The following is a 230686-nucleotide window of genomic DNA, read 5'->3' as shown; positions in this document are numbered from 1 at the left end:
CTCGCGGCCCTGGCGCGCGGCTGCTTCGCGCACCGCGGCCACGCGCGCGGCGTGGTGTTCGGGCGTGCCATGGGAGAAGTTCAGGCGCACGACGTTGACGCCGGCGCGCACCAGGTCGTCGAGCACGCCCGGCGCGTCGGTGGCCGGGCCCAGGTGGCGAGGATCTTGGTGCGGCGCAGGGCGTGGCTCATCGGTGGGCTTCGCGGGGTGGTGCCGTCAAAGCTAACACAGGTTTTTGCGGCCCGCGCGCGTTGCCGCGATGTCCTGCCGCTGTCCTCAGGAGACAGCCGCAGCGAACAGCCCGGGCAGTTCGTGCGGTGCGCGCGCCAGGCGGTCGGCACCGGCGGTGCTGAGTTCGGCTTCGCCGCCAAAACCCCACAACACGCCCACCGAGGCCATGCCGTGGTGGCGCGCGCCTTCGATGTCCATGCGCCGGTCGCCGATCATGCTGATGCCGTCGGCGGCCAGGCCCAGGCGCCGCAGCGCTTCGGCGATCAGTTCGGGCTTGTGGCTGATGCGGCCGTCTTCGGTGGCGCCGATCACGTCCTCGAAATGATGGCCGAACGGCAGGTGCTCGACGATGCGGCGTGCGTGGTCTTCGTATTTCGCGGTGACCACCGCCAGCCGGTGTCCGGCGGAAACCAGCGCCTCGACCGCGTCGCCGATGCCCGGATAGGCCTCGTGTTCGGTCCAGCCGTGGCTGTCGAAACGTTCGCGATAGAGCCGCACCGCCTGTTCGGTGCGTTCCTGGTCCTGAGCAGCGGCCCGAAGCTTTCGCGCAGCGTCGGCCCGATCCAGCGCCGCAGTTCGTGCTGCGGCGGCACCGGTTCGCCCATGCTTTCTAGCGCATGGGCGACGCAGCGGGTGATGCCGACGGCGGAATCGATCAGGGTGCCGTCCAGGTCGAAGAAGAGGGTCGCCACCTCAGCGTGCGCGCGCCTTGAGCGCCGCGACCGCCGGCAGTTCCTTGCCTTCGCAGAACTCCGGGAAGGCGCCGCCGCCGGTGGAAATGTAGCTGATGCCGGACTCGACGCCGTACTTGTCCACCGCGGCCAGGGTGTCGCCGCCGCCGGCGATCGAGAACGCGGACGAATCGGCGATCGCCTTTGCCAGCACCTGGGTGCCCTTGCCGAAGGCGTCGAATTCGAACACGCCGACCGGGCCGTTCCAGACCACGGTGCCGGCTTTGTTGATCATTTCCGCATAACGCGCGGCGGTTTCCGGACCGATGTCCAGGATCATGTCGTCCGGACCGACTTCGTTGACCTTCTTCACCGTGGCCGGCGCGTCGGCGGCGAAGGCCGGGGCCACCACCACGTCGCTCGGGATCGGGATGTCGGCACCGCGGGCCTTGGCGTCGGCGATGATCTGCCGGGCGGTGTCGAGCAGGTCGTTCTCGCACAGCGACTTGCCGACCGGGTGGCCGACCGCGGCGATGAAGGTGTTGGCGATGCCGCCGCCGACGATCAGCTGGTCCACCTTGGACACCAGGTTCGACAGCAGCTCGAGCTTGGTGCTGACCTTGCTGCCGGCGACGATCGCGATCAGCGGGCGGGCCGGGGCTTCCAGCGCCTTGGCCAGCGCGTCGAGTTCGGCCATCAGCAGCGGGCCGCCGCAGGCGACTTTCGCGAAGCGGATCGCGCCGTGCGTGGACGCCTGCGCGCGGTGCGCGGTGCCGAAGGCGTCCATGACGTACACGTCGCACAGCGCGGCGTACTTCTTCGACAGCGCCTCGTCGTCCTTGCCCTCGCCGACGTTCATGCGGCAGTTCTCCAGCAGCACCAGCTGGCCGGGCTGCACCTGCACGCCGTCCACCCAGTCCTTCACCAGCGGCACCTCGCGGCCCAGCAGTCCGGACAGGCGCGCGGCGACCGGCGCCAGCGAATCCTCCTGCGTCCACACGCCCTCCTTCGGGCGGCCCAGGTGCGAGGTCACCATCACGGCGGCGCCTTTCTCCAGGCCAGCCGGATCGTCGGCAGGGCCGCGGTGATGCGCTGCTCGGAGGTGATGCGACCGTCCTTGACCGGCACGTTGAGGTCTTCGCGGATCAGCACGCGCTTGCCGGCCAGGTCGAGGTCGGCCATGCGGAGGAGGGTCATGGGTGGCTCCATGGGAAGGGACGCGGGAAAGACCGCCATTTTCCCCGCCCGGTGGGCCTGGGGCAAACCGCCGGGCCGCGTGGGAGAATGCGGCATGGCCTTCGATCCCAACGACCCGCCCGTGCTCGAGAGCGACCGTGTGCGCCTGCGCCCGCTGCAGGCGTCGGACGCGGCCGACGTCTTCGCGCTCTACAGCGACCCGGAGGTCTGCCGCTACTGGAGTTTTGCGCCCTGGACCGGCCTGGCCCAGGCCGAGGCCTGGCTGGCCGAGCGCATGCCGATGCGCCCACCCGCAGTGTACGGCTGGGCGCTGACCGAGCCGGGCGAGGACCGTTTCATCGGAACCACCGCCCTGTTTTCGCTGAGCGGGCCGAACCAGCGCGCCGAACTCGGTTATTCCCTGCTGCCCTCGCGCCAAGGCCGCGGACTGGCCCGCGAAGCCGTGAGGCTGGCGATCGGACACGGTTTCGGCCCGCTGGGCCTGGAACGCATCGAGGCCGACGTGGATCCGCGCAATCAATCTTCATGGCGCCTGCTGGAGCATTTCGGTTTCCAGCGCGAGGGCCTGCTGCGCAACCGCTGGCGGGTCGGGGGTGAGTTCGCCGATTCCTGGATCTACGGCCTGCTCAAGGCCGACTACCGGAGCGTGGCATGAGCTACGGAATCGCCGACGCCGTGGCCGCCCTGCGCCGGGGCGAGGCCATCGGCCTGCCCACCGAGACCGTGTACGGCCTGGCCGCCGATGCTTCGAACGCCGAGGCGGTGCGCGGGATCTTCGCGCTGAAGGGCCGGCCGGCCGATCACCCGCTGATCGTGCACATCGCCGATGCCAGGCAACTCGACGCCTGGGCCAGCGACATTCCCGCGGCGGCCCGCACGCTGGCCTCCGCCTTCTGGCCCGGGCCGCTGACCCTGATCCTGCGCAAGCAGCCCGGCGTGCCGGACGAAGTCACCGGCGGCCAGCCCACCGTCGGCCTGCGCTGCCCCGCGCATCCGATGGCGCTGGAGGTGCTGCGTGCGTTCGGCGGCGGCCTAGCCGCGCCTTCGGCGAACCGCTTCGGCCGCATCAGCCCGACCACCGCCGCGCATGTGCGCGAGGAGTTCGGCGACGCGGTGCCGGTGGTGCTCAACGGCGGCGAATGCCAGATCGGAATCGAGAGCACGATCCTTGATCTTTCCTCCGGCACGCCGCGCATCCTGCGGCCGGGCATGATCAGCCGCGAACGCCTCGAAGCGGTCATCGGCCCCGTCGCGGACGGCGTTGCCGATGACAGCCCGCGCGCCTCGGGCACGCTGGAAGCGCACTACGCGCCGCGCACGCCGCTGCTGCTGCTGCCGCGCGCCGCGCTGGCGCAGGAAGCACAGCAGCAACTCACGTTCGGCAAGCGCGTGGCCGTGCTGGCGCTGGACACGCTGCCTGACGGCCTGGAGGGCCTGGCCCTGCCCGCCGCGGCGGACGCCTACGCCCACGGCCTGTACGCCGCGCTGCGTGCACTCGATACCCGCGGCGTCAACCTGCTGCTGGCCGAACGCCCGCCGGAAGGCGGCGACTGGCTGGCCGTGCACGACCGCCTGCGTCGCTCCGCCGCGGGCGCCGGCGCCGGGGACGACGCGCCGTGAAGGCCGCGCCGCGCTTCAGTGCCTGGGCCGCCCTGCCCGATGGCATCACCGCGGCGATGTTCCTCGCGGTCTGGATCCACCCCTTCGTGTTCGGCGCGCTGTCGGTGAAGACGGCGATGCTGACGATGCTGGTGGAGTTCTTCCTGATCCACGCCACCGGTTTTTTCACCGCCATCGCCAACCAGCCGAAAAGCGACCGCAAGCTGCGCATCGGCGGCGTGCTCGGTCTGTCGGTCTTCTACGTGCTGATGATCGGCGCCTTCGCCTGGAGTTTCGGCGAGTGGTGGCCGCTGCTGGCCTTCGGTTGGCTGGTGGTCGGCAAGTTCGTCTGGATCTGGCGCAGCGCGCCGGCCTCGGACGACGACACGATGGTGCAGATGGCCGCCTGGGCCGGTTCGGTGGTCGCCTACCTGTTTGCCTGCGCAATGACCGTGATGGTGCCGGTTCCGCGGCTGGGCATGAAGGCCGAGCTGCAGCCGCAGTTCGGTTTCGGCGAGGGCCAGGGCGGGCTGTGGATCGACGAGCCGCAAACCGTGGTGGCGATGGGCGCGCTGTACTTCGGCCTGCTCTGTGCCACGAAAATCCTGGCCGCGCGGTGGTCCTCCAAGCGTCCGGCCTGACTTTCTGCGGTGATTGGATGATTGCGCCCGGTGATCTGGCGCCGGCAGCACCGCGCGGCCGAGGGTCTCTTTCTGCTCAGTGAAGCCTTTTATTTCGCAGAAAGAGACCCTCGACCACACGGCACTGCCGGTTCGAACCTCAGAGGTTTCGTGGGGGAGTTCCTGAGCGGCATCGGCGTCTTGCATACGCGTGTGGGTTCGCGGGCTTCCGCATGCGGGATCTTTCCTGCGTCACGCGGTTTGCTAAGTGGGAGCACGCTCAAAATCGGGGCGGATCGCCTATCGTGGGGCGCGTTCCCCTGAACGCGTCCGGTGCCATTTTGGCGAGGTTGCAACGAGGACTCGCCGCTGCGCGGCGAACAGCCACTGCAAATACAACGGCAACGGCAACGGCAACCGCAACCGCCGCCTCCGCAAAAGCGGCTCCGGCTCCGCCCTGGCCCTGGCCCCGGCTCCAGCTTTTGCTCTGCGCCGCATGGCGGCGAGTACTTCGGACCAGTTTGCGGAAGATGGCACCGGACGCGTTCAGGGGAACGCGCCCCACGGGAGGCGCGCTGCCGACAAGGGACGCGAGCGTCTTAGCAAACGACAAGGCGCAGGAAAGATCCCACACGCGGAAGCCCATGAGCCCCCACGCGCAAGCAAAACACCAATGCCGCTCAAGAACTCCGACCAGCGACCTGAACGATCCGCACCGGCAGTGCCGGGGAAGCGAGGGTCTCTTTCTGCGAAATAAAAGGCTTCACTGAGCAGAAAGAGACCCTCGCTTCCCCGGTACTGCCGGCGCCAGATCAACAAGCGGCGAAAAAAAGCCCCGGCAGGCCGGGGCTTTTTCGGAGAACGCGGTGAAGCAGGACTTACTTGGCAGCCATCAGCGCCAGCGTGGTGTCGAGCATGCGGTTGGAGAAACCCCACTCGTTGTCGTACCAGGCGCCGACCTTCACCAGCGTGCCGCCCATGACCTGGGTCAGCGTGCTGTCGTAGACCGAACTGCGCGGATCGTGGTTGAAGTCCACCGACACCAGCGGCTGCGTGTTGAAACCCAGCACGCCCTTCAACTCGCCTTCGCTGGCGGCCTTGACCGCCGCGTCGATCTCTTCCTTCGTGGTCTCGCGCTTGGCCACGAACGACAGGTCGACGAAGGACACATTGATGGTCGGAACGCGCATCGAGAAGCCGGTCAGCTTGCCGTTGAGTTCCGGCAGCACCAGGCCGACCGCGGCGGCGGCGCCGGTCTTGGTCGGGATCTGCGACATGGTCGCGCTGCGGGCGCGGCGCAGGTCGCTGTGATAGACGTCGGTCAGCACCTGGTCGTTGGTGTAGGCGTGGATGGTGGTCATCAGGCCGTGCACGATGCCGATCTTCTCGTTCAGCACCTTGGCCAGCGGCGCCAGGCAGTTGGTGGTGCAGGACGCATTCGAGATCACCGTGTCCGAAGCCTTGAGCGAACCGTGGTTGACACCGAACACGATGGTGTTGTCCACGTCGTTGCCGCCCGGGGCCGAGATGACCACCTTCTTGGCGCCAGCGGTGAGGTGCGCGCCCGCCTTGGCCTTGAAGTGAACAGGCCGGTGCACTCGAACACCACGTCCACGCCCAGCTCGCCCCAGGGCAGCTTGGACGGGTCGCGTTCGGCGCAGACGCGGATGCGGTCGCCGTTGACCACCATGTGGTTGCCGTCCACCGACACGTCGGCGTTGAAGCGGCCGTGCGCGGTGTCGAAACGGGTCAGGTGCGCATTGGTCTCGGCATCGCCCAGGTCGTTGATGGCCACGATCTGGATCTCGTGGGTGCGCTTGGATTCGTACAGCGCACGGAGGATGTTGCGACCGATGCGGCCGTAGCCGTTGATGGCGACCTTGATGGACATGGAGGCTCCTGGGACCGGCGCCTTGCCGGAGGGGTGGGGGAAAGCGGGGCATTTTAGCAACCTCGGCGCCCCGGTCCCAGCGGTGGGGGACTTGATTTGCCTCAAGGCCGGTCCCGGAAAGGGGGCGGAAACTGACGGCATCGACCCCACAGGAGCTGTGCCCATGCGTATCCAGAGCCTTTTGACGCCCCTTGCCTGCGCCGCCGCGCTGGCCCTCGCCGCACCGGCCCAGGCCCAGGAGGCCGGGGACTGGACCTTCTCGGTCGGCGCCCACGCCGTCGACCCGACGTCCGACAACGGCACCCTGGCGGGCGGGGCCCTGTCCACCGACGTGGACAGTGCCTGGAGCCCGACGATCACCGCCGAATATTGGCTGCGCCCGAACTGGGGCATCGAGATCCTGGCCGCCCTGCCCTTCGAACACGACATCGCACTCAACGGGGCCCACGCCGGTTCGACCCGGCAACTGCCGCCGACCGTGTCCCTGCAGTACCACTTCCGCGGCCGCCGGGTCACGCCCTTCGTCGGCCTGGGCCTGAACTACACGACCTTCTTCGAGGAAGAGACCCGCGGCCCGCTGGCGGGCACCGAGCTCGAGCTCGACGATTCCTGGGGACTGGCGGCGCACGGCGGCCTGGACATCGCCATCGGCGACAGCAAGTGGCTGCGGCTCGACGCGCGCTGGATCGACATCGACACCGACGCGAGCGTCAACGGCGCCGACGTGGGCACGGTCGAGATCGATCCCCGGGTCTACGGCGCCGCCTTCGTCTGGGCGTTCTGAACCGCGGGCGATGGCGGGGGTCATGGCCGCTGGCGTAGAGTCGGCGGCCATGAAGATCCCCGTCCTGTTCGTGCTGCTGCTGGTTTCCGCCCTGCCCGCCCCGGCCCTGGCCTGGAGTCGCCAGGGCCACCAGCTGGTCGGCGAACTCGCCGAACGCGAGCTCACGCCGGCCGCACGCGCGCAAGTGCAGCGACTGCTGGCCGGCGAACCCGTTCCCACCCTCGCCGGCGTGTCCACCTGGGCCGACGAGATCCGCGCCGAGGCGCGCGAGGGCGGGCATTCGCTGGGCGAACGCAGCACGCGCTGGCATTACGTCAACTTCCGGCGCGAGATGGGCTGCGATTACGTGCCCGCGCGCGAATGCCCCGACGGCAACTGCGTGATCGCCGCCATCAACGCGCAGCGCGCCATCCTCGCCGATGCGGACCGGCCGCTGGCGGAGCGCCGTGATGCGCTGAAGTTCCTGGTGCACTTCGTCGGCGACGTGCACCAGCCGATGCACGCCGGCTATGCCGACGACCGCGGCGGCAACAACTACCAGCTCAACTACCGCGGCAAGGGTTCGCCCAAGGGCGAAGGCACCCAGCTGCACGGCGTGTGGGACTACTGGCTGCTCAGGAGCGCCGACCGGGACAACGACGACTATTTGCAGCACCTGCTGCAGTCGCCGGTGCCCGCCGACGGCGCGGCGGGTGCCGACAACCCGCCGGTGGAATGGGCGCTGGAGTCCTGCCGCGTGATCCGTGGCGACGGCGTGTATCCGAAGAAGCGGTCCATCGGCGACGACTACCTGGACCGCCACCGCCCGGTCGCCGAACAACGCCTGCGCCAGGCCGGCGCGCGTCTGGCGGCCCTGATCAACGCGGCACTGGATCCGGCAGGCTGAGGTGTTCGGCCTGGGCGAAACGGAGTGGCTGCTGGCTGGTCTGTTCCTGCTGGTGGCGGTGCTGTATTCCTCGGTCGGGCACGCCGGCGCCAGCGGTTACCTGGCGGCGATGGCCCTGCTGGGGTTCGCGCCGGAGCAGATGCGGCCGACCGCACTGGCGCTGAACCTGCTGGTCGGCGGCATCGGCCTGGTGCGTTTCTGGCGCGTGGGGCTGGTGGATTTCCGCAAGGTGCTGCCTTTCGTCGTGGCCTCGGCGCCGGCGGCGTTCCTGGCCGCGCAATACCCGATCCCGCGCGAGAGCTATTCGCTGCTGCTGGGTGGCCTGCTGCTGTTTTCGGCGGTGGCGGTGTTCCGCAGCGCGCGTCACCTGGTTACCGACGACAGCGCCGTCGTGCTGCGGCCGGTGCGCTGGCTGCCGGCCCTAGGGGCCGGCGCGGCCATCGGCGTGTTGTCGGGACTCACAGGCACCGGCGGCGCGATCTTCCTCACGCCGCTGCTGCTGTTGATGCGCTGGAGCCACACACGCGAGGCTTCCGGCATCTCGGTGGCCTTCGTCTGGATCAACTCGGCACTGGGCCTGGCCGGATTGTGGAAGGCCACCGGCGCATTGCCGGCAGCCCTGCCCGCCTGGCTGATCGTCGTCGGCGTCGGCGCGCTGGTCGGCACCCAGCTCGGCATCCATCGCCTGCCGCTCAAGGGCCTGCGTTACGCGCTGTCGCTGGTGCTGCTGATCGCGGCCGGGAAGCTGTTGCTGGGCTGATCTGGCGGGATCGTACGGATCAGCACTCCGTCTCGGACGCAGGCGGGGCGGCCCCGTTCCAACGCGCGACGCTCATCTGCCAGGGCTTCAAGGGATCGGCGGCCGAGACCTTCGCAGGCGCGGCCTCGACAGCCTCTGCGGAAGGCGCATCCACCAGCACTTCGATGGCGATGCCGACGAACCGGTCCGGATAGCCGTCGCCGACGCGGATGACCGCCGCGGCGCCGGGTTTCGTGATCAGGCGTGGCTGCGCCTGGCTGACTCCGTCACGGAGGATATCCGCGGACACGAAGATGTTCCCGTCTTTCAAGGTATCCACCGTGAGCGCGATGGACCACGCGGAACCGTCCTGCTCGTAGTCGAAGGTCCTGGGCTGGCCCGCATGCATCCGCAAGGATTCGGCACGCCAAGGGCCGTCGTCGAACCTGACCTTGAAGGTCGTCGCCAGCCCGTCCTGCGCGGGCGCGCCGGCTTCCGCGGGAGCCGCGACGCGGGCGGGCTGCGCGGCCCAGGCGGTCCAGCCGCCGGCGACCGTGAGTGCAATGACCACGGTGAAACCGGCGAACCAGCGCCGTTTGTCGGGCAGGGGATGCTTGAGCATGGCGATGCGTTCCTTCAGGGGGTGGGATCCGAACCAGTGGCAGCCGAAGGGCAAGGGCTGATCGGCGAGCTGGGCCTTGAACAGGGCGTCGCCGTAGCTGCGGCGGGAGAGTGGGAACCGGCGCAGCACGGCGGCATCGCAGGCCAGTTCCTGGTCCTGGCGGAACCGGCGGGCCGCCCAGTGCACCAGCGGGTTGAACCAGAACAGGCAACGAAGCACGGCGGCGAAGGCGCTCGCGGGCAGGTCGCCACGACGCCGGTGCACGTTTTCGTGGCATAGCACCAATTGCTGTTCGTGCGCTTCGTAACGTTGTTCGAAATCGCGCGGCAGGACGATGCGCGAGCGCCAGCCGATCACCGCCGGCAGGCCGGCGACCGCCTCGCTCTGGTACATCCCGTCGTCGCGACGGCTCAACGCGCCCAGCCCACGCAGGAATCGTCGCTGCTGGCGCGCCAGTGACAGGACGGTGGCGACCAGCCCGAGCATCCATGCCGTGGCAAGCCAGGGCGCGGCGTCGAAAGGTCGCACGACCACCGTGGCGGACAATCCGGCCGCCGTTTCCGCCGGTATGCCAAGTACCGCCGGCGCAGATGGCGCGATCGCTGCCGGCAACAGGGTCGCCAGCAGCGCCGCGGGCACCAGCATCCATGCCGCATAAGCCGCGCTGGCCCCGAATGCCGGCAGCAACCACCGGCGGAGAAGGAGTACGGCAAGAATGGCCGCGCTGCCGGCCAACGTGGCTTCGAGCAGCCAGGCGATCAGGTCAACGGCCATCTTCCAGCTCCTGGAGCAGCTTCTTCAGTTCCGCGATGTCCTTCTTCGACAGCTTCCGGCGCTCCGTGAAGTGCGCAACCATCGGCGCCAGCCGCCCGCCGAACAGCCTGTCCAGCAGTCCTTCGCTTTCCTGCTGCAACCAGTCCTCGCGACTCAGCAGCGGCGCGTAGAGGAACCGCCTGCCGTCGCGCTCGCTGCTGATCGCTCCCTTCTTGAGCAGACGGTTGAGCAGGGTCTTCACCGTGGACTCCTGCCAGTCCTTGCGCCCCGCCAGGGCCGCCAGCACGTCATCGGCGCCCAGCGGGCTGCGTTTCCAGAGCACCTGCATCACGACGGATTCGGCTTCGCTGATCGCCATTTCGATTACACCTGTAGATTCGTGCTGAATCTACGCCTGTAATCGCTCAAGTCAAGCCCCATGGATGGCGATGCCATACTGGCTCGACCCCGGGACGAGCCAGGCCATGGACCGACCACACCCCGATGACTCGCTGGAGAGTGCCGTTGACCGGCTGTTGGCCCATGCCGGCCCCCGCCTGGTGCTGGCCGCACCGCTGGGCCTGGGCAAGCCGCACCGCCTGCTCAATGCCATCACCCGGCGCATCGCCGCCGAACCTTCGCGTTCGCTGCATCTGCTGACGGCGTTGTCGTTGACACCGCCTGCCGCCGGCAGTGGATTGCAGCGGCGTTTCCTGCAGCCCTTCCTGGCGCGGCAGTTCGGCGCCGACTTCCCGGTACTCGACTACGCGCTGGCGATGCGTGCGGATGCGCTGCCGGCTAACATCCGGGTCGAGGAGTTCTACATGCAGTCCGGCGCGCTGCTGCGCTCGGAACAGGCACAGCGCGACTACGTCAGCCTCAACTACACGCATGTCGCCCGCGCGGTGGCCGAACGCGGCGTCAACGCATTGGTGCAGAAGGTGGCGCGCGAACCGGGTGGTTCGCGCCTGAGCCTTAGCTGCAACCCGGACCTGACCTTCGACCTGCTGGACGAAATGGCTCGGCTCGGCAAACCGCGGCCGCTGCTGGTCGCCGAAGTGGACCCGCACCTGCCCTGGCTCGATGGCCCCTGCGCGGTGGCCGCCGATTTTTTTCGACGTCGTGCTGGACCTGCCCGGTCCGGCGCCGGAACTCTTCGCCCTGCCGCGCGAACCGGTGGGCGACGTGGACCATGCCATCGGCCTGTATGCCAGCACGCTCGTGCGCGACGGCGGCACGTTGCAGATCGGCATCGGCTCGCTGTCGGACGCGCTGTGCCATGCGCTGGTGCTGCGGCATACGCGCAATGACGACTACCTGGCCGCGCTGGAAGCGCTGTCGCCGGGGCTGGCGGACTCGGCGCTGGTGCGCGACACCGGCGGCACCGGACCCTTCCGCCAGGGTCTGTACGGCGCCAGCGAGATGGTGAACGACGGCTTCCGCCGCCTGGCCGAAGCCGGTGTGCTGACGCGGCGCGTGGTGGACGACGCCGCGGCGATGGCGCGCATCAACCGGGATCAGGCAACGGACGCGGACCGTGCGCTGCTGGCACGCGAAGGCCGCTGGCTGGACGGCGCCTTCTATCTCGGCTCGAAGGACCTGTACCGCTGGCTGCGCCAGCTGCCGCCAACGCAGGCGCGCGGCATCGGCATGACCCGCGTCTCGCACATCAACGAGCTGTACGGCAACAACGAAGCCCTGGAACGCGAACAGCGCCGCGACGCACGTTTCTTCAACACCTGCATGATGATGACGGCGCTTGGCGCGGCGGTGTCGGACGCGCTCGAGGACGGGCGCGTGGTGTCCGGCGTCGGCGGCCAGTACAACTTCGTGGCGATGGCGCATGCCCTGCACGACGCACGATCGGTGCTGATGCTGCGCGCCACGCGCGGCGCGCCGCCGGCCGCGAACATCCTGTGGAACTACGGCCACACCACCATCCCGCGGCACCTGCGCGACATCGCCATCACCGAATACGGCATCGCCGACCTGCGCGGCCGCAGCGACCAGGACTGCGTGCGCGCGATGCTGGCGATCACCGATGTGGCGCACCAGCCGGGACTGGTGCTGGCGGCACGGGCCGGCGGGAAGCTGCCGAAGGACTTCACGTTGCCTTTGGGCTGGGCGGACAACCGGCGCGAATCCCTGTCCCGCGCCATGCACGCGTTGCGCCGCACTGGCGTGCTGCCCGACTACCCGATGGGCAGCGACTTCACGCCGGTGGAAGAACGGCTGGCCCAGGCGCTGGGCTGGCTGAAGGCGCGCAGCGCCCGGCCGCGCGACCGCATCGGCCTGGTCGTCCGGGCACTGATGGCCCGGCCCCCGCAGGACCCGGACGCGATGCAGCGCATGGACCTGGCCTCACCCACCGGGCTGACGGCGAGGATCGAAGCCAGGCTGCTGGCCTTCGCACTCGCGCAGGCCGGCAAACCCTAGCCGATGCGTGGCCGCCACCCGCGGCATACCCTTTCCGTCACCAAGCCGTCTCCGGAACCCACCATGGCCGCCCTCGAAGTCCAGCCTTTCCACCACGCCGAAACCGGCACCTGGAGTTACGTGGTGCGTGCACCCGGCGGCGAAGCGGCGATCATCGACCCGGTGCTCGACTTCGACGCCCGGTCCGGCCGCACCTCCACGCCTTCCGCACAGGCCCTGCTCGACCACGTGGCCGCCAAGGGCCTGTCGGTGCGCTGGATCCTGGAAACGCACGCGCACGCCGACCATCTCAGCGCCGGCCACTGGCTGAAGCAGCGGCTTCCCGACGCCCGGCTGGCGATCGGCCAGGGCATCCGCACCGTGCAGAAGACCTTCCGGCCGATCTTCAACCTGGGGATCACTTCCCCGTCGACGGCTCGCAGTTCGATCATCTGTTCGACGACGACGAAGGCTTCCAGGTCGGCGAGGTGCCGGCGCGGGTGATTCCGGTGCCCGGCCACACCAGCGACAGCGTGGCCTACCTCATCGGCGATGCGCTGTTCACCGGCGATTCGCTGTTCATGCCCGATGGCGGCACTGCCCGCTGCGACTTCCCGGGCGGCGACGCGGCGACCCTGTACCGCTCGATCCAGCGCCTGTATGCCCTGCCCGGCGACACCCGCGTGTTCGTCTGCCACGACTACGGCCCGGGTGGGCGCGAACCGCGGTGCCAGACCAGCATCGACGAACAGAAGGCCGGCAACATCCACATCCGGAACGGCGTGGACGAGGCGCAGTTCGTCAGGATGCGCACCGAGCGCGACGCCACGCTGGCGATGCCGACGCTGATCCTGCCCTCGGTGCAGGTCAACATCCGTGCCGGCGCCCTGCCCGAACCCGAGGCCAACGGCACCCGTTATCTCAAGCTGCCGGTGGACTTGCTGTAGCCGCGAATTCGTCGAAGGCGCGCAGCGTTTCCGCGGCATAGATCATCGACGGGCCGGCGCCCATGTAGATCGCCATCGACACGGTCTCGAGCACCTCTTCGCGGCTGGCGCCGGCGCGGATCGCCGCCTTCACGTGGAAACCGACGCAGCCATCGCAACGCGTGGCGATGGCGATCGCGATGGCGATCAGTTCCTTGGTCTTCACGTCCAGCTGGCCGGGAGCGAGCGCCTCGCGCGCCAGGCCGCCAAAGGCCTTCATCGGGCCCGGCGCGCCGCCGCGCAGGGCGGCGATGGCCTTGTTGAGATCGTCGACCATTTCGGGATAGGACTGGCTCATGTCGGTTTCCTTGGTTTCCTGCGGAAGGTTCAGGCGCGCAGCTGCTGCTGGGTCCAGCGCACGATGCCGCCGGCGTCCATGGCGCCGGACTGGCGGGCGATCTCGACGCCCTGACGGAACAGCACCAGGGTCGGGATGCTGCGGATGCCGTGGCGCTGGCCCAGCGTCGGCTCGGCCTGGGTGTCCACCTTGGCCAGGCGCACGGAGGGCTCGAGCTGGCCGGCGGCGCGTTCGAAATGCGGCGCCATCATCTGGCAGGGCCCCGCACCAGGGCGCCCAGAAGTCCACCAGCAAGGGCAGGCTGCTGCGGTCGGCGTGGGCGCTGAAATGGTCCACGCCCAGCGCCAGCGGCGCGCCGGTGAACAATGGCCGGTGGCAATGGCCGCAGTTGGGCTGTGCGCCGAGTTTCTGCGCCGGCACGCGGTTCATGCCATGGCAATGCGGGCAGGCCAGGACCAGGGGCTCGCTCATGCGCTGGCCTCCCGGCGTCGCCCACGATGCTCGAGCAGGATGAAGTAGAGCAGTGGGATCACGATCAGCGTCAGCAGGGTGGATACCAGGATGCCGAAGATCAGCGCGATCGCCAGGCCGTTGAAGATCGGGTCGTCGAGGATGAAGAAGGCGCCGGCCATCGCCGCCAGGCCGGTCAGCAGGATCGGCTGCGCGCGCACGGCGCAGGCTTCGATCACCGCATCCCCAGCGCGTGGCCCTCGGCGATGGACTGGTTGATGAAATCCACCAGCAGGATCGAGTTGCGCACGATGATGCCGGCCAGCGCGATCATTCCGATCATGCTGGTGGCGGTGAACTGCGCGCCCAGCAGCGCGTGGCCCGGCATCACGCCGATCACGGTGAGCGGGATCGGCGCCATGATCACCAGCGGCACCACGTAGTCGCGGAACTGCGCCACCACCAGCAGGTAGATCAGCAGCAGGCCGACCGAATAGGCCAGGCCCATGTCGCGGAAGGTCTCGTAGGTGATCTGCCACTCGCCGTCCCACTTGATGGCGAAACCCGAGGCGGTTTCCGGCGCCGACAGGAAGTGCTGCTGCACCGGCGTGCCGGCCAGCGGCTTGTCACCCACCTGCCCCACCAGGTCGAACATGCCGTACAGCGGGCTGTCGATGTCGCTGGCCTCGTCGCCGGTGACGTACACCACCGGCAGCAGGTCCTTGTGGTGGATCACGGGCTCCTGGGGCAGGCGCTGCACCGTCACCAGCTCGGACAGCGGCACCAGGCGGTCGTCACCGGCGCGCACGCGCAGGGTCAGCAGCTGTTCCAGGCTGGCCTGGTCGCCCGCCGGCAGGCGCAAGCGCACGGGCACCGGATACTTGGACGCGCCGTCGCGCAGGTAGGTGGCATCGCGTCCGCCCACGCCCAGCTGCAGCGCCTGCGCGATCGTGGCCTGGCTCACGCCCAGGCGCGCGGCGCGGTCGCGGTCGATCAGCACCAGTTCGCGCTCGGCATCGGCTTCGACCGTGCTGTCCACGTCCACCACGCCCGGCGTGGCGCTGAAACGCGCCTGCAGGTCGCGGGCGATCGAACGGGCGCGCGCGGCATCCGGTCCGTAGATCTCGGCCACGAGCGGCGCCATCACCGGCGGCCCCGGCGGGACTTCCACGACCTTTACCGAAGCACCGTACGTGGCGCCGACCTTCGCCAGCAGCGGCCGCACCGCCAGCGCGATGTCGTGGCTCTGGCGGTGACGCGCGTGCTTGTCCACCAGGTTGACCTGCAGGTCGCCGACGTTGGCGCCCTGGCGCAGGTAGTACTGGCGCACCAGGCCGTTGAAGTTCACCGGCGCCGACGTGCCGGCGTAACCCTGGATGTCGCTCACCTCGGGCACCTCGGACAGCACCTGGGCCAGGTCCAGCAACAGGGCGTTGGTGCGCTCCAGCGGCGTGCCTTCGGGCAGGTCCACCACCACCTGGAACTCGGACTTGTTGTCGAAGGGCAGCATTTTCAGCACGACCAGCTGCACCGCGGCCAGGCCGGCGGCGGCGAGCACGGCGGCGCCGATGCCCAGGAACAGCAGGCGCCGGCGCGATGCCCCCTTGCCTGGTTCCATAATGGACGCAGCAGGCGCTCGAACAGTCCGCGCAGACGCACCGACAGCCCGTCGCCGTGCCCGGCCGGCGCTGGACCGGCCGGCGCGTGCCGCGACAGCAGCTTCAGCGACAACCAGGGCGTCACCGTCAGCGCGATCAGCAGCGACAGCAGCATGCCGACCGAGGCATTGATCGGGATCGGGCGCATGTAGGGGCCCATCAGCCCGGACACGAAGGCCATCGGCAGCAGGGCCGCGATGACGGTGAAGGTGGCCAGGATGGTCGGGCTGCCGACTTCGTCCACCGCCGGCGGGATCGCCTCGCGCAGGGTCTTGCCGCCCAGGCGCATGTGCCGGTGGATGTTCTCGACGATGACGATGGCATCGTCCACCAGGATGCCGATCGAGAAGATCAGTGCGAACAGCGACACGCGGTTGATGGTGAAGCCCATCGCCCACGAGGCGAACAGGGTGATCGCCAGCGTCAACACCACGGCGCTGCCGACCACGATGGCCTCGCGCCAGCCCAGCGCGAACAGCACCAGCAGCACCACCGACAGCGTGGCGAACACCAGCTTCTGGATCAGCTTGATCGCCTTGTCGTTCGCGGTGTAGCCGTAGTCGCGCGTCACCGTCGCGTTCACGCCCTCGGGGATCACGGTCGCCTTCAGGTCCTCGAGCCGTTCCGCGATGGCGGTGGTGATGTCGACGGCATTGGCACCCGGCTTCTTCGCGATGGCGAGCGTCACCGCCGGCGCGACGATGCCCTCTGGCTGCAACTGGCCCGGCGGCGCGGTGTACCAGGCGTACTGCGTCGGCAGGTCGGCGCCGCGGCGGATCTCGGCGACATCGGCCAGGTACAGCGGGCGACCACCGGAAAGACCGATCACCAGTTCGGAGACCTGCTGGGCATCCGCCAGGTAACGACCGGCGGTCATCGGCAGCACGCCGCCGGCCGTCACGCGCTCGCCCGCCTGGGTGACGGCGTTGGCGGCGGCGAGCGCGCCGGCCAGGTCGTCGGCGGTCATGCCGTAGGACGCGAGCCGGGTGGCGTCGAGTTCGACCACCACCGCACGCTGCGGCGCGCCCAGGTGTAGATGTCGCGCGTGCCGGGCACGCGCTTGAGTTCGGTTTCCAGCGTGTGCGCGACTTCGGCCAGGTCGGTGGCGCCGCGGGCCGGGTCGTCGGTCCACAGGGTCACCGCCATCACCGGCACGTCGTCGATGCCCATCGGCCGGACCAGCGCCTGCCCCACGCCGAGTCCGGGCGGCGCCCAGTCGGCGTTGGAATAGACCTGGTTGTACAGGCGGACCAGCGCCTCCTGGCGCGGCACGCCGACGGCGAACTCGACCGTGAGCAGGGCCGATCCGGCGCGGCTCGATGAGTACACGTGCTTGACGCCCTCGATCTCCGAAAGCACCTGTTCCAGCGGCACGCTGACCAGGCTTTCGACATCTACCGCCGGCGCACCCGGAAAAGGCACGGTGATGTTGGCCATGGTGACGTCGATCTGCGGCTCTTCCTCGCGCGGCGTGACCAGGGTCGCGAACAGGCCCAGCAGCAGGCCCGCCACCGCCAGCACCGGCGTCAGCGGGTTCGCCTGGAAGGCACGCGCGAGGCGCCCGGACAGGCCGAAGCGTGGCTCAGCCATCGTCCGGCTCCCGGCCCGCCGACGCCAGGTGCGCGAGCGCCGCCAGCGGATCGGTGGCGACACGTTCGCCTTCCGCCAGGCCCGCCAGCACTTCGACTTCGGACTCGCGGCGGTGGCCCAGGCGCACCTGGCGCAACATCACGCGGTTGGCCGGATCCACCACATAGACCGCCGTCACTTCGCCGCGTGTCACCAGTGCCGTGGCCGGCAGCCAGAGATTGCGCGAATCGCCGGTCTTGAACGCCCTTCACCGTGGCGCCGGGCTGCAGCCCGGTCTCCGCTTCGGGAAGCTCGACCCGGACCTTGAAACTGTGCGTGGCCGGGTCGGCGTACGGGAACACGATGACCTGGGCCGCCTCGACCCGTCCGCCGCCGGGCAGGACCACGGTGGCCTGGCCGTGCTCACGGATGGTCGCCACATCGCTCTGCGGAACTTCGACGTTCACCCGCAACTGCTGCAGCGACAATCCGGATACCAACGGCTGCCCCGGCTGCACCGATTCGCCGACCTCGACATGGCGCTGGGTCAGGATGCCGGAATACGGCGCGCGGATGACGGTGTAGTCCACCTGTTCGCCGGCTTCGCTGACGCCGGCGCGGGCCGAGTCCAGGGCCGCGCGGGCGGCGTCGCGGCGGGCGCGCGCCTGGTCCAGCGACGCACGCGACAGCAGCTGCTGTTTCACCAGCTCTTCGGTGCGACGGTACGACGATTCCGCCTCGATGTAGTCGGCCTGCGCCGCGTTGAGCGCGGCCGAGGCCCGGCGCTGGGCCGAGACCTGTTCGACATCGGTGAAACGCACCACCACCTGCCCGGCCTCGACGTAGTCGTTCACGTCGAAGGGCAGTTCCAGCACGCGACCACGCGTCTGCGCCGACAGCGTCGCCTGGTTCACGGCTTCGACGACGCCGTCCCAGCTGCGCTCGCGGGCATGGTCGCGCGCTTCGACCACGAGGGTCTCGAACGCAACCGGAGGCGCCGTAGCGGGCGCCGGCGCTTCGGCGGCGCAGGCGCCGATCAGCAGCGTCGCAAGGGCGATGGCGGGCGTGGCGCGCTTCATCTTCGTCACCTCACTTGAAGGCGCAGCCGGACTTGAAGCCGAGCCTGGCGAACAGCATGGCCGCCGGGCAGAAGCCCGTGAAGGACGCCTGCACCAGGTTCAGGCCGACGAAGACGGTGAGCAGCAGCCACCAGGGCGAGATGAAATAGGTGAGTGCGACGCTGGCGAGGACCATCAGGCCGGCGAAGGCCATCACGGCACGGTCGATGTTCATGGGGTTCTCCTTTGGGTTGGGATCATTTCAGGCGCAGGATGCCCAGTGCCTTGAGCACGTATTTCTCGTACACCGGCTCGGTGTTGCCGGACTTCATCTTGGCCAGGAAGTATTTTTCGAAGGCCACCTTGGCCAGGTGCACCCACTTCCCCACCCTGGCCCAGGTCACGTTGCGGGGCGGGAACTGTGGCAATGCCACGAACGCGGCACCGGTGTCGCCCATGTCGGCCAGGCAGATGGCATTCCAGGTGGCGACGGCGTCGGCGGGTTCGCCGGCGATGTCCGCGGCGATGTTGCGGGCGATGGCCGTGACCATGGACTCGATCATGAAGCCGGTCTTGGGCGCACCGGTCGGCACTGGCGTCGCTTCCACCGGCGGTATCGCGACGCAGACGCCAGCCGAGAACACATTGCGGTACTTCGGGTTGCGCTGGTGGGCGTCGATCTGCACGAAGCCGCGCGGGTTGCACAGGTCGGCGGCGCTGCGCACGGCGTCCACGCCGGTGAAGGCCGGCAGCACCATCGCGTACTTGAATGGCAGCTCGTGCATGCCGAGCGACTTGGCGTGGGCGTCGAACTCCTCGACCGTCATCAGGCCCTCGTCCACACGTTGGATACGCGCGTTGACGATCCACTTGATGTGGCGCTGGCGGAATTCGGATTCGAGCAGGCCCTTGGAATCGCCGACCCCGCCCAGGCCCATGTGGCCGACATAGGGTTCGCTGCTGACATAGGTGATCGGCACGCGGTCGCGCAGCTTGCGCTTGCGCAGGTCGGCGTCGAGGATCATCGCGAACTCGTAGGCCGGGCCGAAACAGCTGGCGCCGGCAGCGGCACCGACCACGACCGGGCCCGGATCCGCCAGGAAGGACTCGTAGGCCTGCCAGGCCGACAGCGCGTGCGGGGTGGTGCAGATCGAGTGGGTGAATGCCTCCGGCCCCAGCCCGGGCACTTCGTCGAAGGCCAGGCGCGGCCCGGTGGCGATCACCAGATAGTCGTATCCGACCCGGCGGCCATCGCGCAGGACCAGGTGGTTGGCCTCGGGCACGACCCGGGCCGCCCCCACCGGATCGAAACCGATGCCCTGTCGCGCCAGGGGCTGGGCGACGGCGATCTGGATCTGGGCCGGCTGGCGCCAGCCCACCGCCACCCAGGGGTTGGAGGGCGTGAAGCTGAAGTTTTCGCCATCACCCACGACATGGACGCGGTGTTCGCGGCCCAGCAGCGCGCGCAGCTCGTAGGCGACGCTCATGCCGCCGATGCCTGCCCCCAGAACCACGATATCCGCCATGTCTCGATTCCTTGCCGGCAGAGCCCTGCCCGGTCGTTATATTAGTGATTGCTTATTTAGATTTCAAGCATAATATGCCCAGCCACCCCAGAGAGCCCTGACATGAGTCAAACCAGCCGCCCACGCCCGAGCGACCATTCGCCGGCGCTGCAGATGCAGGCACGGGCCGAGGAAGCGGACCTGCTCAAGGCCATGGCCAACCCGCAGCGCCTGCGGGTGCTGTGCCTGCTGATCGAAAAGGAGATGTCGGTGGGCGAAATCAACGCCCTGGTGGACCTGAGCCAGTCGGCGCTGTCACAGCACCTGGCGGTGCTGCGCGAGAAGAACCTTATGAATACGCGCCGCGAAGCGCAGACCGTGTATTACTCGGTCAGCGACGGCCTGGTGCACGACATCATCGAGACGCTGCACGGCGCGTTCTGCGCCAACGACGGCCGGCCCTGAGCGGCCGGCCCGGCAGGATCAGCGCAGCGCTTTCGCCGCCGCCACCACCGCTTCGGTGGTGATGCCGAAGTGCTTGTAGAGCTGGTCGGCCGGCGCCGAGGCGCCGAAGCTGTCGATGCCGACCACGGCGCCGTCCAGGCCCACGTACTTGCGCCAGAAGTCGGTGACGCCGGCTTCCACCGCGACACGCTTGCGGCACCAGGACGGCAGCACTGCCTCGCGCCATTCGACCGGCTGGCGGTCGAACACGTCGGTGCTCGGCATCGAGACCACGCGGGCCTTGATGCCCTCGCCCGCCAGCTGGCGCATGGCTTCCATCGCCAGCTCCACTTCGGAACCGGTGGCGATCAGGATCAGGTCGAATTTCGCCTCGCCCGGGTCGGACAACACGTAACCACCGCGGGCGATATCGGCGACCTGCTGCGCATCGCGCGGCTGGTGCGCCAGGTTCTGGCGGCTGAAGACCAGGCAGCTCGGGCCGTCGGTGCGTTCGATCGCCGCCTGCCAGCACACGGCCGACTCGACCGCGTCGCAGGGACGCCAGACGTCGTTGTTCGGGATGTAGCGCAGTGCGGCCAGGTGTTCGACCGGCTGGTGGGTCGGACCGTCCTCGCCGAGGCCGATCGAGTCGTGGGTGAACACATGGATGGCACGGGTCGGGATCAGGGCCGACATGCGCAACGCGTTGCGCGAGTAGTCGGAGAACACCAGGAAGGTCGCGTCGTACGGGATGAAACCACCGTGCAGCGCGATGCCGTTGCTGATCGCACTCATGCCGAACTCGCGCACGCCGTAGTGCACGTAGTTGGCGTTGGCATCGTTCGTGGTGACCGACTTGCTGCCCTTCCACAGGGTGAGGTTGGAATGCGCCAGGTCGGCGGAGCCGCCGATCAGTTCCGGCAGCAGCGGGCCGAAAGCGTCCAGCGCCATCTGCGAGGCCTTGCGCGAGGCGACCACCGGGCCGTCCTGCTGCAGTTTTGCGGCGTAGGCGCGGGCGGCATCGGCGAAACCTTCCGGCAGTTCGCCGTGCGAGCGACGTGCCAGTTCGGCAGCCAGCTCCGGGAAGGCCTTGGCGTAGGCGTCGAACAGGCGGTTCCACTGCTCCTCGCGCACCAGGCCGGCATTGCCGGCGCGCCAGCCGTCGGAGATCGCCTGCGGGATCTCGAACGGGGCGTGCGGCCAGTTCAGCGCCGCGCGCGTGGCGGTGATCTCGTCCTTGCCCAGCGGCGCACCGTGGCTGGACTCCTTGCCCGCCTTGGTGGGGGCGCCGAATCCGATCGTGGTGCGACAGCAGATCAGGGTCGGCTTGCCGGTTTCGGCCTGCGCGGTCTTGATGGCCTGGGTGATCTCCTGCGGATCATGGCCGTCGACATGGCGGATCACCTGCCAGCCGTAGGCCTCGAAGCGCGCCGCGGTGTCATCGGTGAACCAGCCGTCGGTGTTGCCGTCGATCGAGATCTTGTTGTCGTCCCAGAACGCGATCAGCTTGCCCAGGCCCCAGGTGCCGGCCAGTGAGGCGGCTTCGTGCGAGATGCCCTCCATCAGGCAGCCGTCGCCCATGAAGACCCAGGTGTGGTGGTCCACGATCTCGAATTCGGGGCGGTTGTAGCGCTGCGCCAGCAGGCGCTCGGCCAGTGCCATGCCGACGGCATTGGCCAGGCCCTGGCCCAGCGGGCCGGTGGTGGTCTCGACGCCCGGGGTGTGGCCGAACTCGGGGTGGCCGGCGGTCTTGCTGTGCAGCTGGCGGAAGCGCTTGAGCTGCTCGATCGGCAGGTCGTAGCCGCTCAGGTGCAACAGGGCGTAGACCAGCATCGAGCCATGGCCGTTGGACAGCACGAAGCGGTCGCGGTTGAACCACTTCGGGTTCTGCGGGCTGTGGCTCAGGAAGTCGTTCCAGAGCACCTCGGCGATGTCGGCCATGCCCATGGGCATGCCGGGGTGGCCGGACTTGGCCGCCTCGACGGCGTCCATGGCCAGGAAGCGGATGGCGTTGGCGAGATCGCGGCGGGAAGGCGTCATGGGAGCGGAGCGTCCAGATCGGGGCCCGGGGCCGGGCCGACGGGGCGCTATTGTCGCCGACCCGGCGCGCGCTGTCGCGCTTGCGCCGGCCCCGCCGGGGTGTTACCCGGGCGTGGCGGCGGTGGCCGGGGCCTCGGCGTCATGGCCGCGCTCGCTGCGGCCGATCACCACCGATCCGACCATGTCGCCGCCGACGTTGACCACGGTGCGGCACATGTCCAGCAGCCGGTCCACGCCCAGGATCAGGCCGATGCCCTCCGGCGGGATGCCGAACATCGCCAGGATCATCGCGATCACCGGCAACGAGCCACCCGGCACGCCGGCCGCGCCGATGCCGCCCAGGATGCACAGCACCAGGATCATGACCTGCTGCACCAGGCTCAGTTCGACCCCGAAGAACTGGGCCAGGAACAGCACGGTCACGCCTTCGAACAGGGCCGTGCCGTTCATGTTGGCGGTGGCGCCCAGGGTGCAGACGAAACGCGCGACACGCCGCGGTACGCCCAGGGCTTCTTCCGTCACCTTCAGGGTGGTGGGCAGGGTGGCGCTGGAGGACGAGGTGGAAAAGGCCGTCAGCAACGCCGGCTGCGCGCCGCGGAAGAAGCCCAGCGGCGACATGCCGCCGAAGGTGCGCAGCAGGATCGGGAAGACCACGAAAAAGTGGATCGCCAGCGCCGCCAGCACCGTCGCGACGAAACGGGCCAGCTGGACCAGCACGTCGAAACCCAGCTTGGCCGTGATCGAGAACAGCAGGGCGGCCACGGCATAGGGCGCCAGCCGGATCACCCAGTCGATCAGCTTCAGGCAGATGTCGTAGACGCCCTGGATGGTCGCCACGAAGCTGCGAGTGCCGTCGCTTCGGATCACGGTCGCGGCGACGCCGAACATCAGGGCGAAGAACATCACCGCGATCAGGTCGCCGTTGGCCGCCGCCTGCACCGGGTTGCGCGGCACGATGTTGAGCAGGATGTCGATGCCCGACACCGCCTCGCGACCGGCGGCGATCTGGGCGGCACGCTCGCCGGTCTGCGCCATGATCTGCTGGCCCAGTTCCGGCGCGATGCCCTGCCCGGGCTTCACCAGGTTCACCGCCACCAGGCCGATGGTGACCGCCAGCGAGGTGACCACCAGGATCCAGACCAGGGTCTTGGCGCCGATGCGTCCGAGTGAGCGCGGATCGCCGATCTCCACCACGCCCAGCACCAGGGCGGAAAACACCAGCGGGATCACCAGCATGAACAACAGGCGCAGGAACAGCTGGCCGATCGGGTCGGCGACATAGCGCACCAGGGGTGGCCAGCCAGCCGGCATCGGCCGCCAGCAGGTTGGCGGCCAGGCCCAGGCAGACGCCGACCACGAAGCCGATCAGCATCTTGGTGTGCAGGGACAGGGTGGACATGCGCTTTACTCCGTGTTTCGGCCGACCGGGCGGATCTCGCCGGACCGGAGCCGGGCAAGATAGCTGTCGAGCTCGCGCTTGACGACCGGCATCAACAGGTAGACGCCGATCAGGTTGGGAATGGACATCAGCAGCAGCATGGCGTCGGCGATGCCGACGATGCTGCCCAGCTGCATCGAGCAGCCGACCACGGTCATGGCCAGGAACAGCACCTTGAACAGGTTCATGGCCAGCACAGATTCGCCCGTGAGGAAACCCACGGCCTTGGTGCCGTAATAACCCCAGGTGATCATGGTCGAGTAGGCGAACAGGAACACGACGCCGGTGAGCACGTAGGGGAACCACGGGAACACCGAGGCGAAGGCCCCCGAGGTCAGCGCCACGCCATCCAGGCCCGAGTGCAGGTACTGGCCGGAGACGATGATGATCAACGCGGTCAGGGTGCAGATCACGACGGTGTCGATGAACGGTTCCCAGAGCGCCACGAACCCTTCGGTCAGCGGCTCGCGGGTGCGCACCGTGGAGTGCGCGATGGCGGAAGAGCCCAGTCCCGCCTCGTTCGAGAAGGCCGCCCGGCGGAAACCGACGATCAGCGCGCCCAGCATGCCGCCATAGGCCGCTTCGCCGCTGAAGGCGCCGTGCAGGATGGCGCCGATCGCCGCCGGGATCCGCTCGGCGTTCACCAGCAGCACGGCCACACCGGCCAGCAGGTAGATCGCGGCCATGGCCGGGACCAGCCGTGCGGTGACGCGACCGATGCGCGAGATGCCGCCTACCACGACGATGCCGGTGAGGATGGCCAGGCCGATGCCGAACAACCAGCCCTTGCCCGCCATCGGCCCTTCCGCGCCGCCGGTGACGGCGAACACCTGCGCGTAGGTCTGGTTGGCCTGGAACAGGGCACCTGAACCCGCGGCACCGCCGACGATGCAGGCCGCGTAGAACACCGCCAGGCTCTTGCCCAGCCCGGCGAGCTTCGGGTGGTTCGCGGCGATGCCCTGCTGCAGGTAGTACATCGGTCCGCCGGAAACGCTGCCGTCGGCGTTCTGGCGCCGGTACATCACACCCAGCGTGCATTCGACGAATTTCGTGGACATGCCGAGCAGGCCGGCGACGATCATCCAGAAGGTGGCGCCGGGGCCGCCAACGGTGATCGCGACCGCGACACCGGCGATATTGCCCAGTCCGACCGTGCCGGAGACGGCCGATGTCAGCGCCTGGAAGTGGCTGACCTCGCCCGGCCCGTTCGGCTCTGCGTAGTCGCCACGGATGACGCGGTAGCCATGCAGGAATCCGCGCAGGTTGATCAGGCGGAAGTAGGTGGTGAATACGCAGGCGGCGATCACGAGCCAGATCACGATCACCGGTGCGCTCAAGCCGCCCGGAAGTGGCACTTCGACGAAGACGACGGCCGAGAGCACGTCGGCAACCGGGCCGAAGATCGACTGGATGAGGTCGTCGATGCCCGCGCCGGCCCGGGCATCCGGGGCGGCGGCGATGGCTGCACCGACTAGACGCGACAGGGTCTGGATCAACACGGAGTCCCGGGTGTCTGAGAGCCCCCGAAGCTTACCAGCGCCATGGACCTCGCGCGCTCATGTACTTGCCAGGATTTGCGTCAACGACTGCGGTCGGCCGATCAGGTAGCCCTGGGCATACTGGCAGCCCAGGCGGCGCAGGGCCTGCAGCTGCTCCCCGGTCTCGATGCCTTCGACCACGATATCCGCCGACAACGCGCGCCCCAGCTGCACGATGGTCTCTACGATGGCCATGGCACGTGGTTCGAGCAGCATGTTGCGGAGAACGCCTGGTCGACCTTGATCGTATCGAAGGGCAGCCGGTGCAGGGTGTCGAGATGCGAATACCCGGTGCCGAAATCGTCCAGCGCCACCTTGATTCCGTGCTGGTGGCAGAGCTCGATCAAGCCCGCCACCAGGTCATGGTCGAGTACCTGGCTCTCCGTGATCTCCAGCTTCAGGCTGCCGCGTGGCAGATCCGCCGCATCCACCCGTGCGACGATGCGTTCGACCAGCCCCGGATGCGCCAGTTGCCGCGAGGATACGTTCACCGCTACGAACGGCGCGCGGTAGGCCCCGGACGCGAGCAGGCTCGCAATGGCACAACAGGCCGTGTCGATCACATATTCGCCAACCGGGACGATCAATGAGGTTTCTTCTGCCAGGGCGACGAATTCGACCGGCGAGATCCAGCCCGTTCCGGATGATTCCAACGCACCAGGGGCCTCGAAGCCTGCAACCTCGGTGCGCGCCACATCCATCAGGGGCTGATAGCTGAGCTCGAGCTGGTGCCCGGCCAGGGCCTCGCGCAGTTGCGCCTCCAGCCGCATCTTGCTGATGCCGAGCTGCTCCGATGGCGATGCGGTGTCCGGGGCCTGCTGTTTCCCCTGCAGGGCCGCCAATGCTCCGCGGTATCGCTTCAACTGACCCTCAAGCAACGAGCGCACGATCGGGTCGGTTACGGCCAGCCGATCCGCGAACTGCTGGCGATCGATCGGAAACAGGACGCAGGCGCTGATGGCGGTCGCGGTCGCGGTCCTCGGCGCGTCGTCTATCACTGCCATCTCGCCCACCAGGTCCCCCGGCCCGAGCAGGCTGAGGATCACCTCGTGGCCGCGATGGCGGGTCTTCACCTCGATCGCGCCGGACTCGATCAGGAAGGCGGACCCGGGATCATCACCTTCCTGGAACAGCCGCTCGCCGGCCTCAAGCTGGATCCGCAACGACCTCATCCGGCCTCCTCGTCATGCGTGCACACCTTTCCAGTACGCATAACGGCACAGGGCCGCTTTCGCGGCCCTGTGGCGGTCGAGCGGTTGTTGCGCGGATCAGCCGCGGTCGCCAGCGACCTGGAGGACGCGCGGCGTCACGAAGATCAGGAGTTCGGCCTTCTCGACCTGCTTGTTCTTGTTCTTGAACAGGTTGCCGAGCACCGGCACGTCGCCCAGGAACGGCACCTTGCGCAGGTCTTCGCGATTGCTGAACTCGTACACGCCGCCGACCACGACCGTCTGGCCGTTGTCGATCAGCACCGCGGTGCTGACCTCGCGACGGGCGATCTGGGGCACGAAACCACCCGCCGGGTTCGCGATCAGCTCGCTGACTTCGTCCTTCTTCACCATCAGGTTCAGGTAGACGCGGCCGTCCTGGGTGATGGTCGGCGTGACCTTCAGCTCAAGCAGCACTTCCTTGAACTCGACGGTAGCCTGCGCAACCGCACCCGGCGTGGTGGCCGGCTGGATCGTCAGGTAACCCACTTCGTCGCCCTGGCGGATGATGCCTTCGCGCTGGTTCGCGGTGATGACGCGGGGTTGGAAACCACCTCGCCACGGCCCTCTTCCTCGAGCGCGGACAATTCAAGATCCAGCGAGATGTCGCTGCGCAGGATGCTGAGGTTGAGGATGCCGGCAGGCGTGGAGGCCGGCAGGCCCACCACGGGAAGCCGGAGTCGGAGGTCGATTCGCCGGCTTCGGCGGCACCCGGCAGCGTGCCGACGCGGTCCTGGACACCGAAGATCACGCCGAGTTCGCGGGCGAAGGTCTCGGAAGCAACGACGATGCGGGCTTCGATGAGGACCTGGTCGACCGGGCGGTCAAGCGTGGCAAGCAACGTCCGGATTTCATCTACCTTCTTGGGGATATCGACAACGAGCAGCGTGTTGGTGCGGCTATCAAAACTGACGCTGCCGCGGGGCGACAGGAAGCCCCGGCTGCCGCCAGTTGACCCACCACCTGACCCACCACCCTGCGCCTGCTTGCTGTCTTCCGTCAGCAGCTTGGCGATGTCCTCGGCGTTGCCATAGTTGATCGGGATGTATTCGGTAACCGTCTCTTCGCGGTCCTCGAGCGCGATGCGTGCATCGGCCTTGGCCTTCTCGAAATCGGCGATTTCCTTCTGCGGTGCGATCCAGATGACGTTGCCGTCGCGGCGCTTGTCGAGCTGCTTGGCACGCAGCACGATTTCCATCGCCTGGTCCCAGGGCACGTTGATCAGGCGCAGGGTGACGTTGCCCTGGACAGTATCCGAAGCCACCACGTTGAGGTTGGATTCCTCAGCGATCAGCTGCAGGACCGTGCGTACCGGCACGTCCTGGAAGTTGAAGGTGACCGCGCGGCCGACATAACGCTGCGTCTCGGAACCTTCGGCGACTGCACCAGCAGCCCGCCCGGTCTTGGCAGCGGCGATCACGGCGCCGCGCTTGGGCGCGATCTCGATCACGTATTCGTTGCCGGTCTGGTAGGCCATCGAGTCATAGGCGCCATTGGTGTTGATCACCAGACGGGTGCTGCCGGCGTTCGCATTCGGTTCCAGGCTCTGGACCGGGGTGGCGAAGTCGGTGACGTCGAGGCGGCGACGCAGGTTCTCGGGGATGCTGGCATTGGCGACGTCCACCACCACCTTCGAGCCTTCGTTGCGCATATCGGCCGCCGCGCCATCTCCACTGAAGCGGAGGATGACGCGACCGGCGCCGTTCTCGCCACGACGGAAGTCGATGTTGGCGACCTGGATGTCCGATGCGACCTTCTTGGTCGGATCGGACGAGCTCGCCATCGCGTTGGCCGCATTGCTCTGGACCGCACCGGCATCCACCGTCAGCACCAGCAGGTTGCCTGCGCTGCGGGTCGTGTAGCTGGCCGGCCGGAACAGGTCGACCACCACCCGGGTGCGGCCGCCGGCTTCGACCGCGGAAACCGCGGAGGTAGCACCGCTGCCGATCACAACCCGTCGCTGGCTGAGGCCATTGGTGGTGTCGGGGATGTCCACCGCGATGCGCGGCGGCGTATCCGTCGTGAAGGCCTGGACGTCACCCACCGGCTCGGCGAACTGCAGGGTGATGTCCACCTTGCCTCCGGGGGCCGAGGCGTAACGCACGTCCTGGAGGACGTTCGCGGCCATGGCGGACAGCGACGTCGTCAGTCCGACGGCGAGCGCTCCCATGGCCAGCAACCAAGTGCGCTTGGTGCCCATCCCCTGGCCGATCGTTTTATTCGCGGTCATCGTGCATTCCCCCAATCAATTGTCTTCAAGGGCGATCTTGGCTTGACGCTCAAGCCAGCCACCCGCCCCATCAGGTACGAGTTCGACCATTTCGATACGGTCCTCGAAGACCGCGGTGATGCGACCGTCGCTGAGACCCATGTAGTTGCCAGGACGGACCCGGTAGGTCACCCGGTCCGGTCCCATCACCAAGCCGACGATGTTGCCGCTGGCGCCAATGGTGCCGACCATGTCGAGACTGTCGAGCGGGAAGGCTTCGAGAACCTCCTTGCGGCGATTCGGGTCAGGCCTCAGGGCATTGCTCGAATTGCTGTCCGGCGCCGGCTGGCTGAACGGGTCGCGCAGGTTCTGCGCAGCGTACTCGAAGGTTTCAAACTGCTTCATGACCGGCAGCGGGTCGAGCGGTGGCGCCGGCCGGGCCTTCACTTCCGCCACCCAGGCCTCAAGATCGCCGCTACCGCGCGTGCACGCCGGCAACAGGACCACCATGGCGGCGATGAGCAGGCCCGGAAGCGCTTTGCTGTTGGTGGACGAGGCCATCACTTGGCACCCCGTTGCTGGCCGTCGAACCGGCGCCCGCGACCTCTTCTTCGTCAAGGTAGCGGTAGGTCTTCACGGTCCCCTCCAGCACAAGGGTGCTGTCGTTGGGCCCGCGCGGCTTCAGTGAGATGTCATGCATGGTCATGATCACCACGCGCGGCAGCGAGGCCACGCCGCTGACGAAGGCACCGAACTGGTGGTAGGTGCCCACCATGCGCAGCGCGATCGGCTTCTCGGCGTAGAACTCGAGCATGGTCTCCGCACCAGGCTGGAACAGCTCGTTGTTGATGCCGCTGGCCAGTGCCGTCTGCGAAACATCGACGATCAGGTCGGGCATCTCGTTCTTGCTGGGGAGCTGGCGCAGCATCTGCTGCAGCATCACTTCCATCTGCGCGAGCTGCTGCTTGAGCGGCTCGAGATTGGCGGCACGTCCCTGCTTGCCCCAACTCTTCGCGCAAGGTGACTTCGGTCTGTTCTTCGCTGGCCAGCACCAGGCGCTGGTCGCTGACGAAGAAGTACCAGGCCAGGCCGACAATCACCACGCCAAGCAGGATGCACGCGCCGATCTTGACCTGGAACGGCCAGGACCCGGTGTTGTTGAAATCGAGATTACGGAGGTCGATCTTCTTGCTGCTCATTTCGCACCTCCGGCAACGACGGCAGCCGGGGCGGTCGCGGACGGATCCGCTGCAGCCTCTTCACTGCTCGGGCTCTTCAGCCGCACCTTGAGCGAGAACACATTGGGCAGGCCCTTGTCGGTGCCCTTGGCCTCGATGATCGACAGGTCGGGGCTCGCCATCCAGCCCGACTCCTCCAGGTTGCGCATGTAGGAGCTGACCCGGGCATTGGACTGCGCCAGGCCTTCCAGCGTCAGGGTCTGGCCGTTCTGCTTGATCGAATTGAGGCGCACACCCTCCGGGATCGTGCGCACCAGCTCATCGAACAGATGCACCATCTGCGAACGGCTGGCCTGCAGTTCCTCGATCACCTGCTTGCGTGCGAGCAGGTTGGCCTTCTTCTTGTCCAGTTCCTCGATTTCCTTGATCTGCTGGTCAACGAGGACGATCTGGTCGCGCAGGTACTGGTTGCGGTTCTGCTGGCCTTCGATCTGGCCGTTGTAGTACATGACGATCAGGAAGCTCAGCAGCAAGGCGGCCGCGCCCGCCAGCCCGAGCATGCTCATGAATTCCTTCTGGCGCAGCTTGCGCCGTTCGGCGCGCCAGGGAAGTAGATTGATTCTGGCCATCAGTCGAAGCTCCTCAAGGCCAGGCCGCAAGCGATCATGAGTGCCGGAGCATCCTGCGCCAGGGCATGAGCCTGGACGCGGGGACCGAGCGCCATGTTGGCGAGCGGGTTAGCGATGACGGTGGGGACGCCGAGCTGCTCCTCCACCAGGTTGCCGATACCGGCGATCGAAGCGCAGCCACCCGCCAGAACCACCTGGTCGACGCGGTTGAAGTCGCTGCCGGCGTAGAAGAACTGCAGCAGTCGGCTGACCTGCTGGACCAGCGCCTCCTTGAACGGCTCCAGCACCTCGACCTCGTAGCTCTCCGGCAGGCCGCCCTGGCGCTTGGCGAGACCGGCCTCGTCGTAGCTCAGGCCATAGCGGCGCATGACTTCGTCGGTCAGCTGCTTGCCGCCGAAGACCTGCTCGCGGGTGTAGATGCTGCGCTGGCCGCGCAGCACGTTCAGCGTGGTCATGGTCGCGCCGATGTCCACCAGGGCGACGATCGCGTCCTTGGGCACCGACAGCTGGTCGGACACCAGCTTGAAGGCGTTCTCCATCGCGAAGGCCTCGACGTCGATGACCTTGGCGCTGAGGTTGCCCAGTTCCAGCGCCGACTGCCTCAGTTCGACGTTCTCGGTACGGGAGGCGGCCAACAGGACCTGGATCATCTCCGGGTTGTTGGGCACCGGCCCGATGACCTCGAAGTCGATGCTGACCTCGTCGATCGGGTACGGGATGTAGTTCGAGGCCTCGAGCTGGACCTGGTCCTCGAGTGAATCCTCGTCCAGGTCGCCCTGGATCGGGATGATCTTGGTGATCACCGACGAACCGGAGACCGCCGCCGCGGCGTGCCGCGCCTTGGTTCCCGAGCGGGCCACGGCCCGCTTGATCGCCTCTCCGACCGCCTCGACCTCGACGATGTTCTTCTCGACCACGGCATTGGGCGGCAGCGGCTCGACCGCGTAATGCTCAACGCGGTACCGCCCGCCGGACTCGGTGAGCTGCAAAAGCTTGACGGCAGTGGAACTGATGTCCAGGCCGACCAGCGGTGTCTTGGCATTTCCGAAAAGACCCACGGTTTCTCCCCTTCCGACGGGCGCTTACAAGCGATTGGTGCGCCGTTACATTAAATAACGAAAAATTCCCAAATGGCAATGCCCCCTTCATTGGGACGCACCGCCACCGGCCGGCCTACCCCTTCGCGCTCCCCATTTAGACGCAAATGACCCCGGAATCCGGCCGCCCCCACGGCAGTTCCGGGCCATGGCACGTTCTATACTCCCTGCCCCATGTCGATGTAAACCTCGGGAGAGGCCCTGGATGGCCCGATTTGTACGCCTGCTGCGCCGGGCACTGATTATGTTCGCCGGTCTGGCCCTGCTGGGCCTGATCGCCCTTGGTGTCCTGTACTGGCTCATCGCCCCCGCCTTCCCGACGTCCATAACTGCGCAACGTCGAGCTCCAGGTCCCGCTCAGCATCTACACCCGGGACGCCAAGCTGGTCGCACTGATCGGTGAGACTCGACGCTACCCGGTCGAGATCGAGGACGTGCCCCCGCACGTCAAACATGCCTTCATCGCCATCGAGGACGCCCGCTTCTACGAGCACCCGGGCGTGGACTGGCGCGGCATCAGCCGTGCCGTGTGGCTGCTGGCGACCACGGACGACCGTCGCGTCCCGGGTGGCAGCACCATCACCCAGCAGGTCGCCAAGATGTTCTTCCTGAGCTCGGAATACTCGTACACGCGCAAGCTCACCGAGATATTCCTGGCGCTGAAGATGGAGCGGGAACTCAGCAAGGACGAGATTTTCGAGCTCTATCTCAACAAAAGCTTCTTCGGCAACCGGGCTTACGGCGTCGCGGCCGCCGCCGAGTTCTACTACGGCAAGTCGCTCGACCAGCTGACCTTGGCCGAAGCCGCCATGCTGGCCTCGATCCCGAAATTCCCGTCCAGCGGCAACCCGATCATCAACCCCGAACGCGCGCTGGTGCGCCGCAACTACGTGCTGCAGCGGATGCGCGAGGAAAACCTGATCACGCCGGCGCAGGAACAGGCCGCGCAAGCCGAACGCGTGAACGCCAGCCCGCACGAGCCCAAGATCGAGGTGGAAGCCCCTTACGTGGCCGAGATGGTCCGCGCGGAAATGGAGCAGCGCTACGGCGCCGAGGCCACCACCAGCGGGCTGAAGGTCTACACCACGCTGGACAGCACCCACCAGCAGGCGGCGGCGCTGGCCGTCCGCTCGGGCCTGATGGAATACGACCGCCGGCGCGGCTGGCGCGGTGCCGAGGCCCAGCTCGACCTGCCGGCAGGCGAAACACCCGAGGCCCTGCGCAAGCGCCTGCGGCCCTACCCGACCGTGGGCGGCCTTGCGGCGGTCCTGGTCACCGGGACTGCCGGCGGCAAGGCCGACGTACTGACCAGCGCCGGCACCGCACTGCAACTGGACGCGGAAACCAGCAAATGGACCGGCAAGAACCCGCAGCAACTGCTCAAGCGCGGCGACGTGGTCCGGCTCAACCTGGACCCTGAAACCGGCAAGCTGCAGCTGGCCCAGATCCCGCTGGCACAGGCGACCCTGGTGTCGCTGCAACCCGAGGACGGTGCCATCCGCGCCCTGGTGGGTGGCTTCAGTTTCGGCCTGAACAAGTTCAACCGCGCTACCCAGGCCCAGCGCCTGCCCGGCTCGAGCTTCAAGCCGTTCGTGTACGCCGCGGCCTTCGAACGCGGCTTCTCGCCGGCCAGCATCGTGCTGGACGCGCCGGTGGTGTTCCGCGACCGGGCCGGCAACGTCTGGCGGCCGCAGAACGACGCCGGCAACTTCGCCGGCCCGATGCGCCTGCGCGAGGCCATGGTGCAGTCGCGCAACCTGGTCTCGGTGCGCCTGCTCGATGCCATCGGCGTGGACTTCGCCAGCCGCTACATCACCCAGTTCGGTTTCAGCCAGGAAAGCCTGCCGCCGAACCTGTCCATGTCGCTGGGCACCTCGTCGCTGACGCCACTGTCCATTGCCCGGGGTTACGCCGTGTTCGCCAACGGCGGCTACCGCGTGGATCCCCGGTTCATCGACAAGGTGCTCGACCGCAACGGCGTGGTGCTGTCGGAAGCCGATCCGGTCCGCGCCTGCCGTGGCTGCCCCGGCCGTGCGGCCGGCGAGCAGCGCGCCACGTCGGTGGTGGACGGCTTCGACTTCAGCCCCGAGGGCACCGCCCGCCGCCGGCCGAAACCGTGGCTGTCCCGGCCGGACCCGAGCCAGCAGACGGCCCGGTGAAACTGGCGCCGCGCGCGATCGACGAACGCACCGCGTTCCTGGTCAGTTCGCTGATGAAGGACGTGGTCAAGCGCGGCACCGCGACCGCCGCCAAAGTACTCGAGCGTGATGACCTGGGCGGCAAGACCGGTTCCACCAACGAGCACCGCGACGCCTGGTTCTCGGGTTTCGGCGGCGACCTGGTCACCACGGTCTGGGTCGGCAAGGACGACTTCTCCACCTGGGCCGCGGCGAATATGGCGGCAAGGCCGCGCTGCCGATCTGGATCGGCTACATGCGCGTCGCGCTCAAGGACGTGCCGGTGGTCGAACTGGTGCCGCCGCCGGGGATCGTCACCGCCTCGATCAGCCCGGCCACCGGCCGCCTGCTGCCCGAAGGCACGCCGGGGGCGATGACCGAATACTTCAAGCGCGAGGACTACGAGCGCATCGCCACCAGCGGCTTCGACCTGGACCCGCCCCTGAGCAACGAAGAGGCCTTCGACATCTTCTGAGTCCCGGGAGCACGACATGAGCCCGCGCCGACACGACGACACCAGGAGCCGGCAACAGCGCCTGCAGGTGGCCGAGGCGGCCGCCCGGCTGCTGATGGAAGGTGGCGCGGACAGCCCGGAGGCCGCCAGGCGCAAGGCTGCGGCCCGCCTGGGCCTGCGCGACGAAACTCTGTGGCCCACGGGCGAGGAGGTCCGACAGGCCCTGGGAAGCCGCCAGCGGCTGTTCCAGGCTGCGCCGGGACCCGACCTGGGCCGCCTGAGGTCGGCGGCGCTGGAGGCCATGGGCTTCTTCGCCGCCTTCGATCCGCGCCTGGCCGGCCCCGTGCTCGAAGGCGGCGTGGGGCCGGACGCCACCGTCGTCCTGCACCTGCACGCCGATGATCCGGACGCCCTGGCCCGCCTGCTGCACGACCAGCGCATCCCGGCCCGCCAGCGCAGCCGCCGCCTGCGGCTGCAGCGCGACCGCACGGCCGACGTCCCCTCCTGGCAGTTCGAAGCCGACGGCATAGCCTTCGAACTGCTGCTGTTGCCGGCCAGTGCCCTCAGGCAGCCGCCCCTGGACGCAATCGACGACCGTCCGATGGCGCGCGCCTCGGCTGCCGCGCTCAAGCGCCTGATGGACGATCCGCCGGACTGACCTGGAAAACAAAACGCCCCGCAGTGCGGGGCGTTCCGGGTTTGCGCCGGAGTGCGGTTCAGCGCTTGTCGGCAGGCACGTAGTCGCGGCTGGCGGCGCCGGTGTAGATCTGGCGCGGGCGGCCGATCTTGGCTTCCGGGTCGGTCTGCTGCTCGAGCCAGTGGCTGACCCAGCCGGCGGTGCGGGCGATGGCGAACATCACCGTGAACATCTCGGTCGGGATGCCCAGCGCCTTGTAGATGATGCCCGAGTAGAAGTCGACGTTCGGGTAGAGCTTGCGCTGCACGAAGTACTCGTCCTTCAGCGCCGCCTCTTCCAGCTTCATCGCCACTTCCAGCATCGGGTCGTTGACACCGAGCTCGTTGAGCACCTGGTGGCACATCTCGCGGATGATGGTCGCGCGCGGGTCGAAGTTCTTGTACACGCGGTGGCCGAAGCCCATCAGGCGGAAGCCCGAGTTCTTGTCCTTGGCCTTGTCGATCGCGCCCTGCACGTTGCTCGCGCTGCCGATCTCGGCCAGCATCTTCAGCACCGCCTCGTTGGCGCCGCCGTGCGCCGGGCCCCACAGCGCGGCCACGCCGGCGGCGACGCAGGCGTAGGGATTGGCGCCGGTGGAACCCACCAGGCGGACCGTGGAGGTGGAGGCGTTCTGCTCGTGGTCGGCGTGCAGGATGAACAGCAGGTCCAGCGCGCGGGCGGCGACCGGCTTCATCATCAGCGGCTCGCTCGGCACTTCGAACATCATGTGCAGGAAACGCTCGACGTACTCGAGGTTGTTGCGCGGGTAGCGCACCGGCCAGCCGATCGAATAGCGGTAGCAGGCGGCGGCGATCGTCGGCACCTTGGCCAGCAGGCGGATCGCCGCCAGGCGGCGCTGCTCGGGATCATCCAGGTCCAGGTCGCTGTGGTAGAACGCGGCCAGCGAGCCGATCATGCCGCACAGCATCGCCATCGGATGCGCGTCGTGGCGGAAACCGCCCAGGAAGCCCTTGAAGGCCTCGTGCATCATCGTGTGGTGGGTGACTTCGTGCTCGAACTTGTCGAACTCCTGCTTGTTCGGCAGTTCGCCGTTCATCAGCAGGTAGCTGACCTCGAGGAAGTTGGAATGCTTGGCCAGCTGCTCGATCGGGTAGCCGCGGTACAGCAGCACGCCCTCGTCGCCGTCGATGTAGGTCACCGCGCTGCGGCAGCTGGCGGTGGCGACGAAACCCGGGTCGTAGGTGAACAGGCCCGTCTCTTTCGGCAGTCGGGTGATGTCGACGCAGGGTGCGCCGAGGGTGCCAGTATGGACGGGAAGCTCGACGTTTTTGCCGGCGGCGTTGAGCACGACGCTCTTGTTGTCGGACACGGGCTGACTCCTTGCAGGGGATGGCGCGATCCGCATCCACGAAGGCTCAGGCGCGGCGATCGCAACATAAAGTGAAGGCGCCGCCCGGGGCGACCACCATGCGCCGAAGTATCTCACAGGCCCTGCGGGCAAGTCAGTTACGGGGGCATGAACCTTGGTACGGGGTCACGGAAACGCGAAAGGCCACCCGTCGGGGTGGCCTTTCGTGGTCCGCGTCCCGGTCGCCCGGGACGGCGCTTACTTGGCGTAGCGCTTGCGGAAGCGGTCGACGCGGCCGCCGGTGTCCAGCACCTTCTGCTTGCCCGTGTAGAACGGGTGCGAAGCCGAGGTGATGTCGACCTTGATCAGGGGATATTCATTGCCGTCTTCCCACTTCACCTTCTCCTTGCTGGAGAGGGTCGAACGGGTCAGGAACGCGAAGTCGGAGGACAGGTCCTGGAAGACGACTTCTTTGTAGTTCGGATGGATGTCGGCCTTCATGGCTAAAGCTCCGCCGGGTTTGCGTGGGGAAAGACGGGGATTATAGGCCGGCCGCACGGGCCGCCGCAAGCCCGCCCCTGCCTTCAGGCCCCCAGGGCCGCCCGCAGCTGGGCCTGGAACCGGGCCGGGTCGTAATCCATCACGATCCGGGCATTCGCCGCCCGCCCGGTTCTTTGCTGCCAGTCCACCAGGGTCGCCCCCGGCTGAGCCGGCCTTCCAGCTCGACGGCCAGGTACCGGTGTTCGGCCCGGAGCACCCCATCCGGCTGCAGGGCCGCAGCCATGGCCAGGGCGTCGGCACTGTGCCAGTGGGTGCCCCGCCGCTCCTCGGACCACTGCCGGGTGAAGCGGGAGATGCCGTCGTAGAACCGGGCCCGGGCGTCCCCGGCGGCCAGCCAGGCCTCGAAATCCCGGTGCAGGAAACCGTGCCGCAGCACCGCCTCCCAGTCCACCAGCTCGAACCGGGGAAGGCCCGGAACACCACCTCGGCCGCCTCCGGGTCGAAGGCGATGTTGAATTCGGCCGGGACCGAGGTATTGCCCAGCCCGGTCACCGCGCCGCCCATCACCACCAGGCGGCCGATGCGCGAAGGCAGGTCCGGGTCCAGCCGTACCGCCAGCGCCAGGTTGGTCAGCGGCCCCAGGGTGACCAGCAGCAGCCGGCCCTCGTGTTCGCGCGCCAGCCGGATGATCGCCAGCGCGGCGTGTTCGGACTCGGCCTGCCGTGCCGCCGGGACATGGCCGGTGCCACCGAAACCGTCCTCGCCGTGTACGTAGGCCGCATCCTCGGCCGCATGCACCAGCGGCACCGGGCAGCCGGGGTACACCGGCACCTGCACACCGGCGACTTCACAGAGCTTGAGCGCGTTGGCGACGGTGTGGCGCAGGCCGACATTGCCCGCCGCGATAGTCAGGCCGAGCAGTTCGTGGCGTGGGTCGCCAAAGGCCATCAGCAAGGCCAGGGCGTCGTCCACGCCCGGGTCGGTGTCGATCAACAGCGGGATGCGTTCGTCCATCCGCGGATTGTCGCAGATCGGACGCCCGCATCCCGCAGTGCCGCGTCAGAGGCGCCCTGTGCGATCGAAGGCGATGTTGCGCCGGTACGCACTCGCCGGCATCGTCAGGTCCATTACCAGGCCTTCGTTGGTGATGTGGTAGAGCGTGACGTCATCGGCGACTCTCAGCGCGCCCGGCGGCCACGGCGCGCCGAGGGCCAGATTCGGCTCCAGGCGGGTTCCGTCGGCAAACGCGTGGCCATGCGCGATGAACTCGCGATAGGCCTCGGGCGTCTTGAACACCCAGACCTGGCGGTAACCTCCCGGAGTCGCCGGCTGCGAGCCGCTGACACCCATCAGTGTTTCCTCGCGGATCGACTCCTCGACCACCATGCCCCGGCCGCTGCCGTCGGCGGCGATATCGAAGACGGCGTAGTACCCCGACTGCCGGATGGCGCGGCGGGCGCTGGGTTCCAGGCTGTAGAGGCGATCGATGGTCTGCTCGACCATGTCGCGCGTGGCCTGCCGCGACTGGCCCGGATCTTTCCAGCTGGTCGACGCGAAGGAAGCGCTTGCACCGACCAGGGTCGCCGTGGATGCGGCGACGAGGGCGAACAACATCGGACGGATTTTCATGACGTCCTCCTCGGTAGGCCCGGCCGGGGTGAAGTGGGGTCCGGCCGGGATCGACCCACCCAGAGTGGGCCACGGCTGACTCTACGCCTGCCCCGACACCCCGGGAAGTTGCCCCAATGGGCAACTTCAGGCGCCGGCGAACCGGGCCGCGCCGCCCACCCAGCGCCGCACCAGCCGGTCGGCCAGCGCGGGCTGCTCGGCCAGCAGGGTTTCCGCCACTTCGTGCACGGTCGGCAACAACCCGGCATCCCGCACCAGGTCGGCGACACGGAAACTGGCCAGTCCGGTCTGGCGCGTGCCCAGCAACTCGCCGGGGCCGCGCAGCTCGAGGTCTTTTTCCGCGATCAGGAAACCGTCGGTGCTGGCGCGCATCACCTCCAGCCGCTCGCGCGCCATCGCCGACAGCGGCGGCTTGTACATCAGCACGCAGCTCGACGCCGCCGCGCCGCGCCCGACCCGGCCACGCAGCTGGTGCAGCTGGGCCAGGCCGAGGCGTTCGGCGTTCTCGATGATCATCAGGCTGGCATTGGGCACATCCACGCCGACCTCGATCACGGTGGTGGCGACCAGCAACTGCAGTTCGCCAGCCTTGAAACGTGCCATCACCGCCTGCTTCTCGGCAGGCTTCATTCGCCCGTGCAGCAGGCCCAGGCGCAGTTCCGGCAGCAGCTGGCCGAGTTGTTCGAAGGTGGACTGCGCGGCCTGGCCTTCCACTTCCTCGCTTTCTTCGATCAGCGTGCAGACCCAATAGGCCTGCCGCCCTTCGGCGCAGGCGGCGCGAATGCGTTCGACCACCTCGCCGCGGCGTTCGCCGCTGACCGCGACCGTGGTCACCGGGGTGCGGCCCGGCGGCATCTCGTCGATCACCGACACGTCCAGGTCGGCGTAGGCCGACATCGCCAGCGTGCGCGGGATCGGCGTGGCGGTCATCACCAGCTGGTGCGGCACCTGGCTGCCGTCCAGGCCCTTGTCGCGCAGGGCCAGGCGCTGGTGCACGCCGAAGCGGTGCTGTTCGTCGACGATGGCCAGTGCCAGGCTGGAGAACACCACCTTGTCCTGCATCAGCGCATGCGTGCCGACCACGACCTGGGCGCGCCCCGAGGCGATCTCGGCCAATGCCGCGGTGCGTGCCTTGCCGGTGACCTTGCCGGCCAGCCAGGCCACCTGCACACCCAGCGGCTCGAGCCAGGCACGGAAGTTGGCCAGATGCTGTTCGGCCAGCAGCTCGGTCGGCGCCATCAGCGCGACCTGGCGGCCGGCCTCGACGGCATTGGCCGCCGCCAGGGCAGCGACCACGGTCTTGCCGCTGCCGACGTCGCCCTGCACCAGCCGCAGCATCGGCTCGGGCCGTGACATGTCGCGCGCCACCTCTTCCAGCACGCGCTGTTGGGCGCCGGTGAGCTTGAACTTCAGGCGCTTGCCCAGCGCGGCCGCCAGCTTGCCTGGAGGTCGCACCGGCATCGCCCCATGCGCACGCAGTGCGATGCGCTGGCGGCGCAGGCTCAGGTGGTGCGCCAGCAGTTCCTCCAGCGCCAGCCGCCGCTGCGCCGGGTGCACGCCCAGGGCGAACTGCGCCAGGTCCGCGTCGGGCGGCGGGCGATGCGCGGTCAGCAGCGCATCGCGCAGCGTCGGCAGCTGCAGGCGCGCACGCAGGTCGGCCGGCAGCAGTTCCAGCGCCTCGGCAGGCGGCAGGAGCCGCAGCGCCTCGCCGATCAGCCGCGACAGCGACTGCGGCCCCAGGCCCTCGACCGCCGGATAGACCGGGTCGAGCCGGTCGCGGATCACCGCGTCGGCGTCGTCGGCCAGCAGCCGGTAACTCGGATGCACCATCTCCAGCCCGTGCTGCCCCGGCCGCGCCTCGCCGTAACACAGGATCCGGCGGCCGGGCACGAACTGCGCCAGCTGCGCCTTGCCGAAATGGAAAAAGCGCAACACCAGAGTCCCGCGCGAGTCATCCGAAACCACCACGCGCAGCAAGGGCCGGTACCGGAAGCTGCGCTCGACCGCCTCCACCCGCGCCTCGACCTGCGCCGGCTGTGACGGCACCAGGTTCGCGATCGGCGTGACGCGCGTGCGGTCTTCGTAGCGCAGCGGCAAGTGCAGCCAAAGGTCCTGCACGCTCAGCAGGCCTCTCGCCGCCAGCTTCCCGGCGACCACGGGCCCCACGCCTGGCAACGCCGTCACGGCTTGCGAGAGTGGATCCACCGTGGGGGCGTTGCTGCGCTTGGGCATCGCGCAAGGATGCCGGCAATGCCCACAATAAAAAACCCCGGCACACGAGGTGCCGGGGTGGGGAAAGACCGTTCGCTCCATGCCGCGGCCCGGGGAGGGTCCGCGACAACACGCCGATCAGAAATCGACACTCATCTCCACGCCCCAGGTGCGCGGCTCGCTCACCCGCGCGCCGACGGTGCCCAGCACGGTCTTGCCGTAGGTGCCGAGCGCGGTGACGTACTGGTTGTCGAAGACGTTGTTGCCGTACACGGCGACACCGAATTTTCCGTCGGCCGAAGCCCAGCCCAGGCGGACGTCGGTACGCTCCTGCGACTCGCCCAGCCTCAGCACCGGGCTGACACCGCAGGTGCCCTGCGCTTCGGACTCGTCGCTGCAGCGGGTCTCGCCGCGGTAGGCGTGGCGCAGGGCCAGACGCAGGTCGCCGGCGTCGCCGAGCATCCACAGGTAGGTGAAGCCGCCGGCGATCGACCACTCCGGCGTGCCGGTCGGCTGGCCGGCCAGGTCATCGCCCTCGGGCGTCATGTAGTCCTTGTAGGTCGAGTCGATGTAGGCCGCGACGAAATCCAGGGTCAGCCCGTCGGTGGCCTGCCAGTGCATGTCGAAGTCCATGCCCCAGGCCTCGAGGTCGGAGGTGTCGACGACGTAGCGCGGGATGGCGGTGGTGGTGTCCAGGCGGATCGCCTGGCGGTCGTCGTACTGGTAGTGGTAGACCGAGGCGTTGTAGCGCAGGCGGTAGTCGCGCAGCGAATGTTTGACGCCGAGCTCGAAGTTCCAGACTTCCTCGTTGGCGAACTCGCTGCCGATCTGCAGCGAGTTGAAGCCACCGGCCTTGTAGCCCTTGGCCAGCGAGGCGAAGCCCATCAGGTCGTCGGTGAAGTGGTAGTCGGCGACGAAGCGCGGGCTGAAGTCGTCCCAGGACTGCGAGGCGCCGTTCAGGATGCCCTTGTTGGCCATCGCCGGCGGGTCGATGAAGGCGATGTCGAACTCGTACATCTCCCTCGGGATGCCCAGCAGGCCGAAGATGCCCAGCGCTTCCATCTGGTCCAGGGTGGCATCGAGCGTCGGCGCGCTGCGCATGTCGTTGAACCAGGTGAAGTCCTTCTCGTCGTAGGTGTAACGCAGGCCGAAGGTCAGGTTCAGGCGGTCGGTGGTGTGCCAGATCACGTCGCCGTACAGCGCGTAGGCGGTGGTGTCGACGCCGTTGACGAACTTCTCGTTCCAGCGGTGGCCCAGCAGCGACAGCGGGATGCCGTTGGCCTGCATCACCGCCGTGGTGAAGCCGAACAGGGTGCCGTCCGGGGTCGGCGCCATGCCCAGGTTGGCCAGGATGCTGTCCACCGAGTCGGTGAACGCGTTGACCTCGCTGGTCTGGTCGGCCGACTCGCTGAAGTAGCTGGCGCCCATCACCCAGTCCAGGCGGTCGTTGCCGCCGCTGAACTTGAACTCCTGGTAGAAGGTCGAGTTCGATTCGGTGTTGGTCGAATCCACGTAGAGGTAGAGGCGGTCGGTGCCGTCCTCCTCGACGCGATTGAGCGAGTCGTAGTCCTTCCAGGCCGTGGTCGAGGTCAGCGCGCCCCCAGGTGAAGGCGTGGTCCACCACCAGCGTGACACCGTCGAAACGCCGCGATTCCTCGTTGCCTTCGGCGTCCACCGTGGCCGGCGTGTTGAACGGGTCCAGGTACGAGGTCTCGTCCAGCGGCAACGGGATGCGTCCCGGCGCCGGCGGCAGTGCGACCACGCCGATGGTGGCCTGGCCGAGCTGGTCGAGCTCTTCGTGGTCCCATAAATCCAGGCCGTGGTGTTTTCGCCGAAACGCGTGCTGAAGGCGGCGCGCGTGGCCCAGGTGTCTTCCGGCGCCAGGTCCTGGCCGGTGTTGGCGTCCTGCAGCCAGCCGTCGGCCTGGTCGGACAGGCCGACGAAGCGGAAGGCCGAATCCTCGCCCACCGGAAGGTTGAGCATGCCCTTAAGTACTGCTTGCCGTCCTCGCCGAAACGGGCCGTCGCGTTGGCGTCGAACTCCAGGTCGGGCCGGTTGGTGACGATGGCGACCGCGCCGGCCGCGGTGTTGCGGCCGAACAGGGTGCCCTGCGGGCCTTTCAGCACCTCGATGCGTTCGACGTCCACGAAGGGCAGCAGCACGCCGCCGCCACGTCCGGCATAAACGCCGTCCACGTAGATGCCTACCGCCGGATCGGTGCCGATGCCGAAGTCGGAGGTACTGATGCCACGCAGTTCGATCCGCGGCTGGGTCGGCTGCTGGCTGTCAACGACCAGGCCGGGGATGTAGGAATCGATGTCGCCCAGGTCTTCCGCCGCCAGGTCGTTGATCATGCGGCCGTCCACCACCTGCATCGCGATCGGCACGTCCTGGACGTCCTGTTCGCGGCTCTGCGCGGTCACGGTGATCGTGTCCAGCGTGGCGGGGTCGGTGGTCGCCGGCACGGCGTCCTGGGCGGCGATGGCGAAGGTCGCCGCGCTCGCCGCAAGGCCACCCACCAGCGCCTGGCGCACCCGCATGCTCAGTCGATTCTTGCGAAGCCTCATGGATTCATCCCCGGTTGAGTCGTTATTGTTGTTGGCGGGGTCGGACCCCGGTGGAGCGTTGTCGATGCCGCAGGCGCCGTCCTGGGCGGCGATCCAGGCCCGGATCAGCGCCGCACCTTCGCGGTGCACGATGCTGCGACCCAGCTCCGGCATCATCACGCCCGGGTCGTTGCTTTCGATGCGGTAGGTCAGGATCGAGCCGTCCGGATCGCCCGGCACGTAGCCGTAGCGTTTGTTGCCGGTGCCCTGCCCCGCGGCGATCGGCAGCTTGCAGCGGCCCAGCCGCAGCAGATCGGTGACGTCGCTGCCCAGCCACATGCCGGAAGTGTTCCCCGGGCCCCGCGGGCTGTGGCAGTGGGCGCAGTTGGCGTCCAGGTAGGCGCGGGCACGGCCGTCGAGCGAAGCCCCTGCCTCGTCGCGCCAGTTGGCCATGCGCGGAACCTGCGCGGCTTCCGGCACGCCCGTCAGCATCCCCGTGCGCTGCCAGTGCTGCAGCTGGTTTTCGATCGATTCGCTGCCGTCTTCGGCCAGGTAGGCGAGGTCGCGGTTGAGGTTGCGCGCGGTCGGGCCGATCGGGAGCATCCGCTTCTCGCGCACATTGCTGACGTGGCAACCGGCGCACTGGTTCTGGTCGGGCACGGCGTAAGCGACCGGCTCGCTTTCGCCGGCGGCATCCACCAGCGACAGGCGGACCAGCGAACCGCCACGCATCAGCCGTGCTTCGGACTGTTCGTCGTTCCAGACATAGGGCAAGGCGAGCCAGCCGTCCTCGCGTCGTACCAGCAACCGTGTCTCGATCAGGCGCACCTGGTCCAGTGCCAGGCGTCCGCCGGGCAGCACGCCGGCCGTATCCTCGCTGCGTACGACACGGTCGCTGCCTGCCGGCTCGCCCGGCAGGCGCGGGTAGTAGAAGGTCTTGCTCAGGATGGTGCCGACCGGGAAGTCGAAACTCGATTCGCCGTTGTACGGGGTGGAACTCCCCGCCGGCATCCAGACCGTGCGCAGCTTGTGCGCGTAGTCGGTGAACAGCGGCGTGTTGAGCTCGTAGCGCACGACGCCGGCATTGGGCACCAGCTGGTTGTCATCAACCTCGAACAGCTGCCAGGCCGACAACGTGTCGGGCAGGCCTTCGGAATGAAAAACGACCGGCGCGGGCTCGCGACCGCAGCCGGCCAACAGCGCCAGCAACGCCAGCGCCACACAGAACAGGGAAACGGTCCGCACACGACGGACCGGCGTCGCGATCTCAACCACCGGCGGCTTCCATGCGCTTGAGGTCCACCACCGGCAGCGGCGGCAGGGTGCAGTCGTGCGGACCGGCATCCAGTCGCGCATTGGCGTAACCGTTGGGGCCGTCGGCGTTGACCACGCCGGACACACCGCTCAGGCAGATCTGCGGGCCGCCGGCGAGTCCGGTATTGAGGTAACCGTCCCACAGCACGTCGGGCAGGCTGCCGCCGAGGCCGACCGTGGCCACCTTCAGCGCCTTCAGGTCGAAGCCGTCGGGCGCGTCGCCGCCGCCCGAGAGGCGGTTGCCATGCACCGAGATGCGTTCCGGGTACGGGTCGAAGGATTCCGAACGGCTGTCGTCCTTGTAGCCGGTCGAATAGACGCTGGAAATGATGATGTTGGCGGTCTTGTTGTCGCGGATGTCGTTGTCGAAGATCTCGACGTCGTCATTGGAATTGATCACCACGCCGCTGCCCGCCGGCACGCTGGATACCGGCGTGCCCTTGGCGCCGAAGTTGGTGGTGTTGTTGGCGTACACCTGGTTGCCGAACACGCGCACGTTGCCGCCCGCCTGCTCCAGCGCCGGCATGTTGAACACCAGGATGCCGCCGGTGTTGTTGGTGGCGATGTTGCCGTACACGTCGGCGTTGACCGTGTTCTCGATCTCGATGCCGGCGACGTTGTACTCGGCGCGGCTGTTGCGCACGATCACGTCCTTCGACTGGCCGACGTAGATGCCGGCGTCCGAGGCGCCGATCGCGACCGTATCCTCGATCAGCACGTTGCGGGTCTTGACCGGGTACAGGCCGTAGGCACCGTTGCCGGTGTCGGGACCGTTGGTCCATTCGACCCGGACGCCGCGGATGGTGATGTCCTGGGCTTCGACGATCTTCAGGCCGTCGCCCTTCGCGTCCTCGATCGCCAGGTTCTCGATGGTGAACTGGCTGGCGTTCACCAGCAGGCCCTCGGCGCCGGCCATCTGGCCCTTGAAGTCGAGGATGGTGCTGTCCTTGCCGGCGCCGCGCAGGGTCACGCCGTCGACGCGCAGGCTCAGGCCACGTTCGAAGGCGTGGCGGCCGGCAGGGATTTCGATGACGTCGCCGGGCTTGGCGTCGAGCAACTGCTGCCGCAGCAGGGCCGCTTCCGGCGATTCGCCAACCGCCTTCCGTCCAGCCGCCGGGTCGACTTCCCCACCGCAGGCCACCAGCGCCAGCGGCAGCAGTGCGCCCAACAGCCCGACCGGACGATTGCCCGTCCCGAATACCCGCTTCGCCATTCCAAACCCTCCCCGTCCCGACGACGGCCGGGCATGGCGATAGTCTCGGCGTGACCCGGTTCCGTTCGCGAGGGCCAAGGCGGGCATAGAATGGGGGGTAAACGGCCACCCGACCCCCGCCCGATGTCCTCGCCCGCCCCCGCCGACGCACTCGCCGGCAATGCCCTGAACATCAAGAACGGCATCGTCGTCGGCCTGCTCACCCGGGCGGACGAACTGGGCGTGGCCACGGACGGCTGGTTCGCCGGCACCCGCCTGGACCGCAGCCGCTTCCAGGCCGATGCCCCGGCCTACGTGTCCTACCGCCAGGCCTGCGGAATCATCCATCGCGCCCCTGGACAGCCTGCCCGGCGACGGCCACGGGCTGGTGATCGGCGAGCGCCAGGACGTCGGCAATTTCGGACTGCTCGGCCTGGCCATGATGACGGCCAGTGATTTCGGCGAAGCGATCCGGCTGGGCGTGCACTACGCGCCCATCACCGGGGCGATGCTGGAACTGCAGTTGGGCAATCTGCCGGAGGACGGCCCGGACGAGATCGCGTTGACCGCGTGGATGCGCAATCGCGAGCCCGACATCGAACCCTTCCTGTGCGAGGAACTGTTCTCGAGCTGCCTGAAGCTTTGCCGCGGCCTGCTCGGCCCCGGTTTCAGCCCGCTGCGCACCGAACTCGCCTACCCACCGCCACCCAATGCCGATGACTACGCCAGGGTGCTGGGCTGCGAGGTGCGCTTCGACGCGCCGGCCAACCGCGTGCTGATCGCGCGGCACTGGCTGGACACCCCCATGAGCGCGCACAACCCGGTCAGTGCCCGGCACGTGCTGGCCCTGTGCCGCGAACAGATGCCGGCCGAACGCTCCACCAGCGAGATCGTCGCGGTGGTCGGCAACCTGCTGCGGCTGCAGTTGGCCGATTCGCCGCGCCTGGTGGACATCGCCGCCGAACTGCACCTGGCCGAACGCACGCTGCGCCGCCACCTGCAGGGCGCCGGCACCAGCTGGCAGGAACTGCACGACCGCGTCCGCCGCGACGTCGCCGAAACGATGCTCGGAAAGCCCGGCGCCCGCGTCTCCGAAGTCGGCGTGGCGATCGGCTTCCAGGACGCGCGTGAATTCCGCCGCGCCTTCAAGCGCTGGACCGGCAAAGCCCCTTCCGAAGTCCGCGAACGGCGCTGAACCCGTCGAATTCGTTAGAGCTCCATGACAGCGTCGACTTCTACCCGTGCGCCACGCGGCAGGCCAGCCACCTGGATAGTCGAACGCGCCGGATACGGCGCCTGGAAGTATTCCGCCATCACCGCGTTCACCTGGGCGAAGTCGGCCAGGTCCATCACGTAGATGCCTACCCGCACCACCTGGTCCAGCGACCCGCCGGCGGTCTCGCAGACCGCCTTGAGATTGTCGAAAACACGCCGCGTCTGCAGGGCGATGTCACCCTGCACCAGCTCGCCGGTAGCCGGGTCCAGCGGGATCTGGCCCGAGAGGTAGACGGTGTCGCCCGCGCGCACGGCCTGCGAATACGGGCCGATGGCGGCGGGGGCGCGGTCGGTGCTGATCGGTTGGCGGGACATGGCGGGCCTCGGCGGCGGGACGGGAGCCGATTGTAGGAGCCGGGCGTACCCGCCGGCCAGCGCCGTCAGAGCCGCAGCACGCCGTGCACCACGCCCAGGCGCCGGATGCGGCGGATGACGTCGGCCAGGTGCTTGCGGTTGCGCACCTCGATCGAGAACTCCATCACCGACATCGCCAGGTCGCGTTCGGTGTATTCGACCGCATCGATGTTGGAATTGCTCTCGGCCACCGCCGCCGCCACCTGGGCCAGCGAACCGGGCTTGTTGTCCACCTCGATGCGCAGCGCCACCCGGTAGTCGCCCTCGACATTGCGGTCCCAGGCCATGGGCACGCAGCGCTCGGGGAACTTGCGGTATTCGGCCACGTTCGGGCAGTCGAGCCGGTGCACCACCACGCCCTTGCCGGCGCTGAGGTAACCCATGATCTCGTCGCCGGGGATCGGGTGGCAGCAGTGCGCGAAGCTCAGCACGCCGCGTTCGGCGCCGGTGATCATGATGCGTTCGGACGGCGCGTCCGACAGCGGCGCCAGCGGCATCTCTTCCTGGCCGTGCAGCATCAGGCGCGCCACCTGGGCCGGCATGCGGTTGCCCAGGGCGATGTCGGCCAGCAGCTCCTCCAGGCGGCGGTAGCGCAGGTCGGCCAGCAGTTGTTCGACGGTGTCGGCCGGAATGCGGTCGAGCGAACTGTCCATGCCCTCCAGCGCACGGTCGAGCATGCGGTGGCCCAGGTCCACGGCGTCCTCGTGCTCGAGCCGCTTGAGGAAGTGACGGATGGCGGTGCGCGCCTTGCTCGAGACCACGAACTCCAGCCACTGCGGCCCCGGCGGTGGCCGAAGGCGCGGTGATGATCTCGACGCTCTGGCCGCTGGCCAGCTTGGTGCGCAACGGCACCAGCTTCTTGTCCACACGCGCGGCGACCGCGTGGTTGCCGACGTCGGTATGCACGGCGTAGGCGAAATCCAGCGCGGTGGCGTTGCGCGGCAGCGCCAGGATGTCGCCCTTGGGCGTGAACAGGTAGACCTCGTCCGGGAACAGGTCGACCTTGACGTTCTCCAGGAATTCCAGCGACGAACCGGCGCTCTGCTGGGCGTCCATCAGGTTGCGCACCCAGTCCTGCGCGCGCGCCTGCGCGGCACTGCCGCCGCTGCCGGCACTCTTGTAGACCCAGTGCGCGGCGATGCCGCGTTCGGCCACCAGGTCCATGTCCTCGGTGCGGATCTGCACTTCCACCGGCGCGCCGTAGGGGCCGAACAGCACGGTGTGCAGGCTCTGATAGCCGTTGGCCTTCGGGATGGCGATGAAATCCCTGAATCGCGCATCAAGCGGCTTGTAGATCGAGTGCACCGCGCCGAGCGCGTGATAGCACTGCATCACCGTCGGCACCACGATGCGGAAGCCGAACACGTCCAGCACCTGTTCCAGGCTTTTGTTCTCCTGCCGCATTTTGGTGTAGATGCTCCAGGGCGACTTCACCCGGCTGACCAGGGTGTGGCGCAGGCCTTCCCTGGGCCAGGCGCTGCGCCAGCTGCGCCTCGATGGTGGCCAGTGCCTCGCGCCGCATCACCGGCTGGCTGGCGATGCGCTTGGACAACACCGCGTGCCGCTGCGGATACAGCGCGCGGAAACCCAGGTCCTGCAGTTCGGCCTTGATCTTGTTCATGCCCAGGCGCTGGGCGATGGGCGCGTAGATCTCCAGCGTCTCGCGGGCGATGCGCCGGCGCGAATCGGCGGCCATCGCGTCGAGCGTGCGCATGTTGTGCAGGCGGTCGGCCAGCTTGATCAGGATCACGCGCAGGTCGCGTGCCATCGCCAGCATCATCTTGCGGAAACTTTCCGCCGCCGCTTCCTGGCGGTCGCGGAACTGCAGCTTGTCGAGTTTGGTGACGCCGTCCACGAGCTCGGCCACCGCCGGGCTGAACTGCTTCTCGATCTCGGCGCGCGGCAGCGGCGTGTCCTCGAGCGCGTCGTGCAGGATCGCCGCGCACAAGGTCTCGGCATCCAGCCGCAGCTCGGCCAGGATGCCGGCCACCGCCACCGGGTGGGTGATATAGGCCTCGCCACTCTTGCGGGTCTGGCCCTCGTGGGCACGGGCGCCCATTTCGTAGGCCAGGCGTACCTGTTTCACCTGGTCCGGCGTCAGGTAGTCGGCCAACCGTTTCTCGAGCGCGGTCACGGCCTCCGGACACGGGTCCGGGCCGACATCGGCCAGTTGTGGCTTGGTGAAAGAGGACATGGCCGCAGCCTACGCGGCCGGGCAAAAGGCATCAATGCCAAGGGTTTGCGGTGTGGTGGTGGCATTCACCGGAAACAGGACGGCCGCCCGGAGGCGGCCGTCTTGGCGGATCGTGCAGGCGCGGCCGGAAGCCGGCCGGCGCTGGGATTACAGGTCGTCGCCGCCCTTGGACAGGTCGTCGTCGACCACTTCGGCCGCGGCCCATTCCAGGGCTTCGCGCTCGGCGCGCTCGCGCTCGGACTTCTCGACTTCGTCGATGAGCTTGGCGTCGATCTTGCGGGCGGCGATCTCGCGCAGGGCCAGCACGGTCGGCTTGTCCTGGTGCTCGCTGTTGTCCAGGGTCGGGTCGACGCCCTTGGCCAGTTGACGGGCGCGCTTGGACGCCATCAGGACCAGCTCGAAGCGGTTGTCGACGACGGACAGGCAGTCTTCCACGGTGATGCGGGCCATTGGATCTCCTCACCGCAGGTCGCCCGGCCAGGGCACCCACGGAAAATCAAGGGGTTACGCGAACCGCGCATTCTACGCCCGGGGCGGGGGTGGCGCAAATCCCGGCCAGGCCGGCCGATTCAGGCCAGCAGGTCGCGGATCAGGCCGGCATGGCGCTCGGCCTGGGCGGCCCGGCGCAGGCGCTGGGCCACGAAAATGGCCCGCAGCTCGGCCGCGGCGGCGTCGAAATGTTCGTTGACGATGACGTAGTCGAACTCGTCGTAGTGGCTCATTTCCTCCCGGGCCGCTGCCAGCCGCTGGGCGATCACCGCCTCGGTGTCCTGGCCGCGGTTGCGCATCCGGGTCTCCAGCGCGTCCTTGGACGGCGGCAGGATGAACACGCTGATGCAGTCGGGCATCTTCTCGCGCACCTGGCGCGCGCCCTGCCAGTCGATCTCCAGCAGCACGTCCTTGCCGGCGGCCAGCTGCGGCTCCACCGACTGCCGGGCGGTGCCCTTGTAGTCGCCGTGCACCAGGGCATGTTCGAAGAAGTCGCCGGCGGCGATCATGCGTTCGAACTCCTGCTTCGACACGAAATGGTAGTGCTGGGCATGGCGTTCTCCCGGCCGCGGCGCACGCGAAGTAAAGGAGATGGACAGGGCGATGCCCGGCTCCTTGGCCAGGGTCGTGTTGACCAGGCTGGACTTTCCGGCGCCCGAGGGCGCGGCGACGATGTAGAGGGTGCCGCGGATCGTGTTCATTCTAGGTTCTGCACCTGTTCGCGCAGCTGTTCGATCAGGACCTTGAGCTCGACCGCGGCCTGGGTGGTGCGGCTGTCCACGGACTTCGAGCCCAACGTGTTCGCCTCGCGGTTGAACTCCTGCATCAGGAAGTCCAGCCGACGGCCGACCGCCTCGGGCAGGCCCAGCACGCGCCGCGCTTCGGAGACATGGCTGGCCAGCCGGTCCAGCTCTTCGTCCACATCGATCTTCTGCAGGTTCAGCACCACCTCCTGCTCCAGCCGGCCCGGCTCCAGCGGCAGCTTGAGATCGGCCAGCTTCGTTTCAAGCTTGGCGCGCAGGGCGACACGGATCTCCGGCAGCCACTGCTTGACCTGGGCGGTGATGCGCTCGATGCCGTCGATGCGCTCGCGCATCACCGCGGCCAGCTTGGCGCCCTCGCGTTCGCGCGAGGCGACGAATTCGGCCAGGGTGGTGTCCAGCAGGGCCAGGGCCTCGGCCTGCAGGCCGGCCTGGTCCAGGGCGTCTTCCTCGACCACGCCCGGGAAACGCATCAATTCGATGAAGTCGGTACGCAGGCCCGGAAAGCGGCTGTGGGCACGGGTGGCCAGGTCAGACAGCTGGTCGAGCAGCGGCTCGTTCACCTTGAGCTCGGCGCGGCCGCCGGCGTTGGGGCGGAACCGCAGCACCAGGTCCACCTTGCCGCGCGAGACCTTCTGGGCCACGCGTTCGCGCAGGGCCGGCTCGATCGCGCGCAGTTCCTCGGGGGCGCGCACGCTCAGTTCGTGGAAGCGGTGGTTCACCGCACGCAGCTCGCAGGCCAGGCTGCCGCCAGTGGCGGCGCGCTCGCAGGCGGCGAAGGCGGTCATGCTTCGGATCATGGGCGGGCCCGGTGTGTACGAGGGCGAATGGTAATCTAGCCGGCCAGAGATTGCCGGAACGCCCCCATGACCAGCCCCACCCGCCCCAGCGGCCGCGCCCCCGACCAGATGCGCGCCGTCCGCATCGAGCGGCGCTACACCAAACACGCCGAGGGCTCGGTGCTGATCAGCTTCGGCGACACCCAGGTGCTGTGCACCGCCAGCGTGGACAACAAGGCGCCCGGTTTCCTGCGCGGCAAGGGCGAAGGCTGGGTCACGGCGGAGTACGGCATGCTGCCGCGCGCCACCAACACCCGCAACGACCGCGAGGCCTCGCGTGGCAAACAGGGCGGCCGCACGCTCGAGATCCAGCGCCTGATCGGCCGCAGCCTGCGCGCCTGCATCGATCGCAAGGCCCTGGGCGAACGCACCATCACGCTCGACTGCGACGTGCTGCAGGCCGACGGCGGCACCCGCACCGCGGCGATCACCGGCGCCTACGTGGCCCTGTGCGACGCGGTCAGCTGGCTCAAGGCCCGTGGCGACATCACCCGCGACCCGATCCTGGGCGCCGTCGCCGCCGTCTCGGCCGGCATCTACCAGGCGTGCCGGTGCTCGACCTCGACTACGCCGAGGACAGCAACTGCGACACCGACATGAACGTGGTGATGAACGACGGTGGCGGTTTCATCGAACTGCAGGGCACGGCCGAAGGCCACGCCTTCCGCCGCGAGGAACTGGACGCGCTGCTGGCCCTGGCCGGCAAGGGCGTGGCCGAACTGATCGCCGCCCAGCGCGAGGCGCTGGCGAAATAAGCGATGCGCAAGCTCGTCCTGGCCACCTCCAACCGCGGCAAGCTGGCCGAACTGCAGCCGCTGCTCGGCGACGCCGGTTTCGAACTGGTGACCCAGGGCGAACTGGGCGTCGAGGATGCCGTCGAGGACGGCCTCACCTTCGTCGAGAACGCCCTGATCAAGGCCCGCCATGCCTGTCGCGCCACCGGCCTGCCTGCACTGGGCGATGACTCGGGCCTGGTGGTGGACGCACTCGACGGCGCGCCTGGCCTCTACAGCGCGCGTTATGCCGGCGAACACGGCAATGCCGACGCAAACATCGCCAAACTGCTGCATGAGATGCGCGACCTCGGCGGCGAACAGCGGCGCGCGCATTTCTACTGCGTGCTGGTGCTGCTGCGCCACGCCGACGACCCGCAGCCGCTGATCGTCGAAGGCGCCTGGCACGGCCACGTGCTCGACGCGCCGCGCGGTGACGGCGGGTTCGGATACGACCCGGTGTTCCTGGATCCGGAGCGCGGCACCAGCGCCGCTGAAATCGAACCGGCCACCAAGAACCGCATCAGCCACCGCGGCATCGCCCTGGCCCGCCTGCGCGAACGCCTGGCCGAGATCTGAGGCCATGCTGATCCCGCCGCCGCTCGCGCTCTACATCCACATCCCGTGGTGCGTGAAGAAGTGCCCGTACTGCGACTTCAACTCGCACGGGCAGACCGGTGCGCTGCCGATCGACGACTACGTGGCGGCCTTGGTGCGCGACCTGGAACAGGACCTGCCGCAGGTCTGGGGCCGGCCCGTGCACAGCGTCTTCTTCGGTGGCGGCACGCCCAGCCTGTTTCCGCCCGAAGCCATCGGCGCCATTCTTGATGCCTGCAGTGCCCGATTGCAGTTCCACCCCGGCGCCGAGATAACGATGGAGTGCAATCCCGGCACCGCCGAACACGGCCGATTCGAAGGCTATCTAGCCGCCGGCGTGAACCGCGTCAGCTTCGGCATCCAGAGTTTCGACGACGGCTGCCTGCAGCGCCTGGGCCGCATCCACGACAACGCCGAGGCCGAGCGCGCGGTGAAGCTGGCGCAGGACGCCGGCCTGGACAACCTCAACCTTGATCTGATGTACGCCCTTCCCGGCCAGAGCCTCGCGATGGCGCTGCACGACGTCGAGCGTGCGATCGCGCTGCAGCCCGCGCACCTGTCGCACTACCAGCTGACGATGGAGCCGAACACGCAGTTCTTCGCCCGTCCGCCCGCGGGCCTGCCGGACGAGGACACCGCCTGGGACATCCATAACACTGCATCGAAGCGATGGCCGCAGCCGGTTACGCGCAGTACGAAGTCTCGGCCTACGCGCGCCCGGGCCGGCAGTGCGCGCACAACCTCAACTACTGGCGCTTCGGCGATTACCCGGGCATCGGCGCCGGCGCCCACGGCAAGATCACTTCCGGCGCCACCGGCGAGATCCGCCGGCGCTGGAAACCCAAGAACCCGCGCGATTTCATCGCCTTGGCCGGCACGCCGGCAGGCATTGGCGGCGACGATGCCATCGCGCCGGAAAATCGCCCCTTCGACTACATGCTCAACACCCTGCGGCTGGTGGAGGGATTTTCCGTGGCCGACTTCGAGGCCCGAACGGGGCTGGACCAAGCAGTGATCGCCGACGAGCTCGCCGAGGCCACGCGGCGTGGCTGGCTTGTGGTCGCAGGTGACCACGTGCGGCCGACCGAGCTGGGCCGGCGCTTCACCAATGACGTGATCGGGTTGTTCCTGAAATAGGCGTCACGCATTCCGAACCCGGCACCCGGCAGACTCCGGCCATGCTCGATGCGATCACCCTCACCTGCCCGCACTGCGGCGAACGTTTCGAAACCCTGGCCGACGCTTCGGCCGGCGACGCCGACTACGTCGAGGACTGCCCGGTCTGCTGCCGCCCGATCCGCCTGCGCCTGCAGGCCGGATTCGACGGCGAAACCCCGGGCCTGGACGCCGACCGCGACGACTGAGCCCGGCTTGATCTAGAATCGCCCCGCCCCAGGTGTTCGGGAAGCCGGTCCAATTCCGGCGCTGCCCCCGCAACGGTAGGCCAGCACATCCTTCCAGCAAGCCACTGTGCCCCAGGCATGGGAAGGCGGAAGGCCGACGTGTTCCACACGTCACTGGCGAGTCCGGAGACCGGCCTGGTGCTTTGGCTGCACGGTGATTCCGTGCGGCCATCACGGCACGTTGCGGAGGGCAGCGGGGCGGCGAATTGGCCGGCATCGCGCCATTCCGTTTCCCCTGCATTCCTCCGCCGCGCGCTCCACGACCCGCGGGTGAGCGTTCCAGGAGGATTCCATGACCCCGTTTTTCGCACCACCGCGCTCTGCGCGGCGATCTCGCTGTCCCTCGTCCCGGCCGCCCGCGCCCAGGACGCCGCCACCTGGACACCATCCAGGTCACCGCCACCCGCATCGAGCGCCCGCTCGATGAGGCCCTGGCCTCGGTCACCGTGCTCACGCGCGCCGACATCGAGGCCAGCCAGGCCCCGGACCTGATCGACCTGCTGGGCCGCCAGGCCGGCGTCGACATCGCCCGCACCGGTGGTCCCGGCAGCGCCAGCACCGTGTTCCTGCGCGGCGGCAACGCCAACCATGCGCTGGTGCTGGTGGACGGCATCCGCGTCGGCTCCACCGGCCAGGGCGTGTTCGACTTCGCCCACCTGCCGCTGGAGCAGATCGAGCGCATCGAGATCGTGCGCGGCCCGCGCGCGGCGCTGTGGGGTTCGGACGCCATCGGCGGCGTCATCCACATCTTCAGCCGCGATCCTTCGGCACCTTCGGCCCGCCTCAGCGGCGGCAGCTACGGCCGGGTCGGCGGCAGTGCCGGCGCCGGTTTCGGCGATGCCACCCGCGGTTTCGGTTTCACCGCCGGGTACGAGCGCCTGCGCGGCTTCTCGGCCACCAACCCCGACGCCGTGTTCTCCCACGACCCGGACGACGACGGTTACCACAACCGCAACCTCAGCCTGCGCGGGCGCACCACCCTTGGCAGCCAGGTGCTGGGCTTCACCGCGATCGGCACCTGCGGGCGATGTCGAGTTCGACCAGGGTGTCACCGACGCACGCAACACCTCGGGCGGCATCACTCTCGGCGGCGACCTGACCGAACGCTGGACGCACCAGCTCACCGTCGGCCATGCCCGCGAAGACCTGGACACCATCGGCGCCTTCAGCAATTCGTTCCAGAGCCGCCGCACGAGCCTGGACTGGGTCAACAGCCTGAAGGTCGGCGCCGATGCGCGCCTGAACCTGGGCGTGAACTGGCAGGACGAGGACGGCGAATCCAGCACCGCCTTCAGCGGCCCGCTGTTCGACGAAAGCCGCACCAGCCAGGCCGTGTTCGCCGGTTACGGCGGCAGCTTCGGCGCGCATGTGCTCGATTTCTCGCTGCGCCGCGACGACAGCAACCAGTACGGCGGCGCCACCACCGGCAATGCCGCCTGGGGCTGGAACCTGAGCGAGGCGCTGCAGGTCCGGCTGTCCTGGGGCGAAGGTTTCCGCGCCCCGAACTTCAACGAGCTCTATTACCCGGACGGCGGTTTCGGCTATGCCGGCAACCCGGACCTGCGTCCGGAATCTTCCGAAACCCGGGAAGCCGGCCTGGCCTATCGGCCGGCGCAGGGCCACCAGGTCGGCCTGTCCGCCTACCGCTCGCGGGTGCGCGACCTGATCGCCTTCGCCGCGCCGCTCACCAACAACGCCATCAACATCAACCGCGCCGAACTCGAAGGTGTCGAGCTCGAGTACCGCTATACGCAGGGCGGCTGGAACCTGGGCGGCAACCTGACCTGGCAGGACGCCGTGGACGCCGCCACCAACGCCCCCTGCTGCGCCGTGCCGACCGCAAGGCGCACGTGGACCTGGGCTACCGGTTCGGCAACGGCCTGGAACTGGGCCTGGACGGCGACTACGTCTCCGAGCGCGCCGATTTCGGCGCCGACCTCGATGCCTACGCCCTGGCCCACCTGCGCCTGGCCTGGCAGTTCAATCCGGCCTGGCGGCTCGAGGCCCGGGTCGAGAACCTGACCGACCGGGACTACGCGCTGGCCTACGGTTACAACACCCCCGGGCGCAGCGGTGTGGTCAGTCTGGTCTGGAACGGCAAAGACTGATATCCCGGGCCAGGTCCGCTCCGACGGACCTGGCCTGCTCCCGGCCCTATGCGGAGGGCCGGTGCTGTGCCTAGAATCGGGCTGGGGAATCACACGGAGCCGCCGCATGTCCGCATCGGCCACACCTCCGCATGCGTCAGCGCCCACGCTGGCGTCGCGGCCATTGCCGGAACGGGTTCGCGCGCTGCTGGGGGCATACTCAGTACGCGTCCGATGAAATCGAACGCACGCTCGTGGCGGTGCTCAACGAATACGAACAGCAGCTGTTCAAGTACGCCGAGCAGGCGCGCAGCAATCTGGTGCAGACCCGCTGGCTGGAGGCGCAGCGCCTGGTCAAACGCACCCGCCCCGACCTGGTGCCGCGTTTCCTGATCGCGCTCGAGGCGGAGCTGGCCATCATCAAGGACCCGCCCGGCGCCCGGGTCGTGATCGGCGGGCCCCGCGTATCGCTGGGTGAAATGAAGCTGGTCGAAAACCTCGATCTCGACGAAGCCACCGTGCTTGCCGAAATCGCCGGCCGCGCCGAAGTCCGCAACAGCCTGCCCCTGTACCTGCTGGGCCAGCGTTTCGGCGTGCTTGCCGGCAAGCCCGCCTTCGACTCGGAAAACCTGCCCATCGGCCCCCAGGCCCTGTGCCGGATGATCCGCCAGGCCTCCGAATGCCTCGAACTGGGCGGCGAACACCGCCAGTTGCTGTTCCGCACCTTCGAACGGCACCTGATGCCGCTCTACGGCGGCTTCATCGAATCGGTGAACACCTACCTTTCGCGCAATGGCGTCCTGCCCAACCTGCACTACGTGCCGGTGCGTGCCCGGCCGGCCAGCGCGCCGGTCGCCGAGCGCAGCAAGGCAAAGCCTGGCGCAGGCGCCGAGGGTGGTGACCCCGCCCAATCCGACGGCGGCGGCCGTGGCCAGGCCGGCGAAAACGTCGGCCGGCGCACGGATGGCGGATCAGCGGGCGGTGGCGGTTACGGCGGTGGCGGCTACGCCGATGGCGGCACGTCGCCGGGCGACGGGGCCGGCGGCAGGACCGCCGGAGGCACGCGTTCCGGCAGCCCGGGCAGTCCGGCCGGTGCTGCTGGCAGCGGCACGCCAGGCGGTTACAGCGTCAGCCCCGGGGAGGTGCACCCGGCATGACCGCGCAGCAGGAATCCGCCTCCGAGGACGCCTTCCTGCAGATGCGGCACCTGCTCGCCGGCCGGCGCCAGCTGCTGGGCAAACTGGTCGGCGGCAAGCAGGCCAGCGCCGAGTCCGGCCACCAGGTCAGCACCGACCAGGTCCAGAACGTGCTTGGCGCGCTCCAGCAGAAGGCCAGCACCACGGTGATGGTGAACGGCAAGCCGGCGCCACGCACCATCACCCACCTCAAGCAGGACCTGCTGGCCCAACTGCGCCAGAACACCCCCGACAACAAGACACCGGCGCTGGCAGAAGAGGACGGCGACGCCATCGACCTGGTCGGCATGCTGTTCGACCACATCATGAAGGACGTGCGGCCCAACAGTCCCGCGTCCACGCTGCTGGCCAAACTGCAGGTCCCGTTGCTGCGCGTGGCGCTGCAGGACAAGTCCTTCTTCTCCCGCCAGCAGCACCCGGCGCGGCAGATGCTCAACACCATCGCCGAAACCGGCGCCTACTGGCTGAGCGAAGACGACGCCGACCAGCAGCTGGTCGGCAAGATGCAGTCGGTGGTGGATCGCACGGTCAAGGATTTCGACGGCGACCTCGGCCTGTTCAACAACCTGCTGGAAGACCTCAGCGGCCACCTGCAGACCGTCAGCCGCAAGGCCGAGGTGGCCGAGAAGCGCCACGTGGAAGCCGCCCGCGGCAAGGAAAACTGGCGCTGGCGCGCGAACGCGCCTCGTCCGTGGTCGAGGGCCTGCTGAAGAAGCAGAACCTGCCGCGTTTCACCCATACCCTGCTGAGCCAGGCCTGGACCGACGTGATGGCGCTCACCTCGCTGCGCCAGGGCGAGGATTCGGATGCCTGGAAGCAGCACCTGGAGATCGCCGAACGCCTGATCAGCGTGGCCAAGGCCGCGCCAGGCAGTTCCCGGTCAGTGCCGAAGAGGCCAATGGCCTGCGCCAGGACATCCAGGGCTCGCTGACCCAGGTCGGCTACCACGCCGAGGAAGCCTCGGCGATCGCCCAACGCCTGGTCGATCCGCAGGCCGGTGCCGACGACGACTCGTCCGCCAGCCGCACCGAGCTGACCATGCGCCTGAAGGCCCGCGCCCGCCTCGGCGAGGAACTGCAGCAGACCAAGAAGGCCAAAAAGGCCGTACTCACGCCCGAGGAGCAGATGCGCCTGGACCAGATCCGCCACCTGCCCTTCGGCACCTGGTTCGAGTTCGCGCTCAACCAGCAGGGCGAGAAGGTGCGCCGCCGCCTGTCCTGGTTTCCACCGTCACCGGCCACGTGCTGTTCGTGAACCACCGCGGCCAGAAGGTCGGCGAACACACGCTCGAAGGCCTGGCCAAGGCCATGGTCCAGGCCAGGTGACCGTGGTCGAGGAGGAGAAAGGCACCCTGATCGACCGCGCCTGGAACACGGTGATGAACGCCCTGCGTTCCTTCGCCGGCCAGGCCCCCGCCGAGGCGCCCAGCCGATGAGTACCGACTACCGCCGCGCCAAACGCCGCAAGGTCGGCAACATCGATGTGGTGGACACGATGACCGGACAGGTCATCGGCAAGCTCAGCAACCTCTCCGAAACCGGCATGCTGCTGATACTCGGCCAGCCGCTGATCAGCGACAGCCTTTTCCAGCTGCGCTTCGCACTTCCCGATGAAGCGGGCAACGGGCGCACGGTCGAAGTCGGCGCGCACGAGCTGTGGTCGGACGACGCCGCGGCCCCGGGCCAGGTCTGGACCGGCTTCCGTTTCATCGATGTCGCGCCGCAGGACGTGGCCTTCATCCGAGAGTGGGTGGATGCCCCCGGCAGCCAGTACGTCTGAGCGGCCCGTCCGCGCCGCGCCATCGCTGCCGGTACTGCTCGCGATGCTGCTGGCCGCGGGCTGCACGCGCGGCCCCGAATCGCGCTTCGAGACCCTGCACGTGTTCGGCACCACCACCGAGATCGAACTGCGCGGCGCCGAGCCCGCGCAGGCGCAGGCCGCACTGGCGGAAATCTCGGCCCAGCTCAACCAGCGCCATCACGAATGGCATGCCTGGGAGCCGTCGGACCTGACCCGCATCAACGCCGCCTTCGCCGCGGGCGAATCCGCCCCGGCGCCCGCCTCGGTGATCGACCTGGTCGAGCGCGCCAAACCGCTGTCGGAGGCCAGCGACGGCCTGTTCGACCCGGCCATCGGCGGCCTGATCGACCACTGGGGATTCCACACCTCGACGTTCCCGGTGCAGACGCCGCAGCCGCGTGCGGAAGAACTGGCGGCGTGGCGCAGGCATCGTCCGCGCATCGGCGATGTCGGCGTGGCCGATGGACGCCTGTCGAGCCGCAATCCGAACGTGCAGCTGGATTTCGGCGCCCTGGCCGAGGGCGTGGCCGCCGAACTGATGCTCGCCACCCTGCGCCGGCACGGCGTGACCCAGGCCCTGGTCAGCCTGGGTGGCGACGTGGTGGCGCTGGGCGATGGCGGTGGACGGCCCTGGCAGGTGGGCATCCGCGATCCCTTCGGCGGTGTGCTGGGCGGCGTGGCGCTGGGTGATGGCGAAGCCCTGTTCAGCACCGGCAACTACAACAAGTTCCGTGCCTCGGCGTCGGGCGCGCGATATCCGCACATCCTGGACCCGCGCACCGGCTATCCGGCGCGGGGCGCGGCGGCGGTGGTGGTGCTGCATCCCGACCCGGCGCGGGCCGATGCCGCCGCCACCGCGCTGTTCGTGGCGGGCCCGTCGGGTTTTGAACACATCGCCAGGCGCATGGGCCTGGGCTGCGCGCTGATGGTCACCGATGAAAACGAGATGCTGGTGACCGTGGCGATGAAAGCGCGGCTGGAGCTGCTGCGCGATCCGGTGCCGCTGGGCGAACCGCTGGACCTGGGGCCGGGCTGCGCCGGGCCCTAGGTTTTGTGCTCCCGGAAGCAGAGCGTCGCTTCCGGCTTGTGGATCGCGAAACCCTGCGCATAGTCCACGCTCAGTCCGCGCAACAGGTCCCGGGCGCGGTCGTCGGCCACCCATTCCGCCACCACCTGCAGGCCCAGCTGGTGGCCGATGTCGGTGACCGCACGCACGATCGAATAACTCACCGGGTCGGTCTCGATGTTGCGGATGAAGCTTCCGTCGATCTTGATGAAGTCCACCGGCAGGTTCTTCAGGTAACCGAACGAGGCCATGCCCGACCCGAAGTCGTCGAGCGAGAACTTGCAGCCGGCACTGCGCAGCTTCTGCATGAACTCGACCGCGCGCGCCATGCTGCTCACCGCCGCCGTCTCGGTGATCTCGAAGCAGATGCGCTGCGGCGACACCCCGTAGTCCTCCAGCCGCTGCAGCACGAAGTCGGCGAAGCTGTCGTCCTCGAAGGTCGGGCCCGACAGGTTGATCGCGCACAGCTTCACCGGCTTCCCCGAGGGGTGCAGTTTGGTGAAGTTCGCCAGTGCGGTATCCACCACCCAGCGGTCGAGCTGGGGCATCAGGCCGAACCGCTCGGCGGCCGGGATGAAGGCGCCTGGTGGCACCATGCCGCCGTTTTCGTCGCGCAGGCGGATCAGCAGCTCCATGTGCACGCCCTCGGCCTGCTCGCCGTACCACAGCGGCGCCAGCTCCTGGTAATGCAGCACGAAGCGGCCCTCGGTGATCGCCTCGCGGATGCGCCCGGCCCACTCCATCTCCGAACGCCGCTGCGCGGTTTCCGAATCGTCCTCCGAGAACAGGTGCACGCGGTTGCGGCCGCGTTCCTTGGCCATGTAGCAGGCGGTGTCGGCATGCGCCAGCAGTGTGCGCTGGCTCAGGCCCGCGCCATGCAGCACCACCACGCCGATGCTGGTGCTCACCGTGTAGTTGCGCTGTTCCCAGCCGAACACATAACCGTCGATTTCCAAGCGCACGCGCTCGGCCAGCGCCGTCGCCTTGGCCTCTTCCATATGTTCGACCAGGATCGCGAATTCGTCGCCGCCCAGGCGCGCCACCACCGCATCCGGCGGCAGGATTCCCGGGAACAGTGCCGCCAGCTGCGCCAACAGCTGGTCGCCGGCGAAATGACCAGAGGTATCGTTCACCAGCTTGAACTGGTCCAGGTCCATGTACAGCAGCGCACCTGGCGGGCCGCCGGCATCGAGCGCGGTGATGGCGGCATCCAGGCGGCGCTCGAACTCGCGGCGGTTGTAGAGGCCGGTGAGCGAATCGTGCGTGGCCTGGTAGCTCAGCTCCTCGCTCAGCACCCGCAGCTCGGTGATGTCGTTGGCCACGGCCAGCAGGTGCGGGACGTCTCCCAGCACGATGTGCGACACCGCCAGTGTGGCCCAGAAGGACGCCTGGCCCGGCGCGTGCAGGCGCACCGGTTCATTGAAGATCGCGCCGGGCTGCTCGGCCATGCCGGTGATGCGCTCGCGCAGGACACTGTCCTCGACCAGGTCGGCCAGTCGCACCTCGCGGGTGTCATCGCCGATGCCGAAGCGGTCGCGGCAGGCCTGGTTGGCGTACACCAGCTGGCCGTCACCGGCCCGCGCCAACAGCACCAGGGCCGGCAGAAGCTCGTTCAATGCGCGGAAGCGCTCTTCGCTTTCGCGGTATTGCGAGGCCAGGCTGCCGGCCAGCGACAAGGCACGCGCACGGGTGCCGGCGACCGACCAGGCCAGGGTGGCCAACAGCAGGCTGGCCAGGGCGCCGATGCCGAAGGTCAGGGCCGGCAGCCACAGCGCCTCGCCTTCGAGGGAGCCGGCGCGTGCTTCCAGGCTCCAGGTGCGGCCGCCATAGGAAAGCTCGCGCACGTAGGACCTCGCGTCCTTTACCAGGCCGCCCGCCTCGGGTGCCGAAGCGTCTTCGACGTACAGCACCTTGTCCCCGCCATCGGTGATGTCACGCACGGTCACCTCGAAGCGGTCCAGCGCCTCCACCGGCAACGCGTCCTCGATCAGCCGGCTGACCCGGAACGACGCCGCCAGCGAACCGATCTCGCGCGCGCGCCGCTCGGCCAGGTCGCGCGGTTGCGGACCCTTGGCGAACACCGGCAGGCGGATGGTGATGCCGTCGTTGGGGCCCGGCATGCCGGTGCTCTGCACCAGCTGGAAAGGAGCCGACATCACCGGCCGGTCCGAGTCGCGCGAGAACCGTGCCGCCGCCAGGTTCGGCGCCTGGGTGGAGATGTCGAGCCCGATCAGGCGTGAGTTTCCGGAAACCGGCGCCACCAGCACGGTAAGGTAGTGCTCGCGACCGTCGGGCTGGGCGTCCAGCGCCGGCCGGTCGGTGCGCTGGGCATAGGCGATCGCCTGCAGGCTGGGGAACAACTCGCCCGGACGCAGGTTGTCGTAGAGGGATTCGAATTCGGCCGACGTGACCTCGTCCGAGGACAGGAACAGGGCCTGCACCGAACGCACCAGCAGGCCGCAGGTCTGCAGCTCACCTTCCACCGCGTCGAAGCTGCGTTCGGCCAGGCGTTCGAGCCGGGTGTCTTCGGCCTTTTCCAGCGCCTGGCGATGCAGCGCCGCCGCCAGCAGGCTCAGGCCCAGGCCCACCACCAGGGCAGCCACGCTCCACAGCCAGACCGGCTGTCCCAGGAAACCGCCGTCTTTGCGCCGCGTCTCCAGTGTCCGCTCCAGCGTGCCGGGCCCGATTGCGGCAAAATCCGGACTTGCCCTCCGGACTCCCGCCATGACCCCCTCAGATAACGTCACTCTATATCGTGCGCACCTGTCGACAATCAAGGCGCGCATCGACCAGGCATTGGAAAAGGGTGGTTTCGATCACCTCCTTAGTGGCCTCGGGCATCGAGAAATTCGAATTCCTCGACGACCGCCCCTACCCCTTCAAGCCCAACGCCCAGTTCAAGGCCTGGCTGCCGCTTACCCGGCATCCCCATTGCTGGATAGCCTATACCCCGGCCGCAAGCCCGTGCTGGTGTATTACCAGCCGGACGACTATTGGCACGTGCCGCCGAGTGCGCCCGAGGGCGTGTGGGTGGACGAATTCGACATCCGCGTCATCAGCGATCCGGCGGAAGCAGTGAAACACCTGCCCACGGGCGGCAAAACGGCCATCCTGGGCGAAACCGACGCCGCCCTGCCCGGCTTCCTGCCGAACAACCCGAAGGTGGTGCTGGATTACCTGCACTTCCACCGCGCCTTCAAGACCGCCTACGAACTCGACCGCATGCGCGCCGCCCAGCGCCGCGCCGTGCCCGGCCACCTCGCCGCGCGTGCCGCCTTCCAGGCCGGCGCCCCGGAAATGCAGGTGCACGCGGCCTACCTCGCCGCCACCGGCCACACCGACTTCGACCTGCCCTACACCAACATCGTCTGCCTGAACCAGCACGCCGCGGTCCTGCACTACCAGTACAAGGACGTCGCCGCGCCGCCGCAGCACCGCACGCTGCTGATCGACGCCGGCGCCGAAGTGGACGGTTACGCCTCCGACATCACGCGCACCTGGGATAACGGCGACAGCGATTTTGCCACCCTGGTCAGCGCGGTGGACGACGAACAGCAGGCCCTGTGCGACAAGGTCCGCGCCGGCACCGACTACCGCGACCTGCATCTGGAATGCCACCTGCGCCTGGGCAACGTGCTGCGCACGCTCGGCATCGTCGACATGGAACCGGGCGAGATGCTGTCCTCCGGCGTCACCTCGACCTTCTTCCCGCACGGCCTGGGCCACCCGATCGGCCTGCAGGTGCACGACGTCGCCGGTTTCAGCGACGAGGACGGCAACCTGATCCCGCGTCCGAATGGCCATCCGTACTTGCGCATGACCCGCACGCTCGCGCCCGGCATGGTGGTGACGATCGAACCCGGCATCTACTTCATCCCGACCCTGCTTTCGAAGCTGAAGGCGACGCCGCAGGCCAAGGCCGTGAACTGGGCGCAGGTCGAGAAACTGCTTCCCTACGGCGGCGTCCGAATCGAAGACGAAGTGCACTGCACCGACGCCGCCCCCGAAAACCTCACCCGCGACGCCTTCGCCGCGCTGAGCTGACCTCTCCTTGGCCCGCTTGGGCCAAGAAGATCCCTTGCTCGTGGACGGTTGATCCGGCGTGCGCCGTTGGGACAAGCGCGTGCCCCAGAAGGCACGAAAGCTCGGGAGCTCGGGAGCTCGCAGGCTGCGAGCTTTCCCGAATTCGACAACCCGGCCCGGATGGTCCGCAGGTCGTCGTGCGTGAGGTCGCTTTCGGGGCTTCGAAAACATGGACGTTTTCGAAGAGCCCCCATGGATGGGTTCACGGCGTCCCCGGAAAGCGACCTCACGTACGGCGGCCTATCACCACGAACGATCCCGGCTAAAGAACCCCAGCAGGCACGCAAAAACCTGATTTGGTAGGATTTGCGGCCCTCCCAGCCCCCCGCCAGCCCGACCCGCAGTCGGGCGCAACCCATTGAGCCCCATGGAAAAGAGCTTCGAACCCCAGACCTTCGAAACCAAGTGGTACGCCCATTGGGAGGCGAGCGGCTGCTTCAAGCCCTCGGGCAAGGGCCAGCCCTACACCATCATGCTGCCCCCGCCGAACGTCACCGGCGCACCCTGCACATGGGCCATGCGTTCCAGCACACCCTGATGGATGCCCTGGTGCGCTACCACCGCATGAAGGGCTACGACACCCTCTGGCAGGTCGGCACCGACCACGCCGGCATCGCCACCGAGATGGTCGTCTCGCGCAACCTCGCCATCGCCGGCCAGGGCGAGACCCGCGACTCGCTCGGCCGCGAAAGGTTCATCGAAAAAGTCTGGACCTGGAAGCAGGAATCCGGCGACACCATCACCCGCCAGATGCGCCGCATGGGCGCCTCGGGTGACTGGAGCCGCGAACGCTTCACCATGGACGACGGCCTGAGCCAGGCCGTGGTCGAAACCTTCGTGCGCCTGCACGAAGAAGGCCTGATCTACCGCGGCCAGCGCCTGGTCAACTGGGACCCGGTGCTGAAGACCGCGATCTCCGACCTGGAAGTGGTCAGCGAAGAGGAAGACGGCAAGCTGTGGTCGATCCGCTACCCGCTGGCCAACGGCGCGACCTACGAACATGTCGAACACGACGCCGACGGCAATGAAATCCTGCGCGAGACCCGCGACTACCTCGTCGTCGCCACCACGCGCCCGGAAACCATGCTGGGCGACACCGCCGCGATGGTGCATCCGGAAGACGCCCGCTACGCGGCGTTGATCGGCAAGTCCGTGCGCCTGCCGCTGTCCGAGCGCGAAATTCCGATCATCGCCGACGACTACGTCGATCGCGCCTTCGGCACCGGCGTGGTGAAGGTGACCCCGGCGCACGACTTCAACGACTACGCGGTCGGCCAGCGCCACGGCCTGCCGATGATCAACATCCTGACGCCCGACGCGGCGATCAACGGCAATGCGCCGGAGAAGTACCGCGGCCTGGACCGTTACGCGGCGCGCAAGGTCGTGCTGGCCGACCTCGAGGCCGCCGGCCTGCTGGTCGAGGAGAAGAAGCACAAGCTGCAGGTGCCACGCGGCGACCGCACCGGCCAGGTGATCGAGCCCTACCTCACCGACCAGTGGTTCGTGCGCATGGAAAAACTGGCGGCGCGCGGGCTGGAACTGGTCGAGAACGGTTCCGTGCGTTTCGTGCCCGAGAACTGGATCAACACCTACCGGCACTGGATGGGAACATCCAGGACTGGTGCATCAGCCGGCAGCTGTGGTGGGGGCACCGGATTCCCGCCTGGTATGACGCCAGCGGCAAGATCTATGTGGGCCGCAGTGAAGAGGAAGTGCGCAAGGCGAACAGCCTTGATGCCGGGACTTCCCTGACGCGCGACAGTGACGTCCTTGAAACGTGGTTCTCGTCAGCTCTTTGGTCCCACAGCACCCTCGGCTGGCCCGACGCCGGCGACATGGCGAAGTACGACTTCGCCAAGCGCTTGCCGACCTCGGTGCTGGTGACCGGATTCGACATCATCTTCTTCTGGGTTGCCCGGATGATCATGATGACCGACCACTTCACCGGCAAAGTGCCGTTCAAGGACGTCCATATCACCGGCCTGGTGCGCGACAAGGACGGGCAGAAGATGTCCAAGTCCAAGGGCAACGTGCTCGATCCGATCGACCTGATCGACGGCATCAGCGCTGACGCCCTGGTCGCCAAGCGCACCGCCGGCCTGATGAAGCCGACCGACGCGCCAAAGATCGAGAAGGCCACGCGCAAGGAATTCCCCGAAGGCATTCCGCCTTTGGCGCCGACGCGCTGCGCTTCACCTTCGCCTCGCTGGCCACCCACGGCCGCGACATCAAGTTCGACCTGCAGCGCTGCGAGGGTTACAAGAATTTCTGCAACAAGCTGTGGAACGCTGCGCGCTTCGCGCTGATGAACTGCGAGGGCTTCACCGCCTCGGGCGTGCCGCAGCCGAAGACCGACGCCGAACGCTGGATCCTCGACCGCCTGCAGCACACCCTGCGCGAAGTCGAAGCCGGTTACGCCGACTACCGTTTCGACCTGGCCTCGCAGGCGCTGTACGAGTTCGCCTGGAACGAGTTCTGCGACTGGTTCCTGGAACTGGCGAAGCCGGCGCTGACGGGTGATGACAAGGCCACGGCCGACAGCACCCGCCACACGCTGCTCTACGTGCTCGAGAACCTGCTGCGCGCACTGCACCCGCTGATCCCCTTCGTCACCGAGGAGATCTGGCACGCGGTGGCGCCGCAGCTCGGCACCGCCGGCGACAGCATCAGCACCCAGCCTTATCCGGAAGCCGACGCCACGCTGGAGAATCCGGCGGCGGCCGCCGACATCGAATGGCTGAAGGGCGTAGTCACACAGCTGCGCTCCATCCGCAGCCAGATGAGCATCTCGCCCGCCAAAGCCGTGCCGCTGCTGTTGCAGGGCGGCGACGCCAGCGACCGCGATCGCCTGCAGCGTTACGACGCGGCGCTGAAGTTCCTGGCGCGCCTGGAGTCGATCGAGCGATTCGAGGGCGAAGCCCCGGCCTCGGCCGCCGCCGTGCTCGGCAGCCTGAAGCTGCTGATTCCGCTGGCCGGCCTGATCGACCTCGACGCCGAGAAGTCGCGCCTGGACAAGGAACTCAAGCGCATTGCCGGCGAGATCGGCAAATGCCAGGGCAAGCTGTCGAGCGAAACCTTCGTGCAGAACGCGCCGGCCGCGGTGGTGGAGCAGGAGCGGGCGCGGCTGGCGGACTGGACCGCGCAGCATGCGGCGCTGCAGGCGCAGCGGGACAAACTCGGCGCCTGAAACCTCAGCGCGGCGGCGGCCAGCCGTTGCCGTCGCGTTCGGGCGGCAACAACTCGATCGCCATCACGATCGCATCCTCCCGCCCCTTCTCGGCGGGATAGTAGTTCGGCCGGTGGCCGATCTCGTTGAAGCCTTCCTCGCGGTAGAGCTGGATCGCACGCGGATTCGACGGCCGCACTTCCAGGAAAACCTGCAGCGCCTGGTGCCAGCGCGCCAGGTCCAGCATGCGCCGCAGCAGCCGGCGGCCGTGGCCGCGCCCCTTAGTATTCCGGCGCGATGCATATGTTGAGGATGTGCGCCTCGCCGGCGGCGGCGCTCAGCACGCCGTAGCCCAGCAGTTTGACCCCGCCCTCCAGCACCCAACACTGGTGCCCGGCGCGCAGGCAGTCGCGGAAGATGCCCGGTGTCCACGGGAAGGGATAGGCGCGTTTTTCGATTTCCGAAACAGCCTCGACGTCGGCCTGGCGCATCGGCCGCAACTGCGTGGCGTCGGCAGGCCGGGCGTTCATGCCTCAGCGGCGGCGAAGCGCCCGCAGCACCGGCCAGAGCCGGCGCTTGGCGGCCGCATCCGAACGCAGGCTTTCGAGCGGCGGCAAGGCCAGGCCCGACAGGTCGCGCCCGCCGGCGGCGCGCTGCAGGGCCTGCATCAGGCGGTCACCCACCGCCTTGTCGGTTCGATCCGGGCCCGCTTCGGCCACGTCGCCCGGATTGGCCGCGGGCGCAGCGGGCGTCGCACCCGCCGGGCGATAAAGCGTGTAGCCCATCGCCGCGAGCATGCCCTGCTGTTGCAGGTTCCAGCTCATGCGGCGGGCTTGCGGCGCAGCTTGGTCCAGGCCCAGTACGCCGGCCCGGACAGTGCGTAGATCAGCGCGATTGCCAGCAGGCCCTTGGCCTGGGCGATGAACAGCGCCGCGATCACCATCACGATCAGGGCCAGCACGAAAACGGCACGCGCTCGCCCTTCGGAAACCCCTTGAAGCTGAAGTACTTGATCCGGCTGACCATCAGCAGGCCGGCCGCCACCGTCACGCACAGCGCCAGCCAGCGCAGGCCCTGGCCGCTGTAACCGAAGGTGTTCATGGCCCACACGAAAGACACCACCAGGGCCGCCGCCGCCGGGCTGGCCAGACCGATGAACCAGCGCTTGTCGGTGGAGCCGGCCTGGGTGTTGAAACGTGCCAGCCGCAGGGCCGCGCAGGCGGCGTAAAGGAAGGCCGCCGCCCAGCCCACCTTGGCCAGCACCGGGCCGTCGGCGCGGAAGCCCACCAGGCCCAGTGGTACATCACCAGCGAAGGCGCCATGCCGAAACTGACCAGGTCGGCCAGCGAGTCGTACTGCACGCCGAAGTCGCTGGTGGTGCCGGTCATTCGCGCCACCCGCCCGTCCACGCCGTCGAACAGGCCGGCGACGAACACGGCGATGCAGGCGTTCTCGAAGTTGCCGCTGGCCGCGGCCAGGATCGCGTAGAACCCGGCGAACAGCCCCCGGTGGTCAGCAGGTTGGGCAGCAGGTAGATGCCGCGGCTGCGGGCCGGGCCGGTATCGTCGTTGGGTTCCATGCGCGCAGTGTAGCGAGTCCCCGGAGCCGCCCATAGCCCGCGCCTTGCGGCCGGGGATGGTGGTGGTATCACGGGCGCACCGATCGCCCGGAGCATCCCGATGAACCGCCCGACCCTGCTTCTCGCCCTGTCCGCCCTGATGATCCCGGCCTTCGCGCTCGCCGACGAAACCACCGTCTACAAGACCAAGGACGCCCAGGCAATACCGTCTACTCGCAGATCGAAACCTCCGGCGCCCAGAGCAAGCGCGTCGACGGCACCGACCCGGACGTGCCCGTCGAGACCACCGAAAAGCCGAAAACCGAAGCCGAGATCGCCTGCGACCGTGCCCAGGTGAACCTGACCCTGCTCGACTCCGGCAAGACCCTGCAGCGCGACAAGGACGGCGACGGCACGCCCGAGGACCTCACGCCCGAGGAAATCACCAGCGAGAAGGACCTGGCCCAGCGCCAGGTCACCGCCTACTGCACGCCCGTCCCGGAAGCCTGATCCCGGGCTGCCTCCGGCCGGGGCCCAGGCCGCCGGCCGGATGCGCACCCTCCGCCCGGCCACGGCCAGGCGGACCTGCCGCTACAATGGCCGACCATTTTCCGCGGTCCGGTCCCTTCGATGCGCCTTTCCCAGTTCCACCTCAACACCAGCAAGGAAACCCCCGCCGACGCCGAGGTGGTCAGCCACCAGCTGATGCTGCGCGCCGGCATGATCCGCAAACTGGCCGCCGGCCTGTACACATGGAGCCCGCTGGGCCTGCGCGTGCTGCGCAAGGTGGAAGGCATCGTGCGCGAGGAAATGAACCGCGCCGGCGCCATCGAGATGCTGATGCCCTCGATCCAGCCGCGCGAGTTGTGGGAAGAAACCGGCCGCTGGCAGAAGTTCGGCGGCCAGCTGCTCAAGATCAAGGACCGCAAGGACGGCGAGTTCTGCTACGGCCCGACCCACGAGGAAGTGGTCACCGACTTCGCCCGCAACGAACTGCGCAGCTACAAGCAGCTGCCGGTGAACTTCTATCAGATCCAGACCAAGTTCCGCGACGAGATCCGCCCGCGTTTCGGCGTGATGCGCGCGCGCGAGTTCCTGATGAAGGACGCGTATTCGTTCCACCTGGGCGCCGAAAGCCTGGGTGAGACCTACCGGGCGATGTACGACGCCTATTCGCGCATCTTCACCCGCCTGGGCCTGATGTTCCGCGCGGTGAACGCCGACACCGGCGCCATCGGCGGCAGCGCCTCGCACGAATTCCACGTGCTGGCCGATTCGGGCGAGGATGCGATCGCTTTCTCGGACGGCAGCGACTATGCGGCCAACGTCGAGATGGCCGAAGCCGTGTCGCCCGGCCCGCGCGCCGCCGCGGCGGAACCGATGCGCGACGTCGAGACGCCCTGGCAGCGCACCTGCGAGGAAGTCGCCAAGCTCATGGGCATCGGCCTCGAACGCACCGTCAAGTCGGTGGCGATCATGGCCGAACCCGGTTTCGTGCTGGCCCTGTGCGTGGCGACCACATGGTCAACGAGATCAAGCTGGCCAAGCTGCCCGGCCTGGCCGACTACCGACTGGCGACCGAGGCCGAGATCGCCGAACACCTCGGCAGCGAGCCCGGTTTCCTGGGCCCGGTGAAACCGGCCAGGGCCATCACCGTCATCGCCGACCGCAGCGTCGCCGCGATGGCCGACTTCGTGGTTGGCGCCAACCGCAAGGGTTACCACCTGGCCGGCGTGAACTGGGGCCGCGACCTGCCGGAGCCGGCGCTGGTCGCCGACATCCGCAATGCGGTCGAGGGCGATCCTTCCCCCGACGGCAAGGGCGTGCTGAAGATCGCGCGCGGCATCGAAGTGGGCCACGTGTTCCAGCTGGGCCAGAAGTACGCCGAAGCGCTCAAGGCCACCGTGCTCGACGCCGAGGGCAAGGCCCAGGTGATGCACATGGGCTGCTACGGCATCGGCGTCTCGCGCATCGTCGCCGCCGCCATCGAACAGAACTTCGACGCCAACGGCATCTGCTGGCCGGCGCCGATGGCGCCGTGGCAGGTGGCCGTGTGCATCATCAACCCGAAGAACGACCCGGCCGTGGTCGAAGCCGCCGACGCGCTGTACGCCGAACTGCAGCAGGCCGGTCTGGAAGTGGTGATCGACGACCGCGGTCTGCGCCCGGGCGTGATGTTCGGCGACATCGAACTGATCGGCATCCCGCACCGCGTCGTGGTCTCGGGCCGCGGCCTGGAATCGGGCACCTTCGAGTACCGCGCCCGCCGCGCCGCCGACAGCGAGAACCTGGACAAGGCCACGCTTATGGCCCGCCTGGGCATCGGCTGACACGCCCCGGCGCCACCGTCCGACCCCACGAAGCCCGGCCCACGCCGGGCTTCGTTTTGTCGGCGCCCGCCGATGCGGCTAACATCGGCCGCAGCCGGCTGTCGCCGATCCCCACCGGAACCGAGGACGACCCCATGACGATCAATCTCGACGGCCTTTCGGCCAAGGAACTCCAGGCCCTGATCGCCAAGGCCAACCAGCGCAGGAAGACCCTGTCCAAGCGCAAGCCGATCGCGGCCGTGCGCAAGAAGCTGGTGTCGCTGGCGCGCGCCGAGGGTTACAGCGTGGACGAGTTGTTCGGCACCGGCCGCATGGTGCGCGAGAAGGCCGGCGTGGCCGCGAAGAAGTCGCCGGCGAAGAAGTCCTCGCAGAAGGGTGTCAAGGTCGCGCCCAAATACCGCCATCCGGGCGATGCGTCCAAGACCTGGGCCGGCCGCGGCATGCCCCCAAGTGGCTGTCGGCCGAACTCGCCAGGGGAAAGAAGCTCGAGGATTTCCTGATCCGCCCGTAAGCCCACGCACCGGAGCCGGCCCATGATCACGATCAGCTCGAAAGACAGCGGCAGCCTCATCGGCACCATTACCGAAGCCGAACTGAAGCTGCTGATGGACCAGTTCGAGGAAGAAAGCTCGACCGACCGCGACTACTACATCGACGAGCAGACCGTGCAGATGCTCGAGGAAAACGGCGCCACGCCAGCCCTGGCCGCGCTTCTGCGCAAGGCCATCGGCGGCAGCGACGGTGTCGACATCGTCTGGGCCCGCGGCTAGATATTCCGGCGCGACGGCACCAGCAGGTTGCCGAACAGCAGTCCGGCCACCAGCGCGATCAGGGCCGACAGCAGCACCAGGGCCGTGTTCAGGCCCAGGTTCATGTCGCCTTCCATCACCGAGTTCAAGGTGCGGAAACCGACGCTGCCGGGCACCAGCAGGATGATGCCCGGCACCCGGATCAGCGCGCCCGGCCGGTTGGCCCAACGACCATAGGCATTGCTGGCCGCGGCGATGGCCAGGCCGCCGAAGAAGGTGCCGCCGGCGAATCCCACCGAGCTCAGTTCGATCAGCGCGCCCATGCCGCGGGTCACGCCGTAGCCGAACACGACCGCGACCATCACCAGCAGGTAGTCGCGCCGCGCCGCCTGGAACAGGATCGCGAAGGCGAAGGCCGCCACCACCAGCGCGGCCAGTTCCGAATACAGCGACAGCGGCAGCACCTTGGCTTCCTGCGGCGACCAGCCCAGCAATGCGACGATCTGCATCGCCGCCACGGTGCCGAACGTCAGCTTCATCAGGATCACTACCGCCCCGGCGAAGCGTGCCGTGCCCGACACCAGCTGCTGGCTCGCCAGTTCGTTGATCGCATTGGTCAGCATCAGGCCCGGCATCAGCACGATCAGCGAGGCCACGATCACCGTCTGCAACGACAGCGGCACGATGAAGCTGGCCACGGCGGCGGCGGCCAGGGTCGCGACGAGCGCGACGAGCGCCTCCAGGGCTTCGCCCAGGCGCGGCCGGTCCGCCGCCAGCACCGACATCACGCCGATGACGATGCCGATCGTGCCGGCCGTCGCGATGTCGGGCCAGCCGGCACCGAGCAGGGCCGCCACGGCGGCACCCGACAGACCGAAGCTGAGCGCGGTATTCGCCTTCTCGCGGCGGCTCGGGGGCAAGTCCAGGGACTTCAGCGCGACCAGGCCCTCGGCGGGATCCTGGCGCCCGGCCAGCACTTCCTCGGCGATGTGGTCGGTGGCCGCGAGCCGGCCCAGGTTCTGTTCGCCCGGCGCCAGCCGCAGCACGCGGGTGATGCCGTTGTGCTGCCCGCGCACCGGGTCGGCGAAGCTCAGGATGATGCCGGTGGGATTGGACCAGACCTCGCAGTCCAGCCCGAGCCGGTGCGCGACGCCCTCGACCGCGCCTTCAAGCCGCTGTGCGGTGGTGCCGTAGGCGTGCAGGCGCGAAGCCAGTTCACAGACGAAGTTGGCCTGGGCTTCGTAACCGGACAGCGGGGCGGATTCGGGGGCGTTCATTGGAGGCAAGCATAAACCGGGTGCGGGGGAGCCGGTGCCTGGCAAAAGCGGGGACTGGCGGGCCGGTATGATGACGGACCCTTCTGCCCCTCGGACCTTCTTTACGTGAACCTGGGCCTCGGCGAACTGTTTTCCCTGCTGAGCGCCCTGGCCTGGGCGGTCGGCGTCATCCTGTATCGCCAGCTGGGCGCGAAACTGCCGCCGCTGCAGCTCAATTTCCTGAAGAACGGCCTGGTGCTGCTGATGCTGCTGCCGGCCATCCCGCTGCTGCACGGCTTGGCACTGCCCTCCTTCACCATCACGCAGATCGTGCTGGCGCTGGCCAGCGGCGCGATCGGCATCGGCATCGCCGACACCCTGTATTTCCGCGCGCTCAATGAACTGGGCGCCGGGCGCATGGGCGTGCTGGGAAATTTCTACAGCCCGTTCGTGATCGTGCTGGGTTACCTGTTCCTGGACGAGCGGCTGAGCACGATGCAGTTGTGCGGCTTCGTGCTGGTCAGCCTGGGAGTGTTCGTGGCGGCCTGGCCGAAATCCGTACCCGGCGGGCGGCCGCCGCATGTGTTCAAGGGACTGGCCCTGGCCCTGCTGTCGATCGGCCTGATGGCCATCGCCATCGTGATGGTGAAACGCGTACTGGAAGCACAACCGCTGCTCTGGGTCACCGGCGTGCGCATGGTCGGCGCGCTGGGCGGCATGGTGCTGGTCGCGGCCCTGGCCCGGCAGATGGCCCTGCTGCACCCGCCCACCGAGGCCATGCCCTGGCGCCGGCTTGTTCTGGCGGCGTTCGTGGGCCAGTTCCTGGCGATGATCCTGTGGCTGGCGGGTTACAAGTACACCCAGGCCTCGGTCGCGGCTATCCTCAACGAAACCGCCTCGGTGTTCATCCTCCTGCTGGCCGCGTTCTGGCTGAAGGAGCCGCTGACCCGGCGCGGCCTGGCCGGCGTGGCGCTGACGCTCACCGGCGTGGTGGCGATGATGATCCCCTAGGACTGCAACGGCACGATGAGCGAGCGGCCCAGCATCGAAAACAGCGAAAACCACCCGGGCATCCTGGTGGCGCGCGGCGACTGGACCCTGGCCCACGCCGACACGATGCTGGCCCTGGTCGAGCGGGCGCCGGAATCGGCCGCCGACATCGACGGCCGCGACATCACCCGGCTCGACTCCGCCGGTGCCCTGATGCTGTCGCGTTACGCGGTGAAGGTCGGCCTGGGCCTGGCCACCGTCGAGGTGCAGCCGCAGTACGAACCGCTGACGAAGACCGTGCAGGCGATCTGCGAGAACCGGCCGCGCATCCGCCGCAAGGATTACGGTTTCCGCGACATGCTGGCGCGCATGGGCTTCGCGGCCGAGGACGTGACCCGCGAGGTGCTGGCCCTGGTCGGTTTCCTGGGCCTGACGCTCAAGACCACGCTGGCGGTGATGCTCAAGCCTTCGCGCATCCGCGTCACGCCGACCGTGCACCACATGGAACAGGTCGGCCTGGACGCGGTGCCGCTGGTGATGCTGCTCAGCTTCATGGTCGGCGCCGTGATCGCCTTCCTCGGCGCCACCGTGCTGCGCGACTTCGGCGCCGAGATCTTCGTTGTCGAACTGGTGGGCATCGCCTTCCTGCGCGAATTCGCCGTGCTGCTGACCGCCATCCTGCTCGCCGGCCGTACGGCCAGCGCCTTCACCGCCCAGATCGGCGCCATGCAGACCGGCGAGGAGATCGACGCCATCCGCACCCTGGGCCTGGACCCGATCGAACTGCTGGTGCTGCCGCGCCTGTTCGCCCTGCTGATCATGCTGCCGCTGCTGACCTTCCTGGCCATGGTCTCGGGCATCGTCGGTGGCATGGCGGTGAGCATCGGCAGCCTGGACATGACCGCGGAAATGTTCATCACCCGCCTGCACGACACGATGTCGGTCCAGCACTTCTGGGTCGGCATCTCGAAGGCGCCGATCTTCGCCGTGGTGATCGCCCTGATCGGCTGCCTCGAAGGTTTCCAGACCCAGGGCACGGCGCAGTCGGTGGGTGAACGCACGACTTCGGCCGTGGTGCAGACGATCTCGCTGGTGATCCTGATCGACGCCTTCGCCGCACTGTTCTTCCTGGAGATGGACTGGTGAGCGCCGTTCCGGCCGCCGACGACACCCCGGCCATCCGCGTGCGCGGACTGCGCAACGCCTTCGGCGACCAGGTGGTGCACGAGGACCTGGACCTGGAGGTGCGCCGCGGCGAGATCATCGGCGTGGTCGGCGGCTCGGGCACGGGCAAGTCGGTGCTGATGCGCGCCATCCTGGGCCTGCGCGAACCGCAGGGCGGAAGCATCGAGGTGCTGGGCGTGGACGCGCTGTCGGAGAAGGCGCGCGAATCGAAGCTGATCGAACGCAACACCGGCGTGCTGTTCCAGGGCGGCGCGCTGTTCTCGTCGCTGACGGTGGCCGAGAACGTGTCGGTACCGCTGAAGGAACACTACCCGGACCTGCCGCTGGACATGGTGCACGACCTGGCCATGCTGAAGGTCCGCATGTCCGGCCTGGGCGCCGACGCCGGCGCCAAACTGCCTTCGCAGCTCTCGGGCGGCATGCGCAAGCGCGCCGGCATCGCCCGTGCGCTGGCGCTGGACCCCGACCTGCTGTTCCTGGACGAACCCACCGCCGGCCTGGACCCGATCGGCGCCGCCGCCTTCGACGACCTGATCCGCACGCTGCAGCGCGCGCTCGGCCTCACCGTCTTCCTCATCACCCACGACCTCGACACCCTGTACAGCATCTGCGACCGTGTCGCGGTGCTGGCCGACCGCCGCGTGCTGGTCGCCGCCCCCTGCCGGAGGTCGAGAAGTTCGACCATCCCTGGGTGCAGGAATATTTCCACGGCCCGCGCGGACGCGCCGCGCAGGCCGCCAAGGCCCAGGAGGCTTGAGCATGGAAACCCGCGCCAACCATGTGTTGATCGGCGCCTTCACCCTAGGCGTCTTCGTGCTCGCGGTGCTGTTCGCACTGTGGGCGGCCAAATACACCACCGAGAAGAGCTTCCATAATACGACGTGGTGTTCCATGGGAAGCCGTCACCGGGCTCAGCGTCGGCAGCCAGGTGCTCTACAGCGGCATCAGCGTCGGCGCCGTGCGCCGGCTGTCGCTGATGAAGGACGACCCGCGCAAGGTCGTGGCCCGCGTGCGCCTGTCGGCGGACACGCCGGTCAAGACCGACACCCGCGCCAAGCTCACCGTCACCGGCCTGACCGGCGTGACCATCATCCAGCTCACCGGCGGCAGCCCCGGCAGCCCGGCGCTGGAGCCGCGCGAAGGCCAGCGCGTGGCGCTGATCCCCAGCGAACCCTCGGCCCTGCAGAACATCGCCGCCACCGCCAGCGAGATCGTGGACCGCGTCAACAAGCTGCTCAGCGACGAGAACGTGGCCCGGGTCACCCGCACCCTGGACCAGCTCGACCAGATCACCGGCGCGATCTCGTCCGAGCGCGAGGAGATCGCCGGCCTGCTGCGCAATGCCCGCGCCGCCAGCGAGCAACTGAACAAGACCCTGGCCAGCGCCGACCGCACCATCAACAACCTCGACCAGGGACTGGTGCAGGAATTGCCCGGGCTGGTCGCCAAGCTCGAACGCACGCTCACCCAGCTCGAATCGGCCAGCAAGTCGGCCGACGGCATCCTCACCGACAACCGCGCGGCGCTTGCCGACTTCAGCCAGGACGGCCTGGCCCAGGTGGCGCCGACCATGCGCCAGCTGCGCAGCCTGATCCGCGACCTCAACGACCTGGTCGAACGCGTGGACAGCAATCCCGCCGGCGTACTGCTGGGCCGCGAACAACCCGAGGAGTTCGAACCATGAGCCGAGTTTTCCTGCTGGCTGCCGCGGCATCGCTGCTGCTGGGCGGCTGCGCCGCGATCGGCGGGCCCAAGACCGAAGTGAAGGTGTACGCACCGACCGCGTCCATCACGCCCGACCCGGCCTGGCCGGCGGCGGACTGGTCGCTGTCCATCGGCGTCACCGCCGCCAACCAGATGCTCGACTCGTCGCGCATTGCCGTGCGGCCGACGCCCAACCGGTTCCAGGCCTACAAGGGTGCGATGTGGACCGACAGCGTGCCCGAACTGCTGCAGACCACCCTGGTCGAGGGATTCGAGGATTCGGGCAAGATCACCGCGGTCGGCCGCTTCGGCGCCTATTCGCGCGGTGAATACGGGCTGGTGCTGGAAGTGCGCGCGTTCGAGACCGTCTACACCGGCGACCGGCCCGAAGCCGTGATCGAAGTGCAGGCGATGCTGGTGCGGCTGCGCGGCGGCGGGCGCTCGCCGGTCACGAAACGTTTCCGCCAGGTCGTGCCGGGCACGTCGCCGGACCTCGATTCGATGGTGCTCAGTTTCAGCCAGGCGCTCTCGAACATCAGCACCGAGATCGTCGGCTGGACCCTGGTCGAAGGCGACCGCCTGGTCAAGGCGCCGGCGGAAGAATCCGCCGGAACGTGAGGTTCAGGCGCGGCGGCACCGCGCGCAACGTGCGCGGCAGCGCGTGGCGCCAGTTCGCCTGGGTGTCGCCGGCCATCACCAGCAGGCTGCCGTGCGGCAGGTCGAGTGCGAATTTCTTCGACGCATCGTGCCGGTGCCGGAAAGCGAACCGGCGCGTGCCGCCCAGACTCAGCGACACGATGACCGGCCGCGGCCCGAGCTCGGGTTCGTCGTCGCTGTGCCAGCCCATGGCGTGGTTGCCGCTGCGGTAGAGGTTGGCCAGTACGCTGTTCATCGCCACGCCCGCGACGTCATCAATGCGCGCGCGCAGCGCCTGCAGCGCCGGCGGCCAGGGCCGTGGTTCAAAACGCGTGCGCGAATAGACGTAGCTGGTGCCCGGGTCGCCGATCCAGCAGCTCAGCCGCGGCGAATCCACCTCGCGCCCGAACATCCGGATACGGTGGGTCTCCCAGTGGATCTCGTCCATCAGCCGGTCGAACAGCACATCGGCTTCCGCGCGCGGCAGCCACTGCGGGTCGAAGCGCACATCGGCATCCGGAATGACGTAAGCCTTGGGCATCCTGATCAACCCCTCCCCCTGCTTGCAGCCCTACCCCTTCTCCTCCCCCTGCTTGCAGGGGAGGTTGGGAGGGGGTGGAACTCCGGAGCGTGATGGTTCGAGGCAAGGGCTCACCCCTCCCCAGCCCTCCCCCTGTAAACAGGGGAGGGAGCTCCTACTCGCCGGTATCGGCGACCGACGCCAGGATCTGGCCGAGTTCCAGCAGCCGCAGGTCGCTGCCCGGTGCACCCACCAGCTGCAGGCCAAGGCCGTTGGGCAGCGGCAGGCTCAACGCCGGGCAGCCGGCGAGCGAGGCCAGCGCGGTGAGGTCGGCCAGGTTCGCGGGTTCGTCGGCGCCGAAGGCCGGCGGCGGCGTGGCCACGGTCGGCAGCAGCAGCACGTCGAACTGTTCGAACAGGCGCCGCACCATGATCACGTGTTCGTCCAGGCGCTGGGCGGCGCGCGCGTAATCGGTGGCGGTCTTGCGCTGGGCGAAATCGAGCAGCCAGCGCAGGCGCGTCGAAGCGCCGTCGAGGCGGGGTTCGTGCGCGGCCAGGATCTCGGCTTCCATCAGCAGCAGCGCGGCGCGGCGGGTGGCCGCGACTTCCAGCGGCGCCACTTCCAGCGCCACCGGCAACGCACTGCCGAACACCGGCGCCACGCGCGCCATCACGGCACTGAAGTTCTCGACCACGGCCGCATCCACGCCCAGCGCCGACAGGTCGGCGACCACGCCGGCCTTGAGTTCGCCCGGCACCCAGTCCGGCGGCGCCAGCGGCACGCGGCGCTTGCGCGAGCGCGGGTCGCCGGCGTCGTAGCCGTTGAGCACCGGCAGCAGCAGCGCCGAGTCCTGCACGGTGCGGGTGATCAGGCCCGGGCAGTCGAGCCGGCGCAGGCCGATGGCCATGCCGCGGCAGCTGATCTCGCCGAAGGTCGGCTTGTGCGCGACCAGGCCGCAGAACGCAGCGGGAATGCGCGCCGCACCCAGCGTGTCCGAGCCCAGCGCGGCGACCGCATGGCCGGCGGCCACCGCGGCGGCCGCACCAGCCGAAGCACCCCCGGCGGCACGGTCCGGCAGCACCGGATTGCGCACGTCGCCGTGGTGCGGGTTGCGGCCGACGGTGCCGAAGGCCGCTTCGTCGATCGTGGTCTTGCCCAGGAACACGGCGCCGGCGCCGCGCAGGCGCCGCACCGCGTGCGCGTCGTGTTCGGCCAGGCCCGGATGGCCGGGCAGGCCCAGGCCGGTCGGCATGCCGGCCACGTCGAAGTTGTCGTTCACCGCGATCGGCACGCCGTCCAGGCGGCCCAGGGGCTTGCCCTCGGCGCGGCGTTCGTCGCTGGCGCGGGCCTGGGCCAGGGCACCGGCGGCATCCACCCAGGCCCAGGCATTCAGGTTGCCGTCGCGGGCGATCGCGGCCAGGCAGGCGCCTGTCAGCGCCTCGCTGCTGGTTTCGCCCTTGGCCAGGGCGTGCAACACGCGATAGAGCGGGGCCTGGCGCAGGGCGTCGGGGCTGGCGGTCATGCGTGGCATGTTCCGTGGCGGGGGTTTCACGGGAGTTTCCTTGATTGCCCGCCCGTGGGCAAACGCGGGACAATCCGGACATCAGCGTATGGAGCCAGCCAGATGAGCGAGCGTGACGTGATGGAATACGACGTGGTGGCCGTGGGCGCAGGCCCGGCGGGCCTGTCTTTCGCCATCCGGCTCAAACAGCTCAAGCCCGAGCTGTCGGTCTGCGTAATCGAGAAGTCCTCGACCATCGGCGCCCATATCCTGTCCGGCGCGGTCATCGAACCGGGCCCGCTCGACGCCCTGCTGCCGGGCTGGCGCGACAACCCGCCGCCGGTCTGCGTGCCGGCCACCGAGGACGAGTTCTGGTTCCTCACGAAGACCGGTGGAACGAAATTCCCGATCGTCCCGCCGCAGATGGACAACCACGGCAACTTCATCGTCAGCCTGGGCGCGATGTGCGCCTGGCTGGCGCCGCAGGCCGAGGCCCTGGGCGTTGAAATCTATCCGGGCTTCGCCGCCGCCGAGCTGCTGTACGACGAGGCCGGCGCGGTCGCCGGCGTGCGCATCGGCGACATGGGCGTGGCCAAGGACGGATCGCACAAGCCCGGTTACACCCAGGGCATCGACATCAAGGCCAAGGTCACCGTGCTGGCGGAAGGCGCGCGCGGGCACCTGACCAAGCAACTGGTGCGCAAGTTCGGCCTCGACGCCGAATCCGACCCACAGAATTATTCGATCGGCATCAAGGAACTCTGGCAGGTGCCGGAAGGCCGCGTGAAGCCGGGCAAGATCGTGCATTCCTGGGCTGGCCGGCCGATACGCACACCTACGGCGGCAGCTTCCTGTACCACCTGGACAAGAACCAGGTCGCGCTCGGCTACGTCTCGGGCCTGGACTACCGCGACCCGAACTACCAGCCCTACGAAGCCTTCCAGCAGTGGAAGAACCATCCGTCGGTGAAGGCGCTGCTTGAAGGCGGCACCCTCCTCAGCGCTGGTGCGCGCGCGATCGTCACCGGGGTTACCAGTCGCTGCCCAGGGTCGAGATGCCCGGCGCGCTGCTGATCGGCGACACCGCCGGCCTGCTCAACGTGCCCAAGATCAAGGGCACGCACCAGGCCATCCGCAGCGGCATGCTGGCGGCGGAACATCTGGCGGCGCAGGCCGAGGGCCTGAGCAGCACCGGATTCGACGCCAAACTGCGCGCCTCGCCGGCGATGGCCGAATTGAAGAAGGTCCGCAACATCAAACCCGGCTTCAAGAAGGGCATGTGGTTCGGCCTGGTGAATGCCGGATGGGAAACGGCCACCGCCGGTCTCTCGCCCTGGACCTGGCGCTGCAAGCCGGACTGGAACTCGCTGCAGAAGCTCGACGTCGCCGAAAAACCCAAACGCGACTACGTCGAACGTACGCTCGCCCCGCGTGACCGCCTGGCCGGCGTCTATTTCGCCGCCACCGAGCACGACGAGGACCAGCCGGTGCACCTGAAGGTGTCGAACACCGACATCTGCATCACGAAGTGCGCCGAGGAATACGGCAACCCCTGCCAGCGCTTCTGCCCGGCGGGCGTGTACGAGATCGTGGCCGATGGCGCCGGCAAGCGCCTGCAGATCAACGCCGCCAACTGCGTGCACTGCAAGACCTGCGACATCAAGGACCCGTACGAGATCATCACCTGGGTCACGCCCGAGGGCGGCGCCGGTCCCAACTACCAGAACCTGTAACGGCCGCCGCGCATCCTGCCCGCATGAAACTCGCGCTCGCCACCGCCATCGGTGCGTTTTCGCTGGACGAAGACCTGGCGCCGCTGCGCGAGGCCTGCGCCGAGGCCGGCATCGAGGCCCATGCGCTGGCCTGGGACGACCCGACGGTGGGCTGGGCGCGTTTCGACGCGGTGCTGCTGCGCTCGACCTGGGACTACACCGGCCGGCTGCCGGAATTCCTGGCCTGGTGCGAACGCACGGCCGCGGTCACGCGCCTGTGGAACCCGCCCGGGGTCGTGCGCTGGAACACCGACAAACGTTACCTGGGCGAACTGGCCCGGCAGGGCGTGCCGGTGATCGAGAGCCACTTCCTGGCACCGGGCGACGACCCGGCCACCCTGCCCGATCTCGAGGAGTTCGTGGTCAAGCCCACGGTCGGCGCCGGTTCGCGCGATGCGCAGCGATACGTGCGCGATGAACGCGCGGCGGCGATCGAACATGCCCGGCGCCTGCTCGACCAGGACCGGCACGTGCTGGTGCAGCCCTACCTGAAGGCGGTGGACGAACAGGGCGAAACCGCGCTGCTGTTCTTCGACGGCCAGTTCAGCCACGCCATCCGCAAGGGCCCGCTGCTCAAACATGGCCAGGGCCCGACCCGGGCGCTGTTCGCGGCCGAACACATCCAGTCACGCACGCCGTCGGCCGCCGAACACGAGGTCGCGGCGAAAGTGCTGGCTGCCCTGCCCTTCGACACCCTGCCCTACGCGCGCGTGGACCTGCTGCCCTCGGCCGATGGCCCGCAGCTGCTGGAACTGGAATTGACCGAACCGTCGGTCTTCCTGCCCTACGGCCCCGGCGCCGCCGACCGCTTCGTGGCGGCGCTCAAGCGCCGCCTCGGCTGAGTCCGGAGCGGGTAGCCCTCCCCCGCAGCCGCGAGGCATCGGCGGCACTGCGCAACGCCCGTCCATGCCGGGAAATGCCCCTCGGGCATATCCCCATGCCCCTTCTTCCTTTCCGGCGGAAAAAGCGCGCGCGTAGTTTCGGCTCACGCTCTCCCCGGACCTTTGCCGATGCCTCCCGCCCCCGCCGTCCTGCCCGTGCCGCCCCTGCCCGAGGACCGGATCGACCTGCTGGCGCGCCTGACCGAGGGGCTGGACGCCCCCGGCCTGTGGTGGTTGTCCGGGTATGCCGCCGGCCTCGCCGCGCGTCCGGGCCAGCGCCCGGCCGTCGCGGCCGAGGTGTCGGCGTCGGCGCGGCTGAGCATCGTCTACGGCAGCCAGACCGGAAACGCGAAGCGCCTGGCCGAAACCCTGGCCCGGCAGGCCGAAGCCCAGGGCCTGGGCGTGCGTCTGGTTCGCGCCGACAGCTACCCGCTGCGCGAGCTCAAGGACGAGCGCCTGCTCTACGTCGTCATCAGCACCCAGGGCGACGGCGATCCGCCGGACGACGCCCGCGGTTTTGTCGAACACCTGCTGGGCAAGCGTGCGCCCGCGCTGAAGTCGCTGAAGTTCGCCGTGCTGGGCCTGGGCGATTCCAGCTACCCGCAGTTCAACGCCACCGGCCTCCAGCTCGACGAGCGCCTGGCCGAGCTGGGTGCACAGCGCCTGTTCGCGCGCGGCGAATGCGACCTCGATGTCGAAACCGTCGCCACGCCGTGGCTGTCGAAGGCGCTCGACAGCGCCCGCGAGGAACTGAAGTCGAACGCACCGCTGGCCACCGTCACCCCGCTGCGCCCGGCCGCCGCCGTGTCGCCCTGGAGCCGCGAAAAACCCTTCGCCGCGGAACTGCTGGCGAACCAGCGCCTCACCGGCCGCGGCAGCCGCAAGGACGTGCGCCATCTGGAAATCTCGCTGGAAGGCTCCGGCCTCAGCTACCACCCCGGCGACGCGCTGGGCCTGTGGCCGAAAAACCCGCCGGCCCTGGTGGATGCCGTACTGGCCGAACTCTCGCTTGATGCCGGCACATCGATCGAAGGCGCGCCGCTGAGCACCTGGCTCAGCGAAAAGCGCGAGCTGACCAAACTTGCCCGCCCCTTCCTGCAGCGCCACGCCGAACGGGCGGGCCGCGACGAGCTCTCGCGCCTTCTGCAGCCGGAGAACAACGACGGCCTGGCGAAGCTGCTCGCCTCGCACCAGCTGATCGACCTGCTGCAGGCCTTCCCGGCAGCGTGGTCGGCCGAAGACCTGGTGGCCGCGCTGCGCCGCTGGCGCCGCGGCTGTATTCGATCGCCTCCAGCCAGGCCGTGGTCGGGCCGGAAGCGCACCTCACCGTGGACCACGTCGCCTGGGATGCGCCGGGCGGCCGCCGTTGGGGCGCCGCTTCGCACCTGCTGGCGTCCGCGGCGGAAGGCGAGCGCCTGCCGGTGTACATCGAAGCCAACGAACGTTTCCGCCTGCCGAAGGACGGCGCGCGTGACGTGATCATGATCGGCCCCGGCACCGGCGTCGCGCCCTTCCGCGGTTTCGTGCAGGAACGCAGCGCCGCCGGCGCGACCGGCCGCAACTGGCTGCTATTCGGCAATCCGCATGCGCGCCATGACTTCCTGTACCAGCTGGAGTGGCAGCTGGCGTTGAAGAACGGCCAGCTGCACAAACTCGACCTGGCGTTCTCGCGCGACCAGCAGAACAAGATCTACGTGCAGGACAAGCTGCACGAACACGGCGCCGAGCTGTATCGCTGGATCGAGTCCGGCGCCCATCTCTATGTCTGCGGCGCCACCACGATGGGCCGCGACGTGGAACAGACCCTGCTCGCCGTGGCCGTGGAACACGGCGGCCGCGACGCCGACGGCGCGCGCGAGTGGCTGGCGCAGCTGCAGCAGCAGGGCCGCTACGCCCGGGACGTGTACTGATGAGCGCGCACTCGGTCGAAGACATCAAGCAGGCCAGCAGCCGCCTGCGCGGCACCCTGCTGCAGAGCCTGGCCAACCCGGTCACCGGCGCGCTGGCCGAAGACGACCAGGTGCTGATCAAGTACCACGGCAGCTACCAGCAGGACGACCGCGACCTCCGCGACGAACGCCGGCTGGCCAAGCTCGAGCCCGACTACAGCTTCATGATCCGCACCCGCACGCCGGGCGGCGTGATCACGCCGGAACAGTGGCTCAAGCTCGACGCCATCGCAACGACCTACGCCGAACGTGGTCTGCGCATCACCACGCGCCAGGCCTTCCAGTTCCACGGCGTGATCAAGGGCAAGCTCAAGCCGACCATGCAGGCGATCAACGCCGCACTGATCGACACCCTGGCCGCCTGCGGCGACGTCAACCGCAACGTGGCGGTGGCGGCGAATCCGCTGCAGTCCGATCTGCATGCGGCCGTGTACGCGCAGGCGGCGGCGCTTAGCGAACACCTGCTGCCCAACACCCGCGCCTACTACGAAATCTGGCTGGACGAAGAGCGTGTGGCTGGCGCCGGCGAGGAAGAGGAACCGATCTACGGCCAGGCCTACCTGCCGCGCAAGTTCAAGATCGGCTTCGCGATACCGCCGGTGAATGATGTGGATGTGTTCGCGCAGGACCTCGGCTTCATCGCCATCGTCGAGGACGGCGTGTTGGCCGGATACAACGTCAGCGTCGGCGGCGGCATGGGCGCCACCCACGGCGACCCGGAAACCTACCCGCGCCTGGCCGACGTGATCGGTTTCGTCACGCCCGACCAGGTGACCGCCATCGCCACCGCCGTCGTCACGGCGCAGCGCGACCACGGCAACCGCACCGTACGCAAGCGCGCGCGACTGAAGTACACGATTGATGACCACGGCATCGCCTGGTTCACCTATAAGTCGAACGCCGCGCCGGGTTCACTCTCTCCCCGGCGCGGCGCTTCGCCTTCGATCACAGCGGCGACCGCTTCGGCTGGGTCGCGGGCGAAGACGGCCGCTGGCATCTGACGCTGCGCCTGCTGGCCGGCCGCATCCAGGACGGCGGGCACGGCACCCACCTCACCGGCCTGCGCGAGATCGCCAAGGTGCACGAGGGCGACTTCCGCATGACGCCGAACCAGAACCTCGTCATCGCGGGGGTGCCGGAGGCGAAGCGCGCCCAGATCGACGCACTGGTCGCCGCGCACGGCCTCGACGGCTTCCGCAGCGCCAGCCCGCTGCGCCTGAAGTCCCTGGCCTGCGTCGCGCTGCCGACCTGCGGCCTGGCGATGGCGGAGGCGGAGCGTTATCTGCCCGCGCTGCTCGACAAGCTCGAAGCACAACTGGCCACCCACGGCCTGACAGACGCAGACATCGGACTTCGCATCAGCGGTTGCCCCAACGGCTGCTCGCGTCCCTACCTGGGCGAGATCGCGCTCGTGGGCAAGGCGCCCGGCCGCTACAACCTGATGCTGGGCGCCGACCACCGCGGCCAGCGCCTGAACACCCTTTACCGCGAAAACATCGCGGAGCCGGAGATCCTCGCCGCGCTCGAGCCCCTGCTCGCGGATTACGCCGCCGAGCGCGGCGCCGGCGAAGGCTTCGGCGATTTTCTCGTCCGCGCCGGCGTGGTGACGCCGCGCATCGGCATTCCCGTGGAGCTGCAGGCATGAGCACCGTCCCCGACCCGACCGCCGCCGCCGAATCCCGGCAAGGGCTGGCTGAACTCAACACCTGGCTGGCCGGCCGCACGGCGCAGCAGCGCATCGAATGGGCGCTGGAATCGCTGTCGGGCGAACACGCGCTCTCGTCCAGCTTCGGCGCGCAGTCGGCGGTGGCCCTGCACCTCGCCACGCGCGTGCGCCCCGACCTGCCCGTGATCCTGGTGGATACCGGCTACCTGTTCCCGGAAACCTACGGCTTCGTGGATGAGCTCACGCACCGCCTGCAGCTGAACCTGCACATCGCCCGCCCCGACCCGGCCAAGGCCTGGTCGCCCGCCAGCATCGCCTCGCTGGAAACCCTGGGCGCCGACGGCATCGACCGCTACAACCGCGCGCACAAGGTCGAACCGATGCAGCGCAAGTTGAAGGAACTGGGCGTGCGCACCTGGATCGCCGGCCTGCGCCGCGACCAATCCAGCACACGCGCCAACACCGACTTCCTCGAACTGAAAGACGGCCGCTGGAAACTGCACCCGCTCGCCGACTGGACCGACCGCGACATCGGCCGCTACCTCACCCGGCACGACCTGCCCTACCACCCGCTATGGGACAAGGGCTACGTCTCCATCGGCGACGTGCACAGCACCCGCGCCTGGGAACCCGGCATGCGCGAGGAAGACACCCGCTTCTTCGGCCTCAAGCGCGAGTGCGGCCTGCACTACGACGAGCCGGTGGTGGCACGCAGCGCCTAACGACCGAAGTCGTCTGCAGCGCACTGCTGTTCGCAAGGTTCACCATCGTTGTTGCCATCCATCTGCGTGCCCGGGCAGTGCTTCAGGAAATACCTGGCTTCGGCGCAGGAGGTCATCTGCGAACAGTGGGTACGACCGTCGCACTGGAAGGCGGGAGTGACGGTGGCCGGCGCTGCATCCGTCGCAGGATCAGGGAACGAGGATCCGGCGTCCGCTACAGGGGGATTGAACCGCCACCAGACATAACTTCCGGCAGCCACGGTGATCGCGATGATCGCCAAGCCCCGCATCAGGGAGCGGAGCCCACCGGCTGCTTCGCCAGGGCGATTCGGCGCCCGGCGCCGCGAAGGCTGGCCCGCCCGCTGGATATTGATCGCCCGCTTCTTGCCGTCTGCCGCGACCTGGACTTCGAACGACACCAGCTCACCGACCGATGGCCTGCCGCCGCGACGAGGAAAAGCGGAGATGTGGACGAAAACCTCTTCACCACCCAGGCCGAGGGTGATGAAACCGAATCCCCGGTCGTCGTTCCACTTGCTCAGATGACCGTGTGTCCGCATGGCGCGTCAGGTGGTGATCGCCTGGCTCAGTTCCACCCACGTCGGCGCGGTAGGCCACACCGGTGTGTCATGCCCGGCCACCGCGCGCTTCAGATCGGCGCGGTCCAGCTGCGGGGCCAGGGCAAGCAACAGCTCCAGCGCATAATCCCGCAGAACCCGCTCCCGCGGCAACACCGCCCAACTGGTGCACTCCGGCACCGCCGCCGGCGCAGGCAACGCGTGCAGATCGCCATCGTCACGGGTGCTCACCGCCATCTCGGCCAACAGCCCCACGCCGAGGCCGGCGCGCACATAGGTCTTGATCAGGTCGGCGTCGCGTGCGGTCATCGCGATCTGCGGCTCCAGCCCGGCTTCGGCGAAAGCACGGCGCAGGCTGGATTCGGGTTTGTTGGTGGATTCGTAGCTGATCAGGGGTTGCTCAGCCAACTCGGCCAAGGTCGGTGCGCGCTGCAGCTTCGCCAGCGGATGCGCGGACGGCACCAGCACCTGCCGGCGCCAGCGGTACAGCGGCACGGCCAGGCCGCCTTGCGGGATCTCGCCGGCGGTGCTGACCACGGCGAAGTCGGCCAGGCCTTGCGCCAGTGCATTCAGCACCTCGCCTTCGGACGCGGGCTGCAGGTGGATGCTGACGTCGGGGAATTTCCGGGCCAGGTGCGCGATCGCCGGGGGCAGCACGAAACGCGCCTGCGTGTGCGTGGTGACCAGCGTGAGACGCCCGTGTTTTTCGCCACGCTCGTTGGCGGCGTAGGCGCGGATGTTGCCGGCCTCGGCCAGCACGCGGCGGGCGTGGGCCAGCACGTCCTGGCCGGCGGGCGTGATCGCCTCCAGGCTGCGGCCCTTGCGCTGGAACAGCAGGAAGCCCAGCTCGTCCTCCAGCTGCTTGAGCTGTTTGGACAGGCCGGGCTGGGTCGCATGCACCTTTTCGGCGGCCAGGGTGATGTTGAGGCCGGAATCGGCGATGGCGACGAGATAGCGGAGCTGGGTCAGGGTCATGGTCTTCAGCAAGCTAACCCGGGGCCGGGACCGCGTCCATACGGTCCAAATAACCGGATGGCATATGGAAGGGGCGGCCGGTCATTTCCACCGGACCGGGGGCGGGCCTAGCGTCGCGGCATGGCTTCCTCCCCTGCTTCCCACCGGCCCGCGCCGGCGCCGCTGTTTCCCCTGTTCGCCGACCTCCGGGGTCGCCGCGTCCTCGTGGTCGGCGGCGGAACCGTGGCCCGTCGCAAACTCGAGCCGCTGCTGGCGGCAGGCGCGCAGGTAGTGGTCGGGGCGCCCTGGCTGGAAGAAGCGGTGAAGCAGCTCGTCGACGCGGGGTTGTCGAACATCTGCACGGCAACTTCGCGACCCATTGGCTCGATGGGTCCTGGCTGGTGATCGCCGCCACCGACGACGCCAGCGTGAACCGCGCGGTCGCCGCCGCCGCGGAAGAACGCCGGATCTGGACGAATGTCGTCGACGACCTGGAACTGTCCTCCTACCAATCCCCCGCCCGCGTCGAACGCGGCCCGCTGCAGATCGCCATCTCCAGCGGCGGCGGCGCACCGATGCTGGCGCGGCACCTGCGCGAAAAACTCGAGACCGAACTCGACGAATCGCTGGCCGATCTCGCCGCACTGCTGCTGCGCGAACGCCGCCGTATCCGTGCGCGGCACCCGCGCCTGGCCGAACGCCGGCGTTTTTTCGATGCGCTGTTGAACGGCCCGGTGGCCGAACGTTTCCGCGCCGGCGACCACGACGGTGCACGGCAGGCCTTCGAAGCCGCACTGGGCGAAGCGCCGCCGTCGCGCGACATCGGTTCGGTCGCGCTGGTCGGTGCCGGTCCCGGCGACCCCGGCCTGCTGACGCTGCGCGCATTGCGCCTGCTCAACCAGGCCGACGTGATCCTGCACGACCGCCTGGTCAGCGACGGCGTGCTGGCGCTGGCGCGCCGCGACGCCGAATTCATCGAAGTCGGCAAGCAGGCGGCGAACCACCACGTCACCCAAGACGGCATCCATGCGCTGATGCTGGAACACGCGCGCCCGGCCGGCGCCTGGTTCGGCTCAAGGGCGGTGATCCCTTCGTGTTCGGGCGCGGCGGCGAGGAGCTGGAGTTCCTTCACGCGCACGGAATCACCTTCGAGGTCGTGCCCGGCGTGACGGCGGCACTGGCCTGCGCCGCTTATGCCGGCGCGCCGCTGACGCACCGCGACCATGCCCAGTCGGTGCGCTTCGTGACGGCGCACACCAGGGGATTCGGTGGACACGCTGGACTGGCGTGCATTGGCGCAGGAAAAACAGACCCTGGCGGTGTACATGGGCGTGGCCGGGCTCGAGCGTTTCCGCCAGAAGCTGCTGGAACACGGCCGCGCCGCCAGCACGCCCTTCGCCCTGGTCGAAAACGGCTCGCGCCCGGAACAAAGGGTGGTCACGGGAACCCTGGCCGATCTGCCCGGGCTTGCACGTTTGCATAACGTGCAATCGCCCAGCCTGTTGATCTTGGGCGAGGTCGCTTCCCTGGCGGATACCCTGCACTGGTTCGGCGACGCACCCCTGGGCGCACCGGCCGCCGCGGTCGCCGATGCGGCATGAACGCCTGACCGACCCCTTCCCGCCTGATTCCGGAGCAACCCATGGCCCTGTACGACAGCATCCTCGACACCATCGGCGGCACGCCCATCGTCAAACTGCACCGCGTCGCGCCGAAACACGTGACGCTGTACGCCAAGGTCGAGGCTTTCAACCCCGGCGGGTCGGTCAAGGACCGCCTGGCGCTGGCGATCGTGCTGGATGCCGAACAGCGTGGCCAGCTCAAGCCGGGCGACACCATCATCGAAGCGACTTCGGGCAACACCGGCGTCGCGCTGGCCATGGTCGCCGCCGCACGCGGCTACAAGTTCGTGGCGGTGATGACCGAGACATTCTCGATCGAACGCCGCAAGCTGATGCGTGCCTACGGTGCCAAGGTGATCCTGACGCCCGCCGCCGAACGCGGCAGCGGCATGGTGCGGCGCGCGGCCGAGCTGGCGGAAAAACACGGCTGGTTCCTGGCCCGCCAGTTCGAGAACGAGGCCAACCCGGCCTACCATCGCGCCACCACCGGCCCGGAGATCCTGCGCGATTTCGCCGGCAAGCGGCTCGACTTCTTCGTCACCGGCTGGGGCACGGGCGGCACGCTGACCGGCGCCGGCCAGGTGCTCAAGCTGGCGCGCCCGGACCTGAAGATCGTCACCACGGAACCCGCCGGTGCGTCGCTGCTCTCCGGCAAGGAATGGGCGCCGCACAAGATCCAGGCTGGACGCCGGATTTCGTACCGGCCGTGCTCGATCGCGGCGTGGCCGATGAAATCCGCCCGGTGGACGACGTTACCGCCCGCGACACCGCGCGCCGGCTGGCGTCGGAAGAAGGCCTGTTCGTCGGCATCAGCGCCGGCGCCACGGTGGCGGCAGCATTGCAGGTCGCGGAAACGGCGCCCAAGGGCAGCGTGCTGCTGGCCATGCTGCCCGACACCGGCGAACGTTACCTCAGCACCTTCCTGTTCGAAGGCGTGAACGAGGGCAGCGACGACGAGTGGCTGGCCGCGCTCTGATCCGCGCCGCCATCGCCTAGGGTTGGGCGGGCGGCGTTCCCCGGAGTGCCGCCTGCCAGGCCTGGCCTTCCGGTCTGGCCACGAGCCGCCGGCCCAGATACCACGAACCCGACATGCTCAGGTGGCCGTTGTCGAAATACACCGGGCGCTGGCCGAGGTAAGGCGAACAGCTGCCGCGCCGGCAGAGCATCTGGCGCGTCCCCAGGTATTCGACGCCGGGCATCGATGCCGCCAGCGCGGCAAGGTGCCGGTTGATGCGGGTTTCCCCGCGGTCACGCAGCCGCGCCCGCGCCCGGCAGTCGATGCCCCCGGGCAGACGCAGCGCCCGCAGTTCGCAGCTGCGGTCGTAACGCCGGAAACGCGGCACCTGACCGACGATGACCACGCGCACGCCGGCCGCCGTCAGTTCGGCCAGCGTACGCTCGAGGTCCGCACGGAAACCCGGATAGGCGTCATAGACGTCCCAGCCGCCGCTGATCACCACGGTATCGAACGCACCCGACAGCAGCGCCTGGCGGATGTAGGGTCTGAACTGCCGGCAGCCCTCCTCGTACATGCCGACACCGTAGTCACCGCCGAACACCGGCGGACAGGCGGAATGGCTGGCGTTGCGGTAGAGGTAACCCCCGTCCTTCGCCAGCTGGCCGAGCAGGCCGATGAAATGCGCGGCCTGGGAGTCGCCCCACAGCAGGTACTCCGGCGCGGCACCGGCCTTGCGCGCCGCCGGCGCACCCACCAGGCAGCGCGGATCCCGGAGGATGTCCGGCGAGTGTTCGGACAGCTGGCAGTTGTAGCGGTATTCGAAAGCAGGCGCGACCTGGGTACGCAGGCGCGTCAGGGCCTCGCCCTGGCCGGTGCCCGACTCGAACTGGCGCTTGAGCCCTTGGCTGCCCGCCAGGGCGGCCGCCACCAGGCACAGCGCACCCACCGGCAGCACGAACAGCGCCAACGCCTGGCGGCGCGGCGCGGCGCGCCAGTGGCGCGCGGGCTGTTCCACCCAGCGATAGCTCAACCAGGCGAGCGCGAACATCGCCACTACAGCAGCACTGCCCGAGGCCAGGTCCAGTTCGCCGAGGAAATAACGCAGGAAGGCCAGGATGGGCCAATGCCACAGGTACAGCGAATACGAGATCAGGCCGACCCAGACCATCGGGCGCCAGCCCAGCGGCAGCGTGACCACGCGCGCGCCACGGCCTCCGGCCCAGATCACCAATGCGGCGCCCAGGCAGGGATAGATGGCGTTGAAGCCCGGGAACGTCGAGTTTTCGTCCAGCGCCAAGAGCGACCACACGATGAAACCGAAACCCGCCAGGCCGGCGAGCTCGTCGCCGACACGGACCATGCGCCCGCCGGACGCCTGTAACGGCGCGTCACGGCGCACCGCCAAGGCCAACAGCGCGCCGACCATCAGCTCGCCGGCGCGCGCGGGCAGCATGTAGTAGGCGAATTTCGGCGACGTCGCGTGGATCCATTCCCCGAGGACGAAGGACGCGACGCAGATAAGTGCTGCCGTCGCGATGGCGCCGGAACGATGCAGCTTCAGGCGCCAGGCCAGCAACAGCAGCACCGGCCAGACCAGGTAGAACTGTTCCTCGACGCCGAGCGACCAGGTGTGCAGCAGCGGCTCCTGTTCGCTGGATGCGGCGAAATAACCGGTGTCCAGGTGCAACCAGAAGAACACGTTGGACAGAGACACCGCCGACCACAACGAGGCCCGCGAAAGCCGCTCCAGGTCCTCGGGCACCATCAGCAGGCAAGCGGCCGCCAGGGTGGCCATGACCATCACCAGGAAGGCCGGCAGGATGCGCCGGATGCGCCGCAGGTAGAAACCGGCCATGGTGAAGCGGCCGTCGGCCATCTCGCCCCAGATGTTCTGGGTGATCAGGTAGCCTGAGATGACGAAGAAGATGTCCACGCCGACGTAACCGCCGGGCAGCGCCGTCCTGCTGAGGTGGTAGATGACGACGCTGAGCACGGCGACGGCGCGCAGGCCGTCGATGTCGGCGCGGTAGGCGCGCGGCGAATGCGCGCCGGCCGAAGTGCCGTCTGCGGGAGACGGCAGTTCGAGCCTGCTCAATCCATGCTCTCCAGCAGCCGGTCGACAACGGCGGCGGCGAGCTCGCCGGCCTCGGCCTGGTCCGTGCGCAGGTGGATCTCCGGTGCCAGCGGTGCCTCGTAGGGCGAGTCGATGCCGGTGAAGTTCTTGATCTTTCCGGCACGGGCCTTGGCGTAGAGTCCCTTCACGTCGCGCTGTTCTGCCACCGCCAGCGGCGCGTCCACGAACACCTCCAGGAATTCGCCCTCGGCGAACATCTCGCGCGCCATGCGGCGTTCGGCCTGGAATGGCGAGATGAAGCTCACCAGCACCACCAGGCCGGCGTCGGTCATCAGCCGCGCCACTTCGGCCACCCGGCGGATATTCTCGACGCGGTCCTCGTCGGTGAAGCCCAGGTCCTTGTTCAGGCCGTGGCGCACGTTGTCGCCGTCGAGCAGGTAGGTATGGTGGCCCAGCGCGTGCAGGCGCTTCTCGACCAGGTTGGCGATGGTGGACTTGCCGGCGCCGGACAGGCCGGTGAACCACAGGCAGCGCGGCGACTGGCCCTTGAGGCGGGCGCGGGCCTGCTTGTCCACCTCGATGTGCTGCCAGTGGATGTTGGCGGCGCGGCGCAGGGCGAAGTCGAGCGTACCGGCACCGACCGTGCCGTTGCTCTGGCGGTCGATGAGGATGAAGGCGCCGAGCGAATGGTTTTCGGCGTAGGACTCGAACGCGATCGGCTGGTCGAGGCTGAGGTTGCAGTACGCGACCTCGTTGAGGTCCAGGTGCTTGGCGGCCAGGTGCGCCTGGGTGTTCACGTCGATCTTGTGCTTGATCTCGGTGATCTGCGCGCTGACGGTGCGCGCGCCGATCTTCAGCCAGTACGGGCGGCCGGGCAGCAGGGGCGTGTCGCTCATCCACAGCAGGTGCGCGGCGAACTGGTCGGCGACCTGCGGCGGGTTCTCGGTTCCTGCGATCACGTCGCCGCGGCTGACGTCCACCTCGTCGGCCAGCGTCAGCGTGACCGGCTGGCCGCGGTAGGCGCGGTCGAGGTCGCCGTCGGCGGTGACGATGCGGGCCACCTTCGAGCGGCGCCCGGACGGCAGCACCACGACCTCGTCGCCGGTGGCGACGCTGCCGGCGGCCAGGGTGCCGGCGAAACCGCGGAAATTCTGGTTCGGGCGGCAGACCCACTGCACCGGCAGGCGCATCACGCCGTCCGTGCGGCCTTCGCCGATGTCCACGGTCTCGAGGTGTTCGAGCAGGCTCGGTCCCTGGTACCAGGGCATCGCCTGCGAGGGCGACATCATGTTGTCGCCCTTGAGGGCGGACAGCGGGATGTACTGAACGTTGGCGATGCCCAGCTGGGCCGCAAGTTCGCGGTAGCCCTCGACGATGTCGTCGAACACCGCCTGGTCGTAATCGACCAGGTCCATCTTGTTGACCGCCAGCAGCACGTTGCGGATGCCCAGCAGCGAGACGATGTAGCTGTGCCGGCGCGTCTGCGTCAGCAGGCCCTTGCGCGCGTCCACCAGCACCACCGCCAGGTCGGCGGTGGAAGCGCCGGTGGCCATGTTGCGCGTGTACTGCTCATGCCCCGGGCAGTCGGCGACGATGAACTTGCGCCGGTCGGTGCTGAAGTAGCGGTAGGCCACGTCGATGGTGATGCCCTGCTCGCGTTCGGCGGCCAGGCCGTCCACCAGCAGGGCGAAGTCGATGTCCTCGCCCTGGTGCCGTGGCGCTTGCTGTCCTTCTCCAGCGCGGCCAGCTGATCGTCGAACAGCAGCTTGGTGTCGTGCAGCAGGCGGCCGATCAGCGTGCTCTTGCCGTCGTCCACGCTGCCGCAGGTGATGAAACGCAGCAGGCCCTTGGTCTCGTGCTGCTGCAGGTAGGCGGCGACGGCAGCCTGGTGGTCGGTGGCGGCCATCAGAAATAGCCCTCCTGCTTCTTCTTTTCCATGGACGCGGACGGGTCGTGGTCGATCACCCGGCCCTGGCGTTCGGAGGTGGTGGCCACCAGCATCTCGGCGATGATCGCCTCGAGCGTGTCGGCCTCGGATTCGATCGCACCGGTCAGCGGGTAACAGCCGAGCGTGCGGAACCGCACTTTGCGCTGCTGCGGCACTTCGCCGTCGCGCAGCGGCAGGCGCTCGTCGTCCACCATGATCAGCGCGCCGTCGCGTTCGACCACCGGGCGCTCCTTGGCGAAGTACAGCGTCGGCACCGGGATCTTCTCGCGGAAGATGTACAGCCAGACGTCGAGTTCGGTCCAGTTGGAGATCGGGAACACACGCACGCTCTCGCCCTTGCGGATGCGGGTGTTGTACAGGTCCCACAGTTCCGGCCGTTGGTTCTTCGGGTCCCAGCGGTGCTGGGCGCTGCGGAAAGAGAAGATGCGCTCCTTGGCCCGCGACTTCTCTTCATCGCGGCGGGCGCCACCGATGGCGGCGTCGAACTTGTAGAGGTCCAGGGCCTGCTTGAGGCCCTGGGTTTTCATCACGTCGGTGTGCACGGTGGCGCCGTGGCTGATCGGGCCCATGCCCTGGGCCAGGCCATCGGGATTGGTGTGGGTGCGCAGCTCGACGCCGGTTTCGGCGGCCCGGCGGTCGCGGAAGGCGATCATCTCTCTGAACTTCCAGCCGGTGTCCACGTGCAACAGCGGGATCGGCGGCTTCGCCGGGTAGAACGCCTTCAACAGCAGGTGCAGCAGCACCGAGCTGTCCTTGCCGACCGAATAGAGCATGACGGGATTGCCGAACTCGGCCGCCACTTCGCGCAGGATGTGGATGCTTTCGGCCTCGAGGCGATCCAGGTGGGACAGCCGGTGGGGGATCATCGCGTCAGGTCCTTGATTCATGGCGTGCATTATAGGTGTCGTGCGGCTCAGAACGGCCAGGCGCGCGGGATGGCCCACAGCACCGCCAGCCCCACCACCAGCGACAGCGGCGCGCCGACCCGCACGTAGTCGGTGAACCGGTAGCCGCCGGGGCCGTAGACCATCAGGTTGGTCTGGTAGCCGATGGGCGTGATGAAGCCGGCGGACGCGCCGATCATGACCGCCATCACGAAGGGCATCGGGCTGACGCCCAGCTGTTCGGCGGCGCTCAGGCCGATCGGGAACATCAGGATGGCGGCGGCGTTGTTGGTCAGCAGCTCGGTGAACAGCACGGCCATCAGGTACACCAGCACCATCGTCATGAACGGGTCGGAAGCGCTGAAGCCACTCAGCTGCCCGGCGACGACGTCGGCCACGCCGGTCTTGTCGACCGCGGCGCCAAGGGCGAACGAGCAGGCGATCACCGCGATGAGCCGCAGATCGAGGCTGCGCCGCAGTTCGGAAAAACCGACGCAGCGCGCCAACACCGCCACCGAGGCCGCCACCACCGCCGACAGCAGGATGCTGACGCCGAACACTGAATTGGCCAGGATCATCGCCAGCAGGATGCCCAGCGCCGTCATGGCGCGCCGGCTGTCCACCGGGCGTTCGCCGTCGATCAGGTTCACCACCAGGAAATCCGGCGAATTGGCGAAACGCGCCATGAAGTCGGGAGAGGTTTCCACCAGCAGCGTGTCGCCGGCCTGCAGCACCACGTCGCCGGGTTTCTGGTGCAGGCGCTGGCCGTGGCGCGAAACCGCGATCACGGCGGCGTTGTAGCGGTTGCGGAAGGCCGCATCGCGCAGGTTCTTGCCGACCGCCGGCGAGAACCGCGACAGCACCAGCTCGACCAGGTTGCGCCGGGCCTCGGCACCGTCGATCTTGAACAACTGGTCCGTGGCCGGGCGCAGGCCCTCGATGCGGCGCAGTTCGCGCACGGCATCGGTGACGCCGACGAACACCAGCCGGTCGCCCGCGCGCAGCAGCGTGTCGGGCGTCACCGCCGCCAGCAGCTCGCGTTCACGCGACAGTTCGACCAGGAAGGAACCCGACAGGTGCCGCAGCCCCGCGGCGTCCACCGTCTTTCCGACCAGGCGACCGGTCGGCTCGACCAGCATCTCCACCGAATATTCGCGGCTATCGGCCGCCGCCTGGTCGAAGGCCGAACGCCGCGCCGGCAACAGCCACCGGCCCAGCGTGCCCAGGTAGAGCAGGCCGGCGACCACCGCCGGCAACGCCACCCAGAGGGGGTCGAACATGCGCAGCGGCGGCATGCCCTGGGCCAGCACCAGGCCCGCGACGATCAGGTTGGTGCTGGTGCCGATCAGCGTGCACATGCCGCCCAGGATGGTGGCGTAGTTCATCGGCAGCAGCAGCTTGGACGCCGGGACGCCGCTGGCGCGGCTCCAATGCTCGACGGCCGAGATCAGGGTGGCGACCACGGGCGTGTTGTTGATGAAGGCACTCAGGCCAGAGGAAATGGTGGTCAACCGGAGTTGGGCCCGCATCTCACCGCTGGGCCGGCCCAGCACCCAGGCGCCGATCCAGCGGATGGCCCCGGTGGTCTTGAGCGCCGCGACCAGCACGAACAGCACGGCCACGGTCAGCACGCCCTGGTTCCAGAACCCGGCCAACGCTTCCGCCGGGCTCAGTACGCCGGTCGCCATCAGCACGACCACGGCGCCCGCGAGGACCTTGTCGGGCGTCAGGCGCTCCCAGAGCAGCAGGCCCAGGGTGGCCAGTACCACGCCGATCGTCAGCCATCCCTGCCAACCCAGTTCTGTTGCCATGCCGTCGTATTCCGAGGGTCCGGGGCCGCCATCGTGGGGGCACCGCCCCTTCGGCTGGGTCGCCAAGGTAGAATGCCGGATTCTACAGGATGGCGGCTCCCCGGGGTCCGCCCGGATCGGAGCAAAAGGCATATGAAAATCCTGGTGGGTTACAAGCGGGTCGTGGACTACAACGTCCGCATCCAGGTCAAACCCGACGGTTCGGGCGTGGTCACCGAGGGCGTGAAGCTGTCGCCCAATCCCTTCGACGACATCGCCCTGGAAGAAGCCCTGCGCCTGCGCGACAAGGGCATCGCCACCGAGGTGATCGTCGCCACCCTGGGCCCGGCCGACTGCCAGGCGCACCTGCGCAACGGCCTGGCCATGGGCGCCAACCGCGCCATCCACGTGGTCACCGACCAGGCCATCCAGCCGCTGACCGCGGCGCGCGCCCTGCTCAAGCTGGTCGAAAAGGAACAGCCGCAGATCGTGCTGCTGGGCAAGCAGGCCATCGACGACGACGCCAACCAGACCGGCCAGATGCTGGCCACGCTCTGGGGCCGTCCGCAGGCCACTTTCGCCAGCAAGCTCGAAGTCGCCGGCGACAAGGCCACCGTGACCCGCGAAGTGGACGCCGGCCTGGAGACCCTCGAGGTCGACCTGCCTGCCGTGGTCACCACCGACCTGCGCCTGAACGAGCCGCGCTTCATCAAGCTGCCCGACATCATGAAGGCCAAGTCCAAGCCGCTGGAGACGATCGCCTTCGCCGACCTCGGCGTCGAGTCCGGCGACCATCTCAAGACCAGCACCTACGCCCCGCCCGCCAAGCGCAGCAAGGGCGTGATGGTGAAGGACGTCGCCGAGCTGGTCTCGGCGCTCAAGGCCAAGGGCCTGGTGTAAGGAGACGATGAGCATGAGCAAGATCCTGATCGTCGCCGAACACCTCGGCGGCAAGCTGAACTCCTCCACCGCGCGCTGCGTCAGCTGCGCCACGGCGATCGGCGGCGAGATCCACGTCGCCGTGCTGGCCGATGCGCCGGATGCGGTCGCCGCGGAAGCCGCGTTGATCGCCGGTGTCGCGAAAGTGGTCACCGTGGCCAACGCCGCCAACGCGCACCCGATCGCGCAGGTGCTGGCGCCGCAGGTGGCGAAGCTCGCCGCCGGTTATTCGCATGTGCTCGGCCCGTCCACCACCTTCGGCAAGGACCTTATGCCCTGCGTCGCGGCCCTGCTGGGCGTGGCCCAGGTGTCGGACATCATGGCGGTGGAATCGAGCCACGTGTTCAAGCGGCCGATCTATGCCGGCAACGCCATCATCACCGTCGAAGCACCGTCGGCGATGGCCGTGGTCGGCACCGTGCGCACGGCCTCGTGGCCGGCGGCGGCGAACGGCGGCAACGCCGCGGTCGAGGCCGCGTCGGTTGGCGCCGCCCTGCCCTCGCACACCCGTTTCGTGTCGCTGCAGCAGGGCAAGTCCGACCGCCCGGACCTGCAGAGCGCGTCGAAGGTGGTCAGCGGTGGCCGCGCGCTCGGTTCGGCCGATGCGTTCTCGGTGATCTATTCGCTGGCCGACAAGATGGGTGCGGCCGTGGGCGCCTCGCGCGCCGCGGTGGACGCCGGTTACGTGCCGAACGAGCTGCAGGTCGGCCAGACCGGCAAGATCATCGCGCCGGAACTCTACGTCGCCATTGGCATCTCGGGCGCCATCCAGCACCTGACCGGCATCAAGGACGCGGGCACCATCGTCGCGATCAACAAGGACGCGGAAGCGCCGATCTTCGAGATCGCCGATTTCGGCCTGGTCGGCGACCTGTTCGCCATCGTGCCCGAGCTGGAGAAGTCGCTTTGAGTCCCAGCGCCGGCGCCACGCCCGGCAAGCGGGTGATGGTGGTGTTCGGGACCCGCCCGGAGGCCATCAAGATGGCGCCGGTCGTCGAGGCCCTGAAGGCCACCCCGGGCATCGAAACCCTGGTGGCGGTGACGGCGCAGCACCGGCAGATGCTCGACCAGGTGCTTGACCTGTTCGGCATCGTGCCCGACGACGACCTGGACGTGATGGCCCCCGGCCAGGCGCTGCCCGACCTGTTCGGGCGCATCCTCACCGGCATGACCGAGGTGCTGGCGCGGCGCAAGCCCGACCTGGTGCTCGTGCACGGCGATACCAGCACCACGTTCGCCACCGCCCTGGCCGCTTTCTACGCCAAGGTCGCCATCGGCCACGTCGAAGCGGGCCTGCGCACCGGCGACCTGCAGGCACCGTGGCCCGAAGAGGCCAACCGCCGCCTGACCGCGCCGCTCACGTCGCTGCATTTCGCCCCGACCGAGCAGTCGCGTGCCAACCTGCTGGCCGAGAACCTGCCGGCCGCCGCCGTGCACGTCACCGGCAACACCGTGATCGATGCCCTGCTGGCGGTGGTCAAGCGCATCGGCGACAACCCGGCGCTGGCGGCCGAACTGGCCGCGCGCTTCCCCTTCCTGGACGCCGGCAAGCGCCTGGTGCTGATCACCGGCCATCGCCGCGAGAATTTCGGCGACGGTTTCGAGCAGATCTGCCTGGCCCTGCGCGAACTGGCGCAGCGCGACGACGTGCAGCTGGTCTACCCGGTGCACCTCAACCCGCAGGTGCAGGAACCGGTGAACCGCATCCTGGCCGGCGTGGACAACGTGGTGCTGGTGCCGCCGCAGGACTACCTGCCCTTCGTCTACCTGATGTCGCGCTCGCACCTGATCCTCACCGACTCGGGCGGCATCCAGGAGGAAGCGCCCTCGCTGGGCAAGCCGGTGCTGGTGATGCGCGACACCACCGAGCGCCCGGAAGCGGTGGATGCCGGCACCGTGCGCCTGGTCGGCACCGACCGCGCCCGCATCGTCGCCGAAGTCACGCGCCTGCTGGACGACGCCGACGCGCACCGCGACATGGCCCGCGCGCACAACCCCTACGGCGACGGCCTGGCCGCACGCCGCATCGCCGACATCATCGCCGTCCGCTGAGCCTGCTCAGTCCGCCGCGGCCTGCTCGGCCGCGGCGATGCGCTCGGCACTGGGCGGATGCGTGGACAGGTAGCTGACCGCACCGAAGTCCTTCTCGCCATAGTGCTTCGACAGGCGCCGCATCACCGCGGCGAAATCCGCCGGCGAGCGGCCCTGGCGCTCCAGCAGCGCGAAGGCGAAGTCATCGGCCTCGCGCTCGTGGTCGCGCGAGAAGCCGCTTTCCAGCAGCAGCACCGGGATAGACACCGACAGCGAGCCGGTGCCCGACAGGTCGCCGAACAGGAAACCCGCCACCACCACCACCGCCGAACTCTGCAGCGCCTGGCGCATGCCGTGGCGGTGTTCGTGGTGGCCGGCCTCGTGCGCCAGCACGGCCAGCAGTTCGTCATCGTTGCCATCCACCAGCTCGACCAGCTGGTCGGTGACCACGACATGGCCATCGGGCAGCGCGAAGGCGTTCGGCCCCAGGCCCGGCGCGTGGCGGAAACTGAGCCGGTAGTCGAGTTCGCGCGGCAGGCCGGTGGTGAGCGCCTTGAACTCCAGCTGCAGCGCCAGCTTGCGCTCGGCCGGCAGACGGCTCGGCTGCAGCTGCGTGCGGTCGATCAGGGACAGTGCCTGGTCGCTGATGGTGCGTTCCATCGCCCGCGGCACGACCGGCGCGACCTTGTTCGCCATCCAGGGCAGGCCGACCTGGAAAACAGCAGCACGCCCAATACCGTGACCACGCCCGAGGCGATCGCCGCCGTGCGCCGGCGCTCGAGCCAGTCGGCCCAGGCCTCGACCCGGCTCGGTACCGGCAGCCACTGGTCGAGCAGCGGCGAATCGGCGATCTGCAGCTGGCCTTCACCCGGCATCGCCAGCGTGCGCACGGTGCGGCCCAGGCGCGGGCTGAGCGTGAGTTCGGCGACGGCGAACTCCAGCGTCTCGCCTTCGCTTTCCACCCGCAGCGTGCCGGCTGCCGGCTGGCTCAGCCGCGCCGGCCGGCCGCGGCTGCTGCGGCCGTCGTACCAGGTGGCGTCGAGCGCGCTCAAATGCTCAGGTCCACGTCCATGTCGAGCGCATCCACGAGTTCGGCGCTGGTCGCGCCTTCGGTTCGCTCCGATTCGGCGATGAAGCTGTCGAGGTCGCCCTGCACCAGCACCGTGAAGTGTTCGGCCCGGTAACGCGCCAGCCGGATCATCGCCCACGGCACCATCAGGCCTACGCTGAGCACGATCAGCACGCCGTTGCTGAAGTAGATCCAGATCACATCGCGCGCACGCAGCGTGGACTCGAACCGGTGCGCGCCGAGCCGGGTGAATTCCCACATCAGGTTGGTGTAGCGCGTGCGCAGGAACACCGGCAGCGCCAGGAAACCCAGGTACACCAGCATCACCGGCACGAGGATGGCGGCCATCGCCCCGTCCGAGGGCTCGCCATCCGGTCCCTTGCCGGCGATACCGACCGCTTCGCTGACCAGCGCGCCGCCAAACGCCGCCACGATCATCAGGATGTAGACCGCGAAGCCCAGGCCGATGCAGATCAGGAAGGGAATGAAATAGCGGCCCACGTCACCCTGAACGAGAAGCGCTTGCCGCCGAAACGGTGGCCCGCGACCATGTATTCGTGCTGGCACATGCGCACCCAGGGATGCACCATAAGAAGGTGACCCACTGCAGCATCGGCCGGAACATGAAGTTGACGTAGGCCTCGAACACACCGTCCACGAACCGGAAACGCAGTCCGCGCCAGGCCGAATAACGCGCGCGGAAGCGCAGCGTGCGCTGGATCAGCCAGGGCAGCAGCAGCAGGATGGCCAGGATCAGCGGGATATAGACCACCCAGACCTGGAAATGCGCGCACAGGCCCAGCGCGATCGCCACCGCGTAGGCGATCAGCCGGCCCTTGAAGATGGCGATCGGGCTGGCCAGGTATTCGAAAGACGCACCGGCGAAATGGGTGTTGCCGTAGAAGTAGCGTTCGGTGCGCACCTTGGCCCAGGCCGAATACAGGCCCAGGGTCAGCACGGACAGGACCAGGTTGACGAACCAGATGCCGAAGAATTCGCCGGTGCGGCCGGTGAACGTGAATGGGTGGCGCTGGATTTGCGGGGCCGGCGGCGGCTCGGGCAACGGTGGCGGCAGCGGTGGCAGCGCCGGCGGCTGCGCCGCTGGCGTGCTCAGGTCCTGGTCGTACGGCATGCATTCCCCTGGATGGACACGCGGCTCCCCGGCCGCAGCGCCAATCTAGCCGCTGCGCCGGGGGCGGGGAAGCCTCAGGCGTACAGCCGCTGGCAGCCCGACCAGGCCTCGCCGGGGCCAGCACCACCGGCTCGAGCACGCTGGCAGCCTCGATGCAGACGAAAAGCCGGTGCTGGCCCGGACCCAGGTCGGCCAGTCCCGCCGCCAACGCCGCCCCGGGGTTCCAGACGACCACGTCGCAGAAGCCCTCGGATTCGATGCGCAGGCGGTCCGGCCCGCAGACCAGCGCCAAGGGGCCGGCCGCGCCGGGATAGATGCGATCGACTTCTCCTGCGAAACGCAGCACAGGCTCCGACTGCACACGCCTTGCCGCGCCGGCGGCGGAATCCTCGTAGGCATGGCCCCCGAGTCCCCGCACTTCCGCCACGCTGGCATCGGTGACGGCGAGATAACTGTGCAGTGCGGTGGTGAAGGCGAACGGCGCATCGCCGCGGTTGTGCACGCCGAGGCGCAGTTCGAGGCTGTCGGCACCCAGCCGCAGGTCGAGCGTGGCTTCGAACTCGAACGGCCACAGCGCGCGTGTCGCCACATTGGCGTCGAGTGTGAGCCGCAGGCCGGTGCGGCCATCGGCGAAGGTCTCGCCCGCGCCCGCTCGCCAGGGCTGGGTCCGCGCGAACCCGTGTTTGGCCAGCGCCCCGCGGTCGGAGAACTGCGGGAAGATCACCGGCACGCCGCCGCGGATCGCGGTTTCGCCGTCGAAGCGTGCGTTCGGGCTCAGGAACAGGCGTTCGCGGCCGCCCGCATCCACCCAGGGAGCACACCTGGCCGCCGGTTTCGCTGATATCCACGCGCGCACCGCCAGGGCCGTGCAGGCGCAGCAGGGGCGCACCGCCGGGACCCGTGACCGGTTCGAGCACGGAGCCGGCCAGGCGGTCGGGACTCAGGCCGCGCGGCGGAACGGGCAACCGGTCTTCTGGCGCAGCTCGTCTTCGCTGACGCCAGGCGCCATCTCGACCAGGGCCAGGCCTTCGGCGGTGACGTCCATCACGGCCAGCTCGGTGATGATGCGGTTGACCACGCCCACGCCGGTCAGCGGCAGCGTGCATTGCGGCAGGATCTTGGGCTCGCCGGTTTTCGTGGTGTGCTCCATCAGCACCACCACGCGCTTGACGCCGGCCACCAGGTCCATTGCGCCGCCCATGCCCTTGACCATCTTGCCGGGCACCATCCAGTTGGCCAGGTCGCCGCGGTCGGTGACTTCCATTGCGCCCAGGATCGCCAGGTCGATGTGGCCGCCGCGGATCATCGCGAAGGAATCGTGGCTGCCGAAATAGCTGGCGCCGGCGCGCGCGGTGACGGTCTGCTTGCCGGCGTTGATCAGGTCGGCGTCCACTTCGTCTTCGGTCGGGAACGGGCCGATGCCGAGCAGGCCGTTCTCGGACTGCAGCCACACGTCCATGCCATCGGGGATGTGGTTGGCGACCAGGGTCGGCAGGCCGATGCCCAGGTTCACGTAGGCGCCGTCGCTGAGTTCCTTGGCGGCGCGCTGCGCCATTTCATCACGGGACCAGGACATTATTTCGCTCCTCGCACGGTGCGCTGTTCGATGCGTTTTTCGGGCGTGGTGTTGAGCACGATGCGGTCCACGTAGATGCCCGGCAGGTGCGCGTGGTCGGGGTCGATGCTTCCGACCTCGACGATCTCCTCCACTTCGGCCACGCAGACCTTGCCGGCCATCGCGCAGGCCGGGTTGAAGTTGCGCGCGGTCTTGCGGAACACCAGGTTGCCGGCGGCATCGGCCTTCCAGGCCTTCACCAGCGAGACGTCGGCCTTGAGCGCGGTTTCCAGCACGTACCAGTGGCCGTCAGGGAACTGCCGGGTTTCCTTGCCGTCGGCGACGATGGTGCCGTAGCCGGTGCGGGTGAAGAAGGCCGGGATGCCGGCGCCACCGGCGCGCAGGCGTTCGGCCAGCGTGCCCTGCGGGTTGAACTCGAGCTGCAGTTCGCCGGCCAGGTACTGGCGTTCGAACTCCTTGTTCTCGCCCACGTAGGACGAAATCATCTTGGCGATCTGGCGCGTGCTCAGCAGCTGACCCAGGCCGAAGCCGTCCACGCCGGCGTTGTTCGAGATCACGGTCAGGCCCTTGACGCCGGAATCGCGCAGGGCGGCGATCAGGGCCTCGGGGATGCCGCACAGGCCGAAGCCGCCGACCGCGAGGGTCTGGCCGTCGGCGACGATTCCTGCGAGTGCTTCAACGGCCCCGGGATAAAGCTTGCCTCGCGCATTGCCAATTGGTGCAGACATCGTATTGACCCGCCCGTCCTGAACTAGCGCTGGATTATAGCCAGCTGGCGTCAGGGCCGACACGTACTTTCGGCCAATGCTACGGGCACCTGAAGTGACCCGGCCAGGGAGAAGACGTATGATCCCGATCCCCTCACAGACGCGACCAGCCGGGTGCAGCCGTTCGATAGCCGATCGACCATGGCAACCCCTTGGTACGGGCTCGAAATCCTGGCGTATGAATTGATGAACGGAAAGCCCCTGTTTCAGAAGCTGCGTCAGCCCGACTTCGCCAGGCAGCGGACGCCCCGCGCTCTGGAACTCTGGCTTCGCTCGGGCATCGTCGATGTCTGCCGCCCCTTCAAGCCCTGGCAGCTCCCGGCAGAGCCCGAGTGGAACGAAGACCCCTACCGTGACGACACCTGGGGCTCTACTACCACTCGCTGGTCTGGCTCTCCATTCTCGACCTGGGTATCGACGAAGCGCCCGACGAAGCCGGGCGCTCGGCCTGTGCCGCAAGACTGAAAGAGCTGTTCATTTCCTACGTCCGCTTCCTGTCTGAGAACAGCGGCCGGGAAGTGCACAAGATGGTCTGGTTCGACCATTCCACCGCATGGCGCGCATCGACCCTTGCCTACGTGTACGAACGTCGCTTGCGGGGCCAGCTCGCGGCCGGGGAAGTCCAGCAACTCGCGGCCGTCGTGCGCCAGCACGAGGAAAAGCTTCGGGAGTTCATCGCTTCGGGCCGCTGGAAGGCCAACAACCACGGCATCTTCCACGCCGAGGCCCTGTGGGACCTGGCACACGTATTTGAAGATGTCCTCGACGCGGAATCGACGAAATCCCTCGCACTCAAGGCGATGCGCGACGTCTATTCGGAAATGATCGATTCAGACGAGGGTGTGTGCCGTGAGCATTCGATCTATTACCACCTTTTCGATGCCTGGCTGCTCGCCCAGAGTGCCACGTACATGGCCGGCTTCGGCATAGATGTGATTCCCGGCTATCGTGAAGTCTTGCGAAAGATGATCGATTTCTACCATCGCGTCTCACCGGCGAATCACGAGCTTCCTGCCGTTGGTGACACGACATTCGGCCGCACGTCCGCGAGCCCCATGCTCGACGAGATCACCGCACTCGTTCCAGAATCTTCTGTCTCGGAGTACCTGATGGGACGCGGTACCGGTGCCGACCGCCCAGAAGCGCTCACGGTCTTCCCGCGCACCGGCTTCTACGTGTTCCATGACGAAACGGCGGGTGGACCGGCAAAAAGCAACCTGGCGTTGCTTCTCGACAAACCCTACATGGGCGCGCATGCGCACGCTGACGGCGGCAGCTTCACCATCAATCTGGAAGGCGAGGCGATGCTGGTGGACTCCGGCGGCCCCTATGCCTACGGCCAGAAGCTGCGATTCAATTACTTCAAGGCCGCTGAAGCGCACAACGTCGTGCTGGTCGACCGCAAGTCCCGGCCGTACCTGACCCGCGTCGCGAGCGTGATGACGGGACCACTTGGAAGCGGAATGCGGCTGGTGTGCGACGACCTCGGCGGCGCGATTTGGCACCGCGGTTTCGTGGACCTTGGGGCGGGCACCTACCTGGTGGTGGATGCCGTCGCAGCCCAGGGCAGGCACCGGTTCGATGCTCTGTTCCGCTTCGCGCCTGGCGTCACACTGGCCGAGCGCGACGACGGCGTCATCGAGGCAGCAGGGCGCAAGGCCCGGCTGTACATGCACCAGGCTGGCAACAAGGACATTGACCGCCACGCCGGCCCCGGGGAGGCGAAGCATTCCCTCAATCCTGGGTTACACGTGATCTCGGGCACCTGGAACCAGCACCCATCGTCGCCACCGGCTTCCGGGCAGCTGAAGGCTGGCTTGCCAGTTTGCTCACGACCAACGCGTCTTGCCGTTTCGAAGCGCACCAGCTGTACGGCGGGAAGTTGCTGAGGCTCTTCATCGAATCCGACGGGAACGGCAAGTGCGTCGAATTCGACATGACGGAAGCAGCGAAGCCGCCCCGGATCACTCACTACCGTAACTTTGGCCCGACACCCGTTCACGTGGAGCCGAAGTAGCCATCCGGGTCTGGGAGAACGATGAATGACGACACCGCCTGACTGGAAGCAGTGGGTCCGCGATTACTTCCGGGACCCCGTGAGCGCTTGGGGTGATATCAGGGAGCGCCAGGTAGTAAAACTGGAATCCGTGATCTCCATCGCGCTCAAGAGACATGGACTGTCGCGCGACTCCTTCGTCGAATCCCTGATCGCCGCCGTGCAGCAGCGAGCTCCTGACCAGACGCTTCCCGTATACCTCGTAAATCTGGGTGGATGCGGTTCGCACTGGGTGTCGCGCATGATGGCGCAATCCGCGGGTCTTATGGACGCGGGCGAAGTCTATCTTCCTCAGCGGCAGTATGCGGAACTCCGCACGCAGGACCGCGAGCAGGCGGCGAGGATGATGGATGCGACCGAGCTCGCCCACGGCCTTCTCTATGGCCTGGATCCGGCGGATTTCGCGAGCGCCCGCATGGTCAATTCGGCCCACGGCTGCGAGAAGATTTCGTTCTATCGCTGGCTGCGTCCTGACGCGAAGGTCATCCACCTTGTCCGGGACCCGCGTGACCGCACCATGTCGGTCAGCTTCCGCAAGGCGGAGTACCGCGCCTACGAAGCGACCGGACTCGACGATTTTGAGTACATGCTGTCCAAGGCGCGCCGCAGCCAGAGTTACTGGGACCGCTATTCCGGGCTCAGGCACAAGGCGGACGTCCAGGTCAGTTACGAGGACTTCCGGAAGCGCGGGCCAGACACCTTGAGGAACATGCTCGCCGCCATCGGACTTGAGATCAGCACCGAGGTGGCTGCCGATGTTTCCCATCGCAACAGCCCCGAGTTTCTTCGCAGCACGGAGGGGATGAGCGCAGAACGAGGGAACTTGGATCAGGGTGGCGTCGCCAAATCGTGGCGGGACATGGAGCCGAACTATCGCCGATCCATGCACGCGGTGATGGCGCGCGCGATCTCGGGCCAGGGTTATGCGCTTTGCGACTGTTTCCCGCAGTCCCCGGCGCCAACCGCAGCTGCGCCCCCGGGGCTTCCACAGGTGCTTGCGAAACTACCGGACGAGGTGGTTTCCCGCTACGACGTGAAGTCCGCCGCAGAGGACGGCTGGCATCCGCTCAAGGACCGCGGTGAACTCGAACCCGGGGATCGGGTCCGGCTGGTGCTGCGCAACGGCGACATGGCCCTGCCCGGCGGCGATGCCCTGCGCCCCTGGATCACCGATCTGTGCGCGGCTGGCTTGGCGAAGTTTGGCGACGAGCCGCTTGCATTGCTCGGTCGCCTCGAGCGCGTCGTCAACCTGGACCTGGCGTGTTCCGGAGTGCGCTGCGCCCCCTCGGCCACCCAGCTCCCTTCGCTCGCCCGGACAAACACCTCGGGCCTTCCGGAAGCGCTCGGGGTGCCCGGAGAGATTCGCGACTTCCAGTAATCCTTCCGGCAGCGATCCCGCAGCCGGATCGGGTCGGCAGTCCGCCTCAGCGGAAACCGTACATCACGACCGTGGTCGTGCCGTCGGGATTCCTGACTTCTGAGGTCCACACCGAGGCGAGCGAATTGCCCATGTCGGCCATGTAGGCGTCGGTCCAGTCCGTCGCCGCGGAGGCGTCTGAGAAGTCGAAGGTCATCTGGCACATGCTGGATCGGCAGTCCACGTCCCATTTGTCCGGCATGGCTGGTGCATTCGCGAGGACATGATCTCCTGCCGCCTTGGCCAGCAGGTCGGTCTTGGCGGCGGCGGACCACGCATGGTCCACCCCATCTTCCGCAAAGCGCCTGGCATAGTCGAGGCGGGTCTGTTCGCGCCGGGCGTTCGCTGCTTCCTGGTCGAAGGGCTCCATTCCGGCTCGATCTTCCGCGCTTCCGTCGGAAGCGGAAGGCGCGGCACCACGTGCCGCGAGCCGGTCGATGGACACCGCAATGCGCTGCACTTTTTCTTCCAGTGCGGCCATCCGGGCTTCGACGTCCGTATCAGACACCACAGCGGCGGCATCGCCGCCGCTGGGCGAAACACTTTCCGCGGAACGGAGATTGGATCCTAGGACCCAACCTCCGCCAACCAGGAGCCAACGCGATCACCGCGAGTAGTGGCTTGCTCATATCGTCTTCAGCGTCTCGGCGTGGGTCCAAAGGACGTCGGCTGGATCAGAGATCCAGTTCGGCGCTGTACTCGACCACCCGGATGGTGCTGAGCTCGACACCGGGCGGCAGGATGCAGGTCACGTTGTAGTGCGTATAGGCGGTGCTGACACGATCAATGCTGCCGTAGTAGCGTTCAACGGTCGTATCGGCCGGAACCTGGCCGCCCTGTGGGTAGTTATTCGTACCCTCGGAGCGGCTGCCAGCGGACACCGTGCAGTTGACTGTCACAGGCGTGTTTTTGAAGTTGGTGAGAAAAAGGCTGACCTGGCTCGAACCGTTGTCGGCATTGAGGTCTGCCGGAACCGAGCAAGCGATCTGGATGGACGAGAGGGAGGCATTGAACACACCAATGGTGCGGAAGCGCAGGCCGGTGAAATTTGCCGGATCGGTGGCGTCGCAGGCATTGGTCGCGCCGACGTAACGATAACGGTAGTCCGCAGCGTTGCTTTGCATCGGGAACGCGGCTGCGGCCAGGCCGATAGCGAGGGCAGCAGCGGTGAGGTTGTCGCGGATCATTTGGATTCTCCAAGAATGGATTCGGCGCGCCGAAGTAGCAGCCGATTAAGTTGGCTCTTTGCAAGACTGCAGTTCACGTTGTAGTGCGTGTCTGCCCAAGCGCAGGGTGAAGGCGGAACCTGAGGATCCAGCCTCCACCCGGCAGACCGAACGCGATCTCAGCAATCAACGGCTTTTTGATGTGCGCGTTCGTTATCTCATCGTCGAACTGTGCCCTGCCCGCGGATCAGAGGTCATCTTCGACGCTGTTCTCCACCACGCGGATGGTGCTGAGCTCGATGCCCGGCGGCAGGATGCAGGTCACGTTGTAGTGGGTGAACGACGTCTGCACGCGGTCAATGCTGGCGTACCAGCGTTCGATCGTGGTGTCGGCCGGAACCTGGCCGCCCTGCGGATAGTTGTTGACGCCTGAGCCCCTGTTGCCGGCGGAAACAGTGAATCAGCAGTTCACGGTAACGGGTACATTCCTGAAGTTCGTTAGGAACAGGCTGACTTCGGAGACGCCATTGTCGGCATTGAGGTCTGCCGGAACCGAGCAGGCAATCTGGATGGACGAGAGGGAGGCGTTGAACACGCCGATCGTGCGGAACCGAAGACCTGTGAAGTTCGCCGGATCGGTTGCGTCGCAAGCATTGGTCGCACCGACGTACCGGTAACGCGAGGTCGCTGCCTCGCTCTGCATCGGGACCGACGCAGCGACCAGACCAATCGCGACAGCAGTAGCAGCCATAAGCTTGTTGCGGATCATTGGGACTCTCAAGGAAGGAAATCGGTGCGCCTGGGCGATCACCGACGAAGTTGACTCTTCGCGTTCCAATGTAACGAGCATTGGCATCAATTCCGGACATTCGCGGAATCGACCATCAAACAAAATGCCGTATTTTATTCTTATTTTTCAGCAACTTGCGGCACCTGCTTGGCGTGCTTGCTTGAACTCGAATGCTCGCGTACGACTGCTTACCGGCGCTCCGCACCAGAAAGTTTTCTTGCGAGGCTGGATCCAGTTCGAATCCCCGGCATTTCAATGTAGCGGTAGGCCAAGTACGAAAATGCCAGGACAACTGGAAAAACCATCAAGGACATGACCGCCAGCGTTTCAAGGTTTCCGCCCTTGAAGCCAAGGTCCCGCGCAATCGATGCCGAGAAGAATACGAGAGGAAAATGGATCAGGTACGTCGAATAGCTCACGGTGCCAAGCGAAACCAGCGGCGCTGATGAAAAGAATCTGGAAGCACGACTTTCCGGGAGCATGACCAACGCAACCACCATTGCCCACAGGACCATCGGAATCAGGGCGCCTTCGACAAGGGCCATGGGCAACAGCAGCAGCAGCACGCCAAGCGCACCAAGGCCTAGCTCCTTCCATCGGAACATCAACAGGTAGGTTGAGGCACCAATCGCGAAATAGATGGCGACAATGGGAAGGAATGACGGATGTGGATACTGCACGCATGCCATGCCTGGCACATAGCAGAACCAGCGCCCGTAGGACTGGACCGAAAGCATGACAAATGCCAGGTACACAAGTCCGGCCACCCACCGCGCCTTCTGCCTTTTGAGTACCGGCAATATGACGAGCGGAGCAAGCAGATAGAACTGCATTTCAACGCTGATGGACCAGTTCGGCGTATTCAACGAACCCCAACTTGCCGGCTCCCAAGCCCTTGGGATCAATCCATTCAGCATGCTTAGTTCGACCAGGAATCGATCCAGCAAATGTTCGCCTTGGACCCTCGTGACATCCAGACCGACGGATGCCGCGATCAGAACTGCCACCAGAATGGCTACATGCAATGGGAGCAATCTAAAAACGCGCCGCACCGCATACGCGGCATAGGGCTCCTGCTTTCTGGCCAGCAGGTGCGTGATGACGAAACCGGAGATCATCATGAACACGTAAACCGGCAAGATGCCTTGCCGGAGTGGGCGCAGCAGGGCTGGCAGGTCAACTGCGTCAAATCCGGAGAAATCTATAACGTGGGCGAGAACAACCCACCAGGCCAGTACCGACCGGACTCCTTCAATGGCACTGAATCGCGGAACTGCAGACGTTGTCGTCACATGGATCGTCTGCTCGACCTCGCTCTTCATACCGCCACATCTCGCGTAGCCCGGGCGTATGCATACACCGCCTCGTAGATCCGGATCGATTTTTCCCAGGTCCGTTCGTTCGTGATCCATTCTCGGCCAGCAAGCGCGAATTCATGCGCGATCGAGGGCTGCGCCTGCAGCGCCACCAGTTTGTCGGCAAGGTGCTCGGCGTCACCGGCGCGAAAAACGTCACCGCGCACGCCAGGCTCGACAACCTCCTTGAGCGCCGGCCGGTCGCTGATGATCACCGGCCGACCCATCGCCATCGCCTCGAACGGCTTCATGGGCGTGACGTAATCGCTGGCGAAATCCTCGACGCGCGGCACGACGAACAGGTCGATCAGGGCGTAGTACTTCTGCACCTGGTCGTGCGCGACCTCGCCGGTGAAGACAACGTGCTCGGCGATGCCGAGCTGTCCGGCCAGCGCCTTCAGCCGCTCCAGCTCGGGCCCGGCACCCACGATCAGGCAAGCCAGGTCGGCGCCCCGGGCGCGGGCCATGGCCACGCCCCGCAGCAGCACGGCATGGCCTTCCCGGGCCGAAAGGTTCGAGATGTAGCCCGCCACCGTGCCCGCCTTGATGCCAAGCTGCTCGCGCAACGCCAGGTCCGGCGCCTGCGGAATGAAATGCTCCATGTCGACGCTGTTGGGCACCACGAAGACCTTGTCGGCCGGAATGCCGCGCGCAACCAGCCCTTCCTTCATGGTTTCGCAGATGGTGACCACGGCGTCCGCCTCGCGCATGCAGCGGTCTTCCTGCGCCATCCGGCGACGGGTCATCTGTTTGTCCATCACCCATTCGGCCATCGGCCGCCAGGTATGTTCGTGGTAGGACCGGACCTCGTAGACGAAGGGCACACCGAGGCGCCGCGCAACGGCCAGGCCGACCAGGGCCTGCTCATAACCCCGGTAGCCCGAGCTCGCCTGGATCAGGTCGACGCCCTCGCTGCGCAACAGCTGCGCGGTAAGCAGCGCGGTGAAATCCAGCTGACGGGTCACCGGCACGCTGCGGACATCCGCGCGCGACAGGCCGTTGAGCCGGAAATGCGGGATGCCTTCGACGTCATCCCTTTCCCAGGGAGCGCCGGACAGGCCGCGCTCGGGGTAGCCCAGCGGGGTGATCGCGATCGGCCGCATGCCGATCCGCTGCTGGTGCTTGACGATGTTCAGGCAGCGGATGGCGCCGCCGCTGTTTTCGTGCGGCAGCGTGGTCTTGAAAAGATGGGCCACCCGCAATCCGGCCGATGCCGGCCGCGGAGCCGGCGCGAGCGGAGGGATACCACCGACATCCGGCAGCCAGTTCGTATCCAGCTCCCGCACCAGCGCCAGCATGTGCTTGGATTTCATGCGCAGCTTACCTGCCGCGGCCCCCTGAACCGAGACCCCGCGGGCCGCCATTGCCTCCAGGCGGTCCACGTCACCGAGGCGGCGGAATGAATCCATGGCGGCCATCATCACGCCATGGTCGTCGCCGTGCAGTTCCAGCAGGCGTTGCAGCGCGAACCGGCCCGCTTCCGGCGAAGCGTCCTCGAGCAGCGCCAGATCGCCAGCCATGGCCGGCGTGATCGCCGATTCGATCAGATCGTAGGTGGTCTGGACATCCAGCCCCATTGCCGCCTCTGCCGAGAGGGAGCGGTTGCCCATCCTCAGCACGGCGTTTGTTGCACCGATCGGTGCGCGCAGGCTGAACTGCGCAGTGAAAACCTCCAGCCCCGGGCACGTGTCCACGTCCGCATGCGCCTTCCGGCGCAGGAACAGGCGCAGGATATTGCCAAACGTCCGATACTCAACGTCGGCGCTGTCGATCAGTCCATCCTGCGGGGGCACTGTCTTGCCACGGTCGTCACCGAAGAAGAGGTAAAGCTCGGGCTCGGGCAACGAGGGGTCGAAGGGGCGAAGTACCTCCACCCTGACGCGCGACGACCACGCGCTGAACATGCGCACACTGTGTTCGGAACGCTGCATGGGGGCAGCGACCGTTTCTATGCGCACACCCGGCAGGTCCGGGGACAGTGTCTCCACGCCGGGCGTCGGATCGATGCGCACCATGCTTTCCGTGGCCGCGGGCTGCACCTTGACGCGTAGGCCGACCGCGCCCGCCGGACGCCACGCCAGGCACTTTCGCACCATCGCGGAGGGACTGCCCATCAATGTGATCGGTGCCGACAAGGCCGCCTCCGGGCTGTCGATGCCGGCAACCATCGGCTGGCCCGCAGCATCCAGGAATCTCAGGGTGACGAGCGCTGCGATCTCCTTCGGTTCCACGTCGGCCTGGTAGCCCAGCTGCACGCAAACCAAGCCAGCGTGCTCGGGCGCGAGGCACTGGTCCATCTCGTCACCGGCCGCGTCTACAAGCTTCCAGCGGGTGGTATCCGTCACCCCTTGGGCGACCAGTGATATCGGCGCGACAAGCTGCAGCCCACTACCCCCGTGCCAGCGGTGACCACGTATGACCAGTTGGGCTGCCTGTTCTGGCGCGGAAAGGCCGAACACGTTGAGACTGCCGTCCTGGGCGGCGGCGCCCGCATACCGGTAGGCGCCAAAACGGGGCGATTCGCTCGTGCCCACGTAGGGGCCGGGCAGGCGCTGGCCCGCAGCGTCCTGGAATTCCATCGTCAGCACCATCGCCCGGTCGGTGGGCTCATCGTCCGCTAGCCGGACGGTCAACTGGTACGCCCGGCCTGCATCGACGGGATGGGTCTGCTCGAACTTGGCAAATGTGCGGTCGTCAGCGATGTCAACGCGACCGGAAAAAGCAAGTGCGGCGGACACCTTCCAACGCCTCACGCTCAAGCGCATCTTCGCCGCCCTCTCCGGCGCGCAAACCGGCGCCTGGGCCCACGCAGGCTCCGCACCGGGCACGACGGTAGGCAGGTAGACAAAGGCGCCGTATTGTTCCGACGTGGAACAACCGGCCGCCACGCCAGGGATTTCCACGCCTGCGGCGTCCAGGAACCGCACCCGCGCCATCATCCCGGTCGGTCCGGCGCTCGACGCGTCGTCATGCGCATGCGCACGGATCGTGTAGTAGGCGCCGGGAATCACCGGGTGGTCGACCACAATGTCTCCATCTGGACCAGCGCCGAAAAGGATCTTGGCTATTCTCTTGAGCGGGCCTTCCCGTGGTCCAGCGCCGAATATGATCTTGGCGATTTTCATGAGCGGACCTTCCCGTGGCCGTCGCGCGAGAACAGGTGCTCGTGCAGGGCCCTGAAGAAACGGCTTGAGACATCGGCCGGACGATGCCGCGCGAGGATGCCGTCAAGGGCGTCCGGAGACGATCGGTGACCCAAGGCGCGGTCCATTGCCTCGACTAGGCCGTCTCCCGGTGTATTGCCATAAAGCAATGCAGGATCGGCCGAGTAGGTTTCGAGTACGCCGCCGGCACGCGGCGCGATCAAGGGGCGGCGGAAGGTCGCCGCCAATAATGCGACGCCGGAGTTCAGGGTACGTTGGTAGGGGCCACCACCACATCCGCGCCGTTGAATAGTGACTGGATGTTGCGCTCTTCCAGCGAGCTGGGCAGCAGCGATGCGCCAGGGACGTGCGCCATGCGCGCCGCCAGGCGTTGCGTGTACTCCTTGTCTATCGGCTTTCCGGCGATGACCAGCCGCAGCGATCGGCCGGGATGCATTTCCCGCAGCACCTCGAAGGCATCCACCAGTTCGATGGCGCCCTTGTAGGGTTGTATCGAGCCGAACAGCACGAAGACGAAGTCGCGCGGTTCGGCGCCGATGTCGAGTCGCGCGGTGATGCGGTCGCCGGCATTGGCGTACCAGCCTTCGTAGGAAGGATGCGGCACATGGAAAAGTTTGTGTTCGGGGACGTCGTAGTGGCGGCGCGCCTCGTCGGCGGAACTGCGCGACAGCAGATGGATGGCATCGGCGCCCGCCACGATCACCCGGCGCAGTGCGACCTCGGCCTCGGGAATATCGCAGTCGTGCGGCAGCACGTTGTGCATGGTCCAGACGATGCGATGGCCGTCGTCGCGCCAGCGCGCCAGGTCAGAAGCGAAGGCCTCGATCCGCCCGCCGGCCTCTTCCTGCGTCGCGACGCCGTCCAATATCCCGGCCAGCCAATGCAGGTGGATCACCGACCGGTCGCGCCATCCGGCCAGTCCAAGGTGCCCGAACTGAAGCGCCGGCACGATCGCGAAGCCGTATTCGGCGGACCGCGAATACAGCAGGCGCTGGAACGGGTTCATCTGCGCCACAGGGGCATAGGTGAGCACATAGGGCAGGGTGGCCATGTCGTGGGCCTGGGCCGTGACCGCCTCTATGAACGCCTCGGCGGGGCTGGTCGCCCCTTCCGCCATGTCCGGAATCCTCATGTCGCTCCTCGAAGCCCAGCCTCGCACCCGCTGGTTGCGGGCCTGCATAATACTAGGGTCCGGACCACCCGGGCACGGGGCCGCCCCAGGCCCGCCGCAGCCCCACACTTCCACAGAGGCAGGTTTGATGGCGATCTACGACCAGACCCTCATCGCGCGCCGCAAGCGGCCGATTGATTTCGAGGACTCCACCAACATCTCGCTGCGGAACAAATACGTCTATTTCGCCGTGGACAAGGTCGCCAACAGCTCGATCAAGAACAGCCTGTACACGATCGAGCTCGAATCGGTGAACAAGGCCCCGCCCTCGCCCTTCGACAAGCGGCTGTCACCCCTGCTTTCGCCCTACCAGCTTCCGCCGGACCTGCTGCGCGTGGTGCTCAACAGCGGCAATTATTTCCGGTTCGCATTCGTCCGCAACCCTTATTCACGCACGCTGTCGTGTTACCTCGACCGCATCCTGAACCCGACCAGCAAACCCAGGGCGCACCTGCTCCGCACGCTGAAGGCCAAGGATGTGGTTACGGAAGACATCAGCTTCGACCTGTTCGTGCGCACCATCTGCGCGCAGAAGTCTCCCGACCAGAACTCGCACTGGCGGGTCCAGGCCGACGACATCCTATGGGGCGACATGGAGTTCGACTTCATCGGAAAGTTCGAGAACCTCTGGGAAGACATGGGCGAGGTCAGCCGCCGCATCTGGGGTGAAGTCCGGCCGCCCATGGCCGCATCCGAAGTGAACAAGTCGCCCAAGGTGACCAATGCCGGCAGCAAGCTGGCCCAGTTCTACACTCCCGAACTGGCCGACCTGATTTACGAACGTTTCCGGGCCGATTTCGACGCCTTCGGCTATTCCCGCGATTTCGCCGCCGCCTGACCCGGCGGCTCAGAACTGGAAGTAGATGAAGTTGCTCACTTCCAGCGACATCACCATGATCAGGACCGCGGCCGCGGCACCGGCCCCGAGGGCCATGGCCCAGGCCGGCAGCGCGGGCACGCGGGACGCGAACCACCGCCGGTCCGACTGGATCCCGAGCACGAGCGTGTCCAGCAGCAACGGGGCCAGCAAGGCGAAATAAGGGACGTCCGCGCGCGCCAGCCACGCATCGGCGCGCAGGCCGCTGAACGCCGCGAACACCTGCAGCGAGTCACCGAAGTCCTGGGCCCGGAACGGCACCCAGGCCAGCAGCACGAAGGACTGGGTCAGCGCCCAGGCACACAGGACCCAGGCGGCCATGGCCAGCGCCGAACGCGGCCAGTCGCGGGTGATCCGGGCGAACTCCTTGTGTGCCACGAGCGCGGCGCCATGCAGGCCGCCCCAGAACACGAAGTTCCAGCTCGCGCCGTGCCACAACCCGCCCAGCAGCATGGTCAGCATCAGGTTGCGTTGGCGCTAGACCTCCCCGCCCCGGCTTCCGCCCAGCGGGATGTACAGGTAGTCGCGCAGCCAGGTGGACAGCGAGATGTGCCACCGGCGCCAGAAGTCGGTGATGTTGGTTGCGATGTAGGGGAAGTTGAAGTTCCTGGGCAGGTGGATGCCCAGGTGCGGGCGATGCCGATGGCCATCAGCGAGTAGCCGCAGAAATCGAAGTAGATCTGGGCATAGAACCCCAGGGTGGCCATCACCAGGCTGTGGTTGTCGTGCCCGGCCACCGAAGCATAGACGCCGTCCACGAACGGCGAGATGTTGTCCGAGAACACCGCCTTGTAGATGAACCCGATCAGGAACAGCTTCAGCCCCGCCAGCAGGTCGCGGGCCGTCAGGATCCTTGCCTGCTGGAGTTGCGGGAAAAAGTCCGAGGCGCGGATGATAGGGCCGGCCATCATCTTCGGGAAAAACGAGATGTACAGCGCCGTGTTCGCCAGGCTGCGGTCGGCGCGGATGTCACGGCGCCAGACGTCCACGACGTAACAGATCGCCTCGAAGACGAAGAAGCTGATGCCGACCGGAAGGATGATCGTCAGGGTGGCAACGGACAGGTGCACGCCGGCGAATGACGCCAGCGCCTGCAGCGACCCGGCGAAGAAGTTGAAGTACTTGAACGCCGACAGGATGGCCAGCAGGGCCGTGATCGCCACCACCATCACCAGGCGTGGCCGCCACCTGGCCTCGATCAGCATCGCCGCGAAATGGCATACCAGGATGACCACCCACATCAGGCCCAGGAAGCGCCAGTCCCACCAACCGTAGAACAGCTGGCTGGCGGCCAGCAGGAATCCGTTCTGGGCGATGCGCCCGCGCATCAGCCAGTAAACAGAAAAAACGACCACGTAGAAAAGCAGGAACGCACCCGAGGTGAAGATCATCGTGCCGACTCCGCCCCGAAGCCGGCGGCGAGACGGCCGGCGAACCAATGGCTGAACACCCTGGCGCCGGCACGGGTGAGGTGCCGGTCATCGTTCCAGTAGGCGGACCCGTCCAGACTGGACATCAGCCCGGCGTCCTCGTAGTCCAGACAGGCTCCGTCCTGGCGAACCGCGCAGAATGTGGCGACATGGTAGACATCGGCCGGATCGGCGCTGGCGACGGCATAGAACATCCTGCGGTCGAGCATTCCATCCAGCAGTTCATCGAACCGGGCAACACGCACCGGTCCGATCCACGCCAGCTCCTTGCCCGCCCTGGCGACCAGCCGGTCCTCTCTGCGCCACGCGGCGACATGCCTCAGTGCCGCTTGCACCCGTGGGCCCTTTTTGTAGCGGTATCCGGCCTTGGAACCGTCCAGTGGCAGATAGCCCGGGCTCACGCGGAGTCCGTCGATTCTGCTCATGCGCCGGAACCCGCCGAGCGATGACATGTTGATCGCGACGTGCTCCAGGACCGCCAGGGCCGTCGCCGGCTTACCCGTACCGTTCAACGCCAGCGAATGTAGCGCCGCCAGTGCATTCCCCGGCCCCATGTAAGCGTAGGTTCGGTAGGTGCGCTCGTTGCGCGTGAAGTTGTTCAGCGGGTCCAGGTCGTAGCGACTCTGTATCTCCATCATCAGCACGAGTTCCTTGCGGCGCAGCGCCTCGCGTTGCGCCGCCTGGTCCAGACGGCTGATGACGATGGACAACATCCAGTACCGTTCGAAGTGATTGGAGCCGTCCAGGGTCAATTGCACCGATGCGGTTCCGACCCCGGTCTGCTCGCTGAACTCGCGGGCTATCAGATGGCCATCCAGGCCGCGGGCACTGTAGCTGCTGCCCTCGAACAGAAGTATCCGACTGACGGCCGGATCTGCGATTGCCGCCTTCAGTTCGCGCTCCGCCCCGGCGACGAGCCGTAGTGCGTGGGTCAAGGGAAAATATCCTGCCTCGTTGCTGGTCCAGCGTATGCCGGCCAACACAAGCACCAGCCCGACGACAAAAGTGGCAAGCGTCGTGCCGACACGGCCTTCCCTGGGAACGGCCAGTAACGATACGACCGCCAGCAGCCCGAGGCCGGCGAGGACATGCGAATTCAGCTGGTCCATGCGTGCAAAGGCTCCCGTGATCCGCTTCAGTCGCGCGGCCAGAGGCCGGCGAATGGCGCGAACCGATCCTCCAGGCGGCTGACCAGCGCTGCCGGGAAATCGCTGCGGCTGGCAATGCCTGCCGCGCTGGCATGCCTGGCCTGTCGTCGCAGCGCTCTCTCGAGACGATCCGTGTCGAGCGGCGTGCCGCTGGCGCGGCAGATGGCGGCCACCACCTCACCCGGCGCGTCGAGCACCTGCTGAGGCGTGTAACCGAGGTCGAACTGCTGGCGCTGGGACCAGCGCAAGGCGCGCTCGGCCCGGGCGACGGCGTGTTCAAGTTCCTTGCCTGACGGGACCTGCACACCGGCCGCAGACTGGCTCAGGCAGTACAGCACCGGATCGCCGCACAGCAGCACCTTCACGCAACCCGGCTCGGGAGTGAAATACAGGTCGGCCTGCACGATCGCTTCGGTGCTGACGGCACTGGCATGCAGGACATCCGTCGGCTCCGCCTGCGAGTTCAGGAGATGGATGGCATCAACGATGATCGCCCGGTGCCTGGCATCGAGCGCCATGACCCGTTTCACCAGCGGCGCGGGCATCTGCGTCCAACCGGCACCGATCATGCCCGCGCCTTGCACCAGCAGGGTTTCCAGCCGTGCCGCCGCGGCGCCGCCGAGCCCGGTGAGGTAGATGGTCGGCCGCCGCTTGCGTTTTCGCAGCACGGCGGTGGCGTACAGTTCTTCCGCCAGGCCGGCCGCGTCCAGTCCAAGGCGCTGCAGGTGCGCATCCCGGCTTTTGCAGATCCGTTCCATGCCGCGTTTGGCCAGTGGAGGCCACCATTGGGCAGGCTCGCGGCAATAACTCTCGAACAGGGCGCGCCCGGGGTCGCTGCCTCCCAGGCGCTGGTCAGCACGATGGTCGATCATTCGGAATCCGAGCCGCGAGTGCAGCACGGCGCCGCGGAACTGGAAGGACAATACCTGCGCCGGTTCCAGCGAGTTGACTTCGCGCGAGGCGACCGCGCCCTGCTGGCCCTCGATGCCGGGGTCTTCCAGTACGATCCGCTCGCAGTCGCCCTCCAGCACGTCGATGCGCAGCTCACGCCCCTGGACCACATCCAGGATGCGCACCTGCCGGTCGCCGATGGACACCTGCTTGTCCGCCGGCAGGTGCCACAGTGATTTGAAGAGGTGCTGCCCGCCCGTTGCCGAGGCCGACTCCAGCCGGTCCTCGACCTCGAACCGGCGCGCCGCCAGGTCGATATCCAGGCAACGGCGCGCCGACATCCCCGGATAGGATGCGGTCCAGGCCTCGGCCCGCGCACGGTCATCGTCACCGGCTACCAGCTTCAGCCCGCCGTCTGCATTCGAGGCCGGGCGCGACCAGTCGGGCCCGAACCCTTCGGGAACGGGAACGTTGTGCGCCCACTTCGAACGCAGGTACCGGCGCACCGGCGACTCCTCGACATAGTTGTGCATGCCCGGGTCCAGCAGCCAGTCACCGCCCCAGTACAGGCAGATCGACAGGTCGTCGTCGTGACGGTGGTAGCCGGAACGGAAGCCACACCGGAGCACCATGTGGAATGCATCGGCGGGCGCATCCGCCGCCGACCAGTCGCTGCGTGCCACCAGGTAACCGCCGGCCTCGAAGGCCCGTACCCATCCCGCGGGTTTTTCACCTTCGTTGCCACCGCTGAGCACCCAGTCCAGCCGGGCGTGCCCTGGCGTGCCTTCAAGGCTGCGGTAGACGTTGTTTGCCCGGCGCTGTTCGGAATCACCGAGCGTCGGCATCAATCCGTCCGGGCGCACGATCCAGGCCATGTAGTCGAGCGCGCGTGGCAGCACCTCGTCCAGCGAGGCTCCGAGCGGACCAAGCTGGTCTCGATCGAAACTCGCCGCCACTTCGGTGAACAGGTTGCTGACGAACTGGTGATATGTCGGGCTGTTCTCGACATGCACGCCGTCGGGCCCGAATGCGAAGGCCAGTTCGTCCGCCAGCCGCGTCATCGCCCTGGCCCGCCATTCCGCTCCGTTCGCAAGGCTCGCGCCCAGCAGCGCGAGCACGCGCGACTGGTCGATGCCGTGGTTGGTATGCCTCGAGTACATGCCCTCTTCCATCAGGCGTTCGGCGTGCCGCGACAGGAACGACTCCAGCATCTGCTGTGCTTCCGGCTCTCGCCCGTCCATGCGCAGGTGGCACAACAGCCAGAGGACATTGAGTGCCCGCGTGGAAGTGGCATGGTCGTGCCACGCGAACTCGTAATCGCTGTCCGCGGTCGGGAAGGCGGCCGACCAGGACCTCACCGCCTCCAGCGCCCGGCGCATCGCCGCCGGTTCTCCGGCGGCGTCCAGTGCGATCAGCCAGGGCATGAAGTTGAACGATGCGGTGTGCCACTGCCAACTGCGATGCCCGAAGGGATTCGCCCGCCAGTCGGCCAGCAGATCCACCTTGGCGGGGGAATCCGCGGAACTGGTAGACGCCGTCCGCCAGCAGGCGCCGCCCGGCCCTGGCCGCCGCGGGGTTGGCGCGGATGGACATGATCCGGGCACGCAGCGCCTCGAGCACCTTGCCGGCGGTCGGGTCGGGCGAAGTCATCGCCCGGCCGCTTCCGGCACCCCGGGCAACAACCCCTGGGCAGCCAGGGCGGCCCGCACCCCGGAGAAGGTGAACCGGGTCGTCACTTCTCGCAGCCCGTCGCGGGCCCGCTGCAGCAATGCCGGGTCGCGCGCCAAGCGGCGCAACAGCTCAAGCGCTTCGTTTTCGGTGTCGGCATAAAGCGGGTAGTCCGCGCCGAACACGTCACGATTCAGCGCGTTGCCCGCGAGGATCGGCGGTATGCCGCACAGCGCGTACTCCAGCACCTTCGTGGAAAGTTCGTGCGTGTGCGCTTCCAGATCGGGGTGTCGCCACGCCCATCCGACATGCATGCCGGACAAGGCCGCCAGCAACGGCTCGCGCTCCATCGCGCCATGCCAGGTCACGCCCGGCTGTTCCGTCAGCGCCGCCTTCACCGTGTCCCGGAAGGCCGGGTCGTCCGGCGGGTTGTGGATCTTGTCGCCGTAGGCATGCAGCTGCAGGTCCAGGCCCTCGTCGCGCAGCTTCCGGTGCGCGGAGAACAGTTCGCGCACGCCCCACAGCGGCGCGAACTTGCCGGCGTAGGCGACGAGCAATGGCGTGGATCCGGATCTCTGTATGTCGGCCGCTGGCGGCGCCAGGGCCGGGACCATCGGCGGCAGCAGCCGGGTCTTGCCCACGACTTCCGGCAGCAGGTGCTCGAGGTAGTCGCGGAACTGCGGCGTCTGGCACAGAACCACTGCTGCAGCGGCGGCGATGGTGCGCAACGTGGCCAGCGTGTCGCCATCCACCAGTTCCTCGCGCTGCGGCAGGTCGGTGATATAGACCCACAAGCGTCCCGCCAATGCCGGTCGTTCCGACGCGCACCGGCACAGTTCGAACCCACGCAGCACGATGGCGTCGTACGCGTGGGTGGCATCGTCGGCCTCCATCCAGTCCAGCGCCTCGCGCGGGGACAGCGTCTGGCGGACCTCGATGTCGGGTTCCGCCACCCGCAAGGATTCGATCGGCAACAGGGGCGCGATGATGCGCGGGGAGTGCACCCTCGCCTTGAGGTAAAGTGTGGCGCTGACTCCCGGCTGCCCGGCCAATACCTGGGCCAACGAAGCCGCCCAGATCGCCGAGCCATCGGTGATGTTCATGTTCACGTCGCCATAGATGGCCAGGCGGCGCATGACAGGACCGGGATCCAGCGCCGGCGCCGGCACGGAAGCACCGCCGATGAGCACAAGTTCCCGATTGATGGTGGCCTCGGCACCCGAAAGGCGGCGCGCCTGCTCCGATGCAGCGGCGGACATCGCCAAATAACGCTCGGGCTCGCGATAAAGGGTAAGGATGCCCATGGCCAGGCCATGGGCATCCTCGGGGGCGGCCAACCATGCGCAACTGCCGTCCACGAACTCCGGGATGGCAGCCACCGCGTTGGTCACCGGCACGAGCCCCGATGCCATCGCCTCGTCACGGGACACTCCCTGGCTGTCCATGCGGGACGGAACCAGGAACACGCCGTATTCAGAATGCAGTTCGGCGATCTCCTGTTGGGACAGGAAACGTTGCTCCAGCGTGACATTGGGGAAGGCGCGCAAGGGCGCCACCGTCTCTTCGAACAGGCGCCCGTCGCCGATGATACGGAACTCCAGCTCCCTGAAGCAGGGTACGCGCGACAGTTCGACGATGGCGGCCACCGTCATGTCGTTGCCGTAGGCGGCGGAAGCAAAAGGCCGGATGGACAGGATCTTGCGCCGATGCTCCGCGGTTTTCGGCCGGTAGCGGAACAGCTCGCCGTCCACGAAATTGGGGATGACCGCCAGCTGCCGCAACGGAACGTCCACCCCGAGATCGCGTACGGCCTCGTGGGCCAAGTGCCTGGAGACGAACACCAGGCGCAGGTTCGGATGCGGGTGCGCGAGCACTTCCAGCCACATCCGGCGCCGGAGTTCGCTGGCGCATCGGGCTCGCTCCATCTGCGCGGCATCGGCGAAGTTGAAACTCCGCCGGTACCAGGGTTGGATCTCGGCACCATGCACCCAGACGATCACCCTGACATTGTCCAGCAGCGGCTTCACTGCCTCCCACATCTGCGGGTCCATGGCATGCACGAGCAGGCACCGGTAGTGGTTGCCCTGACCAGCATCGACAGGTGCTCGGACTGCCCGGCCACCACGTCGATGCCCTGGAACTCCGAAAACTCGAGCGCCTGGCTGCTGAAGCGGAACACGTCAACGCGGGTTCCGGCCTGCCCGTAGGCCAGTACACGACGATGCACGAAGCCGTAGCGATACAGATTGTCGTAACGAGGGTAGTCCTTGGTCAGGAGCAGCGCCCTGCCGAGGCCGGTGATCTGGTCCAGGCGGGGAGAAACCGCGCCACGGACCAGGGCCAGTACGTCGGTGTCACCCGAACCGATCACCCGCAGCCCCAATCGTATCCACTCGGTCCCGGCAGGCATCGGTATCGCCTGGTTCGTGTCGGAGGAGACGATGGCGTGCGAGATTTTTTCTTTCGCGGAGTTGAGGAAAACCAGTGCGACGTTTACATACAGCCCGGCCGAAGTGCGCAGGTGGAAGCGCACGGCACCGTCCTCGGCCAGCTCATCGGCGCGGAACATGCGGGCGGCATAGACGTAACCATGCTTGCCGTCATCCAGCCGCGAACTGAGCTGGACGTGGTCGCCCGCGTGGAGCACCCTGAGCTTGTCCTCGGCATGGCTCGACGGGGGGGAACAGGATGCGGAGGTATTCCGCCTCGGAATCATCCCGGTCCTCCCGCTTGGCCACGGGCGTCGCGCTGGCGAAGCGCGTCTCACCACGCATCAGCACCTCGTCCATGGACATGCCCGTGTCCAGTGCCAGATCGTGCACTCCGGCGTCGATGTTCGCGCCCGCGCCACCTTCGCAGTAGTTGAACTCGTCGATCGCAAGCGTTTCGACGGCACCGATCGCAGCATCCCCGTCGAGCAACTCGGAGAGCATCCGGCCCGCCAGCGCCTCGCTGCGCACCAGCGCACGGCGCAAGCTGCCTCCGCTGGCAGGCCGGTACTGTTGGCCATCGTCGATCAGCACGGGGACCCCGTCCTCCAGGCGATAGAACGCCGCCTTCACCAGCGCGGCAGCCCGTGAGAACGAAGTCGCCAGCGCGAGATCGGTCAGGTAGTTCGGCCCATGGTGGTCACGCTCGTCGAGACGGGCGATCCAGTGCTCGGGCCAGGCGACCCCAGGGTCGATTCGCCTGGCCTCATCCGCGCCAATAAGCGAAAGGTCACGACGTCCAAGCGGGACGTCCGGCACCAGACCCGCGGCTGCGACAAGCAACAGGTGTTTTTCGGGCCACTGCTGCGCGTCGAACGCCAGGATGGCCGCGTCCACGGCGGCCTGGTCGGCCGCCTGGACCAGCACGAGCACACGTGCGCGATCCGCTTCTACCGGCTCACCCAAAGTCCGGCTTGCCAACCAGGACAGGCGATGCGCATAGGTATGCTCCGAGAGCACCTTGCGCAGGCCCGCCAGGCGGAATCTGCGCAGCTTCTGCTGGTCCGCCAGCAGGCCCGCGAGCAGTTCCCGCATGTGGCTGCCGTCGCCCGCCGAGGGCACCAGCTCTCCCAGCATGGTCCGCAGTCCGCGGGAATAGTTGCTGATCGTGAACGTGTTGCATGCCAGCAGTTCGAAGGCGCGACGAGCGAACATGCTCTGCGACTGCTTGACCGTGTTGATCGTGATCGCGTAACGGTATCCCTTGTAGGCCCTGTCGATCTCCGAGAACGGCAGCGAGCCCTGGATCAGGGGCCGGTAGTGCTCGGGGAAGGTCAACCCCGGGTCGTCGGAGCCGTGGTTGCGGTCGAAGATGTCAACCGTCCGGAAATCGGCGGCGGCTTCCATAAGCATGTCGAAGTCGGCGCGCCGCTCCGGATATTTCACGTAGTACGAGCCGGCGAAGCAGAATGCATCCTTGCGGTCGTACTTCTCCACCGGGTTGTGCGCGCGGGGCTGCGCGGCGAATGGCAGCAGGTGGACGCGGGAATGGCCGAGGTCCTCGCGGTAGGACTTGATGCGGTCCATGTCCGTGGTGAATACGACGTCGAACAGCGCCGCCGCGCGCAGGAACAGCGCGTAGTGGACCGGGTCCTCCTTGTTCCAGAACGCCGTGGGTATGCCGCGCGACCGGCAGTAGGCCACCAGCTCGCGCAGCTCGTGGCTGCATTGCGGGACCTTCTTGGCCCACTCCATGCGGTGGCCCTTCCAGGCGGACTCCACCAGCAACAAGTGCGGCTGGCATTCGTCCATCTGCGTCCGCCAGTCGGCGATCCGCAGCGCCGTGAGTTGGCATTCCGGCTCGAAGCAGGCCTGCGTGAACTCGTCCATGATCGTGGCGACCCTGAGCGAACGAAGCCCACCTGCAAGCCCGACACGCGGCGATGTGCTGGTAACGGTCGACGCCGAGGAGGCCGATGTCACGGTCGTGCCATCTTCCAGGACCCGATAGACCGCCGCGACGTCGGTTGCCACCAGGTCCCATCCGAACTCGGCTTCGACCACGCGGCGCGCCGCTTCGCCCATCCGCCGGGTCGCTTCGGGGTTGGCAGCCAAGTCGGCCAGGCATCTGGCGAGCGCGTCCGGATCGCCGGCAGCGTGCACCCGGCCCGTGCGGCCGTCCTCGACGAGACGGCGCAGCGGCGCGACATTGGACACCACCAGCGGCAGGCCCATGGCCATCGCCTCGACCGGCTTGAGCGGCGCGACCAGTTCGCAGACACGCAAGGGCTTGCGCGGCAACGCAACGCAATCGCACAGCGCCAGGTGCGCCCGGACGTCGGCAGGGGCGACCCGGCCGGCAAAATGCACCCGCGAGGAAATCTCCAGTTCTTGGGCGAGCTGCTCGAGCCCGGCCCAGGCTTCCCCGGTGCCGACGAGCAAAGCGTGCACCTGCCTGCCGTCGGAGCCCAGGCGGGCCACCGCACGCAACAGGTCATCCAGGCCTTCGTATCGCGTCAGCGTGCCTGCAAAGCCGACCACGAACGCGCCGTCGGGGATGTCCAGCGTGCGCCGCAGTTCCGGATCGGGATCGGGACGATCGACCGCATAGGCGCCATTGCGCGCCAACGAGATACGTTCCGCCGGCACGCCGCGCCGGCGCAGCTCCGCCGCCAGGTCCTCGTTTATGGCCAGCACATGGTCCGCACTGCGCGCGACCAGCGTTTCCAGGTCACGCTCCAGCGCGAAGCGCTCCTGCTGCTCGTAACCCGGCAGGCGGCTGGCGTTGGTGAACTCCCACAGGCCGCGAACTTCATAGACGAAGGGCAGTCCCGCCCTCCTCGCCGCGATCAGGGCGGGCAATGCGTTTTCGTAGTTCGAAGCGGCGTGGACGATGGCAACGCCACGTTCGCGAACGACCTTCTCGATGGCGTCGGCCGCACGCGCCATGTATTCGTCGGGCGCATTGAGCTGGCGGTTTCCGGGCGCCCTCAGGTATTCGATGCCGTCCACGGTCGTCGGATCGACCGGCTCCGCGGCCCGGTCCGGACGATCGGCGGGATAGCCGGGCCGGGTCAGGCAGGCCAGTTCGACACCCTGCCCGCGCAGCGCGGAAAGCAGCTCCTGCGTGCGCAACGTATACCCGGAGACGTGATGGGGCAGCGCACTGGCGGCGACATACAGCACGCCCTTGCGATCCCGTGCCGCCACCGGCGCACGCGGCGGGATCACGGGAAGACGGTGCCGCAAGCGCACGAGCCCGCGCAGTTGCGTCGTCCGTTCCTTCTCTTCGTCGGTGAGCGGATGTTCGACGGGCAGCCTGTCCAGCGTGGCCAGGGCCTCGTCCAGTTCGCCTGCATCGAAGCGCATGTAGGCCAGCCAGAGCGTCCGGTACGGCTTCGGCTCCAGGGTTTCGGCCACCTGGCCGAACCGGCAGGCGTCGCGCGGTGAAATCGGAAAGACCCGCTTGGCGAGTTCGGTGTAGACGCGCGCGCGCTGCTCGACGCTCAGGAACGTGCCGCTGACCTTCGCATCCGCCGCCACGAACCCACCGGCGTTGTAGATGGCCAGGGCCGCCTCCGCCTGGGCTTCCAGCTCGGCATCCGGAATGTGACCGGGACCCGGCCCGCGCCGGACCGTGCGGGCCAGCCGGAGCAGGCGCGAAGGCAACGAGACCCAGCCCCGCCAGGAGCGCAGGGCATCCACCTGCATGGCGCCGATCTGGCGCACCACGCTGTTTTCATGCAGCCCGACATGGTGCGCCTTCTCCGCCAGCGCCTCGCGCATGCGCGCAAGGTCCTCTTCATGCGCTTCCTGGCGCACGGCGTCCCGAAGCGCCTTGGTGGCGGCAGCGGAGTCCAGCGGCGGCGAGTCCTGGTCCTTCACAGCGACGATCGTGCGCGGCCGCTGGTCATCGACGCCACAGCCCGACCGTGTCGATCACATGCTTCCCGGCGTCGAGGCCGAGGGACGCGAATGCCTTGTGCCCGACCAGCAACAACACGACATCGGACCGGTCCACCGCCTCCTGCGCACCCACCAGCACAAGCCCCGTGTCGCCCAGGCCCGCGTGCGGCAGCGCCGCCTCGTACGGGTCCGCGCACAGCACCTGGCCGGGATGGCGCGCATTGAGTTCACGGGCGATCTGCAGCGCCGGGCTCTCGCGGAAGTCGTCCACGTCCGGCTTGTAGGTCAGTCCCAGGCAGGCGACGCGCGTCCCGGGGCGACTCAAGAGCAAGGCCTCGACCTGGTCGATGACGTGGTGCGGCTTGGCGTCGTTGACCAGGCGCGCCTGGCGGATGAGATGGGCGCGGTCGGGCGCGCTGGCGACGATGAACCAGGGGTCCACCGCGATGCAATGCCCGCCGACGCCAGGCCCGGGGTTGAGGATGGACACGCGCGGATGCCGGTTGGCGAAGGCGATCACATCCCATGCACTGATGCCAAGGCCGTCGCAGATCATCGACAGCTCGTTGGCGAAGGCGATGTTGACGTCGCGGTAGGCATTCTCGGTGAGCTTGACCATTTCCGCCGTGCGATCGTTGGTCAGGTGGCACTCGCCCTTCACGAAGCGTTTGTAGAGCCCGGTCGCGCGGCGCGCGCAACCCGGCGTCATGCCGCCGATGATGCGGTCGTTCTCGACCAGCTCGCGCAGCATCTGCCCGGGGATGATGCGTTCGGGGCAGTAGGCCACGTGGATGTCCGGCTCGCGTTCGCCACCGGGGAACACCAGGTCCGGGCGCAACGAGGCCATGACACGCGCCAGCATCCCGGTCGTTCCCACCGGCGAGGTGGATTCGAGGATGACCAGGTCGCCTTTCTTCAGGACCGGCGCGATCGAGCGACCGGCGGCCTCGACGTAGGCCACGTCGGGCTGGTGCGCATCGTCATGGCCGACCGGCGTCGGCACGGCGATGATGAACGCGTCGGCAGGCAGCGGCGTCAACGTCGCGCTGAGCAGGCCGTCCCTGACGCAGCGCTCGACCAGCGCGTCCAGGTCACCCTCCTCGATGTGCGCACGACCCTGGTTCACGCTGTCCACCGCACGCTGGCTGATGTCCACGCCATGGACCCGAAGCCCGCTGGCGGCGAACATCGCCGCCGTGGGCAGGCCGATGTAGCCGAGGCCGACCACTGCCAGGCTGGCGATTTCATCGCTCACGCCTGCAGCGGTGCTCTGGCGGCCAGTGTCATTGTTCATTTTCTGCGTTCCTTGGGACGTTGTTCGTCGGAAAGTGGCTGTGCCGTGCCGGGGAAGCCGGCTGGGGGCGGATTATCGCATCGAGCCGGGCGGCGATAGCGGGCCAGGCGTAGGCATCCACGCTGCCGGCCCGCGCCTCGAAAGCGACCTGCCCCGGTCGAGCTTGGAGTGACGCCAATGCTCCAGCCTTCGCGATATTTCGGCGGGCTCGTTCGGACAGACCACGCCGCCGCCGGTGTCGGCCAGCAGATGGCCCGCGGCATCATCCGGGCTGTCGCCCAGGTGCAGGATCGGCCGGCCGGCGCCGAGGTACTCATAAAGTTTCCCGGGCACCTGGCAAGGATTGTCGTTGGCGATGTTCACCAGCACGTCGGCGCGGCGCTGGGCCTTGAGCGCATGCAGGTGCGGCATGAAACCAAGCAGGCGGATCGCGCCACCCGACGTCCGCGCCGCCTGGCGGATATCGTCCGGCACATTGACCGAAGCGATGTTGAGCCGCACGCCCGGCGTGGCCAGCACGGCTTCGATCAGCGCATCGTGGCGGCGGAAGCCGTAGAAGCTGCCGGTATACAGCAGCTCAAGCAGCCCGGGATCGAAGACAGGATCCAGCGGTCCGTCGGCAGGCAGTGCGGGGTCCGGCGCATGGCCCTGAGTCAGCACCGTGCAACGATCGGCGGCGAGGCCGTGCCGCTCCATCAACAGATCACGCGCCTGGGCCGTGGTGACCAGTACGTGGCTCGCGCGACGGCAGGCCGCCTGCTCCAGCGCACCTGCCCGGCGTCGCCAGCGTCGCGGCGTGTACGGCGCCAGCACCGGGTCGCCCATGTCCACGATCCACCGCACGCCCTGCCCGACGGCGTCCAGCCCGATCTCGATCGTGGTGGCGGGTTCGTGGGAGCTGATCACCACGTCCGGCCGCAGTTCGGCCACCAGGGTGCGGAACCGGCGCCGCGCCCAGGGCTTCCATTCCGCCCGCTGGTCCGGAAACAGCAGCCACTGCAGCAGTTTCTGCAACCGGGCGAACATCCGGCCTTTCCAGTTCAGACCGGTGTGCCAGACCCGCCCCTTCCAGTTCAGCGAATCCCCGTCATCAGCGACGCCGGGGGGTTGCGACGGTGGAACCGCCGAGGCCCCGGCCGGCCGACCCCGGCGGGCGCGCCATGCCAGCAGCCCCATCAAGGGACCGGCGAAGGTCCTGTGCACCGTCAGGCCGGGCGGCAGCGCCGGCAAACCGGCGCCGTGCGCGCTGTGTTCCGGCGCCAGCACGTGGACATCGTGGCCCAGCGCCACCAGCTCGCTGGCCAGGTAAGCCCAACGAATGGACTGGGGTGACGGGCTAGGCGGGAACTCGTACGCGACCAGCAGGATGCGCTGCGGCGTCGGGCTAGGCATCGCCACCATCTCCGACGGCCTGGACGGCACCCGCGCGAGCCCGGCCCACGCGGGCGTGGCGCGCCTTGTATTCGTCGCTGGCCTGGTAGATGCCCTTGTAGGCGTCGATCGCGTCGCGCACCGGACCGAAATACACCACCCGGCCGTAGTCCATCACCATGCCCAGGTTGCAGACCTCGCGCAGCATCTGGAAGTTGTGGCTGGCGAGCACGACGATCTTGCTGCCCTGCACACGGTCCGTCATGCGTTCACGCGCCTTGTCGACGAACTCGGCGTCGCCAGCGCCGAACCATTCGTCCATGAGCATGATGTCGTGCTGGACGCTGGTGGAGATGGCGAAACCCAGGCGCATGCGCTGGCCCGACGACAGCACCGCCAGCCGATGGTTCGCGCAGTCGCCCAGTCCGGAGAAATCCATGATGGACGGCAACAGCCGTGCGGTTTCCCGGCCGGCGAGACCCATCGCCGCCGCTCTGAGGAACACGTTCTCGCGCACGGTGGCTTCCTGGTGGAAACCCAACCCGAGGTTGAGCAGCGCCTGGCGCGAGCCATGCACCTCCACCGCGCCGCGGGTCGGCCGGAAGGCACCCGACAACACGCGCAGCAAGGTGGTCTTGCCGGCTCCATTACGCCCCATCAGCGCGATACGGTCGCCTTCCTTCGCCTCCAGGCTCACGTCGTCGAGGATGGTCCTGAACTCGCGCCGGGGCCGCGATGTCGCCGCGGCCAGCAGCGTGCTAAGGAACGACTTGGCCGACCGTTCCGTCTGGACGAAGTTCGGGACATCGAGGCCCACGCCCTTTGCGGTGATGAATGCGCTCATCGACTTTCCTTAGACCCAAAGGGGAACGAAGCGCGCATAGCGCCGGTATACAAGCAGCGTCAGCGCCCAGCCGGCGACGGCCATCAACCCCACGATCCAGAACGAGGCCGCCTCCGGCGTTCCACCGAGAATCGGTGCACGCACCACTTCGATGAGATGGAAGGCCGGGTTGAACCTCACCAGGCTGCCGCGCAGCGTATCCGGCGGAAAGCGGTCCACCTGCCAGAGAATCGGCGTCAACAGGAAACCGAGCATCAGGATGGCGCCGATCAGTTCCTGGGTATCGCGGAACCGGGCGCCGACGAGGGCGATGCAGACCGCGATCCAGCCCAGGTTCGCGAGCAGCAGCGGGAAAGTCAGCAACAAGGTCCAGAGCAGGCCGACGTGCGCCGCCGGCGACCACAACAGCACGCCGACCACCACCGCGCCGCCGAACATCAGGTGGAAACCGGCCTTGGAGAACGACACCAGGATGAAATCGGTGAGCCGGATCCGGCCCTCCATGATGTTGGCCTTGTGCGTGGGGAACGCGCCGGCGACATCGGTGACGACCTGGATCATGAACCGCCAGATGACGTAACCGATGGCAAGGTAAGGCATGTACTTTTCCAACGGGTAGCCCATCAGGTGCGAATAGACGTTGCCGAGCACCAGGACGAACAACGCGACCGGAAGGCACAACCAGAGCAGGCCCAGGCTGGTGCGCCGATACTTCGTGGTGATCTCGAGCCAGCTGGAGTACGCCCAGTACTCCGGCCGACGCAGGCTCTGCCAAAGATGGTGGAACACCCCTGGCCATCCTCGGAGACGTAGCGTCCCTGCATCATGCTCATCGTGCCAAACCCTCTTCCAGCTCCGCCCGCAGATCCGCCACATCCTCCACGCCAACGCTCAACCGAACCAGGTTGTCGGCGATGCCCAGCGCGGCGCGGCGCTCCGGCGGCACCGAGGCATGGGTCATGATCGCGGGGTGGTTGACCAGGCTCTCGACGCCGCCCAGCGACTCGGCCAGTGCGAACAGCCGGCAGCGCTCCATGAACCGGCGCGACGCATCGGCACCGCCCTTGACGTAGATCGAGATCATGCCGCCGAAGCCGTTCATCTGCTGCTTGGCCAACGCGTGCTGCGGGTGCGAGGCCAGGCCCGGGTAGATCACCTTGTCGATGGCTGGGTGTTTTTCCAGCCACGCCGCCAGCTCGCCGGCGTTTTCGCAGTGCGCCTTCATGCGCAGGTGCAGGGTCTTGAGGCCACGCAGCGCCAGGAAGCTGTCGAATGGGCCCTGCACGCCGCCGACCGCGTTCTGCAGGAAGGTCATCTGCTCGGCCAGCCCGGCGTCGTCGCCGACCACGATCATGCCGCCGACCATGTCGCTGTGGCCGTTGAGGTACTTGGTGGCCGAGTGCATCATAAGGTGCGCGCCCAGTTCGAGCGGGCGCTGCAGGATAGGTGAGCTGAAGGTGTTGTCCACGGCCAGCCAGATGCCGCGCTTGCGGGCGAACTCGGCCAGGCGCGCGATGTCGACGATCTTGAGCATCGGGTTGGTCGGGGTCTCGCACCAGATCAGCTTCGTCTTCGGCGTGACCGCGGCTTCCAGCGCCGCCATGTCGTTGAGGTCGACGAAGCTGAAGTCCAGGCCGGCGCTGCGGCGGCGCACGCGCTCGAACAGGCGGTAGGTGCCGCCATAGACGTCGTCCATGCAGACCACGTGGCTGCCGCTGTCGAGCACGTCCAGCACCGTGGACGTCGCCGCCAGGCCGCTGGCGAAGGCGTAGCCATTGCCGCCGCCTTCCAGCGCCGCGACGCAGCGCTCGTAGGCGAAGCGGGTCGGGTTGTGGCTGCGCGAATATTCGTAACCCTGGTGCACGCCCGGGCTGGACTGCACGTAGGTCGAGGTGGCGTAGATCGGCGTCATCACCGCGCCCGTGCTCGGGTCGGGCGACTGGCCGGCATGTATGGCGCGGGTGCCGAGGCCGTGTTGCTTGGCATCGCTCATCGGAGTTCCTTGTGGTGCGGGGTCACTGCGCGCGGCGGCGCAGGTAGTTGAGCAGGTCGATGCGGGTGATCAGGCCCAGGAACCTCTGGCCGTCCATCACGATGGCAACGTGGCCGCGGTCGAAAACCGGCAACAGCGCCGCCATCGGCTCGGTGACCTCGAGCTTGTCGAGCTTGCTCACCATCGCCGTGGCGACGGGGTCCTGGAACTTCTCGTCCTGGCCGAAGACGTGCATCAGCACGTCCGACTCGTCGACGATGCCGACGATGGCATCGCCGTCCATCACCGGCAGCTGCGAGACGTCGTACATCTTCATGCGCTGGTAGGCGACGTGCAGGGTGTCGTTGGGGCCGACCACGACGGTGTCGCGCTGTGCGTACGGCCGCAGGATCAGGTCACGCAGGTCGCCGTACTGCGGGCGCTCCAGGAAGCCCTGGTCCAGCATCCAGTAGTCGTTGTACATCTTCGACAGGTACTTGTTGCCGGTGTCGCAGACGAAGACCACCACCTTCTTTGGCGTGGTCTGTTCCTTGCAGTACTTCAGCGCCGCGGCCAGCAGGGTGCCGGTCGAGGAGCCGCCCAGCACGCCTTCCTTCATCAGCAGCTCGCGACCGGCCAGGAAACTTTCCTTGTCGGTGATCGCGTAGGCCTTCTTCACGCGGGTGAAGTCGGAAATGTCGGGCAGGAAATCTTCGCCGATGCCCTCGACCAGCCAGCTGCCGGACTTGGTGCTCAGCGTGCCTTCGTTGATGTACTGGGTGAGGATTGAACCGACCGGATCGGCCAGGATCAGCTCGACTTTCGGCGCCGCCTTGGCGAAATACCGCGACAGGCCGGTCATCGTGCCCGAGCTGCCGCAGCCGAAGACGATGGCGTCGAAGTCGCCGTCCATCTGGCGCAGGATCTCCGGGCCGGTGCCGTGTTCGTGCGCGGCCGGGTTGTCCGGGTTGCCGAACTGGTTGATGAAATACGCGCCCGGCGTGTCGCGGGCGATGCGCGCGGCCATGTCCTGGTAGTAGTCCGGATGGCCCTTGGCCACGTCCGACCGGGTCAGCACGACCTCGGCGCCCATGGCGCGCAGGTTGAAGATCTTTTCCCGGCTCATCTTGTCCGGGACGACGAGCAGCAGCTTGTAGCCCTTCTGCTGTGCCACCAGGGCCAGGCCGATGCCGGTGTTGCCGGCGGTGCCTTCCACCAGGGTCGCCCCCGGGCCGATGTCGCCGCGGGCTTCGGCGGCCTCGATCATGCGCAGGCCGATGCGGTCCTTGATGGACCCGCCGGGATTCATGCATTCGAGTTTGAGGTAGAGCTCGCAGAGCCCGGTATCCAGGTGCTGGGCCTTGACGATCGGGGTCTCGCCGATGAGCTGGAGGACGTTCTGCTGGACCGTCATGAGGGGGCTGGATGGGCGCTTGTGCGGGGGCGTGATTCTAGCAGCCCAGTACGGGGGCCCGCGCCCCGAGGGGCCATCCGCGGGCCCCTTCACGCTCAAGTGCAGGCGGCGGCGACCCGACGAGGTGGGCCGCCGCCGCCGCAGCGGAAACTCAGTGTTTTCTTCGGTCGAACATCCGGGTCAACCGGTCCTTGGCGTTCAGCTTTTCCTTTTCATGCGCGCCAGCGTGGTGTCGTCCAGCGGCAGGACCCCCAACTCGGCGTCCAGCACCTGTTTGTCCAGTTCGCGGTGCCGGTGGTAGAGCTGCCTGAATTCCGGGTCGCTCTTCATCAGCGCGTCGAGTTCGTTCTGCGGTTGCCCTTCAAACATCGGATTGACCTCCTCCTGAAACGCGAACGCCCCGGACGGCGAAGTCCAGGGCGTGGCGGATTGAGACAAAGGTCAGGTCGCTTACGCGGGCGGCGTCCCCATTCGACGCGCCCGCACCCGATCGGGAGGCGGCGCAGTCGGCGGGGGCGAGGTCTGCTTTCATCGGCCTGGCTCGGTGATCCCCGGGTGGAAAAGTCCCGGGGCTTTGAACCTACTCCCCGGTTTTTTGGCCGCAAGCCCTTTCGCAAGCTTTTGAAATACAAAGAAAAGCCCACGCTGAACGGGGGCTTCGACGGCCTGGGCGAAGGCCTTGGGATTCAAGCACTTGGGTGATGTGAAAAATTCGATAAGCACCCTATCCGATTGATTTGGATATCAATTCACGATGATTTCGACCCGCCTGTTGCGTGCGCGGCCCTCGGCCGTGGCGTTGTCGGCAACCGGAGCCGATTCGCCCCGCCCGCTTGCGCTGAGGCGCGCGCTGGGCAGCCCGGCATCCTCCAGCACACGGCGCACGGCCTCGGCGCGCCGCTGCGACAGGGCCTGGTTGGCGGCATCGGCGCCCTGGCTGTCGGTGTGGCCTTCGATCGAGATGGCTCCGCCACCGCCACGAAGCTGGCCGGCCAGGGACCGCAGGCTGGCCTGCGCCTGGGCGGTGAGGTTGGCGCTGCCACTGCCGAAAGCGTTGCCGTCCAGGGTATAGATCGTGCGGCCCCCTTCGCGACGCGACGGCGGCGGCGCGGCATCGCTGATGTCGTCGGCGGCGACGGCGGCGGCGAGTTCGGCTTCCTTGCGGGCGAGCTCGGCTTCGCGGGCGCGCGCCTGGGCCAGCTTGCGGGCCTGGGCGGTTTCGGCGCTGGCGGCTTCCAGGCGGCGGTCTGGCTCAGCGCTTCGCGCTCCGCCGCTTCCTCGCGGGCCAGGCTCTGCAGACGCAGGCGATCGGCTTCGCGGCGGGCCCGTTCGGCGTCGCGGCGGCTGGCTTCGACCATGATCTGGTCACGTTCGCGATCAAGCTGGGCCGACTGGCCTTCCAGCAGCTCGGCTTCGGCGGCCAGGCGGGCCGCGGCGATCCAGCGTTCGGCCAGGGTGACCCGGTGTTCGCGGTCCTTGCGCTTGGCGTTCTGGGCCGCGGTGACGGCCTGGCGGGCCTTCAGTCGCTCCAGCCCGGCCAGGTCGGCCAGCGACGGGTCGCTGTCGAGCGCCTGCAGGTCGTCCAGCAGGCCGGCGATGGCGATCTCGTGCTCGGTCGGGTCCGCGGCGGCCGGTGCGGCGCACAGCACCAGCGCGAGGAAAAGCAGCGTTACGGTCAACACACGCATGCTCAGGACCCCCGGTTGACCAGCAGACGACGGCGAAGGTCGGCGTTGCGGGCCGCCTTGCTGTCCACCTCGACACGGGCGGCGTCAAGGCGGGCTTGGGCCCGGGCCAGGTCGGCGCTGGCGGTGGCGGACTCCGCCAACAGCAGGGCGTCCCGGTGCTTGCGCTTGGCCATCGCGGCCCGCGCGGCCTCCAGTTGCCCGCGGGCGTTGTCCAGTACTTGCGCGGCCTGGCCACGCGGCTCGGCGCGCTCCGCGGCGGCCACGGCCCGCTCGGCGGCGGCCAGCTCGGCCTCGGGCGCCGGCGCGGCCCAGGAGCTTGACGTGGACAGCAGAAGTGCCAGCGCGAGATGGATTTTTAGCGAGGATAGTGTCATAAGGCGAACTCGCAGGTCGGCGATGGGACGCGGCGATTGTAGCCCGCCCACGCCGCTCACCGTGATCGAATCAGGGGACCCAAGGATACTGACATGGACATCGGCTACTTCCTGAAGCTGATGACGGAAAAGAACGCGTCGGACATGTTCCTGACCACCGGCGCGCCCGTCTACATCAAGGTCGAAGGCAAGCTCTACCCCCTCGGCAACACCGGCCTGCCGGCCGGCATGGTCAAGAAGATCGCGTACTCGCTGATGGACGAGGGCCAGGTCCCCGCCTTCGAGCGCGACCTGGAATACAACATGGCCATCGCCGTGAAGGACACCGGGCGCTTCCGCGTCAACGTGTTCAAGCAGCGTGGCGAAGTGGGCATGGTCATCCGCGCCATCAAGTCCGAGATCCCGAGCATCGACCAGCTGCGGCTGCCGAACGTGCTCAAGGACATCGTGATGGAGCAGCGCGGCCTGGTGCTGGTGGTCGGTTCCACCGGCTCGGGCAAGTCCACCACGCTCGCGGCCATGATCGACCACCGCAACACCAACAACACCGGCCACATCCTCACCATCGAGGACCCGATCGAGTTCCTGCACAAGCACAAGAAGTCGATCGTGAACCAGCGCGAGGTCGGCCTGGACACCCACGCCTTCCACAACGCGCTCAAGAACGCCATGCGCGAGGCGCCGGACGTGATCCTGATCGGCGAGATCCTGGACGCCGTGACCATGGAATCGGCGATCGCCTTCGCCGAAACCGGCCACCTGTGCCTGGCCACGCTGCACTCGAACAACGCCGACCAGACCTTGGACCGCATCCTGAACTTCTTCCCGGAAACGGCCCACAAGAACGTGCTGATGAACCTGTCGCTGAACCTCAAGGCGGTCATCAGCCAGCGCCTGGTCATCGGCAAGGACGGCAAGCGCCTGCCCGCGGCCGAGATCCTGATCAACACGCCGATGATCCGCGACCTGATCCGCCGCGGCGAGGTGCACGAGATCAAGGAAGCGATGGACAAGTCGCTGCAGGAAGGCATGCAGACCTTCGACCAGTCGCTGTTCCGGCTGTACAAGGAAGGCAAGGTCGAGCTGGAGGAGGCGCTGCGCAAGGCCGACTCGCGCGACGGCCTGGCCCTGAAGATCCGCCTCTCGGAAGGCGCGACCGGCGAGCACGACCCCTACGCCGACATGTACGGCGGCGGCGGCCCCGGCAGCGAGAACGCCTCGCAGGGTTACTGAGGGCTCAGTTCCCGCCGCTGCCCGCGGGCGCGTCCGGCTGGTTTTCCGGCCGGGCGGCCTGGAACGCTTCCAGCGCCATGCAGTTCTGCACCACCCGGCGGATGGTGCGGAACGGCGCCATGTCCACCCCGAACCGCTCGGCGTTGAACACCTGCGGCACCAGGCAGCAGTCGGCCATGGTCGGCTGTTCGCCGTCGCAGAAATCGCCGGTGGACGGGTGGTCGCACAAGGTGTCCTCCACCGCCTCCAGGCCGACCTGGACCCAGTGCCGCACCCAGGTGTCGCGCTCGGCCTGCGGCACGTTCCAGGTCTTGTCGAAGAACTGCAGCACGCGCAGGTTGTTCAGGGGTGCACGTCGCAGGCGATCATCTGGGCGATGGCGCGCACGCGCTGGCGGTCGCGGGCCGTGGCCGGCATCAGCGGCGGCGTCGGCCAGGTTTCGTCCAGGTATTCGATGATCGCCATGGACTGGCGCAGGATGCGGCTGCCGTGCAGCAGCACCGGCACCAGTTCCTGCGGGTTGAGGTCGCTGAACTGTGCGCTGTGCTGTTCGCCGCCGTCCTTGAGCAGGTGCACCGGCATGGTCTCGTAGGGCATGCCCTTGAGGTTGAGCGCGATGCGTACGCGGTAGGCGGCGCTGGAGCGCCAGTACGAATACAGCCGGATCGATCCCGAGGTCATGCGGCCCGCTCCCTTTCCGATCGCTGGGCCCGGCTCGGTGGCCGGGTCTTGTGGCGCCAGCATACGCCGGCGCGGCACCTTGGTGGATAGCCCCGCCGGCCGGGTTCCGGGCCGCCCTGCCCGCCCGTCGCCGGGCGACGGGCTCAGGCCCTGGCGATGCGCTGCTCGATGGCGCCGAACACGCTGGCGCCATCGCGCCCGATCATCTCGATGCGTACGGTGTCGCCGAAGCTCATGAAGGGCGTGCTGGGCTTGCCGTCGCGCAGGGTCTCGACCGTACGCTGTTCGGCGAAACAGGATGCACCCAGCGAGGTGTCCTCGTTGGCCACGGTGCCCGAACCGACGATCGTGCCCGCCGACAGTGGCCGGGTCTTCGCCGCGTGCGCCACCAGCTGGCTGAAGTCGAACTGCATGTCCACGCCGGCCTCGGGCGCGCCGAACCACTTGCCGTTGATGTGGGTCAGCAGCGGCAGGTGCAGCTTGTTGCCCTGCCAGGCCTCGCCCAGCTCGTCAGGGGTGACGAACACCGGGCTCAGCGCCGAACGCGGCTTGGACTGCAGGAAACCGAAACCCTTGGCCAGCTCGTTCGGGATCAGGTGGCGCAGCGAGACGTCGTTGACCAGGCCGACCAGCTGGATGTGCTCAGCAGCCTGCGCCGGCGTGGCGCCCTGCGGCACGTCGTCGGTGACCACCACCACCTCGGCCTCGAGGTCGATGCCGTAGGCCTCGTCGGCCACCAGCACCGGGTCGCGCGGGCCATAGAAGCCGGCGCTGACCGCCTGGTACATCAGCGGGTCGGTGTAGAAACTTTCCGGCACCTCGGCGCCACGCGCCTTGCGCACGCGCGCGACATGCGGCAGGTAGGCGCTGCCGTCCACGAATTCGTAGGCCCGCGGCAGCGGCGCCGCGAACTGCGCGAAATCCACCGCGAACACCGGCTCGCCGTTGATGGTCTCGGCGGTGCCGCCCTGCAGCGCCTCGTAGACGCCGTTGAGCCGCGGCGCGGTGTTCGACCAATGTTCCAAAGCCTGCTGCATGGTTGGCGCGATACCGGTGGCACGCACCGCACGGCTCAAGTCTTTGGACACCACCACCAGCGTGCCGTCGCGGCCGCCTTCCTTGAGTGAACCCAATTTCATTCCCTTGCTCCTGTTGCGCCGCGGCGGATCAGCCGCAGCCTTCTACGTAATGGATCTGCGGCGGCATGCCGATGCGCCAGGACACGATGGTGCCGGCGGCGTCGGTCTCGAACACCAGGCGGGCATCGCCGCCGGCTTCCGGCGCGACCACCAGGTAACGGGCGCCTTCGACGTATTTGTGCGGCTGCGATTCGACCCGGCCGGGGAAGGCCGCCTCGACCGCCTCCGCCGCCATGCCGGTGACCAGGCCGCCGGGCGCGACATGCGTGGGCACGTCCACGTCGTAACGGCGGAAGCCACCGCCCTCGAACAGGAAAGCGATGCCACGCCCACCGGTCGGCGTCGGGTCCATGGTCAGGTAGTAGCAGCTGGCGCCCTCGGCGGGCGTGCCCGCCTGCAGCGGGTGGCCCCAGGCCATGCGGACCTGTTCCTCGTCCACGCCGAACTTCGCCGGGCCGAAGCCTTCGAAGTTGATCACCTCGGCATCGTACTGCGGCACCTCGGGCGCGATGGCCGGCGGCGCTTCCGGGGCCGCTTCGACGGCCACGGGCTGCGCGTCGGCGGTGTCTGCCGCCGGTCCGGGCGAACGTTCGCCGCAGCCGGCCAGGAGCAGGGAAAGCGTGGCCGCGACCAGCAGGGGCTTGAGCTTCATCAGCGCGTCTCCGGCGTGAAATGGCGGGCCAGTCCCTGCCAGCACTGCTGATAGTCGGCCTGCCGGTGCGCGGCGTCCAGCGCCTGCGCGGTCGGGCGCAGCACGTGGCGGGTTTCGAACATGAAGGCCATGGTGTCGGTGATCACGTCGGGCTTGGCCAGGTCCGCCTTCGTGGCCTTCTCGTAGGTCGCCGCATCCGGGCCGTGGCCGCTCATCGAGTTGTGCAGCGAGGCGCCGCCGGGCACGAACCCTTCCGCCTTGGCGTCGTAGGCACCGTGCACCAGGCCCATGAACTCGCTGGCGATGTTGCGGTGGAACCACGGCGGCCGGAACGTGTCCTGGGCCACCAGCCAACGCGGCGGGAAGATCACGAAGTCCAGGTTACTGACGCCTTCGCTGTCGCTGGGCGAGTGCAGCACCAGGAAGATGGACGGATCCGGGTGGTCATGGCTGATCGAGCCGATGGTGTTGAAGCGGCGCAGGTCGTATTTGCACGGGGCGTAGTTGCCGTGCCAGGCGACCACGTCGAGCGGCGAATGGCCGAGGTCGGCGCGCCACAGGTGGCCCTGGAACTTGGCGACCAGTTCGAATTTGCCTTCGCGGTCTTCGTAGGCCGCGACCGGCGCCAGGAAATCCCGCGGATTGGCCAGGCCGTTGCTGCCGATCGGGCCCAGGTCCGGCAGTTTCAGCATCGCGCCGAAGTTCTCGCAGACGTAACCGCGCGCCTCACCGTCCGGCAGCGACACGCTGAAGCGGAGGCCACGCGGGATCAGCGCGATCTCCTGCGGCTCGACCTCCAGCACGCCCAGCTCGGTTGCGATGCGCAGGCGGCCCTGCTGCGGCACGATCAGCAGCTCGCCGTCGGCGTCGTAGAAGAACCGCCCGTCCATGTCCTTGTTGGCGGCGTAAAGGTGGATGCCCGCACCGGTACCGGCCTCGGCACCGCCGTTGCCGGCCATGGTGAACAGGCCGTCGAGCCAGTCGGTCGGCGCCGCGGGCATCGGCAGCGGGCTCCAGCGCAGCTGTTCCGGCGTCACCGGGCCGTCGCCGAATCCGTTGTGGAAACGCGGATGCGCGAGGGCGCTGAACCTGCCGTGCAGCGCGGCCGGGCGGATCCGGTACAGCCAGCTGCGGCGATTCACGCTGCGTGGCGCGGTGAAGGCCGTGCCGCTGATCTGCTCGGCGTACAGCCCGTAGGGCGCCCGCTGCGGCGAATTCCGCCCCACCGGCAGCGCACCGGGCAGGGCCTCGGTCGCGAACTCGTTGCCGAAACCGCTCTGGTAGTTCAGCGCCATGGCCGGGTTGTCCTCAAAGCACGCCGCGCTTCATCTGGTCGCGTTCGATCGATTCGAACAGCGCCTGGAAATTGCCTTCGCCGAAACCTTCATTGCCCTTGCGCTGGATGATCTCGAAGAAGATCGGGCCGATGGCGTTCTGGGTGAAGATCTGCAGCAGCTTGCGCTGCTTGGTCTCGAGGTCGGCGTCGATCAGGATCTTGTTGGCGCGCAGGCGCGGCACGTCCTCGCCATGGTTTGGCACGCGCTGGTCGATCACGTCGAAATAGGTGTCGGGGGTGTCCAGGAACTCGACGCCCTGGGCGCGCATCGCCTCCACCGTGCCGTAGATGTCGTCGGTGAAGCAGGCGATGTGCTGGATGCCCTCGCCCTTGTAGGCGTCGAGGTATTCGTTGATCTGGCTCTTCGGGTCGCTCGACTCGTTCAGCGGAATGCGCACGATGCCGTCCGGCGCGGTCATGGCCTTGGACACCAGGCCGGTCTTGGCGCCCTTGATGTCGAAGTAGCGGATCTCGCGGAAGTTGAACAGGCGCTCGTAGTAGTCGCTCCACTTCTGCATGTTGCCGAAGAAGAGGTTGTGCGTGAGGTGGTCGATGAAGGTCAGGCCGAAACCCACGGGATTCGTCTCGGCACCCGGGATCGGCGCGTAGTCGGCCGCGTACGCGTCCTCACCCGAAGGCACCAGGTACAGCATGCAATCGCCGATGCCCTTCACCGTCGGCACCTGGATGACGCCGGTCTGCGGCTTGTGGTCGATGGCTTCGCCGCCATTGCCCTTCACCGTCTCGAACACCTTGGCCACCGGCTCGGTGAAACGGATGGCGAAACCGCAGGCGCAGGGCCCGTGCTGGGCCGCGAAATCGGCACCGAAGCTGTCCGGGTCCTCGTTGACCAGGAAGTTCACGCCGCCCTGGCGGTACACGGTGATGTTCCGGGTCTTGTGCTTGAGTACGGGCGAGAAGCCCATCTTCCGGAACAGGCCATGCAGCAGTCCGCCCTGCCCGGCCGGGGCCGCGAATTCGACGAACTCGAAGCCGTCGATGCCCATCGGGTTGGCGAAGGTGGTGGGCTTCATGCCCAGGTTGGGGGCGTGGGTCTGGGGCTGGGCGCTCATGGCGGCCTCCTGGTCTGGGGAAACGGCTTGCGCCGGGGAGTGCCGCCGTTATAGTTTCATCTGAAACCATTTGCAAGGCGCGGCGCCACATGCCCGACCGGGACATCCTGGACCTGGAACATTTCCTCCCGTACCGCCTGTCGGTGCTGTCGAACCGCATCAGCCAGGACATCGCCCGGCTGTACGCCGACCGCTTCGGCCTGGGCATCACCGAGTGGCGGGTGCTGGCGGTGCTGGGCCGGCATTCGGAGGTCTCGGCCCGGGAAGTGGCCGAGCGCACGGCCATGGACAAGGTCGCGGTCAGCCGGGCCATCGCCTCGCTGCAGGCCGCCGGGCGGATCGAACGCGACACCCACGGCCACGACCGGCGCCGGTCCTGCCTGCGCCTGAGCCCGGGCGGCCGCGCGATCTACGACGAGGTCGCCCCGCTCGCCCTCGCCTACCAGCGGCGGTTGCTGGAAGGCCTGGCCGAGGACGAACGTGCGGCGCTGGACCGGCTGCTGGGGCGGCTCGAGACGCTCGAGCTGGCGACACGCCCCGGCTGATCAGCCGCTGCCGCGGGCGGTGATCGATTCGAGTCCGTGCGCACCGGGCCCGGTCTCGGCCCGCCAAAGCTTCCACGCGAAAAACAGGCCCAGCGAAGACAGCACGGTATAGACCCACATGCCGGGCGTGTAGCCGGCCGTGTTCTCCGGCCCGGCCAGGTAATGGTCGTTGAGCGCGCCGATCACCAGCGGCACCACGGCCCAGCCGATCTGCTGGCAGAAGGTCATCAGCGCATAGGCCGACCCCAGCCGCTGCTCGTGCACGATGTAGGCCACCGAGGGCCACATCACCGCCGGGATCAGCGAGAACACGCCGCCGAACAGCAGGATCGAGACCAGCAGGGTCAGCGGCAGTTCGACGCCCAGCAACGGGATCGCCGGCCCCGGTGGCAGGTAGGTCACCGCCAGGAACAGCGGCAGCATCACCAGCGAACCGGCCGCCATGAACAGCGAACGCCGCCCGACCCGGTCCACCCACAGCCCGAACAGCGGCGTGGCGATGATGGCCGCGAACGGCAGCAGGCTGCTGAGGATGCCGGCGGCTTCGCGCGACAGGCCATGCGCCTGCTGGAAATAGTCGATCGCAAACGAACGGAACGGGAACACCGTCGAATAGAACACCACGCACAGCGCGACGATGTACCAGTACGAGGGGCTGAAGCGGTACAGGCTCTTGAGCTCCAGTTTGTCGGTCGCGGCGGCCTCGCCCAGGTCGAATCGGCCCTCGGCGCGTTTTTCCATCAGGAAATACAGCACCGCGGCGCCCAGGCCCGCGCTCATCACGCCGGTCGCCAGCCACAGCGGGTCGTGCCAGTTCGAATACAGCGGGCTGGCGAACGACGTGGACCAGTCGGTCGAGGCCGAGCCCAGGCGCGAGATCGACAGGTTCAGGCCGAAGGCGAAGCTCAGCTCCTTGCCCTTGAACCACTTCGCCAGCACCGCGGTGACCGCGACGATCAGCGGCTCGGCGCCGAGACCCAGCAGGAAACGACCGGCGAGCAGTGACGAATAGTCCTGGGCGGCCGCCGTGACCACCGACGCGACCACGCAGACCGCCGCGAACACGACGATCGCCCGGCGCGCCCCGAAGCGGTCGATCACATAACCGCCGGCCAGCAGCACCAGCAGCGCGGCGATGTTGTAGGCGGTCGAGAGCCGGCCGATCTGGCCGTAGTCCAGGCCCTGCTGCTCGCGCAGCAGGTCCACCACCGGGTTCAGCGCATCGTAGGCGTAGTAGTTGCCGAACATCGCCAGGCTGGCGAAGACCAGGCGGCCCAGCGCCAGGCGGGGGTGGGGCGTGGCAGCGTGGCGACGGTGTTCATCAGCTCGATCCTGCGGTCTCGTGGCTTCCGGCGCCGCCGATGGCAGCCCGGGAAATCCTGCTCTTGAAACAACGCGGCCCGGGAATCCCGGGCCGCGTGGCGGTACGTGGAAGCCCGGCGCTTACTTCACGCCGTGCATCAGCTTCTGGATCAGCGGAGCGATCAGGAACAGCAGCACGCCGCTGCCCAGCAGCACCCAGAAGCCGAACGTGTAACCCGACAGCGCCGAGTCGACGGTCATGCCGGTTTCGCCGCTGACGTGACTGGCGAAGATACCCGACAGGTTGTTGCCGATGGCCGTCGAAAGGAACCAGCCGCCCATGCCGAAACCGACCAGGCGCACCGGCGCCAGCTTGGTCACCATCGACAGGCCGATGGGCGACAGGAACAGCTCGCCGATCGACTGGATCACGTAGACCATGAACAGCGTCCAGAACGGGATCTTCAGCGTCTCCGGGTCGACCAGGCTCGACAGCGCGAACATCAGCAGCAGGAACGCCAGCCCGTTGAAGATGATGCCGAGGCCGAACTTGCGCGGGATCGACGGATTGCGGCTGCCCATCTTGATCCACATCCAGGCGATCAGCGGTGCCAGCGTGATGATCGCCAGCGAGTTCACGGACTGGAACCAGCCGACCGGGAAGATCCAGCCGCCGAGGTCGCGGTTGACGATGTTCTGCGCCAGGAAGTTGAACGAACTGCCCGCCTGCTCGAAGAACATCCAGAACAGCACGTTGAACGCGAAGATGATCAACATCGCGATGGCCATGTCGCGCCGCACGGCGCCGTCCCTGAAGCCTTCCTTCAGGATCAGCACGCACAGGCCGATGAAGAGCGCGGTCAGCAGCCACTGCAGGTTGCCGGCGTCGATCGAAAGCAGGAAGTAGATCACCGGGATGGCGACCAGCACGCCGGCGAATACGTACAGCATGTTGCGGTTGCCGCCGTCACCTTCCGGCGGCCGGCCGACGCCCTTGAGCTGCCCGCGGCCGATCCAGAACCAGATCAGGCTGATCACCATGCCGATGCCGGACGCGATGAACACGACCTTGTACGCCGGCATCTCCGGCGAGCCGCCGAACATGCGCTCGGCAAGCCAGCCGGTGAGGATCGGGGCGATGAACGCACCGGCATTGATGCCCATGTAGAACAGCGTGAAGCCGGCATCGCGACGCGTGTCGCCCGACGTGTAGAGCTGGCCGACCATGGTCGAGATGTTCGGCTTGAACAGGCCGTTGCCCGCGATGATCGTCGCCAGGCCGAGCTTGAACACCAATTCGTTCGGTACGACGATCATGAACAGGCCGATCGCCATCACCACGGCGCCCAGCAGGATCGAGCGCTGGTAACCGATGATCTTGTCGGCCACGTATCCGCCAAACAGCGCCGCGGCGTAGACCAGGGCGAGGTAGGCACCGTAAAGGCGGCTGGCGGGCGCTTCGCCCGCCGAATCGCCTTCGTAGAACTGCGCGACGATGTACAGGGCAAGCGCCCAGCGCATGCCGTAGAACGCGAAGCGCTCCCAGAACTCCGTCATGAACAGCATCCACAGGGGGCGCGGATGGCCCATCATCTGCTGGAATTCCGGAATGGGCGCCTGGTTGGGCGTGGTGGCGGCACCGCTCATGCGGTCTCTCCCCTGGTTTCTAAGTGATTGGAATAATGGTTTTTAAGGCCCGCGGGCCGGCAGAAGCGGTTTCGCGAGGCCCGGAAGGTGTACCCGCTGGCGGATGGGGAGTCAAATCACCGTCATCTTCACGCGCCGGCCAGGGCCTTGAGCATCAGCCCGACCACGTAGGCCAGGTAGGTGCCGGTGGCGTAGCCCACGGTGCCCAGCAGCACGCCCACCGGCGCCAGCGAGGGATGGAAGGCCGCGGCCACCACCGGCGCGGACGCGGCAGCGCCGATGTTGCCCTGCGAGCCGATGGCGAAATAGAACAGCGGCGCCTTCACCAGGCGGGCCACCGTCCACAGCACCAGGATGTGGGTGGCCATCCAGATCACGCCCAGCAGGAACAGCCACGGCCGGTCCAGCAGAGCCAGCAGGTCCATCTGCATGCCGATGCAGGCGATCAGGAAATACAGCATCACCGAACCAAGCCTGGAAGCGCCGGCGCTTTCGAGCCGGCGCGCGCGGGTAAAGCTCAGGCCCAGGCCGATCGAGGTCGAGATCACCACCACCCAGACGAAAGGTGAGTCCAGGCTGAAGCGGCTGGCCCAGTCGAAATTGCCACCGAACCACGCCGCCAGCGGCGCCGCGATCGCATGCGCCAGGCCGACGCCACCGAAGGCGACCGCGACGATCACCATCAGGTCGGTCAGCGAGGGAATTCGCGCGTTCGCGGCCTGGTAGGCGGCGACACGCTGCTTCATTTCATCCAGCGCGCGGGTGTCCAGGTTGCGGCGCGCGTCCATCGCCTCGGCGCGCCCGGACAGGAACAGCAGCACCGCCATCCACAGGCTGGACACCGCCACGTCCACCACCGCGAACTGGCCGAAGGTGGTCGCGTCTACGTTCCAGACCTCGCGCATGGCCACCATGTTGGCGCCGCCGCCGATCCAGCTGCCGGCCAGCGCGGCCATGCCGGCCCAGGTGTCGCCGGCCACGGTTTCCGGATGGATCACGCCCATGGCCAGGAAGGCCACCGGTGCGCCCAGCATCACGCCCAGGGTGCCGGCGCAGAACACGAGCAGAAGTTTCGGCCCAAGCTTGATGATGGCCGGCAGGTCGATGGACAGCGTCAGCAGCACCAGCGCCGCCGGCAGCAGCACATCGCGCGCCACCGGGTTGTAGAGCTTGGTGGCGTGGCCGTCGATCAGGCCGGTGGTGTTGTAGATCGCCGGGATGAAGTAGCACAGCAGCAGCGCCGGCACGACCGCGAAGATGCGCTTGAGCCAAGGCGTGGGACCGCTGGAGGCCCAGAAGATCGCGCCGAGGGTGGCGGCGATCAGGCCGAGCAGGACGATGTCGTTGGTGATCAGGGCGCTGGAAGCGGGAGGCATGGCGGGCTCGCGGAAAACAAGGCCCGGAGTATGCCAGCCCCTGCCGGCGCGCTCACCCCGGTTGGCCCAGGACCGTGCGCACTTCGAACAATTCCGGGAAGAAAGTCAGGTCCAGCGCCTGCTTGAGGAAGCCCACGCCCGAGCTGCCACCGGTGCCGCGCCGGTAGCCGATGATGCGTTCCACCGTCTTCATGTGCCTGAATCGCCACAACTGGAAGCTGACCTCCACATCCACCAGCTGTTCGCAGGTGGCGTAAGCCTCCCAATGCTGGTCGGTGTCCTCGTAGATCGTCTTGAACACCGGGATCAGGCCGGGCTCGCGCTGGTGCGGCAGCGACCAGTCGCGTTCGACGCAGGACACGGGGATGGCGTAGCCGCGGCGGTGCAGGTGGCGCAGGAATTCGTCGTACAGGCTGGGCGCGTCCAGCGCGGCCTGCAGCTCGGTGGTGGCAGCCGTGTCATGGCTGAACACGCGCACCATGTCGGCGTTCTTGTTGCCCAGCAGGAACTCGACCAGGCGGTACTGCAGCGACTGGAACCCCGATGCCGGGCCCAGCACGTCGCGGAACGCCAGGTAGTCGGCCGGCGTCAGGGTTTCGAGCACCGACCACTGTTCGTAGAGCTGGCGCTGCACCAGCTTCACCCGCGCCAGGATCTTCTGCATCGGGCCCAGTTCGCCGTTCTTCAGGCACTCGGTAGCGGCGCGCAGCTCGTGGATCACCAGCTTCAGCCACAGCTCGGCCACGTGGTGCTGGACGATGAACAGCATCTCGTCATGGTGAGCGGGATTGGACAGCGGCTTTTGCGCTGACAGCAGAGTGTCCAGCTGCAGATAGCCGCCGTAGCTGAGGCGGTCGCGCAGGTCGGTGGTGATGCCCTGTTCGAGGGCGCGCTGGTTGGGGGCTGGGTCATGGCAAGGGGTTCAGGTCCGAAGGGTGGAAGTCTGTCATGCGGGCGACGCATTTTCCGATATAAAGTGCGCGCTCTGTCACAGTCCGGCAGGGGCCCTTCGGGGTTCCGGACCCGCTGGCAGCCCCGAGAACCCAGAAGGTGACCCTCCATGCGCCATGACCCGCGCCTGCACGCCCTGATTTTCCTGCTCGCCCTGCCCCTTGCGGCACCGGCCAGCGCCGCCGCCACCGACCTGTTCCTGTCCGAGATCGTCGAGGGCAGCAGCAACAACAAGGCGGTCGAGATCTACAACGGGACCGGTGCGCCGGTGGACCTGGCCGCCGGCGGGTACACCCTGCAGTTCTATTTCAACGGCGGCACCACGGCCAACTTCAATCTGGCGCTGAGTGGCACGCTCGCGGATGGCGAGGCCTTCGTGATCGCGCCCGGCAACGCCAACGCGACGATCCTGGCAGCCGCGGACCAGGTCTCGGGCACCAGCTGGTTCAATGGCGACGACGCCATCGTGCTGCGCAAGGGCGGCGACCTGCTCGACGTCGCCGGCCAGATCGGCGTCGACCCGGGCAGCCAGTGGGGCACCGGCCTGGCTTCGACCGCCGACAACACCATCCGCCGCAAGGCCAGTGTCTGCGCCGGCGACACCGACGGCAGCGACGCCTTCGACCCCGCCATCGAGTGGGACGGCTACGCCACCGACACCTTCGACGGGCTCGGCAGCCACAGCGCGAGCTGCGGCGGCGGCGGCCTGCCGACCGACCCGGCCGCCGCGGGCAGCGCCAGCCCGGCCAGCCTCGCGGCCGGCGACAGCACCCTGCTCACCGTCACGGTGACCCCGGGCGCCAATCCCGCCAGCACCGGCATCACGGTCACGGCCGACCTGGCCGCCATCGGCGGCGCCGCGACCCAGGCCTTCCACGACGACGGCACGAATGGCGATGCGACCGCCGGCGACCTGACCTTCTCCTGGCAGGCCACGGTGGACGCCGCGACGCCGGCCGGCCCGGCCACGCTGCCGGTCGCGATCGCCGACGCCGAAGGCCGCAGCGGTGCGACGTCGATCGCGCTGTCCGTGGTCGCACGCGTCGACATCGCGGAAATCCAGGGCACGGGCGTCGGTTCGCCGCTGCCGGTCGGCACCGAAGTGGTGACCGAAGGCATCGTCACCGCGCGTCGCGCCAACGGCTATTTCATCCAGAGCGCCATCGGCGATGAGGACGGCGACCCGGCCACGGCCGAGGGCCTGTTCGTGTTCACCAATGCCGCGCCGCCGGCCGATGCCGCCGTGGGCAATCGCCTGCGGGTCGCCGGCCGCGTGACGCAGTTCTCGCGCACGCCGCATGGTTTCCCGCTGACCCAGCTGGGCAACAGCACGCTGACGGTGCTCGCCACCGGCCAGTCGCTGCCGCCGGCCGTGGTGCTGGACGACACCGTGCTCGCGCCGGAAGTGCCGCTGTCTGCGCTGGGCCGTTACCAGGGCATGCGCGTGCAGCTGCCGGCCGGCAAGGTGGTCGGCCCGACCAATGCCTTCGGCGACTTCCACGTCACCCTGCCGCAGACCCCGCGCCCGGCGCGCGAGCCCGGCATCGCCGCGCTCGACGCCGTGCCGCTGCCGCCGGGCAACAACATCCCGGTGTTCGACCGCAATCCCGAGCGGCTGCGCGTCGAAAGCCGCGGGCTCGAGGACGGCACCGCGCTGTACGTGGACGCCGGCACCTGGTCGAAGGCATGGAAGGCATCCTGTATTACGACCGCGGCGACTTCACCCTGCTGATCGGCGACAACAGCGGGCTGGCCATCAGCGGCGGCGCGCAGATCGCCGCCGTGCCCGTGGCCGAGGAAGGCGCGATCCGCATCGGCAGCTACAACATCGAGAACCTCAGCGGCGGCGAGTCGGTGCCGCTGAACCGGCTGAGCAAGCTGACCGAGGTGTTCTGCCAGTACCTGCGCAATCCGGACGTGGTCGGCCTGGTCGAGATCGCCAACCTGGAAACCGCGCAGCGCCTGGCCCGCGCCATCAACGACGACGAGTTCGGCACCTGCCCGGACAACCCGATGTACGAGGCCTATCTGCTGTCCACGTCGGGCAGCCAGCGCCTGGGTTACCTGGTCAAGACCGCGCCGGTCGAGAACGGCCTGCCGCGCGTGGAAGTGCTGTCGGTGACCGAGCAGTTCGCCGCCGACACCCTGACCGCGCCGGACGGCAACGCGAACGGCGTGCTGTTCGACCGCGCCCCGCTGCTGCTGCAGGCCCGCGTGAACGGCGAACGCGACCGCAGCTACCCGCTGCACGTGCTGCTGAACCACACGCTGTCCCTGCTCGACGTCAACGACACCACGCCGCGCGCGGTCTGGGGCACGGACGGCGACCGCTCGCGCGGCAAGCGCCTGCAGCAGGCGGTGAAGCTGTCGGAGCTGGTCGAGTCGATCCAGGCCAACAACGCCGACGCGCCGCTGGTACTGATCGGCGACTACAACGCCTTCGACTTCAACGACGGCTACATGGACGTGATGGGCATCATCCGCGGCACGCCGGCGCCGGCCGACCAGGTGCTGGCCTGGGCCGACAGCGCCGTCACCCGCCCGCTGACCAACCTGATCGGCACCAAACCCGAGGCCGAGCAGTACTCGTACGTGTTCGAGGGCAACATCCAGACCCTGGACCACGCGCTGGTGAACGAGGCCGTGCTCGAGACCACCGAGGCGACGCTGCACCACGCCCGCGTCAACAGCGACTTCGCCACCGACAACGCCGCCGACCCGACCGTGCCGGTGCGCACCTCCGACCACGATCCGCTGGTGGCCGACCTGGTGGTGCCGGCTTTCCTGGATGCCGACCTGGCGACGACGGTGTTCACGCCGTTCAAGCTGGTGTTCGACGGCCAGTCGGTGCCGTTCGTGGCGACCGTGCGCAACCGCGGCGAATCGCGCGCGATCCGTCCGGAACTGACGCTGCGCATCGACGGCACGCCGGACCAGGTGCGCCAGGTGCTGGCCGCCGGCTGGCTCTGCGGCACGCCGGTGGCGGTGGCAGGTGGCAGCGAGGTGTCCTGCGGCCGTGAGCAGCCGATGGTCCCGGGCGAGATCGACTTCCTGCTGGTCGACCTCGAGGCCGTGCGCCTGACCCCGATCGACACCGTGGGACTGCGCGTCGAAGCCGACACCCGCAGCAACGACACCCAGCCCGGCAACGACAGCCGCGGTGACAGCGCCAAGGTCGTCGGCCGTCCGCGCTGGATCCGGGGCGACTGATCCCAGGCACCATGCGCATGCGAACGGGCGCCTTCGGGCGCCCGTTTCGCTTCCGGCCGGCGGGCTCGGCTATGATCGGGGCTCGTTTCCCCGGGAGGGACACGATGTCCCCTGGTAGCCAGTTTCGAAATCGAATACCTGCAGTACCTCGGGTCCGACGGACGCCTGGTCCGCGATGATCTGCCCGAGTTCGCGCGCGACCGCCGCAACCTGGTCGAGCTGTTCAAGCAGATGCTGTACGTGCGCACCTTCGACAGCAAGTCGGTGGCGCTGCAGCGCACCGGCAAGCTCGGCACCTACGCCAGCTGCCTGGGCCACGAGGCGTCGCACATCGGCATCGGCAGCGCGATGCAGTACGACGACGTGTTCGCGCCTTCGTACCGCGAATACGGCGCCCAGATCGTTCGCGGCGTCAAACCCCGCGACATCCTGATGTACTGGGGCGGCGACGAACGTGGCAACGATTTCTCCGGGCCGCCGCACGACTACCCCTGGTGCGTGCCGATCGGCACCCAGTGCCTGCATGCGGCCGGCGCCGCGCTGGCCTTCAAGCTGCGCGGCGAGCCGCGGGTGGCGGTGACCTGCGTCGGCGACGGCGGCAGCTCCAAGACCGACACCTATGCCGCGATCAATTCCGCCGGCGCCTACACGCTGCCCTTCATCCTGTGCATCATCAACAACCAGTGGGCGATCTCGGTGCCGCGCAAGTCGCAGACCGGCGCCAAGACGCTGGCGCAGAAGGGACTGGCCGGCGGCCTGGACTGCGTGCAGGTGGACGGCAACGACATCATCGCCGTGCGCGCCGCCATGGACCACGCGCTCAAGCGCGCCCGCAACGGCCACGGTGGCAGCGTGCTGGAGCTGGTCACGTATCGCCTGTCCGACCACACCACCGCCGACGACGCCCGCCGCTACCGCGACGACGCCGAAGTGAAGGCGGCCTGGGAACGAGAACCGATGTCGCGCCTGCGCACCTTCCTGATTTCCGAAGGCGTGTGGAGCGAGACCGAAGAGGCCGCGTGGAAGGAAGAATGCGGCAAGAAGGTCGACGAGGAAGTGAACGCCTATCTCGAGACCAAGGTCCAGCCCGTGGAAGCGATGTTCGACTACCTCTATGCGGAGCTTCCGGCGGATGTCGCCGCGCAGCGTGCCGACGCGATCAAGTGGGAGGGCCGCTGATGGCCGCCATCACCCTGATCGAAGCGATCACCCAGGCCCTGGCCTGGGAAATGAAACACGACGAGACCGTGATCGTGCTGGGCGAGGACGTGGGCGTGAACGGCGGCGTGTTCCGCGCCACCGCCGGCCTGCAGCAGCAGTTCGGCGATCAGCGCGTGCTCGATACGCCGCTCGATGAAACGACCATCGCGGGCCTGACGGTGGGCCTGGCCTCGCAAGGCATGAAACCCGTCGCCGAAGCGCAGTTCGACGGTTTCATGTACCCGATGGTGGACCACATCGTCTGCCACGCCGCACGTTTCCGTTACCGCACCCGTGGCCGCCTGACCTGCCCGATGGTGCTGCGCGTGCCCTGGGGCGGCGGCATCCGCGCGCCGGAGCACCATTCCGAAGCCAACGAATCGATCTTCACCAACGTGCCGGGCCTGCGCGTGGTGATGCCGTCTTCGCCGCAGCGCGCCTACGGCCTGCTGCTGGCCGCGATCCGCGACCCGGACCCGGTGGTCTTCTTCGAGCCCAAGCGCATCTACCGCCAATACAAGGAGGAGGTGCCCGACGACGGCGAGGCGCTGCCGCTGGACGTGTGCTTCGTGCTGCGCGACGGCAGCGACGTGACCCTGGTGACCTGGGGCGCACAGGTGAAGGAAACGCTTGAAGCGGCCGATAAACTCGCGGCCGAAGGCATCAGCGCCGAAGTCATCGACGTCGCCACGCTCAAGCCACTGGACTTCGACACCATCCGCGAGTCGGTGGCCAAGACCGGCCGCTGCGTCATCGTGCACGAAGCGGCCAAGACCGCCGGCTTCGGCGCCGAGATCGCGGCGCGCCTGGCCGAGGAATCCATGTACGACCTGCACGCCCCCGTCGAGCGCGTCACCGGCTACGACACCCACATTCCACTGTTCCGGCTGGAAATGAAGTACCTGCCAAGCGTGGACAAGATCGTCGCGGCGTCCCGACGCGCCGTGGCAGGAGGATGAGGCCATGCAAGCCCGACTGACCCGTGATTACCGCCCCCGTTACCGCAAGCCGGTCGCGTTCACCGCTGGCGAGACACTGGTGCTGGGCGTGCGCGACGTGGACTGGCCGGAATTCATCTGGGCTACCGACGCACGCGGCCGCAGCGGCTGGGTGCACCAGGGTTTCCTGGACGGAGACCGGGGCATCCGCGACTACGACGCACGCGAGATGGAAGCCAACGCCGGCGACCAGGTGCGCCTGATCGAATCGGCCGGCGGCTGGTGGTGGGTGGAGAATGCCATCGGCGAATGCGGCTGGCTGCCCGAACGCGACCTCGCCATCGAACCCGGAATCAAGTGAACCCATGAGCGAGAAAAAACTGTTCCTGCTGCCCGACCTGGGCGAAGGCCTGCCCGACGCCGAGATCGTCGAGTGGCTGGTCAAGGTCGGCGACGTCGTCAAGCTCGACGAGCCGCTGGTGTCCATGGAAACCGCCAAGGCGGTGGTCGAGGTGCCCTCGCCGTTCTCAGGCAAGGTCACCCGCCTGGCCGGCGCCGCCGGCGACGTCATCACCACTGGCAGTTGGCTGGCCGAGGTCGAGATCGACCCGAAGCTGCCGCAGCGCGCGGATGCGCAGGACACCGGGCATTCGCATGGGCATGCTCCGGCCGCGGCGCCCCTCCCCAGCCCTCCCCCCCCAAGTGGGGGAGGGAGCGAGACGAAGGACGCGGCCGAGCCTGAAAAATCCGGCGACGCGGGCACGGTGGTCGGCGCCATGCAGAGTTCGGACGCGGTGCGCAGCGAACAGGCGGTGGCCATCGGCGGCGTCAAGGCCATGCCGGCGGTGCGCGCGCTGGCGAAGAAACTGAAGGTGGACATCAGCCGCGTGCGGCCGAGCGGCGCCGATGGCGTGGTGACGATGGCGGATGTGAAGAATGCCGCGGCGAATCCGGGCAATCTCGCTCCGCCGCCTGCGGGCTCCGCTCATCTCCCTCCCCCACTTGTGGGGAGGGCCGGGGTGGGGGCACGCTCTTGCGACAACCTCCCCCTCCCAGCCTCCCCCGCAAGCGGGGGAGGGGCCAAACCGCCTACGACAGCGACGAACCCATCCGCGGCGTGCGCCGCAACATGGTGCGTTCGATGTCGCAGGCCCATGCCGAAGTCGTGCCCACCACCCTGATGGACGACGCCGACATCCACGCCTGGGCGCCGGGCGAAGACATCATGGCGCGCCTGATCCGTGCACTTGCGGTGGCCTCGGCGGTCGAGCCGGCGATGAACGCCTGGTTCAACGCCAGGGAAGGCACGCTGCGCCGGCATTCACGCGTGCACGTCGGCATCGCCATCGATTCGCCCGACGGGCTGTTCGTCGCCAACCTGCGCGATGCCGGCGGCCTGGGCCCGCAGGACGTGCGGCGCGAGCTCAACCGCATCCGCGACGGCGTCAAGAACCGCAGCCTGCCGCCGGAAGACCTGCGCGACTACACGATGATGCTGTCGAACTTCGGTGTCTTCGCCGGCAAGTACGCCACGCCCGTCGTCGTGCCGCCCTGCGTGGCAATCATCGGTGCGGGCCGCCTGCACCACGCGGTGGTACCGGTGCTGGGCGGGCTGGAAACGCATCGGATCATGCCGCTGTCGCTGACCTTCGACCATCGCGCCGCCACCGGCGGCGAAGCCGCGCGTTTCCTGCGCGCCGTGATGGACGACCTGCAGAAAGCCCGCTGAGATGGCGCATCGCAGCCGGCTGGCGGGTTTCATCATCGACTGCGAGGGCGGCTCGCTGGGCAAGGCCGCCGACTTCTGGAGCCAGGCCCTGGGCCTGCCGGTGACCGACCCCGACGAGGGCGGCGCGGACAAGTACGCCTGCCTGGATGGCAGCGCGCTCGGCCTGCACATCGAAGTGCAGAAGGTCCAGCACCCCTCGCGCGTGCACCTGGACATCGAAAGCGACGACATCGAAGCCGAGGCCGCGCGGCTGGTCGCCCTGGGCGCGAAGGAGATCTCGCGTCCGCACAACGCCCGCTGGATCGTACTCGAGGCCCCCACCGGCCACCGCTTCTGCGTCGTGCGCGCGCGCGGCCGCCTGCACCGCAACAACGCCAACGTCCACGAATGAAAAACGGTGTCAGGCGGTGCGGAAACGTTTCCCGCGCCAGATCCAGGCGATGACGATCACCGCCAGGAAGGCCTTGTAGGCCAGCAGGCTGGCCAGCACCTGGCGCCAGATCGGGCCGGCTTCGATGCTGGTGCTGGCGATCGCAAAACCCCACCGGCCGGCGACGAAGCTGGCGGCGAAGGCCACGGCCAGCAGGGTCAGGTCGAAGCGCCGGCGTTCCGTCGTGCGCGGCAGCGTGCGCGGGTAGTACCAGTACAGCACCGCCAGGATCAGGAACCAGGGCAGGAACAGGATCAGCGCGAGATCGGCGATGTCGGCCATCAGGCGCCCTCCTCCAGGAACGACGCCAGCGCCTCGATCACCTGCCCGACGGCGGCGTCCTCGGCCAGCTTGCCCAGCAGTTCTTCGCCCAGGTGCAGGCCGGCGCCGGCGACATGGTGCAGGCCCGCGCCCGCATCGGCCTTCAGGCGCGCGATGGCCTGGCCCGCTTCGCGCGGCGAGGCATGGCCGATGCTCTGCAGCAGTTCGCGCCCATCGGCGCCGACCAGCTTGAAATAGAACCTGCCGTCGGCCTCGCGGTACTGCTTGAAGGTCGGCGCGGCGGCCTTGGCCTTGCCCGCCGTTTTCGTAACCACCTGATCGCGCAGGTCGCGCAGGCCGACCGCATGGCGCAGCTCCGCCAGCAGCGGCGTGGCCAGCTTGCGCGCCTTGAGCGCGCCCTCGCGCAGCACCGCCTCGATCTCGACGGGCTTGGCGATCAGCGCCTCGTATTTCTCGCGCATCGGCGCCACGTCGGTGTCGATGCGCTCGAACAGCTGCTGCTTGGCATCGCCCCAGCCGATGCCGCCGGCAAAAGCTTCGGCAAAGGCCGCCGCCTGTTCCGGCGAGGCGAAAGCCTGGTAGAGCTGGAACAGCGCCGAACCTTCGGTGTCCTTGGGTTCGCCGGGTGCGCGCGAGTCGGTGACGATCGAGGCGATCAGTTTCTTGAGCTCATTGCGCGGCGCGAACAGCGGGATGGTGTTGTCGTAGCTCTTGCTCATCTTGCGGCCGTCGAGACCGGGCAGCGTCGCCACGTTCTCTTCGATCGCCGCCTCCGGCAATACGAAATGCTCGCCGTACAGATGGTTGAAGCGCGCACCGAAGTCGCGCGCCATCTCGATGTGCTGGATCTGGTCGCGGCCCACCGGCACCGAATGCGCCTTGAACAGCAGGATGTCGGCCGCCATCAGCACCGGGTACATGAACAGGCCGCCGGTGATGCCGGCATCGTCGTCTCGCCCGCCTCGCGGTTCTTGTCCACGGCGGCCTTGTAGGCGTGCGCGCGGTTGAGCAGGCCCTTGCCGGCTACGCAGGTCAGCAGCCAGGTCAGCTCCGGGATTTCCGGGATGTCGGACTGGCGGTAGAACCACACCTTGTCCGGCTCCAACCCGCAGGCCAGCCAACTGGCGGCGATCTCCAGGTCGAACGCTGCACGCGCGCCGGATCCTGGCATTTGACCAGGGCGTGGTAGTCGGCCAGGAAATAGAAACTCTCGATGCCGGGCCGGCGGCTGGCGGCGATCGCGGGACGGATCGCGCCGGCGTAGTTGCCGAGGTGGGGCGTACCGGAGGTGGTGATGCCGGTCAGGACACGGGTGGCGGGCATGGTCAGGTCTGCTGGGGAATCGTGGGCATTTTAGCCCGCCCGAAGCCCTTAACCCCGCTTCGCGGGCTGGAACGTTCAATCCATGCCCACCCACCGGAGCCCGCCATGAACCGCCTGACCGCTGCCTTGTTCGCCCTGCTCGTCCTGACCGGCCTTCCCGGCTGTGCGGGCGCCCGCCCGCTGGTCGACCTGCAGGTGCTCGACCTGGACCGTCATGAAACCCTGCCCCGCCATCCGCACCGCGGCCGCGACTACGTCGAGGGCCAGCCCGGCCACCGCTACGCCGTCGTGCTGCAGAACCTGACCGGCGAGCGCGTGCTGGCCGTGGTCTCGGTGGACGGCGTCAACGCCATCAGCGGCCAGACCGCCGGCAGCGCGCAGAGCGGCTACGTGCTCGAACCCTGGCAGCGGCTGGAAGTGCGCGGCTGGCGCAAGAACCTGTCGAGATCGCCGAGTTCCATTTCACATCCCTCGGCGACAGTTATGCCGCCCGCACCGGCCGGCCGCAGAACGTCGGCGTGATCGGCGTGGCGGCATTCCGGGAGCGGCGGCCGGTGTATCCGCAGCATTATTCGCAGCCTGCGGATCGTTATCCGCCGATGCCTTATCCGGCCGCGCCTCCGGCGCCTTTGGCCGAAGCCCAGGCCCGCCGCGGCGAGAGCGGAAACGCCACCGCCGATGCCGCCGCGCCGGCCGCCAAGTCCGAATACCGCGATTCCGGCCTGGCTTCGCGCCAGCAGCTGGGCACCGGCCACGGCGAACGCCGCTGGGACGCCGCCACCGTCACCCGCTTCGAACGCGAGGGTTCCCGCCCGAACCAGGTGCTGAGCGTGTACTACGACGCCACCGAAGCGCTGGTCGCACGCGGTGTGATCCCGCGGCGCTGGCCCCACGCCTGGGACGCGCCGGAGGCTTTCCCGATCGGTTTCGCGCCGGATCCGTAAGCCCGGAAAACACGAAGGCCGGACGTCGCCGCCCGGCCTTCGTTTCACCTGCGGAACGACTCAGTCGTTCTTTTCATCGCTGGCGGCTTCCTCGAGCTCGCCACCGGCCTTCTTCACGTCCTTGCCGAAACCTTCAACGGTGTTGCAGCCGGACAGGGCAAAGCCGGCCAGAAGCGCAAGCAGGAACAGGCGGGTACGGGTCATCGGGGACTCTCCATCGGTTGGACAGGCACGAGTCTAACCCTGCCGCCTTGACTGTCAATAAACGTCCCGGGCGGCTTCACCCGGAGTTCACCGCGGGCCCGATCCCTTCCCCGATCGTGCCTGGTCAATCCCGCATCAGGGTGGACTTGCCGAACAGGCTTTCGACCAGGTCCACGGCCAGCTGGCCGGTGCGGTTGTGTTCGTCGAAGGCCGGGTTGAGTTCGACGATGTCGATCGAACCGACGCGACCGGTGTCGGCGATCATCTCCATCACCAGCTGTGCCTCGCGGTAGTTCGGGCCGCCGGGCACGGTGGTGCCGACGCCGGGCGCGATCGCCGGGTCCAGGAAGTCGACGTCGAAGCTGACGTGCACGTGGGTGTCGGCATCCACGCCTTCCAGCGCTTCCTCCATCGCCCGTTTCATGCCGATCTCGTCGATGTAGCGCATGTCGTAGATGTCGAGGCCGTATTCCTTCACCAGGCGTTTTTCGCCCTGGTCCACCGAGCGGATGCCGATCTGGCGGATCTCGGCCGGCTGGATCGCCGGCGCGCTGCCGCCAAGATGGGTCAGCGCCTCGGGGCCGACACCGCACAGGCAGGCCACCGGCATGCCATGCACGTTGCCCGAAGGCGTGACATCGCTGGTGTTGAAGTCGGCATGCGCGTCCAGCCAGAGAATGCGCAGTTTCTTGCCGGTCTCGCGGCAATGGCGCGCGACCGCGGTGATGCTGCCCACGCCCAGGCAATGGTCGCCGCCGAGCAGGATCGGCAGGCGGCCGTGCTGCAGCTGTGCGTACACCGCGTCCATCACCGCGCGGTTCCAGGCCACCACCTCGGGCAGGTGGCGGTAACCCCCGGTCGGCGGCAGCCAGGGATTGACCGGACCGACCAGGTTGCCGGTGTCGGTGACGTCCAGCCCGCGCTCGCGCAGGGCTTCGGCCAGGCCGGCCACGCGCAGCGCCTCGGGGCCCATGGACGCGCCGCGATGGCCGGCGCCGATGTCGGTCGGCGCGCCGATGAGTGCGATGCGGGTCGCGGCCGTCATCGTGCGGCCTCCGGCGTGGCCGGCGTTGCCACCGGCAGGTCCTCGGCCTGCCAGCGGAGCCAGCTGCCTTCGATCTGGCGCACGTCGAAACCGTCTTGCGCCAGGATCCGTTCGGCGATGCCGGCGCGGCGGCCGCTCTTGCAGTACACCAGCACCCAGCGATCACGATCGAGTTCGGAAAGTCGCGCGGCCAGCTGGTCGTGCGGGATCAGCACCGCGCCGGGCACATGGCCGGCGTCGTATTCGGCCTGGCTGCGCACGTCCAGGATGATCGGCGCGTCGGCGCGCGCGGCCACTTCCGGCACGGCGGCCGGGGCCACCGCGGGTTTGCCGGCCGCGGCGGCGCCGGGCAGGCAGAGTGCCGCCAGCAGGAATACAGGACAGGACTTTCGGAAAAAGGCACGGCGCATGGCGCGTTCTCGAACGATGCAGGCGGACCCGAAGGATACGCCCGGCACCTGCGGCACCGCCACCCGCTGCAGCGCCTCAGTCGCGCGGGAACAGCGCCTCGATCTCCGCCGACGCCACCGGCCGGCCGAAGTGGTAACCCTGCAGCTCGTCGGCGCCGATCTCGCGCAGGAATGCCGCCTGCGCCTCGGTTTCCACGCCTTCGGCCGCCACCACCATGCGCAACTGGTGGCCCATGGCGATGATGGTGCGGGCAATGGCGGAGTCATCCGCGCTGTCGGGCAGGTCCTTGACGAAGCTGCGGTCGATCTTGAGCTTGTCCAGCGAAAACTGCTTGAGGTAGGACAGGCTGGAATAGCCGGTACCGAAGTCGTCCAGCGACAGCGAAACGCCGATGGCCTTGAGTTCGGCCAGGCGGCCCTGCACCCGTTCGACGTTTTCCATCAGCGAGCTTTCGGTCAGTTCGATCTCAAGCATCGGCGCGGGCACGTCGTGCCGCTGCAGCGTCTCCCGCACCTGCTGCACGAAATCCGGCCGCTGCAGTTGCTGGGCCGAGACGTTCACCGCGACCGTGAAGCCGTCACGACCCTGGTCCAGCCAGGCGCGAAGCTGCCGGCAGGCTTCGTTCATCACCCAGCTGCCGACTTCGGGCATCAGGCCCAGGGCTTCGGCGATCGGGATGAAACGTCCCGGCGGCACCGGGCCCAGGTCCGGGCTGTTCCAGCGCACCGGGGCCTCGAAACCGGTGATGCGGCGGTCGGCGGCGCGCAGCTGCGGCTGGTAGTTCAGGCTCAGCTCGTTGCGGGCGATGGCGTCGCGCAGGCGCGCACCCAGCACCAGCCGGTCTTCCAGTTCCTGCATCTGCGCGGCCGAGAATTCGCAGGCCTCGTCGCGACCCTGGCGCTTGGCCCGGGTCATGGCGGCCTCGGCGCGGCGCAGCAGTTCCATGCCGCTTTCGCCGTGTTCGGGCGAACGGCTGATGCCGATGCTGGCGGTGAGATACAGGCGGTAACCGTCGCCCTCGATCGGCTGCGCCAGGGCGGTGCGGATGTCGCGCGCCAGTTCGGCCGCCCGCGCCCGGTCGGCGCCGGCCGCGATCGCCACGAATTCGTCGCCGGCGAAACGCGCCAGGGAAAGCGGGCCCGCCCATCACGGCCGACAGGCGTTCGGCCACCAGGCGCAGCGCTTCGTCGCCGATCACATGGCCCATGGATTCGTTGATCGAGTGGAAGTGGTCGAGGTCGATGTAGAACAGCGACACCACCGAGCCTTCCTTCTCCAGCAGGCTGGCCAGGGCCGTTTCAAGGATCGGGAAACGCGGCAGGCCGGTGACTGCATCGTGGTTGGCGGTGAAGGCCAGCTCGGCCTCGACCTGGCGGCGTTCGGTCAGGTCGTTCTGCACGCCGACGAAATGCGTCACCCGGCCCTGGTCGTCGCGCACCGGCGAAAGGAACAGGTGGTTCCAGAACAGGCTGCCGTCCTTGCGCTGGTTGCTCAGGATCACATTGCAGTCGCTCTGGGTTCGCAGCGCGGCGCGCAGCACTTCCAGTTCGGGCTGGTCGCGCAACGTGCCCTGCAGGAAGCGGCAGTTCCGGCCCAGGATTTCGGACGCGGAATAGCCGGTCATGCTTTCGAACGCCGGGTTGACGTAGATGACCGGCAGGTCCGGGGCGTTGGCATCGGCGATCACCACGCCGTTGATGCTCGACTCCACCGCCCGCTCCAGCAGCTGCAGCCGCTCGCGGGTGACCCGTTCCGTCGTGATGTCGTGCGCGATCACCATCCGGCAGTCGCGGCCGTCCAGCACCAGGTTGTGGGTGGTGATGTCCACCCACACCCGGCTGCCGTCCTTGCGCAGGTGCTGCCAGATTCCGGCGTTGCCGATGTTGTCACCCCAACCGGCCAGGAACGCCTTCAGGCGCTCGGCCTCCTCCGGGGCGCGGATGTCGAGCACCGTCATCGCCAGCAGTTCGTCTCGGGTATAGCCATAACCGGCCACGGTGGCATCGTTCACCGCCACGAAGCGCATCGTCTCGCAGTCGTAGACCCAGGTGGGGTACGGGTTCAGGGCGAACAGCAGCTGGTAGCGGCGCTTTCCGTCCTCGATCTCGGCGATCTGGCGGGCGCGCTCGGCGGCATAACGCAGGGACCGCGCCAGCTTCTCGGCGTCTATCGCGCCCTTGACCAGGTAGTCGGACGCGCCGGCCGCCAGCGCCTCGCGGTCCACGTCGGGATTGCCCTGGCCGGTCAGCATGATCACCGGCCGGTGTGCGCTGCCCTCGGCGACGGCCAGGCGCACCAGCTCCATGCCGTTGTCGGGGCCCAGTTGGTAGTCCACCAGGAAAACGTCGTGGTCGTTGGCCCGCAGCGCCGCGATGCCCTCGCGCAGCGTGCCGACCCAGTCCAGGTGGAAACGGGCCTGGGCGTAGTCGGCCAACAGGTCGCGCAGGATCAGGAAATCCTCTTCGTCGTCGTCGACGACCAGCACGCGCAGCGGCGCGTCGCTCATGCTTTCCCTCCGGCGGCTTCGGCGGGTAGATCGACGATCTGCAGCCAATAGTTGCCCAGCGCCTGCACCACGTTGATCAGCGCGGCGAAACTGACCGGCTTGGTGATGAAGGAATTGGCGCCGTCCTTGTAACTGGCGACCACGTCCTCCTCGGCCTTGGAGGTGGTGAGGATCACCACCGGGATCCTGCGCAGTTCCGGATGCGCCTTGATCTCGCGCAGCGCCTCGCGGCCGTCCTTGCGGGGCATGTTCAGGTCGAGCAGGATCAGCCCCGGCATCGGGTAGGCGGCTTCGTCCACGAAGGGGCCGCGGCGGTACAGGTAGTCCATCAGCTGTTCGCCATCGACCGCGAACTTCAACGGGTTGTCCAGCCGGCATTCGGCGAACGCCTCCTGCGTCAGCAGGCGGTCGTCGGGATCGTCCTCGGCCATCAGGATGGTGATCGGAATGCGTGGTGCAGTCATGGCGGCTGGCTTGTCCTGGTCAATCACGATCCGGGGGCGTCCCCGGTTCCGTCAGCACGCCAGCCTGCAGGGCGACTCCCTCTGGCTGCCGCTCGGGCATTTCAAGGATGAACGTGGCGCCCTCGCCCGGCCGGCCTTGCGCCCGGATCGTGCCCCGGTGCCGTTCGACTATGCGCCTGACGATGGCCAGGCCGATACCGGTGCCTTCGTAGTCCTGGCGGCCGTGCAGGCGCTGGAATGGCCCGAAGATGCGGTCGGCGTACTTGTCCTCGAAGCCGATGCCATTGTCGGCAAACGTCAGGCGCCAACCGGGAGCGTCGCCGATCCGCAGCGGCTCGGCACTGACGTGGACCACGGGCGGGCGGTCCGGGGAGCGGAATTTCAGGGCGTTCGCCAGCAGGTTCTGGAACACCTGGCGCAGCTGGGTGGGGTCGGCCTCCGGGGTCGGCAGCGGGTCGGCCTCGACCCGGCCGGCGCTGGACTCCAGCCGCGCCTCCAGGTCCTCCAGCACCGCCGCCAGCACTCCGTCCAGGGCCACGGGCGCGAATGGTTTGCCGCGGGCAGCCACCCGCGAGTAGGCCAGCAGGTCGTCGATCAGGGTCTGCATGCGCGCCGCGGCCTGGCCGGTGCGGTCGAGGTAGTCGCGGGCTTCGGGCGCCAGTTCGGCGGCGTGGCGCAGCTGCAGCCGGTCGGAGAAGGCGCGGATCTTGCGCAGCGGCTCCTGCAGGTCGTGCGAGGCGATGAAGGCGAAATCCTGCAGCTCGCGGTTGCGGTTGTTGAGGTCGGACAGGGTCTGGCGCAGCGCCTGCTCCGCCTGCTGGCGTTCGGTGATGTCGCGCCCGACCGCATAGACCAGCCCGTCGGGCGCCGGCACCGACACCCATTCCAGCCAGCGAATGGAGCCGTCGCGGCAGACGTAGCGCACCTGGAAGGCACGCGGTACCTCCGCCCTGCGTTCGAGCTCCCCGGCACGTTCCAGCGCCCGGTCGCGGTCATCCGGGTGCACGAAGTGGTCGAATTCGTGGCTGCACAGCTCCTCGGCGCTGTAGCCGGTGATCTGGCTGAAGACCGGGTTGACCTGCAGCCAGCGCCGTTGCGCCGGATCGAAGATGACGAAGACCTCCAGCGACATGTCGAAGAAGCGGTCGCGCACCCGCAGCTTCTCGATCAGGCGCGCGCGTTCGATCGCGATCGACGCCATCTGCGCGAACTGCACCGCCACCTGTTCGTCGTTCTCGCTGAACTCGCCGGCCTGCTTGTCGCTGAGCTGGAGGATGCCCAGGCGCCCGCCGGCGCTGTCGAACAGCGGTACCGCCAGCCAGCCACGCATGGGCGGATGTTCCGCAGCGTGCTTGCCGAAGCCGCGCCAGCGCGGGTGCACTTCCAGTTCGGCCTGGGTCAGGCGCATCGGCCGGCCCTGCTCGGCGACCATCATGTAGATGCCGCTGCCGTCGATCGGCGCGTCGTAACCGCGCCAGCGCGCGTATTTTTCCGACAGCGAGATCGCATTGATCATCTGCGCCGTGCCCTCGCCGGTGTCCACGCTGACCACCGCCTGGTGCGCGCCCAGGGTCTCGCGCAACTGGTCGACCAACTGCTGGTAGAGCCCATGTTCGGCCAGGTCGCGGTTGAGCGTGATCGCCGCCTGGCTCAGGCGCTTGAGCTGGGCGCTGTTGGCCTCGGCGGCATCCAGCGCCTCGGCCAGGTCGCGCTGGTGCTTGCGCAGCAGGCTGATGTCCTGGGCGATGCCGAACACGCCGGTGACGCGGCCATCCACCACGATCGGCAGGTTCGTCACCCGCAGGTCGATGCGGCGGCCGCGCGCGGTGACGGCCGTGAGTTCATAGTTGCGGGCCAGGCCGCGGGTCGCCGCCTCGAAATGCGCGCGTACCACGTCGCGCTGTTCCGGCGCGACCAACTCGTCGAACAGGCGGCCGAGCACGCCCTCCGGCGTGGTCTCGGCCTGTTCCATAAATGGCCGTTCAACGAGGTGAACCGGCCCTCCATGTCGAGCGCGTACACGGCGTCCGGGTGCTCCTCGAACAGCGACCGGAAACGTTGCTCGCTCAGGGCAAGTTGCCGGTAGGCGCCGTCCTGCTCGATCGCCATGGCCGCCATCGCCGCCATGCTGTCCATCGCGGCCAGTTCCGTGGCGGAAGGTTCGCGTACGTCGCGGTAGTAAGTGGCGAAGGTCGCCAGCACCCGGCCCTCGGCCGACTTCACCGGGGTGGACCAGCACGCCCGGAGGCCATGCTCCAGCGCCAGCGCAGCGAAATCCTTCCACAGCGGATCGTGTTCGATGTCCGACACCACCACCCGCTCGCCGCGGGCGGCCGCGGTGCCGCAGGACCCCACGCCCTCGCCGATCGCCACGCCGTGCAGCGCCAGGTTGTAGGTGTCCGGAAGGCTGGGTGCGGCGCCGTGCAGCACCCGTTCGCCCGCCTCGTCGAGCAGCAGCACGCTGCACAGCGCGGCCGGATACTGCTGTTCGTAGAGCCGCGTGATCGCCTCCAGGCTTTCGCGCAGCGGCCGGCGCGCGGCGATGCCGGCCAGGATTTCGCGCTGCCCGGCCTCCATGCGCTCGATGCGTTTGGCCTCGGTGATATCGCGCAGGAAGCCCGTGTACACCGGCGGCGTCGTTTCGCCCAGCACCGTGATGGTGAGTTCGACCGGGAACTGGCTGCCGTCCGTGCGCATCGCCGTCATCTCGAGCCGCCGGCCCAACACCTTCGCCTTCCCGGTCGCGACATGGCGGCTCAGGCCCTGGGTGTGCGCGGCGCGGTGCTCCGGCGGCAACAGCACGTCGGCCAGCTTCCGGCCGATCACCTGGTCCCGGCGATATCCGAAGGTGCGTTCGGCCGCCGGGTTGAACTTCCGGATGTCGCCTTCGGCATCCATCGTGACGATGCAGTCGAAAGCGCTGTACACCGTGGTGCGCATGCGCTGTTCGCTGTCGCGCAGCAGCGCCTCCTGGCGTTTTGCTTCGGTGATGTCCTGCACGCTTCCAGACAGCAGCCATGGCGCTCCCTGGTCGTTGCGAAGCAGGCGCGCACGTTCATGCACGTGGCCGATGCCACCGTCGGGAAGCAAGATGCGGTGCTGGACGTCAAGTTCCGCCTCGCCGCGCAATGCATGCGCCTGGGCCGCCTGCAGCATCGGCAGGTCGTCCGGGTGCACACGCAGGGCCATTGCCTCGAAGGTGCCGGCGAACTCGTCCGGCTTGACGCGGAAGATGCGATAGACCTGCTCCGACCAGCTCAGCCGGCCAGTGGCGATCTCGAGTTCCCAGGCGCCCATGCGGGCGATGTCCTGCGCACGCTGCAGGCTGTCGTTGGCATGCAGCAGGGCCTGCGACTGGCTCTCGAGCAGGCTGATGTCACGCGCCACCGAGAACACCAGGCGCTCGCGCGCCGACCACACCGAGGACCATTGCATGGTCACGGCGTGGCCGTCCTTGTGCATGTAGCGGTTGCGGAAGTCGAAGGTCGGGCGGCCGGACAGGATATCGGCGTTTGCGCGCAGGGTCCGGCCGCGATCGTCGGGATGCACCAGGTCGAGGAAAGCGCGGCCTACCAGGTCCTTGGCCGGATAACCCCAGACCCGCTCGCTGGCGGCGCTGACCTGGGCGAAACGGCCGTTGGCGTCGATCACGCAGATCACGTCCAGCGAGTTGTCCATCACCAGGCGCTGCATCACGAGCGACTGTTCCAGCCGCGTAGTCAGTTCACGCAGCGCATCCTCGTTGCGGCGACGGTCGGTGATGTCCTGCAGCGAGCCGGCCGCCACCGCCGGCTGGCCCTGCTCGTCGCGCACCAGGGGTGCCGAGCTCGCGCACGATCCGGGTCTCGCCGTCGGGCCGCAGCACGCGGTATTCGATGTCGATATCGCCCTCGCCGTTGTGCAGGCGGCGCTGCGCCTGTTGCAGCGCCACGCGGTCGTCGAAGTGCACGCGTTCCAGCAGCGCCGGCAGGCCACGCGCCAGCCGCGCCTCGGCAATGCCGAAAATGCGATGCACCTCTTCTGACCAATGCAGCTCGCCGGTGCTCAGGTCGTATTCCCAGCTGCCCAGCTGGGCCAGGCGCTGCGCGCGCTCCGACGTGGCCTGGGCCTTGAGCATGCCCAGCTCGGCGCGTTTGCGTGCACTGACGTCCTGGAAATACACCGCCACGCCATTCGGGTGCGGAAACACCCGTGCGTTGAACCAGCTCGCCAGCGGCAGGAAATAGACGTCGAACTCGACCGTGATTTTCTCGGCGGCGGCACGCCGGAAGCTGGTCTCGATCTCGGTGCCAAGGGCGGCCGGGAACACGTCCCAGACGCGTTTTCCCACCATCTCCTGGCGCGGTGTACGCATCAACTGCTCGGCGCGCGGGTTGACCAGGACGAAGCGCCAGTCGTCGTCGAGCGTGTAGAAGGCATCGCTGATGCTCTCGAACACCGAACTGAGTTCACGCTCGACGGCCCGGCGTGCCTCCTGGGCCGCTTCGTTCTCGGCGATCTGCATGGTCAGCGCCTCACCGGCGCGTTCGGCCTGTTCGGCGCGCTCGCGCGAGCGCGTCCACAGGTGCAGCGCCAACGCCAGCAATGCGCCGACCAGCAGGCCCGCCACGAACAGGATGTCGCCGAACCGGCTGGTCAGGGCCTCGCCCGAGGCGTGCCAGAGTTCGATCCGGGCTTCCTGGCCCTGGTTGGCCACCTGCCGGTCCAGTGCCGCGGCAACCCCTTCAGGCACGCCGCGGGCGTGGATGACGCGCCCGCCCTGGCTGATCCGCAGCGGCAGGCCGGGCTCGATACCCTCGAGCACGTCGGGGAACAAGCGTCCGTAGTCCAGCGCGGCGACAAGATAGGCCGCCTGGTGCCCGGATTCGCCATCGTTGCGCGCGACCAGCAGTTCGCCGTTGCTGCCCTCCAGGAGACGCGACCGGGAGGCGGCAGGTTCCGCGTTGCCGACGGCCAGCGGATCAGGGTCGAACTCCAGCGTCGCGCCCGCCGGCAGGACCGGTGCGCCCGGCTGCGCCAGCACATGACGCACGACCCGGTCCGGCCCGGCCCAGGTCAGCGAACGCAGGCTCGGGTAGTGCTGCAGGTAGATCCTGGCGTCGATGTCGAACTGGCGTTCGAGCGCGGCCTCGTCCGGCGCCTGCGCCAGGCGCTGGGCCATGCGCCGGATGCTCTCGGCGCGGGCGACGATGCTTGCGCGCAGTGCAGCCTGCACGGTGTTCGCACGCTGCTCGAGCACGGCTTCGGCCAGCCGGTCGTCATGGCGCGCGATCGCCCACCAGCCTGCAGCAGACAAGACGGCCACGACCAGGAACGCCACTGCTGGCAGCCACACCCCTCGGCGGATGATGGCGCGGGTCAATCCATTAACAGGCGTGGCAGTAGCCATGGTCGGCGCAATGCAGCCCTCTCCCGAGCCAACCGCTATGGAACCGCAATTCCCGCCCCGGCGCCATCCGACGGATTGCGGCGCAGTTCACGGTATTGGTGCCGGCACCCGGATTCGAACTGGGGACCTACCGCTTACAAGGCGGTTGCTCTACCAACTGAGCTATGCCGGCATTGGCGCCGATTCTACATCGACGCGGAGTCTAGCCTGCGGATGGCCCGCGGCGCTGCCTCAGGTGCAGTCGACCGGACGGGCATCGATGTCGCTGCGCTCGGGCAGCAGCGTGCGCCAGTCGAAGCCGGCTTCGGCGGCGTAGTCGATCCACCATTGCGCGGCGTCTTCGGTACGCGGCTCGAGCACGGGCTGGAATCCCTGCGCGGTGAGTTCGTCGCGGCGTTTTTCAGCATTGGCCAGGTCGCGGAACAGGCCCAGCGACACCGTGTTCTCCTGGTCGCCGGCGGTGACCACGTAATAATCGCGCACGCCCTGCGCGGCCAGCTGGCGCGCGGTGGCCAGCGCCGCTTCGCGGCTGCCCGCGGCGGGCAGGAAAACGCGGTAACCACGCAGTTGCGTCGCCGGCACTTCGCGGAACTGGATGCGGCCCACGTGCGGCGTCAGCGCGTTCATCGCCACGCGCAGTTCGGCGGGCGTCGCGAACGGCCCCAGGCTGTGGCAGACCGGCGCGTCGGGCAACGGTACCGGTACGGCGCCGACTTCAACGGCATCCGGGGGCGGCGGCAGTTCGGCTTCGCCCAGCAGCACCAGGCTGCCGGTGCCCGGATCCAGCGGTGGCGGCGGTGGCGGCAGCGGGTCGGGACGCAGCAGCCACCACGCGCCGACGCCAAGGTTCAGGCACACCAGCAACACCACGATGCCGCGCAAGATCATGACCACTCGCCCGCGGCCTGGGCCGCATAAACCGCCAATCCTTCCAGCACCAGGTACGGCACCGGTTCACTTTCGATCTCAAGGCCTTCCGCCAGGCGTGCGCCGCCGCCGCCGCTGATCAGCAGGCGCGGAGGCCGGCCGAGCAGACGCGTGGCCTGGCGGTGGCTGCGTTCGACCAGGCCCAGCGCGGCGCCCAGGCTGCCGCCGGCCAGCGCATCGGCGGTGTCGGCGGCAAAATCGCTGGCTTCACCGCCAGCGAAGGCCAGCGCCGGGAAGCGCGCCGCCAGCGCCGCGCGCATGTGTTCGGGACTCGGCGCAATGACGCCGCCGCGATGCTGGCCCGCGCCGTCGAGCAGGTCCACGGTGAGCGCGCTACCGGCCGAGACGATCAGCCAGGGGCCATCGCCGCGCGCATGCGCCGCCAGCAGGCCGAGGAAACGGTCCACGCCCAGGCGCGAGGGTTCGGCGTAGGCGATGCGCACGCCGGCGCATTCGGGGCGGGTGCGCGCGCGGGTGGCGGCATGGCCGCGGCTGGCGACCGCTTCGGCCACGCCCGCCGTGAGTTCCGATCCCGCCACCGAGGCCAGCCAGCAGCGGTCGCCGGCCTGCACGCCGGCCAGCCAGCGCTGCATGGACGGTGCGAAATCGGCGGCACCGTGCGCCCAGGCCTGCACTTCGCCCAGGCCGGTTCCGGGCTGCCAGGGCGCCACTTTCAGGCGCGAGTTGCCGAGGTCGAGGAGCCAGATCATGCGGCGCGCAGGCTGGCTTCGCCGGCGTGGAAGTGCCGTTCGCCGCCATCGGGTTGGGTGAGGCGCAGGGCGCCGTCGTCGGCGATGCCGGCCGCGACGCCTTCGTGCACGCGGCCGCCTTCGAACACGTGCACGGCATGGCCGAGCAACAGGTCGTACCGGTTCCAGTCCGCGATGAAGGGCCGCAACCCCTCGCGCTCGAACCGCGCCAGCATCGGCAGCAGCGCATCGAGCAGCGCCACGGACACGGCGTGGCGCGAGGGTGGTGCGGACGACAAGGACGCGAGATCGCACCAGGGCTGGCCGATCGACTCCGCCACGGACACCGGCATCGCCACGTTCAGGCCCAGGCCGATCACCACGCGCATCGGACCGGCGGCATCGCCGCCGACTTCGACCAGGATGCCGCCGAGTTTCCTGCCGTCCGCCATCAGGTCGTTCGGCCACTTCAGGCCGACCTGCGTGTAACCCAGCGCATGCAGCGCCTCGGCCACCGCCACGCCCACCGCCAGGCTCAGGCCCTGCAGCGCCGCCACGCCGCCGTCGAAACGGCGCGAGAGGCTGAGATAGAGATGCGCCGCCAGCGGCGAGGCCCAGGCGCGGCCACGACGACCACGGCCGGCCATCTGGCGTTCGGCCAGATAGATCGCCGTACCCTGGTCGGGAACCGGTTCCCGGAGCGCCAGCGCATTGGTCGAATCAAGCTCGAACCGGACATCGATCCGCGCCAGCTCCGCACGCGCCGCCACCGACAATCCGGCCTCGATCGCCTCGGCATCGAGCAGTTCGATCGGCCGCGCCAGCGCATACCCGCGGCCCGCCTGCGCAGCGATCTCGACACCGGCTTCGCGCAGGCCCTCGATGCGCTTCCAGACCGCGCCGCGGGTCAGCCCCAGTTCGCGCGCCAGTTCGGCACCCGACGCGGGCCCCCGGCACAGGCGCACGAGCAACTCGCGGTCGCTCACGCCGCGCCCCGGCGCAGGCGCCGCCACAGGCGCACGCGATCGAAACGACCTTCGGTACCGGCGCGCAGCCGCGCCAGGTTGCTGCGATGGGTGAACAGGATGAACAGCGCCAGCACCGCGGCGAACACCAGCCGCGGCGACTCCCCGTCCGTCAGCAGCGCCAGTGGCACCAGGCCGGCGGCGGCCAGGATGGTGGACAGGCCGACGTAGCCGGTGGCCGTCAGCACCAGCAGCCACACGCCGACCAGCACCGGCACCGCGACCGGCCACAGCACCAGCAGCGCGCCGACCAGCGTGCCCGCGCCCTTGCCGCCACGGAAACCATGGAACAGCGGCCAGACGTGGCCCAGCACCGCGGCGAAACCCGCCGCCCACGGCAACCAGGCCAGCCCGTCGCCGAACCACAAGGCCAGTCCCACCGCCAGCACGCCTTTGCCGACATCGATCAGCACGGTGCCGAGCGCGAACTTCCAGCCCTGGGTGCGCAGCGCATTGGTGCCACCGGCATTGCCGCTGCCCTGGGTGCGGATGTCCACGCCGCGCAGCCGCCCCAGCAGCAGGCTGCCGGAGAGCGAACCGACCAGGTAGGCGGCAAGGAGAAGTAGCGCGGCGATCATGGCCGCATTATGGGCCAGCCCCACGCGATCGTCAGTCCGCGGGCTGCAGCGACACCACCAGGGTGCCGGGGCCGGCATGCGCGCCGATGGCCGGTCCGGTTTCGACCAGCCAGCTCTCGCTCACATCCAGGCGCTGGCGCAGGTCCGCCAGCAGCGTTTCGCCATCGGCCAGCGCATCGCAGTGGCCGACCATCAGCCGCCAGCGGGTGCGCGTGTCCACCCGCTTGGCGACATAGGCCGCCAGGCGCTCCGGCACGCGCGACTTGCCGACCAGGCCACCGGCCACGCCCAGGCGCCCATCGGCCTTCACCCGCGCCACCGGCGTGAAGCCCAAACTCGACCAGCGGCTTGGCCCAGGCCGGAATGCGGCCGCCGCGCACGGCGTGGCTGATGTCGCGCGCCGCGGCCCAGGTCAACGTGAGCGGTTTGAGTCGCGCAAGTTCAGCCAGGATCTGCGGCGCACCGGCGCCGGCCAGGGCCATCTCGCCGGCGCGGATCGCCAGCAGGCCTTCGCCACAGGAGGCGTTGCCGGTATCGAATACATGCGTGCGTTCCGCATGGCCACGCTGCGCCGCGGTTTCCGCCGACTGCAGCGTGCCCGACACGGTGCGCGACAGACCGACATAGACCAGTTCGCGGTGATGCGAGAGCAGGAATTCGAACTGACGGCGGAAATCGCCCGGCGGCGGCTGGCTGGTGCGCGGCAGCACCAGTTCGGTACGCAGCTTGCGGTAGAACTCGGCGGTGCTCAGGCCGACCTTGTCCAGGTAATCCTGGTCGCCGAAGTTCACCCGCGCCGGCACCATGTGGATGTTCAAGCGCTGCTGCACGTCCTCGGGCAGGTCGGCGGCGCTGTCGGTGATCACCGCCACGCCGACCGTGCCGGCGGCGGTGCGGGCCTGGGCGTGCATGTCGTCGGCCTTGCTGCCTTCGACCCGGCCGAAACGCGCGGCGGTCTCGAACATCGCGCGCGGGTCCGCCACGTGCGCATGCAGGCGCAGGCGGGTGTGGCTGCCGGCGATCACCACGCAGGACGCGCCCAGTTCGCCGATGGCGGCGCGCAGGCCGGCGCGGTCCAGGCCTTCGCCCACCAGCAGGCATTCGCTGCACCAGCGGTGCTGGGGTCGGCATCTCCGAGTTCGCCGTGGGCCTCGGCGGCCTCCAGGTCGGCCGGCAGTTCGTCGGCCACGCCGACCGCGTCCACCGCGCCGGAATCGATGAATTCGCCGATGCCTTCCAGCAGGTCCACGAACCCCCTGGGCGCCAGCGTCCACCACGCCGGCTTTCGCGAGTACCGGGAGCTGGTTCGGGGTGTTGGCGAGCGCGCGGCGGCTGTGTTCGAGCGCGCGCCGGAACCAGTCGCCCAGGTCACCGTTGCCGCCGCGCTGTTCCAGTGCTTCGGCGAAGGCGGCGATCACGCTCAGGATCGTGCCTTCCTTCGGCTCCGAGTGCCGAGCGGGCCGATTCGGCGCCGGCGCGAACGGCGCGCGCGAGGGCTTCGGGTTCGAGAGCACGCGCCGGGCCGACGGCCTCGGCCACGCCGGTCAGGAACTGCGCCAGGATGGCGCCCGAATTGCCGCGCGCCCCGTCCACCGCATCCTCGCCGACCCGGCGCAGCAGGTCGCCCGCGCCCCGGTGCGGCGGCTGAGCGCACCGGCCAGCACCCCGCCCAGGTGAAGGCGAGGTTGCTGCCCGTATCGCCGTCGGGCACCGGGAACACGTTGATCTTGTTGAGGGTCTCGCGCTGGGCGATCACCCGGCGGGCGCCGGCGATCAGGGCGCGACGCAGCGCGGGGCCACGGATCAGAGGGCGCGGCAGTTCAAGGAAGGCGGCATTCATGGGCTGCCGGAGTCTGCCGCAAGCGCCCGGCACGGCGCCATGCTGCGCTGCGGCATCCGGGCGCCGGACGAGTGTCCGGCAACCGGTATAGAATCCGCTGCAACCTTTGGCACCCGGCCGGCATCCCAAAGGTCATTCCCGCCCGCAGGTGACGCCCATGATCCGCCCGCTGCTCGTTCTCAGCTTCGCCCTGTTCGCCGCGGACGCGATCGCGGCCGAAGCCGCGCAGGCCAATCCCGAGACCAGCGGTTGTCCGAAGTCGGAAGTGGCGCCGGAAAAAGCCCCGGCCAACGAAACCTCGGGCACCACCGCCCGCCCGGGCACACCGGCGCCGGTGCGTCCGCGCAGCACCACCGTGCGCGGCACGCCGCGCTGGCACAGCCTGCTGCCGGGCATGATCCGCTGAGCGACTTGTTTCGTCGCACCGCCGCCCGCAGTCTGCGGGCATGAGATCCCTGCTCGACCGACTGCGTCCCAAGCCGCCCGCGCTCACGCCGGGCGATGCCAGCGCTGCTCGCCGACATTCCCTGGTTGGCGCGCCTGGAGCCCGAGCGGCGCGAGCGGCTGTTCGCCCTGACGGCCCGGTTCCTCGCCGGCAAGACCATCACGCCGCTGCACGGCCTTGAGCTGGATTCGCGCCAGCGCCTGCACCTGGCGGCGTTGGCCTGCCTGCCGCTGCTGGAATTCGGCGTCGAGGGACTGCGCGGCTGGTCGCAGGTGGTCGTCTATCCAGGCGCCTTCCGCGTGCACCGACGCCACCACGACGAACACACCGGCGTGGTGGCGGAATGGGAAGAGGACCTGACCGGCGAAGCCTGGGAGCAGGGGCCGATGGTGCTGAGCTGGGACGACATCGCCGCCGACCTGGCCGATCCCGAACCGGGCTTCCTGCTGGTGGCGCATGAGATGGCGCACAAGCTCGACGCGCTCGACGGCGCGATGGACGGCACGCCGCCACTGCCCGGCGCCTGGCAGCGCGAATGGGCACGCGACTTCCAGGCGGCATACGAAAGTTTGTGCGCGAAGCTCGATGCCGGCCTGCCGACGCCGATCGACGACTACGCCGCGGAAGCCCCCGAGGAATTTTTCGCCGTCACCAGCGAATACCACTTCACCGCACCGGAACTGCTTGCGCGGGAAATGCCGGAAGTTGCCGCCCACCTGCGCCGCTTCTACGGCCCCTCACCCCTCGCCACCCCGGACATCTGAAAGAAAAACGGGGACAGAGAACCTATTCGTTTGAAACGAATAGGTTCTCTGTCCCCATTTTCTCCGGGGGTCAGATGGCGGGGGAAGCGGATCGCGAAACGTGCGCCGCCGAGTTCGGGCGAACGTTCGACCTTCAGTTCACCGCGATACGCCGTCACGATGTCCTGCACGATCGACAGCCCGATGCCGTGGCCCTGCACACGTTCGTCGCCGCGCACGCCACGCTGCAGCAGGCGCTCGACCTTCTCGGCCGGGATGCCCGGGCCGTCGTCCTCGACCGCGATCGCCACGCCGGCACGGCGGTTGGCCGGCGCCGGTTCCACCTGCACGCTCAGCAGCACGCGTCTGTCCGCCCATTTGAAGGCGTTCTCGAGAAGATTCCCCAGCAGTTCCTGCAGGTCGCCGAGCTCGCCGTGGAAACGCGCCGCGGCGTCGATCTCGAACTCGCACAGCACGCCCTTGCCCGCGTACACCTTCTCGAGCCCGGCGACGATCTCCTCGGCGCGCGGCTCTATCTCGATCGGCGCGGCGAACAGGGCGTGGCCGCTGCGCGGCGCGCGACAGCTGGTAGGACACGATCTCGTTCATGCGCTGCACCTGCGCCGACACCTCGTGGCGCAGTTCCTCGTGGCTGGCGCCGGCGTCCAGGCGCGCGCGCAGCACCGCCAGCGGCGTCTTCAGGCTGTGCGCCAGGTCCGACAGCGTGTTGCGGCTGCGCTCGAGGTGGCTGCGCTCGCTCTCGATCAGGCTGTTGATGCTTTCGGTGACCGACTCCAGCTCGCGCGGGTGCCAGCCGGACAGGCGCAGGCTCTTGCCCTGGCGCACCCGCGCCAGTTCGCGCTCGACATTGCTCAGCGGCAGCAGGCTCCAACGCAACACCAGCACCTGCACCAGCACCAGCAGCACCGCCGCCAGGCCCAGGTAACCCCAGAGCGCGCGCCGGAAGATGTTCACCTGGTCCTGGATCTGGGCCGCGTCCTCGTACACGCTGAAGGTCAGGCGGAAGTCGCCGGCCGATTCCCAGATCACGCCGATCGAATAGGCGTAGACGCTGTTCTCCATGCCGCGCGCGTCAATGATGCGCAGCGGGCCCTCGAAACGGCGCTGGCCCGGATCCAGGAACTCCACCGGCGGCAGTGAACGGCCCAGCGACGACGCCGACTCCCAGCGCAGCCCTTCGCCGCGCACGCTGGCGTACAGGCCGCTGCCCGGGATCATGAAGCGCATGTCGGGCGGGTTTTCCGGCGAGATGAAGGCGCGGCCGCGATCGAGTTCGGAACCGGAGAGATAGCCGTTGGCCAAGTCAGCCAGGCGTTCGCGCAGGGCATTCTGCGCGGTGTCCACGAAAGCGCGGTCCAGCGCGTAACCGGTGAAGCCCAGGAAAGCCACCAGCGCCAGGCTGGCCGCGGCCAGCTGCCGGGCCTGCAGCGAGAGCGTGCGCCAGCCGCGCATGGCGGCTTATTCGTCGCGCGGGATGGCGAAACGGTAGCCGCGACCGCGCACGGTCTCGATCGGCTTGATCTCGCCCTCGGGATCAAGCTTCTTGCGCAGGCGGCCGATGAAGACCTCCAGCACGTTGGAGTCGCGGTCGAAGTCCTGCTGGTAGATGTGCTCGGTCAGGTCGGCCTTGGACACCAGCTCGCCGGCGTGCAGCATCAGGTATTCGAGCACCTTGTACTCGTAGCTGGTCAGGTCCACGCCGCTGCCGTTGACGGTGACCGTCTGGGCCGAGAGGTCGAGCTTGACCGGACCACAGTCGAGCGAGGGTTTCGACCAGCCCGCGGCGCGGCGAAGCAGCGCATTGAGGCGGGCCAGCAGCTCTTCCACGTGGAAGGGCTTGACCAGGTAATCGTCGGCACCCGACTTCAGGCCCTCGACCTTGTCCTGCCAGCTCGAACGCGCGGTCAGGATCAGGATCGGGAATTTCTGGCCCTCGGCGCGCAGTGCCTTCACCAGGTCCATGCCCGACATCTTGGGCAGGCCCAGGTCGATCACGGCGATGTCGAACGGCACTTCGCGGCCGTGGTACAGGCCTTCTTCGCCGTCACCGGCGGTGTCCACGGCGAACCCTTCGCGCTTCAGGCGCGCGGCCAGGGTTTCACGCAGCGGAGCTTCATCCTCGACCAGCAGTACGCGCATGTCGTCTCCTTTCGACAAAAGGGGCCGGCCGGTGGGCCGGATCGGTCAGTCGCGGGCGGGGTCGCCGCCACGCCCGGCGGCGTTGGCACGGCGTTCGCGGGCGCGTTCCATCTGTTGGTCCTGGACCGAAGACCGGTTGCCCAGGAACGTGGACCCGCTTGGCTGCGGGTGGTCCGCGGTTCGGGTGGGCGGGCACGCTCCTGCGGAGCTTCCTGCAGGACACGGACCCGGCCTTCCGGGGTCAGCACTTTCAGCCGGTAGACCTCCTGGCCGCCCCGCTGCATCGGCTGGGCCTGCAGCACCCGGCCGCCATCACGCTCGACCTGGCGGACCCGGGCCCCGGCATCGTCACGCTGCGCACGCGCCGTTTCGGCCTGCACGGACGGCATGGCCGCCAGGGCAGCGATCAGCAAAAGGGGGCGCAGGACGTTCAGCATCGTCGGGATACTAGCCTCGTGGTGGCGGGCCGGCTAGGCCGGTAGTGCGGCGAAGTCTGGGCGGAAGGCGGTGAATCCGGTCTGAACCCTAATCCCGTCAATCACTTGGAAGCGGCCCGGGTTCAGGGCTCAGTAGATTTCAGCCACGCAGCAGCGCAGCGAGCCGCCCGCCTTCTCGATCTCGTCCAGGGCCACCGGGGCCAGGGCGAAGCCGGCCTCGGCCAGGGTCCGGCGTTGCCCATCCCCCAAGGCCTCGGCCCCGGCCTGGCTGATGAACACCCGGTCCGGTGAAACGGCGATGCAATTGCCCGCGAACGCCGCCTTCTGGGCTGCGGTCAGCGTGATCACCTGCGGGGCATACAGCGCGGCCAGGGCCGCCGGCACCGCCGGGTCGGCGAAGCCGGACGGGCAGATCACCAGGGCACGGCCGGCCAGCACGCTCATCACCACATTGGTGTGGTACTCGCCCGGCGCCAGGTCGAACACCAGGGTCGCGCGCAGGCCGAAAGCAGCATGCATGGCGGCGGCGCCGGCCTCGTCGCAGCGCTCGCCCAGGCCGACGAAACCCAGGCCGCGGGCCCGGTCGATGACCAGCGAACCGGTGAGCTCGCAGACGCCGGGCTGCATGCGCAGGTCGGTCTCCGCATAACCCATGGCCGTGAAGAAGGCGCGGATGTCGGCACGTTCGGCCTCACGCTGGCGCACCGGGTGGCGCATGCGGCCGATGACCAGCCGCCCCGGCGCGGTGGCGAAGACGTTGTTGGGGAACAAACCATCCGGCGCGGCGGGATCGCCGGGAAAGGTGATGGCAGGCACGGCGGTGGCCAGCTGCCGCTGCAGGTCGCGGTGCTGCGCCAGTGCGCGCGCCGGATCCACGACCACGCCCAGGTCCATGTAGGCGTTGTCGCTGGCGGACTGTTCGGCCAGCGCGAAACCCTCGGGCGCAACCAGGAACACCGCCTTCGCGCAGGCCGGGCCGGCGTCGGGCGGCGTGGCTTGGGCGAGCGCAAGGAAGGCGGTGATGTCGCGGGTGATCATGTGGCGTGCTCGCGACGTTCGGTCATCGCCAGCGCGCCTTCGATCAGATCCCAGCCCGCGTCGCTGCGCGGCGCGCCTTCGCTGAGCACCTGGCGGAACGCCCGGCCGCCGGGCTGGCCATGGAACAGGCCGAGGATGTGCCGGGTCAGGTGTTTGACGGCGATGCCGCGCGAGCGGCAGTCCTCGACATACGGCCGCAGCGCGCGCAGCAGGTCGCCGCGTGCAAGCGGCGGCGTATCCGGCGCGAACATCGCGCGGTCCATCAGGTGCAGGCGGTAGGGTTCGTGGTATGCGGCGCGGCCGATCATCACGCCGTCGACATGATCGAGCTGAGCGACAGCATCCTCGATCGTGGCGATCCCGCCGTTGATCAGGATGCGCAGGCCCGGGCACTCGCGCCTGAGGCGGTATACCCAGTCGTAGCGCAGCGGCGGGATCTCGCGGTTCTCCTTCGGGCTCAGGCCCTGCAGCCAGGCCTTGCGCGCATGCACCACGAACAGTGCGCAGCCCGCCGCCGCCACGGTATCCACGAAGGCGCGGAAGACGTCGTAATCCTCCATCTCGTCCACGCCCAGCCGGCATTTCACCGTCACCGGCACCGACGACGCGGCGATCATCGTCGCCACGCCCTCGGCCACCAGCGTGGGTTCGCGCATCAGGCAGGCGCCAAAACGCCCGGCCTGCACACGGTCGGACGGGCAGCCGACATTGAGGTTGATCTCGTCGTAACCCCAGTCCGCGCCGATGCGTGCCGCCTGCGCCAGGTGCGCCGGATCACTGCCGCCCAGCTGCAGCGCCACCGGATGTTCGACCGGATCGAAGCCCAGCAGTCGCTCGCGGTCGCCGTGGATCACCGCCTGCGCGTGCACCATCTCGGTATACAGCCGCGCATGCGGCGCCAGCAGGCGATGGAATACGCGGCAGTGGCGGTCGGTCCAGTCCATCATCGGGGCGACGGACAGGCGGGTGGCGGCAAGGGCGGGCAGCGGAATCATGGGGAAGTCTAACGGGCGGCGGTACCGGACCGGCGAAGTTGCCGCTGTCTCCAGCCCTGCCTATATTCGACCCCGCCCATGGACGAAACCCTGCACGATCTGCTCGCCGCCTACCGCCGCGGCGACCCCGGCGTCCTGGACCGGCTGGTGCCCCTGGTCTACGACGACCTGCGCCGACTGGCCCACCGCCACGTCGGCCAATGGCCGAACCTGACGCTGGACACCACCGGCGTGGTGCACGAGACCTACCTGAAGCTGGTGCGCCAGCGTGCGCTGGACGCCAACGACAAGGCGCACTTCATGGCCATCTGCAGCCAGGCGATGCGCCAGTACATCGTCTCCTACGCGCGGCAGAAGCTCACCGACAAACGCGGCGCCAATCCGCTGATGCAGGACATCCACGGCCTGGACATCCCGGTGAAGGGCGAAGCCGAGGAACTGCTGCTGGTGGACCAGGCCCTGCGCGGCCTGGCCGACGTGGACATCCGCCTGGTGCGGGTGTTCGAGTGCCGCTTCTTCGCCGGGCTGACGGAAGAAGAAACCGCCGAGGCGCTGGGCCTGTCGCTGCGCACCGTGCAGCGCGAATGGATGCGCGCCCGCGCCTGGGTCAAAGACATGTTGTCCGCACCCTGAGCTCCGGCTCCGGGTCGCCACCCAGTGCCGGCGGCAGGCGCAGGCAGGGCGTGGCCTGGCCTCCCGAAGGACCGAACTGGTGCCGCGCGATCTGCACCGCACGTTCCAGGGTGTCCTGTTCGTATCGACCCGGATCCAGCTGCTCAAGACGCAGCACCGCCCAGGCCCACAGCGCGGGATGCCGGTCCGGTTCGAGACCGGTGCCCAGCGCCCGCTCGTAGATTTCCTTCGCGCGGGGCATAGCCTCCGCGCGCAGCAACGCCTCGCCGCTGTCGAGCAGTGCCCAGCCCATCTCCAGCGGCGACACCGCGGAATGCGCCTCGAAGCCGCGCAGCCCCTGTTCGACCAGATCCACCGCCTCTTCGCGCTGTCCCTGGGCGGCCGCCAGATTGCCGCGGGTGGTCAGGCGCCCCGGCAGGACACGGTCGCGCAGGCCGCCCGTTTCGGCCGTCATCTCGCTTTCGTCGAGCGCACGCCGGGCCTCGCCCAGGCGCCCCAGCTCGATCAGCACCTCGGCGCGCGTGCCGCCGATTTCCGCCTTCAGGTCCTCGTTTTCCGCGAAGTCGCGTTGCGCCATCGTCCACAACATGTTCAGGCGCGCCAGGGATTCGCGATAGCGGCCCTGCCGCAGGTCCACGCGTGCAAGCACACCTTCGCCGAACATGTGCAGCTGCGGGTCCGACTCCCTTTCGACACCCTCCAGGACCTGCTCCATCAACGCGGCGGCCGACACGAAGTCGCCGCGGATCAGGTCCACGATCGAAACGTTGACGCGGATGTTCCTCGCCCGGGCGCCATCACCCCGCCCGCCTTCGACTTCCATCTCCACCGCACGCGCGCAGGTCTCGCGCGCCTGGACGATGCCGCCGCCATTGATGAAGTTCGTGCAGGCGGCGCCCATCGCCTTCGCGACCTGCGGATGTGTCGGTCCCAGCGCTTCGGCCAGCACGCCCGCCGCTTCCCGGCTGCGTTCGGCGCCTTCGATCGGTCGCCCCGCCAGGCCTTCCACGTAACCCAGCGCCTGCAGCCGCAGCGCCTTGTGCATCGCCGATTCGCCGGCGGGAGCCACCGACAACCGGCGCAGCACGGCGTTCACCTTCTCCAGGTCCTCGCCGCGCTGCCCGAAATCCAGGTTGCGCGCCAGGCGGTCCAGGGCCTGCAGCGACTCGCCATCCATCGGTGTTTCCGATGACACCAGCACGTCGAACGCGGCGTCGAACTGTGCGGTCGCCTCGTCCAGCCGACCGCTGGCCGCGTATTGGCTGCCCAGCTGCGCCTGCAGCAGCGCCCTGGCGTTGGCTTCCACGGCCGATGCCGGCGCCTGCAGGCCGGCCATCGCGCCTTCCAGCACTTCGACGGCTTCGGCAACCCGCTCCTGCTGGGCAAGCGCTGCCGCGAGCAGTCGCTGCAGGCGCAGGCGGGCCATGGGCTCGGCCGACGCACCATCGTGCGCCAGGGCCTTCCGCGCGCGCGCTTCCACCCGTGCGGGCAGACCCTGGTCCATCTCCAGCCCGGCCAGCACCACGGACAGGCTGAAGCGGGTACGCGGGTCCATCTGCGGATCGTCGGCCAGCATCGAGTCACCGACCCGCACCAGGGTCTGCAGCGCGTTCTCGCTGTCTTCGCGCAGGTAGGGACTGGCCTGCTCGCGAACACGCGACCCAGGAATCCCTCCACCGCCTGCCTGCGCGCTGCAGTTCACGCGCCTTGGCATCACGTTCTTCGGTGACACGATGCACGTACACCGCCGAAACCAGGGCCAGGCAGGCCAGTCCCGCCACCGCCACCGCGGCCTCGCGGCCGTTGCGGCGCAGCCACAGGCGCGTGCGGGTGCCGCGGCCCGCGGCGAGCGCGGACACCGGCCGGTGCTGCAGCCAGGCCTGCAGGTCGGCGCGCAGGCTGGCGACGTTGGCGTAACGTGCTGCCGGTGCGCGCGCCAGGCACTTGAGCACGATGGCATCCAGGCGCGCGTCCACCTTGCGCGCCAGCGCGGTCGCATCGGCAAAACCGCAGGCCACGGCATTGGCCCGCACCTGGGGATCGTCCGCCGCGGTCCGCAGGTGCCGGCTCGGCGCGATCGGCGATGCGTGCAGCGCGGCCGCGAGATCATCGCCCGCTTCCAGCCCCGGCCGGCGCAGCCAAGGCAGGCCGACCAGCAACCGGTACAGCAGCGCACCGGTCTGGAACACGTCGGTGGCGGTGCCGACGGGTTCGCCGCCCAGCTGTTCGGGCGCGGCACAGTCGGGCGTGAACAGCTTCAGGCCCGCGGACGAGGCCGGTTCAGCTTCGTTGAGCACGCTGGCGATGCCGAAGTCGAGCAGGCGCAGTCGGCCGTCGCGATCCACCAGCACGTTCGAGGGTTTGATGTCGCAATGCACGACCAGCTGCGAATGCGCGTGTTCCAGTGCATCGCACAGCGCGATGATCCAGCGCACGCGGGTGGCGGGATCCGCCCGGCGCGTGTTGGCCTGTTCGACCACCGGACCACCATCCACCAGCTCCATGGCCAGATAGACATTGCCGTCGGCGGCGATGCCGGCGTCGAGGAAACGGGCGATGTTCGGATGTTCCAGCCGCACCAGCGCGCGCTGTTCACTGAGCAGCCGCTCGCGCAGGTTGCCGCCGACCTTGTCCGGACGCACGAGCTTCAACGCGACCACCTGTGCGAAGCCGTCGAAGGCACGGCTGGCGCGATAGACCTCGGCCATGCCGCCGCGGCCGATCAGGGTCTCGATGACGTAGGGGCCGACCTCGGTTCCCGGGGAGTCTCCATGGCCGGTCCGGCGCCAAGCAGCGCCTCGCGGGCCAGGCCACCCGACAGCGCGCCCCGGGCGCCAGGTCGCCGCCGTCCTGGACGCAGTAGGAAAGCAGCCGTTCGAGCTCCTCCGCCTGCGCCTTGTCCTGTGCCCGCAGCGCCGCCAATCGCCGTGCGCGCTCTTCCGCCGGCATGTCGAGCAACTCGTCCAGCAGGCGGTCGATCGCGCGTCGGTCCCGGCGTTCGTCCATGGCGTCCTATCGAACGGGTGGGCAGGAATTAAACATCTTAGGCGCCGATTTCCGGCAGGCGCCAGCGCGCGCCGATCCCGGCCGGCAGCCACGATGACGTTTACGCATTCGGATCAGGTTTGCCGCCAGCGTCGGCAGAGGCCACGGGACACTTGGCACCCGCGAAAAGAAAGGCAGCCCGGAGGCTGCCTACTTCATCACCGGCGAAGACGGGCGCGCTTCAGCGGCCGCCCTTGTCCTTGCCCTTTCCTTTGCCCGAATTGCCACCCTGGCCCTGGCCGCCGCCCTTGTCCGGCGGACCGCCCTGCTGGCTGGCCTGGGACGGCCTGCCGCCCCCTGGTTGCCCTTCATCTTGCCGTGGCCCTTGCCCACGTTGCCCTTGAGCGCATGGAAGGCCGGCGAACCGGGCTTGATGCCCAGGCGCTTGGCGATCGCGCCCCAGCCCTGGCCGTGGTCGCGCTGGTAGATGTCCACGATCTCCAGGCACGGCCGGCGCAGCTGGTAGGCGATGGCGCAGGCGTAATAGATGTCGCCCGGCGCCCAGCGGCGGTCGTAGTACAGCTCGCGCACCGCAGGGTAACGCGGCGCGCCGTAGCTGACCACCACGTCGTCAATGAAACCATCGGTATTGCCGCGGGCGAACACGTTGATGTCGCCCAGCTGCGTATCCACCCAGGCATCGCCCGTACGCGGGCTGAAACCGAAGGCGAAATTGTCGACGACGGCTTGGGCGCCGGCCGTGAAAGCCAGGCCGAGAGTGAGCACGAGACCTGCGAGACTCTTTTTCATTGTGGTTTCCTGGCCCTTGGGGACGGGGCGATTGTGCCCCAGGGAGATGAACGGGTCCGGAACCCCGGTCACAACCGCTGCAGGCGATACGCCAGGCCGTCCAGCGACGCGCGACCCTCGCCCTCGAGCATTTCCAGGCCGCCGTCGGGCTGCAGCCAGAACCAGCGGCCGGGGCCCTGCGGGTCCAGGCGGTAGACGGTGGTGTCGACGCCCTCGAGCGAGGTGGTTTCCTCGCGCCACTCGCCTTCCTGCACGAAGGCGTTGTCGCCCTCGGCGCCGAGATAGGTTTCTTCCAGTACGTAGCGGCGCACGCCATCTTCGGCGCGCAGCACCAGGCGGGTCTGGATGCCGTCGCAGTCGGCGCAGGGCAGCACGCCCAGCCAGGCGCGTTCGAAATCACCGTCGGTCGCGACTTCGGCATCCGGGAAATCGTCCGGGCCGGCCGTCGCCCCGTCACCCGACGGCGCGTCCCGGCCGCACGCGGCCAGCGCCAGAAGCACGGAAATCAACAGCGGCAACATGTATCGCGACACGGACATCGCTCTCTCCACGGCGGACCGGACTCCAGGTCCCAGGCCGATTGGACCACAGGTGCGGCGTCCGGTTCCGGCGTCGCGCGACCAGCAACCCCGTTTTCGACCCTGGCGCGTTGACAGGCTTGCCCAGCCAAGGAGGTGCCCCATGGTCCGCAGCCAGTCCCACCCATCCGTATTCGCCGGAGTCGACGCCAAGCGCATCGCCGGCACCAGCCTGGCCATCAGCCTGCACCTATGGTGGTGCTGGGCCTGCTGCTGGTGCCGACCCGCTGGACGCCGCCGGAACGCCCTGCGCCGATGCAGGTGGTCGTGCCCGAAGTGGTCCGGCCGGAACTGCTGCCGCCGATAACACCCCCGCCCGATCCGATCCCGGAGATCAGGCCGCGCCAGCCCAGCCCGACACCCACCCAGCAGATCGCGCAGACGCCGGTCACCGAATCCGCGCCGGTCATCGACACCGGCACCGAAGTCGCCCTGCCCTCGGACCTGGGCGAACCGGTGGACAGTTTCGACCCGGGCCCGCCGGCGCTGGCGACCCTCGCCTACGACGTGCACCCGGCCCCGCGCTACCCGCGCCCGTCCCTGCGCGCCATGCACGAAGGCACGGTGACGCTGCGCGTGCTGGTGGACGAACAGGGCCGGCCGCAGGAAGTGCTGATCGAAAGCAGCAGCGGCCACCGCGCGCTGGACAAGGCCGCGCGCGACCAGGTGCTGGCGAAGTGGCGCTTCCACCCGGCCACCGCGCCCGACGGCCGCCCGATCGCCGCCTGGGCCCTGGTGCCGATCGACTTCAGCCTGCCCTGATCCGGGCCGCAGGCCGGCAATCACACCGGTTCGACGGGATGCCCGCACAATGGGCCTCCCCGAACCGGTTCCCGCCATGCGACTCATGCTGCTGTTGATGATGCTGCTTGCCGCCCCGCTCGTGCAGGCACAGGACCCGCCGCCACGCTGGACCCTGGGCGTGCTGGCCGCCAATCGCGATGCGCCCTACGTGGGCCTGGACGAAGGCCTGCTGTTCGCGCCCCTAGTCCGCTTCGAGGGCGAACGGTTCCACATCCGCGGCCTGCGCGCCGGTGGCAATCTCTACGAAAACGGCGGTTTCGCCATCGACAGCTTTTTCCAGGTCCGGCTCGACGGCTACAAGGCCAAGGACTCGCCCTTCCTGGCGGGCATGGACGACCGGGACTTTTCCCTCGACGGCGGGTTCGCGGCCAAGTGGTCCCGTGAAAAGGTCGGCCAGTTCGACCTTGCGGTGACCACCGACCTGCTCGGGCGCAGCTATGGCGAGGAAGTGCAGCTGTCGTATTCGGCGCTGTTCAGGCGTTTCGGCTGGACCTTCGTGCCCTCGTTGACGCTGCAGTGGCAGGACGAGGACCTGATCGACTATTACTTCGGTGTGCGCGACGACGAGGCCCTGCCGGGTCGTGCGGCCTACCGTCCGGGTTCGGCGATGACGCCGCAGTTCCTGCTGCTGGCCACGCACCCGGTCGGCAAGCGCTGGAGCGTGTTCACCTACCTGGGCTACAGCTGGTTTCCGTCGGAAATCACCGACAGCCCGATCGTGGACCAGGACAGCCGCGCGACGGTGATGCTGGGGCTGGGCTACTCGCCGGACTGAGCCGGGGCCGGTCCGCGGCTCACAGCCATTCCGGACGGGTGTCGAGCGCGCAGCGGTCCAGCGCCGCCAGCAGCGCGGCGTCGTGTTCGACCGTCGGCAGTTCATGCACGAAGAACCAGCGGCAGGCAGCGAGTTTGCCGGCGATGAAATCACGCTCCACGTCGTTGCGCGGCGTGATCCGCAGCGCGGCCTGCGCCTGTTTCAGCCAGGTCCAGGCCACCGTGAGGTGGCCGACCAGTTTGAGATATCGCGGTGCGTTCGCGAGTGCGACGCGCAGTTCGCCACCGGCCATCGCGCCACCGAGCCCCGCGGTGGTGCGCGCGGCCAGCGCGGCGAAATGCGCCAGCGCGGCGGCGTGTTCGGCCAGCTCCGTTTCCCGGCCGGCTTCGGCCGCCGTGGCGGCGATCTCATGCAGCAACAACTTGAACGCGGCGCCGTTGTCCATCAGCGCCTTGCGGCCGAGCAGGTCCAGCGCCTGGATGCCGTTGGCGCCTTCGTGGATCGGGTTCAGTCGATTGTCGCGCCAGTACTGTTCGACCGGGTATTCGCGCGTGTAGCCGTAGCCGCCCAGCACCTGGATGGCGAGGTCGTTGGCCTTCACGCACCATTCGGCCGACCAGGCCTTGAGCACGGGCGTCAGCAGTTCCAGCAAGCGGTTGGCGTCCCGGCGTCTGCCCTCGTCCGGGTCCTGCGCCTGCGCGTCCACCAGGGTCGCCGCGTACATCGCCAAGCCCAGTGCGCCTTCGACGTACGCCTTCTGCTGCAGCAGCATACGGCGCACGTCGGCGTGTTCGACCAGCGGCACCGGCGGGCTGGCCGGGTCCTTCTGGTCGGGATGCCGGCCCTGCCGGCGTTCGCGCGCGTAGTCGCGCGAATGGCGGTAACCGGCCACGCCCAGCATCACCGCGCCGACGCCGACGCCGATGCGCGCTTCATTCATCATGTGGAACATCTGCGCCAGGCCCCGGTGCGGGGCGCCAACCAGCTCGGCATGGCAGTCGCCGTTCTCGCCGAACTTCAGGAAGGTATTGACGATGCCGCGCTGGCCCAGCTTGTGGTTCACGCCCGCGAGTTGCACGTCATTGCGCGCGCCCAGGCTGCCGTCGTCGTTGACGCGGTATTTCGGCACGATGAACAGGCTGATGCCCTTCACGCCCGGCGGCGCGTCCGGCAGCCGTGCCAGCACCAGGTGCACGATGTTCTCGGCCAGATCGTGTTCGCCGCCGCTGATCCACATCTTGGCGCCGGTGAGGCGGTAGCTGCCATCAGCCGCGGGTTCGGCGCGCGTACCGATGTCGCCCAGCGAAGAACCCGCCTGCGGTTCACTCAGGCACATCGTGCCCATAAACGGCCCTGCAGGATCGGCGTGCGGTAACGCGCGCACTGTTCCGGCGTGGCGTGCGCCTGCAGCAGGTTGGCGACGCCGCGCGCCAGCAGCGCGTAACCGGCGGTGGAAACGTTCGCCGCGACGAACATCGCGTCGCAGGCCAGCGCGATCGTGTACGGCAGCTGCAGGCCGCCTTCGTCCTCGTCGGCCAGCAGGGCCGGGAAACCGGCGTCGGCATAGGCGTCCAACGCAGCCTTCACGTCCGGGATGATCTCGACCCGGCCGTCCACGAAACGTGGCTCGCACACGTCGGAGGCGCGGTTGTGGTTGGCGAACCTGGCCAGCGCCAGCGCCTGCGCGGCGTCCATGGCGGCGTCGAAGGTGTCGCGCGAATGGCCGGCGAAACGCGGGTGGCGACACAGGCCGGCGGCGTCCTGCACGGCGTAAAGCAGGAACTCGAGGTCGCGGCGGTCGAACGGAGCGGTATCGGACATGGCGGGCCTCGCGGGGACCGGTCGAGCTTATCAAGCGACCGGCGGCCGATGCCGGCGGATCGTCCGCCGCGTCAGGCGCGGCCTTCGACCAGGGCGGTGGCGCGCGCCTGCAGCGCGGCCAGCGCCTTGGGAATGCCCGACGGTTCGTCCACGGTGGCCACGCGCGCGCCATGCTCCGGGCCGAGGCCATTTTCGGCCTCGTGCGCCCAGGTCACGTGGTAGGGCATATGCACGCCCCAGCCGCCCAGGCGCACCACCGGTTCGATGTCCGAACGCAGCGAGTTGCCGACCATGGCGAAGGCCGAGGGCTCGACGCCGAATTCTCCCAGCACCCGCGCGTAGGCGTGCGCGTCCTTTTCCGACACGATCTCGATGCGCCGGAACAGGTCGGCCAGGCCCGAGGCCGCCACCTTCAATTCCTGGTGGAACAGGTCGCCCTTGGTGATGAGCACCACCGGGTAATGGTGCGCCACCGCCGTCACCGCTTCGCGGATGCCGGGCAGCAGTTCGACCGGGTGCGCCATCACCTGCTTGCCCAGTTCGACGATGCGGTGCATGTCGGTCGAGGTGATGCGGCCCTCGGTCACGGCGAACGCGGCCTCGAGCATGGACAGGGTCATGCCCTTGGCGCCGTAACCGAACAGTTTGATGTTGCGGCGCTCGGTCTCTAGCAGGCGCTCGTGCAGGCGGGCATCCGCCAGGTCGGCGTGGCGGCCGACGATGCGTTCGAATTCGGCGTGCGCGGACTGGTAATAGCCCTCGCTGTGCCAAAGGGTATCGTCGCCGTCGAAACCGATGAGCTGGATCATGTCGTGACGCGGTAGGGCCGGGGGTGCGGCATCCTAACCTCTTTCACGGCGCGCACGCAGCGCGTCGAGAACGGGCTGGCTTGGGGCATCATGCCGGCCAGGCCAAGGACAAATCGCGATGACTTCCCCGACAACGACACTCCCGCCCCGCTCACCGCCGTCGAGGCACGCATCCTCGGCAGCCTGGCCGAGAAGGAAGCGGCCACGCCCGAGGCCTATCCCCACCGCCAACGCCGTGCAGCTGGCCTGCAACCAGAAGAACAACCGCGATCCGGTCCTGGAGCTGGAGGCCGGCGAAGTCGGCCACGCGCTGCGCGAGCTCGAATCGCGCGGTCTGGTGCACTCGGTGCACGGTGCGCGTGCGCAGCGTTACGAACATCGGCTGTCCGCCGGCTATTCGCTCACCCGGCAGCAGCAGGCCCTGGTCGGCGTGCTGCTGCTGCGCGGCGCACAGACCGCCGCCGAACTGATGACCCGCTGCGAACGACTGGGCGGCCCGCGCGACCTGGACGACACCCGCCAGCAGCTGGAGCGCCTGATCCAGCGTGGCCTGGCAGTCAATCTCGGCCGCGGTGCCGGCCAGCGCGAAGACCGTTACATGCACCTGTTGTGCGGGCCGGTATCGGCCGAACTGCTGGCCGTCAGCACGCGGCCCGCCAGCCCCGCACGCAGCTCGCTGGAAGCGCGCGTGGAGGCGCTGGAGGCCGAAGTCACCGAACTGCGCGACCGCCTGGAAAAACTGCTCGGCAACCGCTAGTCGCCGTGGCCGACCGGCTGGTCCAGGCCCGGGTCGGTGCCACCGATGATCACGCTGCCGATGCGCATCCTGTAGATGGCATCGTGCGGCCGGCCGAACACTTCCTGGGTCAGCTCGGCCAGCGCCGGACCGGCGCCGCCTTCCAGCCAGTAGCGGCCGCAGGGTTCGCCGAACGCACCCGATTGCGTCAGTCGCGAGCGGCCCAGGCCCTGGCCGGTGATGCGCTGGGAATCCACGCCGCTGGCGAAGATGGCGCGCAATTGGGTTTCCGGCGACACCCGCACATGCCAGGCGGTGGCGTCGGGCGCTGTCAGCAACAGGGCCACCGGGCCGGGCACGCGCACGTCCACGCGCCGGATCGACTCGCGGCCGGGCTCGGCGTCCGGTGGCGGCGGGCCGCCGTCCACCACGAACAGACGGCCGGGCACGGGCACGCCGACGTCCGGGATACGGCAGCGGCTCCAGTCCACGCGGTCGGCATCGGCCTCGGCGACGGGCACCTCCACCGTCGGGGCGGGGGCGGGCGGCGCCTCGCCGCAACCGCCCAGCAGGGCGAGCGTGGCGACGGCGGGCATCAGGGTCTGCAGCTTCATTCGCGGATCCGGGAAACGGGCTCCCCGGAAGCATAGCCCGACCGCGGGGCCGGGCGGTTTCAGGGATGTTCGGCCTCGGCATGCACCCGTTCGCGGCGGATCAGGTACAGGCCGCTGGCGACGATGATGCCGGCGCCGGCGAAGGTCCAGCCGTCCGGCAGCGCCTGCCAGATCAGCCAGTCCAGGCCCAGGCCCCAGGCCAGCGCGCTGTATTCGAACGGCGCCACCACGGACGCCTCGCCGGAACGGAAGGCTTCGGTGATCGCCACCTGGCCCAGGAAGCCGGCCAGCCCCACGCCGGCGATCACCCAGGCATCGGCCCACAGCAGCGGCACCCACTGCGGCCAGGCCAGTGCGCCGGCACCGACGCCGGTCATCAGCAGCATCCAGAACACCATGCTCTGGCTGCTGTCGGTCCGGTGCAGCACGCGCACCGTGATCGCCGACAGCGCGTAGCCGGCTGCCGCCAGCAGCACCGCCAGGCCGGCCCAGGTGAACACACCCTCGCCGGTCGGCCGCAGCACCACCAATACACCGAGCATGCCCACGGCGATCGCCGTCCAGCGCCGCGGCCCGACCTTTTCGCCCAGCAGCGGCACCGACAGCGCGGTGATCAGCAACGGTGCGACGAAAAACAGCGCGTAGGCGCTCGACAGCGGCATGCGGCTGAGCGCATAGGCGAAGGTCGCCAACATCAGGATGGCCAGGACCCCGCGCAGCAGGTGCAGCGGCCAGCGCACGCGCAACAGACTGGCGGCAGCGCCCGTGGCCAGCACCCACAGCAGCACCAGCGGCAGTGACGACAGGCCGCGGATGGCCGCGACCTGCATCGGCGGGTAATGCCCGGAAAGATGTTTCATGCCGCCGTCCATCAGCGAAAACAGGCCGACGGCCAGTAGCATCGCGACGATGCCGCGCAGGTTGTTGGGGGTGGTCATCGCGGCATTGTGCGTGATGGCCGTCGGCGCCGGCAGGGTGGGAACGGCCATGTCCCTAGCGGATCGACTGGCAGGCACGGCAGGCACCTTCCGACGGCGCGGGGAGACCATGGTCCTGGCCACCGCTTCGTGCGCCGACTCCCAGCTTTCGCGCAGGCTGCGGGCATTGGCTGTGCGGTTGCCGTAACTGGTCGTGTAACCGTCGTCCATGTGCGGGTCGGTGAAATGGCCGTGCAGGAACATCAGGTTCTTGTAGATGTTCATCGTTTCCTCCGGGGCCGCATTGGCGGCGTGACTTGATGGAAATGCAAGATAGGGCGATGCTTCTCCCCGTAGTAGCGACATGTTTGCAATCCAGACTTGAGGAATTTTCAACATGAGCCGCCTGCCCCTGCAACCGCTACAGGGTTTCCTGGCCGCCGCCCGCGCCGGCAATCTTTCGCGCGCGGCCGATACGCTCAGCCTCACCGTCAGCGCGCTCAGCCACCAGATCCGCGCCCTGGAAGAACGGCTGCAGCAGCGCCTGTTCGACCGTGGCCCGCGGGGCATCCGCCTGACCGCCGATGGCCAACGCCTGTTCGACGCGGTGTCGGAACCGTTCGATGCGCTTGAACACGCGCTGCGTCCCGGCAGTTCGCGTCGTGACGACGTGCTGACCCTCAGCCTCATTCCGTCCATGGCTTCAAGCTGGCTGGTGCCGCGGCTGCCGTCGTTCCTGGCGGCGCACCCGCAACTGGAGATCAACCTGCAGTCGAGCGTCGCGCTGGTGGACTTCGAACGCGACTCCACCGTCGATGCCGCGCTGCGATACGGCCCCGGCCATTGGCCCGGGCTGACCGCGGTGCACCTGTTCGACGACTGGATCGCGCCGCTCGCCAGCCCGGCGCTCGTCGCCGAACACGGCGGCCGGCAGCCGCAGGACCTGTCGCGTTACCCGCTGCTGGAAGACGACGCCGGCCGCTGGCCGGACTGGTTCGCACGTTTCGGCGGAGCGGCGCCGAAGCGCTTCGTGGCCCGCCTGGACGACGCCGAATCGCTGCACCGCGCGGCAGTCACCGGCATGGGCGTGGCCATGGGCCGCATGACCCTGGCGCGGCCGCTGATCGACGCCGGCCTGCTGGTCGTGCTCAGCCCCCAGCGCATGAAGTCGGATTACGCGCACTACCTGGTGCATCCCGCGCGCTCGAACGACCACGCCGGCCTGCTGGCCTTCCGCGAATGGCTGCTCGGCCAGGCGCGCGCCTACGCGAAGTTGCTGACGCCACCGGACGAGCGGACGTCACCCGCAGGAAAAACGAAAGCGGCGGCAAGACGCGCGAAGCCGGCGCCCGCCGCCCCTGCCCGCAAACCGAAACGCCGCTGATGCCCGCTCCGGGGGCAACGGCCATCGGACGCTCAGCGGGCGCAGGCACGCGCCACCGAGGCATCGAGTTCGGAGCGCTGGCGGAAGTCCAGCCGGCTCCATTCCCGGTCGCGCCTGAGATCGGCGGCGCGGCGCGCCTTGGCGCAACGGGTGGCCTGCGGATCGCGTGACGGTGGGCGGGCGCGCGCCGCCTTGGTCCGTGCCGGCGCGGGCGTCGTCGGCGCAGGTGCGGCCGTCGTCCGCGCCGCAGGCCGCGGCGGCGAGGCTTCAGGCAGAACATCGCGCACCCACAGGGTGCGTGCGCCAGCCGGACAGGCTTCGGACTGGTAGCTGAGCTGGCCGCCGGCAGCCAGGCATTTGTGCAACTCGGCCGCCACCGACAGGCTCGGCAGCAAGGACAACGACAACAGCAGGCGGATCATCGGCGGTCCTCCGGTCGGGAGGACCATTGCAGCGCAAGGCGCGAACACGCGATGCCGGAGAACACCCCCGCAGGCGCGAGGAAAACCGCTCCGTCAGAGCGAGGTCGCTTCGTCCGCCACCGGCGCATCCGGATCGCGGCACTGCTCGATCACCCACTCGCGCAGCCGGCGCTGCTGGAAGTCACTGAGTTGGAGCCAGGGTTTGGCGGCGGCCGCATCGGCGAAATCATGCGCCAGCGTGCATTCGCTCTTGCGCTCCGGCCGCAGGCCGGCGGCCTCGTCGGCCAAGCGTTGCGCCTCCGCCTCGCGTTTGGCCTCTTCGGCCAGCCGGAGGGCTTCCGCCTCGCGTGCCTGTTCGGCGGCGCGCTGCGCCTCGGCCTCGGCCAGCGCGACGCGCGCAGCCAGCTGTTCGGGCGTCGGCCCGGGATCGGGCGTGGCGTCGCGCTTCCAGACCTGGGTACTGCCCTTCGGACAAGGGCTGGACTGGATGCTGACCGCACCCGCCGCATCGGTGCACTTGTACAGCGCCTCGGCGCGGACCGCCGGCGCGGCCAGCACGAGGGCCAGGAACAGGAATCCGATCTTCATGCCGCGCCTCCGGTTTCGAAGCCACAGCCTAACGCGTCCGGCACGGCACCGCCCCGATCGTGCGGGGCGGTGCCGCCTTCATTCAGTGCGCGTAGGGAATGCGCGCCGCCAGTTCGACCTTGATCAGGGCGCGCAGCTTGGATTCGAGCTGCAGGTAACGCACCGCCTTGACCACCGGCACATGGCCCTTGAGCTTGCCGTAGGTGTGCTCCATCAGCGCGGCTTCGTCCTTCTCGATGTCCAGGGCCTCGGTGGCGACGGCGGCGATGGCCTTGTCGTCGGTGGCCGCGGCGTTCCAGACATCGGCATAGGCTTCGATGTTCGCCAGGCGCCGTTCGTTGAGCTTGGTCAGGGCGGCCTGGTGCGCGTCGTACACCGGCCAGAAGGCCTTGCCCTCGGCTTCGGTGAGGGCCAGCTGCTGCTGCACGAATTCGCGTTTCTTCGGGGCCACTTCGGCATTGAGGGCCTGCAGGGCCGCGACCGGGTCGGGGGCGGCCTGGCTGTCGGCGTTCACGCTCTGCGCGAAGGCCGGACCGGCGATCAAGGCCACCAGCAATCCCAGGCTTGCAATGGATTTCATCAGCTCAGCTCCTGTGGGTCGGGAAAAGTCCCGTCCGGCATGACACCACAGGGCCTGCGGGGGCGACATTGGCCCCAAGGGCCATACCGCCCCGGGGCCATGCGCTTGTATCGAGGCTCAGAACCGGAAGGCGTAGGCGACCACCGGGCCGGACAGGTCGATTTCCATCGACTGCCCGGGCGTCGGCAGGTCGGCCTGCAGGTAGCGGTAACCGAACAGCCAGGCGCCGTGCGTCATCGAAAAACTGAACATGGCGCTGGCACCGAAGCTGCCGTCGGATTCGCCCCAGGACCCGTCGCCGCGCAGGGTCATGCCCCAGCGTTCCGACAGGGAGGCGTGGTAACGCGCACCCAGCAGGAAGTCGGCATAGGACCGGTCTTCGCCGAAGCTGACCGCGGAGAAGATCGGATTGGTCGGAGTGATGCTCGCGTCGAAATCAACGTCGAAATAGCGCAGGCCACCGAACAGTTCCAGGCCCTTGTAACGCTCGGGCTCGACGTTCCACACGCCGGCCACTTCGAACACGGTGGCGTCGATGCCCGAATCGGTCGCGAAGGCGGGGCGCGAACGCTGCTCGCCCACCGAGAAGAAGGTCACGTCACCGAACACACCGAAACGGTCGCCCTGCCCTTCGGCGTGCAGCATGAAGGCGCCGTCGACTTCGCTGACGATGTCCGGAAAGCGGTTCTCGTCTCCGAACGCCGGCAGATCGCGGTAGAAGTCCACGCTCACCGTCGGGAACCAGAGGTACGGGGCGACCTGCCAGTCCCAGCCGTCGTCGGCCGCCGCCTCCAGCGGAAGCGCCAGTGCGAGGGCCAGCGCGGCCAGTGCGATTCGCGGGCTGTGTTTCGGCATCGTCTTCTCCGATCGGTGGATGGAAGCGGAATGGCCGGGCCCTGCCGTCCTGCACAGGGCGACCCTGTAGCGCGTGGAGGCTACTTTGACCACATCCCGGTGACGGCGCCAGTACTACCGCGTTCCAGCCGCCGGGCCCCGGCCCCGGGCGTCCTGCCGGGCCGCGGCCGCGGCCAGGATTCCACGCCGCTCCTCGTCTCCAGCCTCATGCCAGCGCAGGATCTCCTGCAGGTGCCGGCCACAGCCCAGGCAGACATCACGTTCGTCCAGGCAACAGCGGCGGGTGCAGGGCGAAGGCACCGCCGGGCGCTCGGGTGCGGGCGGGCCGGCGTTCATCCCTGGCGGGCCAGCGACCAGAAGGCGATGCCGGTGCGGGTGCGGTAGCCGTTGTTCTCGTACATCGACAGCGCGCGGGTGTTCTGCCGGCTCACGTGCAGGAAGGGCGTCAGCCCCTGCGCCAGGATGTCGTTCGACAGCCAGGCCATCAGCCGGCGTGCGTAACCGCGGCCGAGGAAGTCCGGGTGCGTGCAGACCGCGCTGATCTCGCGCCAGCCGGGCGGACCCATGCGCTCGCCGATGATCGCCGCCAGCCGGTCGTCGACGTACATGCCGAAGTAACGGCCCAGCTTCATCGTGTGCGGGCGGAAATAGTGCGGATACACCAGGGCGGTGAGTGCCAGCACATCGGCGCGATGGGGTTCGCCCAGTTCGATGAACCCGGGGCCATCCACTTCGGGCAGCGGCGCCTCGCAGACCATCTGCGCGAGGTCGCCCAATGGCTGCAGCGTCCAGCCGGGCGGCTGCGGCGGCACGGCGCCGAGCAGCAGCACGGTGTCGCCGGGTGGAACCAGGGTGTCGATCGCCGGCGCCAGCGCAACGTGCGGGCCGGGCACGCCGAGGAAGGGCGCGATGTCGGCGGGATAACGCAGCACCTCGCCTTGCGCGAGCGCTAGCCCGCGATGGCGGTGGGCCAGGGACTGCCAGATCGGGTTGTCGAGCGGATGGTCGGACATGCGATCGGACGTCGGGCCTGGAGCGCGGGTTTCAACCCGCCAGCGCGTCGAGGATACGCCCTGCCATGTCTGCCGGCTCGGCGCGCAGCAGCGTCGGGTTCACCTGTTGAACAGCCGCGAACTCAGGCGTCGTCGTCCAGCAGCACGCTGTCGACCCCAAGGTCCAGGTCGTCGCCATCTAGTTCGGGACCGGTCTGCCAGTCTTGGATCATGGCGCGCGCGAGGTCGGCTTCGTCGTCCTCGACGACCACGCGGATCTGGCCACTGTCGGGCACCTCGGGAATCGCCCCGGCCACGTTGCGGCCGAACACGTGCGCGGTGATGCCGGCCCCCAGCAACAGGTCCTGGACTAGCTGCGCGTCGAGCGTGCTTTCGGCGGTGTAGATCGGAGTCATGCCAGCCCCTGTTGGCGCGCCGCCCGGAACGGCGGTCTGCTGTCTTTGGGGACATTAACCGGCCTTCGGCAGGTCAAAACTGTGAACTGGTTCACATAAAAGACCGGTTCCGGGCGCGTGGTGGTGGTGGGCTGACGAGCGGAAGCAGCGCCGGAAATGACACCGCGGGACCGCCCTTCTGCCTCAGCCGCAGGCTTCGCGGATAAGGTCGCCGTGGCGGCGCAGTCCGTCGTGGGTGACGTATTGCAGTGGCTGGCGACGGTAGGCGGCATCGGCATCGCGGGCGGCCTGGCAGGCCGCCGATGTGCCGGGGTCCGGCATGGAATATTGAACGCCATTCGAGCGCGCGTCAGTCTCGTAGGCCGCCTGCTGTTCGGCCGCGCGCCGCGCCCGCGCCTGGCGTTCGAGCTGAGCGCGGCTGGGCGGCGCCTCGGGCGTCGCGTCGCGCACCCAGGCCTGGGTGGTGCCGGCCGCGCAGGGCCGCGACTGGAAGATGGACTGCCCCTGGGCGTCCACGCATTTGTACAGCGCGGCCGACGCCGGCGACGGGTTGTAGCTGCGCGGCGGCTGATAGGCCGGAGGCGGTGCGGGCCGCGGAGTCGAAACCGTACGCGTCGGCTTGCGTGGCTCAGGCGGCAGCGGCCGGCTGCTGATGAAGGCCACGTAGGCCGCGCACACCATGATGGCAATCGCGCCCACCGTGCCGAGCACGCTGCCGTAAGGCACCTCGGCCTGCTGCAGGCGCCCACGCGGATCGCGCCTCACACTGGGCGTCGAGAAGAAAGCGTAACCGCCCATCAGGGCCGCGATCAGCAGGAACAGGAAGGCGATGGAGCCATGTCCCCAGTTCACCAGCACCACGGCCACGATCAGGTCGACGAAAGCGACCGTGAGTAGAAACCAGAACTTCGCCATGCCCGCCCCCTGCGGTGGTACCTGTCGAACCGGTAAACGCCGGGGTGGATTGTTTCAGGACGGGCGCGAGAAAAACCGCGCCTCGTCCCCGGCTTTCAGAACCAGCTCACAGTTCCGGACATTCCACCAGGCGCCGACAGGACATTCCCTTACAAACAAAGTAGCTTCAACGCCGACCAATACTTCTGGACTCCCATGCGGAACACGCCCGTCGCTCTGATCGCCAGCGCGATCTTTCTCTCCGGTTGCACCAGCGTGCAGGTCAGCCAGGTCGACAAGAGCCAACACGAGATCAACCACGTCTGCATCGAGCGCAACCCGAAAGTTGCTGTCTCCGACTTTCTCACCGTGACGGAGCAAGGCTTCATGCGGCACGGCATCGCTACTTCCGTGCACGACCTGCCGCTTCCCGCCAGTTGTGAATACGTCCTCAATTACACGGCAGAACGAGGTTGGGACCTGAAGCCCTATCTCGACTACGCGGAGCTCCGGCTGTCGCGAAACGGGTCGACCATCGGCACCGCCAACTACCGGCATAGCGGCGGGTTTGCGCTCAATAAGTGGGCTGGTACCGAGGCAAAAATAAACCCGGTAATCGACCAGCTTTTGACCGGAAAGGCGCCGGAGTAACCAGCGCGCTCTTTGAGCGGGCAGGAAGAACCTTGAATTTCTGAACCTGACCCCGCTGTCGCGCCGAGCGCAGCGGTCAGTCAGGCTGTTGGCGCTGCGCCTTCCAGCGATCGAGCTGGGCCGCGGCTTCTTTTTTTTCCGCTTCATCCAGCTGCTTCTCAATTACCGCGAGGAGTTTCGGCTCTGGTGCGTTGCCAAGCTCGACGCCCTGCGAATAGAGCACCCAGGCGCGTACAGGGTCGCTGTCCATGCCCTCGCCGTTGAGCGCCATCACCGCGAGTCCACGAAAGGCGTGGGAAACGCCTGCATCGGCTGCCTGTAGGTAGTAGTCCGCCGCCTTGCTCGCATCCTGTTCGACACCAGATCCGGTCGCGTACATCACCGCCAGGCTGACGAGGGCATCGCCGCTGCCGGCGTCCGCGGCGCGGCGCGGCGGAAGTACTCCACCGCACGAACGGGGTCCTTTGCACGACCTTCGCCATCCACATGGGCCATTCCCAACCGCCACAATGCGTACCCGTCTCCGTGCGACCCAGCTGACTCGTACCACTTCAGCGCTTCATCGATGTCACGCTCCACGCCGACACCCTTCTCCAGGGCTTTGCCGAAATCACGCTCGGCATCGCGCACTCCGCCCTCGGCGGCACGGCGTATGAAATCGACGCCTTTTGCCAAGTCCTCGTCGAGCCCGCATTCGCCTCTCACTGTGGCCAGCCCTAGGTAATACAGCGAAAATGCACCCGCACCCTCGACAGTCGCGAAATCGACGAACATCCGGCATGCGCGCTCACGATCGCGCGGCAGCCATGGGCGCCCCTCGTAGAGCATCGTCGCGAGGCTGACGCGGGCGCCGATGTCGCCGGCGGCGACAGCGCGATTCAGGTACTCCATCGCTTTCGGCATGTCGACTGCCCGGCCATAGCCGTTGCCGTGGGTCATGTACAACAGGTTCATCGCGCCGCCATGGCCGTTGCCGGCGGCGCGCTCGGCAAGCTGCTCAACCTCCGCGAGGTCGACGCTGGCAAACTCCGACTCGTGAAGTCCATTCATCCGGGCTGCGAACAGGGCGTATGCGCGCGTGTAATCCACGTCCGGATCGCCAAGATCGGCCCATGGCTGCAGCACGGCATCGATTTCGCTGAAGCGACCCGCTGTTTCCAGTTCGCCCGCACGGTCGAGCGCATCGACCAGTGCAGGACTTTTGGCATTCACAGCGTCTGACCCGATCTCCCCGGTCACGCCGGTCTGCGCGGGGCCTTGCGCCAAGCCATCGGCAACGGGCGCCGAGGCGAGGACCATCACCAAAAACAGTGCGGCGCACTTGGCCGGAGTGGTATCGGGTGTCATCGCAGGTCCCGGGATACGAAAAAAAAACGGGCCCCTTCACGGGGCCCGGCAGTCGGCGCGATAAGCAGGAATAGGCCTCAGCCGCACTTGCTGTAGCCGCAATTCAGGCAAGTGGCACACCCATCCATAATGACGGTGGCCTTGGTGTTGCACTTGAAGCACATGGTCGCGCTGGGCGGGAAAGAGGCGCCCTCGCCGGTGACCTGCACCGCCTCGTCGGCGCTGGCGCCGTCGGTGCCGGGACCTGCGGGGGCGCCGCTCAGGCCGTCAGACTTTTTTTTTGCGCGGTTCTCGTAGGCGGCGCGCTTGTCGGCGATCAGCTGCTTCTGGGCTTCGCTGAGCTCGGGGTCGATGATCATGCCGATCGACTTGAGGTGTTCCTCGACCACGGAACCGATCTCGGCCACGATCGACGGCATGTAGACGCCGCCGGCCTTGAAGTAGCCGCCGCGCGGGTCGAACACCGCCTTCATCTCGTCCACCAGGAAGGTGACGTCGCCGCCCTTGCGGAACACGGCGCTCATGATGCGGGTCAGGGCCACGATCCACTGGAAGTGGTCCATGTTCTTGGAGTTGATGAACACCTCGAACGGACGGCGCAGCTCGTGCTCCGTGCCCGGGTTGAGCACGATGTCGTTGATGGTCACGTACATCGCGTGTTCGACCAGCGGCGACTTGATCTTGTAGGTGGAACCGATCAGCACTTCGGGGCGCTCGACCTTCTCGTGCATCTGGATGATGTTCGAGGCCGGCTCGAGTTCGACCACGGGCGCGGCGACGGGCGCGGCAGCCTCCTTGGCCTTGTCCTCGGGCTTCTGCACGCTGTAACCCTTGATTTTCTTGCTGATCTTGATGGCCATCTGGTTCTTTTCGCTTATGTGTTCGGTGGATGGTTCGCCCGGAGCCCCCCGCCGCACAGCGGCGGGGGGACGGGGTACGACAATCGGGACAGCCTCAGGCTTTAGCGCTTCCTGGCAACCTTTCGGGCCGTCTTCTTGCGGGCCGCCGGTTTCTTGGCGACCTTTCTTGCGACCTTCCTGGCCACAATCTTCTTCTTCACGGCCGCCTTGCGCACGGCCTTCTTCACGGCTTTCTTCGCGCCCTTCCTGGTCGCGACCTTCTTCTTCACGGCCTTCTTGACGGCGCGCTTGGCCACGGCCTTCTTCACCGCCGCCTTGCGCACGGCCTTCTTGGCGGTGCGCTTGGCGGCGACCTTCTTGGCCGCGGCCTTCTTCTTCGGAGCCGCCTTCTTCTTCGGCGCCGCCTTCTTGCCGCCGCCGACCTTGTCCTTGACCGCCTTCACCGCCGCGGCCGCCGTCTTCTTGGCGCCGGTCACGGCCTTCTTCACGGCCTTGCCGGTGTCGGAGTTCTCGGCCTTCTTGATCTGGGCCTTGGCCTTCTTGATCACCGGGGCGGCGGCCTTCTTGGTCGCCGTCACCGCCTTGCCTGCCTGGTCGGCGATGGCGCTGCCGATTTCCGAGGCCTTTTCACTGACGCTGTCGGCGGCACTGGAAATGGCCGCCGTCACACCGTTGCCGTTGCTCATACCGCTCTCCTCGTCGATGAAACCGCGGCGATCGGCCGCGGGCCTAATCTAGCGCGATCCCGCGCGGCTTGCGCGCGGGGCCGGGCATCAGAACTTGCCGTAGTAGCCTTCCTTCAGGGCGTCGAACAGGTTGGCGGCGCTGTGCAGCTCGCCGTCGTATTCGATCTCTTCGTTGCCCTTCACTTCCACCACGCTGCCGTCCTCGAGTTCGAAGCGGTAGGTGGTGTTTTCCAGGTCGGCTTCCTTCACCAGCACGCCCCGAAGGCGGCCGGGTTGAAGCGGAAGGTGGTGCAACCCTTCAGGCCCTGCTTGTGGGCGTACATGTAGATGTCCTTGAAGTCCTCGTACGGGTAGTCCGTCGGGACGTTCGCGGTCTTGGAGATCGAGCTGTCCACCCACTTCTGGCTGGCGGCCTGGATGTCCACGTGCGCCTTGGGGGTGATGTCGTCGGCCGACACGAAGTACTCCGGCAGGCGGGTCTTCTCGTCGGTGCTGAACGGCATGGCCTCGGCGTTCACCAGGGTGCGGTAGGCCAGCAGCTCGTAGCTGAACACCTCGACCTTTTCCTTGGACTTCTTGCCTTCGCGGATGACGTTGCGGCTGTAGTGGTGCGCGAACGAGGGCTCGATGCCGTTGGACGCGTTGTTGGCCAGGCTCAGGGAAATCGTGCCGGTCGGCGCGATCGAGCTGTGGTGGGTGAAGCGGGCGCCGGTTTCCGACAGCTCCTTCACCAGCTCCGGCGCCACGCCGGCCACGCGCTGCATGTAGCGTGAGTACTGGGCGTGCAGCTGGCGGCCCTTGATGATCTGGCCGACCTTCCAGCCGTCCTTCTTCATCTCCGGGCGCTTGCGCAGCATCTCGGCGGTGACGGTGAAGTCCTCGTCCATGATCGGCGCCGGGCCCTTTTCCTTGGCCAGGCTCAGGCCCATCTCCCAACCGGCGACGGCCATCTCGCGGCTCACCTGTTCGGTGAAGGCGATGGAATCCTTCTCGCCGTACTTCATCTTCAGCATGGTCACGGTGCTGCCCAGGCCCAGGGAAGCCCATGCCGTGGCGGCGCTTGCGCATGATCTCGTTGCGCTGCTGTTCCAGCGGCAGGCCGTTCACCTCGACCACGTTGTCGAGCATGCGGGTGAACACGCGCACCACTTCCTTGTATTCCTCCCAGTCGAAGCGCGCCTTGTCGGTGAAGGGATCGCGCACGAACTTGGTCAGGTTCACCGAACCCAGCAGGCAGGCGCCGTAGGGCGGCAGCGGCTGCTCGCCGCAGGGGTTGGTGGCGCGGATGTTCTCGCACCACCAGTTGTTGTTCATCTCGTTGACGCGGTCGATCAGGATGAAACCCGGCTCGGCGAAGTCGTAGGTGGACGCCATGATGCGGTTCCACAGCTGCTGGGCGCGGATGTGGCCGTAGATCTTGCAGGCCACCATGCCGTCTTCGCGGGTCACGTAGTTGTTGGTGTGCGGCCAGTCGCGCCAGACCACCTGCTTCGGGTCGCTGGTGTCCACTTCGCCGGCTTCCTTGATGTTCACCGGGAACACCAGCGGCCAGTCCTTGTCCTTTTCCACCGCCTGCATGAACTCGTCGGTGACCAGCAGCGAGAGGTTGAACTGGCGCAGGCGCCCGTCCTCGCGCTTGGCGCCGATGAATTCCTTCACGTCCGGGTGCGACACGTCGAAGGTGCCCATCTGGGCGCCGCGGCGGCCGCCGGCCGACGAGACGGTGAAGCACATCTTGTCGTAGATATCCATGAAGCTCAGCGGGCCGCTGGTGTAGGCGCCGGCGCCCGAGACGTAGGCGCCGCGCGGGCGCAGCGTGCTGAACTCGTAGCCGATGCCGCAGCCGGCCTTCAGGGTCAGGCCCGCTTCGTGCACCTTGCCCAGGATGTCGTCCATCGAGTCGGTGATGATTCCCGACACGGTGCAGTTGATGGTGCTGGTGGCCGGCTTGTGCTCGAGCGCACCGGCATTGGAGGTGATGCGGCCGGCGGGGATGGCACCGCGGCGCAGGGCCCAGAGGAAACGCTCGTACCAGTACTTCTGCTTTTCGCTGCTCGGCTCGGCCTCGGCCAGGGCCTTGGCCACGCGCTGGTAGGTGTGGTCGATGGTCGCGTCGACCGGCTCGCCCTTCTTGGTCTTGAGGCGGTACTTCTTGTCCCAGATGTCCTGGGACGCCGGCTGCATCTCGATATCCTGCGCCGCGTTGTGTTTGACCGCCTCCAGGCGAACCGTGCTCATAAGTCCTTTCTTCCTCCCGGGGCACCCCTCGGAAGGGCGCCTTTTTGTGAATTCTTATCGGGTCGTGCCGGCCGGGAATCCGGGGAAGCGACGCCCGCCCGCGGGGCCTGGCCCCTGGGTTTCTGTGCTGTCCTGTCCGATTCCCGCATGCCGTCTCGCCGTCGCGTCGTGCAAGCTCCGACCCCAAGACTTGGGGCCGCCCCGCTGCCCGACACAAGATGTAGTGGCAGCGGAAGGCAAAACTACCCCTCGACGGGGGGCTGTCAACAACCCGAAATGTGACGAAAACGCAGCGGCTTCAAGATGTTCCACGGCACTCCCAGACTTGGCCTGAAACCCCCGGCCGCTACGTTGGCGGCTCAACCCGGCCGTGGAACCAGACCGTCATCACGGTTCCCGGGGGCCTGGACGGGCCGGACCGGCCCTTGTCCAGCCCCGGTTCGGGTCCCATCTGCTATCCCGTCCGTCCTGCTGATGGCCTGAGCCCGGAGTCCGTTCCATGCGTCTTCTGACCGCCGCCACCGCCCTCCTGATCGCCGGCCTGGCCGGCGCCGGCGCCCACCACTGGCTCAGCCAGCCCGCCGTGCCCCGGCCGGCCGAAACCCCGACCCGGGCCCGGGTCGCGCTCGACGGCGCCGCCGACCTGGCCCTGCCCCGCGCCGCCCAGGCCGCCCTGCCGGCCGGCATGAGCGGCGCGCCGGTGCCCTCGCTGGCGCCGATGCTGCAGAACGTGACCCCGGCCGTGGTCAACGTCTATTCCCGCCAGGTCGTGCGGATGCGCAATCCGCTGGCCGAATTCTTCGGCATGCCCGGCGGCATGCCGCAGGAACGCATGCAGCAGTCGCTGGGTTCGGGCGTGATCGTGGACGCCGAACGCGGCCTGGTGCTGACCAACTACCACGTGATCGAGAACGCCGACGGCGTGTCCGTGACCCTGGCCGACGGCCGGACCTTCGAGGCCGAGCTGGTCGGTGCCGATCCCGATACCGACGTGGCCGTGATCCGCATTCCCGCCGAGGACCTGAGCGCGCTGAACCTGGCCGATTCGACCCAGCTGCGCGTGGGCGACTTCGTGGTGGCCGTGGGCAACCCCTTCGGCCTGGGCCAGACCGTCACCAGCGGCATCGTCTCCGCCGTGGGCCGCAGCGGCCTGCAGGGACTGGGCTACCAGAACTTCATCCAGACCGATGCCTCGATCAACCCGGGCAATTCCGGTGGCGCGCTGGTGAACCTGCGCGGCGAGCTGGTGGGCATCAACACCGCCAGCTTCAATCCTCGCGGCAGCAACGCCGGCAACATCGGCCTGGGTTTCGCCATTCCCGCCAACCTGGCGCGCGAGGTCATGCGCCAGCTGATGGCCTACGGCGAGGTGCGCCGCGGTTCGCTGGGCCTGGACGGCGAGGAGATCACGCCCTACGTCGCCCGGCAGCTGGAGCTGCCGGCCAACCAGCGCGGCGCCCTGGTGGCGCGGGTCTACCGCGGCTCGCCGGCCGAAAGCGCCGGCGTGCGCCCGGGCGACATCGTGGTGGCCGCCAACGGCGAGCGCATCGACAGCGCCCAGGCGCTGCGCAATCTCGAAGGCCTGCTGCCGGTGGACCAACAAGTGCGCCTGGACCTGCTGCGCGACGGCCAGAAGGTGAGCGTGTCCGCCACCCTCAAAGCCCAAGCCAAGGAAGTGGACGGCGGCGACATCGACCCGCGCCTGGCCGGTGCCACCCTGACCGAACTGCCGGAGCGTTTCCGCCAGCAGGGCCTGATCGGCGTGATCGCCAGCAAGGTCGAACCCGGCAGCCGCGCCGCGCGCAACGGCCTGCGCGCCGGCGACCGCATCGGCCAGGTCAACCGCCGCAACGTGACCGACCTGCCGGCGTTCCGAAGCGTCCTGGCCAGCGAGCCGCGCGACCTGGTGCTCAGCGTCGCCCGCGGCCGCCGCTTCGGGTATCTGGTGATGGAATGAACCGGCGCCGCGGCGCCGGTGTAAGGTGACGTACTGGATCGCAGAGGAGCCCCGCCATGTCCCGCCCGATGCCCGAGCCCACCCCGCCGCTGGATGCGGTGCCCGACCTGGACCACCTCGAATCGGCCAAGGAAAGCCTGGGCGAGGCCCGCGACGCCCTGAAGTCCGGCGTGGCCGACGCGATGGGCGCCAGCACCGCCGCCGCGCGCGAAGCCAAGGCCGAACTGGACGAAAAACTGCAGGGCCTGCTCGACCAGGGCAAGGGCATGCTGACCCAGGCCGAAGACCTGATCCGCAGCAAGCCGCTGGCCTCGTTCGGCATCGCCTTCGCGGCCGGTTACCTGGTCGCCGCGCTGACTCGTCGCAAGTAAGCCGCCGATGAGCGGCCAGGATCCGGGCCAGGACCCGGACGGCACCCCGAACCCCGATCCCGCCGCCGCGGGCCCGCTGGCCGATGACGCGCGCGCGGTGCTGGACGCCGCCCGCGACACCGCGCGCGCCTACGTCGGCACCTTCGATGCGCTGCGCCAGTTGTTCGCCGCCGAAGTCGGGCTGGCGCGCGACGCCCTGCATTCCAGGCCCTGGTCTACCTGCTGGTGGCCACGGTGATGCTGGGCACCATGTACCTGCTGGTCACCGCGCTGGCGGTGAGCCTGCTGAGTTCGGCCGGCGCGCCCTTGCCGGTGGCGATCGCGATCCGCTGCTGGTCAGCGGCGCCATCGCCTGGTTCGGCGTGGTGCGCGCCCGCGCGGCGCTGCGGCTGGCCGACTTCGAGGCGACCCGGCGCCAGCTCAAGCGGGGCCTGCGCGGCGCGGCCGACCCGGAGTCGGCGCCGTGAGCCTGGCCGAGAAAGAGGCCGCGGTGCGGGCCGCGGAACTGCGCTGCGAAGGCCAGCGCCAGGCGGCGCAGGACGCGCTGGGGCAACTGAAGTCGGAATTCCGGCGCAGCGCCACGCCGGTGCGCATCGTCGTGTCGGGCCTGGCCCTGGGTTTCGCCAGCGGCCTGCGCACGCCCGGCAGCGGGCCGATCGCCAGCCTGGGCGGGCAACTGCTGAGCGGGCCACTGATGTCGCTGGTGATGGAATCGGTGCTGCCGGGCCTGCTGGCGGGCGTCACCGCCGCCGCGGCGACGGCGGAGGAAACGGCGGACGAAACACCCGACGGAACCGTGGCGGAAGCGATGGCCGAGGCCGAAGCGGAAGCGGAAGAAGAGGCGGAAGCAGCCGCGGAACCCGTGCGGAAACCGCGCCGCCGGCGCCGGAAGAAAAACCGTGTCGACGCCTGAGCGCCCGGACCCGGCACAAACCCCTGCCCCTTCGGTCGCCGCCGACCCGGCGCAGATGACCGAAGCGTCCCCGCCACCGCCGACGAACCGTCGCACGCGCCGCTGTCGGGCCACGCCCAGCGCCTGGCAGTGCTGCAGTCGAACTCGCGCCTGCTGTGGGTGCTGGTGCTGGGCGTGGTCCTGTACACCTGCTACTTCGCCTCCAGCCTGATCCTGCCGGTGGTGATGGCGGCATTTTTCGCCATGCTGCTCAGCCCGCTGATCAACCGCGCGCCGCTGCGCTGGCTGCCGCGCGGGCTGGCGGCGCTGCTGCTGGTGGCGGGGCTGCTGGGCAGCCTGGGTGCGGTCGGTGTGTTCGTGTCCAAGCCGGCGGCGGACTGGGCGCGCAAGGTGCCGTTCGCGATGCGCGAGGCGGCGCCGAAGCTCAAGGCCATGATCCAGCCGCTGCGCGAAGCCAGCCGCACCAACGTTTTCGACGACCTTACCGGCGACGGCCCGGCGGGCCCGGACGAAGTGGTGGTGCGGCCGCCACGCGCCGACCTGGTGTCGGCCACGCCGCGGGTGCTGGGCTCGCTGCTGGCGGTGATCCTGCTGACCTTCAGTTTCCTCGTGTACGGCGACGACGTGCTGCGCAAACTGATGGCACTGCGCCGGACCCGGGCGCAGAAACGCCTGACCGCCGACATCGTCCAGCAGATCCAGAGCGACCTGTCGCGCTACATGCTCACCATCACCGCCACCAGCCTGGCCCTGGGCGGCGCCACCGCCGGCCTGCTGTGGTACCTCGGCGTCGAGGACCCGCTGCTGTGGGGCGTGCTGGCCGCGGCGCTCAACCTCACGCCCTTCGTCGGGCCGCTGATCATGGCGCTGCTGCTGGCCCTGGTCGGGCTGTCGGAGTTCGACACCATCGGCACGGCCCTGCTGCCGGCGGCGGGTTTCCTGGTGCTGCACGGCGTCGAGAGCAACGTGCTGACGCCGATGGTGCTGGGCCGGACCATGCGCATCAACCCGCTGGCGATCATCCTGTGGCTGATGCTGTGGGGCTGGCTGTGGGGTGCGATCGGCCTGCTGGTGGCGGTGCCGATGCTGGTCTGCCTGAAGATCGTCGCCAGCCGGGTCGAGGCCTGGCAGGGCTGGTCGCGGCTGCTGGAATGACTCACGGCGGGCTCACCGGCCGACGGAGTATCCTTGCGCCCGTGAACGCACCGCCGCTTGCCCTCAGCCTCGACCTCGACGACACCCTCTGGCCGATCTGGCCACTGATCGAACGCGCCGAACTCGCGCTCGACGCCTTCCTGCGCGAGCACTGCCCGCGCACCGCCCAGCGTTTCCCGGTGCACCGCATGCGCAAGTTGCGCGAGAAAGTGGCGGCTGAGCATCCGGAGTTCGCGCACGACTTCACCCACCAGCGCCGGCTGTCGCTGCAACGCGCACTGGACGAATGCGGCGATGACGCCAGACACGCCGAAGCGGCGTTCGAGACCTTCTACGCCACCCGCAACCAGGTCGAGTTCTACCCCGACGCGCTGGATGCGCTGCAGCGGCTGGCCGCACGCCGGCCGGTGGCGGCACTGACCAATGGCAATGCCGACCTGGCGCGTATCGGCATCCAGGCCCATTTCGTGCATTTCGTCAGCGCCCGCGAACTGGGCGTGGCCAAGCCCGACACGCCGATCTTCCACGCCACCTGCGAACGCCTGGGCCTGGCGCCGGCACAGGTGCTGCACATCGGCGACGATCCGCTGCTGGACGTGGTCGGCGCCCGTCGCGCCGGCATGTCCAGTTGCTGGATCAATCGCCGGAAGGAAAGATGGCCCCTGGGCCTGCCGCGGCCAGACCTTGAATTCGCTACGCTTGCCGGGCTGGCCGACTGGCTGGACCAACACGACACGGAGACCCGATGAGCCTGCCGCCCTGCTTCGCCAGCCCCGAGCCGAACCTGGCGGCCCTGCCGCTGGTGCTGGTGGACCGCGCCGGTTACGGCGCCTGGCGCGACCGGCAATCGGCGGCCGTGCAGGCCTGGCTGGCTGCACATGACTTCTCCGGCCAGTCCGGCGCGCCCCTGCTGGTGCCCGGCGCCGACGGCCAGCCGGCGTATTCCCTGGCCGGTATTTCCGATCCCGGCGACCCGCTGGCGCTGGCGCACCTGCCGTCCATGCTGCCGCCGGGCAATTACCGCCTTTCGCCGGATTCGCCGCTGGCCCTGGACCCGGGCCAGGCGCTGCTGGGCTGGGGCCTCGGTGCCTACCGCTTCGACCGCTACCTCAAACCCGGCCGCGCCCCGGCGCGCCTGGTACTGGAGGACGCCGGCACCGACAACAGCGAGGCCTTCGCGCTGCTCAAGGCCGCCACCCTGGTGCGCGACCTGGTCAATACGCCGACCGAACACATGGGTCCGGCCGAACTCGAAGCCGTGGCCGCGCGCCTGGCCCAGGCCTACGGCGGCCAGTTGAACGTGGTCGCCGGCGAAGACCTGCTGAAGCAGAACTTCCCCGCCATCCACGCCGTCGGCCGCGCCAGCCACCGCGCGCCGCGCCTGATCGAACTGACCTGGGGCGACGAAGCGCACCCGCGCCTGGCCATCGTCGGCAAGGGCGTGTGCTTCGACACCGGCGGCCTGGACATCAAGGCCGCCGATGGCATGCGCAACATGAAGAAAGACATGGGCGGTTCGGCGCACGCGCTGGGCCTGGCCCAGCTGGTGATGGCGCGCAGGCTGCCGGTGCGCCTGCAGCTGCTGGTGCCCGCGGTCGAGAATTCGATCGGCCCGAACGCCTTCCGCCCCGGTGAAGTGCTGGCCACGCGCCTGGGCCTGAGCGTGGAAGTGGACAACACCGACGCCGAGGGCCGGCTGGTGCTGTGCGATGCGCTGGCCTACGCCGCCGAAGCCAAGCCGGCACTGCTGATGGATTTCGCCACGCTCACCGGCGCGGCGCGCATCGCCTGGGCCCGGACCTGCCGGCGCTGTTCGCCAACGACGACAGCCTGGCCGCGGATTACCTCGCCGCCGGCGAACGCACGCGCGATCCGCTGTGGCGCATGCCGCTGTGGCGTCCGTATGCCAGCTACCTCAAGTCCGGCATCGCCGACCTCGCCAACTCCGGCCCGTCGCGCATGGCGGGCTGCATCACCGCCGCCGTGTACCTCGAACGTTTTGTGCCCGAAGGCCAGCGCTGGACGCACGTGGACGTGTACGCCTGGAACGACAGCGACCGCCCCGGCAAACCCGCCGGCGGCGAAGCGCAGGGCCTGCGCGCCGCCTGGGGCCTGCTGAAGGGCCGTTTCGGCGGCTGAGCCCACGCGCGCATGACAAGCGTCAGGCGCGGCGCATGAAATCCGCCACTGACCGCGAAAAGTGTCTTCCGGCACCTTGGGCCCACGCGGTCGGTGGTTACACTGGCCGCCTTCCGGACACAACGCGGATCCCATGACCCATTCGCCCGACCTGCTGCACCAGCTCCGCATCGACCGCAACGCGGCGCCGCCGCCGCGTGCCGGTGGTCGCAGTCCCTGGCTGATCGTCATTCCCGTCGCGGCCGCCGTGATCGCCGCCGCCACCTGGTGGGCGCTGCGCGAAGAACCGCTGCCGGTGAGAACCGCGACCGCGCAGGCCCAGGTCGCCGGCAGCGGCGCGTCGGCGTCCTCTGTGCTCGATGCCTCCGGGTATGTCACGGCGCGCCGTATCGCCACGGTGTCTTCCAAGATCACCGGCAAGGTGATGGAAGTGCTGATCGAAGAAGGCCAGAAGGTGAAGGAGGGCGACGTGCTCGCCCGCCTGGAACCGACCGACGCCGACGCCCAGCGCGACCTGTCCGCCGCCCAGCTGGAGGCCGCGCGCAGCGACGTGACGCGCGCGCAGGCGCAGCTGAAGCTGGCCGAACAGAACCTGGTGCGCACCCGCGACATGGCCGCGCGCAAGCTCGTCGCCACCGCCGCGCTGGACCAGGCCCAGTCCGAACGCGATGCCCTGGCCGCGCAGCTGCAGAGCGCACGCAGCAACCTGCAGGTCGCGGTGGAGACGCTGTCGCTGTCGGACATCGGCGTGGACAACACCATCGTGCGCGCGCCCTTTGATGGCGTGATCACGGTCAAGGCCGCGCAGCCGGGCGAGATCATCTCGCCGATGTCGGCCGGTGGCGGTTTCACCCGCACCGGCATCGGCACCGTGGTGGACATGGACTCGCTGGAGATCCAGGTGGACGTCAACGAGGCCTTCATCGGCCGCGTGAAGCCGAAGCAGAAGGTCGAAGCGGTGCTGAACGCGTATCCGGACTGGCGCATCCCCGCCGAGGTGATCGCGATCGTGCCCACCGCCGACCGCAGCAAGGCCACGGTGAAGGTGCGCATCGCCTTCAAGGAGAAGGACGAACGCGTGGTGCCCGACATGGGCGTGCGCGTGTCCTTCCTCGAGGATGAAAAACCGGCCGTGGCCAATGCTCCGGTCATCACCGGCGTCACCGTGCCCGCCGAGGCGGTGGTGCAGCGCGACGGCAGCACGGTCGCCTTCGTGGTGCGCGACGGCCGCGCCGGGCTGCGCGAGATCGAGGCCGGCGACGCCCGCGACGGCCAGCGCCGCATCACCCGCGGCCTGACGGTCGGCGAACGGGTGGTGCTGTCACCGCCCGAAGAACTCACCGACGGCGGAAAGGTCGCCGCCACGCCCTGATCCACTTCCCCTTTTCCTGCGAACACGCACGAGGCAAGCCATGTCCGAGTCCCTGGTCCAGATCCGATCGCTCACCAAGCACTACACCCGCGGCAAGCAGACGGTCGAGGTGCTGCACGGCATCGACCTCGACATCCCCAAGGGCGATTTCGTCGCGCTGATGGGGCCGTCCGGCTCGGGCAAGACGACGCTGCTGAACCTGATCGGCGGGCTGGACACGCCGACCTCCGGCACCGTGTCGGTCGAAGGCCGCCGCATCGACCAGATGTCGGGCGGAGACCTGGCGGCCTGGCGCGCGCACCACGTCGGCTTCGTGTTCCAGTTCTACAACCTGCTGCCGGTGCTGACGGCGCAGAAGAACGTCGAACTGCCGCTGCTGCTGGCGTCGATGGGTGGCGCCGAACGCACGAAGCGGGCGCAGGTGGCGCTGCAGCTCGTCGGCCTCGGCGATCGCGGCGGCCACAAGCCCAGCGAGCTGTCCGGCGGCCAGGAGCAGCGCGTGGCGATCGCCCGCGCCCTGGTCACCGACCCGACCCTGCTGATCTGCGACGAACCGACCGGCGACCTCGACCGCAAGACGGCCGACGAGATCCTGACCCTGCTGCAGGTGCTCAACCGCGAGCACGGCAAGACGATCGTGATGGTCACCCACGACCCGAAGGCCGCCGAGTTCGCGACGCATACCGTGCACCTCGACAAGGGCCTGCTGGTCGACGCCGTCGCGGCGCACTGAGGACGCCGCCATGACACGCACCGGACTGGTCCTCGCCAACCTCTTCCACCGCAAGACGCGCACGCTGCTGACGATGGGCTGCATCGTGTTCGCGTTCGTACTGTTCGGCCTGCTGCAGGCGGTGAACGTCGTGTTCAGCGGCAGCGGCGACTTCGTCGGAACCACCCGCATCATCACCCAGTCGCGGGTGTCGTTCACCAACTCGCTGCCGATGCGCGTGGTGCCGGAGATCGACGCCATCCCGGGCGTGGAGACCGCGATGTACCAGCAGTGGTTCGGCGGCCTGTCGAAAGTGGACAACACCGAGATCTTCACCTTCGCGGTCGATCCCGAGCGCCTGCACAAGGTCTATCCCGAGTACGTGATGCCGGAGGAACACTGGCGCGCGTTCGCCAACGGCCGCACCGGCGCCATCGTCGGCCGCATGGTCGCCGACAAGTACGGCTGGAAGGTCGGCGACCGCATCCCGCTGTCGTCGACGATCTTCCCGCAGAAGGACGGCAGCAAGGAATGGGCGTTCGACGTGGTCGGCATCTTCGACGGCGTCGACGAGCTGGCAGTCGCAGACCAACGCGATCTACATCAACCACGCCTACTTCGACGAGGCCACGGCCTTCGGAAGGGGCCTGGCCGGCATGTTCGCGATCAAGGTCGAGGACCCGGCGATGGCCGAGGCGGTGGCGCGCACGATCGACAAGCGCTTCGAGAACACCGCCGACGAAACCCGCTCGATGGCCGAGAAGGACTTCATGGTCAACTTCCTCAAGCAGCTCGGCGACATCGGCATGATGGTGCGCTGGATACTGTTCGCGGTGTTCTTCACCCTGCTGCTGGTGGTCGCCAACACGATGGCGCAGAGCGTGCGCGAGCGCATTCCGCAATACGCGGTGCTCAAGACCCTGGGCTTCACCGACAACGCGGTGCTGGCCTTCGTGCTGGCCGAGACGCTGGCGCTGTGTGCGATCGGCGGGCTGCTCGGGCTCGGCATCTCGGCGATGCTCAGCCAGGGCATCAGTGCCAACTCCGGCGGCTTCCTGCCGCCGATCATCGTCGGCGCCGAGGTCTGGATCGCCGGTCTGGTCGCGATCGTCGTGCTGAGCCTCGCGGTCGGCCTGCTGCCGGCGCTGCGCGCGCGCCGCCTGCGCATCGTCGACGCCCTCGCCGGCCGCTGAAAGGAGAACCCCGATGATCAAGCAGATCCTCGCAATCACCCAGATGAACCTGCGCAGCGTGCCGCAGCGCTGGGGCGCCTCGCTGGTGATCGTCATCGGCCTGGCCGGTGTGGTCGCGGTGTTCACCGCGCTGCTGGCGATGGCCAACGGCTTCGCCTCCACCCTGGTCGAGGCCGGTCGGCCGGACAATGCGATCGTGCTGCGCGGCCAGTCCGGCGCCGAGCTCAACTCCGGGTTCGGCGGCGATTCCACCGACCTGATCAAGCTCGGCCCCGGCATCCGCAAGGGCAAGGACGGGAGGCCGCTGGCCGCCGGCGAGATCATGGTGATCTCCGAACTGCCGAGGAAAGACGATCCCGCCGCGGTCGCCAATGTCACCCTGCGCGGCGTCGAGGCGGCGTCATTCGAACTGCGTCCGCAGCTTGAAGTGGTCGAAGGCCGGCGCTTCGAGCCGGGCAAGCGCGAAATGATCGTCGGCACCGGTGTCGCCGGCCAGTTCGGCGGCGTGCAGGTCGGGCAGACGATCCGCATGCGCAACTCGGACTGGGCCGTGGTCGGCCGCTTCCAGTCGGGCGACGCCAACGACAGCGAGATGTGGGTGGACCTGGGCACCGCGCAGTCGGCCTTCAACCGTGGCAATGCGGTCAGTTCGGTGCGCGTCGGGCTGGAATCGCCGGCGGCGATCGAAACACTGCGCGCGGCCCTGACGGCCGATCCGCGGCTGGCGGTGGACGTCACCGCCGAACCGGTCTACTACAGCGCGCAGACCAAGGGCGTGCGCGAGACGATCATGGGCCTGGCGGTGGTGGTCACCCTGATCATGGGCCTTGGCGCCATCTTCGCGGCGCTGAACACGATGTACGCGGCAGTGTCCACTCGGACCCGCGAGATCGCCACGCTGCGTGCGATCGGTTTCGGCGGCATGCCGGTGCTGGCTTCGGTGATGGTCGAGGCGGTGCTGCTGTCCCTGGTCGGCGGCGTGGTCGGCGCGGTGATCGCCTACCTGTTGTTCAACGGACTGTCGGTGTCGACCCTGAGCCAGGCCAGCTTCACCCAGGTGGTGTTCGAGTTCGCGGTGACGCCGTCGCTGGTCCTGACCGGTCTGGTGATCGCCATGATCATCGGCTTCATCGGCGGCCTGCTGCCGGCGATCCGCGCCGCGCGCATGCAGGTGACCACGGCGCTGCGCACGCAGTAGACCGCTGTTCCCGGCACGGGAAACCGTGCCGGGCCGGCGCACACACCGTTGCAGGCATGACGGCCGCAACGAGCGGATAATCCCGCGGCCTGCCCCGGAGCCGCCGTGAACCCCACCCCCGCCATCGACCGCAAGGGCCTGAGCGCCGCGATCGCGTCCTACGTGCTGTGGGGCGTGTTCCCGCTCTATTGGTACCTGCTCAAGCACGTGCCCTCGATGCAGATCATCGCCCACCGCATCGTCTGGTGCGCGCTGTTCGTGGTCGGTTACCTGCTGCTTCGCGAAGGCACCGCCTGGCTGCGCGAATCGCTGACGCGACCGAAGGTCGGCCGGCTGCTGCTGGCCAGCAGCCTGCTGATCAGCTTCAACTGGGGCATCTACATCTGGGCGGTGACGCACGGCCGCGTGGTCGAGGCCAGCCTGGGCTATTTCATCAACCCGCTGGTGAACGTGCTGATCGGCGTGCTGGTGCTGCGCGAACGCCTGAACGCCGCGCAGTGGGCGGCGGTGGGCATCGCGGCGCTGGGCGTGCTGTGGCTGGCCTTCCAGCACGGCGAGCCGCCTGGATATCGCTGGCGCTGGCTTTCAGCTTCGCCATCTACGGGCTGATCCGCAAAGTGGCGCACGTGGATGCGATCCCGGGGCTGGCGATCGAGAGCCTGATCCTGCTGGTGCCGGCGCTGGCGTGGCTGGTGTGGGCGCAGGTGCAGGGGGTGGGGCGTTTGGAAACAGCGGGTGGGGCAGTGATGCGCTCCTTGTGTTCGGCGGTGCCCTGACTGCACTGCCACTCATTGGCTTCGCCTACGGCGCGCGCCGCATTCCTTATTCGCTGGTCGGCATCCTGCAGTACATCGCGCCGACCCTGCAGCTGCTCAGTGGCGTGTGGCTGCTGGGCGAGGCCTTCACTTCTACCCAGGCGGTCGGTTTCGGTGCGATCTGGTTCGCGCTGGCGATCTACGCCGCCGATGGCTGGCGGCGTTCGCGCCAGCAGCCGGTGCAGGCCGCGCTGGAACACTGCGACGAACAGGTGCCGCCCTGCGACGGCGCCACGCCGCCCAAGGAAGCCGATCGGCCGGCCTGAATCCGGCTTGCCGCCTGCGCGGGGGCGTGCCCTAATCGTCCGGCATGACGACGACTGACGCCTTCGCCGCCCTATACCGCGATCTGGTGCTCGACCATGGCCACGCGCCGCGTCATGGCGGCAGCCTGCCCGGGGCCACGCATCGGGCCGAAGCCAGCAACCCGCTGTGCGGTGATCGTGTCGTGCTCGAGTTCGACCTCGACGCGCAGGGCCGCGTGCGTGAACTGCGCCACCGCACCGAAGGCTGCCTGCTCTGCACCGCCTCGGCTTCGCTGATGGCCTGCGACGTGCCGGGCCGCGATGCCGGCGCCGTGGTGGCGCGTCTGCAAGCCCTGCGTGACGGCATCACGCGCGGCGACGGTGACGGCCTGCACGATCTGGGCGCGCTGGCCGGCGTCTCCGCGCACCCGGCCCGGCACCGCTGCGTGCTGCTGCCCCAGGAGGCGCTGCTGTCCGCACTCTCGCCTTCGCGGAACGCCTCATGAGCCAGACCGGCGGCAACCGCGGCGTGCTCGAACGTGCCCGGCTCCTGCGGCACGAAGGCCATGCTTTCGCACTGGCCCTGGTCACCGACACCGAAGGCTCGACCTACCGCAAACCCGGCGCCCTGGCGCTGGTCGCGGACGACGGTTCGCGCCTGGGTACGCTGTCCGGCGGCTGCCTGGAGCCGGCGCTCGACCTCTTGGCCCGTCGTGCACTCGATGAAGACCGGCCGCAAGTCGGGGTGTTCGACACACTGGGCGACGACGACCTGCTGTTCGGCTCGGGTTCCGGCTGCCGTGGCCGCATGCGCGTCGTGGCCTGGCCGGTGCGGCCCGATGCGCCGCATCCGCTGTTCGAAGCCCTGTTGGCTGCGCAGTCGGGCGGACAGGCGTTGGAGCTGGCGGTGCACGTGGACGCGGACTCGTCGGGGCAAGGCCAAGCCTGGTTCGGCCATGAACGTTTCAGCTTCGGTTTGCCGTCCGATCCCGACGTTGCGGGTTGGCCCACAGGTCTGCATGCGTCCGGCGGACGCCTGATCGCCCGCCTGCACGTGCGGCCACCGCCGCGGCTGCTGCTGATCGGCGGCGGTCCCGAAGCCCCGGCCCTGCTGCGCCTGGCGCGCACGCTGGGCTGGTACAGCGCGGTGGGTGACCACCGCCCGGGCCTGCTCGATCCCACCCGGCTGGCCGATGCCGACGCCCTGACCTGCGCCCGCCCGGCCGCGGTGCTGGCATCCGGATCGCTGCCACCCGACGCCGTGCTGGTGATGACGCACCTGGCCAGCGCCGACCTGGAAGCGCTGCGCGCGCTGGCCATGCTGCCCGTCGCCTACGTCGGCCTGCTCGGCCCGCCCGGCCGGCGCGACGAACTGCTGGCGATGCTCGATGACGAGACACGCGCACGACTCAAGCCGCGACTGCGTGCTCCGGTGGGCCTGCCGCTCGGCGGCGAGGGCCCGGAAGCCATCGCCCTGGCGATCGCCGCCGACCTGCAGCGGTTTTTCCACGGCGGCCCGTGAATACCCCGCGCCACGCGCTGGTACTGCTGGCGGCGGGCGCCTCGCGCCGGCTCGGGCAACCCAAGCAGCTGCTGCGGATCGGGGGCGAAACGCTGCTGCATCGCGCCGCACGTTTTGGACTGGCAACAGCGCCCGCACAGGCGATCCTGGTGCTTGGCGCGCAGGCCGACATGATCGCGCCCGCCGCCGACGGACTGGCGGTGCAGCGGGTTCATTGTCCCGACTGGGAAGAAGGACTCGGCGCCTCATTGCGTGCCGGGCTCGCGGCGGTGTCCACGCCATGTGAAGGCGCGCTGGTGCTGCTGTGCGACCAGCCGGCGCTGGGCGCCGCACATCTCGAAACGCTGGTTGCCGCCTGGCGGCGCGACCCGACCCGCGCCACCGCCAGTGCCTATGCCGGCGTGCTGGGTGTGCCGGCGCTGCTGCCGCGCGCCTGGTTCGACGTGTTGTCCCATGTCACCGGCGACCGCGGCGCCCGCGACCTGCTGCGCGAGCGTACCGACCAGGTCACGGCCGTACCGGCACCGTCCCTGTCCGAGGACATCGATCACCCGGGCGACCTGTCCTTACGCTTCGCCGAAAGTCGGCTTGGAACTGAAAAAAGCAGGAGTAGTCTCGGGACCTTGACTAGCCGCCGCGAGGTCGACCGATGAAGCTTTCCGTGAATGGGGCAGAACACGAAGTCGACGCGCCGGAGGACATGCCCCTGCTCTGGGTGCTGCGCGACCTGATGGGGCTCACCGGCACTAAGTTCGGCTGCGGCCTCGCGCAATGTGGCGCCTGCACCGTGCACGTGGACGGGTCGCCGCTGCGCAGCTGCGTGACGCCGGTCGGCGCGATCGCCGGCAAGACCATCACCACCATCGAAGGCCTGTCGGCCGACGGCAGCCACCCGGTGCAGAAGGCCTGGGCCGAGCTTGATGTCGTGCAGTGTGGCTACTGCCAGTCCGGCCAGATCATGGCCGCGGCGGCGCTGCTCACCGTCGTCAACAATCCCGACGACGCCCAGATCGACGCCGCGCTCAGCGGCAACCTCTGTCGCTGCGGCACCTATCCGCGCATCCGCGCGGCGGTGCACCGCGCCGCCGAAATCGCCAAGGCCTGACATCCGCGCGCCCGCGCTGGCCGCGGGCGTCGTCATTCCAGTTCCACGGAGGTCCACCGTGAACGTCGAAAACGTCTCCCGCCGCAAGTTCCTCACGTCCAGCGCACTGATCGGCGGCGGCCTGGTGGTCGCCTTCGTGGTGCCGGGCGCGAACAAGTTCGCGTTCGCGCAGGAACCCGCCGCGGCCGCCGGTGCCGGCTTCGTGCCCAACGCTTTCCTGCGCATCGGCGCCGACGACAGCGTCACCGTGCTGCTGGCGCATTCGGAAATGGGCCAGGGCATCTGGACCACGCTGCCGATGCTGATCGCCGAAGAACTCGACGCCGACTGGTCGAAGATCCGGGTCGAACACGCGCCGGCCGCCCCGGTCTATGCGCATACGGCCTACGGCATGCAGATGACCGGCGGCTCCACCACCACGTGGTCCGAGTTCGAGCGCTACCGCACCGCCGGCGCCACCGCGCGCGCCCTGCTGGTGCAGGCGGCGGCCACCCGCTTCGGCGTGCCGGTGGCGGACTGCCGTACCGGGAATGGTGAAGTCTTCGCCGGCGACCAGCGCGCCCGCTACGGCGAGCTGGCCGACGATGCCGGCAAGCTGGCCGCACCGGCGCAGGTCGCACTCAAGGACCCGAAGGACTGGAAGCTGATCGGCAAGGCCACCAAGCGCCTGGACACGCCGGAGAAGATCACCGGCAAGGCGATCTTCGGCATGGACGTGCAGTTCGAAGGCCTGCTCACCGCACTGGTGGAGCGCTCGCCCGTGTTCGGGGGCAGCGTGAAGTCCTTCGATGACAGCGCCGCCAAGGCGGTGCCTGGCGTGCGCCACGTGGTGCAGGTGCCCAGCGGCGTGGCCGTGGTCGCCGACCACTTCTGGGCGGCAAAGCAGGGCCGCGATGCGCTGAAGGTGGAATGGGATCTGGGACCGCAGGCCGGTCTCAATTCGACCGCCATGCGCACCGAGTTCGCGCGCCTTGCCGGCACCGATGGCCTCACGGTCGCGAACGCGGGCGACGCCCGCGGAAAGCTCGCGGCCGGCGGCAAGCGGCTGGAGGCCGAATACGTCGTGCCGTACCTGGCGCACGCGGCAATGGAACCGCTCAATTGCACCGTGAAGATCGCCGCCGACGGCTGCGATGTCTGGACCGGCACCCAGTTCCAGACGATGGACCAGGGTGTGACTGCGCAGATCACTGGGCTCAAGCCCGAGCAGGTGCGCATCCACACGACCTTCCTGGGTGGCGGTTTCGGCCGGCGCGCGACGCCCTCGTCCGACTTCGTCGCCGAAGCGGTGCACGTGGCGAAGGCGGCGGGCGCGCCGGTGAAGACCGTCTGGACACGCGAGGACGATACCCGCGGCGGCTACTACCGGCCGATGTACCTGCAGCGCGCACGCATCGCGCTGGACGCCGCCGGGTTGCCGGCGGCCTGGGACCATGTGTTGGTCGGCCAATCGATCCTGATCGGCTCGCCCTTCGAGGCGGCGATGGTCAAGAACGGCATCGATGCGACCTCGATCGAGGGCGTCGCCGACTCCCCTTATCTGAAGGCTGTGCCCGACCATCGCGTCGACCTGCATTCGCCGCAGACCGGCATCCCGGTGCTGTGGTGGCGTTCGGTCGGCCACAGCTACAACGCCTTCGTGATGGAAAGCCTGGTGGACGAACTGGCCGCGGCCGCGGGCCAGGATCCGCTCGAATACCGGCGCACGCTGCTCAAGGACCACCCGCGGCACCTGGGCGCGCTCAATCTGGCCGCCGAAAAGTCCGGATGGGGCACGCCCTTGCCGGAAGGCCGCGCGCGCGGCATCGCCGTACACGAATCGTTCGGCAGCTTCGTCGCGCAGGTCGCGGAAGTGTCGGTCGAGAATGGCCGCATCCGCGTGCACCGCGTCGTGTGCGCGCTCGATTGCGGCGTGGCCGTCAACCCGGGTTCGATCGCCGCACAGATCGATTCCGGCGTGGCCTTCGGGCTCGGCGCGGCGTTGCACAGCCGGCTTTCCTTCAAGGACGGCCGCGTGCAGGAATCGAACTACCACGACTACCGCGTGCTGAGGCTCAACGAGATGCCGGTGGTGGAAACCCACATCGTGCCCAGCACCGAACGCCCCGGTGGCGTCGGCGAACCCGGCACGCCGCCGATCGCGCCCGCCGTCGCCAACGCCGTGTTCGCGCTCACCGGCCAGCGCCTGCGCGAACTGCCGCTGCAGCTGGCCGCAGGATGAAGCTCAGGCCACCCGCGCCTTGGCGCGGGTGATGATCACCACGCCGGCCAGGATCACCGCCATCGCACCGATGGCGTCCAGGCCCACGCGTTCGTGCAGCAGCAGCGCGCCCAGCAGCACCGCGATCGGCGGATTGACGTAGGCGTAGCTGGTGGCCAGCGCCGGCCGCACGTGGTGCAGCAGCCAGACATAGGCGCTGAAGCCGATGATCGAACCGAAGGCGGCGAGATAGCCCACCGCCAGCGTCGCCTTGAGCGGCGGCACTTCGGTGATGCGCTCGCCGATCAGCAGACCCAGCACGCCCATCGCCACGCCGCCGCACAACATCTGCGCGGCCGTGCTCATGAACGGCGCCGGCAGGTCGCGGCCGCGGCTCCACACCGAGCCCCAGGCCCAGGCGACCGGCGCCAGCAGCAGCGCGATCATGCCGACCAGGCTGGCGCGGATCTCGCCATCGAAATTCAGCCAGACCACGCCCAGGAAACCGATCACCAGTCCCAGCCATTCGCCGCGGCTGGGGTGCTGGCCGCGCAACACGCCGAACAAACCGGCCCACAGCGGCATCGAAGCCACCGCGACCGCGGCCAGGCCCGAGGACACCGTCTGTTCGGCCACGTTCACCAGGCCATTGCCCAGCAGCATCATGAACAGGCCCATCACCGCCGCGTTTTTCCACTGCGCGCACGTGGGCGGCGCATGGCCGCGCCAACGCAGGAAGGCATAGAACACCAGGCTGGCGGCGATGAAACGCAGGCTGCCCATCAGGAACGGCGGGTAACCTTCCAGCCCGACGCGGATGGCGAGATAGGTCGAGCCCCAGACGAGATAGACCGATGCCAGCGCCAGGCCAACCGCCAGGGCCGTCGGAGCCGCCACTTTGTTCGGGCTCATGCCTGCTTTTTGTCCCGATCACGACGCCGGGATTCCGCCGCCAGCAAAGCCTGCTTGCGCGGCAGGCCCCAGCGATAACCGCCGGGCGCACCGTCGCTGCGGATCACGCGGTGGCAGGGCACCAGCACCGCGACGCGGTTGCCGGCGCAGGCGCGCGCGACGGCGCGGGTGGCACGCGGCGCGCCGAGTTCGGCGGCTAGTTCGGAATAGCTGCGCGTCTCGCCGGCGGGGATGCGCATCAAGGCCGCCCACACCCGTTGCTGGAAGGCGGTGCCGATCAGTTCCACCGGCACCTGGCCCTGCTTCTGCGCCAGCGCGTCGGCGACCGCGCGCAGGCGCGGCGCCAGGAAGTCGTCGCGGCCGCTGTCCACGCGCTGAAGCTCGGCACGCGGGAATTCCTCGTGCAGTTCGCGCTCCAGCACCGCCGCATCGTCGCCCAGCGACACCGCGCAGATGCCACGTTCGGTGGCCGCGACCAGCGCCTGGCCGAGGGCGGTGTCCACCAGCGACCAGCGGATCTGCAGCCCTTCGCCGCCGCGGCGGTAAGCCAGTGGCGCCATGCCCAGGCGTGCGGCACCGTCTTCATAGACGCGGCTGGGCGAACCGTAACCGGCGTCGTACAGGGCCTGGGTCACGGCCTGCCCGGCGCGCAGTCCGCGCTTGAGTGTTTTCAGGCGGCGCTGGGCGCGGTATTCGGCCGGGCTCAGGCCGAACTGTTCCCGGAACTTGCGCTGCAGGTGGCTGGGGCTGAGGCCAACGGCGGCGCCCAGCGCGGCCAGGCCCAGGTCGTCCTGGTCCAGCAGTCGGCGGGCGTGGTCGAGGCGGCGGTCGGGGGTGGCGATGGCGAGGCTGTCCATGCGCCCAGACTAGCCGGCGCCCGAGGGCACCGGCTATCCGGAAGTTGCGGAGTTGTCTATTCCGCCCAGACGGTCGGTTCGCGCGTTATCGGCAGCACCTGGGCGGTGAGCTGGCGGTCGGCCGACAGCAGGTCGAGTGCGTCGGCCAGGATCGCCGCGGACTCGCGCAGCAGCGGGTCGGGACGGTTCTTGGCCGCCTCTTCCTCGGCCGCCTGCTGGGCGACGCTGCGCTCGCTGTAGGTCAGGCCGTCGTCGTCGCGCGAGGTGATCTCGTCCACGGCCAGGCCCGCGGCCTTGCGCTCGGCCTCGCGCTGCTTGCGTTCGGCGGCCAGGCGGTCGCGTTCGGCGGCACGCTCGGCTTCGTTGAGCGAAATCACCTTCTTGTCGCGTTCGGCGCGGAACTGCGCCACGTCCTCGGCCCACCACTTGAACTCGCGGTCGGTCGCCACGCGTGCCTTGTGCTGCGCCAGCAGCTGCGGCTTGAGCGCGGCCAGGTTGCCCAGGTTGCCGTGCGGTGCCTGGGCGATGCGGCTGGACGGCAGCGCGTTGTCGTAGGTGCTTTCGCCGTATTCGCTGGCGTCCAGGCTGACCGGGAACTCCAGGTCGGGCAACACGCCGGCGTGCTGGGTGGTGCCGCCGTCCACGCGGAAGAACTGCGCCACGGTCAGCTTGACCTGGCCGAACTTGGCGTCGTCCTTGCGCGGGAAACGGTCGAGGTCGATCAGGCTCTGCACCGTGCCCTTGCCGAAGGTCGGCTCGCCGATGATCAGGCCGCGGCCGTAGTCCTGGATGGCGGCGGCGAAGATCTCGGACGCCGAGGCGGAGCTGCGGTTGACCAGCACGGCCAGCGGACCGTCCCAGGCCACGCCGTTCATGTCGTCGGATTCCACGCTGACGCGGCCGCCGGTTTCGCGCACCTGCACCACCGGGCCCTGGTCGATGAACAGGCCGGTGAGCTCGACGGCTTCCAGCAGCGAACCGCCGCCGTTGTCGCGCAGGTCCACCACCACGCCGTCCACCTTCTCGGCGCGCAGTTCGCGCAGCAGCTTGGCGACGTCGGCAGTGGCCGAACGGGCGTTCTTGTCGCCGCGGCGGCGGGCGTCGAAGTCCAGGTAGAAGGTCGGCAGCTCGACCACGCCGATGCGGCGGTCGCCGATTTCGATCACGCGCTTCTGTGCGGCCTGTTCTTCCAACTTCACCTTGTCGCGCACGATGCTGATCTGCTGCGGCTTGGCGTCGGTGCCGGCTTCGGCGGCCAGCACGTCCAGGCGCACCCGGGTGCCCTTCTTGCCGCGGATCAGCGCCACCACGTCGTCGATGCGCCAGCCCACCACGTCCACCATCGGACCGCTGCCGCCCTGGCCGACCGCGACCACCCGGTCGCCGACCTTGAGCTGGCCGCCGCTGCCGGCCGGACCACCCGGCACGATGGTGCGGATGACCACGAATTCGTCCTGGCGCTGCAGCACGGCACCGATGCCCTCGAGCGAGAGCCGCATCTGCATGTTGAAGTTCTCGGCGCTGCGCGGCGCCATGTAGCTGGTGTGCGGGTCGATCGAACTGGCATAGGCGTTCATGAACGACTCGAACACGTCGTCGCCGCGCAGTTCGTGCACGCGCTCGCCCAGGCCGGCGTAGCGCTTGTCCAGGGTCTTGCGGATCTCGTCCTGGCTGCGGCCCGCGAGCTTGAGCCGCAGCGCGTCGTTCTTGACGTACTTGCGCCAGGCTTCGTCCAGTTCGGCGCTGCTGCCGGCCCAGGCCGCATCTTCGCGGTCGTAGTTCCAGGTCTCCGCGCCGCTGAAGTCGAAAGGCTTGGCCAGCAGGCGGCGCGCGTAGGCCACGCGCTCGTCCACGCGCTGCAGGTAGACCTTGAAGATTTCGTAGGCCGGGTCGAGCTGCTGGTTCTTGATCGCGTCGTCGTGGCGGGTGCGGTAGGCCTCGAAACGGGTGATGTCGGCCTGGGTGAAGAACAGCTTCTGGCTGTCCAGCGATTCCAGGTAACGGCGGTGGATCTCGCCCGAGAGCTGGTCGTCCAGCGGCTTGGCGCGGTAGACGTAGCGGCTGTCGGAAAGGATGCCGTAGACCAGCCGGGCTGCCGCCGCCTGTTCGGCGTTGGGGCGGAGCTCTTCCAGCGTGGTCGCGGCACTGCCGCCAGGCGGTGGCGCGGAGCTGGCGGCCACGGCCAGGGCCAGCGGCAGGGCGGCGGAGAGGGCGATCAGCTTGTGCTTGAGCATGGGGGCGGTCCGGGAATCAGGGGGTCAGCTTGCTCCCCCGGGGCGGCGGGGCCTGTGCCGATAGTGCTATCGAAAACGTGCGCCCCGAGCATACCCCCGCCCTTGTTCAGGCGGGGTCAGCGACGAAGCCGGCTTCAGCCGCCATTCGGTCGGCGTGGTAGGACGAACGCACCATCGGGCCGGAGGCGACGTGGGTGAAGCCCATGGCCAGGCCTTCGACCTCGAGCGCCTTGAATTGTTCCGGGGTCCAGTACTCCATCACCGGATGGTGGTGCGGCGTGGGCTGCAGGTACTGGCCGATGGTGACCATGTCCACGTCGTGCGCACGCAGGTCGCGCAGGGCGCCCAGCACCTGGTCCCAGGTCTCGCCCAGGCCCAGCATGATGCCGCTCTTGGTCGGCACGTCCGGATGCTGGGCCTTGAAGCGCTGCAGCAGCTGCAGCGACCAGTCGTAGTCGGCGCCCGGGCGCACGTTCGGGTACAGCTCGCGCACCGTTTCCAGGTTGTGGTTGAACACGTCCGGCGGCGCGGTGGCCAGGATTTCCAGCGCGCGGTCCATTCGGCCCTTGCCGCGGAAATCCGGGGTCAGGATCTCGATCTTCAACGTGGGCGACAGCGCACGCGCCTCGCGGATGCAGTCGGCGAAATGCTGGGCGCCGCCGTCGCGCAGGTCGTCACGGTCCACCGAAGTGATCACGACATAACGAAGACCCATGTCGGCGACCGTGCGGGCCAGGCTGGCCGGCTCGTTGGCGTCGGGCGGCTTGGGCCGGCCGTGGGCGACGTCGCAGAAGCTGCAGCGGCGGGTGCAGACCTCGCCCAGGATCATGAAGGTGGCGGTGCCGTGGCTGAAGCACTCGTGGATGTTCGGGCAGCTGGCCTCTTCGCAGACCGTGACCAGGCGGTTCTCGCGCAGCTTGGACTTCAGCTTCGCGACCGCGTTGCCGGCCGGAATGCGGACCCGGATCCAGCTCGGCTTGCGCAGGATCGGCGCATTTTCGTCGAACTTGACCGGGCTCTTGCCGATCTTGTCGCCACCCAGCTGTTTCGCGCCCTCGACCAGGGGCGAACCCAGCACCTGCAGCGGGATGGTCTTGGTGGCGGGATCGGACATGGCGTCGGGACGGCTCAGGCGGGAGGGGTCAGGTCGGGCGGATCGAGGGTGAACCGGGGGCGCAGGCCCAGTTGGCGGGACAGGGCCGCGACCAGTGCCGGCTTGAGCACGGCCGGGTCGCCGGGGCCGCCCAAGTCTAGCACCGAGGTCACTTCCAGCCCCTGGAAACCGCAGGGATTGATGCGCCGGAACGGCTCCAGGTCCATGGCCACGTTGAAGGCCAGCCCGTGGAAACTGCAGCCGCGCCGGACCCGCAGTCCCAGCGCCATCACCTTGGCGCCGTCCACGTAGATGCCGGGCGCGCCATCCTTTCGGGCGGCGGCGATGCCCTGCTCCGCCAGCACGTCGATCACGGCCTGTTCGATCCGGCAGACCAGTTCACGCACGCCCAGGCCCAGCCGGCGCAGGTCCACCAGCGGGTAGGCGACGATCTGGCCGGGGCCGTGGTAGGTCACCTGGCCGCCGCGATCCACGTTGATGACCGGGATGTCGCCGGGAGCCAGCACGTGCTCGGGCTTGCCCGCCTGGCCGAGCGTGAACACGGGGTCATGTTCGACCAGCCAGAGTTCGTCCTCGGTGTCGGGGCCGCGGGCATCGGTGAGCCGCTGCATGGCGCGCCAGACCGGTTCATAGGGCTGGCGGCCGAGCTCGCGCACGGTCCAGCCGCGGGATACGGCAGGCACGGTCTGCGGACCCGCCGGGCAGGCGGCTACAGCGTCCACTTCACCGCCGGGTGCTCGCGCAGCGCGCCGTGCGCGGCGTCGTAGTCCTCGCGCGAATGCGCCTCGAAGACCAGGGTCACGGACACGTAATTGCCCTTGGCCGACGGCTTGATGCGGGTGCGGTCGGGATACACGGTCAGGCCCAGGGCCTCAAGAATCATCGGCATCACCAGATGCAGGTCGGCCTCGGCCGAACCCATGGCGCTGATCTCGAAGACGCCCGGAAACTGGAAGCCGTGTTCGGGGTTGTCGGACTGGATGCTCATGGCCGTCATTATGGGGGCGCGGGGCGGACACCCCAAGCCCGCCCGGGCCGCCTTGGGATAGGCTGAGCGCATGTTCAAACTCATCGGCGTACTGGTGGCCCTGTACACCGCCCTGGCGGTGCTGCGTGGCGAGGTGTTCGCCAAACACCGGGCCTGGGGCCAGACCGTGCGGCGCGACGAACGACCGCGCTATTTCTGGGCCGTGATCGGCGTCTACAGCCTGCTCGCCCTGGCCCTGTTCTTCGTGTTCTGAATGCCGGCGCCTCAGGCGCCGTCCACGCGCACCCGGTCACGGCCCTCGCTTTTCGCGCGATACATGGCGCGATCGGCGGCTCGATAGAGGTCGGCGCCGTCGCTGGCCGACAGGACATCCGGGCCCGCCACGCCGATGCTCACCGAAACACTGATCGGCCCCTCGCGCAGCTGCAGCGGCCGCTCGGCCAGGCTGCGGCGGAAGGCCTCGGCGATACCCGCCGCCTCGCCGGCGGACACGCCGGGCAGCAGCACCGCGAATTCCTCGCCACCCAGCCGGGCCAGGTGCGCATCCGCTGAAACGAACAGCTCGCGCATGCGCTCGGCAAAACGCGCCAGGCAAGCGTCGCCGGCTTCGTGGCCCTGTTCGTCGTTGATGCGCTTGAAGTGGTCGATGTCGAGCACGAGCAAGGTCAGCGGCGTGCGGTCCCGCTGCGCCTCGGCCGAACGCCGTTCGAGCACGCCGGCGAAATGCCGGCGATTGGCCAGCCCGGTCAGCGGGTCGGTGCGGCTGAGCTGTTCGTACAGGTCGCGCTGGCGGCGCAGCGCTTCGTCCATGTCCAGCCGATGCTCGTATTCGCGGTGGCTGCGGAACAGGATGGACACCACATAGACCAGGTACACACGCCATCGTCAGCGCCGTCGCGGTGGCGTCGTCGTCCCGCGCCAGCAGCAGCGGCGCCGGCAGGTAGATCAGGGCGATGCCCAACAGGGCGCGCGACCGGCGCATGCTGAAGTTGTGCGCGTAGGCGGTGGCGTAGGCGATCGAACACAGCAGCGCCGCCGGGCGCGCCGGCGCGAACGCCGGATCCACCAGCGCCCAGACCATCACCCCACCCCACAGCGCCGCGGTCGTCAGCACCACCGCCCACTGCCGGTCCAGCCAGGCCTGCTGCGTGGCGGCGGGCTCACCGGCGGTCGGCGCCTTCATCACGACGCGCAATGTGGCCAGCACGATGAACGCGGCGGCGATGGTGCCGCCCAACAACGGGTGCCGTGAATAGACCGAGGCGAACCCGCCGACCACGGCCCAGCCGGCGAGATAGAACAACCCGCCCAAGACCACACGCTGGCGCGTGTCCCCCACTTCACGGACCAGGCGCAGGCGCGCGTCTTCCCCACCGCCAACACTCATCGGACATGCCCCCCTGCATGCGTCGCCGGCGGCTGCGGAGCCGGCGATCCGGGCGATTCTGGCATGGCGGCGCGCCGCTGCACGACCCGGAATGAAAAAGGGCCGGCAATTGCCGACCCCTTCACGGTTTCGCCCGCGGTGGTGGCTTATTCGCCTTCCCACCACAGCCAGAAGTCGTCGTTCATGCGGCTGAAGAAGCCGCCCTCGGCGACATCGGCCAGCGCGACCAGCGGACGTTCGGCCACCACCTTGCCGTCCAGCGACAGGCGCACGGTGCCGATCTGCTGGCCCTTCTTGATCGGCGCCAGCAGTTGCTTCGGCACGTCCATGCTGGGCTTGAGTTCCGCGTAGCGGCCGCGTGGCACGGTCACCCGCAGCGGCTCGGCCACGCCCAGCGCGATGTTCTCGACCTCGCCGCGCCACAGGCGCTGGTCGGCGATCCTGGTGCCGGCTTCGTAGACGCTGTGGGTCTCGAAGAACCGGAAGCCCCAGTTCAGCAGCGCCAGGTTGCCTTCCTCGCGCAGCTTGAAGCCTTCGCTGCGGCTGGTGGTGTCGATGCCCAGCACCACCGAGATCAGGCGCTGGTCGCCGCGCTTGGCCGAAGCGGCCAGGCAGTAGCCGGCCGCCGAGGTGTGGCCGGTCTTGAGGCCATCCACGCTGGCGTCCTTCCACAGCAGGCCGTTGCGGTTCCACTGCTGGATGCCGTTGTAGGTGAATTCCTTGATCTTGTAGAGCGCGTAGTGCTCGGGGAACTGGCTGATCAGCGCGCGCGAGAGCACGGCGATGTCGCGCGCCGTCATCACATGGCCGGGTGCCGACAGGCCGTGCGCGTTCTCGAAGTGCGAACCGGTCATGCCCAGGCGCTCGGCATAGCGGTTCATCAGGTCCACGAAGGCGGCCTCGCTGCCGGCCACGTGTTCGGCCAGGGCAATCGCGGCGTCGTTGCCGGACTGGATCACCAGGCCGTGCAGCACGTCGTCGAGCTTGACCTCGGTATTGATCGCCAGCGCGCTGTAGCTGCCGTCGGTGCCGGCGCCGCCGGAACGCCAGGCGTTCTCGCTGATGCGCACCTTGTCGTCGGCGGTGATCTTGCCCGCCGCCATCTCGGCGGCGACCACGTAGGAGGTCATCACCTTGGTGATGCTGGCCGGCTCGAGCGGCTGGTCGATGTTCTCGCCGGCCAGTACCTGGCCGCTGATGTCGTCCATCAGGATCCAGGCCTTGGCCTGGGCCGGCACCGGGGCTTCCGGCGTCGGGGCGGCGGGCGCTGCCGCGGGGGCCGGGGCCTCCGGCTGCGGCACGGGTGCCTGGGCGAGGGCGGCGCTGGCGAGGAAGGCCAGCGCGAGAGGCAGGAAACGGGAAACGGACATCCGGAAAGTGCTCCAAATCAGGGCGGGCGCAGGCGCCGGCCGGTAGGAAGGGGTAATGCTAGACCCTATTCGCTGAATACTCGCGGGCTGGGCAGGCCGAGGCGGCGCAGGCGCTCGAGCACGCCAGCCACCTTGTTCGGTGCGACCGGTCCGACGCGCACCCGCCAGATCTTGTCGCCGTCGACCCGCACGTCCTCGATCTCGACATCATCGATGCCGGCATCCTCGAGCTGCCCGGCGATGCGCCTGGCATTGTCGCGCTCGCGATAGGCACCGACCTGCACGATCTGCCGGCCGGTGTATGACGGCGATGGCGCGGAAACCGCCGCTGCGGCGGGCGCGCCGGTGTCGGCGCCACCGTCCAGCGCGCGCACCTCGACCTTGGCCGTGCCGGTGCGGTCCACGCCCAGCTTCACCGCCGCCGCGTAGCTGAGGTCGATGATGCGGCCGGCATGGAAGGGCCCGCGGTCGTTCACCCGCACCACCACGCTGCGGCCGTTGTCGAGGTTGGTGACGCGCACGTAGCTGGGCAGCGGCAGGGTCTTGTGCGCGGCGCTGTAGCTGCACATGTCGTAGACCTCGCGGCTGGACGTCTGCCGGCCGTGGAATTTCTGCCCGTACCAGGAGGCGATGCCGCGCTCGTGATAACCGTCGGCGCGCGGCAGCACGCGGTAG

At 68.4% G+C, this 230686-nt stretch carries 184 protein-coding genes, 1 tRNA gene, 44 pseudogenes and 1 riboswitch (2 of these 230 only partly in view); of the genes and pseudogenes, 85 read left to right on the top strand and 144 right to left on the bottom strand.

Translation table 11 applies throughout. The annotated features are described in order from the left end of the window. From pyk to FRZ33_RS06235, 3 genes and pseudogenes are all read right to left on the bottom strand, one after another. Positions 1–191, bottom strand: a pseudogene (gene pyk / locus FRZ33_RS06245) (pyruvate kinase); it reaches 1275 nt to the left of the window's first position. 85 nt (positions 192–276) lie between these two features. Next, positions 277–861 (bottom strand): HAD hydrolase-like protein, encoded by a 585-nt coding sequence (locus tag FRZ33_RS06240; protein ID WP_265468761.1) that lies wholly within the window; start codon positions 859–861, stop codon positions 277–279. A gap of 63 nt (positions 862–924) precedes the next feature. Continuing rightward, a pseudogene (locus FRZ33_RS06235) lies at positions 925–2099 on the bottom strand (phosphoglycerate kinase). A gap of 94 nt (positions 2100–2193) precedes the next feature. Between FRZ33_RS06235 and FRZ33_RS06230 the strand changes: the two are divergent. Genes FRZ33_RS06230 through FRZ33_RS06220 form a run of 3 tightly spaced genes read left to right on the top strand, consistent with a single transcriptional unit; the run spans position 2194 to position 4339 of the window. After that, positions 2194–2754, top strand: coding sequence for a GNAT family N-acetyltransferase (locus FRZ33_RS06230; RefSeq protein ID WP_158637122.1), 561 nt, complete (start codon positions 2194–2196; stop codon positions 2752–2754). Beyond that, positions 2751–3719 (top strand): L-threonylcarbamoyladenylate synthase, encoded by a 969-nt coding sequence (locus FRZ33_RS06225; RefSeq protein WP_146908459.1) that lies wholly within the window; start codon positions 2751–2753, stop codon positions 3717–3719. The genes FRZ33_RS06230 and FRZ33_RS06225 overlap by 4 nt, the downstream gene beginning before the upstream one ends. Then, complete coding sequence (locus FRZ33_RS06220) at positions 3716–4339, top strand: hypothetical protein (protein ID WP_146908457.1); 624 nt, start codon at positions 3716–3718, stop codon at positions 4337–4339. The genes FRZ33_RS06225 and FRZ33_RS06220 overlap by 4 nt, the downstream gene beginning before the upstream one ends. Before the next feature lie 857 nt (positions 4340–5196). Here the strand turns inward: FRZ33_RS06220 and gap are convergent. Further along, positions 5197–6209 (bottom strand): annotated as a pseudogene (gene gap / locus FRZ33_RS06215) (type I glyceraldehyde-3-phosphate dehydrogenase). Between the two features lie 163 nt (positions 6210–6372). Here gap and FRZ33_RS06210 point away from each other — a divergent pair. Genes FRZ33_RS06210 through FRZ33_RS06200 form a run of 3 tightly spaced genes read left to right on the top strand, consistent with a single transcriptional unit; the run spans position 6373 to position 8639 of the window. Next, positions 6373–6993 carry an OmpW/AlkL family protein gene (locus FRZ33_RS06210; RefSeq protein WP_146908454.1) on the top strand — a complete coding sequence of 207 codons (621 nt, stop codon included), beginning with the start codon at positions 6373–6375 and terminating at the stop codon, positions 6991–6993. A gap of 49 nt (positions 6994–7042) precedes the next feature. Then, positions 7043–7879, top strand: coding sequence for a S1/P1 nuclease (locus FRZ33_RS06205; protein ID WP_146908452.1), 837 nt, complete (start codon positions 7043–7045; stop codon positions 7877–7879). A gap of 1 nt (position 7880) precedes the next feature. Further along, entirely contained in the window at positions 7881–8639 is a 759-nt protein-coding gene (locus tag FRZ33_RS06200; protein WP_227978173.1) for a sulfite exporter TauE/SafE family protein, read from the top strand. Positions 8640–8658: 19 nt separating this feature from the next. On the opposite strand, the gene FRZ33_RS06195 is transcribed toward FRZ33_RS06200, so the two are convergent. Then, the gene (locus FRZ33_RS06195; protein ID WP_146908449.1) at positions 8659–10014 is read right to left on the bottom strand and encodes a M56 family metallopeptidase; all 1356 of its coding nucleotides are present in this window, start codon (positions 10012–10014) and stop codon (positions 8659–8661) included. Further along, the gene (locus FRZ33_RS06190; protein ID WP_146908446.1) at positions 10004–10372 is read right to left on the bottom strand and encodes a BlaI/MecI/CopY family transcriptional regulator; all 369 of its coding nucleotides are present in this window, start codon (positions 10370–10372) and stop codon (positions 10004–10006) included. The genes FRZ33_RS06195 and FRZ33_RS06190 overlap by 11 nt, the downstream gene beginning before the upstream one ends. Positions 10373–10478: 106 nt before the next feature. Here FRZ33_RS06190 and FRZ33_RS06185 point away from each other — a divergent pair. Both FRZ33_RS06185 and FRZ33_RS06180 read left to right on the top strand, forming a co-directional pair. Next, positions 10479–12429: pseudogene (locus FRZ33_RS06185) on the top strand (acetyl-CoA hydrolase/transferase C-terminal domain-containing protein). Between the two features lie 63 nt (positions 12430–12492). Beyond that, positions 12493–13355 (top strand): annotated as a pseudogene (locus FRZ33_RS06180) (MBL fold metallo-hydrolase). Here the strand turns inward: FRZ33_RS06180 and FRZ33_RS06175 are convergent. The 9 genes and pseudogenes from FRZ33_RS06175 to FRZ33_RS06150 all read right to left on the bottom strand — a co-directional run bounded on the left by FRZ33_RS06175 (position 13330) and on the right by FRZ33_RS06150 (position 19953). Then, on the bottom strand, positions 13330–13692 hold the full coding sequence (locus FRZ33_RS06175) for a carboxymuconolactone decarboxylase family protein (protein ID WP_146908445.1): 363 nt from the start codon (positions 13690–13692) through the stop codon (positions 13330–13332). The pseudogene FRZ33_RS06180 and the gene FRZ33_RS06175 overlap by 26 nt on opposite strands. 29 nt (positions 13693–13721) lie before the next feature. After that, positions 13722–14163 (bottom strand): annotated as a pseudogene (trxC, locus tag FRZ33_RS06170) (thioredoxin TrxC). Further along, positions 14160–15652: pseudogene (locus FRZ33_RS17270) on the bottom strand (efflux RND transporter permease subunit). Before FRZ33_RS17270 ends, trxC begins: the two co-directional pseudogenes overlap by 4 nt. A gap of 2 nt (positions 15653–15654) precedes the next feature. Beyond that, positions 15655–16806 (bottom strand): efflux RND transporter permease subunit, encoded by a 1152-nt coding sequence (locus tag FRZ33_RS17265; protein WP_322619020.1) that lies wholly within the window; start codon positions 16804–16806, stop codon positions 15655–15657. Next, positions 16764–17390: an efflux RND transporter permease subunit gene (locus FRZ33_RS17260; protein ID WP_322619019.1), complete on the bottom strand. Its 627-nt coding sequence runs from the start codon at positions 17388–17390 to the stop codon at positions 16764–16766. Before FRZ33_RS17260 ends, FRZ33_RS17265 begins: the two co-directional genes overlap by 43 nt. Further along, the gene (locus FRZ33_RS17945) at positions 17383–17550 is read right to left on the bottom strand and encodes a permuted SH3 domain-containing protein (protein ID WP_484463047.1); all 168 of its coding nucleotides are present in this window, start codon (positions 17548–17550) and stop codon (positions 17383–17385) included. Before FRZ33_RS17945 ends, FRZ33_RS17260 begins: the two co-directional genes overlap by 8 nt. Before the next feature lie 142 nt (positions 17551–17692). Further along, positions 17693–18448 (bottom strand): annotated as a pseudogene (locus tag FRZ33_RS06160) (efflux RND transporter periplasmic adaptor subunit); the annotation flags it as partial. Between the two features lie 10 nt (positions 18449–18458). After that, positions 18459–18662, bottom strand: a complete 204-nt coding sequence (locus FRZ33_RS06155; RefSeq protein ID WP_146908440.1) for a YgaP family membrane protein — start codon at positions 18660–18662, stop codon at positions 18459–18461. Positions 18663–18684: 22 nt separating this feature from the next. After that, positions 18685–19953, bottom strand: a complete 1269-nt coding sequence (locus FRZ33_RS06150) for an NAD(P)/FAD-dependent oxidoreductase (protein WP_146908438.1) — start codon at positions 19951–19953, stop codon at positions 18685–18687. 102 nt (positions 19954–20055) lie between these two features. Here FRZ33_RS06150 and FRZ33_RS06145 point away from each other — a divergent pair, with 102 nt between their 5' ends. Continuing rightward, on the top strand, positions 20056–20397 hold the full coding sequence (locus FRZ33_RS06145; RefSeq protein ID WP_227978171.1) for an ArsR/SmtB family transcription factor: 342 nt from the start codon (positions 20056–20058) through the stop codon (positions 20395–20397). An 18-nt stretch (positions 20398–20415) separates the two neighbouring features. Here FRZ33_RS06145 and tkt read toward each other — a convergent pair whose 3' ends face one another. The 9 genes and pseudogenes from tkt to FRZ33_RS06095 all read right to left on the bottom strand — a co-directional run bounded on the left by tkt (position 20416) and on the right by FRZ33_RS06095 (position 31674). Continuing rightward, a complete protein-coding gene (gene tkt, locus FRZ33_RS06140) occupies positions 20416–22416 on the bottom strand; it encodes a transketolase (protein WP_146908435.1) in 2001 nt (666 codons plus the stop codon). Positions 22417–22518: 102 nt separating this feature from the next. Next, positions 22519–23703, bottom strand: coding sequence for a dicarboxylate/amino acid:cation symporter (locus FRZ33_RS06135; RefSeq protein ID WP_227978168.1), 1185 nt, complete (start codon positions 23701–23703; stop codon positions 22519–22521). A 117-nt stretch (positions 23704–23820) separates the two neighbouring features. Then, entirely contained in the window at positions 23821–25353 is a 1533-nt protein-coding gene (locus FRZ33_RS06130) for an alanine/glycine:cation symporter family protein (RefSeq protein ID WP_227978166.1), read from the bottom strand. Positions 25354–25410: 57 nt separating this feature from the next. After that, positions 25411–26564 (bottom strand): annotated as a pseudogene (locus FRZ33_RS06120) (EAL domain-containing protein). A gap of 96 nt (positions 26565–26660) precedes the next feature. Then, positions 26661–28770: pseudogene (locus tag FRZ33_RS06115) on the bottom strand (type IV pilus secretin PilQ). 75 nt (positions 28771–28845) lie between these two features. After that, a complete protein-coding gene (locus tag FRZ33_RS06110) occupies positions 28846–29370 on the bottom strand; it encodes a pilus assembly protein PilP (protein WP_146908428.1) in 525 nt (174 codons plus the stop codon). Next, a pseudogene (locus FRZ33_RS06105) lies at positions 29366–30008 on the bottom strand (type IV pilus inner membrane component PilO); the annotation flags it as partial. The gene FRZ33_RS06110 and the pseudogene FRZ33_RS06105, both read right to left, overlap by 5 nt. Then, positions 30005–30616, bottom strand: a complete 612-nt coding sequence (locus FRZ33_RS06100) for a PilN domain-containing protein (protein WP_146908425.1) — start codon at positions 30614–30616, stop codon at positions 30005–30007. The pseudogene FRZ33_RS06105 and the gene FRZ33_RS06100, both read right to left, overlap by 4 nt. Further along, positions 30616–31674: a pilus assembly protein PilM gene (locus FRZ33_RS06095; protein WP_146908422.1), complete on the bottom strand. Its 1059-nt coding sequence runs from the start codon at positions 31672–31674 to the stop codon at positions 30616–30618. Before FRZ33_RS06095 ends, FRZ33_RS06100 begins: the two co-directional genes overlap by 1 nt. A gap of 244 nt (positions 31675–31918) precedes the next feature. Between FRZ33_RS06095 and FRZ33_RS06090 the strand changes: the two are divergent. Both FRZ33_RS06090 and FRZ33_RS06085 read left to right on the top strand, forming a co-directional pair. Further along, positions 31919–34365 (top strand): annotated as a pseudogene (locus FRZ33_RS06090) (penicillin-binding protein 1A). 16 nt (positions 34366–34381) lie between these two features. Then, positions 34382–35002 (top strand): hypothetical protein, encoded by a 621-nt coding sequence (locus FRZ33_RS06085; RefSeq protein WP_146908420.1) that lies wholly within the window; start codon positions 34382–34384, stop codon positions 35000–35002. A 58-nt stretch (positions 35003–35060) separates the two neighbouring features. Here the strand turns inward: FRZ33_RS06085 and FRZ33_RS06080 are convergent, their stop codons facing one another. From FRZ33_RS06080 to FRZ33_RS06045, 8 genes and pseudogenes are all read right to left on the bottom strand, one after another. Continuing rightward, on the bottom strand, positions 35061–36350 hold the full coding sequence (locus FRZ33_RS06080; RefSeq protein WP_146908417.1) for a citrate synthase: 1290 nt from the start codon (positions 36348–36350) through the stop codon (positions 35061–35063). Positions 36351–36587: 237 nt separating this feature from the next. After that, positions 36588–36830: a type B 50S ribosomal protein L31 gene (locus tag FRZ33_RS06075; protein ID WP_146908416.1), complete on the bottom strand. Its 243-nt coding sequence runs from the start codon at positions 36828–36830 to the stop codon at positions 36588–36590. A gap of 83 nt (positions 36831–36913) precedes the next feature. Next, positions 36914–37844 (bottom strand): annotated as a pseudogene (locus FRZ33_RS06070) (nucleoside hydrolase). A 45-nt stretch (positions 37845–37889) separates the two neighbouring features. Then, positions 37890–38459 carry a lipid-binding SYLF domain-containing protein gene (locus FRZ33_RS06065; RefSeq protein WP_146908413.1) on the bottom strand — a complete coding sequence of 190 codons (570 nt, stop codon included), beginning with the start codon at positions 38457–38459 and terminating at the stop codon, positions 37890–37892. Between the two features lie 126 nt (positions 38460–38585). Continuing rightward, entirely contained in the window at positions 38586–40691 is a 2106-nt protein-coding gene (recG, locus tag FRZ33_RS06060) for an ATP-dependent DNA helicase RecG (RefSeq protein WP_146908410.1), read from the bottom strand. A 117-nt stretch (positions 40692–40808) separates the two neighbouring features. Then, positions 40809–42305, bottom strand: coding sequence for a TonB-dependent receptor (locus tag FRZ33_RS06055; RefSeq protein ID WP_146908407.1), 1497 nt, complete (start codon positions 42303–42305; stop codon positions 40809–40811). Further along, a complete protein-coding gene (locus FRZ33_RS15115) occupies positions 42260–44491 on the bottom strand; it encodes an SO2930 family diheme c-type cytochrome (protein ID WP_227978164.1) in 2232 nt (743 codons plus the stop codon). The genes FRZ33_RS06055 and FRZ33_RS15115 overlap by 46 nt, the downstream gene beginning before the upstream one ends. Next, complete coding sequence (locus FRZ33_RS06045) at positions 44484–45698, bottom strand: parallel beta-helix domain-containing protein (RefSeq protein ID WP_227978162.1); 1215 nt, start codon at positions 45696–45698, stop codon at positions 44484–44486. Before FRZ33_RS06045 ends, FRZ33_RS15115 begins: the two co-directional genes overlap by 8 nt. Positions 45699–45866: 168 nt before the next feature. On the opposite strand from FRZ33_RS06045, the gene FRZ33_RS15110 reads away from it, so the two are divergent. Continuing rightward, positions 45867–46178: a hypothetical protein gene (locus FRZ33_RS15110; RefSeq protein WP_158637115.1), complete on the top strand. Its 312-nt coding sequence runs from the start codon at positions 45867–45869 to the stop codon at positions 46176–46178. Then, positions 46111–46917 (top strand): AraC family transcriptional regulator, encoded by an 807-nt coding sequence (locus tag FRZ33_RS06040; protein ID WP_158637114.1) that lies wholly within the window; start codon positions 46111–46113, stop codon positions 46915–46917. Before FRZ33_RS15110 ends, FRZ33_RS06040 begins: the two co-directional genes overlap by 68 nt. A 14-nt stretch (positions 46918–46931) precedes the next feature. Here the strand turns inward: FRZ33_RS06040 and FRZ33_RS06035 are convergent, their stop codons facing one another. From FRZ33_RS06035 to FRZ33_RS06015, 5 genes and pseudogenes are all read right to left on the bottom strand, one after another. Further along, complete coding sequence (locus tag FRZ33_RS06035; RefSeq protein WP_146908400.1) at positions 46932–47312, bottom strand: RidA family protein; 381 nt, start codon at positions 47310–47312, stop codon at positions 46932–46934. 65 nt (positions 47313–47377) lie between these two features. Continuing rightward, positions 47378–49545 (bottom strand): annotated as a pseudogene (locus FRZ33_RS06030) (RelA/SpoT family protein). 147 nt (positions 49546–49692) lie between these two features. Next, positions 49693–49995, bottom strand: coding sequence for a DNA-directed RNA polymerase subunit omega (rpoZ, locus tag FRZ33_RS06025; RefSeq protein ID WP_146908397.1), 303 nt, complete (start codon positions 49993–49995; stop codon positions 49693–49695). A 119-nt stretch (positions 49996–50114) separates the two neighbouring features. After that, positions 50115–50726: a guanylate kinase gene (gene gmk / locus FRZ33_RS06020; protein WP_146910594.1), complete on the bottom strand. Its 612-nt coding sequence runs from the start codon at positions 50724–50726 to the stop codon at positions 50115–50117. 5 nt (positions 50727–50731) lie between these two features. After that, entirely contained in the window at positions 50732–51595 is an 864-nt protein-coding gene (locus tag FRZ33_RS06015; protein ID WP_146908395.1) for a YicC/YloC family endoribonuclease, read from the bottom strand. Between the two features lie 66 nt (positions 51596–51661). Here FRZ33_RS06015 and rph point away from each other — a divergent pair. The 11 genes and pseudogenes from rph (at position 51662) to FRZ33_RS05960 (ending at position 60538) form a co-directional block, all read left to right on the top strand. After that, positions 51662–52389, top strand: a pseudogene (gene rph / locus FRZ33_RS06010) (ribonuclease PH). Between the two features lie 3 nt (positions 52390–52392). Beyond that, positions 52393–52986 carry an RdgB/HAM1 family non-canonical purine NTP pyrophosphatase gene (gene rdgB / locus FRZ33_RS06005; RefSeq protein ID WP_146908392.1) on the top strand — a complete coding sequence of 198 codons (594 nt, stop codon included), beginning with the start codon at positions 52393–52395 and terminating at the stop codon, positions 52984–52986. Between the two features lie 4 nt (positions 52987–52990). Beyond that, positions 52991–54141 (top strand): annotated as a pseudogene (gene hemW / locus FRZ33_RS06000) (radical SAM family heme chaperone HemW). A 41-nt stretch (positions 54142–54182) separates the two neighbouring features. Next, positions 54183–54368: a CPXCG motif-containing cysteine-rich protein gene (locus FRZ33_RS05995; protein WP_146908389.1), complete on the top strand. Its 186-nt coding sequence runs from the start codon at positions 54183–54185 to the stop codon at positions 54366–54368. Positions 54369–54381: 13 nt separating this feature from the next. Continuing rightward, positions 54382–54560, top strand: a riboswitch (cobalamin riboswitch). Positions 54561–54727: 167 nt separating this feature from the next. Next, a pseudogene (locus tag FRZ33_RS17630) lies at positions 54728–55135 on the top strand (TonB-dependent receptor); the annotation flags it as partial. Between the two features lie 253 nt (positions 55136–55388). Further along, entirely contained in the window at positions 55389–56429 is a 1041-nt protein-coding gene (locus FRZ33_RS05985) for a TonB-dependent receptor domain-containing protein (RefSeq protein ID WP_158637113.1), read from the top strand. Positions 56430–56646: 217 nt separating this feature from the next. Further along, positions 56647–57651: a DUF1631 family protein gene (locus FRZ33_RS05980; protein WP_146908384.1), complete on the top strand. Its 1005-nt coding sequence runs from the start codon at positions 56647–56649 to the stop codon at positions 57649–57651. Then, positions 57648–58621, top strand: a pseudogene (locus FRZ33_RS16830) (DUF1631 family protein). The gene FRZ33_RS05980 and the pseudogene FRZ33_RS16830 overlap by 4 nt, the downstream one beginning before the upstream one ends. After that, positions 58594–58944, top strand: coding sequence for a DUF1631 family protein (locus FRZ33_RS16820; protein WP_322619037.1), 351 nt, complete (start codon positions 58594–58596; stop codon positions 58942–58944). Before FRZ33_RS16830 ends, FRZ33_RS16820 begins: the two are co-directional and overlap by 28 nt. A 177-nt stretch (positions 58945–59121) precedes the next feature. Beyond that, on the top strand, positions 59122–59469 hold the full coding sequence (locus tag FRZ33_RS05965) for a PilZ domain-containing protein (RefSeq protein ID WP_146908380.1): 348 nt from the start codon (positions 59122–59124) through the stop codon (positions 59467–59469). A 43-nt stretch (positions 59470–59512) separates the two neighbouring features. Then, a complete protein-coding gene (locus FRZ33_RS05960) occupies positions 59513–60538 on the top strand; it encodes an FAD:protein FMN transferase (protein WP_158637110.1) in 1026 nt (341 codons plus the stop codon). Here the strand turns inward: FRZ33_RS05960 and FRZ33_RS05955 are convergent. Continuing rightward, positions 60535–63159, bottom strand: a complete 2625-nt coding sequence (locus FRZ33_RS05955) for a bifunctional diguanylate cyclase/phosphodiesterase (RefSeq protein WP_158637109.1) — start codon at positions 63157–63159, stop codon at positions 60535–60537. The genes FRZ33_RS05960 and FRZ33_RS05955 overlap by 4 nt on opposite strands. A 121-nt stretch (positions 63160–63280) precedes the next feature. Here FRZ33_RS05955 and pepQ point away from each other — a divergent pair, with 121 nt between their 5' ends. Next, the gene (gene pepQ, locus FRZ33_RS05950) at positions 63281–64600 is read left to right on the top strand and encodes a Xaa-Pro dipeptidase (protein WP_227978159.1); all 1320 of its coding nucleotides are present in this window, start codon (positions 63281–63283) and stop codon (positions 64598–64600) included. Positions 64601–65006: 406 nt separating this feature from the next. Then, positions 65007–67826, top strand: a pseudogene (locus FRZ33_RS05945) (valine--tRNA ligase). A gap of 4 nt (positions 67827–67830) precedes the next feature. Here the strand turns inward: FRZ33_RS05945 and rimI are convergent. The 3 genes and pseudogenes from rimI to pssA form a co-directional block, all read right to left on the bottom strand. Then, positions 67831–68335: pseudogene (gene rimI, locus FRZ33_RS05940) on the bottom strand (ribosomal protein S18-alanine N-acetyltransferase). Between the two features lie 3 nt (positions 68336–68338). Further along, positions 68339–68629, bottom strand: coding sequence for a hypothetical protein (locus FRZ33_RS05935; RefSeq protein WP_146908372.1), 291 nt, complete (start codon positions 68627–68629; stop codon positions 68339–68341). Beyond that, a pseudogene (gene pssA, locus FRZ33_RS05930) lies at positions 68626–69384 on the bottom strand (CDP-diacylglycerol--serine O-phosphatidyltransferase). Before pssA ends, FRZ33_RS05935 begins: the two are co-directional and overlap by 4 nt. Positions 69385–69654: 270 nt before the next feature. Between pssA and FRZ33_RS05925 the strand changes: the two are divergent. From FRZ33_RS05925 to FRZ33_RS05910, 4 genes and pseudogenes are all read left to right on the top strand, one after another. Then, positions 69655–69873 carry a hypothetical protein gene (locus tag FRZ33_RS05925; RefSeq protein ID WP_146908370.1) on the top strand — a complete coding sequence of 73 codons (219 nt, stop codon included), beginning with the start codon at positions 69655–69657 and terminating at the stop codon, positions 69871–69873. Positions 69874–69993: 120 nt separating this feature from the next. Then, positions 69994–71693: pseudogene (locus FRZ33_RS05920) on the top strand (proline--tRNA ligase). 134 nt (positions 71694–71827) lie between these two features. Then, positions 71828–72193, top strand: coding sequence for an H-NS histone family protein (locus tag FRZ33_RS05915; protein ID WP_227978157.1), 366 nt, complete (start codon positions 71828–71830; stop codon positions 72191–72193). A 33-nt stretch (positions 72194–72226) separates the two neighbouring features. Then, positions 72227–72463 (top strand): galactosyldiacylglycerol synthase, encoded by a 237-nt coding sequence (locus FRZ33_RS05910; protein ID WP_146908368.1) that lies wholly within the window; start codon positions 72227–72229, stop codon positions 72461–72463. Here the strand turns inward: FRZ33_RS05910 and FRZ33_RS05905 are convergent. Continuing rightward, positions 72460–73719 (bottom strand): threonine/serine exporter family protein, encoded by a 1260-nt coding sequence (locus FRZ33_RS05905; protein WP_146908365.1) that lies wholly within the window; start codon positions 73717–73719, stop codon positions 72460–72462. The genes FRZ33_RS05910 and FRZ33_RS05905 overlap by 4 nt on opposite strands. Before the next feature lie 105 nt (positions 73720–73824). Between FRZ33_RS05905 and FRZ33_RS05900 the strand changes: the two genes are divergently transcribed. The 5 genes and pseudogenes from FRZ33_RS05900 to FRZ33_RS05880 all read left to right on the top strand — a co-directional run bounded on the left by FRZ33_RS05900 (position 73825) and on the right by FRZ33_RS05880 (position 78195). After that, the gene (locus tag FRZ33_RS05900; RefSeq protein WP_146908363.1) at positions 73825–74709 is read left to right on the top strand and encodes a DMT family transporter; all 885 of its coding nucleotides are present in this window, start codon (positions 73825–73827) and stop codon (positions 74707–74709) included. 15 nt (positions 74710–74724) lie between these two features. Continuing rightward, positions 74725–75834, top strand: coding sequence for an MlaE family ABC transporter permease (locus FRZ33_RS05895; RefSeq protein ID WP_146908360.1), 1110 nt, complete (start codon positions 74725–74727; stop codon positions 75832–75834). Continuing rightward, positions 75828–76630 (top strand): annotated as a pseudogene (locus FRZ33_RS05890) (ABC transporter ATP-binding protein). Before FRZ33_RS05895 ends, FRZ33_RS05890 begins: the two are co-directional and overlap by 7 nt. A 2-nt stretch (positions 76631–76632) precedes the next feature. After that, a pseudogene (locus FRZ33_RS05885) lies at positions 76633–77557 on the top strand (MlaD family protein). Next, positions 77554–78195: an ABC-type transport auxiliary lipoprotein family protein gene (locus FRZ33_RS05880; protein WP_146908358.1), complete on the top strand. Its 642-nt coding sequence runs from the start codon at positions 77554–77556 to the stop codon at positions 78193–78195. The pseudogene FRZ33_RS05885 and the gene FRZ33_RS05880 overlap by 4 nt, the downstream one beginning before the upstream one ends. Here the strand turns inward: FRZ33_RS05880 and FRZ33_RS05875 are convergent. Both FRZ33_RS05875 and FRZ33_RS05870 read right to left on the bottom strand, forming a co-directional pair. Beyond that, positions 78161–78754 carry an alpha-ketoglutarate-dependent dioxygenase AlkB family protein gene (locus tag FRZ33_RS05875; protein ID WP_146908355.1) on the bottom strand — a complete coding sequence of 198 codons (594 nt, stop codon included), beginning with the start codon at positions 78752–78754 and terminating at the stop codon, positions 78161–78163. The genes FRZ33_RS05880 and FRZ33_RS05875 overlap by 35 nt on opposite strands. 154 nt (positions 78755–78908) lie before the next feature. Next, positions 78909–80255, bottom strand: a complete 1347-nt coding sequence (locus tag FRZ33_RS05870; protein WP_227978155.1) for an amidase — start codon at positions 80253–80255, stop codon at positions 78909–78911. A 102-nt stretch (positions 80256–80357) separates the two neighbouring features. On the opposite strand from FRZ33_RS05870, the pseudogene FRZ33_RS05865 reads away from it, so the two are divergent. From FRZ33_RS05865 to FRZ33_RS05845, 5 genes and pseudogenes are all read left to right on the top strand, one after another. After that, positions 80358–81966, top strand: a pseudogene (locus FRZ33_RS05865) (electron transfer flavoprotein-ubiquinone oxidoreductase). Between the two features lie 23 nt (positions 81967–81989). Continuing rightward, complete coding sequence (locus tag FRZ33_RS05860) at positions 81990–82847, top strand: ATP-grasp domain-containing protein (protein ID WP_146908353.1); 858 nt, start codon at positions 81990–81992, stop codon at positions 82845–82847. Positions 82848–83015: 168 nt separating this feature from the next. After that, positions 83016–84796, top strand: a pseudogene (locus FRZ33_RS05855) (assimilatory sulfite reductase (NADPH) flavoprotein subunit). Beyond that, a pseudogene (gene cysI / locus FRZ33_RS05850) lies at positions 84796–86480 on the top strand (assimilatory sulfite reductase (NADPH) hemoprotein subunit). The pseudogenes FRZ33_RS05855 and cysI overlap by 1 nt, the downstream one beginning before the upstream one ends. Next, a complete protein-coding gene (locus FRZ33_RS05845; protein ID WP_146908350.1) occupies positions 86477–87223 on the top strand; it encodes a phosphoadenylyl-sulfate reductase in 747 nt (248 codons plus the stop codon). Before cysI ends, FRZ33_RS05845 begins: the two are co-directional and overlap by 4 nt. Here FRZ33_RS05845 and FRZ33_RS05840 read toward each other — a convergent pair. Together FRZ33_RS05840 and FRZ33_RS05835 are read right to left on the bottom strand one after the other, a co-directional pair. Then, entirely contained in the window at positions 87220–87783 is a 564-nt protein-coding gene (locus FRZ33_RS05840; RefSeq protein WP_146908347.1) for a cold shock domain-containing protein, read from the bottom strand. The genes FRZ33_RS05845 and FRZ33_RS05840 overlap by 4 nt on opposite strands. Before the next feature lie 6 nt (positions 87784–87789). Further along, a complete protein-coding gene (locus tag FRZ33_RS05835) occupies positions 87790–88776 on the bottom strand; it encodes a LysR family transcriptional regulator (RefSeq protein WP_146908345.1) in 987 nt (328 codons plus the stop codon). Positions 88777–88896: 120 nt separating this feature from the next. Between FRZ33_RS05835 and cysG the strand changes: the two are divergent. Together cysG and cysK are read left to right on the top strand one after the other, a co-directional pair. After that, positions 88897–90356, top strand: a pseudogene (gene cysG, locus FRZ33_RS05825) (siroheme synthase CysG). A 41-nt stretch (positions 90357–90397) separates the two neighbouring features. Continuing rightward, positions 90398–91353: pseudogene (gene cysK, locus FRZ33_RS05820) on the top strand (cysteine synthase A). Positions 91354–91369: 16 nt separating this feature from the next. On the opposite strand, the gene FRZ33_RS05815 reads toward cysK, so the two are convergent. The 4 genes and pseudogenes from FRZ33_RS05815 to FRZ33_RS05800 form a co-directional block, all read right to left on the bottom strand. After that, positions 91370–93430 (bottom strand): acyltransferase family protein, encoded by a 2061-nt coding sequence (locus tag FRZ33_RS05815; RefSeq protein ID WP_146908342.1) that lies wholly within the window; start codon positions 93428–93430, stop codon positions 91370–91372. Next, a pseudogene (cysN, locus tag FRZ33_RS05810) lies at positions 93427–95315 on the bottom strand (sulfate adenylyltransferase subunit CysN). Before cysN ends, FRZ33_RS05815 begins: the two are co-directional and overlap by 4 nt. Next, on the bottom strand, positions 95315–96223 hold the full coding sequence (gene cysD, locus FRZ33_RS05805) for a sulfate adenylyltransferase subunit CysD (RefSeq protein WP_146908339.1): 909 nt from the start codon (positions 96221–96223) through the stop codon (positions 95315–95317). The pseudogene cysN and the gene cysD overlap by 1 nt, the downstream one beginning before the upstream one ends. 47 nt (positions 96224–96270) lie before the next feature. Further along, positions 96271–98052, bottom strand: a complete 1782-nt coding sequence (locus tag FRZ33_RS05800) for an SLC13 family permease (RefSeq protein ID WP_146908336.1) — start codon at positions 98050–98052, stop codon at positions 96271–96273. A gap of 132 nt (positions 98053–98184) precedes the next feature. On the opposite strand from FRZ33_RS05800, the gene FRZ33_RS05795 reads away from it, so the two are divergent. From FRZ33_RS05795 to wecB, 3 genes are read left to right on the top strand one after another with little or no spacing between them, the layout of a single operon-like run. Next, on the top strand, positions 98185–98931 hold the full coding sequence (locus tag FRZ33_RS05795) for an electron transfer flavoprotein subunit beta/FixA family protein (RefSeq protein ID WP_146908333.1): 747 nt from the start codon (positions 98185–98187) through the stop codon (positions 98929–98931). A gap of 13 nt (positions 98932–98944) precedes the next feature. Then, entirely contained in the window at positions 98945–99880 is a 936-nt protein-coding gene (locus tag FRZ33_RS05790; protein WP_146908330.1) for an electron transfer flavoprotein subunit alpha/FixB family protein, read from the top strand. Next, on the top strand, positions 99877–101022 hold the full coding sequence (gene wecB, locus FRZ33_RS05785) for a non-hydrolyzing UDP-N-acetylglucosamine 2-epimerase (protein ID WP_322619018.1): 1146 nt from the start codon (positions 99877–99879) through the stop codon (positions 101020–101022). The genes FRZ33_RS05790 and wecB overlap by 4 nt, the downstream gene beginning before the upstream one ends. 6 nt (positions 101023–101028) lie before the next feature. Here the strand turns inward: wecB and FRZ33_RS05780 are convergent, their stop codons facing one another. From FRZ33_RS05780 to FRZ33_RS05750, 7 genes and pseudogenes are all read right to left on the bottom strand, one after another. After that, positions 101029–101697, bottom strand: a complete 669-nt coding sequence (locus tag FRZ33_RS05780; RefSeq protein WP_146908328.1) for a M48 family metallopeptidase — start codon at positions 101695–101697, stop codon at positions 101029–101031. Beyond that, on the bottom strand, positions 101625–102053 hold the full coding sequence (locus tag FRZ33_RS05775; RefSeq protein ID WP_146908325.1) for a DUF7092 domain-containing protein: 429 nt from the start codon (positions 102051–102053) through the stop codon (positions 101625–101627). Before FRZ33_RS05775 ends, FRZ33_RS05780 begins: the two co-directional genes overlap by 73 nt. After that, positions 102050–102571 (bottom strand): DUF898 family protein, encoded by a 522-nt coding sequence (locus FRZ33_RS16815; protein ID WP_158637108.1) that lies wholly within the window; start codon positions 102569–102571, stop codon positions 102050–102052. Before FRZ33_RS16815 ends, FRZ33_RS05775 begins: the two co-directional genes overlap by 4 nt. 1 nt (position 102572) lies before the next feature. Further along, complete coding sequence (locus FRZ33_RS16810) at positions 102573–103202, bottom strand: DUF898 family protein (RefSeq protein WP_146908319.1); 630 nt, start codon at positions 103200–103202, stop codon at positions 102573–102575. Between the two features lie 172 nt (positions 103203–103374). Next, positions 103375–104010: pseudogene (locus FRZ33_RS17625) on the bottom strand (aldose epimerase family protein); the annotation flags it as partial. Positions 104011–104142: 132 nt separating this feature from the next. After that, entirely contained in the window at positions 104143–104778 is a 636-nt protein-coding gene (locus FRZ33_RS05755) for a CoA transferase subunit B (RefSeq protein WP_146908316.1), read from the bottom strand. Further along, on the bottom strand, positions 104778–105506 hold the full coding sequence (locus FRZ33_RS05750; protein ID WP_146908314.1) for a CoA transferase subunit A: 729 nt from the start codon (positions 105504–105506) through the stop codon (positions 104778–104780). The genes FRZ33_RS05755 and FRZ33_RS05750 overlap by 1 nt, the downstream gene beginning before the upstream one ends. A 566-nt stretch (positions 105507–106072) precedes the next feature. Between FRZ33_RS05750 and FRZ33_RS05745 the strand changes: the two genes are divergently transcribed. Continuing rightward, a complete protein-coding gene (locus FRZ33_RS05745) occupies positions 106073–107434 on the top strand; it encodes a heparinase II/III domain-containing protein (protein WP_146908311.1) in 1362 nt (453 codons plus the stop codon). A 153-nt stretch (positions 107435–107587) separates the two neighbouring features. Continuing rightward, positions 107588–108979 (top strand): sulfotransferase, encoded by a 1392-nt coding sequence (locus FRZ33_RS05740; protein ID WP_146908309.1) that lies wholly within the window; start codon positions 107588–107590, stop codon positions 108977–108979. A 46-nt stretch (positions 108980–109025) separates the two neighbouring features. Here FRZ33_RS05740 and FRZ33_RS05735 read toward each other — a convergent pair whose 3' ends face one another. From FRZ33_RS05735 to FRZ33_RS05705, 7 genes are all read right to left on the bottom strand, one after another. Continuing rightward, positions 109026–109499, bottom strand: a complete 474-nt coding sequence (locus FRZ33_RS05735; protein WP_146908307.1) for a hypothetical protein — start codon at positions 109497–109499, stop codon at positions 109026–109028. Between the two features lie 193 nt (positions 109500–109692). Next, a complete protein-coding gene (locus tag FRZ33_RS05730; RefSeq protein ID WP_146908304.1) occupies positions 109693–110205 on the bottom strand; it encodes a hypothetical protein in 513 nt (170 codons plus the stop codon). A 439-nt stretch (positions 110206–110644) separates the two neighbouring features. Next, positions 110645–110953 (bottom strand): hypothetical protein, encoded by a 309-nt coding sequence (locus tag FRZ33_RS05725; RefSeq protein WP_146908301.1) that lies wholly within the window; start codon positions 110951–110953, stop codon positions 110645–110647. Positions 110954–111162: 209 nt separating this feature from the next. After that, complete coding sequence (locus FRZ33_RS05720) at positions 111163–112296, bottom strand: acyltransferase family protein (RefSeq protein ID WP_158637106.1); 1134 nt, start codon at positions 112294–112296, stop codon at positions 111163–111165. Continuing rightward, the gene (locus tag FRZ33_RS05715) at positions 112293–115454 is read right to left on the bottom strand and encodes a glycosyltransferase family 4 protein (RefSeq protein WP_146908295.1); all 3162 of its coding nucleotides are present in this window, start codon (positions 115452–115454) and stop codon (positions 112293–112295) included. The genes FRZ33_RS05720 and FRZ33_RS05715 overlap by 4 nt, the downstream gene beginning before the upstream one ends. Then, complete coding sequence (locus FRZ33_RS05710; protein WP_158637105.1) at positions 115451–115696, bottom strand: hypothetical protein; 246 nt, start codon at positions 115694–115696, stop codon at positions 115451–115453. The genes FRZ33_RS05715 and FRZ33_RS05710 overlap by 4 nt, the downstream gene beginning before the upstream one ends. 41 nt (positions 115697–115737) lie before the next feature. Then, positions 115738–116610, bottom strand: a complete 873-nt coding sequence (locus FRZ33_RS05705) for a glycosyltransferase family protein (protein WP_158637104.1) — start codon at positions 116608–116610, stop codon at positions 115738–115740. Between the two features lie 142 nt (positions 116611–116752). Here FRZ33_RS05705 and FRZ33_RS05700 point away from each other — a divergent pair, with 142 nt between their 5' ends. Then, positions 116753–117502 (top strand): sulfotransferase family 2 domain-containing protein, encoded by a 750-nt coding sequence (locus tag FRZ33_RS05700; RefSeq protein WP_158637103.1) that lies wholly within the window; start codon positions 116753–116755, stop codon positions 117500–117502. A gap of 9 nt (positions 117503–117511) precedes the next feature. On the opposite strand, the gene FRZ33_RS05695 is transcribed toward FRZ33_RS05700, so the two are convergent. The 17 genes and pseudogenes from FRZ33_RS05695 to FRZ33_RS05620 form a co-directional block, all read right to left on the bottom strand. After that, a complete protein-coding gene (locus FRZ33_RS05695; protein ID WP_146908284.1) occupies positions 117512–118003 on the bottom strand; it encodes an MBOAT family O-acyltransferase in 492 nt (163 codons plus the stop codon). 15 nt (positions 118004–118018) lie between these two features. Next, entirely contained in the window at positions 118019–118117 is a 99-nt protein-coding gene (locus FRZ33_RS17620; protein WP_425480625.1) for an MBOAT family O-acyltransferase, read from the bottom strand. 74 nt (positions 118118–118191) lie between these two features. Beyond that, positions 118192–118710 (bottom strand): annotated as a pseudogene (locus FRZ33_RS17615) (MBOAT family O-acyltransferase); the annotation flags it as partial. Between the two features lie 218 nt (positions 118711–118928). Next, positions 118929–120080, bottom strand: coding sequence for a hypothetical protein (locus tag FRZ33_RS05685; RefSeq protein WP_146908282.1), 1152 nt, complete (start codon positions 120078–120080; stop codon positions 118929–118931). A 26-nt stretch (positions 120081–120106) separates the two neighbouring features. After that, positions 120107–122512, bottom strand: coding sequence for a heparinase II/III domain-containing protein (locus FRZ33_RS05680; RefSeq protein WP_158637102.1), 2406 nt, complete (start codon positions 122510–122512; stop codon positions 120107–120109). Between the two features lie 144 nt (positions 122513–122656). Then, positions 122657–124729 carry a glycosyltransferase family 4 protein gene (locus FRZ33_RS05675; RefSeq protein WP_146908277.1) on the bottom strand — a complete coding sequence of 691 codons (2073 nt, stop codon included), beginning with the start codon at positions 124727–124729 and terminating at the stop codon, positions 122657–122659. Further along, on the bottom strand, positions 124702–125325 hold the full coding sequence (locus FRZ33_RS05670; protein ID WP_146908274.1) for a hypothetical protein: 624 nt from the start codon (positions 125323–125325) through the stop codon (positions 124702–124704). The genes FRZ33_RS05675 and FRZ33_RS05670 overlap by 28 nt, the downstream gene beginning before the upstream one ends. Then, positions 125279–128992 carry a glycosyltransferase gene (locus FRZ33_RS05665; RefSeq protein ID WP_146908272.1) on the bottom strand — a complete coding sequence of 1238 codons (3714 nt, stop codon included), beginning with the start codon at positions 128990–128992 and terminating at the stop codon, positions 125279–125281. The genes FRZ33_RS05670 and FRZ33_RS05665 overlap by 47 nt, the downstream gene beginning before the upstream one ends. Positions 128993–129017: 25 nt before the next feature. Then, positions 129018–130307, bottom strand: coding sequence for a UDP-N-acetyl-D-mannosamine dehydrogenase (wecC, locus tag FRZ33_RS05660; RefSeq protein ID WP_146908269.1), 1290 nt, complete (start codon positions 130305–130307; stop codon positions 129018–129020). A gap of 72 nt (positions 130308–130379) precedes the next feature. Continuing rightward, the gene (locus FRZ33_RS05655; protein ID WP_158637100.1) at positions 130380–131699 is read right to left on the bottom strand and encodes a glycosyltransferase; all 1320 of its coding nucleotides are present in this window, start codon (positions 131697–131699) and stop codon (positions 130380–130382) included. After that, positions 131692–132522: an ABC transporter ATP-binding protein gene (locus FRZ33_RS05650; protein ID WP_146908264.1), complete on the bottom strand. Its 831-nt coding sequence runs from the start codon at positions 132520–132522 to the stop codon at positions 131692–131694. Before FRZ33_RS05650 ends, FRZ33_RS05655 begins: the two co-directional genes overlap by 8 nt. Positions 132523–132531: 9 nt before the next feature. After that, complete coding sequence (locus tag FRZ33_RS05645) at positions 132532–133311, bottom strand: ABC transporter permease (protein ID WP_158637099.1); 780 nt, start codon at positions 133309–133311, stop codon at positions 132532–132534. Between the two features lie 40 nt (positions 133312–133351). Further along, positions 133352–134515, bottom strand: a complete 1164-nt coding sequence (locus FRZ33_RS05640; protein WP_146908259.1) for a cystathionine gamma-synthase — start codon at positions 134513–134515, stop codon at positions 133352–133354. A gap of 22 nt (positions 134516–134537) precedes the next feature. Further along, the gene (locus FRZ33_RS05635; protein ID WP_146908256.1) at positions 134538–135908 is read right to left on the bottom strand and encodes a pyridoxal-phosphate dependent enzyme; all 1371 of its coding nucleotides are present in this window, start codon (positions 135906–135908) and stop codon (positions 134538–134540) included. A 151-nt stretch (positions 135909–136059) separates the two neighbouring features. Beyond that, positions 136060–136277: pseudogene (locus tag FRZ33_RS05630) on the bottom strand (HP1242/YdcH family protein). Between the two features lie 375 nt (positions 136278–136652). Beyond that, the gene (locus FRZ33_RS17610; protein WP_265468757.1) at positions 136653–136904 is read right to left on the bottom strand and encodes an OmpA family protein; all 252 of its coding nucleotides are present in this window, start codon (positions 136902–136904) and stop codon (positions 136653–136655) included. Positions 136905–137598: 694 nt separating this feature from the next. After that, positions 137599–137970: a DUF4398 domain-containing protein gene (locus FRZ33_RS05620; RefSeq protein ID WP_146908254.1), complete on the bottom strand. Its 372-nt coding sequence runs from the start codon at positions 137968–137970 to the stop codon at positions 137599–137601. A 93-nt stretch (positions 137971–138063) separates the two neighbouring features. Between FRZ33_RS05620 and FRZ33_RS05615 the strand changes: the two genes are divergently transcribed. Next, entirely contained in the window at positions 138064–139203 is a 1140-nt protein-coding gene (locus FRZ33_RS05615) for a PilT/PilU family type 4a pilus ATPase (RefSeq protein WP_146908251.1), read from the top strand. Positions 139204–139207: 4 nt separating this feature from the next. Here FRZ33_RS05615 and maiA read toward each other — a convergent pair. The 5 genes and pseudogenes from maiA to hppD form a co-directional block, all read right to left on the bottom strand. Next, positions 139208–139884 (bottom strand): annotated as a pseudogene (gene maiA, locus FRZ33_RS05610) (maleylacetoacetate isomerase). Between the two features lie 143 nt (positions 139885–140027). After that, positions 140028–141023: a fumarylacetoacetate hydrolase family protein gene (locus FRZ33_RS05605; RefSeq protein WP_146908248.1), complete on the bottom strand. Its 996-nt coding sequence runs from the start codon at positions 141021–141023 to the stop codon at positions 140028–140030. Positions 141024–141051: 28 nt separating this feature from the next. Then, positions 141052–141675 carry a hypothetical protein gene (locus FRZ33_RS05600; RefSeq protein ID WP_146908245.1) on the bottom strand — a complete coding sequence of 208 codons (624 nt, stop codon included), beginning with the start codon at positions 141673–141675 and terminating at the stop codon, positions 141052–141054. Then, on the bottom strand, positions 141675–142970 hold the full coding sequence (gene hmgA, locus FRZ33_RS05595) for a homogentisate 1,2-dioxygenase (RefSeq protein ID WP_146908242.1): 1296 nt from the start codon (positions 142968–142970) through the stop codon (positions 141675–141677). Before hmgA ends, FRZ33_RS05600 begins: the two co-directional genes overlap by 1 nt. A gap of 13 nt (positions 142971–142983) precedes the next feature. Further along, positions 142984–144084, bottom strand: a complete 1101-nt coding sequence (hppD, locus tag FRZ33_RS05590; RefSeq protein WP_146908239.1) for a 4-hydroxyphenylpyruvate dioxygenase — start codon at positions 144082–144084, stop codon at positions 142984–142986. Between the two features lie 89 nt (positions 144085–144173). On the opposite strand from hppD, the gene FRZ33_RS05585 reads away from it, so the two are divergent. Next, positions 144174–144629, top strand: a complete 456-nt coding sequence (locus FRZ33_RS05585) for a MarR family winged helix-turn-helix transcriptional regulator (RefSeq protein ID WP_146908236.1) — start codon at positions 144174–144176, stop codon at positions 144627–144629. On the opposite strand, the gene FRZ33_RS05580 is transcribed toward FRZ33_RS05585, so the two are convergent. From FRZ33_RS05580 to FRZ33_RS05565, 4 genes are all read right to left on the bottom strand, one after another. Next, positions 144630–145877, bottom strand: a complete 1248-nt coding sequence (locus tag FRZ33_RS05580; protein ID WP_227978152.1) for an MFS transporter — start codon at positions 145875–145877, stop codon at positions 144630–144632. Between the two features lie 195 nt (positions 145878–146072). Then, complete coding sequence (locus FRZ33_RS05575) at positions 146073–147578, bottom strand: peptide MFS transporter (RefSeq protein WP_146908233.1); 1506 nt, start codon at positions 147576–147578, stop codon at positions 146073–146075. A gap of 128 nt (positions 147579–147706) precedes the next feature. Continuing rightward, on the bottom strand, positions 147707–148954 hold the full coding sequence (locus FRZ33_RS05570) for a DUF819 family protein (protein WP_146908230.1): 1248 nt from the start codon (positions 148952–148954) through the stop codon (positions 147707–147709). Positions 148955–149006: 52 nt separating this feature from the next. Next, positions 149007–149828 carry a tryptophan 2,3-dioxygenase gene (locus tag FRZ33_RS05565; RefSeq protein ID WP_146908227.1) on the bottom strand — a complete coding sequence of 274 codons (822 nt, stop codon included), beginning with the start codon at positions 149826–149828 and terminating at the stop codon, positions 149007–149009. A gap of 186 nt (positions 149829–150014) precedes the next feature. Here FRZ33_RS05565 and FRZ33_RS15600 point away from each other — a divergent pair, with 186 nt between their 5' ends. The 7 genes and pseudogenes from FRZ33_RS15600 to FRZ33_RS05530 all read left to right on the top strand — a co-directional run bounded on the left by FRZ33_RS15600 (position 150015) and on the right by FRZ33_RS05530 (position 157373). After that, positions 150015–151637, top strand: a complete 1623-nt coding sequence (locus FRZ33_RS15600; RefSeq protein WP_194163164.1) for a lamin tail domain-containing protein — start codon at positions 150015–150017, stop codon at positions 151635–151637. Continuing rightward, positions 151592–153115, top strand: coding sequence for an endonuclease/exonuclease/phosphatase family protein (locus tag FRZ33_RS05555; RefSeq protein WP_146908225.1), 1524 nt, complete (start codon positions 151592–151594; stop codon positions 153113–153115). The genes FRZ33_RS15600 and FRZ33_RS05555 overlap by 46 nt, the downstream gene beginning before the upstream one ends. 111 nt (positions 153116–153226) lie before the next feature. Beyond that, a complete protein-coding gene (gene pdhA / locus FRZ33_RS05550; RefSeq protein ID WP_146908223.1) occupies positions 153227–154294 on the top strand; it encodes a pyruvate dehydrogenase (acetyl-transferring) E1 component subunit alpha in 1068 nt (355 codons plus the stop codon). Continuing rightward, a complete protein-coding gene (locus FRZ33_RS05545; protein WP_174754935.1) occupies positions 154294–155274 on the top strand; it encodes an alpha-ketoacid dehydrogenase subunit beta in 981 nt (326 codons plus the stop codon). The genes pdhA and FRZ33_RS05545 overlap by 1 nt, the downstream gene beginning before the upstream one ends. A gap of 4 nt (positions 155275–155278) precedes the next feature. After that, positions 155279–155614 (top strand): SH3 domain-containing protein, encoded by a 336-nt coding sequence (locus FRZ33_RS05540; protein WP_146908220.1) that lies wholly within the window; start codon positions 155279–155281, stop codon positions 155612–155614. A gap of 4 nt (positions 155615–155618) precedes the next feature. After that, positions 155619–156982, top strand: a pseudogene (locus FRZ33_RS05535) (dihydrolipoamide acetyltransferase family protein). A gap of 1 nt (position 156983) precedes the next feature. After that, positions 156984–157373, top strand: a complete 390-nt coding sequence (locus FRZ33_RS05530) for a VOC family protein (protein WP_146908217.1) — start codon at positions 156984–156986, stop codon at positions 157371–157373. A 9-nt stretch (positions 157374–157382) separates the two neighbouring features. Here FRZ33_RS05530 and FRZ33_RS05525 read toward each other — a convergent pair whose 3' ends face one another. Together FRZ33_RS05525 and FRZ33_RS05520 are read right to left on the bottom strand one after the other, a co-directional pair. Then, positions 157383–157694 carry a hypothetical protein gene (locus FRZ33_RS05525; protein ID WP_425480619.1) on the bottom strand — a complete coding sequence of 104 codons (312 nt, stop codon included), beginning with the start codon at positions 157692–157694 and terminating at the stop codon, positions 157383–157385. Positions 157695–157819: 125 nt separating this feature from the next. Then, a pseudogene (locus FRZ33_RS05520) lies at positions 157820–159017 on the bottom strand (tryptophan--tRNA ligase); the annotation flags it as partial. Positions 159018–159122: 105 nt separating this feature from the next. Here FRZ33_RS05520 and FRZ33_RS05515 point away from each other — a divergent pair. Together FRZ33_RS05515 and FRZ33_RS05510 are read left to right on the top strand one after the other, a co-directional pair. Beyond that, positions 159123–159539, top strand: coding sequence for a hypothetical protein (locus FRZ33_RS05515; protein WP_146908215.1), 417 nt, complete (start codon positions 159123–159125; stop codon positions 159537–159539). Positions 159540–159544: 5 nt separating this feature from the next. Next, entirely contained in the window at positions 159545–159961 is a 417-nt protein-coding gene (locus tag FRZ33_RS05510; RefSeq protein ID WP_158637098.1) for a hypothetical protein, read from the top strand. Positions 159962–160021: 60 nt separating this feature from the next. On the opposite strand, the gene FRZ33_RS05505 is transcribed toward FRZ33_RS05510, so the two are convergent. The 17 genes and pseudogenes from FRZ33_RS05505 to FRZ33_RS17605 all read right to left on the bottom strand — a co-directional run. Further along, positions 160022–160165: an entericidin A/B family lipoprotein gene (locus FRZ33_RS05505; protein WP_146908211.1), complete on the bottom strand. Its 144-nt coding sequence runs from the start codon at positions 160163–160165 to the stop codon at positions 160022–160024. A 124-nt stretch (positions 160166–160289) separates the two neighbouring features. Further along, a complete protein-coding gene (gene rocF, locus FRZ33_RS05500) occupies positions 160290–161210 on the bottom strand; it encodes an arginase (protein WP_146908209.1) in 921 nt (306 codons plus the stop codon). Next, entirely contained in the window at positions 161207–161620 is a 414-nt protein-coding gene (locus FRZ33_RS05495) for a rhodanese-like domain-containing protein (protein WP_146908204.1), read from the bottom strand. Before FRZ33_RS05495 ends, rocF begins: the two co-directional genes overlap by 4 nt. A gap of 76 nt (positions 161621–161696) precedes the next feature. Continuing rightward, on the bottom strand, positions 161697–162722 hold the full coding sequence (locus FRZ33_RS05490) for a putative bifunctional diguanylate cyclase/phosphodiesterase (protein WP_158637097.1): 1026 nt from the start codon (positions 162720–162722) through the stop codon (positions 161697–161699). A gap of 103 nt (positions 162723–162825) precedes the next feature. Then, a pseudogene (locus tag FRZ33_RS16080) lies at positions 162826–164127 on the bottom strand (PAS domain S-box protein); the annotation flags it as partial. Beyond that, the gene (locus FRZ33_RS05480; RefSeq protein ID WP_146908201.1) at positions 164124–164591 is read right to left on the bottom strand and encodes a response regulator; all 468 of its coding nucleotides are present in this window, start codon (positions 164589–164591) and stop codon (positions 164124–164126) included. The gene FRZ33_RS05480 and the pseudogene FRZ33_RS16080, both read right to left, overlap by 4 nt. Positions 164592–164610: 19 nt before the next feature. Beyond that, positions 164611–166485 carry a sensor histidine kinase gene (locus FRZ33_RS16075; RefSeq protein WP_484463046.1) on the bottom strand — a complete coding sequence of 625 codons (1875 nt, stop codon included), beginning with the start codon at positions 166483–166485 and terminating at the stop codon, positions 164611–164613. Beyond that, on the bottom strand, positions 166386–168404 hold the full coding sequence (locus tag FRZ33_RS15580) for a PAS domain S-box protein (protein ID WP_146908197.1): 2019 nt from the start codon (positions 168402–168404) through the stop codon (positions 166386–166388). Before FRZ33_RS15580 ends, FRZ33_RS16075 begins: the two co-directional genes overlap by 100 nt. Next, entirely contained in the window at positions 168316–169911 is a 1596-nt protein-coding gene (locus FRZ33_RS05465; RefSeq protein ID WP_158637096.1) for a PAS domain-containing protein, read from the bottom strand. The genes FRZ33_RS15580 and FRZ33_RS05465 overlap by 89 nt, the downstream gene beginning before the upstream one ends. A 165-nt stretch (positions 169912–170076) precedes the next feature. Continuing rightward, a tRNA-Thr gene (locus tag FRZ33_RS05460) sits at positions 170077–170152 on the bottom strand. Positions 170153–170211: 59 nt separating this feature from the next. Beyond that, positions 170212–170868, bottom strand: coding sequence for an SPOR domain-containing protein (locus FRZ33_RS05455; protein WP_146908193.1), 657 nt, complete (start codon positions 170866–170868; stop codon positions 170212–170214). Beyond that, on the bottom strand, positions 170865–171617 hold the full coding sequence (locus tag FRZ33_RS05450) for a type III pantothenate kinase (RefSeq protein ID WP_146908192.1): 753 nt from the start codon (positions 171615–171617) through the stop codon (positions 170865–170867). The genes FRZ33_RS05455 and FRZ33_RS05450 overlap by 4 nt, the downstream gene beginning before the upstream one ends. Next, positions 171614–172582, bottom strand: a complete 969-nt coding sequence (birA, locus tag FRZ33_RS05445; RefSeq protein ID WP_146908190.1) for a bifunctional biotin--[acetyl-CoA-carboxylase] ligase/biotin operon repressor BirA — start codon at positions 172580–172582, stop codon at positions 171614–171616. Before birA ends, FRZ33_RS05450 begins: the two co-directional genes overlap by 4 nt. Then, the gene (plsY, locus tag FRZ33_RS05440; RefSeq protein ID WP_158637095.1) at positions 172579–173199 is read right to left on the bottom strand and encodes a glycerol-3-phosphate 1-O-acyltransferase PlsY; all 621 of its coding nucleotides are present in this window, start codon (positions 173197–173199) and stop codon (positions 172579–172581) included. The genes birA and plsY overlap by 4 nt, the downstream gene beginning before the upstream one ends. After that, positions 173196–174290 (bottom strand): DegV family protein, encoded by a 1095-nt coding sequence (locus tag FRZ33_RS05435; protein WP_265468729.1) that lies wholly within the window; start codon positions 174288–174290, stop codon positions 173196–173198. The genes plsY and FRZ33_RS05435 overlap by 4 nt, the downstream gene beginning before the upstream one ends. Continuing rightward, positions 174221–174448 carry a hypothetical protein gene (locus FRZ33_RS16070; RefSeq protein WP_227978372.1) on the bottom strand — a complete coding sequence of 76 codons (228 nt, stop codon included), beginning with the start codon at positions 174446–174448 and terminating at the stop codon, positions 174221–174223. The genes FRZ33_RS05435 and FRZ33_RS16070 overlap by 70 nt, the downstream gene beginning before the upstream one ends. 61 nt (positions 174449–174509) lie before the next feature. Then, positions 174510–174792 (bottom strand): annotated as a pseudogene (locus FRZ33_RS17605) (DAK2 domain-containing protein); the annotation flags it as partial. A 404-nt stretch (positions 174793–175196) separates the two neighbouring features. On the opposite strand from FRZ33_RS17605, the gene FRZ33_RS05425 reads away from it, so the two are divergent. Both FRZ33_RS05425 and FRZ33_RS05420 read left to right on the top strand, forming a co-directional pair. Continuing rightward, positions 175197–175445: a hypothetical protein gene (locus tag FRZ33_RS05425; RefSeq protein ID WP_146908184.1), complete on the top strand. Its 249-nt coding sequence runs from the start codon at positions 175197–175199 to the stop codon at positions 175443–175445. 95 nt (positions 175446–175540) lie between these two features. Further along, on the top strand, positions 175541–176248 hold the full coding sequence (locus FRZ33_RS05420; RefSeq protein WP_146908183.1) for a M90 family metallopeptidase: 708 nt from the start codon (positions 175541–175543) through the stop codon (positions 176246–176248). Between the two features lie 80 nt (positions 176249–176328). On the opposite strand, the pseudogene FRZ33_RS05415 reads toward FRZ33_RS05420, so the two are convergent. The 4 genes and pseudogenes from FRZ33_RS05415 to dusA form a co-directional block, all read right to left on the bottom strand. Next, positions 176329–177700, bottom strand: a pseudogene (locus FRZ33_RS05415) (ATP-binding protein); the annotation flags it as partial. A gap of 6 nt (positions 177701–177706) precedes the next feature. Then, entirely contained in the window at positions 177707–178387 is a 681-nt protein-coding gene (locus tag FRZ33_RS05410; RefSeq protein WP_146908181.1) for a response regulator transcription factor, read from the bottom strand. Positions 178388–178953: 566 nt separating this feature from the next. Continuing rightward, the gene (locus FRZ33_RS05405) at positions 178954–179862 is read right to left on the bottom strand and encodes an arginine deiminase-related protein (protein WP_146908179.1); all 909 of its coding nucleotides are present in this window, start codon (positions 179860–179862) and stop codon (positions 178954–178956) included. After that, positions 179859–180857: a tRNA dihydrouridine(20/20a) synthase DusA gene (dusA, locus tag FRZ33_RS05400; RefSeq protein ID WP_146908178.1), complete on the bottom strand. Its 999-nt coding sequence runs from the start codon at positions 180855–180857 to the stop codon at positions 179859–179861. The genes FRZ33_RS05405 and dusA overlap by 4 nt, the downstream gene beginning before the upstream one ends. Before the next feature lie 78 nt (positions 180858–180935). On the opposite strand from dusA, the gene FRZ33_RS05395 reads away from it, so the two are divergent. Next, the gene (locus FRZ33_RS05395) at positions 180936–181490 is read left to right on the top strand and encodes an ECF-type sigma factor (protein ID WP_146908176.1); all 555 of its coding nucleotides are present in this window, start codon (positions 180936–180938) and stop codon (positions 181488–181490) included. Here FRZ33_RS05395 and FRZ33_RS16065 read toward each other — a convergent pair. The 4 genes and pseudogenes from FRZ33_RS16065 to FRZ33_RS05380 form a co-directional block, all read right to left on the bottom strand. Beyond that, complete coding sequence (locus tag FRZ33_RS16065; RefSeq protein WP_227978150.1) at positions 181465–183192, bottom strand: hypothetical protein; 1728 nt, start codon at positions 183190–183192, stop codon at positions 181465–181467. The two genes, FRZ33_RS05395 and FRZ33_RS16065, sit on opposite strands and share 26 nt — an antisense overlap. 442 nt (positions 183193–183634) lie before the next feature. Then, a pseudogene (locus FRZ33_RS16060) lies at positions 183635–184588 on the bottom strand (serine/threonine-protein kinase); the annotation flags it as partial. Between the two features lie 97 nt (positions 184589–184685). Continuing rightward, positions 184686–185285 carry a hypothetical protein gene (locus FRZ33_RS05385; RefSeq protein ID WP_146908172.1) on the bottom strand — a complete coding sequence of 200 codons (600 nt, stop codon included), beginning with the start codon at positions 185283–185285 and terminating at the stop codon, positions 184686–184688. 68 nt (positions 185286–185353) lie between these two features. Next, complete coding sequence (locus FRZ33_RS05380) at positions 185354–185824, bottom strand: copper resistance protein NlpE (protein WP_158637093.1); 471 nt, start codon at positions 185822–185824, stop codon at positions 185354–185356. A 231-nt stretch (positions 185825–186055) separates the two neighbouring features. Here FRZ33_RS05380 and FRZ33_RS05375 point away from each other — a divergent pair, with 231 nt between their 5' ends. Beyond that, positions 186056–186625: an energy transducer TonB gene (locus tag FRZ33_RS05375; protein WP_146908168.1), complete on the top strand. Its 570-nt coding sequence runs from the start codon at positions 186056–186058 to the stop codon at positions 186623–186625. A 76-nt stretch (positions 186626–186701) separates the two neighbouring features. Next, positions 186702–187442, top strand: a complete 741-nt coding sequence (locus FRZ33_RS05370; protein WP_158637092.1) for a MipA/OmpV family protein — start codon at positions 186702–186704, stop codon at positions 187440–187442. A 19-nt stretch (positions 187443–187461) separates the two neighbouring features. Here FRZ33_RS05370 and FRZ33_RS05365 read toward each other — a convergent pair whose 3' ends face one another. The 3 genes from FRZ33_RS05365 to FRZ33_RS05360 form a co-directional block, all read right to left on the bottom strand. Continuing rightward, positions 187462–188787: an acyl-CoA dehydrogenase family protein gene (locus FRZ33_RS05365; RefSeq protein ID WP_227978148.1), complete on the bottom strand. Its 1326-nt coding sequence runs from the start codon at positions 188785–188787 to the stop codon at positions 187462–187464. Next, a complete protein-coding gene (locus tag FRZ33_RS16055) occupies positions 188769–189263 on the bottom strand; it encodes an acyl-CoA dehydrogenase family protein (RefSeq protein ID WP_227978146.1) in 495 nt (164 codons plus the stop codon). Before FRZ33_RS16055 ends, FRZ33_RS05365 begins: the two co-directional genes overlap by 19 nt. 71 nt (positions 189264–189334) lie before the next feature. After that, positions 189335–190072, bottom strand: a complete 738-nt coding sequence (locus FRZ33_RS05360) for an HAD family hydrolase (protein WP_146908165.1) — start codon at positions 190070–190072, stop codon at positions 189335–189337. A 90-nt stretch (positions 190073–190162) separates the two neighbouring features. Between FRZ33_RS05360 and FRZ33_RS05355 the strand changes: the two are divergent. After that, positions 190163–190829, top strand: a pseudogene (locus FRZ33_RS05355) (YceH family protein). On the opposite strand, the gene FRZ33_RS05350 reads toward FRZ33_RS05355, so the two are convergent. Next, positions 190826–191422: a hypothetical protein gene (locus FRZ33_RS05350; RefSeq protein ID WP_146908163.1), complete on the bottom strand. Its 597-nt coding sequence runs from the start codon at positions 191420–191422 to the stop codon at positions 190826–190828. The pseudogene FRZ33_RS05355 and the gene FRZ33_RS05350 sit on opposite strands and share 4 nt — an antisense overlap. A gap of 59 nt (positions 191423–191481) precedes the next feature. Next, positions 191482–192360 (bottom strand): DMT family transporter, encoded by an 879-nt coding sequence (locus FRZ33_RS05345; RefSeq protein WP_265468756.1) that lies wholly within the window; start codon positions 192358–192360, stop codon positions 191482–191484. Positions 192361–192736: 376 nt separating this feature from the next. On the opposite strand from FRZ33_RS05345, the gene FRZ33_RS05340 reads away from it, so the two are divergent. Beyond that, the gene (locus FRZ33_RS05340) at positions 192737–193723 is read left to right on the top strand and encodes a LysR substrate-binding domain-containing protein (RefSeq protein ID WP_146908161.1); all 987 of its coding nucleotides are present in this window, start codon (positions 192737–192739) and stop codon (positions 193721–193723) included. Positions 193724–193755: 32 nt separating this feature from the next. Here FRZ33_RS05340 and FRZ33_RS05335 read toward each other — a convergent pair whose 3' ends face one another. The 8 genes from FRZ33_RS05335 to FRZ33_RS05300 form a co-directional block, all read right to left on the bottom strand. Continuing rightward, positions 193756–194145: a hypothetical protein gene (locus tag FRZ33_RS05335; RefSeq protein WP_146908159.1), complete on the bottom strand. Its 390-nt coding sequence runs from the start codon at positions 194143–194145 to the stop codon at positions 193756–193758. A gap of 93 nt (positions 194146–194238) precedes the next feature. After that, positions 194239–194733: a DUF4124 domain-containing protein gene (locus FRZ33_RS05330; protein ID WP_146908157.1), complete on the bottom strand. Its 495-nt coding sequence runs from the start codon at positions 194731–194733 to the stop codon at positions 194239–194241. Between the two features lie 82 nt (positions 194734–194815). After that, positions 194816–195313, bottom strand: coding sequence for a hypothetical protein (locus FRZ33_RS05325; RefSeq protein WP_146908155.1), 498 nt, complete (start codon positions 195311–195313; stop codon positions 194816–194818). A gap of 117 nt (positions 195314–195430) precedes the next feature. Beyond that, entirely contained in the window at positions 195431–196168 is a 738-nt protein-coding gene (locus FRZ33_RS05320; RefSeq protein WP_146908153.1) for a hypothetical protein, read from the bottom strand. A gap of 114 nt (positions 196169–196282) precedes the next feature. Then, a complete protein-coding gene (locus FRZ33_RS17600; protein ID WP_146908152.1) occupies positions 196283–196504 on the bottom strand; it encodes a DUF1289 domain-containing protein in 222 nt (73 codons plus the stop codon). Further along, positions 196501–197181 carry a GNAT family N-acetyltransferase gene (locus tag FRZ33_RS05310; protein ID WP_146908150.1) on the bottom strand — a complete coding sequence of 227 codons (681 nt, stop codon included), beginning with the start codon at positions 197179–197181 and terminating at the stop codon, positions 196501–196503. The genes FRZ33_RS17600 and FRZ33_RS05310 overlap by 4 nt, the downstream gene beginning before the upstream one ends. A gap of 122 nt (positions 197182–197303) precedes the next feature. Further along, on the bottom strand, positions 197304–197576 hold the full coding sequence (locus tag FRZ33_RS05305) for a putative signal transducing protein (RefSeq protein WP_146908148.1): 273 nt from the start codon (positions 197574–197576) through the stop codon (positions 197304–197306). 183 nt (positions 197577–197759) lie between these two features. After that, positions 197760–198491: a DUF4124 domain-containing protein gene (locus tag FRZ33_RS05300; protein ID WP_146908146.1), complete on the bottom strand. Its 732-nt coding sequence runs from the start codon at positions 198489–198491 to the stop codon at positions 197760–197762. 195 nt (positions 198492–198686) lie between these two features. On the opposite strand from FRZ33_RS05300, the gene FRZ33_RS05295 reads away from it, so the two are divergent. Then, a complete protein-coding gene (locus tag FRZ33_RS05295; protein WP_146908144.1) occupies positions 198687–199121 on the top strand; it encodes an Sbal_3080 family lipoprotein in 435 nt (144 codons plus the stop codon). Positions 199122–199197: 76 nt separating this feature from the next. On the opposite strand, the gene FRZ33_RS05290 is transcribed toward FRZ33_RS05295, so the two are convergent. The 5 genes and pseudogenes from FRZ33_RS05290 to FRZ33_RS05270 form a co-directional block, all read right to left on the bottom strand. Further along, entirely contained in the window at positions 199198–199500 is a 303-nt protein-coding gene (locus tag FRZ33_RS05290; protein ID WP_146910583.1) for an SEL1-like repeat protein, read from the bottom strand. Beyond that, positions 199500–200468, bottom strand: coding sequence for a tetratricopeptide repeat protein (locus FRZ33_RS05285; RefSeq protein ID WP_146908142.1), 969 nt, complete (start codon positions 200466–200468; stop codon positions 199500–199502). The genes FRZ33_RS05290 and FRZ33_RS05285 overlap by 1 nt, the downstream gene beginning before the upstream one ends. Positions 200469–200545: 77 nt before the next feature. Further along, complete coding sequence (locus FRZ33_RS05280; protein WP_146908140.1) at positions 200546–201328, bottom strand: TSCPD domain-containing protein; 783 nt, start codon at positions 201326–201328, stop codon at positions 200546–200548. 101 nt (positions 201329–201429) lie between these two features. Then, a complete protein-coding gene (locus tag FRZ33_RS05275) occupies positions 201430–202014 on the bottom strand; it encodes a hypothetical protein (protein ID WP_146908138.1) in 585 nt (194 codons plus the stop codon). Positions 202015–202101: 87 nt separating this feature from the next. Then, positions 202102–204252: pseudogene (locus FRZ33_RS05270) on the bottom strand (adenosylcobalamin-dependent ribonucleoside-diphosphate reductase). Positions 204253–204751: 499 nt separating this feature from the next. Here FRZ33_RS05270 and FRZ33_RS05265 point away from each other — a divergent pair. The 17 genes and pseudogenes from FRZ33_RS05265 (at position 204752) to FRZ33_RS05185 (ending at position 221170) form a co-directional block, all read left to right on the top strand. Beyond that, positions 204752–206209, top strand: coding sequence for a Do family serine endopeptidase (locus FRZ33_RS05265; protein ID WP_146908136.1), 1458 nt, complete (start codon positions 204752–204754; stop codon positions 206207–206209). Between the two features lie 56 nt (positions 206210–206265). Beyond that, entirely contained in the window at positions 206266–206580 is a 315-nt protein-coding gene (locus FRZ33_RS05260; RefSeq protein WP_227978145.1) for an ElaB/YgaM/YqjD family protein, read from the top strand. A gap of 7 nt (positions 206581–206587) precedes the next feature. Next, on the top strand, positions 206588–206818 hold the full coding sequence (locus FRZ33_RS05255) for a hypothetical protein (RefSeq protein ID WP_146908134.1): 231 nt from the start codon (positions 206588–206590) through the stop codon (positions 206816–206818). Between the two features lie 225 nt (positions 206819–207043). Further along, positions 207044–207493 (top strand): hypothetical protein, encoded by a 450-nt coding sequence (locus FRZ33_RS05250; RefSeq protein ID WP_146908132.1) that lies wholly within the window; start codon positions 207044–207046, stop codon positions 207491–207493. 129 nt (positions 207494–207622) lie between these two features. Beyond that, positions 207623–208648, top strand: coding sequence for an AI-2E family transporter (locus FRZ33_RS05245; RefSeq protein ID WP_146908130.1), 1026 nt, complete (start codon positions 207623–207625; stop codon positions 208646–208648). A 41-nt stretch (positions 208649–208689) separates the two neighbouring features. Continuing rightward, positions 208690–209397 carry an HAD family hydrolase gene (locus tag FRZ33_RS05240; RefSeq protein WP_227978144.1) on the top strand — a complete coding sequence of 236 codons (708 nt, stop codon included), beginning with the start codon at positions 208690–208692 and terminating at the stop codon, positions 209395–209397. A 107-nt stretch (positions 209398–209504) separates the two neighbouring features. Next, a pseudogene (locus tag FRZ33_RS05235) lies at positions 209505–210787 on the top strand (leucyl aminopeptidase family protein). 133 nt (positions 210788–210920) lie between these two features. Continuing rightward, complete coding sequence (locus tag FRZ33_RS05230; protein WP_146908126.1) at positions 210921–212159, top strand: efflux RND transporter periplasmic adaptor subunit; 1239 nt, start codon at positions 210921–210923, stop codon at positions 212157–212159. A gap of 40 nt (positions 212160–212199) precedes the next feature. After that, a complete protein-coding gene (locus tag FRZ33_RS05225) occupies positions 212200–212892 on the top strand; it encodes an ABC transporter ATP-binding protein (protein WP_146908124.1) in 693 nt (230 codons plus the stop codon). Positions 212893–213527: 635 nt separating this feature from the next. Continuing rightward, entirely contained in the window at positions 213528–214064 is a 537-nt protein-coding gene (locus tag FRZ33_RS05220) for an ABC transporter permease (RefSeq protein ID WP_146908122.1), read from the top strand. Between the two features lie 13 nt (positions 214065–214077). Continuing rightward, the gene (locus FRZ33_RS05215; RefSeq protein ID WP_146908121.1) at positions 214078–215262 is read left to right on the top strand and encodes an ABC transporter permease; all 1185 of its coding nucleotides are present in this window, start codon (positions 214078–214080) and stop codon (positions 215260–215262) included. 105 nt (positions 215263–215367) lie between these two features. Continuing rightward, positions 215368–216259: pseudogene (gene rarD / locus FRZ33_RS05210) on the top strand (EamA family transporter RarD); the annotation flags it as partial. A 128-nt stretch (positions 216260–216387) separates the two neighbouring features. Then, positions 216388–216828: an iron-sulfur cluster assembly scaffold protein gene (locus tag FRZ33_RS05205; RefSeq protein WP_146908119.1), complete on the top strand. Its 441-nt coding sequence runs from the start codon at positions 216388–216390 to the stop codon at positions 216826–216828. Then, complete coding sequence (locus FRZ33_RS05200; RefSeq protein ID WP_146908117.1) at positions 216825–217844, top strand: XdhC family protein; 1020 nt, start codon at positions 216825–216827, stop codon at positions 217842–217844. The genes FRZ33_RS05205 and FRZ33_RS05200 overlap by 4 nt, the downstream gene beginning before the upstream one ends. Continuing rightward, positions 217841–218497: a nucleotidyltransferase family protein gene (locus FRZ33_RS05195; protein ID WP_146908115.1), complete on the top strand. Its 657-nt coding sequence runs from the start codon at positions 217841–217843 to the stop codon at positions 218495–218497. The genes FRZ33_RS05200 and FRZ33_RS05195 overlap by 4 nt, the downstream gene beginning before the upstream one ends. After that, a complete protein-coding gene (locus FRZ33_RS05190; RefSeq protein WP_146908114.1) occupies positions 218494–218949 on the top strand; it encodes a (2Fe-2S)-binding protein in 456 nt (151 codons plus the stop codon). Before FRZ33_RS05195 ends, FRZ33_RS05190 begins: the two co-directional genes overlap by 4 nt. Before the next feature lie 58 nt (positions 218950–219007). Continuing rightward, complete coding sequence (locus FRZ33_RS05185; protein ID WP_146908112.1) at positions 219008–221170, top strand: xanthine dehydrogenase family protein molybdopterin-binding subunit; 2163 nt, start codon at positions 219008–219010, stop codon at positions 221168–221170. Between the two features lie 3 nt (positions 221171–221173). Here the strand turns inward: FRZ33_RS05185 and yedA are convergent, their stop codons facing one another. The 6 genes from yedA to FRZ33_RS05155 all read right to left on the bottom strand — a co-directional run bounded on the left by yedA (position 221174) and on the right by FRZ33_RS05155 (position 227254). Continuing rightward, positions 221174–222061 carry a drug/metabolite exporter YedA gene (yedA, locus tag FRZ33_RS05180; protein ID WP_146908111.1) on the bottom strand — a complete coding sequence of 296 codons (888 nt, stop codon included), beginning with the start codon at positions 222059–222061 and terminating at the stop codon, positions 221174–221176. Next, complete coding sequence (locus FRZ33_RS05175; RefSeq protein ID WP_146908109.1) at positions 222058–222918, bottom strand: methylated-DNA--[protein]-cysteine S-methyltransferase; 861 nt, start codon at positions 222916–222918, stop codon at positions 222058–222060. Before FRZ33_RS05175 ends, yedA begins: the two co-directional genes overlap by 4 nt. A gap of 56 nt (positions 222919–222974) precedes the next feature. Further along, on the bottom strand, positions 222975–225152 hold the full coding sequence (locus FRZ33_RS05170) for a carboxy terminal-processing peptidase (RefSeq protein WP_146908107.1): 2178 nt from the start codon (positions 225150–225152) through the stop codon (positions 222975–222977). A 106-nt stretch (positions 225153–225258) separates the two neighbouring features. Then, positions 225259–226266, bottom strand: a complete 1008-nt coding sequence (gene lipA, locus FRZ33_RS05165) for a lipoyl synthase (protein WP_146908105.1) — start codon at positions 226264–226266, stop codon at positions 225259–225261. A gap of 14 nt (positions 226267–226280) precedes the next feature. After that, the gene (gene lipB, locus FRZ33_RS05160) at positions 226281–226988 is read right to left on the bottom strand and encodes a lipoyl(octanoyl) transferase LipB (protein ID WP_146908104.1); all 708 of its coding nucleotides are present in this window, start codon (positions 226986–226988) and stop codon (positions 226281–226283) included. Beyond that, positions 226976–227254: a DUF493 family protein gene (locus tag FRZ33_RS05155; protein WP_146908102.1), complete on the bottom strand. Its 279-nt coding sequence runs from the start codon at positions 227252–227254 to the stop codon at positions 226976–226978. The genes lipB and FRZ33_RS05155 overlap by 13 nt, the downstream gene beginning before the upstream one ends. A 70-nt stretch (positions 227255–227324) precedes the next feature. Here FRZ33_RS05155 and FRZ33_RS05150 point away from each other — a divergent pair, with 70 nt between their 5' ends. Next, positions 227325–227507, top strand: a complete 183-nt coding sequence (locus FRZ33_RS05150; RefSeq protein ID WP_146908100.1) for a hypothetical protein — start codon at positions 227325–227327, stop codon at positions 227505–227507. 11 nt (positions 227508–227518) lie between these two features. On the opposite strand, the gene FRZ33_RS05145 is transcribed toward FRZ33_RS05150, so the two are convergent. The 3 genes from FRZ33_RS05145 to FRZ33_RS17250 form a co-directional block, all read right to left on the bottom strand. Then, positions 227519–228130 (bottom strand): GGDEF domain-containing protein, encoded by a 612-nt coding sequence (locus FRZ33_RS05145; RefSeq protein ID WP_146908098.1) that lies wholly within the window; start codon positions 228128–228130, stop codon positions 227519–227521. A 657-nt stretch (positions 228131–228787) separates the two neighbouring features. Then, the gene (locus tag FRZ33_RS05140; protein WP_146908097.1) at positions 228788–230011 is read right to left on the bottom strand and encodes a D-alanyl-D-alanine carboxypeptidase family protein; all 1224 of its coding nucleotides are present in this window, start codon (positions 230009–230011) and stop codon (positions 228788–228790) included. A gap of 65 nt (positions 230012–230076) precedes the next feature. After that, positions 230077–230686, bottom strand: the 3' portion of a protein-coding gene (locus FRZ33_RS17250) for a septal ring lytic transglycosylase RlpA family protein (RefSeq protein ID WP_194163163.1). Its footprint extends 194 nt past the window's final position; the window shows 610 of its 804 coding nt (coding positions 195–804); its start codon lies off the right edge, out of view; it ends in the stop codon at positions 230077–230079.

The sequence above is a fragment of the Arenimonas daejeonensis genome, assembly GCF_007993735.1.
Lineage (GTDB): Bacteria > Pseudomonadota > Gammaproteobacteria > Xanthomonadales > Xanthomonadaceae > Arenimonas > Arenimonas daejeonensis.
This window is presented reverse-complemented; position numbering and strand designations above follow the sequence as displayed.

Bases quoted from the DNA above. Each gene is read 5' to 3' on its own strand.
- FRZ33_RS05290 (WP_146910583.1), bottom strand. From the start codon at position 199,500: ATGTACGCGACCGGATCTGGTGTCGAACAGGATGCGAGCAAGGCGGCG.
- FRZ33_RS05340 (WP_146908161.1), top strand. From the start codon at position 192,737: ATGAGCCGCCTGCCCCTGCAACCGCTACAGGGTTTCCTGGCCGCCGCC.
- FRZ33_RS05605 (WP_146908248.1), bottom strand. From the start codon at position 141,023: ATGAAATTGGGTTCACTCAAGGAAGGCGGCCGCGACGGCACGCTGGTG.
- FRZ33_RS05700 (WP_158637103.1), top strand. From the start codon at position 116,753: ATGGCGATCTACGACCAGACCCTCATCGCGCGCCGCAAGCGGCCGATT.
- rdgB (WP_146908392.1), top strand. From the start codon at position 52,393: ATGCGCAAGCTCGTCCTGGCCACCTCCAACCGCGGCAAGCTGGCCGAA.
- FRZ33_RS05915 (WP_227978157.1), top strand. From the start codon at position 71,828: ATGACGATCAATCTCGACGGCCTTTCGGCCAAGGAACTCCAGGCCCTG.
- FRZ33_RS05505 (WP_146908211.1), bottom strand. From the start codon at position 160,165: ATGACCCGTACCCGCCTGTTCCTGCTTGCGCTTCTGGCCGGCTTTGCC.
- FRZ33_RS06015 (WP_146908395.1), bottom strand. From the start codon at position 51,595: ATGATCCGAAGCATGACCGCCTTCGCCGCCTGCGAGCGCGCCGCCACT.
- plsY (WP_158637095.1), bottom strand. From the start codon at position 173,199: ATGATCGCCGCGCTACTTCTCCTTGCCGCCTACCTGGTCGGTTCGCTC.
- FRZ33_RS05580 (WP_227978152.1), bottom strand. From the start codon at position 145,877: ATGTTCGGCAACTACTACGCCTACGATGCGCTGAACCCGGTGGTGGAC.
- FRZ33_RS05555 (WP_146908225.1), top strand. From the start codon at position 151,592: ATGGAAGGCATCCTGTATTACGACCGCGGCGACTTCACCCTGCTGATC.
- FRZ33_RS05155 (WP_146908102.1), bottom strand. From the start codon at position 227,254: ATGAGCATCCAGTCCGACAACCCCGAACACGGCTTCCAGTTTCCGGGC.
- FRZ33_RS05295 (WP_146908144.1), top strand. From the start codon at position 198,687: ATGCGGAACACGCCCGTCGCTCTGATCGCCAGCGCGATCTTTCTCTCC.
- FRZ33_RS05780 (WP_146908328.1), bottom strand. From the start codon at position 101,697: ATGGCGAACAAGGTCGCGCCGGTCGTGCCGCGGGCGATGGAACGCACC.
- FRZ33_RS05350 (WP_146908163.1), bottom strand. From the start codon at position 191,422: ATGAAGCTGCAGACCCTGATGCCCGCCGTCGCCACGCTCGCCCTGCTG.
- FRZ33_RS05585 (WP_146908236.1), top strand. From the start codon at position 144,174: ATGCCCGACCGGGACATCCTGGACCTGGAACATTTCCTCCCGTACCGC.
- FRZ33_RS05995 (WP_146908389.1), top strand. From the start codon at position 54,183: ATGCTCGATGCGATCACCCTCACCTGCCCGCACTGCGGCGAACGTTTC.
- FRZ33_RS06230 (WP_158637122.1), top strand. From the start codon at position 2,194: ATGGCCTTCGATCCCAACGACCCGCCCGTGCTCGAGAGCGACCGTGTG.
- FRZ33_RS05150 (WP_146908100.1), top strand. From the start codon at position 227,325: ATGTTCAAACTCATCGGCGTACTGGTGGCCCTGTACACCGCCCTGGCG.
- FRZ33_RS05280 (WP_146908140.1), bottom strand. From the start codon at position 201,328: ATGGCCATCAAGATCAGCAAGAAAATCAAGGGTTACAGCGTGCAGAAG.
- FRZ33_RS05615 (WP_146908251.1), top strand. From the start codon at position 138,064: ATGGACATCGGCTACTTCCTGAAGCTGATGACGGAAAAGAACGCGTCG.
- rpoZ (WP_146908397.1), bottom strand. From the start codon at position 49,995: ATGGCCCGCATCACCGTGGAAGACTGCCTGTCCGTCGTCGACAACCGC.
- FRZ33_RS05545 (WP_174754935.1), top strand. From the start codon at position 154,294: ATGGCCGCCATCACCCTGATCGAAGCGATCACCCAGGCCCTGGCCTGG.
- yedA (WP_146908111.1), bottom strand. From the start codon at position 222,061: ATGAGCCCGAACAAAGTGGCGGCTCCGACGGCCCTGGCGGTTGGCCTG.
- FRZ33_RS05455 (WP_146908193.1), bottom strand. From the start codon at position 170,868: ATGATCTTGCGCGGCATCGTGGTGTTGCTGGTGTGCCTGAACCTTGGC.
- FRZ33_RS05740 (WP_146908309.1), top strand. From the start codon at position 107,588: ATGACGACACCGCCTGACTGGAAGCAGTGGGTCCGCGATTACTTCCGG.
- pepQ (WP_227978159.1), top strand. From the start codon at position 63,281: ATGACCCCCTCAGATAACGTCACTCTATATCGTGCGCACCTGTCGACA.
- FRZ33_RS05480 (WP_146908201.1), bottom strand. From the start codon at position 164,591: ATGACTGCACCACGCATTCCGATCACCATCCTGATGGCCGAGGACGAT.
- FRZ33_RS05220 (WP_146908122.1), top strand. From the start codon at position 213,528: ATGTTCGCGATCAAGGTCGAGGACCCGGCGATGGCCGAGGCGGTGGCG.
- FRZ33_RS06075 (WP_146908416.1), bottom strand. From the start codon at position 36,830: ATGAAGGCCGACATCCATCCGAACTACAAAGAAGTCGTCTTCCAGGAC.
- FRZ33_RS05655 (WP_158637100.1), bottom strand. From the start codon at position 131,699: ATGCCTAGCCCGACGCCGCAGCGCATCCTGCTGGTCGCGTACGAGTTC.
- FRZ33_RS05395 (WP_146908176.1), top strand. From the start codon at position 180,936: ATGGACGAAACCCTGCACGATCTGCTCGCCGCCTACCGCCGCGGCGAC.
- FRZ33_RS17600 (WP_146908152.1), bottom strand. From the start codon at position 196,504: ATGAACGCCGGCCCGCCCGCACCCGAGCGCCCGGCGGTGCCTTCGCCC.
- FRZ33_RS05385 (WP_146908172.1), bottom strand. From the start codon at position 185,285: ATGAAAAAGAGTCTCGCAGGTCTCGTGCTCACTCTCGGCCTGGCTTTC.
- FRZ33_RS05215 (WP_146908121.1), top strand. From the start codon at position 214,078: ATGATCAAGCAGATCCTCGCAATCACCCAGATGAACCTGCGCAGCGTG.
- recG (WP_146908410.1), bottom strand. From the start codon at position 40,691: ATGCCCAAGCGCAGCAACGCCCCCACGGTGGATCCACTCTCGCAAGCC.
- FRZ33_RS05495 (WP_146908204.1), bottom strand. From the start codon at position 161,620: ATGCGCCGTGCCTTTTTCCGAAAGTCCTGTCCTGTATTCCTGCTGGCG.
- FRZ33_RS05170 (WP_146908107.1), bottom strand. From the start codon at position 225,152: ATGCTCAAGCACAAGCTGATCGCCCTCTCCGCCGCCCTGCCGCTGGCC.
- FRZ33_RS05620 (WP_146908254.1), bottom strand. From the start codon at position 137,970: ATGACACTATCCTCGCTAAAAATCCATCTCGCGCTGGCACTTCTGCTG.
- FRZ33_RS05715 (WP_146908295.1), bottom strand. From the start codon at position 115,454: ATGAAAATCGCCAAGATCATATTCGGCGCTGGACCACGGGAAGGCCCG.
- FRZ33_RS05285 (WP_146908142.1), bottom strand. From the start codon at position 200,468: ATGACACCCGATACCACTCCGGCCAAGTGCGCCGCACTGTTTTTGGTG.
- FRZ33_RS05175 (WP_146908109.1), bottom strand. From the start codon at position 222,918: ATGGACAGCCTCGCCATCGCCACCCCCGACCGCCGCCTCGACCACGCC.
- FRZ33_RS16810 (WP_146908319.1), bottom strand. From the start codon at position 103,202: ATGCCGTACGACCAGGACCTGAGCACGCCAGCGGCGCAGCCGCCGGCG.
- FRZ33_RS05140 (WP_146908097.1), bottom strand. From the start codon at position 230,011: ATGTCCGTTTCCCGTTTCCTGCCTCTCGCGCTGGCCTTCCTCGCCAGC.
- FRZ33_RS05880 (WP_146908358.1), top strand. From the start codon at position 77,554: ATGAGCCGAGTTTTCCTGCTGGCTGCCGCGGCATCGCTGCTGCTGGGC.
- hmgA (WP_146908242.1), bottom strand. From the start codon at position 142,970: ATGGCGCTGAACTACCAGAGCGGTTTCGGCAACGAGTTCGCGACCGAG.
- lipA (WP_146908105.1), bottom strand. From the start codon at position 226,266: ATGTCCGATCCCGCCACCAAGACCATCCCGCTGCAGGTGCTGGGTTCG.
- FRZ33_RS06100 (WP_146908425.1), bottom strand. From the start codon at position 30,616: ATGGCCAGAATCAATCTACTTCCCTGGCGCGCCGAACGGCGCAAGCTG.
- FRZ33_RS05980 (WP_146908384.1), top strand. From the start codon at position 56,647: ATGCGTCAGCGCCCACGCTGGCGTCGCGGCCATTGCCGGAACGGGTTC.
- FRZ33_RS06190 (WP_146908446.1), bottom strand. From the start codon at position 10,372: ATGGCGATCAGCGAAGCCGAATCCGTCGTGATGCAGGTGCTCTGGAAA.
- tkt (WP_146908435.1), bottom strand. From the start codon at position 22,416: ATGACGCCTTCCCGCCGCGATCTCGCCAACGCCATCCGCTTCCTGGCC.
- FRZ33_RS05720 (WP_158637106.1), bottom strand. From the start codon at position 112,296: ATGAAGAGCGAGGTCGAGCAGACGATCCATGTGACGACAACGTCTGCA.
- FRZ33_RS05515 (WP_146908215.1), top strand. From the start codon at position 159,123: ATGAACCGCCTGACCGCTGCCTTGTTCGCCCTGCTCGTCCTGACCGGC.
- cysD (WP_146908339.1), bottom strand. From the start codon at position 96,223: ATGATCCCCCACCGGCTGTCCCACCTGGATCGCCTCGAGGCCGAAAGC.
- FRZ33_RS05375 (WP_146908168.1), top strand. From the start codon at position 186,056: ATGGTGGTGCTGGGCCTGCTGCTGGTGCCGACCCGCTGGACGCCGCCG.
- FRZ33_RS05275 (WP_146908138.1), bottom strand. From the start codon at position 202,014: ATGAGCAACGGCAACGGTGTGACGGCGGCCATTTCCAGTGCCGCCGAC.
- hppD (WP_146908239.1), bottom strand. From the start codon at position 144,084: ATGAGCGCCCAGCCCCAGACCCACGCCCCCAACCTGGGCATGAAGCCC.
- FRZ33_RS05305 (WP_146908148.1), bottom strand. From the start codon at position 197,576: ATGACTCCGATCTACACCGCCGAAAGCACGCTCGACGCGCAGCTAGTC.
- FRZ33_RS05860 (WP_146908353.1), top strand. From the start codon at position 81,990: ATGAAACTCGCGCTCGCCACCGCCATCGGTGCGTTTTCGCTGGACGAA.
- FRZ33_RS05345 (WP_265468756.1), bottom strand. From the start codon at position 192,360: ATGACCACCCCCAACAACCTGCGCGGCATCGTCGCGATGCTACTGGCC.
- FRZ33_RS05960 (WP_158637110.1), top strand. From the start codon at position 59,513: ATGCTGCTGGCCGCGGGCTGCACGCGCGGCCCCGAATCGCGCTTCGAG.
- FRZ33_RS05335 (WP_146908159.1), bottom strand. From the start codon at position 194,145: ATGATCCGCCTGCTGTTGTCGTTGTCCTTGCTGCCGAGCCTGTCGGTG.
- FRZ33_RS05705 (WP_158637104.1), bottom strand. From the start codon at position 116,610: ATGGCGGAAGGGGCGACCAGCCCCGCCGAGGCGTTCATAGAGGCGGTC.
- FRZ33_RS06150 (WP_146908438.1), bottom strand. From the start codon at position 19,953: ATGGCGGATATCGTGGTTCTGGGGGCAGGCATCGGCGGCATGAGCGTC.
- FRZ33_RS05205 (WP_146908119.1), top strand. From the start codon at position 216,388: ATGACGACGACTGACGCCTTCGCCGCCCTATACCGCGATCTGGTGCTC.
- FRZ33_RS05450 (WP_146908192.1), bottom strand. From the start codon at position 171,617: ATGATCTGGCTCCTCGACCTCGGCAACTCGCGCCTGAAAGTGGCGCCC.
- FRZ33_RS05755 (WP_146908316.1), bottom strand. From the start codon at position 104,778: ATGTCCTGGTCCCGTGATGAAATGGCGCAGCGCGCCGCCAAGGAACTC.
- FRZ33_RS05840 (WP_146908347.1), bottom strand. From the start codon at position 87,783: ATGCGGACACACGGTCATCTGAGCAAGTGGAACGACGACCGGGGATTC.
- FRZ33_RS05570 (WP_146908230.1), bottom strand. From the start codon at position 148,954: ATGCCTCCCGCTTCCAGCGCCCTGATCACCAACGACATCGTCCTGCTC.
- FRZ33_RS06035 (WP_146908400.1), bottom strand. From the start codon at position 47,312: ATGTCCCGCCAACCGATCAGCACCGACCGCGCCCCCGCCGCCATCGGC.
- FRZ33_RS05935 (WP_146908372.1), bottom strand. From the start codon at position 68,629: ATGAGCTGGAACCTGCAACAGCAGGGCATGCTCGCGGCGATGGGCTAC.
- FRZ33_RS05525 (WP_425480619.1), bottom strand. From the start codon at position 157,694: ATGGCCGACATCGCCGATCTCGCGCTGATCCTGTTCCTGCCCTGGTTC.
- FRZ33_RS05325 (WP_146908155.1), bottom strand. From the start codon at position 195,313: ATGAAATCCATTGCAAGCCTGGGATTGCTGGTGGCCTTGATCGCCGGT.
- FRZ33_RS05380 (WP_158637093.1), bottom strand. From the start codon at position 185,824: ATGTCCGTGTCGCGATACATGTTGCCGCTGTTGATTTCCGTGCTTCTG.
- FRZ33_RS05200 (WP_146908117.1), top strand. From the start codon at position 216,825: ATGAGCCAGACCGGCGGCAACCGCGGCGTGCTCGAACGTGCCCGGCTC.
- FRZ33_RS05795 (WP_146908333.1), top strand. From the start codon at position 98,185: ATGAAAATCCTGGTGGGTTACAAGCGGGTCGTGGACTACAACGTCCGC.
- FRZ33_RS05905 (WP_146908365.1), bottom strand. From the start codon at position 73,719: ATGAACGCCCCCGAATCCGCCCCGCTGTCCGGTTACGAAGCCCAGGCC.
- FRZ33_RS05575 (WP_146908233.1), bottom strand. From the start codon at position 147,578: ATGAGCGGTGCCGCCACCACGCCCAACCAGGCGCCCATTCCGGAATTC.
- wecC (WP_146908269.1), bottom strand. From the start codon at position 130,307: ATGAACAATGACACTGGCCGCCAGAGCACCGCTGCAGGCGTGAGCGAT.
- FRZ33_RS05695 (WP_146908284.1), bottom strand. From the start codon at position 118,003: ATGCTGACCATGCTGCTGGGCGGGTTGTGGCACGGCGCGAGCTGGAAC.
- FRZ33_RS05835 (WP_146908345.1), bottom strand. From the start codon at position 88,776: ATGACCCTGACCCAGCTCCGCTATCTCGTCGCCATCGCCGATTCCGGC.
- FRZ33_RS06225 (WP_146908459.1), top strand. From the start codon at position 2,751: ATGAGCTACGGAATCGCCGACGCCGTGGCCGCCCTGCGCCGGGGCGAG.
- FRZ33_RS06155 (WP_146908440.1), bottom strand. From the start codon at position 18,662: ATGAACATCGACCGTGCCGTGATGGCCTTCGCCGGCCTGATGGTCCTC.
- FRZ33_RS05745 (WP_146908311.1), top strand. From the start codon at position 106,073: ATGGTCTGGTTCGACCATTCCACCGCATGGCGCGCATCGACCCTTGCC.
- FRZ33_RS05425 (WP_146908184.1), top strand. From the start codon at position 175,197: ATGATCCGCCCGCTGCTCGTTCTCAGCTTCGCCCTGTTCGCCGCGGAC.
- FRZ33_RS06145 (WP_227978171.1), top strand. From the start codon at position 20,056: ATGAGTCAAACCAGCCGCCCACGCCCGAGCGACCATTCGCCGGCGCTG.
- FRZ33_RS15110 (WP_158637115.1), top strand. From the start codon at position 45,867: ATGTCCTCGCCCGCCCCCGCCGACGCACTCGCCGGCAATGCCCTGAAC.
- FRZ33_RS16055 (WP_227978146.1), bottom strand. From the start codon at position 189,263: ATGTCCGATACCGCTCCGTTCGACCGCCGCGACCTCGAGTTCCTGCTT.
- FRZ33_RS05530 (WP_146908217.1), top strand. From the start codon at position 156,984: ATGGCGCATCGCAGCCGGCTGGCGGGTTTCATCATCGACTGCGAGGGC.
- FRZ33_RS05310 (WP_146908150.1), bottom strand. From the start codon at position 197,181: ATGTCCGACCATCCGCTCGACAACCCGATCTGGCAGTCCCTGGCCCAC.
- FRZ33_RS05230 (WP_146908126.1), top strand. From the start codon at position 210,921: ATGACCCATTCGCCCGACCTGCTGCACCAGCTCCGCATCGACCGCAAC.
- FRZ33_RS05685 (WP_146908282.1), bottom strand. From the start codon at position 120,080: ATGGACCAGCTGAATTCGCATGTCCTCGCCGGCCTCGGGCTGCTGGCG.
- FRZ33_RS05640 (WP_146908259.1), bottom strand. From the start codon at position 134,515: ATGAGCGATGCCAAGCAACACGGCCTCGGCACCCGCGCCATACATGCC.
- FRZ33_RS05265 (WP_146908136.1), top strand. From the start codon at position 204,752: ATGCGTCTTCTGACCGCCGCCACCGCCCTCCTGATCGCCGGCCTGGCC.
- FRZ33_RS05410 (WP_146908181.1), bottom strand. From the start codon at position 178,387: ATGCGCGTACTGCTGGTCGAGGATGAAGCTCCGCTGCGTGAAACCCTG.
- FRZ33_RS05845 (WP_146908350.1), top strand. From the start codon at position 86,477: ATGAGCACCGTCCCCGACCCGACCGCCGCCGCCGAATCCCGGCAAGGG.
- FRZ33_RS05870 (WP_227978155.1), bottom strand. From the start codon at position 80,255: ATGACCGCCAGCCCCGACGCCCTGCGCCAGGCCCCGCTCTATCGCGTG.
- FRZ33_RS05875 (WP_146908355.1), bottom strand. From the start codon at position 78,754: ATGCCCAAGGCTTACGTCATTCCGGATGCCGATGTGCGCTTCGACCCG.
- FRZ33_RS17260 (WP_322619019.1), bottom strand. From the start codon at position 17,390: ATGGCTGAGCCACGCTTCGGCCTGTCCGGGCGCCTCGCGCGTGCCTTC.
- FRZ33_RS05790 (WP_146908330.1), top strand. From the start codon at position 98,945: ATGAGCAAGATCCTGATCGTCGCCGAACACCTCGGCGGCAAGCTGAAC.
- FRZ33_RS05965 (WP_146908380.1), top strand. From the start codon at position 59,122: ATGAGTACCGACTACCGCCGCGCCAAACGCCGCAAGGTCGGCAACATC.
- FRZ33_RS05895 (WP_146908360.1), top strand. From the start codon at position 74,725: ATGAGCGAGCGGCCCAGCATCGAAAACAGCGAAAACCACCCGGGCATC.
- FRZ33_RS05725 (WP_146908301.1), bottom strand. From the start codon at position 110,953: ATGATCCGCAACAAGCTTATGGCTGCTACTGCTGTCGCGATTGGTCTG.
- FRZ33_RS05190 (WP_146908114.1), top strand. From the start codon at position 218,494: ATGAAGCTTTCCGTGAATGGGGCAGAACACGAAGTCGACGCGCCGGAG.
- FRZ33_RS05800 (WP_146908336.1), bottom strand. From the start codon at position 98,052: ATGGCAACAGAACTGGGTTGGCAGGGATGGCTGACGATCGGCGTGGTA.
- FRZ33_RS05750 (WP_146908314.1), bottom strand. From the start codon at position 105,506: ATGTCTGCACCAATTGGCAATGCGCGAGGCAAGCTTTATCCCGGGGCC.
- FRZ33_RS05225 (WP_146908124.1), top strand. From the start codon at position 212,200: ATGTCCGAGTCCCTGGTCCAGATCCGATCGCTCACCAAGCACTACACC.
- FRZ33_RS05675 (WP_146908277.1), bottom strand. From the start codon at position 124,729: ATGGACCCGCAGATGTGGGAGGCAGTGAAGCCGCTGCTGGACAATGTC.
- FRZ33_RS05540 (WP_146908220.1), top strand. From the start codon at position 155,279: ATGCAAGCCCGACTGACCCGTGATTACCGCCCCCGTTACCGCAAGCCG.
- FRZ33_RS05730 (WP_146908304.1), bottom strand. From the start codon at position 110,205: ATGATCCGCGACAACCTCACCGCTGCTGCCCTCGCTATCGGCCTGGCC.
- FRZ33_RS06085 (WP_146908420.1), top strand. From the start codon at position 34,382: ATGAGCCCGCGCCGACACGACGACACCAGGAGCCGGCAACAGCGCCTG.
- FRZ33_RS05910 (WP_146908368.1), top strand. From the start codon at position 72,227: ATGATCACGATCAGCTCGAAAGACAGCGGCAGCCTCATCGGCACCATT.
- FRZ33_RS05330 (WP_146908157.1), bottom strand. From the start codon at position 194,733: ATGAAGATCGGATTCCTGTTCCTGGCCCTCGTGCTGGCCGCGCCGGCG.
- FRZ33_RS05320 (WP_146908153.1), bottom strand. From the start codon at position 196,168: ATGCCGAAACACAGCCCGCGAATCGCACTGGCCGCGCTGGCCCTCGCA.
- FRZ33_RS05650 (WP_146908264.1), bottom strand. From the start codon at position 132,522: ATGAGCGCATTCATCACCGCAAAGGGCGTGGGCCTCGATGTCCCGAAC.
- rocF (WP_146908209.1), bottom strand. From the start codon at position 161,210: ATGACGGCCGCGACCCGCATCGCACTCATCGGCGCGCCGACCGACATC.
- FRZ33_RS05735 (WP_146908307.1), bottom strand. From the start codon at position 109,499: ATGGCCGCACTGGAAGAAAAAGTGCAGCGCATTGCGGTGTCCATCGAC.
- dusA (WP_146908178.1), bottom strand. From the start codon at position 180,857: ATGATTCCGCTGCCCGCCCTTGCCGCCACCCGCCTGTCCGTCGCCCCG.
- FRZ33_RS05300 (WP_146908146.1), bottom strand. From the start codon at position 198,491: ATGGCGAAGTTCTGGTTTCTACTCACGGTCGCTTTCGTCGACCTGATC.
- FRZ33_RS05420 (WP_146908183.1), top strand. From the start codon at position 175,541: ATGCCAGCGCTGCTCGCCGACATTCCCTGGTTGGCGCGCCTGGAGCCC.
- FRZ33_RS05600 (WP_146908245.1), bottom strand. From the start codon at position 141,675: ATGAAGCTCAAGCCCCTGCTGGTCGCGGCCACGCTTTCCCTGCTCCTG.
- FRZ33_RS06065 (WP_146908413.1), bottom strand. From the start codon at position 38,459: ATGAAAATCCGTCCGATGTTGTTCGCCCTCGTCGCCGCATCCACGGCG.
- FRZ33_RS05260 (WP_227978145.1), top strand. From the start codon at position 206,266: ATGTCCCGCCCGATGCCCGAGCCCACCCCGCCGCTGGATGCGGTGCCC.
- FRZ33_RS05405 (WP_146908179.1), bottom strand. From the start codon at position 179,862: ATGATCACCCGCGACATCACCGCCTTCCTTGCGCTCGCCCAAGCCACG.
- FRZ33_RS05365 (WP_227978148.1), bottom strand. From the start codon at position 188,787: ATGGGCACGATGTGCCTGAGTGAACCGCAGGCGGGTTCTTCGCTGGGC.
- FRZ33_RS06175 (WP_146908445.1), bottom strand. From the start codon at position 13,692: ATGAGCCAGTCCTATCCCGAAATGGTCGACGATCTCAACAAGGCCATC.
- FRZ33_RS05370 (WP_158637092.1), top strand. From the start codon at position 186,702: ATGCGACTCATGCTGCTGTTGATGATGCTGCTTGCCGCCCCGCTCGTG.
- FRZ33_RS05255 (WP_146908134.1), top strand. From the start codon at position 206,588: ATGAGCGGCCAGGATCCGGGCCAGGACCCGGACGGCACCCCGAACCCC.
- FRZ33_RS06110 (WP_146908428.1), bottom strand. From the start codon at position 29,370: ATGGCCTCGTCCACCAACAGCAAAGCGCTTCCGGGCCTGCTCATCGCC.
- FRZ33_RS06210 (WP_146908454.1), top strand. From the start codon at position 6,373: ATGCGTATCCAGAGCCTTTTGACGCCCCTTGCCTGCGCCGCCGCGCTG.
- FRZ33_RS05360 (WP_146908165.1), bottom strand. From the start codon at position 190,072: ATGATCCAGCTCATCGGTTTCGACGGCGACGATACCCTTTGGCACAGC.
- FRZ33_RS06205 (WP_146908452.1), top strand. From the start codon at position 7,043: ATGAAGATCCCCGTCCTGTTCGTGCTGCTGCTGGTTTCCGCCCTGCCC.
- FRZ33_RS05635 (WP_146908256.1), bottom strand. From the start codon at position 135,908: ATGACGGTCCAGCAGAACGTCCTCCAGCTCATCGGCGAGACCCCGATC.
- FRZ33_RS06195 (WP_146908449.1), bottom strand. From the start codon at position 10,014: ATGGCCGTTGACCTGATCGCCTGGCTGCTCGAAGCCACGTTGGCCGGC.
- FRZ33_RS15600 (WP_194163164.1), top strand. From the start codon at position 150,015: ATGCGCCATGACCCGCGCCTGCACGCCCTGATTTTCCTGCTCGCCCTG.